The organism is Klebsiella sp. 18074, assembly GCF_902705905.1.
GTDB classification, from domain to species: Bacteria; Pseudomonadota; Gammaproteobacteria; order Enterobacterales; family Enterobacteriaceae; genus Klebsiella; species Klebsiella terrigena.
On sequence record NZ_CACSIS010000003.1, the window covers coordinates 1 to 229,027 of the forward strand.

A 229,027-nucleotide genomic window follows, 5' to 3' on the forward strand; every position below is an offset into this window, starting at 1 on the left:
CCGAAAACCGCCTTGAGCGAGCTGAATGTTCAAATGGCGAGGTCATGGAAAAATATAGCGATCGCGACCTGCGGTCGCTAGAAAAGAAGAACCCCACCTAAAAAAGTGGGGTTAGTCAGCAGTCTGAAACCCTTCAGATGAAGGGTTTTTTTATGCCTGAGGTTTAGTCCTGGCGCAGCACCTTGTGCCCGTAGGCAATCAGCGCATCGGTGACCCGGCGCATCATCCGGCTTTCCGGCGCGAAGCGATGCCAGTAGAGCATCCGGCGCTGGAACAGGCCCGGCGTTAAATCGATAAGCTCGCCGCTGTTGAGCTCTTTCTCAATCTGCAGATGCGGGATCATACAGCAGGTGGTGCCCTGACGGGCGAGCTGCACAAAGGCTTCCGATGAGTTAACGATATGACAAGGCACGCTGCCCGGCGGCAGATCGAAGTTCTGCTGCAAAAACGCCTGATGCATGTCGTCGAGATGATCGAAGGCGACCACCGGCGCTTTGAGCAGCGCCGAGCGGGTTACGCCGTTGGGAAAATAGCGTTGCGCAAACTCTTTTGAGGCGACGAACAGGTAGTCCAGCGCCCCGAGCTGATCGACCAGGCAGCTTGGCAGCGCCTGCGGCTGGATACTGACCGCCCCGACTACCTCACCGCGGCGCAGGCGCTCCTGGGTGCGGGTTTCGTCTTCCACCTGCAGATTCAGGCGAATAGGTGAGTCGGAAAGCACGCTGGAGAGCGCCGGCAGCAGCCAGGTCGCCAGGCTATCGGCGTTCACCGCCAGCGACAGCAGCAGCGGCGTTGAGCCGGTTTGCTCATCGCCCAGCCACTCCTCTTCCAGCAGCTCAACCTGGCGCAGCAGGGCCAGCAGCTTCTGCCCCTGCTCGGTAGGACGCGGCGGTACGGTACGCACCAGCAGCGGCTGGCCGAACATGTTTTCCAGCTGTTTAATACGCTGAGAGACGGCGGACTGTGTAATGCATAGCTTCTGCGCGGCGCGCTCAAACCCACGTTCTCTTATCACCGCATCCAGCGCTTGTAGTGTTCTGTAGTCCGGTCGTTTCATTGTTCTGGCGTACCCCCATAACTTTTCATTAACTTGCACTATGACATAAATTTCTTTTTGATGAAGACGAAAATAGTCTGCTCAGATGTGTGATCCCCGTCGCAGGGACAATAACACCCCCGATGTTCTATAATGCGCCTCAGGTATTCACATCTCGGACCATAATCATGACGCAAGATGAACTGAAAAAAGCAGTAGGCTGGGCGGCATTGCAGTATGTTCAGCCGGGCACCATCGTGGGTGTCGGCACTGGCTCCACGGCCGCGCATTTTATTGATGCGCTGGGCACAATGAAAGGGCAGATTGAGGGTGCCGTTTCCAGCTCCGATGCCTCCACCGAAAAGCTGAAGAGCCTGGGCATTCCGGTTTTCGATCTCAATAGCGTCGACCGTTTAGGTATTTACGTGGACGGCGCGGATGAGATAAACGGCCATATGCAGATGATTAAAGGCGGCGGCGCGGCGCTGACCCGTGAGAAGATTATCGCCTCGGTTGCGGACAAGTTTATCTGCATCGCCGACGCCTCCAAGCAGGTCGATATCCTCGGCAAATTCCCGCTGCCGGTAGAAGTTATTCCTATGGCTCGTAGCGCTGTGGCGCGTGAGCTGGTGAAGCTGGGCGGCCGCCCGGAGTACCGTCAGGGCGTGATTACCGACAACGGTAACGTCATTCTCGATGTTTTCGGCCTCGAGATCCTCGACGCTATCGCGCTGGAAAATGCCATTAACGGCCTTCCTGGCGTCGTGACGGTGGGTCTATTCGCCAACCGTGGCGCCGATGTCGCGCTGATCGGCACCGCCGATGGCGTTAAAACCATCGTAAAATAATCCGTTCGGAGGGAGCGAATCGCTCCCTCGCAAATATTTTTTCTCCAGGCTGAATTTGGTGACTTCTGTCACATTTATGCAACTAGCCTGAGTAACAATCTACCTTTCTTTCCCTTTCTGGTTTTTTGTCCTGCTATTTCCCTCTGTGTGATATTTCTTCAGGACGTCGACGCAAACGTTCATATTGCTGCGATAGTTTTTTTTGATATGTTGCTGGGATGAAGTGTCGTTCCACACGACATCAGATAAGACAAAAACAGGACGGGGAAATGGCTAAGGTATCACTGGAAAAAGACAAAATTAAGTTTCTGCTGGTTGAAGGTGTGCATCAAAAGGCGGTGGATAACCTCCGCGCTGCAGGCTATACCAACATTGAATTTCACAAAGGCGCGCTCGATAGCGAAGCGCTGAAAGCATCGATCCGTGATGCTCATTTCATTGGCCTGCGCTCCCGTACTCATCTGACGGAAGAGATTTTCGCTGCCGCAGAAAAGCTGGTCGCCGTTGGCTGCTTCTGTATCGGTACTAACCAGGTCGATTTGAACGCAGCAGCCAAACGCGGTATCCCCGTCTTTAACGCCCCGTTTTCTAACACCCGCTCCGTTGCCGAACTGGTCATTGGCGAGCTGCTCCTGATGCTGCGCGGCGTCCCTGAAGCTAACGCCAAAGCGCACCGCGGCGTGTGGAACAAACTGGCGGTCGGCAGCTTTGAAGCGCGCGGCAAAAAGCTCGGTATTATCGGCTACGGCCATATCGGCACGCAGCTGGGCATTCTGGCCGAATCGCTGGGTATGCACGTCTATTTCTATGATATTGAAAGTAAACTTACGCTTGGTAACGCCACTCAGGTGCAGCATCTCTCCGACCTGCTGAACATGAGCGATGTGGTGAGCCTGCACGTGCCGGAAAATGCCTCCACCAAAAATATGATGGGTGCGGAAGAGCTGGCACTAATGAAGCCTGGCGCGCTGCTGATCAATGCCTCTCGCGGTACCGTGGTCGATATCCCGGCCCTCTGCGATGCGCTGGCGAGCAAGCACCTGGCGGGCGCGGCCATTGACGTCTTTCCGACCGAACCAGCCACCAACAGCGATCCGTTCACCTCGCCGCTGTGCGAGTTCGACAACGTGATCCTGACGCCGCATATCGGGGGTTCTACCCAGGAAGCGCAGGAAAATATCGGTCTGGAAGTGGCGGGCAAGTTGGCGAAGTACTCCGACAACGGCTCAACCCTTTCCGCGGTTAACTTCCCGGAAGTGTCGCTGCCGCTGCACGGCGGCCGCCGTCTGCTGCATATCCACGAAAACCGTCCTGGCGTCCTGACCGCCATCAACCAGATTTTTGCCGCTCAGAGCATCAACATCGCGGCGCAGTATCTACAAACCACCCCGCAGATGGGCTATGTGGTTATCGATATTGAAGCCGAAGAGGATGTGGCGCAGCAGGCGCTGCTGGCAATGAAGGCGATTCCGGGCACCATCCGCGCGCGTCTGTTGTTCTGATTCTCATCGAGGATCCCTGCGGGGATCCCTTTAACCTATGCATAAATCACTACTGAATACCGGCGTTCTCCTCCTGCTGCTGATCCTTGCATGGACGGGATGGGGGACTCACGACCGCCTGACGTGGCTGATGGAAGTGACGCCGGTCATTATCATCGTTCCGCTGCTGCTGGCAACGCGTTCGCGCTATCCGCTCACCCCGCTCCTGTACACGTTTATCTTCTTTCACGCCATCATTCTGATGGTCGGCGGGATGTATACCTACGCCAAAGTACCGATTGGTTTTGACGTGCAGGCGTGGCTTAATTTAAGCCGCAATCCGTACGATAAACTTGGCCACTTTTTTCAGGGGCTGGTGCCGGCGCTGGCGGCGCGGGAAATTCTTATTCGCGGCGGCTACGTCCGCGGGCGCAAGATGCTGTCATTTCTGGTCTGCTGCATCGCGCTGGCTATCAGCGCGACCTACGAGCTGATTGAGTGGTGGGCGGCGCTGGCGATGGGGCAGGGGGCGGACGATTTTCTCGGCACCCAGGGCGACCCGTGGGACACCCAGTCGGATATGTTCTGTGCGCTGCTGGGGTCATTGGCGGCTCTCTTCCTGCTAAGCGGCCGGCATAACCGGCAGCTGAAGACGCTCGGCTACCAATAACCTACGCCCACTGCCACAGCTTTGAGGGCGTGATCACCGCGGGCAGCGGGATATCCCACTGCTCCGTCGGCAGTACGTCAACCTGCTGGCAATCGTGGGCGTAGCCGACGGGCTGCAGAGGATACTGGCGCCAGTTTTGCAGCGTCCTGTCGTAAAATCCTCCGCCCATTCCCAGGCGCTGGCCGAGTGCATCGAAGGCCACCAGCGGCGTAATCAGCACATCCAGCTGCGACAGCGGCAGCACGTCGCGCACGTCGAGCTTTGGCTCGTGAATTTTCAGGCGGTTTATCACCAGTTCGCTTTGCGGATGGTAGTGTAAAAACAGCAGGTTTCCCGGACTGAAAGGGTGGAGCACGGGGAGATAGACGCGTTTTCCCGCCCGCCACAGCTGCTCAATCAGCGGCTGGGTATCCAGCTCGCCGTCGAAGGAAAGAAACAGCGCCACGGTTCGCGCGAGGGTCACCGGCGGGTAGGCCATCATGCGGTTCGCACCCAGCGCGGCAAAACTGGCCTGCTGTTCAGGCGTCAGCGCGCGTCGAAGCTGGCGGATGTGCTGGCGAATCTGCTGTCGGGTTGAGCGGGTATCAGAAATTTGGGTCATGAAAGATCGCCTGATCTGGCATTATCACGTCACGACGTGAGCCGGTTATGCATGTAGGCGTAGTGTAATACAGAGTAGGTGTGATGCTGAATCTGAAGTCGTGCGAAATGAAGCGCTAAAAGAAGGGAATCTCCGAGATGCCGCCGCAGGCTGTAACCCTTGAACCCTTGGTTCAAGGTGAATGCGTCGTCACAGTTTTAAGGCTTCTCGGACGAACCGAGCATGCTCACCAACCGTGGAGCGCCACATTCTTGTGGTATGAAATATCGGCTCAGGGGACTGGCCCGCTTGCAAACATCTCAGAGAAATTTTGTTCTTGCGATTACTCTAACACAGTTAATTGCAAAGTGTTATTCAAACTTTGGCCCGGTTCTTTCGCTTATGCGACCTTGCTCAAGCAACGCTTGTTCGATGGTCTGCTGAAGCATCCGAATACGCTGTTCCATACTGGAGGCGTAGTCGCGGGTTTTCGCTTTTTCCTGAGTTAACTCATAGCTGATGTTCAACGCGGCGATGAAGACCAGCTGCTCAGTATTTGTGACTCTAGTGCGTTCTTTTAAATCTTGCAACCGCTGATTCAGGTCATCAGCTGCCTGACTCAAGGCATCCCTTTGTTCAGGCGGGCAATTCACGCGAAGTGAACGGCCAAAAATTTGGAGATCGACGGGTTGTGCAGACATGCCACCTTCCTGCTGATTGACTGCGCGGCCTTCACGCCCATACCCGGGGCTACGAAGGGGCGACACTATAGCTACCCTGATGCGAAGGTACAAGCCCTATTCTGGTTCACCAGGGTCCAAAGTGGTAGCATATCATGAATATTCCTCCCAACGATGACGAATGCGCATGTCTATACAGAACGAAATGCCTGGTTACAACGCCGTAGACCAGTTACTGAACCAACAGGGCGTGGGCTTAACCCCGGCCGAAATGCACGGTTTGATCAGCGGGATCCTGTGCGGCGGTAATAAAGACAGCAGCTGGCAGCCGCTGGTGCACGACCTGACGAACGAAGGTCTCGCATTCGGCCACGAGCTGGCGCAGTCTCTGCGCAACATGCATTCCGCGACCAGCGACTCGCTGGAAGACGATGGTTTTCTGTTCCAGCTCTATCTGCCGGAAGGGGAGAACGTGACCGTGTTTGAACGCGCCGATGCGCTGGCCGGTTGGGTTAACCACTTCTTGCTAGGCCTTGGTGTGACTCAGCCGAAGCTGGATAAGGTCAAAGATGAAACCGGCGAAGCCATCGACGATCTGCGCAACATTGCGCAGCTGGGCTACGACGAAGACGAAGACCAGGAAGAGCTGGAGATGTCGTTAGAAGAGATTATCGAGTACGTACGCGTTGCCGCGCTGCTGTGCCACGAAAACTTCTCGCGCCAGCAGCCAACCGCACCAGAAGTACGCAAGCCGACACTACACTAATTACAATTTGTTGAGGGGGCGTCATGACACAGCAGGAATTTCTTTCTCGTCGCCAGGCGCTGTTAGCGCAGATGCAACCGGGCAGCGCGGCGCTCATTTTCGCCGCACCGGAAGCGGTACGCAGCGCAGATTCGGAATATCCCTACCGGCAGAACAGCGATTTTTGGTACTTCACCGGCTTCAATGAGCCTGAAGCCTTGCTGGTGCTGATTAAAAGCAACGACACCCATAACCATAGCGTGCTGTTTAACCGCGTCCGCGATCTGACGGCAGAGATCTGGTTCGGTCGTCGCCTTGGCCAGGACGCCGCGCCCGCGAAGCTCGGCGTCGACCGCGCCCTGGCGTTCAGCGAAATTAACCAGCAGCTGTTCCAGCTGCTGAACGGCCTTGACGCCATCTATTTTGCACAGGGCGAATATGCCTACGCCGATAAAATCGTCTTCACGGCGCTGGAGAAGCTGCGTAAGGGCTCGCGCCAGAATCTGCAGGCGCCAAATTCCGTCATCGACTGGCGGCCGATAGTGCATGAGATGCGCCTGTTCAAATCGCCAGAAGAGCTTGAGGTGCTGCGCCGTGCCGGGGAGATCTCCGCCCTGGCCCACACCCGGGCGATGGAAAAGTGTCAGCCGGGGATGTACGAATACCAGCTGGAGGGCGAAATCCTTCACGAATTCAACCGTCACGGCGCCCGCTTCCCTTCCTATAACACCATCGTTGGCGGTGGCGACAACGGCTGCATTCTGCATTACACCGAAAACGAGTGCGAGCTGCGCGATGGCGATCTGGTGCTGATCGATGCCGGCTGCGAATACCGTGGCTATGCGGGCGATATTACCCGCACCTTCCCGGTTAACGGCAAATTTAGCCCGGCCCAGCGCGAGATTTATGACATTGTCCTCGAATCGCTGGAAACTGCGCTGACGCTCTACCGCCCTGGCACCTCTATTCAGGAGGTTAATCAGGAAGTTGTGCGGATAATGATCGTCGGCCTGGTGCGCCTCGGTATCCTTAAAGGGGACGTTGAAGAGCTGCTCGCCAGTAATGCGCACCGCCCGTTCTTTATGCACGGTCTGAGCCACTGGCTGGGGCTGGATGTGCATGATGTCGGCCGCTACGACGCCGAGCGTTCGCGTATCCTTGAGCCAGGCATGGTGCTGACCGTTGAGCCCGGCCTGTACATCGCCACCGATGCCGACGTGCCGTCGCAGTATCGCGGTATCGGTATCCGCATCGAAGACGATATTGTGATAACCGCTGACGGCAATGAAAATCTCACCGCCGGGGTGGTGAAACGCGCTGACGATATCGAAGCGCTGATGGCGGCGCGACGCTCATGAGCGTGCTGATCGTTGGCGGTGGAATGACCGGCGCGACCCTGGCCCTGGCTATCTCCCGGCTAACCGACGGCGCGCTGCCGGTCCATCTGGTAGAAGCGGCGGCGCCGGAATCATCGAAGCATCCAGGATTTGACGCCAGGGCGATTGCGCTGGCGGCAGGCACCTGCCAGCAGCTGGCGCGGGTCGGTATCTGGCAGGAGATCGCCGACTGCGCGACGCCGATCCAGCGCGTGCACGTCAGTGACCGCGGCCACGCGGGGTTCGTCACGCTGGACGCTCAGGACTATGGCCTGGCGGCGCTGGGCCAGGTTGTTGAGCTGCACGATATTGGCCAGCGCCTGTTTGCGCAACTGCGCGAGGCGCCGGGTATTAGCCTGCACTGTCCGGCAAAGGTAGAGAACGTCAGCCGCCGGGAGGAGGGCGTCAGCATCACCCTGGACAGCGGCGAAACGATCGACGGCAGGCTGCTGGTGGCAGCAGACGGATCGTGCTCGACGATCGGCGCCCGCTGCGGTATCAGCTGGCAGCAGCAGCCCTATCAACAGCTGGCGATTATTGCCAACGTCAGCACCGCTTTGCCCCACGAGGGGCGCGCCTTTGAGCGGTTTACCGAGCACGGTCCCCTGGCGATGCTGCCGATGTCGCAGGGCCGCTGTTCGCTGGTGTGGTGCCACCCTCAGTCCCGCTATGACGACGTCCTGAGCTGGTCGGACGAACGTTTTTGCCACGAGCTGCAGCAGGCGTTTGGCTGGCGGCTGGGGCGGATTACTCACGCCGGAGCGCGCAGCGTTTATCCGCTGGCGTTAACCACCGCCAGCCGCGCCGTTTCCCATCGTCTGGCGCTGGTTGGCAACGCGGCGCAGACGCTGCATCCCATTGCCGGGCAGGGGTTTAACCTTGGCTTGCGCGATGTGATGAGCCTGGCTGAAATTGTGGCCGAGTCCGGTGCCAGCGGGCGCGATCCCGGCGATTACGCCTTGCTTGAGCAGTATCAGGCAAGGCGAGCGGAGGATAAGTCCGCGACTATCGGCGTGACCGATGGCCTGGTTCATCTGTTTGCCAACCGTTGGGTGCCGCTGGTTGCGGGGCGCAACCTCGGCCTGATGGCGATGGAATTATTTACTCCGGCGCGCGATGCGCTGGCGCAGCGTACCCTCGGTTGGGTCCCCCGTTAAGGAGTTGAACGTGCAAAGTGTTGATGTTGCCATTGTGGGCGGTGGTATGGTGGGGCTGGCGGTTGCCTGCGGATTGCAGGGCAGCGGGCTGCGCGTCGCCGTCCTTGAGCAGGCTGAGCCACAGCCGCTGAGCGCCGATGCGCGGCCAGCGCTGCGGGTCTCAGCGATTAACGCCGCCAGCGAGAAGCTCCTGAGCAAGCTTGACGTCTGGCCAGCAATTATCGCCCGCCGCGCCAACTGCTATCACGGTATGGAAGTGTGGGATAAAGACAGCTTTGGCCGCATCAGCTTCGATGACCAAAGCCTTGGCTTCAGCCACCTCGGACACATTATTGAAAATGCGGTCGTTCACCACGCGCTGTGGCAAAAGGCGCAGCGCTGCTCTGACGTTACGCTGCTGGCCCCGGCGCAGCTGCAGCAGGTCGCATGGGGGGAGAACGAAGCCTTCCTTAGTCTGCAGGACGGCAGCATGCTCACCGCCCGGCTGGTGGTCGGCGCCGACGGTGCCAACTCGTGGTTGCGCAACAAGGCTGATATTCCGCTGACCTTCTGGGACTATCGCCATCACGCGCTGGTAGCCACCATCCGCACCGCGGAGCCGCATCAGGCCATCGCGCGCCAGGCCTTCCACGGCGACGGTATCCTCGCCTTCCTGCCGCTCAGCGATCCGCACCTGTGCTCGATCGTCTGGTCGCTACCGCCGCAGGAAGCGGAGCAGATGCAGCAGGCGGACGAGGCGACGTTTAATCAGGCGCTGAATATCGCCTTCGATAACCGTCTTGGCCTGTGCCAGATTGAGAGCGAGCGCGAAGTGTTCCCGCTGACCGGCCGCTACGCGCGGCAGTTTGCCGCCCATCGTCTGGCGCTGGTTGGCGACGCCGCCCACACCATCCACCCGCTGGCCGGGCAGGGGGTGAACCTGGGCTTTATGGATGCCGCAGAGCTTATCGATGAGCTCAGGCGCCTGCACGCTCAGGGCAAGGATATTGGTCAGTATCTGTATCTCCGCCGCTATGAGCGCAGCCGCAAGCACAGCGCCGCGCTGATGCTGGCGGGAATGCAGGGCTTTCGCGAAATGTTTGCCGGCAGCCATCCGGCGAAGAAGCTGCTGCGCGATATCGGTCTCAAGCTTGCCGATACGCTGCCGGGCGTCAAGCCGCAGCTGATTCGTCAGGCGATGGGGCTAAACGACCTTCCTGGCTGGTTACGTTAAGCTCGTCACACTTCTCTCACCCGGCCTCGCGCCGGGTTTTCCCCTCTCATTTGAAATAATCTAATCTCACCCATTTTTTCGCATTAGTTTTATTAATGCCTCTCTTTTTTTGTTAAAGAAAATAGGCCCGTTTTTTCGCATAAAATACCATCATGACCTGCTTTGTTCGGTGGTTATGTTGATTTTATGTGGCATTAATCGCTTTTTTCCAGTCAATAATTCTGTGTGATTTTTGGCGAGTTTTGGTCATAAGCTAATGTGATGTCCTGATTTACCTTATGGTTTAGCGCCGGTTTCGGTGGTAAGTTCAGGCAAAAGATAACGTTTGCGTCGATGCCAGCGAAGGGCCTCGACGCCGGATTTCGCGGGGCGAAATCGCCGCAAAAAAGTAGCTGGTTCCGTTTTATTCGACGAGGAAAAGATGGCTCAACAGACTCCGTTGTATGAACAACACACGCTGTGCGGTGCTCGCATGGTGGACTTCCATGGCTGGATGATGCCGCTGCATTACGGTTCCCAGATTGATGAACACCACGCGGTGCGCAGCGATGCCGGCATGTTCGACGTCTCGCACATGACCATCGTCGACTTCCACGGGAGCCGGGTGCGCGAGTTCCTGCGCTATCTGCTGGCTAACGATGTGGCGAAGCTCACCGTCCCAGGCAAAGCGCTATACAGCGCAATGCTGACCGCTTCGGCGGGCGTTATTGATGACCTGATTGTCTATTTCCTGACGGAAGACTATTTCCGCCTTGTTGTTAACTCCGCGACGCGCGAAAAAGACCTCGCCTGGATCGGCCAGCAGGCTGAACCCTATGGCCTGGAGATCGTCGTACGCGACGATCTGTCGCTGATCGCCGTCCAGGGCCCGCAGGCGAAAGAGAAGGCCGCCACCCTGTTTAGCGAGCAGCAGCGCCAGGCCGTTGCCGGCATGAAGCCGTTCTTTGGCGTACAGGCGGGGGATTTATTTATCGCTACCACCGGCTACACCGGCGAAGCGGGCTACGAGATTGCGCTGCCGAAAGAGCAGGCCGCAGATTTCTGGCGCAGCCTGCTGGACGCGGGCGTGAAGCCCTGCGGCCTCGGCGCTCGCGATACGCTGCGCCTGGAAGCCGGGATGAATCTGTACGGCCAGGAGATGGACGAAGGCGTCTCCCCGCTGGCGGCGAATATGGGCTGGACCATCGCCTGGGAACCTGCCGATCGCAACTTTATCGGTCGCGAAGCGCTGGAGCTGCAGCGCGAAAAAGGCACCGAGCAGCTGGTGGGTCTGGTGATGACCGAGAAGGGCGTACTGCGCGGCGGTCTGCCGGTGCGCTTTACCGATGCTGATGGTAATCAGCAAGAGGGCATCATCACCAGCGGGACGTTCTCCCCGACGCTGGGCTACAGTATTGCACTGGCACGCGTACCGGCGGGCATCGGTGAAACGGCTGTCGTACAAATCCGTAACCGCGAAATGCCGGTAAAAGTGACTAAACCCGTTTTTGTGCGTAACGGCAAAGCCGTTGCGTGATTCCCCCTTTTGGAGATGAATTGATGAGCAACGTACCAGCAGAACTGAAATACAGTAAAGAACACGAATGGCTGCGCAAAGAGGCTGACGGCACCTACATCGTTGGCATCACCGAGCACGCGCAGGAGCTGCTTGGCGATATGGTTTTCGTCGATCTGCCGGAAGTCGGCGCGGCGGTTGAAGCCGGTGATGACTGCGCCGTTGCGGAGTCGGTAAAAGCGGCCTCGGATATCTATGCTCCGATTAGCGGCGAGATCGTGGCGGTGAACGAAGAGCTGAACGACTCCCCGGAGCTGATTAACAGCGATCCGTACGCCGACGGCTGGATCTTCAAAATTAAAGCCAGCGATGAAGCTCAGGTCGCGGCGCTGCTGGACGCGACGGCTTATGCCGCGCTGTTAGAAGACGAGTAACTACGTTCATCCTTCACGCGGCGGGCGCGTTAGCTTCCCGGCTAACCCGCCCGCTGGCGTCACTGCCAGCCGCGTGGACGGTTTTGCGTAGAAAGGCCCGGTGAGCATGCGCGCTCAACCGGGCAAACCAGTCAGACAATTACGATTCACTGCACGTTTCAGGAACCATCGCTCATGACTCAGACTTTAGGCCAGCTTGAAAACCGCGGCGCCTTTATTGAACGTCACATCGGTCCGGATGCTCAGCAACAGCAGGAGATGCTGAATACCGTTGGCGCCGATTCGCTTAACGCCCTGATTGGCCAGATTGTGCCGCAGGATATTCAGCTGGCAACGCCGCCGCAGGTCGGTGATGCGACGACGGAATTCGCCGCGCTTGCGGAGCTGAAGGCAATTGCCGGGCGTAACAAGCGCTTTAAGTCTTACATCGGCATGGGCTACACCGCCGTGCAGCTGCCGCCGGTTATTCAGCGCAATATGCTGGAAAACCCGGGCTGGTATACCGCGTATACCCCTTATCAGCCAGAAGTATCGCAGGGTCGCCTCGAATCGCTGCTCAACTTCCAGCAGGTTACGCTCGATCTGACCGGGCTGGATATCGCCTCTGCCTCGCTGCTGGATGAAGCAACCGCCGGAGCGGAAGCGATGGCTATGGCGAAGCGCGTCAGCAAGCTGAAGAACGCGAACCGCTTCTTTGTGGCTGCCGACGTGCACCCGCAAACGCTGGACGTGGTCCGCACTCGCGCGGAAACCTTCGGCTTTGACGTCATCGTCGATGATGCGGACAAAGCGCTCGATCATCAGGACGTTTTCGGCGTGCTGCTGCAGCAGGTCGGTACTACCGGCGAAGTGCACGATTACTCAGGCCTGATTACCGAGCTTAAAGCGCGCAAGGTCGTGGTGAGCGTGGCGGCCGACTTTATGACCCTGGTGCTGCTGACCGCGCCGGGCAAGCAGGGCGCCGATATCGTCTTCGGTTCCGCCCAGCGTTTCGGTGTGCCGATGGGCTACGGTGGCCCGCACGCGGCCTTCTTCGCGGCAAAAGATGAATTCAAACGCTCCATGCCCGGCCGTATTATCGGCGTATCGAAAGATGCCGCCGGCAATACCGCGCTGCGTATGGCGATGCAGACCCGCGAGCAGCATATCCGCCGCGAGAAAGCGAACTCCAATATTTGTACTTCCCAGGTGCTGCTGGCCAACATCGCCAGCCTGTACGCGGTCTTCCACGGCCCGGCTGGCCTGAAGCGTATCGCCAGCCGCATCCATCGCCTGACGGATATTCTTGCCGACGGCCTGCAGAAGAAAGGGCTCAAGCTGCGCCACGCGCACTACTTTGACACCCTCTGCGTCGACGTTGCCGATAAAGCGGCGGTGCTGGCGCGCGCCGAGGCGCTGGAAATTAACCTGCGCAGCGACATTCACAACGCGGTCGGTATCACCCTCGATGAAGCCACCACTCGCGAGGACGTGCTGAACCTGTTCCGCGCGATCGTTGGCGAGGCGAACGGGCTGGATATCGATACCCTGGACAAAGACGTTGCGCTCGATAGCCGTTCGATCCCGGCCAGCATGCTGCGCGACGATGCGATCCTGACCCACCCGGTATTCAATCGCTACCACAGCGAAACCGAGATGATGCGCTACATGCACTCGCTGGAGCGTAAAGATCTGGCACTGAATCAGGCGATGATCCCGCTGGGATCCTGCACCATGAAGCTCAACGCCGCGGCGGAAATGATCCCGATCACCTGGCCTGAGTTTGCCGAGCTGCACCCGTTCTGCCCGGCAGAGCAGGCGGAAGGCTATCATCAGATGATCGCCCAGCTCTCCGACTGGCTGGTGAAGCTGACCGGCTACGACGCCGTGTGCATGCAGCCGAACTCCGGCGCCCAGGGTGAATATGCGGGCCTGCTGGCTATCCGTCATTACCACGAGAGCCGCAATGAAGGCCATCGCGATATTTGCCTGATCCCAAGCTCGGCGCACGGCACCAACCCGGCATCCGCGCAGATGGCAGGGATGCAGGTCGTGGTCGTGGCCTGTGATAAAAACGGCAACATCGATCTCGCCGATCTGCGTCTTAAGGCAGAGCAGGCGGGGGAAAATCTCTCCTGCATCATGGTGACCTACCCGTCGACTCACGGCGTGTATGAAGAGACCATCCGCGAAGTGTGCGAGATTGTGCATCAGTTCGGCGGCCAGGTTTACCTCGACGGCGCGAACATGAACGCGCAGGTGGGGATTACCTCTCCGGGCTTTATCGGCGCGGACGTGTCGCACCTTAACCTGCACAAAACCTTCTGCATTCCGCACGGCGGCGGCGGCCCTGGCATGGGCCCAATCGGCGTGAAGGCGCACCTGGCCCCGTTCGTTCCGGGCCACAGCGTGGTGCAAATTGAAGGCATGCTGACCCGTCAGGGCGCGGTTTCCGCAGCACCGTTCGGCAGCGCCTCTATTTTACCTATCAGCTGGATGTATATCCGCATGATGGGCGCGGAAGGGCTGAAGCAGGCCAGCCAGGTGGCTATCCTCAACGCTAACTACATCGCGACGCGCCTGAAGGAGGCTTTCCCGGTGCTCTATACCGGCCGCGACGGCCGCGTGGCGCACGAATGCATTCTGGATATTCGTCCGCTGAAGGAGGAGACCGGCATTAGCGAGCTGGACATTGCCAAGCGTCTGATCGACTTCGGTTTCCACGCGCCGACGATGTCCTTCCCGGTTGCCGGTACGCTGATGGTTGAACCGACCGAATCGGAAAGCAAGGTTGAGCTGGACCGCTTTATCGAGGCGATGCTGGCGATCCGCGGCGAAATCGAGCGCGTGAAAGCGGGCGAGTGGCCGCTGGCGGATAACCCGCTGGTGAACGCGCCGCACACCCAGGGCGAGCTGGTTGCTGAATGGAGCCATCCGTACACCCGCGAGCTGGCGGTGTTCCCGGCAGGACTGGCGAATAAATACTGGCCGACGGTGAAGCGTCTGGACGATGTTTACGGCGACCGTAACCTGTTCTGCTCCTGCGTACCGATGAGCGAATATCAGTAATTAGCTGATTAGACTATCTTTTAAAGGCGCTGCGGCGCCTTTATTTTTTGGGAGAACGCGATGACGGTGGCATTGATTAGCGGCGCGAGCCGCGGAATTGGCAGGGCGACGGCACTGCTGCTGGCGCAGGAAGGCTATACCGTGGCGGTGAATTACCACCACAACGTGAATGCGGCGACGGAAGTGGTGAATGAAATTATTGCCCGGGGCGGCAAGGCTATCGCGCTGCGCGCGGATATCAGCGACGAAGCGCAGGTGATGGCGATGTTTGCCGGCCTCGACCGGCTGGGTGAACCTCTGAGCGCGCTGGTAAATAATGCCGGCATTCTGTTTACCCAGAGCGCTGTCGAAGACCTGAGCGCCGAGCGGATTAACCGGGTGCTGAGCACCAACGTCACCGGCTATTTCCTCTGCTGTCGCGAGGCGGTAAAGCGGATGTCGCACCGTCACGGCGGCAAGGGTGGGGCGATCGTCAACGTCTCTTCGGCGGCGGCGCGTCTGGGCTCACCGGGTGAATACGTTGATTACGCCGCGTCGAAAGGGGCGGTCGATACGCTGACTACCGGCCTGGCGCTGGAGGTGGCGGCGCAGGGTATTCGCGTCAACGGCGTGCGTCCGGGCTTTATCTACACCGAAATGCACGCCTCCGGCGGCGAGCCGGCGCGCGTCGAGCGGGTGAAAGCGGCGCTGCCGATGCAGCGCGGCGGGCAGCCGGAAGAGGTCGCCCAGGCCATCGTCTGGCTGCTGAGCGACAAAGCCTCCTACGTAACCGGCAGCTTTCTGGAGCTGGCGGGCGGAAGATAATCCACAACGCCTTCCCGGAGACGGCGCTGCGCCCCTGTCCGGGCTACCAGATCTTCAGACTGCATTAAACCTGCCCTCGGGTCGCGGCTAACGCCTTACCCGGGCTACAAAATCAATACCGCAGCGATCCGTAGCAGGGGAGATGCGCTACGACGCCATCCACAGCCGCAGGCGCATCCCCAAGCCGCTGGTCCAGCCGGTGGTCACGGATTTCACCTCGCCGCGGGAAATCACCACCAGGGTGGGCGTCACCTGCACGTCCCACCGGCCTGAAAGCCGGCCGTCGGGATCGTTAACCGTCGGCAGCGCCATTTTTTTGCGCGCCAGCCACTTCTCCAGCTCCGGGTCATCGCCGGAGCGCAGCGCCACCGTCATCACGTTGCCGCCATCGGCAGCCAGCGCGGCGACGGATGGCGTGGTGTAACGACATACGCCGCACCATGTGGCCCAGACGTACAGCAGCAGCGGACGTTCGTGGCTCATTGCCGCCAGATCGACCGTCCGACCATCAAGGGTTTGCAGCGGCGTGCTGGTGAAATTTTGCGGCAATGCGGGTTTACGCACGTAATCCACCGCCAGGCTTATCGCCACCCCAATCAATAGCAAGACGATCCCCTCGCGCAGCCAGCGCGTTAATTTACTGCGCATCCGCTTTCGCCAGCTGTTCTTTCACCAACCCCTCCAGATCTGCTTCGGGGATTGCGCCCGCTACCATCTCGTCGCCGATAATGGTGGCCGGTGTGCCCTGAATATTCAGTACCTGCGATAAAATCAGGTTCATCTTCAGCGACTCCATGGTTTTCTCATCGATCTTCACCCCGTCAGTGGCGGTTTTCTGCTGCGCGGCGCGAACGCTGGCATCATCGTGATAGCCCTTTTTCGCCATCAGCCGCTGATGCAGCGCCCAAAACTTATCTGGCTGCTGCTGCCAGGTTGAGAGCGCGGCTTTGGCGGCGTTGACCGAACTTTGCCCCTTAAACGGCAGTAGCTTCACAATCAGTAAAACGTCAGGATTATCATGGACGATTTTCTCCAGCATTGGGTCGAACTGCTTGCAGTAAGGACAGTTGTAATCCGTGAATGAGACGATGGTCAGTTTCGGCTCTTTGGCTCCCATACGCGGGCTTAAGGAATCGTTAAACAGCAGCCTGGCGAGCTGGTCATCGCTGGACGATTCCGGTGCGGCCATGCTAAATGTTGCTATGCATAGCAGCAGTAATGCGGTGATGATTCTCATGATTATTTTCCTTTCGCAGCGGATAGGGTGGCGAGAAGCTCTTCTCGATTTAATAGCGCAGGCAGCGTCTGACCCTGCGGTAACGCCGGTCCATAAATCTGATTAAACGGTACGGCCGCGCTGCCGCGGGCGGTCAGAAACTGGCTAATGGTGTCCGACGGTCGACTCCAGTCGCCGCGCAGCGCCACCACATCCGGGGCTGAGAGCGCCTCCTGTACCTCATCACGAAGCAATACGTTGTATTTATTGGCTTTACAGGTCACGCACCAGTCGGCAGTTACATCGACAAACACTCGCTGATGATTCGCCAGCGCGTCGGCAATCGCTTGTTCACTGAGCGGTTGCCAGTGGACGCGATCGCGGCGCGAACCCTGGCCTTCCGGTGGTGAAATCAAAGCAACCGCGGCCGCAATCACCAGGACCAGCGCTGCGGCCTGTAGCGCCGCACGCCAGCGGTAGCGCCAGGCCGTCGCCAGCAGCAGAACGAAAGTCAGAATCACCAACAGTGCGAGCACCGGCAGGCGACCTATGTGCACCGTCAGCAGACTTACCAGCCACAGCGACGAGGCGAGCATCATCAGCCCGAGAGTGACCCGAACGCGGTTCATCCAGCGGCCTGGGCGAGGAAGGTGTCGGGCGAAACCGGGCCAGGCGACAATCAGCAACCACGGCAGGCTCATTCCCAGACCCATCGCGAAGAAGATCCCCCACAGCAGCGGCAGCGGCGCAACGAGCGCCACCGATACGGCAGTGCCGAGAAACGGCGCGGTACACGGCGTCGCGAGAAGCGTGGCGAATGCCCCTTGCCAGAAGTGGCCCAATAAACCGCTTCCGCCGCGGGTGGCGAGAAACGTGCTGGTGTTAGAGGAGAGGCGAAACTCAAACAGCCCCAGCAGGCTGGCGCTGAACAGCACCATCACCAGCGCCATCGCACCGATAAACCACAGATTCTGGAACTGAATGCCCCAGCCCAGCGCCTGATTGCCCAGCCTTAACAGGGTCATCATCAGCGCCAAAACGAGGAAAGAGGCGATAATTCCGCCAACGGATGCCAGGAACTGGCGTCTTATTACCCCGTGCTGCTGGTTAGCGCTTTGCACCAGCGTGCCCAGCTTCATGGCCAGTACCGGCAGCACGCAGGGCATCACGTTGAGGATCAGTCCCCCGGCCAGCGCCATCAGCAGCACCCACCACAGAGACAGCTCCGGTGCGGCGGTCCCCTGAACAATGGCAACCCGGCTCTCCTCGGCCTGACCGCCCTCGGCAAGCACCAGCGATAAAGTCTTACCGCTGAGGTTTGGCGCAGCATCGCCCCAGCTATCGGTGACCGGCAGCGTGGCGATAAGCGAATTCCCCTTGATGGCGAAGGCGGGCTTGCCGAAATCCACGTCATCCATACTGTCGATAAATAGCGAAGGCTGCTGCCAGCCCGCTTCGCGAACGGCGGTGACCGTTAACTTACCGCTGATATAGCTGGCGCTACGCTGCGAGGTCAGGCCGTCCGTCAGCGGCAGAGTGCCCATCGCCCGGGTGAAATCGTAGCGAAAATCGCTTCCAGCGGGGGAGGTCATATCCAGCGAGAAGGGATAGTCGGTGAGAATACAGACGTTGCTACAGGTGGATAGCGTCAGCACGCCGTGCAGGGTTTCCGGCAGCGGGCCGCGAATCTCCAGTGGGAAGCTGACGTTGCCGTGATAGCCCTGAGTAGAAATCCCGGCGACGTCAAAGCGCTGCGGCGTTGGCCAGTGCCAACTGACATCAAGCGGTTTTGACCAGGTTATTGCCGGAGCAATTCCTCCCTCACCCGGCGAGCGCCAGTAGGTTTTCCAGCCCTTTTCCAGCGCGACGTCCAGCAGCAAGCGCGTTTCGCCGCTGCTCTCATTTTGCGCGCGCAGCCTGACGCTGGCGTGTTGATTATCGGCGGCGCGTAACCAGCCGCTGTCGGCGGCCTGACTGACGGGCAGCCATAGCCAAAGCAGGCAGACCAGCAGTCGCCTGAATACCATAAGCATAAATTTTCTCCGTTAATGAATGATTAACCTGAACCGTCAGGCCAGTGCTCATTCACGGAAAACGCATAATCGGAGATGTACCCGTAACCGGGGAGGAGAAATTTCACGGGGAGGCCAGAGGCGCTCAATACGCGCAGGGCTTGCCGCCAGCACCGCCAGCAGCAGGGCGATGGCAAATAGCGCGCCTTCGAACAGCATCGGCGGAACGGCCATCAGCGATTTGGCGCTCAGCTCGCAGGGCGTCACCGGCTCATCGCTATTACTCTGACCCTGCTGTACCAATTGAGTGGCGGTAGTCGTATTTATGACAAGCGCATGCATCCCGGCCATACGCTGCGCGGTGCATATCAGCACCACCAGACAGGCAAGGGCTACAAGAAGGATGGCTTTGCGTTGTCGCTTGATCATGATCGCCTCAATTATTCACGTGGCCTATCTTATCGGGCGAAAGCGTTTTGGCAATGCGAAAGCTGTAAAGAAGTGTCCGGGCGGGGGATTCTTCCTCTCCCCGAAGAGAGGAGAGGAAGGGGCAGAGCAAGAAATCAGAGGTTTTCGCCGTTGCTGGCGATAACCTCTTTGTACCAGTTGAAACTTTTCTTACGCGAACGGGACATATCGCCGGTGCCGTCATCGTGCTTATTGACGTAGATAAAGCCGTAGCGCTTGCTGTACTGGCCGGTGGTGAAGGAGACGCAGTCGATGCAGCCCCACGGGGTGTAGCCCATCAGCTCGACGCCATCGTAAGTGACCGCTTTGATCATCTCTTCAACGTGGGCGCGCAGGTAGTCGATGCGGTAGTCATCGTTGATGCTGCCGTCCTCTTCGACTTTGTCGTAGGCGCCAAAGCCGTTTTCTACGATGAACAGCGGCTTCTGGTAGCGTTCGTACAGCTCGCACAGCGCGTAGCGCAGGCCCACCGGGTCAATCTGCCAGCCCCAGTCGGAAGCCTTAACGTGCGGGTTCGGTACGCTGCCTTCAAAGCCGGAAATGGCATCGCCGCTGCCGCCTTCGGCCTTCACGGCGTTGGTCATGTAGTAGCTGAAGCCGAGGTAGTCGCAGGTGCCTTCACGCAGGATCTGCTCGTCACCCTCTTCCATCCTGATGTTGAAGCCGCGTCGCTCCCACTCGTTCAGCACGTAGGTCGGGTAGTAGCCGCGCAGCTGCACGTCGGTGAAGACGTAGCGTTCACGCATCGATTCCTGAGCGAACATCACGTCTTCAGGCTTGCAGGAGAACGGATAGAGGGCGACCATTGCCAGCATGCAGCCAACCTGCATCTCCGGGTTGATGCGGCGCGCCGCCTTCACCGCCAGCGCGCTGGCCACGAACTGGTGGTGCAGCACCTGGTACATGGTCTCTTCCGGGTTTTCATGCTCGGTATAGACCACCCCGGAGCAGCAGTAGCCGAACAGCGGCGCACGCCAGTTACGCTGGTTGTTGATCTCGTTAAAGGTCATCCAGTACTTCACTTTGTGCTTATAGCGCTCGAAGACCACTTCGGCGAAGCGCACAAAGAAATCGACCACTTTACGGTTGGTCCAGCCGCCGTACTGCTGCACGAGGTGCAGAGGCATTTCAAAGTGGGAGAGGGTGATAACCGGTTCGATGTTGTACTTCAGCAGCTCATCAAACATGTCATCGTAAAACTTCAGCCCCTCTTCATTCGGCTGGGTTTCGTCACCGAGCGGGAAGATGCGGGTCCAGGCGATAGAGGTACGGAAACACTTAAAGCCCATCTCGGCAAACAGCTTGATGTCTTCTTTGTAGTGGCCGTGGAAGTCGATGGCTTCGTGGTTCGGGTAGTATTTACCCGGTTCAACCTGCTGGGTTATCTCGCGCGGTACGCCGTGCGCGCCGCCGGTCAGCACGTCGCAAATGCTCGGGCCTTTGCCGCCTTTATTCCAGCCGCCTTCCACCTGGTGCGCCGCTACCGCGCCGCCCCATAAAAAATCTTGCGGTAAGGATATTTTTTTCATGGTTGCTAATCTCGTTTGATGATCCGTTGTTTTCGAGTCTAGCAAAGAGCATATAAATGTCACGATATAACAATTTCCCGCTGCTGAAGTATGTTACATCGAAAAAACAGGGTGTTATTTTCAGGCTATTTTACGGGCTAATTTACGCCCGAGGCTTTCAAGAATATAAATTACCGGAATTTGCGTCGTAATATCGTAGACGCCGCCGATACGCGTTTGCGGTATGTGCCAGGAGAGGTTGAAATCAGCCAGCTTCGCCAGCCGCGAGTGTTCGTAGCTGGTTATCGACATCACCTTGCAGCGATGGAGGCTAAACTGGCCGGCAAAGCGCAGAATCTCTTCGGTTTCACCGGAAACGGAGAGGACGATTGCCAGCGCGTTGCGGGCCATATCGTTCGTCACCGGGAAATAGGGATCGTCGATATGATTACTGAATTTCCCGACGTTCGAGAAAAAGCGTGCGCCATATTTCGCCAGCGCGCCGGAGGTTCCGGCACCGACGAAAATAATACGCTCTGAGGCGAGGATAATATCCACCGCGCGTTCGAGTAAATCATCAAATTCATCGTTATTGACGCTTTTAAAAAAGCTCATTATTTCGCTGGCGCCGATATTTGCCTGTTGAGGCTCATTCTGCTCGAGATATAATTTAAAGCGTATGCGAAACTCTGAGTACCCCTCACACTGCAGCTTGCGGCAGAAACGCAGCACGGTGGTGGTGGAAACGCCGGCGGCTTCCGCCAGCTCGCGGATGGTCATATACATCACTTTGTCACGATTCTTAATGACGTAGTGGTAGACCATCATCTCAAGATTATTGAGACTGGCAATAGCGGCGTGGGAGAACATACTCACAGTAATAACTCACAATTCAGAATGACCAGGACGGAATGATATCATGCAGGCGAATGACATAACCTTTTTTCAGCGCTTTCAGGACGACATCCTCAGCGGCCGCAAAACGATCACCATCCGCAATGCCGCGGAGTCGCATTTCAACGTTGGCGACGTGCTGCGCGTCGGGCGCTATGAAGATGACGGCTATTTTTGCACGATTAGCGTAGTCGCGACCGCCACGGTAACCCTCACCACGCTGAGCGAACGGCACGCGCAGCAGGAAAATATGACCCTTGCGCAGCTGCGGCAGGTTATCACGGAGATCTACCCGGACGAAGAGCAGTTTTATGTCATTGAATTCAAACTGCTTTGAAAAATAGTGAACGACTGTTAGGTGAAATTTAACTGTAATATTATGATTTTAAAATGATTACAAATATTCATTGTTTTATTTTAGCTAACAGGTGTTCACTGGAATCATTCTCAGTTACCCTAGGTGGGCGTTGAAAGATTTCACGCTTTTGGAGCTAAATATGGTTCGCAAGCCATTAACCACACAGGGATATTCTCTGGCAGAGGAAATTGCCAATAGCATCAGTCATGGGATCGGGCTGGTGTTTGGTATCGTCGGCCTGGTGCTGCTGCTGGTGCAGGCGGTGGACGCTAACGCCGGCGCTATGGCGATTACCAGCTACAGCCTCTACGGCGGCAGCATGATCCTGCTGTTCCTCGCCTCTACGCTCTATCACGCCGTTCCGCATCAGCGGGCTAAGCTATGGCTGAAAAAATTCGACCACTGCGCCATCTATCTGCTGATTGCGGGCACCTATACCCCTTTTCTGCTGGTGGGGCTCAACTCGCCGCTCGCGCGCGGCCTGATGATCGTTATCTGGAGCCTGGCGCTGCTGGGGATCTTGTTTAAGCTGACCATCGCGCACCGCTTTAAAGTTCTGTCGCTGGTGACCTATCTGACGATGGGCTGGCTGTCGCTCATCGTGGTCTATCAGTTGGCGATTAAGCTGGCGGCTGGCGGGGTAACGCTGCTGGCGATCGGGGGGATTGTCTATTCGCTGGGGGTTATCTTCTACGTCTGCAAGCGGATACCGTACAACCACGCTATCTGGCACGGCTTTGTGCTCGGCGGCAGCGTTTGTCACTTCCTGGCGATCTATCTGTACGTCGGGCAGGTTTAAATAACCGGCGCGCGGCGATGGCCTGTCGCGCGGGTTACCTGGCGTGGATAGCAGCGTCAGCGCCGCCTAAGGGCAGAGCGCTGGCGCCAATATCCGCACGCGGAGAGCTACTCTTCTTCCAGTGAGTACGGCAGCGGGGCGATGCTTAACGTGCCGGCATCATCGCGAACGCGGAACACGCTGTCCGCCTCCATGTCGTTATTCATCACCACCTGTACCAGCAGGTGACCATCATCTAACTGTACGGCGGCCAGCACGGTGCCGGTACGGCGCCAGTTCTCGCCCATCTGCAGCTCAAGATCTTCCCCGGCCTGCGGAACGCGGCTGGCTTTCCCGGTCAGAGACCACAGCGCCCGCTTGTTGGCTCCGCGGAATTTTGCCCGTGCGACCATCTCTTGCCCGGTATAGCAGCCCTTTTTAAAGCTGATGCCGCCCAGCGCCTGTAGGTTAGTAGCCTGCGGCAGAAACTGCGCGCTGTTGGCGCTATCAATGACCGGTAAGCCGGCTTCAATATTCAGCGCCAGCCACTGCTGGCTATTATTCAGCTGGGCATCGCTGCGCAGGGCTTCGGTCACCCGGGCGGCGGTTTCAGCGTCGGTCACCAGCAGGAAGCGCTCTGCCGGATGTTCAAACCACAGCAGGCTGGTTGCGCCGTCGGTCACCACCTGCTTGTCGGCATTCGGCAGCTCGCTGAACAGCGGTGCCAGCGCGGCGCGGGCCTGGAAGCCGGCGACACCCAGCAGGACGAGTTCATCGTTCGCGGCGATGGTCACCTTAGAGAACACCGCGTATTTTTTCAGTTCGGTCAGCTGCGCGTCGCGCAGGCTGCGGCGCTCAATCCACGCGAAGCCGCCATCGCGGCGAAACACGCGGAGGTTGCTCCACATTTTACCCTTGGCGTCACAGTGCGCGGCCAGCAGGTGGCGATCGTCAGTCAGCGCGCTGATATCAGCAGTGATCTGTCCCTGCAGATATTTCTCCGCATCCTGACCGGTGATTGTCGCCAGCGCCCAGTCGTCGAGGGTCATCAGCGTTAACGGCAGCCGCGCGGAAGAAGAGGGCTGACGTGGAGGAAAAGGTGTAAAAGCCATAGTCATGTCCTGAATAGCTTAACGCAGAGTGAATGACTAATGGTAAAAGAGCTATGGTGCAATGCAAGCGCTTTCGGCAGGCCATTTGTGCCCTAAGGGCGCAAGCGGGCGAACGAAGGAAATGGATAAAACCATAATAAATTTATGGTTTTTATGGAATGCTGCTCGCGCTTCTCGATAATGCTGTAAAGTAAGTGCTAAAAACGGGTTAAACTAACCTATAGCCTAAATGATTCGAGTTGCAGGAAGGCGGCAAGGCAAGTGAGCGAGTCCCCAGGAGCTTACTCGGGTAAGTGACTGGGGGGAACGAACGTGGCTAACGCACATGCAACTTGAAGTATGACGGGTATATACCTTTACGCTGGAAGGATAACATGGACATTACTAATAAGGCCCGCATCCACTGGGCATGCCGCCGGGGTATGCGTGAACTCGATATCTCCATCATGCCGTTTTTCGAGTATGAGTACGATACGCTCAGCGATGAAGACAAGCTGCTGTTCATCCGGTTGTTAGAAAACGACGACCCGGATCTGTTCAACTGGTTGATGAATCACGGCGAACCCTCCGATGCTCAGCTGCAGCGGATGGTAAAATTAATCCAGACTCGGAATCGGGAACGTGGTCCTGTGGCAATCTGATTTACGCATTTCCTGGCGTTCGCAGTGGTTCTCGCTGTTGCTCCACGGCGTCGTGGCGGGCATCGTCCTGCTGATGCCCTGGCCGCTCAGCTACACCCCGATATGGCTACTGCTGCTCTCTCTGGTGGTGTTTGACAGCGTACGCAGCCAGCGGCGGATCCACGCCTGTCAGGGAGAAATAAAGCTGATGACCGATTCCCGACTGCGCTGGCAAAAAGCGGAGTGGGAAATAGTCGGCATGCCGTGGGTCATTAATAGCGGAATGCTGCTGCGTCTGCGCCATACGCAAACGCGTCGCAGCCAGCACCTGTGGGTGGCGGCTGATAGCATGGATGCGAAGGAGTGGCGCGATTTGCGCCGGCTGGTGCTGAACAAACCGGCACAGGACTAAGGGCCCGGAGCGTCAGGCACTTACCTAAACTCAGGTGACTCAGGCGAACTGTTCGGCCATTTCCCCAAGGATTTGCTCGCACCAGCTCTGGATACGATCGTCGCTTAGGTCATACTGGTTCGTTTCATCGAGCGCGAGGCCAACGAACAGTTGGCCATCGGCGACGATCGGCTTCTGGCTGGTGAACTCATAGCCTTCGGTTGGCCAGTAGCCGATAAACTTCACGCCCCGGGTTGCCAGCCTGTCGTGCAGCATGCCCAGCGCGTCGAGGAACCACTCGCCGTAGCCCAGCTGATCGCCCATGCCGTACAGCGCCACTATCTTATCCTGCAGATCCAGCGTCTCGAGCTGCGGCCAGATAGCCTCCCAGTCTTCCTGAATCTCGCCGAAATCCCAGGTAGGGATGCCGAGGATCAGCACGTCGTAGCCGGTCATCAGCTCAGGGGAGTCATCTTTTAGATTGTGCAAGGTCACTAATTCAGGACCGATAATATCGCGGATTTTCTCCGCAGCCATTTCGGTGTAGCAGGTACTGGAACCGTAAAAAAGGCCTATGTTCATTGCGTAAACATCTCAATTCATGCTGTGACTTTGCGGCTAGTCTACCAGAAAGGTGATGATACCCGTCATACTTCAGGCAGCCCGCCGCCGCCGTTTTTGTCCAGTCGTGCGGCTTATTTGGGTATACTGGGGACGATTTAACGAGCAAAGAGGCCGATGTGGAACAGGATCTGGCACAAATCGAGCAGTTTCTTGATGCCCTGTGGCTGGAGCGCAACCTGGCGGAAAATACGCTGAGCGCCTACCGCCGGGACCTGACGATGGTTGTGGAGTGGCTGCACCATCGCGGGCTGACGCTTGGCAGCGTCAGCGGGGAGGATCTCCAGTCCCTGCTGGCCGAAAGGCAAACCGGCGGCTACAAGGCCACCAGCACCGCGCGGCTGCTGAGCGCGGTGCGCCGTTTTTTCCAGCATCTGTATCGGGAAAAAATCCGCACCGACGATCCCAGCGCGCTGCTGGCGTCGCCAAAGCTGCCGCAGCGCCTGCCGAAAGATCTTAGCGAAGCGCAGGTGGACCGCCTGCTGCAGGCTCCGCTGGTGGAGCAGCCTCTGGAGCTGCGCGACAAGGCTATGCTGGAGGTGCTGTATGCCACCGGCCTGCGCGTATCGGAGCTGGTGGGCCTGACAATGAGCGATATCAGCCTGCGTCAGGGCGTGCTTCGCGTGGTGGGTAAAGGCAACAAAGAGCGGCTGGTGCCGCTTGGCGAAGAGGCGGTGCTGTGGGTTGAGAACTACCTCGAGTACGGCCGTCCCTGGCTGCTGAATGGCATCGCCTCCGACGTGCTCTTTCCCAGCCAGCGCGCGCAGCAAATGACCCGGCAGACGTTCTGGTATCGAATTAAGCACTACGCGGTGCTGGCGGGGATCGATAGCGCGAAGCTCTCCCCGCACGTTTTACGCCACGCGTTTGCGACGCATCTACTAAATCATGGCGCCGACCTGCGCGTGGTGCAGATGCTGTTAGGACATAGCGATCTCTCGACGACGCAGATATACACCCACGTGGCGACCGAGCGTCTGCGACAACTTCATCAACAGCACCACCCGCGGGCGTGAGTGCTGAATAAAAAGGATTGAGTATGAAAAAAGGTTTACTGATGTTCACCCTGCTGGCGGCAACGCTCTCTGGCGCGGCGTACGCCGATAGCGCGACGATTAAGCAGTCGCTGGCCAAGCTGGGCGTGCAGAGCACCGACATTCAGCCTTCGCCGGTTAGCGGTATGAGCACCGTACTGACCGACGGCGGCGTGCTGTACGTGACCGACGACGGTAAGCACATTATTCAGGGGCCGATGTTCGACGTCAGCGGCGCCCAGCCGGTTAACGTCACTAACTCGCTGCTGGTGGGTAAGCTGAACGCGCTGGAAAAAGAGATGATCATCTACAAGGCGCCGCAGGAAAAGCACGTCATCACCGTCTTTACCGACATCACCTGCGGCTACTGCCACAAGCTGCATGAGGAGATGAGCGACTACAACGCCCTCGGCATCACCGTGCGTTACCTGGCCTTCCCGCGCCAGGGGCTGCAGAGCCAGACCGAGCAGGATATGCAGGCCATCTGGTGCGCCAAAGATCGCAACAAAGCTCTGGATGACGCGATGGGCGGCAAAGGCGTGCAGCCGGCCAGCTGCAAAGTTGATATCAGCAAGCACTACACGCTCGGCGTGCAGTTCGGCGTCAACGGCACGCCGGCAATGGTATTGAGCAGCGGCTACGTGTTGCCGGGCTATCAGGGACCGAAAGAGCTGAAAGCCTTCCTCGATGAGCATCAAAAACAAACCAGCGGTAAATAATTCGCGTGAAACAACAGACACAACTGCGCCGCCGTGAGGCGGTCGATGGCGCGGAGCTTCCCGCCGACCTTTCGCCGCTGCTGCAGCGGCTCTACGCGAGCCGCGGCGTACGCAGCGCGCAGGAACTGGAGCGCAGCGTTAAGGGCATGCTGCCGTGGGCGCAGCTCAACGGCATCGACAAAGCCGTGGAGATGCTCTACGACGCCTTCCAGCAGGATTTGCATATTGTGATCGTCGGCGATTTTGACGCCGATGGCGCCACCAGCACCGCCCTGAGCGTGCTGGCGCTGCGCGCGCTGGGCTACGGCAACGTCTCCTATCTGGTACCGAACCGCTTTGAAGATGGCTACGGCCTGAGCCCGGAAGTAGTCGATCAGGCCCACGCCCGCGGTGCGCAGATGATCGTGACCGTCGATAACGGCATCTCTTCGCATAGCGGTGTCGATCGCGCGCACGATCTGGGGATCCCGGTGGTCGTCACCGACCACCATCTGCCGGGCGATACGCTGCCGGCGGCGGAGGCTATCGTCAACCCGAACCTGCGCGACTGCGGCTTCCCGTCAAAATCGCTGGCCGGAGTCGGGGTAGCGTTTTACCTGATGCTGGCGCTGCGCACCTTCCTGCGCGATAAAAACTGGTTTGAAACGCGCGGGATTGCCGCGCCTAACCTCGCTGAGCTGCTGGACCTGGTGGCGCTGGGAACGGTGGCCGACGTAGTGCCGCTGGATGCCAATAACCGCATCCTCACCTGGCAGGGGCTGAGCCGCATTCGGGCGGGCAAGTGCCGCCCGGGAATTAAGGCGCTGCTGGAGATTGCCAACCGCGACCCGCAGAAGCTGGCGGCCAGCGATCTCGGCTTTGCCCTTGGCCCGCGGCTGAACGCGGCGGGAAGGCTGGACGATATGTCGGTCGGCGTGGCGCTGCTGCTGTGCGATAACGCCGGCGAAGCGCGGGTGCTGGCCAACGAGCTGGATGCCCTGAACCAGACGCGCAAAGAGATAGAGCAGGGGATGCAGGCGGAAGCGCTCACCCTGTGCCAGCAGCTTGAACGCAGCAGCGAAGCGCTGCCGGGCGGGCTGGCGATGTATCACCCGCAGTGGCATCAGGGCGTGGTCGGCATTCTGGCCTCGCGAATCAAAGAGCGTTTTCACCGTCCGGTTATCGCCTTCGCGCCGACGGGAGACGGGCTGTTAAAAGGCTCCGGCCGCTCTATTCAAGGGCTGCACATGCGCGATGCGCTGGAGCGTCTCGACACGCTCAATCCTGGGCTGATCCTGAAATTTGGCGGCCACGCGATGGCGGCGGGGCTGTCGCTGGAAGAGGCCCGCTTCGAGGAGTTCCAGCAGCGCTTCGGCGATCTGGTCACCGAGTGGCTGGATCCAGCGCTGTTACAGGGCGAAGTGGTGTCCGACGGCCCGCTGGAGGCGGCGGAGATGAGCATGGAAGTGGCCCATATGCTGCGTGAAGCAGGCCCCTGGGGCCAGATGTTCCCGGAACCGTTGTTTGACGGCCGTTTCCGCCTGCTTCAACAGCGGCTGGTGGGCGAGCGGCACCTTAAGGTGATGGTCGAGCCGGTTGGCGGCGGCCCGCTGCTGGACGGGATCGCCTTTAACGTCGATACCTCGGTTTGGCCGGATAACGGCGTGCGTGAAGTGACCCTCGCCTATAAGCTCGATATCAACGAGTTTCGTGGCAACCGCAGCCTGCAGCTTATCATTGACCATCTTTGGCCGGTGTGACGAAAAAACCGGCAACAAAGAGGCCGCCTGAAGGCTGAAGTGGCTATAAAAGAGAGCGGGGATCCGGTACAATTCCGCTCTTATCACCGCATTTTGACCAATCCATTAAAAGAAAATTGATCATGTTTGAAATAAATCCGGTAAAAAACCGTATTCAGGACCTCACGGAGCGCTCCGACGTTCTCAGGGGGTATCTTTGACTATGATGCCAAGAAAGAGCGTCTGGAAGAAGTAAACGCCGAGCTGGAGCAGCCGGACGTGTGGAACGAGCCCGAGCGCGCGCAGGCGCTGGGCAAAGAGCGTTCTTCACTGGAAGCCATCGTTGACACCCTCGATCAGATGTCCCAGGGGCTGGAGGACGTTTCCGGCCTGCTGGAGCTGGCCGTTGAAGCCGAAGACGAAGAGACCTTCAACGAAGCCGTCGCCGAGCTGGATGTGCTCGACGAGAAGCTGGCTCAGCTTGAATTCCGCCGCATGTTCTCCGGCGAGTACGACAGCGCCGATTGCTACCTCGATATTCAGGCCGGCTCCGGCGGCACTGAAGCGCAGGACTGGGCCAGCATGCTGACGCGCATGTATCTGCGCTGGGCCGAAGCGCGCGGCTTTAAGACCGAAATTATCGAAGAGTCTGAAGGTGAAGTGGCGGGCATCAAGTCCGTGACCATCAAGATTATCGGCGATTACGCCTACGGCTGGCTGCGTACCGAAACTGGCGTTCATCGCCTGGTACGTAAGAGCCCGTTCGACTCCGGCGGCCGTCGTCATACCTCCTTCAGCTCCGCGTTTGTTTACCCGGAAGTCGATGACGATATCGACATTGAGATCAACCCGGCGGACCTGCGTATTGACGTTTACCGTGCCTCCGGCGCGGGCGGTCAGCACGTTAACCGTACCGAATCCGCGGTGCGTATTACCCACATTCCAAGCGGGTTAGTTACGCAGTGCCAGAACGACCGTTCGCAGCACAAAAACAAAGACCAGGCCATGAAGCAGATGAAAGCCAAGCTTTATGAACTGGAGATGCAGAAGAAGAATGCCGAGAAACAGGCGATGGAAGATACCAAATCAGATATCGGCTGGGGCAGCCAGATCCGTTCTTACGTGCTGGATGATTCCCGCATTAAAGATCTGCGCACCGGGGTGGAAACCCGCAACACTCAGGCGGTGCTTGATGGCAGCCTGGATCAATTTATCGAAGCAAGTCTGAAAGCAGGGTTATGAGGAACCAACATGTCTGAACAACAAGCACAGGGCGCTGACGCGGCAATTGACCTTAATAATGAACTGAAGAGCCGTCGTGAAAAGCTGGCTGCGCTGCGCGAGCAGGGTATCCCGTTCCCGAACGATTTCCGTCGTGACCATACCTCTGACCAACTGCACGCTGACTTCGATGCAAAAGAAAACGAAGAGCTGGAAGCGCTGAACGTTGAAGTCTCCGTGGCTGGCCGCATGATGACCCGTCGTATCATGGGTAAAGCCTCATTCGTCACCCTGCAGGACGTCGGCGGCCGCATTCAGCTGTACGTGGCGCGTGACGATCTGCCGGAAGGCGTCTACAACGAGCAGTTCAAGAAGTGGGACCTCGGCGATATCCTCGCGGCGCGCGGCAAGCTGTTCAAAACCAAAACCGGCGAGCTCTCTATTCACTGCACCGAGCTGCGCCTGCTGACCAAAGCCCTGCGCCCGCTGCCGGACAAATTCCACGGCCTGCAGGATCAGGAAGCGCGCTATCGCCAGCGTTACCTGGATCTGATCTCCAACGACGAATCCCGCAACACCTTTAAAGTGCGCTCGCAGATCCTGGCCGGCATCCGCCAGTTCATGGTCGGTCGCGGCTTTATGGAAGTTGAAACCCCGATGATGCAGGTGATCCCAGGCGGCGCGTCCGCCCGTCCGTTCATCACCCATCATAATGCGCTGGATCTGGACATGTACCTGCGTATCGCGCCGGAACTGTACCTCAAGCGTCTGGTTGTCGGCGGCTTCGAGCGCGTGTTCGAGATCAACCGTAACTTCCGTAACGAAGGCATCTCCGTACGCCACAACCCAGAGTTCACCATGATGGAACTCTATATGGCGTATGCGGACTATAAGGACCTGATCGAGCTGACCGAATCCCTGTTCCGCACCCTGGCGCAGGATATTCTCGGCAACACCGCGGTGCCTTATGGCGATCAGACCTTTGACTTCGGCAAGCCGTTTGAAAAGCTGACCATGCGTGAGGCTATCAAGAAATACCGTCCGGAAACCGAGATGGCGGATCTGGATAACTTCGACTCTGCGAAAGCGATTGCTGCCGCCGTCGGCGTCAAGGTTGAGAAGAGCTGGGGTCTGGGCCGCGTTGTGACCGAGATCTTTGAAGAAGTGGCGGAAGCGCACCTGATCCAGCCGACCTTCATCACCGAGTACCCGGCTGAGGTTTCTCCGCTGGCGCGTCGTAACGACGACAACCCGGAAATCACCGATCGCTTTGAGTTCTTCATCGGCGGACGTGAAATCGGTAACGGCTTCAGCGAGCTGAACGATGCTGAAGATCAGGCGCAGCGTTTCCTCGACCAGGTGAACGCTAAGGCCGCCGGTGACGATGAAGCGATGTTCTACGACGAAGACTACGTGACCGCGCTGGAGCACGGCCTGCCGCCGACCGCTGGCCTGGGCATTGGTATCGACCGTATGGTGATGCTGTTTACCAATAGCCACACCATCCGCGACGTGATCCTGTTCCCGGCGATGCGCCCGGTTAAATAAGACCGACCGCGACTACCGCGAACGATATAGCCCCGGCCTGCGTGCCGGGGTTTTTTTATGGGTGCCGCCGGGATCCTCTGCGATGGCCGCTTGAGGAGGCGCCCGCGTACGGCAGGGCGGCCGTCATCAGCGCAGTGACGCGGCGTAGTTTTGCAGCGCCGCGCCCGCATCCGTGGCCTCCAGCACCATCCACGGGCTGAAGGCCCACGGCGCTATTGCCAGCGCGTTGAGCAGGTCCTCCAGCTGGCACCATTGATAGTCCATGACCTCATCGCTATTCGGCCGCAGCGGGCCGGTGACGCGCGCGGCGTATACCGGGCAGACTTCGTTTTCGACAATGCCGTTGGGGGCGACGGCCCGGTAGCGGAACCGCGGCGCGACCGGCGCGATAGCGGTGATTTCGACGCCGAGTTCAAAGCGGCTGCGCCGCGTGACGGCCTGCTCGAAGGTTTCGCCCTCCTGAGGGTGTCCGCAGACCGAATTAGTCCATACTCCCGGCCAGGCTTTCTTCTCCAGCGAACGCCGGGTGACCAGCAGCTGGCCCCGTTCGTCAAACAGCCAGCAGGAAAACGCGAGGTGCAGTGGGGTATCGAAGGTGTGGGCGGCATACTTTTCCAGCATGCCGGCTGGTTTATCCTGCTCGTCCAGCAAAATGACGTGTTCCCCGGTCATAACGACTCCTGAAAATAATAAATGACCCGGTACAAACCCGCCGGGCCATGTACTTAGGCCGTTAGGGTAGATCATTCGCGAACGAAAGGCATTACTAAAACAAGCCCAGGGGCCTGGCGGGCAGCGGCAGGGTGCGATATTGGCGGCTGTCCGCGGTGCGTTTAATCCTTAAGGATAAGAGGCGTATCGATTGGGGATCCGGCTATGGGCTGGTATGATATTCGTCCATTGTGACGAGGTGAGAGTTTGTGTTGAGTGCAGGACGCCTGATGAGAAAACGCTTTTATATCACGATGATGTTGGTTAGCAGCCTGGTGATTGCCGGATGCTCCAGTTCATCTGATTCTGGTTCCACCTATACCGTTAAACGCGGCGATACGCTGTACCGTATTTCCCGCACCACCGGCACCAGCGTCAAAGATCTGGCCCGGCTGAATAATCTTTCGCCGCCCTATACCATCGAAGTGGGACAGCGCCTGAAGCTGAACAGCGCCTCGGGGACGAGCGGCGGAAAGAGCGCGAAGAAAAGCAGCGCGACCCGCACCGCAGCGGCTAAGCCGCCGGCCGCTCTGCCGCCGGTCACGTGGCCGCCGGTGGGGCAGCGCTGCTGGCGCTGGCCGGCCAGCGGTAAGGTGATACTGCCTTATTCCTCAAACGATGGCGGCAATAAGGGCATTGATATCGCCGGTACGCGCGGCCAGCCGGTGTATGCGGCCGGAGCGGGGAAGGTGGTGTACGTCGGCAGCCAGCTGCGTGGCTACGGTAATCTGATCATGATTAAGCACAGCGATGATTACATCAGCGCCTACGCGCATAACGATAAAATGATGGTCAATAACGGTCAGAGCGTGAAGATAGGCCAGCAGATCGCCACGATGGGCAGCACCGATGCCGACTCCGTGCGCCTGCACTTCCAGATACGCTACCGGGCAACGGCCATCGATCCGCAGCGCTATTTGCCGCCGCAGGGCGGTAAGCCTAAGTGCTAACGGGTTATTTTATCAGCAGTTAGCATGGTTCAGTCTTGTCAGACGGTGCGTAAGGTCTATAATGACCCTCGCACCTCTTTGCGGGCGTAGTTCAATGGTAGAACGAGAGCTTCCCAAGCTCTATACGAGGGTTCGATTCCCTTCGCCCGCTCCAGATCTCTCTCCTTGTGGTAAAGCCTCGATAAAACTCATTTTTCTTTCAATAAGTTACCTAAGATAAGTTGTCGCGATCGTTCTACCAATGAACGGCGAAGTACCAACACAAGAAAATCGCTACGCTCCGCTTGTTGCTGTATCACCAATGAGGCTTTATGGCTATGGCCAACGTCTCCTGGCCCGTTCACCTTTCTCCGCTCATTGTCGTTTACATCACAAAAACAAATGATCAATAAACGATCAATATCACGTTAATATTTCATCAACACATCTACCATTGGTATTACCACTACAGACCACTGGTGACATCACATGGAAATCAGGCGTGAAAAGACAGAAGCCGGCAGCGGCTACGACCGAGTTGTAAAGTTTTTGCGGGATCAGCTACTCAATGGCGAACTGAAAGCCGGGGACAGCCTTCTGCCGGAGCGCGAGCTTTCGGCAAAGTTAGGCGTGAGCCGGCCCGTACTTCGCGAGGCGCTGCGGGCGCTCGCCATGGTAGGAGCGGTGGAGATTCGCCACGGCGTTGGTACCGTGATAACCAAACCTGATGTCTCCATTCTCGGTGAATTCTTTACTTTCGTACTTGCCCACCAGCCCAACGTGGTAGATGACGTCATGCAGGCACGAATCGCGATTGAGCGTCAGGCCGTTCGTTTAGCCTGTCGCCGCGCAACGCAAAGCGACTACGACCGCCTGGCCGCCTGTCTCGGTGAAATCATTGATACCATTCGCATCCCGGAACTCGGCGCCCTGGCGGATTTCAGGTTTCACGAAAGCATCGTCACCGCATCCGGTTCGCCCACGCTTATCAATATTTACCAGTCCATCAGCATGTTGATGCGTCGTTCACACCTTGACCGCCGCGAGCAGATCATTCAGGTCGAGGGGATTGAAGAGTTCCTCATTAACCATCACCGCGCCATTTTTTCCGCCATCGTCGAACGTGATGAAAATAAAGCCGATGAGTTACTTGGCCGCCACTTCGAGATTGGATCAGATTTTCGCCGCCGCGCCACCATCCTCAAGGCCAGCAGCGGTTCATCGACCTTCACTACTCCGTAAAAGGAAAACAGCAGATGCAGATTGTGATTGGCAGTGACCACGCAGGATTTCACCTCAAGCAGGAGCTTAAGCAGTGGCTGCAGCAGGCCGGATATCAGATTGACGATGTCGGCAGCCACGACCCCGAACCGGTTGATTTTCCGGATATCGCCTTAGCGTTATGCAGCAAGGTGCGCGGCAGCGCGGATCGGCGCGGCATTCTGGTCTGTGGCACCGGCGTCGGGGCGGTTATCGCCGCTAACAAAGTCAAAGGGATCCGCGCTGCGGTCTGCCACGACGTGCACTCCGCGCACCAGTCGGTGGAGCATGACGACGTCAACGTCATGTGCGTGGGGGCGCAAATTGTCGGGCCGTGGCTCGCTCGCGATCTGATTCTTGCCTTCCTCGAAGCGAAGTTTGTGCATGACGACGACTTTGTTCGTCGCGTCGCGAAACTCGCTCAGCTGGAACAACTTAACTAACCATCAACCTGGAGCATAACTATGAGTAACAGCACTTCCGGCATTGTCGGGTTTATTGGACTTGGCGTCATGGGCCGCGAGATGGCGCGTAATCTGGCACAGGCGGGTTTTACCGTTCGCGCGTTTGATGTTGTCGCAGCGGCAGGCGATGCGCTACGCCAGTACGGCGTGGACGTCGTCAGCGATCTTTCCAGCGCAATCATTGATGCCGATATCGTCATTTCCATGCTGCCAGACACCCCGCAGGTTGAAGAGATAGTGCGCGGTGCCGGCGGACTGCTGAGCAACCCGCCGCGTGGGAAATTGTTTGTTGATATGAGCACTATCGCACCCGCCGCGACGCGCCAGCTAAGCGAATCGCTGGCAACCATTGGCGTCACGATGCTGGATGCGCCGGTTTCCGGCGGCCCGGTTGGCGCAAAAAACGGCAATCTGACCATCATGGTGGGCGGCAGCGCCGAGGGTTTTGCCCAGGCAACACCCTATTTGCGCGCCATGGGCACCACGCTCAATCACGTTGGCGCTTCCGGCGCGGGGCAGACGGTAAAGCTATGTAACCAGCTGATTTGTGGAATTAACATCCAGGCAATTTGCGAAGCGTTAGCGCTGGCGCGCGCCTGGGATATCAATCTTCCGCAGATGCGCGAGGTGCTGATGGGCGGGTCGGCGGCCTCCTGGATGCTCGACAAATTGGGTGGCGCAATGATTGAGGGTGACGTCTCCGCAGGATTTCGCATCGACCTGATGATGAAAGATCTGCGTCTTGTGCTGGAGGCCGCGCAGAAGCATCCGGTCCCGCTCCCCGCTACCGCGCTGGTCGCCTCACAGTATCAAAACGCGCAGGCCTATGGCGAAGGTGCCAACGGCAATCAGGCGCTCTTTAAAGTTTACGACCGCCTGACCGGCCAGCAAAACAGCGTGACAAAATAACCGGGGTTGACCTTATGATGCTCGATTTCACAGCAATTCTCGCGCAGTGGCAGCTTCTGTGGAGCGGCGCGCTACTCACCGCCAAACTGGCTTTGGTGACAACGTTAACCGGTTTTCTGATAGGCACGCTTTGCGCAGCGGCGCGTCGTTCGGATTCGGTTTGGTTGGTGCGCCTGACGGGCGTTTATGTTGAGTCGATTCGCAATACGCCTTTTCTGGTGCAGATCTTCCTGGTCTATTTTGGTCTCTCCAGTCTGGGATTCTCATTCAGCGCTTTCACGGTTTCAGTCATTGCGCTCACCATCAACGTCGGGGCGTATACGGCGGAGATTATGCGCGCCGGCTTCGAGTCGATTCACAAAGGCCAGTGGGAAGCCGCCGAAACGCTGGGGCTGAATCGCTGGCAGCAATACTGGCACGTGGCGCTGCGCCCGGCGATTGAGCGCGTTTATCCCTCGCTCACCAGCCAGTTTATTTTGCTGATGCTGGCATCGTCGGTGACATCGCAAATTTCAGCGGAAGAGCTCACGGCAACGGCCAATTTTATCCAGTCAGAAACCTATCGCCCCTTTGAAACGTTCTTCATCGTGGCCTGTATTTACATCGCGCTGTCGCTGTTGATGCGGGTGATATTCTGGCTATTTGGTCAGGTAATTTTCCCGCGCCGCCGCCGTCTTGGCACGTCGATTTAAGGAGAGCCGTTGATGAATATTTCGCTTAACTTTGCTCATCTGCAGTTTCTGCTTGATGGTGCGCTGTGGACGGTGATTTTGTCGCTCATGGCCTTCGGCGGCGGCGGTCTGGTGGGGTTTCTCATTGCGCTGGGACGTATTGCGCCAGTGAAGCCGCTGCGGCTTCTGGTCAGCGCATGGGTGCAGCTGATTCAGGGCACGCCGCTGCTGATCATCATGTTTATGGTCTACTTCGGCTTACCGCAACTCGGCTATTCGATTGCGCCTCTGCTGGCAGCGGGCATCTCTCTCACCATTTATGCCAGCGCCTATCTCGGTGAGATCTGGCGCGGCTGCATACAATCGGTTCCGCGCGCACAGTGGGAGGCGGCCGAATGCCTGGCGCTGTCGCGCACTCAGCGCATGTTCAAAGTGATTATGCCGCAGGCCGTCAAGCTGGCAACGCCGCCTACCGTGGGATTCTCGGTACAGATAATCAAAAATACCTCGCTGGCGTCGGTGGTGGGTTTTGTCGAGCTGGCGCGTGCTGGCCAGCTCATCAATAACTCGATTTTCCAGCCCTTTATTATCTATCTGATCGTTGCCGGCATTTACTTCTGCCTGTGTTTTCCGGTTTCAGCGCTAAGTCGCCGGCTGGAGCGCGCAGCACCACAGAAGCAGGCGAAGCGCCTGCAGGCCATCACGGCACGCGTTAACCGAGGATAAGGATAAAGTTATGTCAATCATTACCTTAAGCAACGTACAGAAGAGTTTCGGCCATAATTCAGTGCTGAAAGATGTCTCGTTTTCCGTGAATCAGGGCCAGGTGGTGGCGCTGATTGGCGCCAGCGGTTCGGGCAAAAGTACTGCGCTGCGCTGTATTGATCGGTTGGAAACCATCAACGGCGGCAGCATCGAAGTGTGTGGTTATAAAGTGGAGGATCCCAAAGTTGACCTGCGTAAGCTACGCCAGGACGTCGGCATTGTATTTCAGAGCTATAACCTGTTTCCCCATCTGACCATTGAGCAGAACATTACGCTTGGCCCGGTGGCGGTGAAAAAATTGCCGAAGGCGGAAGCCAGAAGGTTAGCGCTCTCCGTTTTGGAACAGGTCGGGCTCGCGGATAAAGTGGACAGCTATCCTGAACAGCTCTCCGGCGGGCAGCAGCAGCGTGCCGCTATCGCCCGCTCTCTGGCGATGAAACCAAAAGTGATGCTTTTTGATGAAGTCACGTCGGCGCTGGATCCCAAATTAACCGGCGAAGTGCTGCGTGTGATTGAGCGGCTGGCCGGTAGCGGCATGACGATGATCATGGTGACGCATGAAATGAATTTCGCACGCAAAGTCGCCGATAAAGTGATCTTTATGCATCAGGGAAAAGTGCATGAAAGCGGGAGTGCCGCCATTTTGAAAGCGCCGGAAACCGAGGCGTTAAAGGAGTTTATTGCCAACGATCTTTAATTCACCCGATACCCTGTACCCATCCTCATCAGGAGAATAATAATGAAATACGCAAAATCGATTGCTCTACTCGCCGGCATGGTAACAGCACTTATCGCCCAGCCGGCCTCTGCAAATGCGCTGGAGGACATTCAACAACGCGGTGAGCTGCGCGTTGCCACCGATATGTCACTGCCGCCTTCAGGCATGCTGGACGCTGCGATGAAACCGGTCGGCTCCGATGTCGAAACCGCTGAACTGCTGGCGAAGGATTGGGGCTTAAAGCTGAAGTTTATTGAAACGACCGGACCGACGCGTATTCCGAACCTGCAAACGGGTAAGGCAGATATCGTCATTTCAACCCTATCCGTCACGCCACAGCGTGCACAGGTGGTTGATTTTACTCGCGCCTATGCCGGGCTACGCTCCGTTATTGCCGCTCCTGCCGCCACTAAAGTCAGCGACTGGGCCGATTTAAAAGGGCATGCGATTACCGTTACGCGCGGTACCACTCAGGACTCAATGCTGAGTCAGGATGCGATGAAAAAGGGCTATAGCATCCAACGCTATGATGATGACGCAACCTTAGTCACCGCCGCCGTTAGCGGCCAGGCATATGCGGTCGCCACTTCCGCCACGCTGGTTAACCAGATAAAAAAACAGAATCCTAAATTAAACTTTGAACCCAAATTGACCCTAACGGTATTTGATTTAGCTATCGGAGTTAAAAAAGGTGAGCCAGAGTTGAAAGAAAAATTAAATGAATGGATTGTCGCCAATCTTAAAAATGGAAAACTAAATGCCATTTACGAAAAATATCACGGTGAAGCTATCCCGGCGGAAATAATAAACCGTAAATAGTTTATAGCGTCCCTGCCGGCCCTTCGTTAAACAAGCCGGCTCTCCCCATCCTCTGAGGTTATTTTTTCCCACAGCGCGTCGCCGACGGAAGGATTTTGCTGAAAAGAGTCCATCAGGAAATCGATGCATACCTTCAGCTTTGCCGAACTCAACGGCTTCGTCTTTGCCAAAGCGGGATGGAACGGGCTGGCGCTTGCCGTGATTTCCCTGCTGGCGATTGGGCTGCTGCTGAGCCGGATTTTGCATAGGCTGCCGAACAGGCAAAGAGCAATGGAGGCGCGGGAGATGTTTAATATCGGGATCGACGCCGATGGTTAAGCACAAAATCTGACCCGCCTCCGCGTCAAGTTCGGCGGCGGGCCGGATATTTTATGGTACCCGTGCGTCGTAGAGCGCGCGGCTCCCGGTCATTTCAGGCTTTTCTTCCAGATATTCAACCATACGACAGCCTGTCGGTTTAACATATTCAGCAGCTGCTCCACGGCGGTTATCTCCACCGCCTGCATGGCGTAGCAGATGCCGACCCGGCGGAGCAGCGGATAGCCGGGTAGCTGGCGCAAACTCAGCTCGCAGCGCGATTCAGCCAGCGACCGGGGGGCGATCGCCAGCCCGAAGCCCGCCTCCACCAGATCGAGCGCCAGCGTAAAGCTTCCGGCGTTGGCGCTGGGAGGCGGACGCTTTCGGGTTATTGGCTATCTCGGCGTAAAAAATATCCTGCGTCCGGTGATTCTCGAGGCGGCTCTCGAAGATCCGACGGGCAATCCCGTCGACCGGGAGGTGCTGTCGCTGCATGCCACGACCGCCATCTCACGTGCGGCTTTTAATATGGACAGCCTGGCGACGCTGGTGGGGGATACCGTCACCATCGATATCGCCATCGAGGCTAAAGTTCGGCATCGGGCCTAAAATCCCCCGCGCGCTATTCGCACGGGAGGGCAGGGATTAACGGCTGCTGCGACCGGGCAGCATCCGGGACAGCACGCTATCGCGAAGCAGGTAGTGGTGGGCAAGCGCCGCCAGGGCGTGGGCGCAGGCGAGAATAATCAGCGCCCACGCCACGTTGTTGTGCCACTCCCCGAGGCTATGCCTGAGCGCGGGATCGATACTTACCCAGCCGGAGAGATCGGGCCCGCCAAAAAAGCGGAACGGCTCCTGCTGCGCCCAGCGAAACAGAAAGCCCAGCGTGGCCTGGGCGAACCAGCGTCCCGTGAACGGCGTGCGCGGCAAGCTTCGTCGGGAGTGAAAGGGGAGCGGGAGGCAGGGCGTAGCGCGGGGAGCGCTGGCTGATAATACGCCACAGCAGGCGCATGACGATCGTCAGCGCCAGCACGATACCGCACGAGATATGCAGGGCCTGCAGCTCTTTTCTCAACGGCGTACCGCGTGCCAGCCACGCCCAGAGATGCGCGCTGGAAAAGAGAAAGATGACGCAGGCGGCGGTGAGCCAGTGCAGCGTCAGCGTGAGGCCGTCATAGCGCTGGCGCCGGGCGGTGGGGAGAGTTGTTTCATGACAAAGGATTCCATCAGCGGTGTTTGATGATGGGTAAACGCGGCAGGGGGAACATCTATTCTGAAAATTTTTTATCGAGCGATCGCCCGCAGCGGCCGGTTTATTGCAATTTTGTTACATTCATTACATAACGGCGGCTGCGGCATTGCCTGCGCCGCGGTAACAGGCATCATAAAACGACCTTCCGCCAAGAGTATTGCATCATGATCAGAGTCGCCCTGGTGGATGACCATGTGGTCGTTCGCTCCGGTTTTGCCCAGCTATTAAATCTGGAAGACGATCTTATCGTGGCGGGGCAGTACAGCAGCGCCGCCGAGGCCTGGCCCGCCCTGATGCGCAGCGACATTGACGTTGCGGTGCTCGATGTCGCCATGCCCGACGAGAACGGCCTGAGCCTGCTCAAACGCCTGCGCCAGCGGCAGCCGGGGTTTCGCGCCATCATTCTCAGCATCTACGACACCCCGGCTTTTGTGCAGAGCGCCATCGACGCCGGGGCGAGCGGCTATCTGACCAAACGCTGCGGCCCGGAAGAGCTGGTACAGGCGGTACGTTCGGTGGGGATGGGCGGCCATTACCTGTGCGTTGATGCGCTTAAGGCGCTGCGCGGCGGCGAATCCTCGCCGAAAGCGCTCGACGTCCTGACCCCGCGCGAGCGGGAGATATTCGAGCTGCTGGTGAAAGGGGAGAGCGTGAAGGCGATCGCCTTCAGCCTGGCGCTGAGCCATAAAACCGTCCACGTTCACCGGGCTAACGTGCTGGGCAAGCTGCAGTGCGGCAGCACCATTGAGCTGGTGCATTTCGCCCTCGATAATCAGCTGCTGACGGGCCATGGATGAAACGCGCCTCCCGTCATCTGGTCCTGATGCTGTTTATCACCCTGGCCTGGGGAAGCGGCTGGCTGATGCTGTGGACGCTCAGCTTCTATTTGACCCACAACGGCCAGCAGGCGGTGCTGTTCCTGCCGCAGGGCGTCTATCTGGCGCTGCTGATCCTGCTGCCGCGCCGCTTTTGGCCGGCGGTGGTCCTGCCGCCGCTGGCGGCGATCGCCTGGCTGCGAAGCGAGCAGCTGCTGACCGGCTACGCGATCGCGATCGTCCCGCTGGTGGGCATGCTGTCGGCCTCTATGGCGCAGCGTTTCTGGTATCGTTTTCCGCTCTACTGGCAGCGGCTGTCGCTGCTGATTGCGGCGGTCAGCGCCAACGCGCTGCTCCAGACCCTGGCCCTGATCGCTTTTTTGCAAAGCCCCGCAACGCTGCTCGGGCTGGCCTCGTTTACCGGCGGCGTGCTGCTGGCGCCGTTTGTCTATCTGATGTTCGAGTTTTTGCGCCAGCAGCATCGCTACCAGCTGCTGGGGCTGGATACCAGCAACCCGCCGCTGCGCGCCTCGCTGATTATCTGGTGCAGCCTGTTTTTTATCATCGGCATCGGCACCCAGATGGTGCTCTCCCCGGCGCTGGAGCGGCTGCTGCTGATCGTGGTGTTTTTACCTAACGTGGTGATGGCGTGGAAGTTTGGCTGGCAGGGCGGCGTGCTCTCCGGCCTGCTCGGCAGCATGATGATCGCCATCGCGCGCCAGGCGGGCGGCGGCTTTACGGATCTGCTGGAGCTTGAGATTTTCCTCGCCACCCAGTCGCTGCTGGGGATTGGCCTGGGTATCGCCATCAGCCGCCAGCAGCACCTGGCGCTCAATCTCGATCGCTACCGCCGCAGGCTCGAGCAGGAGCTGCAGACGCGGCGCGAGCTGACGGAAAAGCTGATCCACACGGAGGAGGATACCCGCAAGCATCTTGCCCGCGAGCTGCATGATGAAATCGGGCAGAACATCACCGCCATTCAGATCCAGTCGCAGCTGGTCAAACGGGCCGGCGGTACCGCCCTGGCGATTGAGGCCGCCGGGCAAATCAACGCCCTGGCCCAGCGCATTCACCACTCCACCCGCCAGCTGCTGCGCCAGCTGCGCCCCCCGGCGCTGGACGAGCTGTCGCTCAAGGAGGCGCTGCACCATCTGGTGAAGGAGTTCGCCTTTGCCGAGCGCGGAATTAACTGCCGCTTCGACTACCGGCTGGCGGCCCCGCCGGCCAACGAAACCCTGGTCTTTACCCTCTATCGCCTGCTGCAGGAGCTGCTCAACAACGTCAGCAAGCACGCCGGCGCCAGCGAGGTGGCGATCCTGCTTTGCCAGCAGGGCGACGGCCTGTACCTCGAGGTGCGGGATAACGGCAGCGGCCTTGGCCCGCAGAACACGCCGGGCTTTGGCATGCAGGGCATCCGCGAGCGCGTCCACGCCCTCGGCGGGGAGCTGACCCTGGAATCACGCGGCGGCACGCGCGTAATTGTTAACCTGCCCACATTTTCGTCACAAACACTTCGCTAACCAGGAAAAAGTCTTAGCCGCACCGGACTTTCTCTCATCCATTTTGCCTCGCGCTTTTATATCGTCAGCCTAAACGGAGAACGCCATGCCCGCACTGTCTGCTGCACAGATCGCTCAACGCTACCGGACCCAGCGCCCGAGGCTGCTGCTGTGCATGGTCATTGGCTACGCCGCGTTCTACCTGACGCGTAAAAGCATCAACTACGTGCTGCCGGTTTTGCAGCTGGATATGGGGCTGAGTAAAAGCGACATCGGGCTGATCGGCTCGCTGTTCTATCTGAGCTACGGCCTGTCGAAATTTGCCGCTGGATTGTGGCATGACGGCCACGGACAGCGGGCGTTTATGGGGATTGGCCTGCTGGCGACCGGCGTGCTGAACGTGCTGTTCGTGTTTAGTCACTCCCTGCCGGTGCTGCTGTTTATCTGGACGCTAAACGGCTTTTTCCAGGGATGGGGATGGCCGCCCTGCGCCCGGCTGCTCACCCACTGGTATTCGCGCAACGAACGCGGCTTTTGGTGGGGCTGCTGGAACACCTCCATCAATATCGGCGGGGCGATTGTGCCGCTGATTTGCGCCTTCGCCGCCCACTTTTGGGGCTGGCGGGCGGCGATGCTGGCGCCGGGGATCGTCAGCATCGTGCTCGGCATCTGGCTGACCACCCAGCTGCGGGGCACGCCGCAGGAGGAGGGGCTGCCGACGGTGGGCGAGTGGCGTAACGATCCGCTGGAGCTGCGCCAGGAGCTGCAGAGCCCGCCGATGGGTCTGTGGCAGATGCTGCGCACCACCGTGCTGCAGAACCCGATGATCTGGCTGCTGGGCGCCTCATACGTGCTGGTGTATCTGATCCGCATCGCGCTCAACGACTGGGGCAACATCTGGCTGGCGGAGAGCCACGGCGTCAACCTGCTGAGCGCCAACGCCACGGTCATGCTGTTCGAGGCCGGCGGCCTGCTCGGGGCGCTGTTCGCCGGCTGGGGATCGGATCTGCTGTTTAGCGGCCAGCGCGCGCCGATGCTCCTGCTGTTCACGCTGGGGCTCATGGTCTCGGTCGCCGCGCTGTGGCTGGCACCGGTGCATCACTACGCGCTGCTGGCGATGTGTTTTTTCAGCGTCGGCTTTTTTGTCTTTGGTCCGCAAATGCTCATTGGCCTTGCCGCCGTCGAGTGCGGGCATAAGCAGGCGGCGGGGTCGATCAGCGGTTTTCTCGGCATGTTTGCCTATCTGGGGGCCGCGCTGGCCGGCTGGCCGCTGTCGCAGGTTATTGAACGCTACGGCTGGTCGGGAATGTTCAGCTTGCTCTCGCTGGCCGCCGTACTGATGGGTTTATTACTGATGCCCCTGCTGATGTCGGGCGTCACCGTTTCACGCAATCACACAACATCCTGAAGGGCTGAATAATGAAAACAACGCTTCTCTCTACCCTCATTGCTTCCGGTCTCGCGCTCGCCGCCCTCACCGGCGCGGCGCAGGCTAAAGGTCGTTTGGTGGTCTACTGCAGCGCCACCAACGAAATGTGCGAAGCCGAAACCAAAGCGTTCGGCGACAAGTACGACGTTAAAACCTCGTTTATCCGCAACGGCTCCGGCAGTACCCTGGCGAAGGTGGACGCGGAGAAGAAAAACCCGCAGGCCGACGTCTGGTACGGCGGCACCCTCGATCCGCAGTCGCAGGCCGGCGAAATGGGGCTGCTGCAGCCGTATAAATCACCGAACCTCGAGCAGATCATGGAGAAATTCCGCGATCCGGCGAAGGTGAAGGGCAACCTCTCCTCGGCGGTTTACGTCGGGATCCTCGGCTTTGGCGTCAACACGCAGCGGCTGAAAGAGAAGAATCTGCCGGTGCCGAAATGCTGGAAGGATCTGACCAAAGCGGAATACAAAGGCGAGATCCAGATTGCCGATCCGCAGAGCTCGGGCACCGCCTACACCGCGCTGGCGACCTTCGTCCAGCTGTGGGGGGAAGATCAGGCGTTTGATTATCTGAAACAGCTCAACGCCAACGTTTCCCAGTACACCAAATCCGGCATTGCCCCGGCGCGTAACGCCGCCCGCGGCGAAACGGCGATCGGCATCGGCTTCCTTCACGACTACTCGCTGGAAAAAGAGCAGGGCGCGCCGCTGGAGCTGATCTCCCCGTGCGAGGGTACCGGCTATGAGATTGGCGGCGTCAGCATTCTGCAGGGCGCGCGCAACGCGGATAACGCGAAGCTGTTCGTTGACTGGGTGCTGTCGAAGGATGCCCAGGAGCTGGCGTGGAAGAAGGGAAAATCCTATCAAATCCTCACCAACACCACGGCGGAGACCTCGCCAAACTCGCTGAAGCTCGATGACCTCAAGCTTATCAGCTATGACATGGATAAGTATGGCTCAACGGAAGTCCGCAAAGCGCTCATTAACAAATGGGTTGCCGACGTGAAGATGGGTAAATAAGCCCGCGACAAGTGGTTATCGCCCGGCGTCCCCGTCGGGCCAACAGCACCCGGAAAACTTATGTCACACACATTAGCTCTTCATCCCGCGAAAAAACGGGATGCGGTATTCCTGTGGGTTTTACTCGGCTGGCTGGCGTTTGCCCTGCTGCCGGGCTGGAGCCTGGATTACGGCCTGCTGGAGTCGACGCGCGACGAGATCCTCGCCGCCTACGGCTGGTCGCAGGTCAACGTTAGCTGGCTGTGGTACCTGCTGCCGAGCCTGCTGCTGGTTCGCCCGCTGAGCGAAGCGCGCCGCGAGCAGCGGGCCCGCCACTATTTTGACGCCGGCTGGGCGCTGCTGTGCATGGCCTTTATCGTCATCAGCGCTACCGTCGAGGGCCGGGGCTTAGGCTACGCCGCCATCGTGCTGTTCGTGGCGCTGGGCGCCATCATGACCCTGGCGCTGACGCGCCTCGAGTGGCTGGGCGGCGACCGCTTTGTCATTGGCTCGCTGATTACCATCATCGCGCTGATCGGCATTTTTATCGTCTGGCCGAGCATCGCCATTTTTATCCCGATGTTCACCAACGCCGCCGGGGAGTTCGCGCCGCTGGCGTTCCTCAGCGTCCTCTCCCAGGCGCATATCGTGCAGGTCATTATCAACTCGATCCTGCTGTCGATTGCCGTCGGGATCGGCTGCACCTTCTTCGGCCTGGTGCTGGCGATTTACACCACCCGCATCGCGAAGCGCAGCGCCATCATCGGGCGCATTTTCTCGATTCTGCCGATCGTCACGCCGCCGTTCGTGGTGGGGCTTGGCGTCACGCTGATGATGGGGCGCTCCGGCTACGTGACCGAATTTATGGCGACCTGGTTCGGGCTGACCAACACCAACTGGCTGTACGGCTTTACCGGCATCTGGCTGGCGCAGGTGCTGGCCTTTACCCCGATGGCGTTTATGATCCTCGACGGCGCCATCAAGACCATCCATCCCTCGCTGGAGGAGGCGTCGTATACCCTGCGCGCCAGCCGCTGGCAAACCTTTAACGGCGTATTCGTCCCGCTGCTCAAGCCGGCGCTGGCGAACGCCTTCCTGATCGTTATCGTGCAGTCGCTGGCCGACTTCAGTAATCCGCTGGTGCTGGGCGGCAACTTCGACGTACTGGCGACACAGATCTACTTCTACATTACCGGCTCGCAGCTGGATTATCAGGCCGCCAGTACCCTCGGCGCGTTCCTGCTGCTGTTCTCGCTGCTGGTGTTCTGCGTGCAGTATATGTGGATTGGCAAGCGCTCCTACGTGACCGTTTCCGGTAAGTCCTACCGCGGCGACGTGCAGCCGCTGCCGGCGATGCTGGTGCGGGGCGTGGTGGCCCTGCTGGCGATCTGGATTGCGTTTAACGCCCTGCTTTACGGCAGCATTTTCTACGGCAGCTTCACCGCCAACTGGGGCGTGGACTACACCCTGACGTTGGATAACTTTATTAAGCTGTTTGGCCAGGGGATGAGCGACGGCGCGTGGCCTTCGCTGCTCGATACCCTGCTGTACGCCGGGATTGCGGCGCCGATCACCGCCGGCTTCGGCCTGCTGATCGCCTGGGTCGTGGTGCGCCAGCAGTTCAGGGGCAAAAAGACCATTGAGTTTACTACCATGCTGTGCTTCGCGGTTCCCGGCACCGTGGCGGGGGTGTCGTACATTCTGGCCTTCAACAGCGCGCCGGTTTATCTCACCGGCACGGCGGCGATTGTGATTATGTCGATGGTGATGCGCAACGTGCCGGTCGGCATTCGCGCGGGCATTGCCGGCCTCGGCCAGATCGATAAATCGCTGGATGAGGCCTCGCTGAGCCTGCGCGCCGGGAGCCTACGCACCATTACCCATATCCTGCTGCCGCTGCTGCGCCCGGCTATTTTGTCGGCGCTGATTTACAGCTTTGTGCGCGCCATTACCACCGTCAGCGCGATTGTCTTCCTCGTCACGCCGGATACCCGGGTGGCAACGGCCTACATTCTCAACCGGGTAGAAGACGGTGAATACGGCGTGGCGATCGCCTACGGCTCCATTCTGATAGTCGTGATGCTGGCGATTATTTTCCTCTTTGACTGGCTGATCGGCGAGGCGCGAATCTCCCGCTCAAAAGCCAAAAATCAGGCGTAATTCTATGACTCAAAAACATTTCGTTGAGCTGCGCAACGTCGGCAAGCGCTTTGGCGATAACACCGTTATCGAAACCATTAACCTTGCCATTCCGCAGGGGCAGATGGTGACGCTGCTCGGCCCGTCCGGCTGCGGGAAAACCACGGTGCTGCGGCTGGTGGCTGGGCTGGAAAAGCCCACCAGCGGGCAGATTTTTATCGATGGCGAAGACGTCACCCACCGCTCTATCCAGCAGCGCGATATCTGCATGGTGTTCCAGTCCTACGCGCTGTTCCCTCATATGTCGCTGGGGGAGAACGTCGGCTATGGTCTGAAGATGCTCGGCGTATCGCGCAGCGAGACAAAAGCGCGGGTGAAAGAGGCGCTGGCGATGGTCGACCTGGAGGGCTACGAGGATCGCTTTGTCGATCAGATCTCCGGCGGCCAGCAACAGCGCGTGGCGCTGGCCAGGGCGCTAATCCTCAAGCCGAAGGTGCTGCTGTTTGACGAGCCGCTGAGCAACCTTGACGCCAACCTGCGCCGCAGCATGCGGGAGAAGATCCGCGAGCTGCAAAAACAGTTCAATATTACCTCGCTGTACGTCACCCACGATCAGAGCGAGGCCTTTGCGGTCTCCGATACGGTGCTGGTGATGAACAAAGGCAGCATCATGCAGATTGGCTCGCCGCAGGATCTCTACCGTCAGCCGGCTTCGCGCTTTATGGCCAGCTTTATGGGCGACGCGAACCTGTTCCCGGCCAGCTTCAGCGCCGAGAGCGTGGAGATCCACGGCTACCGTCTGCCGCGCCCGCCGCACTTTACCGCCAGCGGAAGCGGCACCGTTGGCGTCCGCCCGGAGGCGATTACCCTCAGCCAGCAGGGGCTCGAGAGCCAGCGCTGCGTCATCCGCCACGTGGCCTATATGGGGCCGCAGTACGAGGCGATCGTTGAGTGGCACGGCCAGCAGATTTTGCTGCAAATCAACGCCACCCGTCTGCAGCCCGACGTCGGGGAGAGCTACTACCTGCAGATTCATCCCTACGGGATGTTTATGTTACAGGATGCCGCATAGGAGTCGGCGCCCTGCTTAGCCGCAGGGGGCCGCTGCCGTTCGACGACGGCGCAAAATCAAGATCCCTGTTTATCCTCCTTTCCCGCCGTAGACCCTGCCAACCCTACATTTATCCCGGTTTTAATCACGCTATCCCACCGCCGCTGGCTATCCATTTATGCTGAATGGATATTCATTAACATTATGTTTATAAACAATAAAATTGTATTAATTTCCGAGATGGCAATGTCAACAGTATTCCTGGCTCAACCAACTTAAAATCTATAAAAGTAGACGTTTGTCGACTTTTCATCTAAAAAGTCTGAGTGAGGGGCTAGACAAAACCACCATCCGGTTATCAAATGGTTAAATAATATTAAATTTTAAGTAAATGATTGGCCAAATGAAAAAATGGTCAACGCGTTTTCCGCGAATTACAAGCGCTTCGGCGCACCTTATTGGGAGAAGTTATGCATTCCTCTGTTAATAAAAACGAAAGTCGGACCTTCTTTGGTCATCCCTATCCGCTAGGGTCGCTGTTTTTTACCGAAATGTGGGAGCGATTCTCTTTTTACGGCATTCGCCCGCTTTTAATCCTGTTTATGGCCGCCACCGTCTATGACGGCGGAATGGGGCTGGCGCGCGAAAACGCGTCGGCAATCGTCGGCATCTTCGCCGGCAGCATGTACCTCGCGGCGCTGCCGGGCGGCTGGCTGGCGGACAACTGGTTGGGTCAGCAAAAGGCCGTCTGGTACGGCTCGATTCTGATTGCGCTCGGCCATCTGTCGATTGCCCTCTCTGCGTGGATGGGCGACACCCTGTTCTTTATCGGGCTGATGTTTATCGTGCTCGGTTCCGGCCTGTTTAAGACCTGTATCTCGGTGATGGTCGGCACGCTGTATAAGAAGGGCGACGCGCGCCGCGACGGCGGATTCTCGCTGTTCTATATGGGCATCAATATGGGCTCGTTTATTGCCCCGCTGATCTCCGGGTGGCTTATCAAATCCCACGGTTGGCACTGGGGCTTTGGCATCGGCGGTATCGGGATGCTGGTGGCGCTGGTTATCTTCCGCCTGTTCGCTGTTCCGGCCATGAAGCGCTACGACAGCGAAGTGGGCCTCGACTCCACCTGGAACAGCCCGGTGGCGAAGAAAAACGGCGTCGGCGCCTGGCTGCTGGCGCTGGCGGTTGGGGTTGTGGCGGTGATTGTCCTGATTGCCCAGGGCGTTATCGTGGTTAACCCCGTGGCGGTTGCCAGCATCCTGGTGTACGTCATTGCGGCGTCGGTGGCGCTGTACTTTATCTATCTGTTCGCCTTTGCCGGCCTGACCCGCAAAGAGCGCGCTCGCCTGCTGGTGTGCTTTATCCTGCTGGTCTCCGCCGCCTTCTTCTGGTCGGCCTTCGAGCAGAAGCCGACGTCGTTTAACCTGTTCGCCAACGACTACACCAACCGCACCATCGGCAGCTTCGAAATTCCGGCGGTATGGTTCCAGTCGATTAACGCCCTGTTTATCATTCTGCTGGCGCCGGTATTCAGCTGGGCATGGCCGGCGATGGCGCGTAAAAACGTCCGCCTGAGCAGCATCACCAAGTTCGTTATCGGTATTCTCTGCGCCGCCGGCGGCTTCGGCCTGATGATGCTGGCCGCTGAGAACGTGCTGAGCAGCGGCGGGGCGGGCGTATCGCCGCTGTGGCTGGTGGGCAGTATTCTGATGCTGACGCTGGGCGAGCTGTGCCTAAGCCCGATTGGCCTGGCGACCATGACCCTGCTGGCGCCGGAAAGAATGCGCGGTCAGATGATGGGGCTGTGGTTCTGCGCCAGCGCGCTGGGTAACCTGGCCGCCGGCCTGATCGGCGGTCACGTCAAGGCCGACCAGCTGGATATGCTGCCGGATCTCTTCGCCCGCTGCTCGATTGCGCTGCTGATCTGCGCCGCCGTACTCTGCGTGCTGATCGTTCCCGTGCGCCGGATGCTGGAAAATACCCGCGGCAAAAGCGCCGGGGAGCCGGCGGCTAACGCCTGACGGTAAAAGCATTGTTATCCTGTAAACCGGCGCGCGATGCGCCGGTTTTTTTTCGCCCGAACTCTGCCGACGGGCTTACGCCTCCCGCCGCGTGCAGCGGTAAATGAGCGGCACGGCAAAGGCGTACAGCACCACCACCGACAGCCAGATGGCCCCGGGCCACCACGTCCTGAGGGCGAAATAGAGCGACGAAAAGGCCAGCGGCGCGACGATCGACGCCAGGCTGACGGTGGAGGCCAGCACCCCCTGCAGCTGCCCCTGCTGGTCGTCGTTGACCTGGCGGGTGGCCAGCGCCTGCAGGGCGGGCATCCCGATCCCGCCGAGGGCGATCAGCGGCATCACCGCAAAGACGATCCAACCCTGCTGGGCCAGCGACAGGATAATCAGCGCCGCGCTGGTGCTGGCGATGCCGCAGAGAATGGCCCCGCGCTCGCCGAGCCGGCGGGTTGCCGGGCCGGGCAAAAAGGCCTGCGCCAGCATCTGGCACACGCCGAATGCGCCCAGCGACAGGCCGACCCACAGCCCGTTCCAGTGAAACATATCCTGTCCCCACAGCGTCCAGCAGGTGCCGTAGACCTCCCCGGTGGCGCTTAAGAAGAAGAACACCAGCGCGATGCTGAGCAGCCCTTTGACTGAGAATAGCCAGCGCATGGGCCGCAGGGGATTGAGCTCGGCGAGCGTCATTTTGCGCTTCGCCGGCCGCCGCGACACCTTCAGGGCCAGCAGCGCCAGCAGGAAATTCGCGCCGTTCAGCACTGCGGCCACGATGAACGGCAGGCGCAGGGCGTAATCGCCGAGCACGCCGCCGAGCACCGGGCCGATAATAAACCCCGCGCCGAAGGTGGCGTTGAACAGCCCGAAGCGGCCGGCGCGCTTTTCCGCCGGCGTCACGTCCGTCAGCCACGCCATCGCCACCGAAAGGTTGGCGCTGGTGAGGCCAGCGATGGCCCGCCCGAGCAGCAGCGGCCAAAGATGGCTGGAAAAGGCCATCAGCAGGTAGTTGATCGCCGCCCCGGCCAGCGAAATCAGCAGTATCGGGCGGCGGCCGAAATTATCGCTGAGCGCGCCGAGCAGGGGGGCGAAAATAAACTGCATCAGGGCGTACAGCGCCGCCAGAATGCCGATGTAGGGGGCGATATCGCCGGTATGGACCACCTCTTTAAGCAGCTGCGGCAGCAGCGGAAAAATCAGCCCGATGCCGACGGCATCGAGCCAGATGGTGATAAAAATGACGCTCAGGGTTCTGTTCATGGTCGGCTCAACGCGGGGCGCGACGCATAGGGGGTATCCTGCGCGGCGGCGCGGGCGGCGTGAAAGCCGCGCTCGAGGATCGCGAGAAAGCGCTCGCGTACGACGTCGGCGGGCTGCTCCCGCTGCAGGCGCAGCGCGTCGCTGTAGGCAATGCGCCAGCCGTTGAGCACGATGCTGGCGATCAGCTGCGCCAGCGGATCGTACGCCGGCCGCTGAAGGCGCGACGCGAGCATGGCGCCCAGCGCCTGGGTCAGGAGAGCAAACTGCTCAAGGGCGTAGGACTGCAGCGACGGGCTGGCCTCAACGCCCTGCCAGAACGCCGCCACCCGCCGATCCATTCTGACCAGAGGATGCTGCTGGCTCATCAGCTCCTCGGCCAGCGCTTCCAGCACCGCGATCGGCGCCCGCTGGGGATGCCGATCGAACGCCTGCTGCAGCAGCTGGTGGACTTCGTCGATGCGATCGAAGTAGAGCTCTTCTTTACGCGGGAAATAGTTAAACACGGTCATTTTCGAGACGCCGGCCGCGGCGGCAATATCGGCAATGGTGACGTTATCAAAACCGTGCTGAATAAACAGTTCGGTAGCGGTATTGGAGAGCTGCTGGCGCGTAAGGCGCTTTTTTTGCTCGCGCAGCCCCTCGGCATGCTGGTGGGTATTCACGTATTCGCTCCGTCGTACCGATGTGGATAATTTTATGTCGGGTAAAATATTATTATCGATATAAAATTAAGTCCAGCGCTATGATGCATAACCGGAGGGCGTGCGGGTGAAGTGAAGCGAATGAAGTAAAAGGTTAAGCAGAAATTCAGCGGGAAATTAAGACGGCAAAAGGCGTGCGGACTGAAGGAGAGGGCGAGCCGAACCGCGCGGTGAACGCGGCCCGGCGTCAGGATTTAGCGGTAGACGATGCCGCCGTCGATGAGGATCGCCTGACCGGTAACGTAGTCAGAGTCCGGGCCGGCGAGATAGGAGACCAGGCTTGCCACGTCGTCCGGCGTTTCGGCACGGCCCAGCGCGATGCCCTCCACGTATTTCTTGTAGGTTTCACCTACCGGCGCGCCGGTGATCTCGGAGAAACGCTTGTCGATCTCGGTCCACATGCCGGTACCAACAATCCCCGGACAGTAGGCGTTTACCGTGATGCCGCGGCTGGCGTACTCTTTGGCCGCCGCCTGGGTCAGCGCGCGTACCGCAAATTTGGTGGCGGAGTAGATCCCCAGCAGAGCGAATCCATCGTGCCCGGCAATGGAGCATGCGTTGATGATTTTACCTTTCTGCTGACGGTCGATGAATTTTTTCGCCGCGGCCTGAATGCCCCACAGGGTGCCCTGGACGTTGATACGCATGATGCGATCGACCTCTTCCGGGGTCACGTCGGCCAGCGCCTGCACCTGAGCAATCCCGGCGTTGTTCACGATAATATCGAAGCCGCCCAGCTGCTTCTCCGCTTCGTCAATCGCGGCGTAAACCTGATCGCGGTCGGCGATATTGGCGACGAAGGTGGCCGCCTTGCGGCCCAGGGCCTCAACCTCAGCGGCGACGGCGGCAATCCCTTCCGGGTTGACGTCGACGAGCATCAGCGATGCGCCATCTTTAGCCAGACGTAAAGCAATCCCGCGGCCAATGCCCTGACCCGCGCCGGTGACCAACGCCACTTTATTTTCGATAGCCATTCTGTACTCACCTTGAGCTAATTAATAAACGACGGCTGCCCGATGCGTTGTGGGCCCGGTGCGGGAAGGGCGCAGCGGGCCAGAGGAGCATCAGCAGCAGAGAATGGCACTACTCTATAGCGGCGGATAAACGTGGCCTACCCCCCAGCTGGGGGGGCGCAGTGATGAAAAGCTGGAGCGCGCTCGGATATCGCAGCGATGCCTTGGTTCAACCGCCTCTCCTTGGGTACACTCGGGGAATGGACTGGCTGAAAAGGTAACGGCACGATGGAATTTTTGCCCGCAACGGATGACTCACTGAGTGAATGTGTTCCCGAAGAGCCTTTGGGCTTTACGCGCCAGCTGCCGCTTATCGCCACCCGCTTTACACCGCCTCGCTCACCCGGTTCGCTGCAGCTGCGCGACCGTCTGCTGCGGCGCCTGGACGCCGCCACCGGCAGCGCGCTGACGCTGGTGTACGCCCCGGCCGGGTTTGGCAAAACGACCCTGCTGGCCCAGTGGTACCACCATCGCCAGCAGCAGGGGGACGCCCTGGCCTGGCTGAGCATGGATGAAGACGACGGCCCGCCGGCGCTGTTTATGCGCTATCTTCAAGCGGCGCTGGCGCCCCTGTGGCAAGGGTGGAGCCCGGCCTTTCTCCGCCAGGCCGATGACGGCCCGGCGGCCGATCTCCGGCTGTTTCTGGCGGAGCTGGTGAACCAGCTGCACCGCTGCCCGCACCCGCTGTATCTCATCATTGACGACTACCAGAATATCTCCCACCCGGCGATCCACTCCGGGCTCAGTTGGCTGCTGAACCACGCCCCTGCCGCTCTGCACCTGATTATCGGCAGCCGCTGCCAGCCGACTCTCGCGCTCGGCCGGCTGCAGATGCAGGATCAGCTGGTGGAGGTGGACGATAGTGAGCTGCGCTTTAACGTCGGCGAAGCCAGCGCCTATTTTTCCGCCGCGCTGGCGCCGGGGTTTAGCCAGCAGGAGATCCCCCGGCTGCTGGCCCTGACGGAGGGCTGGGTCGCCGGGATGAAAATGGCTACCTTATCCAGCGGCCCCGCCCACTCCCACCCGGCGGCGGGCGGGCTGAACGCCGGCTCGCGCTCAATTGCCCGCTATCTTGACGAAGTTATTTTTGCCCCCTTGCCCTCCGAGGTGCTCGAGTTTCTCCTGCAAACGTCGGTGCTCAACCGCCTGCATCCGTCGCTGTGCGACGCTGTCACCGGCAAAGCCAACGGCGAGGCGATGCTGGCATGGATTGCGCAGCGCAACCTGTTTCTTTCCGCCCTCGACGAGGGCGGGCTGTGGTTTCGCTACCATCCGCTGATGCGCGACGCGCTGCTCTCTCGCCTGCAGCGCGGCGGCGAGGGGGATATTCACCGGCTGCACGAGCGCGCAGGCGCCTGGTTTGCCGGGCAGCAGCTGTGGGCGGAGGCGATCCGCCACGCCCTCGCCGCCGGTAAGGGCGGCGCCGGGCACGCAGAGGCCGGGGCACAGTCGCTGGCGGAAGAGGGGGACATCGACACGATGGTGCGTTGGATCCGCTACCTGCCGGCGGACCTCGACCCTTCGCGCATCGATCTGCAGATTAACCTCGCCTGGGCGCTGGCGCACCGCTTTCGCTTTCAGGATGCCCGCCAGCTGCTGGACGCGCTCGAAACCCTGGCGGCGGCCAGCGGCGAAGCATTAGCCCACATCTCGTGGGTCAAGCTGCGGGTGGTGCGGGCGATTTGCGAAGCTTTTGCCGAAAATATCCCGCAGAGCATTGCCATCGTTGAGCCGCTGCTGCGGGAGGTGCCCTGCGGCGACGTGTGGGTCGATGGCCTGGTGTGCAACATTCTCAGCTACTGCCATCTCGCCAACTCCCGGCCGCAGCAGGCCCTCGACGTGCAGCAGCGGGTATCCGGGGCGCGTGAGGCCAGCCGCAACCTGTTCGTCGGCGTGTATCGGGCCTTCGTCATGGCCCAGGGCTACCTGCGCCAGGGCAATCTGGCGGAGGCCGAGCGTCAGGCCAGCCGGGCGCTGGAGGCTGCGGAACGGCAGACCGGCGCCCGCTCCAGCAGCGGCGCGACGCTGGCGCCGATCCTCGCCGAAATCGCCTGGGAGCAGGGGGAGACGCAGCGCATTGACGCGCTGCTGACGCTGCGTCTGGAGACGATCGATGATTTTTGCCCGCCGGACGGCTTCAGCCGCTGCTATATCGTGCTGGCGAGGCGGGCGCGCCTCGACGCCCGTCCGGAGGAGGCGGAGTCTCTACTGCTGCATGCCGAAGGGCTGGCGGTCCAGCGCGGCTGGCTGCGGGCGCAGGCGCCGCTGCTGGCCGAACGCATCAGCCAGCGGCTGCAGGACGGCGACACCTCCGCCGCCGAAGCGCTGCTCTCCGGGCTGCAGGCGCTGGCCGGCGACGCGGACAAAAGCGACGTGGCGCACGCCTCTCTGGCCCTAAGCCACTGCCGGGTGCTGATGGCGAAAGGGGAAGCGACGGCGGCGGCGCAGCGGCTCGATACGCTGGCGGCCGAGCAGGAGCGCTGCGGGGAGTGGCTGTTCTCCGTACGCCTGCGGCTGCTGCAGGTCCGGGCCCTGTGGCAGGCGAATGCCCTGGAGCAGGCCGTGGCGGTTGGCGTTCCCGCGCTGCGGCGGGCAATGCGCCAGAAGCTGCTGCGCAGCCTGCTGGACGGCGGCCCGGCACTGGCGTCGTTGCTGCAGCTGATCGCTAAACGCGGCGCGGCGGGAACGGAGTTCAGCGCCGACCTGACCCGGCTGCTGGCGCAGTTTGCCGCCGCCGGGATCCCGCTCAGCGCCGGACGCGCCGCGCCGCCAGACGTACGCCTAACCGAGCGGGAGCGGCAAACCCTGCGCCTGATTGCCGAGGGCTACTCGAATAAGGGGATGGCGCGGGAGCTGGGGATTTCGGCGGAGACCGTCAAATGGCACCTCAAGCAACTGTACGAAAAGCTGCAGGTCAGCGGCCGCATTCAGGCGCTCAACCAGGCGCGCGAGTGGCAGCTGCTAAGCTAAGGGCGCGGTTACTTCTGCGGGGCCGCGTTCGCCGCCCCGCCTTTATTACTTCTGGTATTACTTCTCGCTAACTTCCGCCAGCGGGCTGCGATAGTCGCCGCCCAGCGCCTTGATCAGCGTAACGTCGGTGCTCAGGCGCTGGGCCTGGATATCCAGCAGCATCAGCTGCTGGGCGATGGCCGGCCGACGCGCTTCCTGGGCGGCATAATAGCTGAGCAGCCCGCGCTGATAGTGCGCGCTGGCGCTGTGGGTGGTGGCCATGGCGGCGGTCACCTTCAACTGCTGGAGCGCCACCTGCTGGTTGAGATCGTTGAGCTGGCTGGAGCTTATCGCCACGTCGCGAACGGCGTCGAGGACGGCCTGGTTGTACTGCTTGATCAGGATATTGCTGGCGGTGCGCACCGAACGCAAATTGGCGTTCAGACGCCCGCCGTCAAAGATCGGCAGATAGAGGCCGGGCAGCAGGTTGATCTGCTGGAATGATGATTTAAACAGATCCCCGACGCTCAGCGCGTTATATCCCCAGAAGGCCTTGATATCGAAGTGCGGGTAGAACGCCGCCTTTGCCGCATCGACCTGGCTTAGCGAGGCGGTGACGTAGCCGCGCAGCGCCTGCAGGTCCGGGCGGCGGGCCAGCAGCTCGAAGGAGAGCGAATCGGGAAGCGTCTCCTGCAGCGTCGGCAGCGGCACCGGGTGGATCTCCGGCATGCTGTGGGCGTCGGCGCCGATCAACGCGCGCAGGGTTTCGCGATACTGGGTGAGGGTGCCTTTAGCGGTAATCGTCTGCTGCTGCGCCGCCAGCAGCTCGGCCTGGGCGTTGGCGATATCGACGCTATCCTCCACGCCCCGGCGGGTGCGGTGCTCGTGCGCCTGCACCGACAGGCGGGAAATCTCTTCCAGCTGGTTGAGCAGCGCAATTTTCTGGAAGGTGGCCTGCATCGCGAAGTACAGCTGCGCCACGCTGCTGGCGAGATCCAGCTCGATACCGGCGGTTTCCGCCTGGCGCGCGTTTTTCTCGCCGATGGCCGCCGCGACGCGGGCGCGGTCGGCGCCCCAGAGATCGATATTCAGCGTGGCGCCGACGCCTACCGTATTCAGGGTGTACCAGGGACCGTTTTTATCGACCGGCAGAGAGTAGGAGTAGGGCCAGGTGAACTGCTTGTTGGTCACCCGCAGGCGGTTTTGCGCCGCCACCGCGGTGGCCTGCACGCCCATTGCCGACTGCGCCAGCTCTACCGTCGACTGCGATTGCGAAATGCGCAGCCGGGCGGCCTGCATGGTTGGGGAGTTCTGCAGGGCGCGGTTCACCAGCATGTTGAGCTGGGCATCGTCATAGCCTTCCCACCATCTGGCCGCCGGCCAGCCGCTGTTCGCCAGATGAATCACCTGCGCGAGCTCCGCCTGCTGCGGGTTAACTATCCTGACCTGCGCGGGCTCATCCTGAATCAGCGCGCACCCGGCGAGCAGGACGAAGGCGAGGGGTGAGTAGCGCAGGTAGCGTGCTGCGGTGTCCATTTTTCTCATGACTTATCTGCCTGTCGCGGAAGATCGGAAGGTGCGGACGACCACGTCGGTAACGTCGTCAGTAGTGTCGCCAGAGGCGGACCAAAGGGGTTGAGCGGATCCGGATGGAGCCCGCGGGGCGGCTCCGGGGCGGCCTGCTGGCACTCGATATCCTCGGCGTAGGCCTGGAGCTGCGCGGCGCTGCGCTGGAGGAAATCATCCCCCGGCGCGGCGTACAGCTGGTAGCCTTCGCTTAAGCGCACGATCTCCTGGGCCCTGAGCCAGGTCGCTTTGACCGGCCAGGTTTTGGCCTCCGGATGCGGATGGGCCCAGGCGTTGAGCGGCTCGGCCGCCACCCGATGCATCAGCGTTTCGGCGCCGTTCAGGGAGTGAAACAGCGGCACCAACCTGACCTCATCATCCCCGGCGCGCAGGTAGCCGGCAATCTGCCGGTAGAGCTGCGCGAGGCGCGATTTCAGCGGCAGGGCTTCGCTATCCGGCCACAGGTAGAGGTGGACGATCGAAGAGACCAGCACTCCGAGAAGGATGCCGATAACCCGATCGCGCAGCTCGGTGAGATTGGTCAGCGGCCCGAACCAGCTGAGAAACGCCAGCGAAAAGGTAAAGCCTATCTGGATCCCTGCGTAGGCGATGCGCTCCGAGCCGGCGGCAATCCACGCCGACAGCGCCATCACCGGGAGGGTCATTGCCAGCAGCCCGACGATGGATTCGGTGTGCGGCTGAACGTAGACGATCATCAGCAGCGCCAGCAGGGTGGCGAGCAGGGCGCCGCCGATGCGCAGCCAGGTTTTCTGCAGGGTTGCCCCCAGCCCCGGCTGGGCAACAATCACGCAGCTCAGCATAATGGTGTGGATACCCTGCCAGTCGGCGGCGGTATAAAAAACGTAGCACAGCAGGGTCGCCAGCAGCGTTTTGAGGGCGAAGTGCAGGTAGGCCGGATTGGTCCACGCATCGGGCAGCAGCAGCGGGGCCTTTTCCTCTTCCCCGGTCGGCAGCGCAACCGCTTCGCCGCGGGCCAGCTTGCCCAGGGTGGCGGCCATCTCCTGGAGAATTACGCCATTGGCGCTATCCCGGACGACGATCTCTGGCCGCGCGGGCAGGGCGTCGGCGCGCAGGTTCTCCGCCAGCGCCGAGAGCGCGGCGGAGAGCTGCTGGCGCTCGGTGGGATGGTCATCCCCTGGCTGAAGCAGCGCGGCAAGGTGATAGCAGTGCAGCGCGGCGGCCATCAGCGATTGCCACCCCCGCGGGTCGGCGGCCATCTCCGGGCTGGAGCGGGTAGCCTGCTTATAGAGGGCGTTTAGCTGGGCAAAGTTTTCGGCGATCTCTTTAAACGTCGGCTGGTTTTTCAGCGGCCCCGGCTGCTCGAGGAGCTGCGCAACCTGGCGCAGCAGGACGACGATCCGCGCCTTGAGCTGGTAGCCGGGAAACGCCTGCTGAAAACAGGCGTTAACCAGCAGGGTGACCACAATGGCGGTATTAATAACCACCCACAGCCACAGCAGCAGGCGCACCAGAATCTCGCTCTGGCTGGTCATCGACGGGAAGGTTTGCGCGTAGATAACCACCAGCGCCACCACGAAGAAGGCCATCCCCAGCTTGCCCAGCACCCGCATCAGGTAGATCGCGCCGAAAAACAGGAATACCGAGGCCACCAGGCGGATCAGCGGATAATCATAGGTCCATTTGATGATCAGCAGCACGCTGCCCAGCGCCACGCTGACGGTGATAAAAAACACCACGCTCACCAGCTTGATCATCAGCACGTTCGGCTGGCTGACGTAAAACACCACGATCAGCGCGACGGCCAGAAAGGGGATCTGCAGGGTCATAAACAGGACGATCAGCACCGCGCAGCTCAGCGTCAGGCGCAGGGTATAGTTGGCCCGACCCGGCACATCGCGGAGTTCCCGGCTCAGAAACGACCACAGGTTCTGCATGCCGCCCCCTTACTGCGGCTGAAGCACGGCGCTGGCGGAGGCGCCCATGCGGAACAGTTCAGGATCGGGATCTTTGACGGCGATTTTAACCGGGAAGCGCTGGGAAACGTGGACCCAGTTGATGCTCTTCTGAATAATCGGCAGGCCTTCAATCACGCTCCCGCCTTCGGGCAGCACCCCTGAGCCCACGGAATCCACCACCCCAGAGAAGGTTCTGTCGTGGTTGGTCATCACGGTAACCCGCGCCGGAACGCCCGGGCGGACGTTTTTAAGATCGGTTTCGCGGAAGTTGGCGATCACGTACCAGCGGTCGTCATCCATTAGGGTAAACACCGGCTTGAGCGCCGAGGCGTACTGGCCGACGGTGGTTTTCAGCGCCACCACCACGCCGTTGAAGGGGGCATGGACTTCGGTAAATTCAAGATGCAGCTCCGCCAGCGCAATCTGCGCCAGGATCCCCGCCCGCTGGGCAACCATCGCGTCTACGCCGGAGACGGCGGCGGAGGCCTGCTTCGCCTGCAGCAGCGTTGCCTGCAGCTCGGCGCGGGCGGCCTTTTCCGCGGTTCTCGCCTGGTCGAGATCTTCCTGCGAGGCAAAGCCCTGCGGCACCAGCGGTTCGAGGCGGGTACGGGAAGAGGTGGTCTGCTTAACCAGCGCCCTGGCGCGCTCGACGGCGGCGGCCACCGACTGGGCGTTGTACTCCTGGGCCTTAACCGTACGTTGGGTCAGCATGATTTGCGCATCCAGCGTCGTCAGCCGGGCTTTGGCGTCGTCGAGCATCGCCTGGTAGGGGCGCGGATCGATGCGGAACAGCAGATCGCCTTTCTTCACCCGCTGGTTGTCGCGGATCGGCATCTCGACGATCCGCCCGCTCACCTCCGGCACCACGTCAATGGTGTCGGTATAGACGTAGGCGTCGTTGGTAGCCGGCGAGGTCTGGAGCTGCCAGATAACCACAATAAGCGCCACGATCGCGGCGAGGACGAGGGCCAGCAGGGGCCACTTTTTCCGTAATACGCTTGGGCTAGAGTTTGTCATAGCGGCTTAGTTAACAAAGAAGAGGAACCACAGGATCGTGGCGAACAGGAACATCAGCGCCAGGTAGCTGAAGACCAGCGGCGAAAATCGCGACTGCCAGCCCCGGCGGACGATCAGGATATGGCAGGGAATGAGTAAAAATACGCCGCCCAATAAACAGAAGAACCAGCCGGGAAATGCGGCACCTAATACCGGGATCGCCGGTGATAAAGAGCAGCCGGAAATTAAGGGCGCGGTTAATAATAGTACCGGCGGAGCCAGCTTCGCTATACGATTCAAGGGAGGATACCTGCGCGCTCATATCATTGTGGAGTGAGTTTAATCGGCCTGAAGGGTAATTAAAAGCCGCTCGGCAGACTAAAAACCTATATTCCTGGCGCCGGTTGAGCTTAGGTTTTACATAGTGGATGAATATAAACGCATTTATTTTGCATTAACCGCGGTAGCGGTCGAGAAAATAGGGGCGAAGGGTTTCTGCTGCTGCCCGTAGTCAGCGCCTTCCACCAGGACTATGCTTAGGGTCTGAACAATAAAAACAATGGGCAATGTCATGGATAAGGAACTACTGGACGCGGGGTTTCGCGCCTACAGGGGAGAGAAAATCGATGTCTACTTCAATACGGAAATCTGCCAGCACTCGGGGAATTGCGTACGCGGTAGTGCGAAGCTCTTCAATCTGAAACGTAAGCCGTGGATCGTGCCGGACGAGGTGGATGCCGCCACGGTCGTGCGCGTCATCGATACCTGCCCGAGCGGCGCCCTGAAGTATCGCCAAAAATAAGTGAGGACCTGATGGAAATACTGGAAGGCCACAACAAGTTTTACGTTAACGACGACGAGGGCAATCAGGTCGCCGAAATTGTCTTTGTCCCCACCGGTGAGCATCTCAGCATTATTGAACATACCGACGTCGACGAGAGCCTGAAAGGGCAGGGCGTGGGTAAAAAGCTGGTGTCGAAGGTGGTGGAAAAAATGCGCGGCGAGCAGCGTAAAATTATCCCGCTATGTCCGTTTGCTAAACACGAGTTTGATAATACCCGCGAATACGATGATATCCGTGCCTGATATAAATGCGCCGGCTTTTGCCGGCGCTAAATGTTAGGCGAGAAGCGCAGATGCACTGATCTCTTTTCTGGCGCTTATTTCGTTGAGAAAGAACTTAGCCAGAATTTTTACCGCAGCCGCGCGCGTCAATATTATTTCGGCAGCCTGTTTTCGGCTTCGCGCATAAGGTACCTCGCATCTTTGCTATCAGCGGCCGCCTTCATTTTCCAGCTTCTGCCGTTTGCGCAGATGCGGGAAAATGGTCATCCATATCGCCACCACCACCAGCGTGCCAATCCCGCCGAGTGCCGCGGCCGGTACGGCGCCCATCCACGCCGCCAGCAGGCCGGACTCAAACTCGCCAAGCTGGTTCGAGGTATTGATGAAGATGGCGTTTACCGCGTTCACGCGGCCGCGCATATCATCCGGCGTATCCAGCTGCACCAGCGCGCCGCGAATAACCATGCTTACCATATCGAACCCGCCGAGCGCGGCCAGCGCCAGCAGGGAGAGCCACAGCTTCGTCGAGAGCGCAAACACCAGCGTCGCCAGGCCAAAGCCGGCCACCGAGGCGAACATGATCAGGCCCACGTTCTTCTCCAGCTTGTTGCGGCTGAGCCAGATACCCACCAGCAGCGCGCCGACCGACGGCGCTCCGCGCAGCATCCCCAGGCCCCAGGGGCCGGTGTGCAAAATATCCTGGGCGAAGATCGGCAGCAGCGCCGTCGCCCCCCCGAGGAGCACGGCAAACAGATCGAGCGAGATCACGCCCAGGACGTCTTTTCTCTCGCGGATAAAATGGACGCCGGCAAACAGGTTCTTGAGGTTCATCGGCAGGCGGGTTTGCGGCGGCCGCTCGTAGCGCAGCCGGCTCACCAGCACAATCGAGAACAGATAGAACAGGGCGGAGACGCCGTAGACCACTTCCGGACCGGCGACGTACAGCAGGCCGCCCAGGGTTGGGCCGATAATCACCGCCGCCTGTCCCCCAACGGAGCTGGCCGCCATCGCGCGGGCGAGGATCGGCGGCGGCACCAGCGCCGGCAGCATCGAGGTGATCGCCGGCCACTCCAGCGCTTTTGCCACCGAGATTAAGAAGACCAGCCCCCAAATCTCAATTTTGTCCGCCCAGTGTAGCAGCGTCAGCGCCACCAGCCCGAGTAGCGCCGCCCATTCGATGAACTGGCCTAGCAGCACAATGCGCCGGCGATCGAACTGATCCGCGAGGTGTCCGGCGGGCAGGGCCAGCAGCACTGAAGGGAGAAACTGCATCAGGCCGATCATCCCCAGCGCCATCGCGCTGTGGGTAATGGCGTAAATTTGCCAGCTAACGGCAACCGAGAACATCTGAAAGCCAAACGATGAACAGGTGCGCGCCAGCCAAAAGGTGACGAACGACCCGTGCCGCAGGAGAGAATCTTCCGCTGCGGATACCTGTGAACCCATAGTCTTATCCCATTCAAAGTCAATATTCCGGCCAGCATCTTTGTGCCGGCCTGGTGAGGCGCCCGTAACGGGCGCTTCTTATCTTTTTTGCACATTGCAGAGTGCGGCATCCTGGCCGTTCGGACAGTGGCGAGGCGTGCGCTGAGCATGCGGTTGATTATCTTAAATGGGTTTCAGCAGGCGCGTCTAAGTATTAACAGGCCGGTAATCCGGAGGGAGAGGCAGGTAAATGGTTCCGGTTACGGCGGGGGCTCAGGGCGGCCGCAATAAGCTGCGCCGGGTATCGCGACTGCATGAGGCCGCGGTCCCGCAGAATGCCCGTATGCTATAGTTTTAGGCCTCTCTGCGGATGAGAAGGCGTTTAATCCCCCACCACGACAGGAAATGTAATTTGCCTCAACGCCCGGAACGGTCGACGCGTCGGACCGCATTTATTGCAGATACCGCTGCGCTGATCCTCTTCTTCACGACAACCGGCATTATTAACGAGCGCGTGATAGCCGGTATGGCCTGGGAACAGGTTCTCCACGCCCGCCTGCTGGGGGCGGCGCTGATGATTCCGGTCGCAAGACCCTACGGCATCTGGCGGGATTGGCTGATGCGGCGCGCCGGCCCTGGGCGGGTGTCTCAGCTGCTATGGGACAGCGCGGCCCTGGTCAGTTTCCAGGTGCCGATCTATGCGCTGATTATTGCTTTTAGCGGCGCCTCGGGAAGCGGGCTGATTCGAGGCACTCTCGGCGCCGCGCTGATGATGCTTTGCCTGGGCAGGCCCTACGGCGCGTTTCTTAACTGGGTGCGTCGGTTATTTGGTTTACCTCCTGGGGGGAGTAAGCCGATGTCGTTGGGTGACTGAAGAGGGGCTGCGTTCGGAGCGGACGTTGGCGTTTTGGATTAATACGAATGTGAAAGCAAATCCGGGTTACCGATGGTCAGGTGCCCCTGAAATAAAGTTAAAGCGGTGAAATAGCGTCTACAACATGCTGGAAAACGTAAGGATCGGACAGGAGCTCAAATGCTTCGTCGTCCGGATAAGTCACGGCCACGTGATAGTTTTCTCCCGCAAATGCCTTTACCGAATGCAGATCCTGCCAGTAAGTTGCCAAAAAGAAATGCTCCCAGTCCCCCTGGCTTTCCCTACGCACAAACGCGCCTTGGTTTCCGCGTATGCTCCTGGAATGCTCCACGCCTGTTTTTTCCAGGTGTTTCGCAAAACCTTCCGCATGTTCAAGCGGAACACAGCCGTGCCAGGTCCTTACAATCATTAGCTTTTCCTCTCAAGTGGCGAAAGTATAACCATACCACCGGAAGGCGCCTTATTGTGTGTTTTTCGAAGAGCATACTGCTGTAGTACGAAATAGATTAACGTGATGGGGGCAGTCTTTACTTCGGCCTGGGCAAAGATATTGCTGGGCAGGTTTGCACCCAGGCTGTGTAAAAACTCGGTTTTTGTAGTACTTGAGTACTAACTCCAGTCAGGGATGTGTAGTGGTTCGGTAATTCAGGACACCTCGAAATCCTGCGGGTCATCTTTAGCGCCGCTGGGCGAGAAGGCTTGCCGGTAACGAGCCAGGGACAAAGCGTGGACGGGGAAAGCGGTGATAAAGGGATATTTTTGAAGAGCATATACCACGGGGCCCTTCTTCAGCTCGAGAGCTATGGCGATTCTGCCTTTTACTTTCTGGTGTAACTCAGTAAGCCAGACATCAAGCGCTTCTGGTGTATATTCAATCATATGGAATACGCGTTCACCGTTTTTAAACTGAACACAGACATCGTGTTTTTTATCTGCCAAGTCCAGACCAACATGTGCAGCAAACTGATTAGTCGCGGTCATCACCAGCTCCTCTTCATCGGGGATTGGTATGCATTCCACGCTCTTCGAAAGAAATATAGCCAGCAGTTTATCTGCATGCCCTGAGTATTCGTTAGCGAACGTGGAGCACCTACTGGCTCGAAAGAAAAGCGGCGATCATCGCATGATTCTCGCTCAATATTCGTAACCAGTAAGCGCATACCCTGAATCACTTCAAAGTGTAATTCTCAGGGTGCGAATGACTATAGTTCGCTCAAAGCTGCCTGTCATGCCTGCTTAAAAAACAGGCTTAACGGGTGATTTCGTTCCATTGAGCGGGAACTCCTGACCGTAAGGGATGTACGGAACGTTCAGCCTGTCCGTTTTTGGTTTTGCTCACTTTCGGACATCAGGACAAAGTGGTGTACGTAATCGTTCGGTTTTGGACACAAAAACACAGTAGCGCCGAAATTCAAGGGACAGACAAGATCGTATTGGTTAAAAAGTAGACTTAGCGTGGTTTATTTTCCGAATTCCAAGCGGACCCCAAAGACGCCGAATGGGTGATTTTCGAGAATTCCAGCCACATGCCGCACGTTGAGGAACGGGAAGCATGTATGGAGTGCGTGGGGGCGTTTTTGGCAAGAAACCATTCACTCTGATGACGAACAAAGGCGGCTTCGTCTCCATGCCGAGGCAGCCTGAGGTCATGTATTATTTTACACCGATCATTGGCTTAAATGATCGGCTGACTGGAATGAGGCAACGCGACGCATTTTTGTGTAACGTTGCCGGATGATATCGGCGCGCAGACTTGATCATGTTTCGGTATCATCCGGCTACAGCCGGTTTACTGTTCTTTGAACATTTTATGCAGGCGCTGTGTCACCAAGAGGCCGTTCTGAATGAGTCCACATATCGCTAATACCGATTTAAATCTGCTGAAAGTGTTTGAAGCGCTCTACACGGAAGGCAGTGCCAGCCGGGCGGCAATTTTGCTGGGCGTGACCCAGTCAGCGGTCAGTGCTGCGCTGTCACGGTTGCGCTTGCTTTATGACGAGCAACTTTTTATCCGTACCGGACGGGGGCTGAAACCCACGTTATTAGCCAGCCAGCTCAAACCTGTGGTATCTGAAGCATTGGATAAATGCCGCCAGAGTCTGAGTATGGCCTTGCCCGCACCGGAAAACTTTGCCGGACGCTCGGTTACGATTGGCCTGTCGGATGATTTCGAAATTGCTATCGGACAAAAACTCATCGGCATCCTCGCACGCCGGGCTCCAAGGCTGCGCATCATTTTTCGTCAAAGCAACAGTCAGATTATCGAAGATGCCTTACTTGATCGCAGTATCGATCTTGCGATTAGTGCCGGCGGCATTTCCAGCCGAAGCCTGAGTCGCGAACTGCTGGCAGAAGGCCGCTACAGCTGTGTGGTTGATCCGCAATATACTCAGCTCGCTATGGATAATTTTGATGTTCAGCAGTTCATTGCACAGGATCAGATCCTTGTGTCTTCCGGCGGATTTATCGGTGTGGTTGATGAGGCGCTGGCGGCGCTCGGACTAAAACGCAGCATCGTCGCATCAACCACGCATTTTGCGGCGCTTCCCTACCTGCTCAAAGGCACGCAAGCCATTGCAACTATCCCGGATCACGCCGCGCAGGCGATAGCAAAATTAAGCGGGCTGAGGGTGTTACCCTGTCCGGTTGACCTGCCCCGCTATCCTGTCGAACTCAGTTGGAGGACACAGGAACTGATTGAAGCCTCTGTGACTGAAGCCCGCGCCGCGATTATCGAGTGTTTTAGCGCTTTCAACCAGACCGAGCAACTTGCTCCCTGATATGAATATGATGAATATCAGATAGCAACCGAACGATATTCATTCATAGAAAAAACCGTCATAGAATCAGCCAGACCTTTACTTAACAGGAATGGCATCATGTCCCGCTCAACGATCGCTGCACTTCAGATCGGCTCTTTACCCGGCGGTAAAGCCGACACTCTCGAACTCATTCTTTCCTATGAAGACGCTATTCTCGCTTGCAAAGCGACGCTGGTCGTCATGCCTGAGGCCATCCTCGGCGGCTATCCTAAAGGCGAAAACTTCGGCACATACCTGGGCTACCGTTTGCCAGAAGGCCGGGAAGCTTTTGCCCGTTATTTCGAGAATGCCGTGGATATTGATGGCGAAGAAGTGGCTGCGCTTGCCGGGCTGTCGGAGCGCACCGGCGCTCACCTTGTGGTCGGTGCCATCGAACGGGCAGGCAGCTCTTTATTTTGTTCCACGCTATTTTTCGCGCCGGAGGTCGGCTTAGCAGGTAAACACCGCAAACTGATGCCAACCGGAACCGAAAGACTGATCTGGGGACAAGGCGACGGCTCCACACTGCCGGTGTTTGATATTCCTGCGGGCCGTATAGGGGCTGCAATTTGCTGGGAAAACCATATGCCTTTGCTGCGTATGGCAATGTACGCCAAAGGCATTGAGATATGGTGTGCACCGACTGTGGACGAGCGCGAAATATGGCAATGTTCGATGCGACACATTGCGCATGAAGGCCGCTGTTTTGTGGTGAGCGCCTGTCAGATTCAGCCTTCTCCCACAGCGCTGGGCGTAACAGTGTCCGGATGGGATAACGACCGTCCTTTGATCAACGGCGGCAGCGTCATCATCGGCCCTCTGGGCGATGTGCTTGCGGGGCCGATGAAAGGCAGCGCCGAGCTGTTAACGGCAGAGATAGACACCGCAGAACTTATCAAAGCCCGCTATGACTTTGATGTCGCCGGGCACTATTCACGGCCGGATATTTTTGAGTTGAGCGTGGATGAACGCGTCAGATCGGGCGTCCGGTTTATTAAGGAGTGATTCTGTTATTACTTTCGTCACTTTTATAAAAAGCTGACGGTGAACCGGACGATTTCGCGAACAGGCTCACACTTGCGGTTTTTTTTCAGATGTTTATTTTGACTTCCTGACGTAATTAATCAGAAATAGCTCACAGGCGTGTTACTACTCAGCGTAGGCAAGACCTGAAGCCCCATCCTCTTCTTTGTAAGGTGATGGGGCTTCAGGTCTTTTTTTTTTGTTTCAGTTCCGGGAAGGGTGGCGATGAATCATCTGCAAGTTGCTCAGGAAATTGTGGCGCGAGTCGGGGGCGTGGACAACATTGAACACGTTGAACACTGTTCAACGCGGCTGCGGCTCAGCCTCTTTGACAATGAAAAGGCCGAACCGGCCGCGTTAGAAAAAATTTCCGGTGTGCTGGCCGTGAGGCTCAATGTCCAGTGCCAGGTGGTGATTGGTAGCGAAGTGATCCGTGTATATGACGCAGTAAAAGAACTTGTCAGCGGTCAGACGCCGCCGGTTCAGGCTCAGCGGAAACCTGGTACAAAACAAAAACGTGTCGTTTCAGTCGTGATGGATTTCATTATCAGGGGTCCGCTTGGAATTCGGAAAATAAACCACGCTAAGTCTACTTTTTAACCAATACGATCTTGTCTGTCCCTTGAATTTCGGCGCTACTGTGTTTTTGTGTCCAAAACCGAACGATTACGTACACCACTTTGTCCTGATGTCCGAAAGTGAGCAAAACCAAAAACGGACAGGCTGAACGTTCCGTACATCCCTTACGGTCAGGAGTTCCCGCTCAATGGAACGAAATCACCCGTTAAGCTTAAAACGCTTAACGAATGGAAGGGACTTCCCCTGATATGCGCCTGATTAGCTTTCGCGCAATTATGGGATAAACATTGACCCAGAGGGATTCGTTATGACCATCACCCCTGTCGGTATCGATCTTGCTAAAAATGTGTTTGCTATTCACTGTGTTGACCAAAATGGTAAAGCAGTTCTGGTTAAACCCAAGGTGTCGCGTGCAGCACTTTCTGAACTCATCGCAGGTTTACCTCCCTGTGTAATTGGAATGGAAGCCTGCTCGGGTGCCCACTATTGGGCAAGATTATTCAGGCAGTATGGCCATGATGTCCGGTTGATGGCCCCGAAATTTGTCTCACCCTATCGCATGGCGGGTAAGACCGGGAAAAATGATGTAGCTGATGCAATAGCTATTTGTGAGGCTGTGCAGCGGGCGCATATGCGCTTTGTACCCGTCAAAGACGAAAGCCAGCAGGCAATGCAATGCTTACATAGGACAAGACAGGGATTTATCCAGGAAAGAACAGCGACGTATAACCGTCTTCGGGGACTGGTATCTGAATTCGGGGGTTATTGCCCCACAAAGCACTGATGCTCTGCGTCATGCTGTTTCTGACCAGAAGGAAACCCTACCAATACAGGTCAGGCTGTGCATTGATGATCTATTGGCACATATCACTAATATTGAAGAGAAAATCGCCGAATATGACAGGGTGTTATCTCGTGTTGCCAAAACAGATCATCGCAGCCAGCAGTTAATGGAACTGAAAGGTATTGGGCCCACAACAGCGAGTGCGCTGGTCGCCAGTATTGGCAATGCCCATGATTTTAAGAACGGGCGCCAACTGGCAGCCTGGTTGGGGCTAACGCCATCACAATACAGTAGTGGCGGAAAATCAAAGCTTGGCAGGATAACAAAAGCGGGTGATGCCTACCTGCGAACCCTGCTGGTCCAGGGAGCCCGTTCTGTAATGGTAGGGGTAGAGAATAGAACGGACTCGTTTAGCCGTTGGGTCTGCTCGTTGATTGGTAGGCGGGGATACTGGCGTGCTGTCGTTGCAATCGCCGCCAAGAATGCGAGGTTGTGCTGGGCATCATTACATTACGGCGATGACTTCAGACTGTATTCAACAACGTGAAAAATTAAACTGAGTAGTAACTTAACTGTAACTCGTTGATGGTAAAGGGTTAGACCCCCGTGAGAAGTATCTGCATATCCTACTGGATATCACTATCCGATTAACGAAGGAGGATCTCACGAGCGTCTTTCATCAGGGTCCGAATCAATAGCGATTCAGCGTGACCGTTTATAGTAGCTCAGTCTCATCCCTTGCCTTTCATTGATGAACAGACAGAAATTAAAAACCGGCGTTGACTGTTCGGGGAAGCCCTTATAGTAGATATTTTCCGTTTTCCAAGCGGCCCCCTATATACCCGCCTGGAGGAGATCCCGGCAGAATAAAGAAAAACACCGCCGAAAGGCGGTGTTTTTGTATTAGCGAACCAGATGTAAGAAGTGAAGATGCTTTTCATACTGGTCGAGAATATCGTTGATAATCTGTTCCTGATTCCAGCCCATCACATCGTAATCCTGACCGCCTTCTTTCAGGTAGATTTCAGCCCGATAGTATTTATGCTGCTCTGCCTGCTGCTCCTCATTATCCAGCCCGGAGATCGCAAAGGTAGGAACAACATAACCGCGGAGTCTGACTTCGTAGATGAAGTTAAGCTCATTGCCTAAATCCACTTCGAAGCGAATACGGTCTTCGCCACTGTTGTTGATATGGCTTACGGTGCTCTGTTTGTTCAACTCATCCTGAACCATTGTCATGGCAGGCTGAATGACATCATCCATAAAACGTTTAACCAACGAACGTTTTGGCAGATGGGCGATATTGCGCAGTCTGCGCTGCCACGGAATAGGATTACGCGCAGCGGTAGGTGCAATGGTGGTCATATTCTGGCTGTCGCGCTTGGTGATGTCCCGTCGCAATGCTTTCAGCAATCCGTATATCGATATCAACAAAATCACCGAGAACGGCAGGGCGCTGGCAATGGTCACCGTCTGCAAGGCGCTAAGGCCGCCCGCAATCAGCAACGCAATGGCGACCACCCCCATCAGTGCAGCCCAGAAAATACGCTGCCAGACGGGCGTATTGCTGGAGCCCCCGGAGGCCAGGGTATCCACCACCATCGCTCCGGAATCTGCCGAGGTGACAAAAAATACGATGACCATCGCCATGGCGATGAACGACAGAATGCTGGAGAACGGGAAGTGCTCAAGGAAATTAAACAGCGCCAGGGCCACATCCTGCTGGACGGTATTGGCGAGGTCCGTCGCCCCTTTCTGCATGATCAGATAAATCGCGCTGTTTCCGAAGACGGTCATCCATAACAGGGTGAAACCCGCCGGGACGAAGAGCACGCCGGTCACAAATTCGCGGATGGTTCTGCCGCGCGAGACGCGGGCGATAAACATGCCGACAAACGGCGACCAGGAGAGCCACCAGCCCCAGTACAGCAGCGTCCAGCCACCTAACCAGTTACTCGATTTAGGCTCGTAGGCATACAAATTAAAGGTTTTACTGACCATTTCGGACAGATAACCGCCAGTGTTCTCAACGAACGATTTCAACAGCAGAACCGTAGGTCCCAGCAACATCACCAGTGCCAGCAGTAGCAGCGCCAGGCTCAGGTTGATCTCGGACAGAATACGAATGCCCTTATCCAGCCCCGACACCACCGAAATCGTTGCCAGGCCAGTGATGACCACGATCAGGATCACCTGCACCGTTTCATTAATTGGCACGCCGAAGAGATGATTAAGCCCGGCGTTAACCTGCAGCACGCCATAACCGAGGGAGGTGGCCACGCCAAACACGGTGCCGATAACCGCAAAGATATCGACCGCATGGCCAATCGGTCCGTAAATGCGATCCCCGATAATCGGATACAGCGCCGAACGCAGGGTCAGCGGCAAGCCGTGACGATAGCTAAAGAAGGCCAGTATCAACGCCACTATCGCGTAAATCGCCCATGCATGGAGTCCCCAGTGGAAGAAGGTCAGGCGCATGGCCTGCTTGGCGGCTTCGACCGTTTCCGGGGTACCAACCGGCGGAGAGAGGTAATGCATCACCGGTTCTGCCACCCCGAAGAACATTAGGCCGATCCCCATCCCGGCGGAAAACAGCATCGCGAACCAGGAGTGATAGCTGAAATCAGGTTGGGCGTGGTCGGGCCCAAGTTTAATATCGCCGTAGCGCGACAGCCCGAGGAACGTCACGCTCAGGAGGATCAGCGCTACGGTCAGAATGTAAAACCAGCTGGCGTTGGTGAAGATTTGATTCTGCAGAAGTTTGAAGTTTTTATCGGCCAGATCGGGGAAAGCCGCGGCAAAGGCGACAAGAAGAAATATTAACAACGCCGAGGTGAAAAACACCGGCTTGTTAATATGGTTTTCAGTCTTTTTTATTGGGGTTTCATTCTCACTCATAAGCTCATTTATTCCATTGTGTGTTCACTTCGCCCTGGATGGATGAATTTTGGCACAGCCCGATCCTAACAAAAGAAAAGGAGTGATGCCTAATGACCTTAAGAATAAGCTGAATCGCTTCTACGATACCTATAATGATAATCGCTGTTCAGGCTTGTGCCAGGATTTGCTCCGCCGCCAGATCGGCCAGCCTATCAATGTCGTGCACTACCCCGACATCGCAGAGCGACAGCTCCAGAACCTCCCCCTGACGGCGTGCGCGGGGCTTTGTTAATGGAATGGTCGCCCCCTACATCTTATGCCACAGTGGGACGATAAATCGTCACTACCTGAGCGGAGCGGCCATCATGAACGTTAAGACTATCGGCATCGATTTGGCAAAAGAGGTTTTCCAGGTCCACAGATCAATGACCACCGCAAGATACAGCCAGCCCTCATCGGTGCGCAAGTACGTGATGTCTCCTGCCCACTTTTGGTTCGGACCTCCGGCGTAAAAATCCTGCTTCAGCAGATTGTCAGATACTGGCAGACCGTGCTCGCTGTAGCTGACCGGACTGAACTTACGGGCAGCTTTTGCGCGAAGCCCCTGACGCCGCAGGCTGGCGGCAACGGTTTTGACGTTGTACGCCGGAAGAGGGGGATAAGCGGGCGGTGAGCGCGTTTGAAGAGATCCCGCAGATCGTGCTGGCGCAGCGCCTGTTCGGCGATCCGGATTATTTGATGCACGTGGTGACCCGCGATCTGCCGGCGTTCCAGAAACTATACGATGACAAGCTCTCCGCGATGCCCGGCGTTCAGCACCTGCGATCGACCCTGGTAATGAAAACCGTGGTGCAGGATCGTCCTTTTCCGCTGGAGAGCCTGAACTCGTCGCGATAGCGCCGTTGAAAGCCTGGTGGGTAAGAGGAGAGGGGGATTCGGCGGGGAGATCAACGGGCGCGCGGTCGTGCCCGTCGGGCGGCGCTTAGCCTACCACTTCTCGTTGCGTGCATCGTGGCGGCCGTCGCGACGGTTCTCGCGCTTATCCTGGCGGCAGCCGGCGTTGCTTTTGTTGTCGTCTCTAACGCACTGCTGTTTGGTCTCTCGCCCGTCCTGGCGCGAGTCCTGGCGGATATCGCGAGCGTCCTGGCGGTTATCGCTGCGGTAGGTTGCGTGGGCGGAGAGCGCGGGCAGCAGCAGCGCGGCGGTGACCAGAGAGAGAATGATTTTTTTCATAAACTAGCCCTTCAAATAAAAAAACAAACCGACATATGAATAATAATTAACCGCTATTGTGACCGGGGAATATTTTTTCGCTGGCGTAAAAGTGCTTTATTATCAAATGGTTTGTTTAAAATTAAATTTGAACGGACCCTCAGTAGGCGAAGGTGGCGTCAACGGCCGCTAAGCCTATGACGCCGAACGAGAATTTCGCTATGCCGTCTGCTGCTGGCGGCGCGCGCCGGGCTGGCGGATGCTCATCAGGGCCATCAGGGCCATCAGCGCCAGCAGGGCAAAGGTGAGCAGCATCAGGGCGATCGGCACGTAGCTGTCCCACGTCATCAGGAAGGCGACCGCCAGCATCGGGCTAATGCCGCCGGAGATTACCGCGCCGATTTCATGCCCCAGCGCCAGGCCGGTATAGCGCACCTCCACCGGAAAGAGCTCCACCATCATGCACGGCTGGGCGGCGATCATCGCCCCGTGGCAGACCGGCAGCGCCAGCAGCATCGCCAGCAGAATCGCCGGGAAGCTGTGCATTTGCAGCAGCCAGAAGAAGGGGAAGGCCACCAGCGCCATCCCGATCACGCCGGCATAGTAGACTTTTTTGCGCTCGATGCGGTCCGACAGCCAGCCCCAGCCGAGGATGGTGGCGATCTCCACCGCCATGGCGATGGTGACGGCGGCAATGGTCTGGCGGGTATCGATGCCGATATGCTTGCAGTAGACCACAGAGAAGGTGAAAAAGATGTAGACCGCGCCGTTCTCCGCCAGCCGCAGGCCGATGGCCTGTAAAATGGCTTTCGGGTGATGTTTAAAGGCGGCCAGCACCGGCAGAGGCTGCTCCGCCGGCTGCGTTTTACGGGCAACGAACTCGGCGTTTTCCTCGATGTTGCGCCGGATTAGACCCCAACGAGGAAAATAAACAGGCTCAGCAGGAACGGAATACGCTATGCCCAGGCCAGCACGTCCTCCTGGGGCAGCAACTGCACCAGGTAGAAGGCGAGGGAAGAGAGCACAAAGCCGCCGGAAACCCCCACCTGGCTCCAGGCGGTGTAGTAGCCCTTCTGGCTTTCCGGCGCGTTCTCGCTCAGCATCAGCACGCCGCCGCCCCATTCCCCGCCGGAAGCCACGCCCTGCACGAAGCGCAGGCTGATCAGGGCAATCGGCGCCAGAATGCCGATATGCTCGTAGGTTGGCAGCAGGCCGATCAGAAAGGTGCTGGCGCCCATCAGCGTCAGGGTGATAATCAGCGTCATTTTTCGGCTGTACTTATCGCCCAGATGCCCGAAGGCGATGCCGCCCAGCGGTCGGGCGATAAAGCCGATGGCGAAGCCGGATAGCGCCAGAAACGCGCCGAGCAAAGGATCGTCGGTTGCCGGAAAGAACAGCGGGCCGAAAACCAGCGCCGCCGCCGTGCCGTAGAGAAAGAAATCGTACCACTCCAGTGAGTTACCGAGAAAAGAGCCAATAATCAGTTTGCGCATTGATTGCGGCTTGCCTGGCGTCATATCGTTCGCAGCTCCGGACATTGCGTGAACTCCACTACAGGTGAAAGTGAGCGCCAACGAGCGGGCGCCGGGTAAACGTCGTGATGGGCTATTTTTTAGTTATGGTGCAGCCTGACTGAGGGCCTCGGTGCTAAGGGTATGAAACCGGCGGTTAAACCACACCAGGCCGTCGCCGGGCTGGTCCTGGCGACTCTGTCGGACCTCGCAGTAAAACACGCTGTGGCTGCCGACCTCATGGCTGGCGTTAATCGTGCAGTCGACGCTGGCGACGGCAGAGGCCAGCGCCGGCGAGCCGGTTTCCAGCACCAGCCACTGCTCGTGCTGAAAACGCTCCTCCGAACGCAGCTGGTTGTTGGCAAAGATTGCGGAAAGCGCCTGATGTCGCGCGGAAAGCACGTTCACGCACAGAACGCCGTTCTCTTTGAATTTGCTATGGACGAAGGAGGAGCGGTTCATGCACACCAGCAGGGTGGGCGGAGAATCGGTGACGCTGCAGACGGCGGAGGCGGTAAAGCCAAAGCGTCCCGCCGGGCCGTCGGTGGTGATAATGGTAATGGCGCTGCCCAGCTGCGCCATGGCGTTACGGAAATCAGATATCAGGTTCATAGCGGTATCCGTTATTTCAGTTTGACGTATTCGAAGCCTTCGATAACCAGACGCGGGCTTTTGGCCCGCGAGCAGCACAGCAGGATCTGGTCATTATCTTCGCGTTCTTCAGCGGTTAAATACTCGTCGCGGTGATCCGGCACGCCGCCGCAGACGTTGGCGAGGCAGGTGCCGCAGACCCCCTGCTCGCAGGAGACTTTGACCTTAATCCCCGCCTCTTGCAGAGCGGCGACGATGGTCTGCTCCTCGGTGACGCTGACGGTGATACCCAGCTCCGGCACCTCGACCTCAAAGCGCTCGCCGCCGGTTTCGACTTCGCGGTTGAAATACTCCTGATGCAGCTGCCCGGCGCTAAACCCGCAGCCCCGCGCGGCATCGGCTATCCACGTCATAAAACCTTCCGGGCCGCAGACGTAGAGGTGTCCCGCCCGATGGTGCCCGGCCAGCACCTCGGCGGGACGCACCTTGTGCCCCTCATCGCTGATATGCAGCCGGACGTGGGCGCTGAAATGGCAGTCCGCCAGCTCGTGCAGAAACGCCATGCTCTCCCGGCTGTGGCCGCAGTAGTGGATCTCAAAGGATTTCCCAGCGCGGAACAGCGTATCCGCCATCGCCAGCATGGGGGTGATACCGATCCCGCCGCCGATCAGCAGGCTGTGGCTGGCCTCCATGTCGAGCGCAAACAGATTGCGCGGCGGGCTAATGGCCACCGTCTCGCCCACCGCCAGCCGATGGGCGGCCAGCGACCCGCCGCGCGATGCCCGATCCTTGAGGATCCCCAGGCGGTACTGCTGCGGGTGGTGGGCGCTGCCGCACAGCGAGTACTGACGCACGACTCCGTCGCCGAGGTGAAGGTCGATATGCGCCCCGGCGCTAAACGGCGGCAGGGCGGCCCCGTCGACGGAAGCCAGCGTCAGCACCGTGACCTCGGTGCCCTGCATTTCGCGTTCTGCGACGCGGACGATCAGTGTTTCAGCCATCTGTGTTCTCCCCCCTCGCGGGGCCTGGCGCATGTAAATGCCGCCGTTGATGTCCCAGATCGCCCCGGTGATAAAGGTGGCGGACGGGGCCGCCAGCAGCTCGACCGCGCGGGCTACCAGCAGCGGATCGCCGAGACGCTTCATCGGGATCATCTCCAGCAGCGCCGGCATTTTGTCGGCCCCCACCGCGGCGTGCACCGAGGGGAGATCCAGCGGGCCGGGAGCGATGGCGTTAACGCTAACCCCGTCGGCGCTCAGGGCGCGGGCGAAGACTTTAGTCAGGGTCAAAATGCCGCCCTTCGAGGCCGCGTAGTGGGCGCCTGAGGCGGTGCCGCCGTTTTGCCCGGCGAGGGAGGCGAGGTTGATAATGCTGCCTCTCTTGCGCTGGCTAAAGTAGCGGCCGAGGATCTGGCAGCCGAGGAAGGTGCCGCGCAGGTTGGTGCTGGTCACCCTGTCGAACTCCTCCACCGAGATCTCCATGATCGGCGTGGTCAGCGTCAGCGCGGCGTTGTTCACCAGCACGTCCAGTTCGCCAAAGCGAGCGCCGATCTGCTCCAGCGCGGTGCTGAACTGCGCGGGCTGGCGAATATCCAGCGCCAGCGGCAGCAGGCGCTCTTCGCCGCTGTCAATCTCCTGCGCGCTAAGGCGCGCGGCCTCGAGGCTGAGATCCGCCATGGCGACCTGATAGCCTTGCTGCCACAGGTGGCGGCTGATGATCTGGCCGAGGCCGCTGGCGGCGCCGGTCACGAGTACGCTTCGTTTCATAGGGACCTCACAGGATGTAGCCAATGCTGTGCAGGAAGTCGTCGCCGTTAATCAGGCGGACCACCTTTTGCGCGATCAGGAACGTCTCGCCCTGCGGCTTAAGGACGTAGCTCAGGTCGGCAACATAGTGCTGCTCGTTGCCTTTGCGGTATTCATAGAGGAACTGGGCGCAGCGGATCTCCACGCGCTCCTCGTCGGCGGAAAGCAGGTGATGGCGGCCGGTCATGCGGACGGTGCGCGCCCGCGGCGTGGTGGAGATAGACTCCCCGCTATACAGGCGGTTTACGCGCTTTTCGCGCATGGCCTGGTTGTCGTAGGCGTAGTTCAGGGTGTTGGCAAAGTCGGTAGCCTGCTGGTCGACGGGAATGATATACATCGCCGCCGGCTGCTAGTCCTCTTCCAGCAGGCGCATCAGTTCCGCCAGCGCGTCGTTCAGCCGCTGGCGCTGCTCCGCCGTGAGTCCGGCAAGCAGCTGGCGTTCGTTCTCGACGTGCGTTTCAACCGCGCGATCGATGCGCTCCCGCCCCTCCGGCGTCAGGGCTACCAGCATGCTCCGCGCATCCTGCGGATTCGCCAGCCGGCATATGAACCCCCGCTTTTCCAGCGCCTTCAGGCGGTGGGTCATGGTACCGGAGGTGATCATCAGCGTCGAAAAAAGCTGGGTCGGCGAGAGGGTAAACGGCTCTCCCGCCCGGCGCAGGGTCGCCAGCATGTCAAATTCCCAGCGCACCAGATCGTGGCGGATAAAAGCTTCCTCGACGCGCGGTTCCAGCAGCATGGCGCAGCGCTTCAGGCGGCCAATCGGCCCCATCGGGCTACAGTCAAGATCGGGACGCTCCCGCTTCCACTGTTCAAGAATGCGGTCTACGGCGTCTGTTTGCGGTGATTTGTCCATTTGTGCCTACTTATCTTGATATCAAGATATCTATCGCTACATACTTGGCTGACTAATTTACCTTGATGTGAAGATAAAATCATGACCTTTCTCTCGCGCTCGCTCGTTTTTGACCTGCTGTTGACCGCTCTGGCCCCGGCCATCTGGGGGACGACCTATATTGTGACCTCGCAGCTATTGCCGGCGGACAGGCCCTTTATCGCGGCGCTGCTGCGGGTGCTTCCGGCAGGGATCGCCCTGTTAATCTGGTGCCGCCGCTTTCCTCTGCGCAACGAGTGGTGGAAGCTGGTGGTCACCGGGATCCTCAATATTGGCGCCTTCCAGGCGCTGTTGTTTATTGCCGCCTATCGCTTGCCCGGCGGGATGGCGGCGGTGATCGGCGCCATTCAGCCGCTGCTGGTGATGCTGCTGGCCTGGTCCGTGGACAGGCAGCGATCGCCGTGGATGGCGGTTGCCTCGGCCTGTACCGGCATTATCGGCATGGCGCTGCTGCTGCTCTCTCCGCAAACGGTACTGGATCCGCTGGGCATCGGCGCGGCGTTTTTAGGGGCGGTCAGCATGGCGCTGGGAACCTGGCTCTCCCGACGCTGGGCGATATCGCTTCCGGTAGTGGCGCTGACGGGCTGGCAGCTGCTGATTGGCGGTGTGGTGCTGGCGCCGATTGCGCTGCTGGTCGATCCTCCTTTACAGCAGGTGACCCTGACTCAGGCGGCGGGCTATCTGTGGCTGTGCGTGGCGGGGGCGATGCTGGCGTACGGTCTGTGGTTCCGCGGAATTAGCCGCCTCTCGCCGGTGGCGGTCTCGTCGTTGAGCCTGCTGAGCCCGGTGACCGCGGTGCTGTTAGGTTGGATTATTCTCGGGCAGAAGATTCAGGGGCTGGCGCTGGTGGGGCTGGTCGTGGTGCTGCTCAGCGTGCTGTCTATTCAGCGTGCGCTAACAAAAAAGGCCCCATAAAGGGGCCCGACATTGCTGCATGGTTATTGCGCGGCGGGAGCCAAACGAGCCGCCTTCAGGCGGCCAGTCCGGCAGCTCCCTCTGCAACCATTCTTTTATTTGGACAGCTCGGCGGTCATATGAACCTGGTTACCGGTGTAGGCTTCGGTAATGTGGTAAGACGCGCCCTGATCTTTAGCGATGGTGGCGATTTTCGCTTCCGCGCTGTCCAGAGTATCTGCGGTCACGCTGACCGGGTGCTGAGCGAAGCTAGCAAAAGAAACCAGGGACAGCATACCGGCGGCGGCAAGTAATTTTACGTTTTTCATGGTGTTTTTCCTTTTAACTTTACAGGTGGAAAGCGCTGTGCTTTCGATGGGTTTATAATAAGCCTGCTAACTATAACGCGCGTTGCAAAAAGTGCGATTTAGATCACGCTTTTGTGCCGTTAAGATGACGTTCAGGTGACGTTTTAATGTCGATTAATCAATAAAAACAGTTTGTTGACGAAGCGAGTCGTGATCTTTTTTGCGGAAAAAAGACGCCGACGGCGCGGAGATTTTTTTCCTGAGGGCTTTGGCTATTGTTTTGGTGAATGTTTTGGCCGTTTTTTGACCAATGTGGCGCGAGCAATACTTCGTCCGCCGACGAAGCATCTGCGGGGCGGAGGGCATAGAGTGGCGGCACCGCTGAACAAATAAGGATGACACAATGATTGCCGTACTCTTTGAAGCCGAGGTGGCGCCGGAAGGCCAGGCGCGCTATCTGGCGCTGGCGGCGGAGCTTAAGCCGCTGCTCAGCACTATCGATGGTTTTATCAGTATTGAGCGTTTTCAGAGCCTGACGACGCCGGGGAAAATTCTGTCGCTTTCCTGGTGGCGCGACGAGCAGGCGGTGCTGGCCTGGAAAAATAACCTCGCCCATCGGGAGGCTCAGCAGGAGGGAAAAGAGAGTATCTTTGCCGACTATCAGATTCGCATTACCCGGCTGATGCGCGAATACGGCGCTGAAAGAGGCGAGGATCGCGGTCATGTATGATATTTATGTGATTCTGCCCAATCGTCCGGGCGCGCTGGCGCTGCTCGGACAAACGCTCGGCAACGGCGGTGTAGGTCTGGAGGGCGGCGGCGTTTTCACCGTCGACGACCGGTGCCACGCCCATTTTCTGGTGGCCGACGGCGAGCGCGCCAGAGCGGCGCTGGAGCAGGCCGGGATCCCGGTGGCGGCGGTCACTCAGCCGCTGATTCGCCGCCTCAAGCAGGAACCGCCGGGAGAGCTGGGCGCCATCGCCCGGGCGCTGGCCGCGCAGGGGGTCAATATTTTGACGCAGTACAGCGACCATGATAATCGTCTGATTCTGGTTACCGATAATTTCCCGCTGGCGCAGGAGGCAACGCGCCGCTGGGCCACTCACGCGTGAGGCAATATGCTCAAACCTGCCGCAGTTATTACCGATGATGAGTCGTTGGCCGTTGCCGTGGCGGCGATCGCTTCCGCCATGGCCGACAGTTCGCGGGTGAAAATGCTCTGCGCTCTGATGGACGGCCGGGCCTGGACGGCGACGGAGCTGGCTACGGCGGCGGACATTTCCGCCTCTACCGCCAGCGCGCACCTGAGCCGTCTGGTGAACGGCCGGCTGCTGGTATGCCTGGCGCAGGGGCGGCACCGCTACTACCGGCTGGCGGGGGCGGACGTCGCCGGCCTGGTGGAGAATATGATGACCATGGCCGGGAAGGGCGCGCTGACGCTGACCACCCGAACGCCGGTTAATTTACGCCGCGCCAGGACCTGTTACGACCATCTCGCCGGCGAGCTGGCGGTGGGCATTTATCAATTTTTACTGCATGAGGCCTGGATTACGCCCGACGGTTCGGCGGTAACGCCTGCGGGGGAAGCACACTTTTCCCGTCTGGGGATCGTTTTAACCGGCGATGGCCGACGCAAAGCGTGCAGCGCTTGCCTGGACTGGAGCGAAAGGCGCTTTCACGCCGGTGGGATCGTCGGTGCCGCGCTCCTGCAGCATGGTCAGCAGCAGGGCTGGTTTGTGCTAACGCCGGGCTTTCGCGAGGTTTCCGTCAGCGCGGAAGGAAAGCGCGCCCTGGCCCGGCACTTCCAGCTGCCGCTGTAGGACCGCAGGGCGTCGGGCCTGGCCGCCAGCTCAGACCGGCGGCTGAAAGTTTTTTATTGGACCGCCCGGCGCTATTCCCGCGACCTTCTCCTCGCTATTATTCAGATTGTTCCCGATGGTCATCAAATAGCAATATTTGTCATGATATTTACCTCCACAAATATATCTCTTGCGCCTTATCCCTTCTGAAGTAAATAACTTAATTATCGTTTGTGATTATTGTTTATCAATAATTGATAGGTCATGGCTATCGTCAGCGTGATGTAACAAGTTATAAGCAAATGTATATTTATCAGCGAAAAATAGCATTCTTTGACGCCGACAGCATTATCGAATTCCTTATTTGAATTCGCGTCCTGACGCCTTAAATATTGCGGCTTCCGGTCAGTCGAAGTTTCTATTCACAGTTGCAGCGATAGGCATCGCATAACGTTTCTTATCGTCTGCAGATTTACTGTTGGTTTATTGATACAAAACTCACTCTGACAAGGAAATGGCAATGAAAAAGGTTCTTCTCTCTGCAGCAATGGCAACGGCATTTTTCGGTATGGCAGCGGCAAATGCGGCTGATACTACTGTTGGCGGTGGCCAGGTTAATTTCTTCGGTAAAGTTACCGACGTATCTTGTACTGTTTCCGTAAACGGTCAGGGCAGCGATGCTAACGTTTACCTCTCTCCGGTGACCTTAACTGAAGTGAAAGCGGCGGGTGCAGACACCTACCTGAAACCGAAATCTTTCACCATTGACGTATCTGATTGCCAGGCTGCCGACGACACCAAACAAGACGACGTATCTAAACTGGGCGTGAACTGGACCGGCGGTAACCTGCTGGCTGGCGCTGCTGGCAAACAGGTTGGCTACCTGGCTAACACCGAAGCTTCCGGTGCACAAAACATCCAGCTGGTTCTGTCTACAGACGACGCCACTACTCTGAACAACAAAATCATCCCGGGCGACAGCACCCAGCCTAAAGCAACTGGCGATGCTTCTGCCGTTCAGGATGGCGCGCGCTTCACCTACTACGTTGGCTATGCTACCAGCACCCCGACTACCGTAACTACCGGCGTGGTTAACAGCTACGCGACTTACGAAATTACCTACCAGTAATTATCGTCTGAAAATAAACCGCCTTGATCGAGGCGGTTATATGCATTGATAAAGCGGCAGCCGCTGCCGCTTATTTTTTCCCGTCTGAGGTCAGCATGAAGCGTATTGCCCTTTGTTTCTGTTTCATTTTTAGTTTTGCGGCCCACGCCAATAATATTATTGTTAACGGCACCCGCTTTATTTATCCCGGAAATGAAAAAGAAATAACGGTACAGCTTTCGAATACCGCCGATCGTCCGGCGCTGGCGCAAGCCTGGCTGGATAACGGCAACGCCGACGCCACGCCGGATACGATTACCACGCCATTTATTATTACCCCGCCAATATCCCGCGTGGATGCTAAAAGCGGGCAGACCTTACGTATTAAGCTTGGCAGCAGCGCCGGGCTTGCCAAAGATAAAGAGACGCTGTGGTGGCTTAATCTGCTGGAAATACCGCCGGTAGAGGCTAATCAAAAAAATGAAGGACAGAACATCCTGCAGCTGGCGATTCGTTCGCGCTTTAAGTTTATCTACCGCCCGACCGGACTGGGCAACCGCGACGCTGCGCCGGAGAAATTAGCGCTTTCGGCCAGCGGCAGCAGCCTGTCGGTCAGCAACCCTACGCCATTTTATCTCACCGTAAGCCGTATTTCCCGCGACGGCGGCAAGGCCCTGAACGGCAAAACGGTGATGCTCGCTCCACAGTCCAGTCAGACCGTAGCCCTCTCTTCTGCCGTGAGCAGAGGCGAGACCCTGACGATTAATAACATCAATGACTATGGCGCAGATGTGGCAGTGAAAGTAGCCGTTAAATAAGGGACACTATCATGAAGCAGAGGACCATCTGCCCGGGAAGGTTAAGTTCGGCGATCGCTATGGCGCTGCTCTGCTTTCCGCCATTTTCCAGCGGACAGGAAAGCCCGGGAACGGTATACCAGTTTAACGACGGTTTTATCGTTGGCAGCCGAGAAAAGGTCGATCTGTCACGCTTCTCCGCCAGCGCCATCTCTGAGGGGACCTATTCCCTCGACGTCTACACCAACAGCGAGTGGAAAGGGCGCTACGAGCTGCAGGTCACCCGCGATAAAGACGGCAACATGGGGATCTGCTACACCAAAGAGATGCTCGAGCGCTACGGCATTGCCGCGGAAAAGCTCAATCCGCAGCTGGGGAAGCAGGAAGGCTACTGCGGACGGCTGAAGGAGTGGCGTAACGAAGAAAACGTTAAAGACAATCTGATTCAGTCCTCTCTGCGGCTGGAGATTTCCGTGCCGCAAATCTACGAAGATCAGCGCCTGAAAAACTATGTCAGCCCGGAGTTCTGGGATAAAGGCATTGCGGCGCTGAATCTCGGCTGGATGGCCAACACCTGGACCAGCCACACCTCGGGGAATAACGGCTCCGATAACAGCAGCGCCTATCTGGGACTTAACGCTGGTCTCTCCTGGGACGGCTGGCTGCTCAAGCACGTCGGTAACCTGAACTGGCAGCAGCAGCAGGGCAAAGCGCACTGGAACAGCAACCAGACCTATCTCCAGCGGCCGATCCCGCAGATCAACTCGATCGTCAGCGGCGGGCAGATTTTTACCAACGGCGAATTCTTCGACACCATTGGCCTGCGCGGGGTCAACCTGGCGACCGATGACAACATGTTCCCTGACGGAATGCGCTCCTACGCGCCGGAAATTCGCGGCGTGGCGCAGAGCAACGCCCTGGTAACGGTGCGTCAGGGCAGCAACATTATCTATCAGACCTCGGTACCGCCTGGCCCGTTTACCCTGCAGGATGTCTACCCCTCCGGCTACGGTAACGACCTGGAAGTCTCGGTCAAAGAGGCCGACGGTTCGGTGCAGGTCTTTAGCGTTCCCTATGCCTCGGTGGCGCAGCTGCTGCGCCCGGGGATGACCCGCTATGCGCTGTCGGCCGGTAAGGTCGATGACAGCGGGCTGCGTAACAAGCCGATGCTCTACCAGGCGACCTGGCAGCACGGCCTGAATAACGTCTTTACCGGCTATACCGGCGTCACGGGCTTTGACGATTACCAGGCGTTCCTGCTGGGGACCGGGATGAATACCGGTATCGGCGCGCTGTCGGTAGATATTACCCAGTCCCGGCTGAAGAGCGACACCCTCGACGAGAGCGGCCAGAGCTATCGCGCCACCTTTAACCGCATGTTTACCGATACCCAGACCAGCATCGTGCTGGCGGCCTACCGCTACTCCACCAAAGGCTACTACAACCTGAACGACGCGCTGTACGCCGTCGACCAGGAGAAGAACCGCAACAGCAGCTACACCCTGTGGCGGCAGAAAAACGGCATGACCTTCACCGTTAACCAGAACCTGCCAGAGGGCTGGGGCGGCTTTTATCTCAGCGGCCGGATCTCCGATTACTGGAACCGTTCGGGCACCGAGAAGCAGTATCAGCTCAGCTACAACAATATGTTCGGCCGCCTCTCGTGGTCCGCCAGCGCGCAGCGCGTTTATACGCCGGACAGCTCCGGCCACAATCGCGACGACCGCGTCTCGCTTAACTTCAGCTATCCGCTGTGGTTTGGCGAGAATCGGACCGCCAACCTGACGTCGAATACCTCGTTTAATAACTCGCGCTTTAGCAGTTCGCAGATCGGGATTAACGGTTCGCTGGATAGCGAGAACAACCTCAACTACGGCGTCTCGACCACCACCGCCACCGGCGGCCAGCACGATGTCGCGCTGAACGGAAGCTACCGTACGCCGTGGACCACTCTGAACGGCAGCTATAGCCAGGGCGAGGGATATCGCCAGAGCGGCCTCGGCGCCAGCGGGACGCTGATCGCCCATCGCCACGGCGTGGTGTTCTCCCCGGAAAGCGGCAGCACGATGGCGCTAATCGAAGCGAAAGATGCCGCAGGCGCGATGCTGCCGGGCTCGCCGGGCACCCGCGTCGACGGCAACGGCTACGCCATCCTGCCGTATCTGCGCCCGTACCGGATTAACTCCATCGAGATCGATCCGAAGGGCAGCCATGACGATATCGCCTTCGATCGTACCGTGGCCCAGGTGGTGCCGTGGGAAGGCAGCGTCGTGAAGGTGTCGTTTGGCACCACGGTACAGAACAACGTGACGATTATGGCACGCCAGGCGAATAGCCAGCCGCTGCCGTTCGCTGCCAGCATTTTCGATCCCAGCGGCAAAGAGATCGGCGTTGTCGGCCAGGGCAGCATGATGTTTATCAGTGACGCCAGCGTTCAGCACGCGACCGTTAAGTGGAGCGGCGGGCAGTGCACGGTGGAACTGGGCAAGGCAAAATCAAAGGAAAGGGTATGTCGCTGAGTAAACAACTGACGCTTTTTATTGGCCTGATGGCGCTGGGGACCACCTCCGCCTGGGCCGCCTGCTCGCGCCTGTCGCAGTCGACGGTGAATCTGGATATGGTCGTCGGCAGGGTTGTGGTTCCGCCCGATCTGCCGGTGGGCTCGGTGATTGTCTCCCGGGACTGGACGATGAGCGCCCCGGGCGGGGCCAGCTATAGCTGTACGGCCGGCACCAACCGCTTTGCGGCGAAGATCGTCTCTACCGGTTCGACCGACCTGGGCAATAAGGTCTACTCCACCAACGTGCCCGGTATCGGCATGCGCTTTAGCCGCGGCGGCGCGACGGTGAACATCACCTATCCCGACGTTTTCTCGTCGTCCGTCTCGAGAACCACCAACTACTCGCTGGAAGGCTCCCGTTTTACGCTGGAGATCATTAAAACCGCCGCGGTCACCGGCAGCGGTACCCTGGCAGCGGGGAAATATACCTCCTACGACTGGGAGCGGGGCAACAACCCGATTCTGGAAACCTATCTGAGCGCAAATGCGATTACCGTGGTCTCACCCTCCTGTACGGTGCTCGGCGGTAAGAATATGAACGTTGACGTCGGGACCATTAAGCGCAGCGATCTGAACGGCGTCGGCACTTACGCCGGCGGCAAAAATTTTAATATTGAGCTGCAGTGCAGCGGCGGGCTGAGCGCCACCGGCTATGCCAATATTGAGGCCTCTTTCTCCGGTACTCTTGCGACCGGCACGACCCTCACCCGGGGGGCGCTGCTGAATGAAAAAGCCGGCAGCTCTATGGCTAAAGGGATTGGGATTCAGGTGCTGAAAGGCGGCGTGCCGGTTGAGTTCAATAAGAATTACAACGTCGGGACCTTAAGTAACCAGGAAACGCGCTACATCACGATACCTTTCCTTGCGCGTTTTTATCAGTACGCGGCGGCCACCAGCACCGGCGAGGTTGAGTCTCACATGATCTTTAACCTGACGTACGATTAATTCGGGAGGCGGGTATGAAGGAAAATGGATATAAGAACGGCGGCAAACGACTTGCCGGCCTGCTGGCGATGAGCGGCCTCCTTGTTGCCTCTTCTGCCGCGGGTTTTATGACCAACTACGATAACGGGCGCGTGGATTTTGCCGGCCGGGTAACGGATATCTCCTGCAGCGTGGCGCTTAACGGCGGCCATAATGCCGGTAGCGGCAGCGTCTGGCTGGCGCCGGTGAGCCTGGCGGAGGTGCACGATCGCGGGGCCGGGGCCTTTATGAAAGCGCAGCCCTTTACCCTGGAGCTGTCGAACTGCCAGCTGCGCCATGACGGCGGCGCGGCGGATCAAAGCGAAGTCCGCTCGGTGAACGTTCGCTGGATAGACGGGTTTATGGTCAATACCGTCAACAATGAAAATGCGGGCTATCTGGCGAATACGCTGCCGGACGGCGCGCGTAATATCTATCTGGCGCTGTCGACCAATGACAACAATACGCTGGATAAGAGCAATAAAATTGTCCCGGCAGACCCGCTGCAAAACCGGGTGCAGATTCAAGAAAAAGCGGTAGATGGCGGCGTATTTACCTATTATATCGGCTACGTCTCGCCGGCGCCGGAAAAAGCCACCTCCGGCCCGATGACCAGCTGGGCAACCTGGGAGCTGGTATATAATTAAGGACCTGCGCGGCAGGCAGCAAAAGCGCACTTTTCGCCAGATTGATGACCTTGTGAAAACGAAAAAAATGCCGGCGTGCCCGGCATTTTTTAAATCACTTTATCTTCTTCGACCAGTTGTTCAATGCTGACTTCTTTCCAGTAGTGGCCCTGAATGGCGAACCACGACATTCCCTGCAACCACTTTTTATGCGCCTCGCTCTCAACGCCTTCGATAATAACGTTATGGTTATTATGGGAAAGGAATGTTACCAGCGCATCCATTAGCGGACGCCCGGACTCTTTTTGCATTAAGTGCCAGAAAAAGTTTTTATCAATTTTTACATAATCGAAATGATATCCGCGAATGGCGTTAATGCCCGCATAGCCGGCGCCGAAATCATCCAGCCAGAGGGTGCTGGTTTGCGTACTTTGCCAGGCGCTAAGTGCATTATTAAGCAGGTTATTGGAATTTTCCGTCACTTCAAAATGCACACAGCCGAGGCGCTCGATATAGGCTTCGATCTGCGGCTGGCGTATAATGCTGAGAATATGGTCGTCAACGTTGATGGTGGCAGAGATATTATTTCTAATAAACCACGCCTTATGCTTTTCAATCAGCGTCAGTTGCTCCATGAAAATACTTTCACGCAGCGCTTTGTTGGCATGGCGGAAGAAAAATTCGGGCGCCACGGGAATATGATCGAAGCGGCTCAGGCATTCAACGGCAACCAGCTGGCCCTGCGGCGAGAACATTTTCTGAAAAACATAACGAACAGAGATATCGCCACGTGATAAATTGTGATCTGAAAATATATTAGCGTTCATTTTCTCGTGTCGGAAATTTAGCAAGCGTACGCTGCAAGGTATAATTATTATAAGTGACCTTCATGCCGTTGTGAATTTTTATTAAAAACAAGTGACCAATTGATGACAGTATTTTGATTGGTCACTCGCTTTTTTTCAGAACGAAGTAAAAAAGCCTCTAGCACTGATACATGTTGACTATTTTTTTATTCATAATCCGCGAACTGCCCATGCCAAGCTTCTTCATGATGTGAATTCGATGGCTGTGTACCGTTTTATGGTCAATGTTAAGCACCGCGGCGATTCGCTTGTTGTTATAGCTGGCCATAATCAGCTCAAGCACCTGAATCTCTCTGACCGAGAGCTTTTTTTGGGTTAACAGAAACCGGTAATCCGCGGCGGATGTCGGCACTTTTGTGATGTCGGAGAAATCGCTAAGCGATGATTTTTCAGTTAAAATTATCAAATTCTCCAGGGAAATCAGCTCCCGACACAGCCCGGCGATGTCGCTCCTGACGATCAGCACCAGCCGGACGCAGCGCGCCAGGCAGAAGCGCAGTTTGTTAAGTAGATGCACCGTGTCAGCAGCAGAAATATCCTTATGAATGACGTTGAAAATAACGATTTTAGCCTGAGGGAGCGCCTTCCCTTGCATGATATTCTGATAGCTTAAGACGGTAATATTTTTATCGTTATCAATCATGTACCGCTGTATTGATTGACCAATGAGGTTATCATCGGTGTATAGCAATATACTCTCCAAGGGCTCAGACTCTCTTTTTTCTTTTCGCTTCCAGAATCAAATCAAGCATCATTTTCTCAATTTTTCTCTTATCATCGTGATGCCGGAACTTAAATTGACAAGAAACCTGATGATAGCTTTCCCCCTGTTCGTCATCCTCATCGAGGGTCACCAACACGACGTTTTTAACCACCAGATCGACGGTGATTTCCCCATATTCGGCGGCTGAAAGAATCGAATTTTTGAGGATTGAATTGTGGGTGAGAAATTTAAGATTCGGGTTTTTGGCCATCAGCGCGCAGCCACCATCTGAAATGTCTTTAATTTCAAACGTGTAATTCTCACCATTCTTATGCCGGCCATGACAAAAAAAATCATGCTTATGCTGTAGCCGAAACCGCGGATCGCGCCGCCTTTGGACCACCTGAATACATTCAGGCAAGGTAAATGAGATTTTATTACTTTTAGCGGTGCCGCTCCCCGAATGTTTCTTCAGCGTTGAACAGAACTCTATCTTCCCTGAATCGCTATGCAGAACAAATTTGAACTTGTGCCCCGGAGGGATCCTGCTGTGAGTGACGATGTGAAATTCTGAAAAATCAACACGCGCCAGCTGCGTAATGAAGTTTTTGTTATTATAGAAAATCTCTATCTCAGACTGCTTTCTGAGTTCCTCCCTGAAAATAGCAATGATCTCATACTTACTGGTCTTTATTGTTCCCTCTGTCATGTGAAGTCCTTGTTAATTTTTATATTGTTTGTGTGGATTTTTTTATAGCAATGACAACATTCTGATTGTATTAATCAGATGTTTTAATGAGCGTTTGATGTTATTAGCTATCTTTTTGGCTAAATTGATTTGTATAAACGTCGAATTGGCAGTTGTTTTTCCTGTAATCAAGAGTTCAAAAAAAGAAGATAGATACAAACGACCGCGGCCTCCAATAAGGAGGCCGGTCTAAATAGTATAAAATGATGCTTTGTATAGGGTTACTTGCGAAAAGACTGCTGGGGCAAATACCCATTTGTGGGATCTATAGTGCCAGCAGCGTTGAGTTAATTCCAGGCAAATATTAGTGGCAGAATCCCCCCTGTCGCCATGCGCTTAGACGCGACGGGGAGAGAGGGAACGGCTCAGACTTTGAGGTTATCTAAGATGCTGAGCGCAGCGGCGGAGAGGGTTAAGGTGGCGGCGGCAAGGTTTTCTTCAAGATGCTGGAGCGATGAGGTACCGGGGATAAGCAGGATATTGGCTGAACGCTGCAGCAGCCAGGCGAGGGCGACCTGCATTGGCGTCGCCGCAAGTTCGGCGGCGATATCGTTCAGCTCCTGCGCCTGAAGCGGCGTAAAGCCCCCAAGCGGGAAGAAGGGAACGTAGGCAATATTCTGCGCGGCCAGCGCGTCAATGAGTTCGTCGTCCTGGCGATTGGCGACATTATATTGATTTTGCACGCAGACAACTGGCGTCATCTTTTGCGCGTCAGCGACCTGCGTGGCGGTGACGTTACTGAGCCCAATGTGGCGGATTAGCCCTCGCTCCTTTAGTTCGAGCAGCGTCGTCAGCGGGCCTTCCAGCGACCCTTCGGCCGGGCCGTGGGGGCTCAGCATGCTGCGCAGATTGACGACCTCCAGCACGTCGAGATTAAGGTTGCGCAGATTATCCTCAACCGCCTGGGTCAACTCCGCCGGCGACATAGCCGGGAGCCAGTTCCCTTTTTCATCGCGGCGGGCGCTGACTTTAGTCACGATACAGAGATCGTCAGAATAAGGATGCAGCGCCCTGCGGATCAGCTGGTTGGTGACGTGCGGACCGTAAAAATCCGAGGTATCGATATGGTTGACCCCCGCATCCACCGCCGCCTGCAGTACGCGAATGGCGTTTTCAGGATCGGCTGGCGGGCCGAATACGCCGGGGCCTGCCAGCTGCATTGCCCCGTATCCCAGGCGATAAACCTGACGGTCGCCTAAGATACCTGTTCCGGATTGCCGTACGTTGGACATGGGAACTCCCCCTGATAATGAGTAAGCTCTAAGTGTAAACCGGTCAGGGGATTTGCAGCGGCGGGAATATTAGCAGAACGTGCGGCAACGGCGGTGGCCGTTGCCGCAGGGGAAGATTAGCTAAAGAACATCACCGACACGCACAGCAGGCCGACGACCAGGGTGATGAAATTACCCGGCGATCGGTACGGCTTGAGGGTGGGGATGATGTACGTCGATAGGGTCGGCATGATGAACAGGATCATGGCGATCAGCGGTCCGCTGATGGCGTATATCATCGAGATGGCGTTGGGGTTAATAAAGCACACCGCGAAGGTCAGCGCCGAGACCAGCAGGATCGACATCGCGCGGTTAAAGGCGCGGCTTTTGCGAATTCCCATCTGCCCCAGCGAGGTCTTCACGATTTCGCTGGCGCCCTCAATCACCCCGAAGTAGGTCCCGAGGAAGGATTTTGACATCGCCACCACCGCCACGACGATCCCGGTTACCGCCAGCCAGGCCGGGGAGCCGGGCATCATCGACAGCGCGGAGAGGATGGTGACGCCTTCATTACGTGCGCTTTCAATATAGGTAGCGGGTATCGCCAGCAGGCAGCTAACGACAAAAAACAGCACGCTGGCGCAGATGATGGTGTAGGCCACTTTCATGATTTTTTTGCATTTACCCATCGCCTGCTCGCCGTATTTCTCCTGCTGGTCGATAGCAAAAGTTGAAATAATCGGCGTATGGCTAAAAGCGAAAACCATCACGGGGATTGAGATCCACACCTGGTGGAGCGTATGCGAGTTCAGCTGCATCTGGCTGGTGAGGTGCTCGGGCTGCCAGTCGCCAATCAGGTAGATAGAGAGGAACAGGAAGCAGGCGATCAGCGGGAACACCAGAAAACCCATCACCTTAATGGTGATGTGACGACCCATCAGGAAGATCAGGTTCAGCACAAGGACCACGGCGAGGCTGAGCAGCGCGCGGACGCCGGCGGTGATCGGCATATGTCGCGCCAGCTGTTCGGCGAGGGAGTTGGTGATCGCCACGGCGTAAATCAGGACCACCACGAAAAAGGCGAGGAAGTAGAGCCCGGTGATCAGATTCCCGACCTTCTTGCCGTAATAGTGGTTGACCGCACCGGTGATGCCAGCGCCGGGCGCAACCTTAGCGGAGAGGATAAACTGGCTCAGCGCCCTGTGAGGCCAGTAGGTTAACGGCCAGGCGACCAGCGCGGTGATGAGCAGAACAACGGCGCCGGCGGACCCTAGCTGGATCGGCAAAAACAGAGTGCCAGCGCCTACGGCAGTGCCATATAAGGCAAAACTCCAGAGAGTTTCTTCTTTAGACCAAATTTTAGACATTATGTGAATTTATCAACCGTAAAACCAAAAAAAAGGAGTGTAATTTACCACATCTGCGTTTTGGTCGTGGCGATAGTTTTAGATGGCGGGCAGCAGCGAGGATCGCCGGGCACTGCCCCGGCGATCCGCCTGCGTTTAGCTACGCGTAGGGATCTGCGTTTGACGGTATCTCAGTACACGCACGCGCAGCGTGTCCCAGACCCAGTTGAACAGCATGGTGTAGGGCAGGAAGAACAGCATAAAGCCGATTTCCAGCATAAACGCCTGCATCAGCGAGACGCCGAGGAGCAGCGCGACGGCGGTGACGCCGATAATGATAAATCCGCTCTCAAAACCGATGGCGTGCAGGGCGCGAACCTTCAGGGTTCTGATCACCCGGGAAACCGGCCAGATACGGTCAAAGAGCGCGTTATAAATCAGGTTCCAGACCATCGCCAGGGTGGCGAGCAGAATGCTCAGACCGCCCATTTCGACCACCGAGCGCTGCATCAGCCAGGCTGCGGTGGGGGCGAGGATCAGCGTGGCGAGGCCCTCAAAGCTGACCGCGTGGATAATACGTTCCGTCAGCGACTTACGCTGCAGGTTGCTCTGTTGCATGGTGTTTACCTCCGGGTAAAGCCGCCGTTCACAGCCGTTTATTAGCGATGCAGGCTGAACGCGTTATAAGAAATTACTCCGCATTTTATGGATAAATGTGATAAACAAAAGATAGAATCCATCGATAAAGTAGATAGTTCATGCGCTATTCTCCCGAAGCTCTCACCGCGTTTGTCGAAGCCGTGGCCTGCGGCTCGTTTTCTGCCGCCGCGCGCCGCCTGCGCAAAAGCCAGTCCACCGTCAGCACCGCTATCTCAAACCTCGAAGCCGACCTCGGGGTGACGCTGTTCGATCGTACCGCCCGCCAGCCGGTGCTGACGCTGCAGGGCGAGCAGGTGCTGGGCTACGTGAAGGCAATTCTGGCGGCAAGCGAACGGCTCGATGAGCTGGCTATTTCTCTCTCCGGCGAAACGGAGGCCCGGCTCACGTTTGTGCTCTCCGATACGCTGCATCCCGATGTCCTTGAAGATCTGCTGGAGCAGTTCGACCGCCGTTTCCCGCATACCGAATTTGAGTGCCTGATCGGCGAGGATGAAGATGTTGTCGACCTGCTGCAAAAGGAGCGCGCGCAGGTGGGACTGGTTGAGGCCAGGGATAGCTATCCTCCGGAAATAGGCTGTACGCGCCTGCCGCTACAGACCGCGATGGCGATTTACGTGGCGCCCCGGCACCCGCTGGCGGCGCAGGAGAGGGTCGTCTGGGATGAGCTGCACAGCTGGCGCGAGCTGCGGCTGAGCACCTATCTGGAAAGCAGGACCGATCCTGCTCAGGGGCAGGTGTGGTCGGCGCCCAACTATCTGCTGCTGCTCAGCATGGCGGTGCAGGGGCTGGGCTGGTGCATTTTGCCCTGCGCGCTGGTTGAGGAGTTTGCCGGCGTCGGAACGCTGGTGCCGCTCGATATTGCGGGCTGGCCGCGGATGATATCCGTAGATTTATTATGGAATAAGCGGGCGCCGCCGGGAGAGGCAGGGAGCTGGCTGCGCCAGCATTTGCAGCGCCAGGGGCAGTAAAATCGCCGCAAATCTTTGTGATTTACCTCACTTTTTTTAAACATTTGCGAAATTTTTTGATAACAATTCTCTACTATGTTGTTGTTTCTTTGCACAGAGGCAGGCAGAGGTAGAGGATGAAAGATGTCGTGATCGTCGGCGCGCTGCGGACGCCTATTGGCTGCTTCCAGGGGGCGCTATCGCGCCACTCGGCGGTGGAGCTGGGGAGTCTGGTGGTTAAGGCTTTGGTCGAACGCGCCGGAATCGATCCCCACACTATTGATGAAGTGATCCTCGGGCAGGTTTTAACCGCCGGTACCGGGCAGAACCCTGCGCGCCAGTCGGCGATCCGCGGCGGGCTGCCGAACACCGTTTCGGCAATCACCATTAACGACGTTTGCGGTTCCGGGCTGAAGGCGCTGCATCTCGCTACGCAGGCCATTCAGTGCGGCGAGGCGGACGTGGTGATTGCCGGTGGCCAGGAGAATATGAGCCGCGCGCCGCACGTGTTGACCGACAGCCGCACCGGGGCGCAGCTGGGAAACAGCCAGCTGATCGACAGCCTGGTTCACGACGGCCTGTGGGACGCGTTCAATGATTACCATATGGGCGTGACGGCGGAAAACCTGGCGCGGGAGTACGGCATCAGCCGCGAGCTGCAGGACGCCTGGGCGCTGAGCTCGCAGCACAAGGCGCGGCGGGCGATCGACTCCGGCCGCTTTTGCGACGAGATTGTCCCGGTAATGACCGAGCAGAACGGCGCGCCGCGGCGGGTGGATACCGATGAGCAGCCGCGGGTGGATGCCAGCGCGGAAGGCCTGGCCTGTCTGCTGCCGACCTTCGACCTCCAGGGTTCGGTGACCGCGGGCAATGCCTCAACCATTAATGACGGTGCGGCGGCGGTGATGATGATGAGCGAGGTGAAGGCGCTGGAGCTTGGCCTGCCGATCCTCGCGCGGATCCGCGCGTTCGCAAGCGTTGGCGTTGATCCGGCGCTAATGGGAATTGCGCCGGTACATGCGACCCGCCGCTGTCTGGAAAGAGCGGGCTGGCGGCTGGACGAGGTGGACCTTATTGAAGCCAACGAGGCGTTTGCCGCGCAGGCGATTTCGGTGGGCAGGGTGCTGGAGTGGGACGAGCGGCGGGTGAACGTCAACGGCGGCGCTATTGCCCTCGGCCACCCGATCGGCGCTTCCGGCTGCCGCATTTTAGTTTCGCTGGTCCACGAGATGATCAAGCGGGACGCTCGTAAAGGGCTGGCCACGCTGTGCATCGGTGGCGGCCAGGGCGTCGCGCTGGCGGTGGAGCGAGCGTAGCGGCCCCCAAAAAGCGTTTTCCCTTCTTAGCCTCCTGCCATCAGGGGGCTTTTTTATCGGCGCTAAGCACTATTTCCGCGATAGTTCTCAGCAAAAAGGGCCAATAGCCGCCTTATTTGTTGAGCTTTGTCACGTCTTCATGTGCCATGTTTTTTGAAACAAATAATTACGATCTTGATCACTAAAACAACATCCCTTAAAAAATAAAATGCAGTTTCATAAAATAGAAACATAATTTTAATTTTGAGGGGTACCCTATGTTTGCACGATCTCTGGCCCTTGCTGCTCTCTGCGCCGCGTCTTTTTCTGCTTCAGCCGTAACGGTGGATTTGCGTCATGAATTCATCGACGGCGGTAAAACCGATAAAACCAACGCCGACCGCGTCTCCGTGTCGCACCGGTTCGCCAACGGCTTTGGTTTCTCCGTTGAGGCAAAGTGGAAGTCAGGAGGGGATAACACCGATCAGCCTTATTCAGACTTCGTTGGCAACGGGCATGAAGAAACCATTAGCTGGCAGTGGAAGGCGAACAAGAATTTCTCCGTCACCCCGGGCTTCAATATTGAAAGTAACGACAGCCGCTCAATCTATAAGCCGAACCTGCGCGTGCAGTACAGCTTCGATAACGGTTTCTACGTTGCCGCCCGCTACCGTTACGACTACACCCGCTATCCGGCAAGCGCGGGCAAAGAGGACGATAAAGTTAACCGCGGCGATGCGTGGGCAGGCTTCGTGCTGGGCGACTGGCGTACCGAGCTGAACTACGTTTATGCCCGCAGCAGCGAAGGCGTAAACCGTAATGACAATAAACCTTACTCCCAGGAATATAACGTTAAGCTGGCCTATAAGCTGGATAAAAACTGGGCGCCCTACGGCGAGGTGGGTAACGTTGGCGTCAACGACCGCAGCGACCGCCAGACCCGCTTCCGCGTAGGCGTGGCGTACACCTTCTGATATCAAACCCTGCCTAATTGTTGACCCCGGCGCAGTTAGCCGGGGTTTTGCCGTTCCCTCGCCGTGAACCTCTATTAATGATTAATGCCAGCTCACGCGGGCGGCCGCTTGATCGATCTGCGGCCGGCTGCAGGCCAAAAAAAGCCCTCCATTAAGGAGGGCAAGGCCAGTTACAGAAGTACTCAATCAAACTCAGGTTACAACAGGTTATGCCTGCAGCATCTCGCGCTGCTCGGGGAGCTTCGCGATATAGATAGCCGGTTTACCGTCCTTATCGGAGCTAAACAGGATCGCGCTATCGTCCGGCGTAAAGGAGGGGTGCGGATGGGTCACCTGGCGGCTGTTGGCGATGGTTGCCCACGACGTATCGTGACGCGCAACGCGGAAGAAGGCCCGCTTCGCCACGTCGAAAACGTACAGATAGGGGTCGTTATCGATGGTATAGCCGCTGGTATCCTTCACGTCTACCGGGGTACCGGAACCGTCGCCCACCAGCAGCGTGCCGTCAAAATTACTCATCAGATGCGAACAGGCGGGCATCTGCATCAGCGCTTCGTTCACGCCGCTATCCGGATTAAAGCGGTAAACGGTGCGTCCCTGCTGGCCCTTCAGGTAGGAGACGTACATCAGCGCCGAGCCGTCCGGCACCCAGAACTCGTGGGTGCAGCTTTCGCCCTCGGCATGCTCTTTGACTTTACGTACGCTGCTGCCGTCTTCATTCACCATCCACATGCGGGCATCAACCAGATCGTGCGGGCCTTCGTGGCAGAAGGCGACGGTGTTGTCATCAAACGGCCGATAAATGGGATGCCCCAGCCAGTTTTTCTCTTCATGGATGGTGCGGCTTTCACCGGTTTGCAAATCGACGCCCAGCAGGCGGCAGTGCGGGCCCTTATGGAAGAAGTCGTGGAAGGTCTGCCAGTCGTTGAGCGGCGTCCAGTCGCTTTTGGCGATCTCAATGCCGACCAGCTTGCTGCAGTCGCTGTTGGCGACCCAGGTTCCGTAGCCCACCCACTCGTCGGCGACGCGATAGACTTCGCGCTCCTGCAGGGTGGTGAGGTTAACTTCCAGCAGCGTGCGGTCATTTTTAACGTAATAGAGGGAAGTATCGTCCGGCGAGAGGAATCCGCCGAAGGTGTTGTCGCCGGCCCCTTCGGTGAGCTGGACGGCTTCGGCTGCGGCGATATCCAGCAGGTAGTAGTTCCAGTGCCCGTCGAATTCACCGGCGAACAGCAGGTGGCTACCGTCGTTGAAAAAGCATTTCTGATAGAAATAGTTACGATGGCAGGTCACTTCCGGAGGGGTTAAGCGGGTGATCTCTGCCCCGGTATCGGGATCGCGGCTGACTTCATAGTTGAGTTTTACCCGCATGCCTTTAGCCATGATGTGCTCCTTTTCCTTCCTGCGCTGCCGCCTCCCTGAGGGACGTATTAGCAGATGATTTTGATTTAAAAGATAGGTGTTAATTTATCAAAACATCGTTTCATTATTTGTGATGCCGAGCGCAGTTCGCAATAACTTCCTGCTCTGGATCGCACGTTTTTTGCCTACAGGCAGCGGTATGAAGAGGAAACTTTGTTTTTATGCCGACTTTCTGCGATCTGATGATGATTTTCTAAGTTTCTATAATGCTTTGTATTTAAATGAATTTCATTCTTTATTGTTTCAGGTCGGGTCAGCGCTTCGTGATCTGATTTGCATTTTTAACATTTGCCACTCTAAAAATTGAAACGATGTTTTAATAATAATTGAAAATGACCTTGCCCGGAGATAAGATGGGTCCACTTGCAAAACGGAACTCTGTTTTATTTTTATGATGGGCCAGCCCCAGAGAGTTCTTCTAACCATAATGGCCAGCGCAAGCAGCCGGTCGAACCTATAGAACCTCGCCTGTGTAGTACGGGCTATCTGAAAGATAAAGGAACCAGGTATGATACTCGATACATTCTCTCTCCAGGGTAAAGTGGCCGTTGTGACCGGATGTGACACCGGGCTGGGCCAGGGCATGGCGGTAGGGCTGGCGGAAGCGGGCTGCGATATTGTCGGTATCAATATTGTTGAGCCAACGGAGACGATTGAGCGCGTCACCGCACTGGGCCGTCGTTTTCTGAGCCTGACCGCCGACCTGCGCCAGATTGAGGGGATCCCGCAGCTGCTGGAGCGCGCCGTCGCTGAATTTGGCCATATCGATATTCTGGTCAACAACGCTGGCCTGATCCGCCGTCAGGATGCCCTTGAGTTCAGCGAAAAGGACTGGGATGACGTGATGGATCTGAACATCAAGAGCGTGTTCTTTATGTCTCAGGCGGCAGCGAAGCACTTCATTGCCCAGGGCAGCGGCGGCAAAATCATCAACATCGCCTCCATGCTCTCTTTCCAGGGCGGTATTCGCGTGCCTTCCTACACCGCCTCAAAAAGCGGCGTGATGGGCGTGACCCGCCTGCTGGCGAACGAGTGGGCGCAGCACAACATCAACGTTAACGCTATCGCACCGGGCTACATGGCGACCAACAATACCCAGCAGCTGCGCGCCGACGAGCAGCGCAGTGCCGAAATTCTTGAGCGTATTCCGGCGGGCCGCTGGGGTTTGCCGAGCGATTTGATGGGGCCGGTGGTGTTCCTCTCCTCCAGCGCGTCTGACTACATCAACGGCTATACCGTGGCGGTGGATGGCGGCTGGCTGGCGCGCTAATCTTCCCGCTTTTCCGAATAAAAACCTGCCACAGACGGCAGGTTTTTTTATATGTGAACATTAATTGTCCATATTGATAAATGAAAATAATCCATATTAATTAGTTATAGAGTGACGATAAATCGCATGATTATTGAATTTTTCTATGATGTCGATAAATTTTCGCGCCGTTATGAAAGTTGAATGTCCATCACAAAACGATAGCTAGTAGCTAATTAGTCCATATCTTTGGCATCTCCACCCTGACACATTACCCCGCCGATCCCGTACTTTCTCATCACGTCTTACTATGTTCTGGCAGGGAAAAATGACCTCAATTAATAATGACTCTACGTTAATGCCGCGTACGCAGCGCGATACCCGGCGCATGAACCAGTTTGTCTCCATTGCCGCCGCGGTGGCCGGACTCCTGTTTGGCCTCGATATCGGGGTGATTGCCGGGGCGTTGCCCTTTATTACCGATCATTTTGCCTTATCCAGCCGCCAGCAGGAGTGGGTGGTCAGCAGCATGATGCTGGGCGCTGCCGTCGGCGCGTTGTTCAACGGCTGGCTCTCTTTCCGCCTCGGGCGTAAATACAGCCTGATGGTCGGGGCGATACTCTTTGTTGCCGGATCCATCGGCTCCGCCTTTGCCGACAGCGTCGAGGTCCTGCTGCTGGCGAGGGTTCTCCTCGGCGTTGCCGTCGGGATCGCCTCCTATACCGCACCGCTTTATCTCTCTGAAATGGCGAGTGAAAACGTCCGCGGGAAGATGATAAGCATGTATCAGCTGATGGTGACGCTGGGCATCGTGATGGCCTTTCTATCCGATACGGCGTTTAGCTACAGCGGCAACTGGCGCGCCATGCTGGGAGTGCTGGCGCTGCCTGCGGTCCTGTTGATTGTGCTGGTGGTATTCCTGCCCAACAGCCCGCGCTGGCTGGCGGAGAAGGGGCGCCACGTCGAGGCGGAAGAGGTGCTGCGCATGCTGCGCGATACCTCGGAGAAAGCCCGGGATGAGCTCAATGAAATTCGCGAAAGCCTGAAGCTCAAGCAGGGCGGCTGGGCGCTGTTTAAGATCAACCGCAACGTCCGTCGGGCGGTGTTCCTCGGCATGCTGCTGCAGGCGATGCAGCAGTTCACCGGGATGAATATCATCATGTACTACGCGCCGCGTATTTTTAAAATGGCGGGCTTCACCACCACCGAGCAGCAGATGATGGCGACCCTCGTCGTCGGCCTGACCTTTATGTTTGCCACCTTTATTGCGGTGTTCACCGTGGACAAAGCCGGGCGTAAACCGGCGCTGAAAATTGGCTTTAGCGTGATGGCGCTGGGCACGCTGGTGCTCGGCTACTGCCTGATGCAGTTTGATAACGGCACCGCCTCCAGCGGCTTATCCTGGCTTTCCGTCGGCATGACCATGATGTGTATTGCCGGCTACGCCATGAGCGCCGCCCCGGTGGTGTGGATCCTGTGCTCGGAAATTCAGCCGCTGAAGTGCCGCGACTTCGGCATCACCTGCTCCACCACCACCAACTGGGTGTCGAATATGATTATCGGCGCCACCTTCCTGACGCTGCTCGACACGATTGGCGCCGCCGGCACCTTCTGGCTCTATACCGTGCTCAACGTCGCCTTTATCGGGGTGACCTTCTGGCTGATCCCGGAAACCAAAAACATCACCCTTGAGCACATCGAGCGCAACCTGATGTCCGGCAAGAAACTGCGCGATATTGGTAACTGATTACAGCGACTCCCTCGGCAGCCAGGGGCTGGCAACCCGCACCGTATCCCGATGGCTGTCGCCGTTAATAATATGCAGGGCGCTCAGGCGCCCTATTTCATAATGCGGAAGCTGCACCGTTGAGAGCGGCGGTAAAAACAGATCGCCAATGCCGACCATATTATCGTAACCGACCACCGCCACGTCCTGCGGGATGCGCAGACCCTGCGCCAGCAGCGTCTGATAGACCATAAAAGCGATGCGATCGTTACCGCAAATCACCGCATCGAACTGCGGCTTACCCGCGCGAATGTTTGTCAGCAGCATCGCCGGGATGTCGCGATAGTGCTCATCACCATACTCCATGTAGCCGTGTTCGAGCGTATGCGGATCGAGACCCGCTTCGCGACAGGCGCGCTCCAGCCCCTGGCGTCGGCGCACGGTCGCCAGATGCTTCGCCGGCAGATGCAGGCACAGCGGACGGCGATAGCCCGCCGCCAGCAGGGCCTGCACCGCCGCATACTGACCCTGCTCGTCGTCCGGAATATAGCTGGCCACCGGGTCGTGCAGGCTTTCGCAGTTGGCCAGCACGCAGGGGAGGGTCAGCAGTTTGGCCGGGAGCGGCACCTGGCGCAGCCCCATGGTGGTGTAGATAATCCCGTCCGGCCGGTGGGAGAGCAGCAGATCGACGATGGTGTCCGGGCTATCGTCGGAAAACATGTTGACCACGAAGCTGTTCCAGCCGTGCGCCCGCGCGGTTTCTTCGATTGAGAGCGTAATTTCCACCGAGAAGGGGGTGGTGACGGTATCCAGCGCCAAAACCCCGATGGTGTTTGGCGTGGCGTGGGCGCCACGTATTTTTTTGGCGGAGAGATCGGGGACGTAGTTGGTCTGTTCAATGGCGGCCTGAACGCGAGCCAGAGTCTCCGGTTTCAAGCGCTCCGGGCTATTCAGCGCCCGTGAGACCGTCATCAAAGAGACATTTGCCAGTTTTGCCACATCTTTCAAAGATGCCATATTGACTACTCCAACGCTGTCGCCAGGCAACAGGCTATATAACTAAGTCGCTGATGTAAAAGGATCATGCGCGATATTCTATCGCAGGATGCGCCGCAGCGATGGCGAGGAATATTTGATCGCGATCGCATCTCTATTATGTTAACGTTAACTTGTGTGATTAACATCATGTATCTCAGCAAAAGAGCATGAGTTTTGAGTTTTGTTAACGTTACCATCTGCGCATTACTCCAACAGAGAACGTCATGATGAAAGCACATCACTCTCACAGCTATCCGATACTCAGCGCCTTATTGTTCTTCTTTTTCGTGACCTGGTCTTCGTCCGGCTCTTTGCTCTCTATCTGGCTCCATCAGGAGGTCGGCCTGAAGGCGGGGGATACCGGCATCATCTACGCGGTTCTCTCTGTTTCAGCGCTGTTTGCCCAAATTTGCTACGGCTTTATTCAGGATAAGCTCGGCCTGCGTAAAAACCTGCTCTGGTATATCACCGCGCTGCTGATCCTCTCCGGGCCGGCCTATCTGCTGTTTGGCTACCTGCTGGGCATTAACATTTTTCTCGGCAGTATTTTTGGCGGGATCTACATCGGCCTGACCTTCAACGGCGGCATCGGCGTGCTGGAGTCCTACACCGAGCGCGTGGCGCGGCAGAGCCAGTTTGAGTTCGGCAAGGCGCGGATGTGGGGATCGCTGGGCTGGGCGGTGGCGACCTTTTTTGCCGGCCTGCTGTTTAACATCAACCCGAAACTGAACTTTGCCGTCGCCAGCTGCTCTGGCCTGGTATTCTTCGTCCTGCTGGCGCGGCTGCGGGTCTCCTCTGCGCCGCAGGCGATGGAAGAAGCGGTGGCGGGCGGCAAGGTGACGCTGGAGGACGCGCTGCGTCTGCTCACCCTCCGCCGCTTCTGGGCGCTGGTGTTTTTCGTCGTCGGCACCTGTATTTACGGCGTCTACGACCAGCAGTTCCCGGTCTACTTCTCCTCGCAGTTCGCCACGCTGCAGGAGGGCAACGCCATGTACGGCTACCTGAACTCTTTCCAGGTGTTTCTTGAGGCGGCGGGGATGTTCTGCGCGCCCTGGCTGGTTAACCGCATTGGCGCTAAAAATGGCCTGATTTTCGCCGGCATGGTGATGGCGCTGCGGATGGTGGCTTCTGGGCTGGTGGAGGGGCCACTGCTCATCTCTATCACCAAGCTGCTGCACGCGGTGGAACTGCCGATCCTGCTGGTATCTATCTTTAAATACAACAGCTTAAACTTTGATAAGCGCCTCTCATCGACGCTCTATCTGGTGGGCTTTGCCTGTACCAGTTCGGTTATTGCTACCGTGCTGTCGCCGCTGGCGGGCTATAGCTACGAGATATACGGCTTTGCCCGGTCCTATTTGATTATGGGCCTGCTGGTGTTCTTCACCACCTTTATCTCCATCTTCTTGCTGCGCTCGGCTAAGTCACCATCTGACCCGCTGATGCCGCAACCCTCCGTTATTTGAATGAAAAGAGTGAAGACTATGACCTACTCAATTAGCAACGCCGAACAGGAACTGCAGGCGAAAAGCGATGCGCTGAACCTGCGCTGGTACCCGCGCTACCATCTTGCCGCCCGTGCGGGCTGGATCAACGATCCTAACGGCCTGGTGTGGTTCGACGGCTGGTATCACGCCTTTTACCAGCACCATCCCTACTCGACGCAGTGGGGGCCGATGCACTGGGGTCATGCGCGCAGTAAAGATTTGGTGCACTGGGAGCATCTGCCGGTGGCGCTGGCGCCGGAAGGCCCGGAGGATAAAGACGGCTGCTTCTCCGGCTCCGCGGTGGTCGACGGCGATACGCTGGCGCTGATTTATACCGGGCATAAATTTCACGGTGACCCGAACGATGAGGCCAACTTGTATCAGGTGCAGTGCCTGGCGACCAGCCGCGACGGCATCCACTTTGAGCGCCAGGGGATCGTTCTCGATACCCCGCCTGGGCTGCACCATTTCCGCGATCCTAAGGTGTGGCGTGAGGGAGATAGCTGGTACATGATTGTCGGCGCGCGCCTCGGCGATGTCGGCCAGGTGCGCCTCTACCGTTCGGCCGATCTGCGCCAGTGGCAGGACGCGGGCGTGCTTGATGAGGCGGAAAAAGAGATGGGCTACATGTGGGAGTGCCCGGACTTTTTTGCCCTCAACGACAGGCGCGTGCTGATGTTTTCTCCGCAGGGAATGGCGGCGCAGGGCTATCAGAATCGCAACCTGTTCCAGAGCGGCTACCTGCTCGGCGACTGGCAGCCGGGCGGCACCTTTGTGCGTGAAGGCGAGTTTGTGGAGATGGACAGCGGGCATGATTTTTATGCGCCACAGAGCTTCCTGACGCCGGACGGTCGGCGGATCGTTATCGGCTGGTTGGATATGTGGGAGTCGCCGCTGCCGGAGCAGCAGGACGGATGGGCGGGGATGCTCTCGCTGCCGCGCGAGCTGAGCCTGAGCGCCGACAGCCGGCTGCAGATGCGCCCGGCGAAAGAGGTCGAAAGCCTGCGCGGAGCGTGGTTCCCGTGGCCGGTAAGTACCTTGAAAAACCAGCAGACCATGCTGGTGGAAAACTGTGAGGCGATGGAGGTTATTCTGCACTGGGACAGCGCCAGCTGCAGCGCTGAGCAATACGGCCTCAGCTTCGGCGACGGCCTGCGCGTCTACGTTGATGCGCAGATGCAGCGCCTGGTGCTGGAACGTCACTATCCGCAGCATGGCCTGTGCGGCGTGCGCAGCGTGCCGTTAACCGCCGGGGCACCGCTCAGTCTACGGATATTCTTCGACAGCTCTTCCGTAGAGGTCTTCGTTAACGAGGGCGAAGCCTGTCTCAGCAGCCGTATTTACCCGGATGCTGCCCGTCGTGAATTAACCTTATTTGCGTGGAGCGGATCGGCGAGCTTATCTGAGGCCGGGGCCTGGCAGCTCGAATAATATCGTTACTGTTTTATTATGTCGTTAATAACCCGTCTGCGACGATGGGCGGGTTATTATTGTCATCATCGTCGTGCTTTACCTGTATACCCGTCATACTTCAGGCTGCATATGCGTTGGCTGCACTTTCACCCCAGTCACTTACTTCAGTAAGCGACTGGGGACTTGCTCTCTTGCCGCCGCTCGAATTATTTAGGGTATAAATAAAGATTTCATTTAATTAAATAATAAAAGGGTTTACCGATGAATAAAATCTGGGTCGGGTGCTTTCTGTCGTCTTTATTTACTCCTCTGGCTAATGCGCAGGCACCATTAACACTCGAAGAACGGCTGGCGCAAATGGAGCAGCGGTTGCAGGAGACCGAGCAGCGAGCAACCAGCGCCGAGGCGGAGATTCGGGCGCTAAAGCATCAGGAGAAGCCGGCGGTAGCGGCCAGCAACGCGGCGGCCAAACCCGCGCTGCAGGTCAATGATTATGGCGAATTAAAGTTTTATGGCGACGTTGAGTTTAATATGGACGGCGCCAGCCGTACCGGTAACCTGACCTCGGTGAGAACCACTGCGAATAAAAGCTGGGCGCCGGGGAAAAAAGAGCGTTGGGATATTAACGGACGCATTCTTCTCGGTTTTGATGGCCTGCGGAAAGGGGCCGATGGCAAATATGCCGGCTTCAGCGTGCAGCCGCTGGCGGATATTAATGGCAAGATGAATCTGGATGATGCGGCCTTTTTCTTTGGCCAGCAGGATGACTGGAAAATTAAAATTGGGCGCTTTGAAGCCTACGATATGTTCCCGCTAAATCAGGATACCTTTATTGAATATTCCGGCAATACGGCGAACGATCTTTACAGCGACGGCTACGGCTATATCTATATGATGAAAGAGGGGCGCGGACGCAGCAGCAGCGGCGGCAACTTCCTGCTGAGTAAAACCCTCGACAGCTGGTACTTCGAGGTGAATACGCTGGTGGAGGACGGCAGCACGCTCTTCGTCGATCGCAACTATCACGGCAACGCGCTGGATAACCAGAAAAACGTCGCCTACGTGCGTCCGGTAGTGGCGTGGCAATCCGGCGCGTGGTCGGTGGCGGCGGCGATGGAGAGTAACCTCGTCAATAACGCCTACGGCTATCAGGACGCACGCGGCCGCTGGGTCGACCAGTCGAGCCGTACCGGCTACGGCATGACCATGAGCTGGAACACGCTGAAGGCCGATGCTGAAGATGGCACGGTAGTGAATCTGAGTACCGCCTATCTCGACGCCACGGATGAGCAGGACTTCAGCGCCGGCATCAACGCGCTATGGCATCGCGTGGAGCTGGGCTACATCTATGCGCATAACAAAATCGACCAGTTTAATCTGGCGGGCGTGAGCGCAGAATGCGACAACGAGTGCGCCGTACTCGCCCCGGGGCGCTATGACATCCACACGCTGCACGCCTCGTGGCTGCTGCCGAATATCATGGATATGGCGAATTTTAACATTTACCTCGGCGCCTACGCCTCGTGGCTGGATTCGTCGGCGGAGAAAAGCGCGGGGTCGGACGAACGCTACGGCGCTCGCGTGCGCTTCAAATACTTCTTCTGATTATATGGCAGCAAGACCCGCGCGCGTGGCCCGGAGAAGTGCTGCCGGGCCGGGCCGCGGCGCGAAGGCTCAGCGACCGCACCGCGTCTTCATTTTGACTCACTATAATGACGTGAATAGGCGGCTTTAAGTCTTTCCATGGCTTCAGTCAGTACAGCGCGGGGGCATCCGACATTTAACCGCATATGCCCCTCGCCACCGATACCATACTGCGTACCCGGAGAGAGTCCTAACCTGGCATCATTGATGAAAAAAGAAGCCAGGTCCTCATCGCTCAGTCCCATCTTTTCAGCATTGAGAAAAAGAAGATAGGACGCACCGCCGTAGATGACCGAAATGTTCGGGCAGCTACGTTCTATTTCCTCTTTGGCATAGTGGACATTTGCAGATAAATACGAAAGCAACTGCTGATACCAGCCGCCGCACTCCGTGTAGGCTGAATAAATTGCGGCTTGCTGTGGATAGTTTGTCTCTGCAAGATGGCAATTATCCAGGAAGCCGAACAGGGTGTCCCGCAGCCGATTATCTTTAACGATCATGATGCCGCCCTGAACGCCGGGGGCATTAAACGCCTTGCCAATCGACGTTAAGACAATGGATTGACTGTCTGTAGTATCATTGAGTGCAAAAAAAGGAAGATGATATTTTCCGTCTAACGTCAGATCGCAATGCACTTCATCTGATACAACAACAACGCCTTCTTCATGACAATAACGCTTTATTTTTGTAAGGGTGTGCCGATCCCATACCACCCCACCAGGGTTGTGAGGGGATACCAACAGAAACATTCTGGATACTTTCAATTTTTTTCTGAAGTCATGCCAGTCAAATTCATAGCTGCCGTTTTTTTCAAGCAGACGTGACTGGATTAATTTCCGGCCACAGCCAGGGACAAGGTTTCGATAAGGATCGTATATCGGAGTACATGTCAGAATACTGTCCCCGGGTTCGCTCAGCGCCAGTATGGTAAAGACCACGGTTTTTATTACTCCCGGGATAAAATGGATCCACTCTTCCCGAAGAGGCGTGCCATACTGCTTGCGATACCACTCAACAACCGATTTTTTCCAACCCGGGAAGTCCATATTATATCCCTGAACAGGTTGGGTCGCGACCGAGATAAGGTTATTCAGGATAGGGTCCGGAGTTTTAAAGTCCATATCAGCAATCCACATCGGAAGTATATCATCGGTGCCAAACATTTTCTGCCGCTGACCATATTTACGGCAGCAGGGGTTTCGTGTCACAACATTATCAAACAAAGACATTATCACTCCATACACAACGAATTTTTTCAAATTAATGAAGTACTAAATATAACTTAGTGTTCCATCACATGTTCAGGATCGTCATTTGGGTCATATTGGGCAATGCCAATTCCGGTGGCGGCCCATAACAATGCAAAAATGACGCCGCTGTAGCATAAAATAGCCCATGGAAGATAATCCAGGGTCGCTACGCCGAGCATGGTCGCACAGTAGACACCGGAAGCGGACCACGGAATAATCGGTTCAACAACCGTTCCTGCATCTTCCGTTGTACGCGACAGATTTTTTGCCGCCAGTCCTCTTCTTTTGTATTCATCCTTAAACGCATCCCCGCACAGTAGCAAGGGCAGCATGCCGTTGGCGGTACAGGCGCAAATCGTCATCGCGCTCACGATAGTAATGAATACGAGCCTGAAGGTTGACTGTACGCCTTTGGTCAGCGCCCGAATAACCGTATGCAGCGAACCCGTTGCGCTCATTGCTCCGGCAAAACTAAAGGCGCTAAAGACAGTGACAAAACTGCTGAACATCGAGATTGCGCCGCCGCGCTCCAGCAGGCGAGGTAGATCTGAAGAGAGTGTCGATACATCAACACCTTCCGCCATGGTTAACTTAAACCCGCTCACCACCGCTTCGCCCACCGAGGAGGGGGAGAATATCTGAAATACAATGGCCAGGATCACCGAGATCAGGGTCGACAGAAACAGCATCGGTATTGGCGGTTTTTTTGCCAGCGAGCCGTACAGCACAATTGCCGGTGGCAGAAGAAGGAGAAGATTAAAGTTGTATATCTTAGCAATTGACGTCATCAGGGCGGTAATTGAATCAGGGGGACTGGCGGAGACATCAATATTCATTCCCAGATAGGAATAAATAATGCAGCACACGAGGAATCCCGGTCCAGTGGTCCACAGCAGATGCCCTATATGAGAATATAAATTCACTCCGGCAGCCAGCGCCGCCATATTGGTTGAATCTGAAACGGGAGACAATTTGTCGCCAAACCAGCATCCCGATACGATAGCGCCAGCGGCAATCGGTAACGGTATATTAAGCCCAATAGCCACACCGATCATAGCGATTCCGATAGTACCAATAGAACCCCAGGAGGTACCGGTACAGACGGAAATCAGGGCGCCCAGAAAGAATGCCGAGATATAGAAATACTGCGGGTTAATAACCTTCAGGCCATAGTAAATCATCATCGGGATGGTCCCCGAGATCATCCATGAGCCGATTAGAAAGCCGATGCTTGCCACAATCAAAATGACCGGTAAAGCCTCAGCGATTTTATTGCAGATAGATTTTAAAATGTCATCCCATGTATACCCGTGCGCTATTGCAATGAACGAGGCCGTAGCCGTTCCCATAATAATCATAGGCTCCGCACGAATATTAAATATAAAATATCCGATGCTGATTCCGCCAAGCATAATCACCATGGGGAGTAGCGACCAGAAGAATGAAAGCTGGCGCCTGTCTGTAGGGTTACAGTGATTTGATTTCATGTTCTTTTCCAGTTGTTTATTAATCAAATGTGTGCGTCATTTTAGAATGACCATCTGTGTCTTGAAGTAAAAGATGTGTTTGTACGAAATCCTCCTCGGGGATTTTTAATAAGAAAAACGTAAATCCACGCTATCTGTTTTTATAATAGATGCGGCGATATCGGGTAAGCTAAATGATGGTGACGCTGCTGACACAGTTTTCGGTATTGTATCGGTGGCATTCCGACATGTTTTTTAAAAATACTATAGAAACGGCTGCTGGAGTTAAATCCGGCAAGCATCGCGATATCCAGAATGGTTTTGTCGGTTTCGCTCAGCAGTGCCCGGACATGATTAATGCGTAATGTCGTAATATATTGCTTAATGGTCAGCTGCATGGCTTTCTGAAAAATACCCATTGCATAATTGGGATTTAATTTAACATGCTCAGCAATGGTATTCACGGTTAGCGGCCTATCGCTGTTAGTGGCGATAAACTCCAGCATCTGGCTGACATAAAACTGAGCGTGTCGCGATGTGCCATTTTTATGGGGCTGTGCTGCTTTATTCACGGATACCGGATGCCAGCCTGAGAGACTAAAACGTTTGAACATCAGCGCGATTTCATTGATAGCGAGCTGGCGAATGTGCGCATTTTTGCTCTGCAATTCATGCTGCCAGCGCTGGACTTCAAAACTACTGAGCTGCTGAACAGCCAGGGATTGGATCACCATGCCATGCGTTACGTGGTTTATCAGATCGCGATCCAGCGGCCATGATAGGAAAAGATGCATCGGCAGATTGAAGATCGCCATCTGCTTGCAGTGGCCCGGATTGGTCAACTGGTGAGGCGTACAGGCCCAGAACAGCGTGATATAGCCCTGCTTTATGAGCACAGCTTCATCGTTGATCAGGTATTCCACATCACCATCAAAGGGGACGTTCACTTCTATCTGGCCGTGCCAGTGGCTGTAGGTCATCGCGAGCGGAGCCCGCAGCTCGATATCCATCTTCTGAGACTCAGAATAGAGGGCAAGCGGGCTGCGCGTTTGCTTATCGTAACTACGGCACATATGCGGATCGTGCGGTAGCCGCGGGATGGTCGTGTCCACCATAGTAATGCTTCCTGAGTCATTAGGCTGATTGGTACGCTACGGCAAAGCATGTTCACAGCTTACCCGAAACAAAACTTCGTTTTCTCTACATTTCCGACAATTCATTCCCGGAAAATCATTTTTTTTGCTGCTTAAAAACCAATCTGAGCTTTTGGGAGGAATTCACCATAATCGTCAGGGAGGCGTCGGCAGGGGATGCAGCCGCGGTACCGTGATTTCCCGGGCCTGCCGCGAGCGCGTTGGCCCGTATAACGGGCATTCGTAGCATAATGAGCTGGCCGAAGGCGGAGCGGCAGATATGCCGCGCAATGGAAAACCTACGGTGATAAGGGCGGATATCCGTTGGATCTTTGCCATGATTCGAAAGCAGCAAACCCGCCAGATATCCGGGCTTGTTGGGGGAACCGGCATAGCGAGATAAAGGCGAAAGCGCAATTAAGATAGATGAAAAGCATCCGGCATCCACGGTCTGCGTGGTTTGGCTCGTTCAGGACGACGAATGAGGGCGTTTTTAACCCGCCGCCCTTTGCCTCTACGCGTGATGCCTGTCGACGACTGACGCTTTTTGCGGCGACGCGCCGCTGACTTCGGCCAGGTACAGCGCCGGCATCCCGTCTTTATCGGAGGTAAACAGCACCCAGCGGTTGTCTGGGGAAAATGACGGATGGGGATGCGTCACCTGGCGCTCGCCGTCGATTACTTTCCAGGTTGAGTCGTGCCGGCAAATTGCCGTTTGTTCACCAGAGCGAATATCGAATACCCAGATAAACGGATCGTTGAGCTGGACATCACCGGCGCTATGTGGCGCCCCATCGCCGACCACCAGCGAGCCGTCATGGTTACTCATCAGGTGTGAGCAGGGTGGGATGGCCATAAGCTGACGGTTTTCAAGCGTTATCGGATCGGCGCGGAAAAGATATCGATGCGGGTCGTTGTCCCGGTGAGCGACGTAGTAGAGCGCTGAGCCATCCGGTACCCAGAATTCGTGGGTAAAACTCTCTCCGGGCTGGTGCTGGCGGACTTTGCGCAGATGGCTGCCGTCGGCGTTGATAAGCCACATCCTGGCATCAATCGCGTCACGCGGGCCTTCATGGCAAAAGGCGAGGATACCGTCATCGAACGGGCGATAGAGAGGATGGCCAAGCCAGCGTTTTTCCTGCAGCACTACGCGCTGCTGGCCGCTGTGCAGGTCGATATTGATTAGCCGGCACTCGGGTTGGGTAAAGTAAAAGGCGCGGAATTTGCTCCAGTCGGTCAGCGGCTGCCAGTCGCTTTTTTTGATTTCGACGCCTGCCAGCTGGCTGCAGTCGCTGTTAGCCACCCAGGTACCGTAGGCGACCCATTCATCGTCTACCTGATACACAACCTGCTCTTCTCGTGTCTCCAGGCACACGCGGCGCAGCTGCTGGTTGTTTTTCACATACCACAACGCGCGATCGTCAGCGGATAAAAAACCGCCGAAGGTGTTATCGCCAGCGCCGTCGGTCAGCTGCACCGCCTGCTGTGCGGCGATATCCAGTAAATAATAGTTCCAGTGGCCTTCAAAGGCGCCGCCGAAAATAAGCCTATTTCCGTCGCGGGTAAAGCATTTTTGATAGAAGTAGTTGCGGTGACAGATTACGTGCGGTGGCGTCATCCGGATCACCCGGCGGCCGGTTTCATCCTCCTGCTCATGACGAAAGTTAAGCGGGATGATTTTGCCTTTCATTATGGGCTCCTTGCGAAAAAATCCCCGCAGCCGGAGCCGCGAGGGAGGTTCGTGTGACCAGATATCAGCGCATGGCGCGCTTGAGAATGCGATCCGACTGACGCTGGAAGTCCGCCGCCGTCTCTTCTACGGATTTCTGCCCGTAATCGATGTACTGCAGGGCGGTGCCGAACTGGGCTACAATCTGCGGATCGTCGAAGTAGGGCGACACGGAGAGCTTCGCCGGCAGGGACTGCGCCAGCTTCAGCCCGGAAACCGCCGGATCGTCGGCCTTGATCGTGCCGTCTTCGGTCAGGTACTGCACCGCCACTTTACTCAGCGGCACGCCGCGCTCGAGTCCTAAGGTATCGACCCCGGCTTTGCTGTTCAGCAGGAAGTTAATCACCTTCGCCGCCGCTTCCGGATTTTTCGTGGATTTACCGATTGAGAGCATCTGCGCGGGCTTAAAGAACAGGCCGGCGTCGGTGGCTCCCGGCAGCATCGGGTATTCACCCAGCTCCAGCTTCGCCGGCGGCTTCAGGTTGTCGGAGTATTTGTTGATGGTGGAATTCCACATGTAGGTTCCCGCCCACTCGCCCTGGATCCACGGCTTCATCTCGTACATATTGCTTTTGCCAAACGAGGCGTAGTATTTGGTGTCCGGCATGACGTGGCTGTCGATAAGCTTTTTATACATCTGGAAAAACTCGACCCACTGCTCTTTGCTGTAGGAGAATTTTTTGGTTTTATCGTCGATAGCCGGCTGGTTGTACTTCTGAATCATGTAAGAGTTCAGCAGCGCCAGGGTATCCTGGTGCTCCAGCACCACCGGGTAGTACTGCTTGCCGAGCTTGCTTTCAAAGGCTTTTCCCGCCGCCATCAACTCATCCCAGGTTTTTGGGTAGGCGACGCCGGCTTTTTTCCAGGTTTCATCATTAAAGTAGAAGACGCGGGCGGTCACGGAAATGGGGATGCCGTTGAGCTTGCCGTTCACGGTGGTGGACTGCAGCTCTTTCGCGTCAAACTGGCTGAGATCGATGACGTCCTTCATCTTATTGAGGTCGTAGAAGCCGTCGCCATTTTTCGAGAAAATAGGCAGCCAGTTCCAGTTGGTCTGCATCACGTCAGGCTCGGTGCCGCCGGCGATTTGCGTGGTCAGGCGCGAAAGGTGGCCGTCCCAGCCGGTGTATTCCGCTTTGACGTTAATATCCGGGTTCTGCTTATGAAATTCTTCCAGCGCTTTCAGGGTCACCTGATGACGGCCGTTGCCGCCCCACCAGGACATGCGCAGGTCGACATCCTGTGCCAGAGAAGGTAGCGCGGTCAGGCCCAGAGTGGCGGAGATTGCGGCGCTTAAGAGCACTTTTTTCATTTTAATACTCCAGTGATTACAGAGAGATGTTCTGTTCGGTCGTCGCATCAAAGAGATGACATTTGTTGAGATCGAACTGGTAATAGACCTTACGATGCAGCCCTTTTTCGATCATCGGCCTCGCTTCGTCGGAAGGGACGCGGGCGGTCAGCTCATAATCGGCGACTTTCATATAGACAAAGAACTCGTGGCCCATATTTTCCACGCGCACCATCTCACCGGAACCGCAGCCTTCGGCGAACGGCTGGTCCGAAATGGAGACAAACTCAGGGCGCACGCCGTAGAACAGCGGCTGGTCCTTGTAGCCTTCGGCTTTGCTCTGCAGGGCATCGTTGAGGGGCAGCAGCTCGTCGCCGATGTTCATATGCAGGCGGCCAGCGCGCTCAACCAGCTTGCAGGGACGAATGTTCATCTCCGGCGCGCCGATAAAGCCCGCGACAAACATATTTTTTGGCTTGTGGTAGAGATTGTCCGGGGTATCAACCTGCATGATGTGGCCCAGCTTCATTACGCAGATACGGTCGCCCATGGTCATGGCTTCGGTCTGATCGTGGGTGACGTAAACGGTGGTCGCCGGTTTACCGGATTTCTTCAGCTGCTTGTGCAGGTCGGAGATCCGGATGCGCATCGAGGCGCGCAGCTTGGCGTCGAGGTTAGAGAGCGGCTCATCGAACAGGAATACGTCCGGCTTCTTCACGATCGCCCGGCCTACCGCCACGCGCTGGGCCTGGCCGCCGGAGAGCTGGCGCGGTAGGCGGTCGAGCAGCTCTTCCAGCTCGAGGATTTTTGCCGCTTCGTTAACCTGGCTTTCAATCTGATCCTTTGGCAGCTTGCTCAGCTTGAGGCCAAAAGCGAGGTTTTCACGCACCGTCATATGCGGATAGAGCGCGTAGTTCTGGAACACCATCGCAATGCCGCGCGCTTTTGGCGCGAGGTTGTTAACGATTTTCTCCCCGATACGCACTTCGCCGCCGCTGATGGTTTCGAGGCCTGCCAGCATGCGCAGGGTGGTGGATTTGGCGCAGCCGGATGGCCCGACGATCACCATAAACTCCCCGTCAGCGATTTTCAGGTCGATAGCATGTACCGCTTTGAAGCCGTTGGAGTAGACCTTTTCCAGTTTTTTGAAAATAACTTCAGCCATGATATTTCCCTCTTAACCTTTAATTCCGCTGCTGGTGACGCCCTGTACGAAGTAGCGTTGAGCCAGGAAGAATACGATGATGGATGGCAGAATGGAGATGCTCGCCATTGCCAGAATTTCGTTCCATGGAGCGCCTTCCGTGACGTCGATGGACATTTTCAGCGCCAGTGCGATCGGATACTTATCGACGCTATAGACGTAAATCAGCGGACCAATAAAGTCGTTCATTGACCACATAAACTGGAACAGCGCGACCGAGATAATTGCCGGTTTTAAAATCGGCACCACCACGTACCACAGCACCTGGAAGGAGTTGCAGCCGTCAATCTGCGCCGCCTCTTCCATATCGCGCGGCACGCCGCGCAGGAACTGAATCAGCATGAAGACGAAGAACCCCTGAGTGGCGAAGGCCAGCGGCAGGTACAGCGGCAGATAGCTGTTCAGCATCCCCATTTCGCGGAACATCAGGTACTGCGGGATGAGCAGCACGGTGCTCGGCAGCAGCATGGTGGTGATGAGGGTGGCGAACCAGAATTTCTTCCACGGGATCTCGAAGCGAGCAAAGCCGTACGCCACAATGGTGGAGGAGATAATGGTCAGGATCACCTTCGGAATCACGTACTTGAAGGTATTCAGCATGTAGTGGCCGAAGTTGTATTCCGTCCCGGTCTTCCAGCCGTTGATAAATCCGTCCCAGGTCGCGTGGGCGGGCCACAGGCTGAGGGTGGTGAAGATCTCGTGGTTCGGTTTGAATGACGCCGAGAACATCCACACCAGCGGATAGAGCATCAGCAGGCCAACGAACAGCAGGATCACATAGCGGATGCTGGCGTTCATTTTTTCACGCCGCAGCGTTCTGGCAACCTCGCGCTCTGCGATGTCCCGTGCCGCGGAAATTTGTTGGATATCAGCCATTTTTGCCTCCCTTATCGGCGGAGTAGAACACCCAATATTTCGAAGACTTAAAGGCAATAGCAGCAAACACCGCGACGACCAGGAACAGCACCCATGCCAGCGCCGCGCCGTAGCCCATATCGAAGTACTTAAAGGCGGTGTCGTAGATATAGAGTGAGAACAGATAGGTGGAGTAGGTTGGGCCGCCGCCGGTTATCACGTACGGCCCGGTAAACTCCTGGAACGCCTGGGTGGTTTGCATAATGAAGTTGAAGAAGATCACCGGCGTAATCAGCGGCACCGTCACCTTCATAAACATCTGCCACTTCGAGGCGCCGTCGATCATCGCCGCTTCGTACTGCGATTGTGGAACGTTCTGCAGCGCCGCGAGGAAAATGACCATTGCCGAACCGAACTGCCAGACGCGCAGCAGGGTCACCGACATCAGCGCCAGCGACGGCTCGCCGAGCCAGTTGACCGGGTCGAAGCCCAGCACGCCGATAAAGCTGTTCAGCAGGCCGTCGATAGCGAACAGCGCGCGCCACAGCACGGCGATGGCGACGGAGCTGCCGAGAATCGACGGAATGTAATAGGCGGTACGGAAGAAACCGATGCCGCGCAGCTTAAAGTTCAGAACAAACGCGATGCCCAGCGCAAAGGCCAGCTTCAGCGGAATGGTTAAAAAGACATAGGCGAAGGTGACGCCCATGGACTTCCAGAAGAGAGAATCTTCGGTCAGCATGTAGCGATAGTTTTCAATGCCGTTAAATACCGGCGGACTCATCAAGTCGTACTCAGTGAAACTGAGGAAGAAAGATGAAACAAAGGGAAAGGCGGTAAAGATTATCAGCCCGATGATATAGGGCGATATCCATGCCAATCCCAGCAGCTTGTTTTCATTCATACATACCTACCTGGCTTACGAGTTTGTAAAACGGATTCGGTTTATACCCGGTGTACTTCACGCTGTGTGCGCTATCCGCGCTGAAAAGCAGCCGGAAAAGTTCATCTGTTGCTGGTGTCTGTGCTGGCGCTTCCTTCCTTGTTGAACCCTGTTTTTGTCATGGTTTGTCACCCGCAGCTCCCTGCTGAGCGTGCACCGGTTCGGCTTTGCTATGCCCGGCGCCTTTAATTTTATAAAACGCCGTTTTAAATTTATTTTATTGCGATTTATTACAGAGTCATTCGATTCATAGCGGAAATGTGATCGGAGTCGAAACGATGTTTCAAAAAATGAGATGGCGGGCGTTTTGTAAGGCTGGTAAGGGCTGGAGAGAGATGCGGGAAATGTGAGTCGGCGCAGGCGTGCGGTATTTTATTGCCCGGCTAATGATTATCTGTGTACATGTTTTTTAACAAATAATGATGGACCTGAGGGGCGCGGTGGTGAAAGAGGGGAGCATGCCCGCTCTTCCACCACCGCGCCCGGGGAAGATTAGTTTTGCAGAAAATCCTGACGAATGGGTGTAAAGGTATCCAGCAGGGTTCCCGCTTTCAGGCACACGCAGCCGTGCATAATATGCGGCTGCTTGTAGAGCGTGTCGCCGGCGCTGACCACGTGTTTCTCGTCACCGATGGTGAATTCGAACTCGCCTGAAAGCACGTAGGTCAGCTGCTCGTGGGGGTGGTTATGCATCGGACCAATGGCACCGGCGTCAAAGTTAACCTCAACCGCCATCATGTTGCCGCCGTGCGCCAGAATGCGTCGGGTCACGCCGTTGCCCAGATCGTCGAGAGTGGTCTCTTTATGAAAAATAAACATCCGCAGGTCCTGTAGTTAAGTGAAACAATGTTTCATTTAATTTATCGCACAATTTTCTAAAAAGAAACGATCGACGAGAGAAGTGGAAAGTTGATCACAAGTTTGCTTCACTGGGGGAAACCATAAAAGGAGCGAATGATGAAAACGATTGGCCTGTTGGGGGGAATGAGCTGGGAATCGACCATTCCCTATTACCGCCTGATCAATGAAGGGATCAAGGCGCGCCTGGGCGGCCTGCACTCCGCCAGCCTGTTGCTGCATAGCGTTGATTTCCATGAGATTGAAGCCTGTCAGACCGCCGGTGAATGGGAGCGTGCCGGCGATATGCTGGCCCAGGCGGCGGTGGGGCTGCAGCAGGCGGGCGCCGAAGGTATCGTGCTCTGTACTAACACCATGCACAAAGTGGCGGATGCCATTGAAGCGCGCTGCGGCGTGCCGTTTCTGCATATTGCCGATGCGACCGGGCGGGCGATTGAGAAAAAAGGCATGCGCAACGTCGCCCTACTAGGCACGCGCTATACCATGGAGCAAGAGTTCTATCGCGGCCGCCTGCAGCAGCAGTTTGCTATAGAGACCCAGGTGCCGCCCGCCGACGATCGCCAGCGGATCAACCAGATAATCTTTGATGAGCTCTGTCTCGGCACCTTTAGCGAGGCTTCCCGCGACTACTACCTGCAGGTTATCGAGGCGCTGGCGGCGCAGGGCGCGGAAGGCGTTATCTTCGGCTGCACCGAGATTGGCCTGCTGGTGCCCGTAGAAAGCAGCCCGCTGCCGGTATTTGATACCGCGGCCATTCACGCTGCGGACGCGGTGGAGTTTATGCTTTCTTAAGCACCGTATCGAGCGGGTGCTGGATCTGCGCCAGGCTGTGCTGCAAGTGGTGAATAAAGGCGTCGACCAGCGCCGAACCGGGGCGGTGCAGCGGGCGGATCATGCTGACGGTAAAGGGCACATCGATGCTGAAGCGGCGCACCGCGACGCCGCTTTCGGCATAGTCGAGGGCGGTGAGCGGATTAACCACCGAGATGCCGACGCCCGCGCGCACCATCGCGCAAATTGACGCGGCGCTGTGCGTTTCGACCACCATTCGCCGCTTGACCTGATGTTCAAGGAACAGGGCGTCGAGCAGCTGGCGATAGCTGTCGGTCCGCGACAGGCTGATGTAGTTTTCAGCGTGGAAATCGGCGGGGGTCAAAACCTGCTTCGCGGCGAGCGGATGGTCCTGCGGCAGGACGCAGACCTCATTCAGCGTCAGCAGCGGCGTGCGCTCGGTGCCGGCGGGCGTATGCAGGGTTTCGGTCAGGCCAAGATCGTGGCGCTGGGCGGAGAGCCACTCCTCCAGCAGGGGCGACTCCTGGGGGACGATCTGCAGGCTGACCTCCGGGTAGCGCGCCAGAAACGGCTGCAGCAGCAGCGGTAAAAACGACTGGGAGAATACCGGCAGGCACACCACCGATAGCTCGCCCTGGCGAAACTCGCGCAGGCTTTCCGCCGCGCTGACGATCCTGTCCAGCCCGTACCACGACCGCTGCACCTCTTCAAACAGCCGCAGCCCCTGTACCGTGGGCTGCAGGCGGCCGCGAGCGCGCTCAAAAAGCTTTAACCCCAGCACCTTTTCAAAGCGCGCCAGCTCCCGGCTGACCGTCGGCTGCGAGGTATGCAGCATGCGGGCGGCCTCGGTCAGGTTACCGGTGGTCATCACCGCGTGGAAGATTTCGATATGGCGCAAATTGACGGCGGGCATGGCAGCTCTCGGATAGCGTTGGGTATCCATATCATTTTTGCATAGACTCACGAAAAAACGATATTTTTTATTCCCTTCGGGCTATGGCGTAATCATAAAAAAACACGCACAACGCCAACAACGCCGGAGTTCACCATGCCACGCTCGCTTTACGCCACCGATACCGACCTGACAGCAGATAACCTGCTGCGCCTCCCCGCCGAGTTTGGCTGCCCGGTATGGGTCTACGACGCGCAGATTATTCGCCGCCAGATTGCCCAGCTCGGTAAGTTTGACGTGGTGCGCTTTGCACAGAAGGCCTGCTCAAACATTCATATCCTGCGCCTGATGCGCGAGCAGGGCGTGAAGGTCGATTCCGTGTCGCTTGGCGAGATTGAGCGGGCGCTGGCGGCGGGCTACGATCCGCAGCAGCATCCGGAAGATATCGTCTTTACCGCCGATCTGATCGACGACGCAACCCTGGAGCGGGTGAAGGAGTTGCAGATCCCGGTCAACGCCGGGTCGGTGGATATGCTGAGTCAGCTGGGCGAAGTCTCGCCGGGCCATCGCGTGTGGCTGCGGGTCAATCCGGGGTTCGGTCACGGCCACAGCCAGAAAACCAACACCGGCGGCGAAAACAGCAAGCACGGTATCTGGTATAGCCACCTGCCGGCGGCGCTGGAGGTGATGCGTCGCTATCAGCTGCAGCTGGTGGGGATTCACATGCACATTGGCTCAGGGGTGGATTATGCTCACCTTGAGCAGGTGTGCGGCGCGATGGTGCGTCAGGTGATCGAGTTTGGTCAGGATCTGCAGGCGATCTCCGCCGGCGGCGGCCTGTCGATCCCGTATCGCGAAGGCGAAGAGGCGATCGATACCGATCACTATTACGGCCTGTGGAACGCCGCGCGCGAGCAGGTGGCGAAACATCTCGGTCATCCGGTGAAGCTGGAGATCGAGCCGGGTCGTTTCCTGGTGGCAGAATCCGGCGTGCTGGTCTCCCAGGTGCGCAGCGTGAAGGAGATGGGCAGCCGTCACTTCGTGCTGATTGACGCTGGCTTTAACGACCTGATGCGTCCGTCGATGTACGGCAGCTACCACCACATCAGCGCCCTGGCGGCGGACGGTCGCGATCTTAGCGCGGCGCCGATGGTTGAAACCGTGGTCGCCGGACCGCTGTGCGAATCAGGGGACGTCTTTACCCAGCAGGAAGGGGGGAAGGTGGAAACGCGCCTGCTGCCTGACGTGGCGCCGGGCGATTACCTGGTGCTGCACGATACCGGCGCCTACGGCGCGTCGATGTCCTCGAACTACAACAGCCGCCCGCTGCTGCCGGAAGTGCTGTTCGATAACGGCAGCGCGCGGCTGATTCGCCGCCGCCAGACCATTCAGGAGCTGCTGGTCTTAGAGCAAATCTGATCTAAAACCAGGGACCCGTCGTGACCGACTCGCGCAGCACCAGCGTGCCGGTAAACGGCGGGATCGTTTCGATCGGCTGATGGTTAGCAAGCTTGATCGCCTGATCGATGGCGGTGGTGATCATATTGTCGATGGGCAGATAGACCGTCGACAGGCCCGGCTCCAGCCACTTCGCGCTGGGGGCGTCATCAAAACCAAAGAGCGAAACGTCCTGCGGGATCCGTAGTCCCGCCTGATGCAGCGCTTTTGAGGCGCCGAGCGCCATATCGTCATTACAGGAAAAAAGCGCGCTGAACGGCGTTTTTTCCTCCAGCAGCTCCCGGCACAGCTCGTAGCCGCGGGTCATCGTTGAGTCGCCGTATTTTACTCTCCCCTCATCCCATGCAATGCCATTTTTTTTCAGCGCCTTACGGTAGCCCTGCAGGCGGGCCTTGCCCGTTGGCGTGTGCATGGGGACCGTCAGGCAGGCTATCTCGCGATGGCCCTGGGCAATCAGATAGTTCACCGCCTGGAATGCGGCATCCTCCTGCTCGAAGAAAACGCAGCGCTCGCGCGCGAGGCTGACGTCGCGGTTAATCACCACCAGCGGCATCTCGATGGAGTCGATAAGCGACATGATCTTCTTTTCGCTCATATGACGGGTGTAGAGGATGATGGCGTCGCACTGGCGATCGGCAAGCATCTGCACTGCTTCTTCTTCGCGCTCCGGCGCATCGTGGCCGTCGGTGACAATCAGCTGCTTTCCCCAGGCTTCGGTCTGGCGCGAGGCCTGCTGCAGCAGGCGGCCAAAGTAGAAGCCGTCGAAGGTGGAAACCACCAGTCCGATGCTGTTGCTCGTGCGGTTGGCCAGCGAACGGGCGAGAAAGTTTGGCCGATACCCCAGCTCCTCCATCGCTTTGAATACCTGCTGACGGGTACTCTCTTTTACCTGACCTGTGCCGTTCAACACGCGGGAAACCGTCGCTTTAGAGACGCCTGCGCGAATTGAGACATCCAGCATTGTAGCCATTCATCGATTCCTGATATCACGTGGTGTTTTGCAGTTTATCACAGACATTCAGGGGGATATGACCTCTACGCCGTGCAAAGAACTATCGGGATCACGCTTTTTGCAGGAACTGCGCCGCGGTGAAAGCGATGCCGCTAATGCGGTATGCCAATATGGCGAACATATAAAAATTTGGAATGCCAGATGGGGTGTTGAGATCTGAATCACAGAACTTTTTGCCGCCAGTGACTATTTTTTGGTATGCCAAAAGGTGTTCGGCTGTACACCTGGCGCGCAAAAAGCCCTTAAACCTGAGGTATCCTCTATGGCATTGCAGGAAAAACTGATCGACTCACTGGGGAGTTTCGCCACGAAATTCAACAGCTACCGCTACATCATGGCGATAAAATCCGCCTTTATTACCCTGATGCCGGTGATCATCGTTGGCGCCTTTTCGGTGCTGATCTCAAATATGGTGCTGGATCCGAAGAACGGACTGGCCAGCTTTCAGTCGCTGTCGTTTCTCGCCGCGCTCAAGCCGATTACCAGCGCGATAAACTATGCGACCCTCAACTTCCTCAATATTGGCGCCGTTTTTCTGATCGGCATCGAGCTGGGGCGCATTAACGGCATCAAGAGCCTGTTCCCTGGCCTGCTGGCGGTCATTTGCTTTATCTGCGTCACCCCAACCACCGTTGAGATGATGGTTGACGGCCAGATGCACGTGGTCAAAGATGTGCTGCTGCGCCAGTTCTCAGATACCCGCAGCCTGTTCCTCGGCATGTTTATCGCCATTCTGTCGGTAGAGATTTACTGCTGGCTGGAGACGCGCAAGGGGCTGAAGATCAGAATGCCGGATACCGTGCCGCCGAACGTGGCGGCGTCGTTTTCGGCGCTTATCCCGGCGATTTTTACCACCACCGCCATCGCCACCTTTGGCTTTATTTTCCATCAGCTGACCGGCATGTATCTGTATGATGCGGTCTACCTGGTGGTGCAGCAGCCGCTGGAGCGCGTGGTGCAAAGCCTGCCGGGGATCCTGCTACTGATGTTCGTCGCCCAGCTGTTCTGGGTTATCGGTATTCACGGCAATCAGATGATCAAACCGATCCGCGAACCGCTACTGCTGGGGGCGATCACCGTCAACATGAGCGCCTTTGAGCAGGGAAAAGAGGTGCCGAACATCATTACCATGCCGTTCTGGGACGTCTATATGAGCATCGGCGGCTCGGGGCTGACCATCGGCCTGCTGATTGCGGTAATGATCGCCAGCAAGCGCAAAGAGATGAAAGAGATCGCCAAGCTGTCGATCGGCCCGGGGCTGTTCAATATTAACGAACCGGTCATTTTCGGTATGCCGATCATGCTCAATCCGATCCTCGCGATCCCCTTTATCATCACGCCGCTGGTGACCGGCAGCATCGGCTACTTCGCCACGGCGGCCGGATTTGCCGGAAAAGCGGTGGTGATGGTGCCCTGGACCACGCCGCCGCTGATTAACGCCTGGCTCTCTACCGCCGGTTCGATGGGGGCGGTGGTGACCCAGCTGGTTTGTATCATTACCGCGGTACTGATTTACCTGCCGTTTGTGAAGATTGCCTCCCGCCGCCTGGAAACCGCGCAGCGGCAGGCGGAAAACGCGCAAATAACCGATAACGCCTGAGGATATGATGAGTACAAAAAGGATTGCGATTCCCGACGATTTTATCCTTGGTGCGGCGGCCTCCGCCTGGCAGACCGAGGGCTGGAGCGGCAAGAAAGAGGGCCAGGACTCCTGGCCCGATCTCTGGTACAAACACGATCGCCACGTCTGGCATAACGGCTACGGCCCGGCGGTGGCCACCGATTTTATCAACCGCTTTCACGAGGATGTCCAGCTAATGAAGCTGGCGGGGCTCACCCACTACCGCACCTCAATCAACTGGTCGCGCTTTCTGACCGACTATGAAAACGTCACGGTTGATGAGGAGTACGCGGCCTACTACGATCGGCTGTTTGACGAGCTGCTGGCGAACGGCATCGAGCCGATGATCTGCCTTGAACACTATGAGCTGCCCGGCTACCTGCTGGAGCAGTACGGCGGCTGGGCGGCCAAAAAGGTCGTGGAGCTGTTCGTCCGCTACGCGGAGAAGGTGTTCGCCCGCTATCATCAGAAGGTCACGCGCTGGTTTACCTTCAACGAACCGATCGTCGTGCAAACCCGCGTCTACCTTGACGCGCTACGCTGGCCCTACGAGCAGAATACCGGCACGTGGATGCAGTGGAACCACCATAAGGTGCTGGCGACGGCGAAGGTGGTCAGGCTGTTTCGCGATAAGGGCTATCGCGGGACGGTGGGCTGCATTCTCAATCCGGAGGTGACCTATCCGCGCTCAACGGCGGCTCACGACGTGCGCGCCGCCGAGGTTTACGATCTGTTCTACAACCGTATCTTCCTCGACCCGCTGGTCCACGGCGAGTATCCGCCCGCGCTATTTGCGCTGCTGGCGCAGCACGACGTCGCCTGGGACTATAGCGGCGAAGAGCTGGCGATTATCCGCGACAATACCGTGGATGAGCTGGGCATTAACCTTTACTACCCGCACCGGGTGAAGGCGCCGTCGCGCGCCTGGCACCCGCAGACGCCGTTTCATCCGGCCTGGTATTACGAACCCTTTGAGCTGCCCGGGCGGCGAATGAACGCCTCCCGCGGCTGGGAAATTTATCCGCGTATTGTCTTTGATATGGCGATGCGGATTAAAAATGATTACCGCAATATTCCGTGGTTTATCGCCGAAAGCGGCATGGGCGTTGAAAACGAAGGCCAGTTTCGCAACGACGAAGGCACCATTGTCGACGAGTACCGCATTCGCTTTATCAGCGAGCATCTTTGGCAGACGCTGCTCGCGCGCAAGGCGGGAGCCAACTGTCACGGCTACATGCTGTGGGCGTTTACCGACAACGTGTCGCCGATGAACGCCTTTAAAAATCGCTACGGGCTGATTGAAATCGATCTGCAGAACGGCCGGGCGCGGCGACCGAAGGCTTCCGCCGGCTGGTTTCGCACGCTGCGCGAAAGCCGCGAGTTGACGCTGGATATCGACGATGAGTTGCGCTAGCCCGGCGTAAATTTTGCTAAGATAGCGCCGATATGGATTCACTCGCAGACAAGGCACAGGTGATATTGTGGAGAAGGCTATCATTCCGCCGGAAAAGAAACCCTACCAGGAAATTGGTGATGATTTGCGCGCACAGATTACGCAGGGGCGTTACCCCATCGGGTCGCGGCTGCCGCCGGAACGTAATATCGCCGAAACCTACGGCGTTAGCCGCACCATTGTCCGCGAAGCCCTGCTGATGCTGGAGCTGCAGGGCACGGTCGATATTCGCCAGGGCTCGGGGGTTTACGTGATGCGCATTCCCCACGAGGATGATAGCGAGGAAGAGCAGATGCTGAGCAGCGACGTCGGTCCGTTTGAGATTCTGCAGGCCCGCCAGCTGCTGGAGAGCAATATTGCCGCCTTTGCGGCAAAAATGGCGACGCGCGCCGATATCGACAACCTTAAGCGCATTATCGAGCAGGAGCAGCGGGCGATTGCCGGCAACGACGCCTCCCAGGATAACGCGCGGATGTTTCACTTGGTGCTGGCCGGGGCGACGCAAAACCAGATGCTTCTGGCAACGGTGGAGCGTATCTGGCTGCAGATGGACAGCAGCCCGCTCTGGCAGCAGTTTAACGCGCATATCGCCAGCCGCGCCTATCGCCTGAAGTGGCTCGGCGAGCGGCAGGCGATTCTCGCCGCGCTGCGCCGTCGCGACGTGATGGGCGCCTGGCAGGCGATGTGGCAGCATCTGGAAAATGTTAAAAACAGCCTGCTGGAGCTGTCGGACGAAGACGCGCCGGACTTCGACGGCTACCTGTTTGAGTCGGTGCCGATCTTTCAGGGAAAGCCGGTATGATCATCCTGCCTCTGTACGCCGCGCCGCAGCACGCCCCGCAGGTCACGGAGTGGCTGTGGCAGGCCTTTGGCGGCGAGACGCTGCCGCAGGCGTTTTTTGCCAGCATCGTCGGCCATAGCCAGAAGCCGGGCATGCTGCCGCTGACCTTTATTGCCGTTGAGGGCGAGCTTCTGCTGGGAACGGTGGGGCTCTGGCGCTGCGATCTGATCAGCCGTCAGGACCTGTTTCCGTGGATGGCGGCGCTGTACGTTGCCGAAGCGGCGCGCGGGCAGGGGCTGGCGGGAAAACTACAGCAGCACGTTATCGATTATGCCCGCCTGAGCGGCTATCCGCAGCTGCATCTCTACTCCGCCTGCCGGGATTTTTATGAGCGCTTTGGCTGGCGCTATATCGGCGAGGGCCTCGATTATCCGGCCACCGCCGTGCACCTCTACCGCTACGACCTGTCGTTGTCCGACGGGGCGATCACCGAGTGACGGCGAACCAGCGTCGGGCTGAACAGGTGAGTGATTTCCGGTGGCGGGAGCCTGTCCGCCAGCGCTAGCGCCAGTTCGGCCGCCTGGGTTGCCATGGTCACAATCGGGTAGCGCACCGTAGTCAGCCGCGGGCGAACGTAGCGGGATATCAGCACGTCATCAAATCCAATCAGTGAAATCTCACGCGGCACGTCGATGCCGTTATCGTTCAGCACCCCCATCGCGCCTGCGGCCATCGAGTCGTTGTAGCTGGCAACGGCGGTAAAATTCCTGCCGCGTCCCAGCAGTTCGGTCATCGCCTGCTCGCCGCCGCTTTCATCCGGCTCGGCAAAGGTCACCAACCGATCGTTGATGGCTATGCCGCTCTCTTTTAGCGCGTCGTAATAACCCTGCAGACGATCTTCGGCATCCGAAATCGCATGGTTGGAGCACAGATAGCCGATACGGGTATGGCCCTGCTGGATCAGATGGCGGGTCGCCAGCCAGGCGCCGTAGCGGTCGTCCAGCGCCACGCAGCGCTGCTCGAAGCCGGATAGTATGCGGTTGATAAGCACCATGCCGGGAATTTGCTTCATTAGCCCGGCAAGCTCGTCATCGGGGATCATTTTTGCGTGCACTACCAGCGCCGCGCAGCGGTGGCGGATAAGCTGTTCAATCGCCTGGCGCTCTTTTTGGATGCTGTGGTAGCCGTTGCCAATCAGCAAAAAGTTGCCGGTATGGTAGGCGACCTGCTCGACGGCTTTGACCATGGCGCCGAAAAAGGGATCGGAGACGTCGCCCACCACCAGGCCGACGGTCTCCGTTGACTGCTGCGCCAGCGCGCGGGCGTTGGCGTTCGGGTGGTAGTTCAGCGCTTCCATCGCCGTGCTGACCGACTGGCGGGAAGCCTCGCTGGCTTTCGGGGAGTTGTTGATAACGCGGGATACGGTAGCGACGGACACTCCAGCGAGTCGGGCTACATCCTTAATTGTCGCCATACCAGACCTTTTATAGGGTAAGCGTTTACATTGAGGTTATGTTACGGGAAAGCTCGGCAGATTCAAGGATAAGGGCTAACGGGTTAACGCAAATGTGATGCAGGTTTGCCTTGCTGGTGACAAAGTTACACACAGCCGTCGCGGCGAATGAAACGGCAGGAGGTAAATTCACACCTTTGGTTACACTTTGCGATTAGCTGTTGCGAATGTTCGCTGGTTTCTCCGTTCACTGCATTGATATTCTGGTTATCCCAGAGGTATTGATAGGTGGAGTCGACTTCACGTTGACCACTTTAATTACACCAGCCTGCGCAGATGCGCAGGTTTTTTTTTGCCCGTAGCCAATCAGCCCCGACAGGCGGGCGTCAGCGGGGGAGCGAAGCGCGGACATTTTTCATTCTGCGTGTTCCGGGGCGTGTGCCGTTCACGGCTGTTCCGTACGCCCCGACGATGTTCTCTGCGCCCAGCGCGCCACTAAAAATCGGCAGTTGTCGCGCCGCTATCCGCCGCTGTTACAGTTAGCGAAAATGGTAATAACTGGTTGCACTTAGGCTCATTCCCTTGCGTTTTAACGCTGGCGTCGCGGGGCCAAAAAAACGCACAATCAGGGTCCCAGAGGTATTGATAGGTGAGTTTCTTAAGTACGCTTTTCGTACTGATTATCTTGCACCGGCCTGCGCAGATGCGCAGGTTTTTTTTATTGTGAAAATTCTCCCCCACACTGCTTTCAAACGCCTTCTCGTGTAACCTTCAATGACTTAATAACCGGTCAGATGGAGTTGTTATGCTTTTGGCATTTTTCAGGCTGCTGTTCAAAGGAATGTACCGGGTCAGGTTGACCGGTGACACGCAGGCTCTACATGGCAAAAAGGTCCTCATTACCCCGAACCACGTCTCCTTCCTTGACGGGGTCCTGCTGGCGCTGTTTCTTCCCGTTCGCCCGGTCTTTGCGGTGTACTCCTCCATCAGCCAGCGCTGGTTTATGCGCGCGCTGTCGCCAATTATCGACTTTGTTCCTCTCGATCCGACAAAACCGATGTCGATTAAACACCTCGTGCGCCTGATTGAGCAGGGGCGGCCGGTGGTTATCTTCCCGGAAGGGCGCATCTCGGTGAGCGGATCGCTGATGAAAATCTACGATGGGGCCGCGTTCGTTGCCGCGAAGTCGCAGGCCACCATTGTTCCGCTGCGTATCGAAGGCGCCGAGCTGACGCCGTTCAGCCGCCTGAAAGGGCTGGTCAGACGCCGCCCGTTCCCGCGCATCCGCCTCCACCTGCTGCCGCCGACGCATCTGCCGATGCCGGAAGCGCCGCGGGCCCGCGATCGCCGCAAAATTGCCGGCGAAATGCTGCATCAGATAATGATGGAAGCGCGGATGGCGGTGCGCCCGCGGGAAACGCTGTATGAGTCTCTGCTGGCGGCGCAGGACCGTTTCGGCGCGCGGAAAAACTGTGTGGAAGATATTAACTTCCAGCCGGATACCTACCGCAAGCTGCTGACCAAAACGCTGTTTGTCGCGCGAATTCTGGAAAAATACAGCGCGCAGGGCGAAAAAATCGGCCTGATGCTACCGAACGCCGGGATCAGCGCGGCGGTGATTTTTGGCGCGATAGCGCGCGGGCGTATTCCGGCGATGATGAACTATACCGCTGGAGTAAAAGGCCTCAGCAGCGCGATTACCGCCGCTGAAATCAAAACCGTGTTCACCTCCCGCACCTTCCTCGATAAAGGCAAGCTCTGGCACCTGCCGGAGCAGCTGACCCAGGTGCGCTGGGTATTTCTTGAGGATTTAAAAGGCGACGTCACCGCCGCCGACAAGCTGTGGATCTTCAGCCATCTGCTAATGCCGAAGCTGGCGCAGGTCAGGCAGCAGCCGGAAGATGCGGCGATCGTGCTCTTCACCTCCGGTTCGGAAGGCCACCCGAAGGGCGTGGTGCATAGCCACAAGAGCATCCTTGCCAACGTCGAGCAGATTAAAACCATCGCCGATTTTACCGCCAACGACCGCTTTATGTCGGCGCTGCCGCTGTTCCACTCCTTTGGCCTGACGGTCGGCCTGTTCACGCCGCTTTTTACCGGAGCGGAAGTGTTTCTCTACCCCAGCCCGCTGCACTACCGCGTGGTGCCGGAGCTGGTATATGACCGCAACTGCACGGTGCTGTTCGGCACCTCAACGTTCCTCGGGAACTATGCCCGCTTTGCCAACCCCTATGATTTTTATCGTCTACGCTACGTGGTAGCCGGAGCGGAAAAACTCCAGGACAGCACTAAACAGCTGTGGCAGGACAAATTTGGCCTGCGAATCCTCGAAGGCTATGGCGTAACCGAGTGCGCGCCGGTGGTGTCGATTAACGTCCCGATGGCGGCGAAGGTGGGCACCGTTGGGCGGATCCTGCCGGGAATGGACGCGCGCCTGCTGGCGATGCCGGGTATTGAAGAGGGCGGTCGTCTGCAGCTGAAAGGGCCAAACATTATGAACGGCTATCTGCGGGTGGAAAACCCGGGCGTGCTGGAAGCGCCTGGGGCGGAAAACCAGCATGGCGAAATGGAGAGCGGCTGGTACGACACCGGGGATATCGTCGCCTTCGACGAGCAGGGATACGTGCGTATTCAGGGGCGCGCGAAGCGCTTTGCTAAAATTGCCGGTGAGATGGTGTCGCTGGAGATGGTGGAGCAGATGGTGCTGGCGGTCTCACCAGAGCGGATGCACGGGACGGCCATCAGACAGGATGCCAGCAAAGGCGAGGCCTTAGTGCTTTTCACCACCGATAATGAACTGAATCGCGAAAAGCTGCTGCGCTACGCCCGTGAGCACGGCGTGCCGGAGCTGGCGGTTCCGCGCGACATTCGCTGGCTGAAACAGCTGCCGGTTCTCGGCAGCGGCAAGCCGGACTTTGTCACCCTTAAAAGTATGGTTGAAGAGACGGAACATTCTGATGAGTGAGTCAGTACACACTAACAATTCGCTGTACTCGAAGGGGATGATGGCGGTTATCTGCGCCCAGTTTTTGTCGGCATTTGGCGATAACGCGCTGCTGTTTGCGACCCTCGCGCTGATGAAGCAGCAGTTCTACCCGGAGTGGAGCCAGCCGGTGATGCAGATGCTGTTTGTGGGCGCTTACATTCTCTTTGCGCCATTTGTCGGGCAGTTTGCCGACAGCTTCGCCAAGGGGCGGGTGATGATGGTCGCCAACGGCATGAAGCTGGTGGGCGCCGGCTGTATCTGCTTTGGCGTGAATCCGTTTCTCGGCTACACCCTGGTCGGGATCGGCGCGGCCGCCTACTCCCCGGCGAAATACGGCATTCTGGGCGAGCTGACCACCGGCGATAAGCTGGTGAAGGCCAACGGTCTGATGGAGTCCTCGACCATTGCCGCTATCCTGCTGGGCTCGATGGCGGGCGGCATCCTCGCTGACTGGCACGTGCTGGCGGCGCTGGCCCTCTGCGCGCTGGTCTACGGCGGTGCGGTGGTGGCGAACCTGTGGATCCCCAAACTGCCGGCGGCCCGTCCCGGACAATCGTGGCGCTTTACGCCGATGACCCACAGTTTCTTCAGCGCCTGTAAAACGCTGTGGCGCAACGGGGAGACGCGGTTTTCGCTGGTGGGAACCAGCCTGTTCTGGGGCGCCGGCGTAACGCTGCGCTTCCTGCTGGTGCTGTGGGTACCGGTGGCGCTGGGGATTTCTAACAACGCCATGCCAACCTATCTGAATGCGATGGTGGCGGTGGGGATCGTACTGGGCGCGGGCGCGGCGGCGAAGCTGGTGACGCTGCAAACGGTCTCCCGCTGCATGCCTGCCGGGATTCTGATTGGCGTCGCGGTGATCTTCTTTACCCTTCAGCATGCGCTTCTGCCGGCGTTTGGCCTGCTGCTGCTGCTCGGCGTGTTCGGCGGCTTCTTTATCGTGCCGCTTAACGCCCTGCTGCAGGAGCGAGGAAAGCATACCGTCGGCGCGGGCAACGCGATAGCGGTGCAAAATCTCGGCGAAAACGTCGCTATGCTGCTGATGCTGGGGTTCTACTCGATGGCGGTCAAGGCGGGCATACCGGTGGTTGGCATCGGGGTTGTCTTTGGTGCGGTGTTCGCGCTGGCCATCGCCGCCCTGTGGCTCTGGGGACGGCGGCGCTAGCGAGCCTTGCGCTTAGCGGGCTACGGCGTTGTCCCTGCCGTAGCCCGGAGAGGCCGTTTACGGCGCCGGATAGGTATAAACCCGGTGCACCGCTTCAATCTCCGCCAGCACCTCTTCGCTTAACTCAAGATGCAGGCTTTCCACGTTGGTCTTCAGCTGCTCCAGCGAAGTGGCGCCGAGCAGCGTGCTGGCGACAAACGGCTGGCGGCGCACGAAGGCCAGCGCCATTTGTGCCGGATCGAGGTTATGCCGTTTTGCGATATCGACATATGCCGCGACCGCCAGCTGCGTCTGCTCGCCGCTGTAGCGCGTAAAGCGGCTGAACAGCGTGTTGCGCGCGCCGGCCGGCTTCGCGCCGTTGAGATACTTGCCGGTCAGCGTGCCGAACGCCAGGCAGGAGTAGGCCAGCAGCTCCACGCCTTCATACTGACTCACTTCCGACAGCGCAACTTCATAGCTGCGGTTCACCAGGCTATACGGGTTCTGGATGGTGACGATGCGCGGCAGGTCGTGCTTATCCGCAAGGTGTAGATAGCGCATCACGCCAAACGCCGTCTCGTTGGAAACGCCGATGTAGCGGATTTTGCCGGCGCGCTGGAATTCGGTGAGCGCTTCCAGGGTATCCAGCAGGGTGACCACCGGCGGGGAGTCGGTCCAGGTGTAGCCTAGCTTGCCGAAGCAGTTGGTCGGGCGCTGCGGCCAGTGAACCTGGTAAAGATCGAGATAATCGGTCTGCAGACGCTTCAGGCTATCGTGCAGCGCGTCGCGGATATTTTTGCGATCCAGGACGTGATTCGGGCGGATGCTGCTGTCGTTGTTACGCGCAGGGCCGCTGACTTTGGAGGCGATAACCAGCTTTTCGCGGCTGCCGTGTTTCGCCAGCCAGTTGCCGACGTAGGTTTCCGTCAGACCCTGGGTTTCCGGGCGCGGCGGGACAGGGTACATTTCAGCAACGTCAATCAGGTTGATGCCCTGGCTGACAGCGTAGTCGAGCTGTTGGTGAGCATCGGCCTCGCTATTCTGTTCACCAAAGGTCATAGTGCCCAGCCCCAGCGTGCTGATTTCGAGAGAACTGTGTGGGATACGGTGATACTGCATAGCCGGCTTCCTTTTTTATCGACAAGGTCAGGCTTTCCCCGACAAAGGAGTATCAAAATGGCAGAGGGGAGGAAAAAGAGGAAGTAAAAAGATCAAAAAGCCGGGCTGGTAGGGTCCGCAGGCTGCTGCAGCGGACGTATCAGGTTTACCCGACTCTTTTCTCAATACCGTGATTTGTTGCAGAGGACGCGCTGCCAGGCGATGAGCCGCGGCAATCTTTAGCGCTTAATAATTTGTGAAACGTCGTCACGATTGATCTGCATTTTATTACCCTGCTGATCTTCGTAGCTGATAAGACCGGTATCGTCGTCAACCGCCGGCTTGCCGTCGGTCAAAATCATGCGTCCGTCTTTTGTCGCCATAACGTAATCGCTGCTGCAACCGGAAACCGAGAAGGCCAGTCCTACGGCGGAAATCAACACTGCCCATTTTTTCATCGTTAACACCTCTACTTGATGGTCGCACCTCACACCAGTGTATTAATAGCCTGATTTGTGAGACATAAAAAGCAGTAAAGTCTTAAAAAAGATTGCAGCCCAGGTTTGGGCTGCATTTTTGCGGGCTACAGCGGATTTTTTTTATTACGCAGCAGGTTGAGGCTTTCGACGGCAATCGAGAAGAACATCGCAAAGTAGATGTAGCCTTTCGGGATATGGATACCGAAGCTTTCGAGCATCAGGGTGAAGCCAACCAGAATCAAAAACGCCAGCGCCAGCATTTTCACCGACGGATGGCGGTCAACAAAGTCGCCAATCGAGCGGGCAGCAAACATCATCACCAGCACCGCGATAACCACCGCGGCCATCATGATGAACAGATGATCCGAGAGCCCAACGGCGGTGATCACCGAATCGAGGCTGAAAATGATATCCAGCAGCATAATCTGCACGATGGCGCCCATAAACGAGTGGACGTTGGTCTTCGGCCCTTCCTCTTCCCCCTCGATCGATTCGTGGATCTCTTTACTGGCCTTCCAGATAAGGAACAGCCCGCCGAGCAGCAGGATCAGATCGCGGAAGGAGATGTCGTGGCCGAACGCGCTAAATAGCGGGTTGGTCAGCTTAACGACCCAGGCGATGGAGGCCAGCAGCCCAAGACGCATGAGCATTGCGCCCATCAACCCGATGCGTCGTGCGTGGGCGCGCTGGGCGGTGGGCAGTTTGGCAACAACCAGAGAGAGAAAAATAATATTATCGATCCCGAGTACGATTTCCAGCAGCGTCAGCGTACCCAGCGCCAGCCAGGCGTTAGGATCGGTTATCCATGCAAATAACATTGTTCAAAGTCCTGCAAAAAAGAAAGTCGCAATTATATGCAACCCGGCGGGCAGAACAAAAAATTAATCGTGGTTAAGCAGAAAATGACGGGCCAGCAGGGCGGCGGTAAAGTTTTTCTTCAGGTAGAAACCGCGTGGCAGGGTGAGGATCGGTTCGCCGTGCGCGCCGATAGCCTCGGTTAAGGCTTTACTGTTGGCGGCTTTCGGGCGCAGCTGCAGCACTTCGCCGTGGCGGGCGGTAATACGTTCGACCTGGCCCAGGACGATCAGATCCATTAACTCTTCCCAGTCCATCCGCAGCTGACGATCCTCCTCTTCGTTGGGGGTCCAAAGCAGCGGCGCCCCAACCCGACGCTGGGCGAGCGGGATCGCGCGATCGCCCTCTACCGGCACCCACAGCACGCGCTTGAGCTTATGGCGTACGTGGCTGCTCTCCCAGGTGACGCCGCTGTTGCCGGTGAGCGGAGCGACGCAGACAAAGGTGGTTTCCAGCGGCCGTCCCTGAGCGTCTACGGGGATCGTTTTCAGCTCGACGCCCAGCGCGGCAAAATCTTGCTCGGGCTTACTTCCGGCGCTGGCGCCCAGCCAAATCTCCAGCAGGATGCCCGTCCAGCCTTTATCGCGCTTCAGATCGCGCGGAATCGGAATCCCCGCCAGCGCGGCCAGCTCGCCCAGCGAATAGCCCGCCAGCCGTTGGGCCTGAGCTAAAAGCTGCTGCTGAGTTTGCGGCGGTGCAAGCAGGGGCGAGAGGGCTGGCATAAGATGAAACCTCTGGTTAAAAAGTGAGCGCTATTTTTGTGCGTTGTGGATAGAGTTTACCTTTTCCTGGGTAAGTATGACAATTTGATGATTCATATGACTTTTTTTTTGCTTTTTTGCCACAAAAAAAATTACCGCAGCGGGTTTTCCAGAACTGGTCACTGGCAATGAACAGGATCTTACACCATGTTATCCACAGAAAAGTGGGATAACTGGGGAAAAGCCTCACTACTGTTTCCATTTACAGCCTTGACGTGCGACGAAAATCGAATTTTTAGACAAAATATGCCCGATGAGCTCGCGCAATCTGTGGATAAAACCGACATTGTTCGATCTTTCATCAGTTCCAGGATCGCATGTGTGATGATCATCACGTTATGCTGTAATTCATGAAAATAATGCATTCTAACTTAATGAATATAATGCCATTATTAAATATGGCTACAGGTAAGCGCTTCGGACTACTCCGGGTTTTCCCTGGGTAATTCCATACTTCTTCACAACTCTATCCACAGAAAAAGTGAATAAAATGGTGCTGTGATAGCTGACGCTGTTTATAACTCTGCTGATAACTGTGAGTTATTCAAATGTTATTCGTGAGCCGTGTGGCAACAGAGTGGTTTACCGTTTCCGGCGAGTGTGAAACAATCGTTCACATTGAAGATTATTTTGAGGTAGTCCGGTGATTGATGACGATGGCTACCGCCCAAATGTCGGTATTGTAATCTGTAATCGCCAGGGCCAGGTTATGTGGGCCAGGCGCTATGGCCAGCACTCGTGGCAGTTCCCGCAAGGGGGCATTAATCCAGGAGAATCAGCCGAGCAGGCAATGTATCGGGAATTGTTTGAAGAGGTTGGGCTAAGTCGTAAAGATGTCCGCATTCTGGCCTCTACCCGTAACTGGTTGCGTTACAAATTGCCTAAACGTTTGGTGCGTTGGGATACGAAGCCGGTTTGTATCGGCCAGAAACAGAAGTGGTTTCTTCTGCAGTTGATCGGCAGCGATGCGGAAGTCAATATGCAAACCAGCAGCACGCCCGAGTTCGACGGCTGGCGCTGGGTAAGCTACTGGTATCCGGTTCGTCAGGTGGTATCGTTTAAGCGCGACGTTTACCGCCGGGTGATGAAAGAGTTCGCCAGCGTCACCATGTCGCTGGCCGAAACCGCACCTAAGCCGCAAAGCGCGCCTGCATATCGACGTAAAAGAGGTTAAGCCACGCACATTATGCTCACTCGGTTACGAGAAATCGTCGAGAAGGTCGCGAGTGCGCCGCGTTTAAACGAGGCGCTGGATATCCTGGTCACGGATATCTGCAAAGCGATGGAAACGGAAGTCTGCTCGGTTTATCTGGCCGATCACGACCGACGCTGCTATTACCTGATGGCGACTCGCGGGCTGAAAAAACCTCGCGGGCGCACCGTTGCGCTCGCTTTTGACGAAGGCCTCGTCGGTCTCGTCGGGCGCCTTGCGGAGCCCATCAACCTTGCCGATGCGCATAAACACCCCAGCTTTAAATACATTCCGGCCGTAAAAGAGGACCGCTTCCGCGCTTTTCTTGGCGTGCCGATTATCCAGCGCCGTCAGCTGCTGGGCGTGCTGGTGGTGCAGCAGCGCGAGCTGCGTCAGTTTGATGAAAGCGAGGAGTCCTTCCTCGTAACCCTGGCGACGCAGATGGCCGCCATTCTCTCCCAGTCGCAGCTGACCGCGCTATTTGGCCAGTATCGCCAGACGCGGATCCGCGCGCTGCCCGCCTCATCGGGGGTAGCAATCGCCGAAGGCTGGATGGACGTCAGCCTGCCGCTGATGGAGCAGGTGTACGAAGCCTCGACGCTGGACACGGCTTCCGAACGCGAGCGCCTGACCGGCGCGCTGGAAGAGGCAGCCAGCGAGTTTCGTCGCTACAGCAAGCGCTACGCCGCCGGGGCGCAAAAAGAGACGTCGGCTATCTTTGACCTCTATTCCCACCTGCTCTCCGATGCGCGCCTGCGCCGCGAACTCTTTGCGGAAGTCGACAAAGGGGCCGTCGCCGAGTGGGCGGTGAAAAAAATTATCGAGAAATTCGCCGAGCAGTTTGCGGCGCTCAGCGACGGCTATCTTAAAGAGAGGGCCGGCGATCTGCGCACGCTCGGCCAGCGACTGCTGTTTCATCTTGACGACACCACCCAGGGGCCAAACACCTGGCCGGAGCGCATCGTTCTGGTCGCCGACGAGCTCTCGGCAACGACGCTGGCGGAGGTCCCTCAGGACAGGCTGGTAGGGGTTGTCGTGCGCGACGGGGCGGCAAACTCGCATGCCGCCATCATGGTGCGCGCGCTGGGGATCCCGACGGTGATGGGGGCCGATATTCAGCCTTCACTGCTGCATGGCCACACCCTGGTGGTGGACGGCTACCGCGGCGAGCTGCTGGTCGACCCGGAACCGGCGCTGCTGAAAGAGTATCAGCGCCTGATCAGCGAAGAGAACGAGCTCAGCCGCCTGGCGGAGGACGATCTCGAGCGCGCCTCCGAGCTGAAAAGCGGCGAGCGGGTGAAGGTCATGCTGAACGCCGGCCTGAGCCTCGGCCATGAAGAGAAGCTCGGCGGCTTTATTGACGGCATCGGCCTGTACCGCACTGAAATTCCCTTTATGCTGCAGAGCGGCTTTCCGTCGGAAGAGGAGCAGGTTGCCCAGTATCAGGGCATGCTGCAGATGTTTAACGAGAAGCCGGTTACGCTGCGCACCCTCGACATCGGTGCCGACAAGCAGCTGCCCTATATGCCGATCAGCGAAGAGAATCCGTGCCTCGGCTGGCGCGGGATCCGCATCACGCTCGATCAGCCGGAGATTTTCCTTATTCAGGTGCGGGCGATGCTGCGCGCGAATGCCGCTACCGGCAACCTCAGCATTTTGCTGCCGATGATCACCAGTCTCGATGAGGTCGACGAGGCGCGTCGTTTGATCGACCGCGCCAGCCGCGAAGTTGAAGAGATGATTGGCTACGCCATTCCGCGCCCGCGCATCGGCGTGATGCTGGAAGTGCCGTCGATGGTCTTCATGCTGGCGCAGCTCGCCAGCCGCGTCGATTTTATCTCCGTCGGCACCAATGACCTGACGCAGTACATTCTCGCCGTCGATCGCAACAATACTCGGGTGGCGAATATGTACGACAGCCTGCATCCGGCCGTGCTGCGGGCGCTGGCGATGATTGCCCGCGACGCCGAACGTTTCGGCATCGACCTGCGGCTTTGTGGCGAAATGGCCGGAGATCCGATGTGCGTCACCATTCTGATAGGCCTTGGCTATCGCCACCTGTCGATGAACGGCCGGTCGGTAGCAAGGGTCAAATACCTGCTGCGCCGCATTGATATCGAAGAGGCCCAGGAGCTTTCCCGGCGTAGCCTGGAGGCGCAGATGACGACGGAGGTTCGCCATCAGGTGGCGGCCTTTATGGAGCGTCGAGGGCTGGGCGGCCTGATCCGCGGCGGCCGCTAGTTCTGCCATAGCGCCTGCGCCGCCTGCCGGGAATGCTCCGCCGCTTATTCGCATTCGTATACATATCTTTTACATGCCCGGCGCGGATCGCGCCTGGTGCTTATGCTATCATTCGCAACCTTTGGAGCGCCCGTTTTCTGCGAGTGCGCAAGATCACCGCTGTCCACTTCCAGCGGAATAACAAGTCTTTATGGTGACAGATGAATAGTGGCTACCTGCATTTTCCGGAGTTTGATCCGGTAATATTTTCCGTTGGGCCAGTCGCCCTTCACTGGTACGGCATGATGTACCTGGTCGGGTTTGTTTTTGCGATGTGGTTAGCCACCCGTCGGGCCAATCGTCCTGGCAGCGGCTGGACTAAAAACGAAGTTGAAAACCTGCTGTATGCCGGGTTCCTCGGGGTCTTCCTCGGCGGCCGTATCGGCTACGTTCTGTTCTACAACCTGCCGGTGTTTTTGCAGGATCCGCTCTATCTGTTCCGCGTCTGGGACGGCGGTATGTCGTTCCACGGTGGCCTGATCGGGGTGATTCTGGTGATGATCATCTTCGCCAAACGCACCAAGCGCACCTTCTTCCAGGTTGCTGATTTCATTGCGCCTCTGATCCCGTTTGGCCTCGGCGCCGGTCGTCTGGGCAACTTCATTAACGGCGAGCTGTGGGGCCGCGTCGATCCGAGCTTCCACTACACGATGATCTTCCCCGGCTCGCGGGCGGAAGATATGGCGCTGCTGCCTTCGCACCCGGAGTGGCAATCGCTGTTCGATACCTACGGAGCCCTGCCGCGACACGCCTCGCAGCTGTACGAGCTGGCGCTGGAAGGTATCGTGCTGTTCCTGATCCTGAACCTGTTTATCCGCAAACCGCGCCCGACCGGCTCGGTCTCTGGCCTGTTCCTGATCGGCTACGGTCTGTTCCGTATCATCGTTGAATTCTTCCGCCAGCCGGATCAGCAGTTCACCGGCGAATGGGTCCAGTACATCAGCATGGGGCAGATTCTTTCGATTCCAATGGTGCTTGCGGGTATCATTATGATGGTCTGGGCGTACCGTCGTCGTCCGCAGCAACAAACTTCTTGAGGAACCATGAAACAGTATCTTGATTTGATGCAGAAAGTGCTCGCCGAGGGCACGCAAAAAAATGACCGCACCGGTACCGGCACGATTTCCATTTTCGGCCATCAGATGCGTTTTAACCTGCAGGAAGGATTCCCGCTGGTGACGACCAAGCGCTGTCATTTACGCTCCATCATCCATGAACTGCTATGGTTCCTGCAGGGTGACACCAACGTGGCCTATCTGCACGAAAACAACGTCACCATCTGGGATGAGTGGGCGGATGAAAAGGGCGATCTGGGGCCGGTATACGGCAAACAGTGGCGCTCCTGGCCCGCGCCGGACGGCCGCCATATCGACCAGATTAGCACCGTGATGGCGCAGCTGAAAAACGACCCGGACTCGCGCCGGATCATCGTTTCGGCGTGGAACGTCGGCGAACTGGATAAAATGGCGCTGGCGCCGTGCCACGCGTTCTTCCAGTTCTACGTCGCAGACGGCAAGCTCTCCTGTCAGCTCTATCAGCGCTCCTGCGACGTGTTCCTCGGCCTGCCGTTCAACATTGCCAGCTATGCGCTGTTGGTACATATGGTGGCGCAGCAGTGTGACCTGGAAGTGGGTGATTTTGTCTGGACCGGTGGAGACACGCACCTCTACAGCAACCACCTCGAGCAGACCGATCTGCAGCTGAGCCGTGAGCCGCGCCCGCTGCCGAAGCTGGTGATTAAGCGCAAACCAGCGTCAATTTTTGACTACCGCTTTGAAGACTTTGACATCGAAGGCTACGATCCGCATCCGGGAATTAAAGCGCCGGTGGCGATTTAATTCCGCGGCTATCTCGCGGTAAGCCGGGCCGACGCCTGGCGCATCCATGCCGGTCAGTTAACCCTGACTGGCATTTTTTTTTGCCCCAGCGGCGATAATCAACGCTGAGCGGAGTGCCTCTTAACTGTCCGCTATAACGCGCGTTGCGGCGGTCTCTCCTCGCGGATTTCTCGGGGCGGCCGCCGAAGAGCGCGTTTTGTCCGCCGCCGCTGAACGCCGCTTATGCTCGCCTGCTTCCTGATTTTCTGCAACCGCCTGTAAATCTCCCGATACTCTTCGACGCGCTGCGCTAACCGCGGATTTGCCTCTCGTCGCCGGGCCGGGTCATCCCCATACTCGACGTATGAACAGACAACGTGGCTATACCCTTATTGAAACCCTGGCGACGCTGGCGCTGGTGATGATTCTCGGCACCAGCGGGATGTTCGGCTGGAAGAGCTGGCAGCAGCAACAGCGCCTGTGGCAAACCGCCGTTCAGGTCCGCGACTATCTGGTGCTGCTGCGTGATGATGCCAACTGGCATAACCGCGATCGGCTGCTGAGCGTTGGGCAGGCGGAGCAGGGCTGGTGCCTGAGCGCCGCTGATACCCCGGCCGACTGCGCGGTGAAGGGGCCCTTTACGCTGCGCCCGCAGTGGCCCGAAGTCTCGCTGGCTAACATCACGCCGGGCCTGGGCTTTTACGGCCTGCGTAACAGCGCCTGGGCCGGACATATCCGCCTGCAGAGCTCCGGCGATGGCTGGAATATCATTGTCTCTAACTGGGGGCGCATCCGCCTTTGTCGCGGCATGGAGACGGCATCATGTCTGTAGACGCGCGAGGATTTTCGTTGCCGGAGACGCTGATTGCGATGGCCATTGGCTCCGTTTTGCTCCTCGGAACCGCGCGCTTTCTGCCCGCGCTGCAGCGGCAGGTGCTGAAGCAGACGCAGCAGCACTCCCTCGATAACGAGCTCTGGCAGCGGCTGTACACGGTCGCGAAGCACCTGCAGCGCGCCGGCTACTGTCGCGGCAGCTGCGTTGGGCAGTCGCTGCAGATTGCCGGTAGCGGCGATTGCGTCATTGTCCGCTGGGACAGCGCAAGCGACGGCGTCTGGAATACCTCGCCGGAGGCGATGTCCGATGCCACGGGGTATCGGTTACGCAATGGCGCGCTTGAAACGCGGCGCGGCGCGACCAGCTGCGGCGAGCAAGGCTGGGAGCGCATGACCAACCCCAGCGCCATCGAGGTGACCCGCTTTCAGGTTAAGCGCCTCGATATTACCGGCTTCGCCCCGGAGCTTAGCATCGTGCTGGCTGCGCGTTCGGCGCTGGATCCCCGCATCGCGGCGCAGGCGGAATACAGCGTGACGGGGTACAACCTGTGAACCGCCAGCGCGGGCTCTCTTCGCTGCTGATGGTGCTGCTGCTGCTGGCGCTCGGCAGCCTGCTGCTGCAGGGGCTCAACCAGCAGCAGCGCTCTCTGCTGGCGCAAACCGCCGGCGAAACCCGAGCGCTGCGCGATACCGCTGGCGCGCACTCGGCCCTGCAGTGGGGGAAAACGCTAACCTGGTCAGCGCAGGAGGCGCAGGCGTGTCGACGGTCAGGCGCCGAAGGCTGGCACGCCTGTCTGCGGGTGTTTAGCGATGCGTCGGCGCTGCTGATCGCCGCCAGCGGCCGCGTGCTGCTGTGGCAGTCTGGTCGGGTGGAGCAGGGAAGCGTGCGCTTCTCGCCCCACGGCTGGAGCGATTTTTGCCCGCTGAAGGAGCCGAGCCTATGTCAGATCCCCTGAGCCGCCAGCGGGGCTTTAGCCTGCCGGAAACGATCCTCGCAACGGCGCTGCTGGTGATGGTTATTACCGCCCTTAGCGGCTACCAGCGGGGGCTGGCCGGCGGCTTCATTCAGCTAAACCAGTATCGCCAGCTGTGGCGCGATGCGTGGCGCTATGGGCAGCTCAAACCGCCAGAATCCCCGGCAGGCGGGAGCGTCACCCGCTTGCAGACATCGACAGCAAGATGTGTCAGCATCAGGGTAACGATCACCATGCCGCTGGAAAAGCGGGTACAGATGACCCGGCTGCACTGCCCGGTCAGCCAGTAGTCAGGAGCGAATATGTTAAGGGTGTACCACTCAAACCGTCTGGACGTACTTGAAGCGCTGATGGAGTTTATCGTCGAGCGCCAGCGGCTGGACGACCCTTTCAAGCCGGAGATGGTGCTGGTGCAAAGTACCGGCATGGCGCAATGGCTGCAGATGACGCTGGCAAAACGCTTCGGCATTGCCGCCAATATCGACTTTCCGCTCCCGGCGAGCTTTATCTGGGATATGTTTGTGCGCGTGCTCTCCGATATCCCCGGTGAAAGCGCTTTTAGCAAACAGAGCATGAGCTGGAAGCTGATGACCCTGCTGCCACAGCGCCTGGATGACGAAGCCTTCGCCCTGTTGCGCCACTACCTCAGCGACGACAGCGACAAGCGTAAGCTATTTCAGCTGGCAGCCAGAGTGGCGGATCTCTACGACCAGTATCTGGTCTATCGTCCGGAATGGCTGATGCGCTGGGAAGCAGACGAGCGCGTTGACGGCCTCGGCGACGCCCAGCAGTGGCAGGCGCCGCTGTGGAAAGCGTTAGTCGAGCATACCGCCGAGCTGGGACAGCCGCTGTGGCACCGCGCCAACCTGTATCAGCGTTTTATCAGCGCGCTTGAGACCGCGGATCAGCCGCCGGCCGGGCTGCCGTCGCGGGTTTTTATATGCGGCATCTCGGCGCTGCCGCCGGTCTACCTGCAGGCGCTGCAGGCGCTTGGCAAGCACGTTGATGTTTATGTCCTTTTCACCAACCCGTGCCGCTACTACTGGGGGGATATTAAAGATCCCGCTTTTCTGGCTAAGCTGATGTCGCGCCAGCGCCGTCACCATCGCGAGCCGCGAGAGTTACCGCTATTTCGCGATGCAGAGCAGGCTCCGGGCCTGTTTAACGACGACGGCGAGCAGGATGTTGGCAATCCGCTGCTGGCCTCCTGGGGCAAGCTGGGACGGGACTACATCTATCTGCTGGCCGGGCTGGAGCGTTACGAAGAGCTGGACGCATTCGTGGATATCGCCCCGGATAACCTGCTGCATAATCTGCAGTCTGACATCCTCGAGCTGCGCAACGCGGCGGTGGCCGGGCGTACGGCGCAAGAGTTTGCCCATAGCCGCAGCAAACGCCTGCTGGCCCCAAACGATCGCAGCCTCAGCATCCACGTTTGCCATAGCCCGCAGCGCGAGGTGGAAGTGCTGCACGACCGGCTGCTGGCGATGCTGGAGGAGAACCCCGACCTCACGCCGCGCGACATTATCGTGATGGTGGCGGATATCGACAGCTACAGCCCCTATATACAGGCGGTGTTCGGTGCCGCCAGCGGCGAGCGCTGGCTGCCGTGGGCCATCTCGGACCGCCGCGCCCGTGAATCGCACCCGGCGCTGCAGGCTTTTATTACGCTCCTTTCCCTGCCCGACAGCCGCTTTGCCAGCGAAGACGTGCTGGCTCTGCTGGATGTCCCGGTGCTGGCGGCACGATTTAATATTGATGAAGAAGGGCTGCGCTACCTGCGTCAGTGGGTCAACGAATCCGGCGTGCGCTGGGGCATGGATGACGATAACGTGCGCGAGCTGGATCTCCCCGCCACCGGGCAGCACACCTGGCGCTTTGGCCTGACGCGGATGCTGCTGGGCTACGCGATGGACAGCAGCCAGGGCGAATGGCAGTCGGTGCTGCCGTACGATGAGTCCAGCGGGCTGATTGCCGAACTGGTGGGCAACCTGGCGTCGCTGCTGATGCAGCTCAACCTCTGGCGGCGTGGCCTGGCGCAGGAGCGCCCGCTGGCGGAGTGGCTGCCGGTTTGTCGCGAGCTGCTCGACGACTTCTTCCTGCCCGATAGCGAAACGGAAGCCGCGCTGGCGCTGATTGAACAGCAGTGGCAGGCGGCGATCGGCGAAGGTGTCCAGGCGCAGTATGCGCAGACGGTGCCGCTCTCTTTACTGCGCGATGAGCTGGCGCAGCGCCTCGATCAGCAGCGCATCAGCCAGCGTTTCCTCGCCGGGCCGGTCAACATCTGTACCCTGATGCCAATGCGCTCTATTCCATTCAAAGTTGTTTGTCTGCTGGGGATGAATGACGGCGTTTACCCCCGCGCCCTGGCGCCGCTAGGCTTTGACTTAATGAGCCAGAAGCCGCAGCGCGGCGACCGCAGCCGCCGCGATGATGACCGCTACCTGTTCCTGGAAGCGCTGATGTCGGCCGAGAAGAAGCTCTATATCAGCTATATCGGCCGTTCAATCCAGGACAACAGCGAACGCTACCCGTCGGTGCTGGTACAGGAGCTGGCGGATTATATCGGCCAGAGCCACTGCCTGGCGGGCGATGAGGAACTGGACTGCGACGCCAGCGAGCGGCGGGTCAAAGCGCATATTACCCATCTGCATAGCCGCATGCCCTTCGATACGGCCAACTTCCGCGACGATGAAGATCAAAGCTACGCCCGGGAGTGGCTGGCCGCCGCCAGCCAGCAGGGGGAGGCGCACGGCGACTTTATCCAGCCGCTGCCAGCGGCGGAGATCGAAAGCCTGCCGTTTGAGCAGCTGCTGCGCTTCTGGCAGCACCCGGTTCGCGCCTTCTTCCAGCAGCGGCTGCGGGTCAACTTCCGCTCCGAGGAGAGCGAGATCCCGGACGATGAGCCGTTCACCCTCGAAGGGCTGAGTCGCTACCAGCTCAACCAGCAGCTGCTGAATACGCTCATTGAACAGCAGGATGCCTCGGTGATGTACCGCCGCTTCCGCGCGGCGGGCGAACTGCCCTACGGCGCCTTCGGCGAACTGGCCTGGGAGACCCAGCGCCAGGAGATGCAGAACCTCGCGGAACGGGTGATCGCCAGCCGCCAGCCGGGACAAAGCATGGAAATCGATCTGCAATGTAACGGTGCCAACATTACCGGATGGCTGCAGCAGGTACAATCTGACGGCCTGCTGCGCTGGCGGCCTTCGCTGCTCAGCGTGGCGCAGGGAATGCAACTTTGGCTGGAGCACCTTGTCTACTGTGCTAGCGGCGGAACCGGCACCAGCCGTCTGCTGGTGCGCAAGGAAGGCGAATGGCGTTTCCCGCCGCTGGCGCAGGTGCAGGCGAAGGCCTATCTTGATGAGCTGGTTGACGGCTATCTGCAGGGCATGTCAAAACCGCTGCTGCTGCTACCTGAAAGCGCGGGGGCATGGCTAAAAGCCTGTTATGACGCTGAAAAGGATGTCATGTTAATGGACGACGAGACGCAACAAAAAGCGCGCAGCAAGTTTGTGCAGGCGTATGAAGGCAATATGGTGATTAGCGGTGAGGGTAGCGATGTCTGGTACCAGCGCCTGTGGCGCACCCTTGAGCCTGCTTACTATGACGAAATCATTGCTCAGGCGCAGCGTTATCTGTTGCCGGTATTTCGTTTCCATCAGTCTGAATAAAATTGTAATAGTATAAAAATTGCGCAGGTGACGGCTCTTCAATTATCATGCGCAACCAATCACGGACTGATGTTTTATCAACGCTGGCTCTGCACAGCGAAAAGTTTGTTAATGATGAGGTCCGTGAATGCCCCGTAGTTTATGGTTCAAGGTTATTGTAGTGCTGGCTGCCCTTTGGGCGCCGTTAAGTCAGGCAGATACCGGATGGCAGCCCGTTCAGGAAACCATCCGCAAAAGTGAAAAAGATCCGCGTCAGTATCAGGCTATTCACCTCGATAACGGCATGATCGTTCTGCTGGTCTCCGATCCGCAGGCGGTAAAATCACTCTCGGCGCTGGTGGTGCCGGTGGGGTCGCTGCAGGACCCGGAAGCGCATCAGGGCCTGGCGCACTTCCTCGAGCACATGACGTTAATGGGCTCGAAGAACTATCCGCAGCCCGACAGCCTCGCAGAGTTCCTGAAAATGCACGGCGGCAGCCACAACGCCAGCACCGCGCCGTATCGCACCGCCTTCTATCTTGAAGTCGAGAACGACGCGCTGGACGGGGCGGTCGATCGCCTCGCGGATGCCATTGCCTCTCCGCTGCTGGATAAAAAATATGCCGACCGTGAGCGTAATGCGGTCAACGCCGAACTGACCATGGCGCGGACCCGTGACGGGATGCGCATGGCTCAAGTGAGCGCCGAAACCATAAACCCGGCGCATCCGGCGGCGCATTTTTCCGGCGGTAATCTGGAAACGCTGAGCGACAAGCCGGGGAAACCGGTGCTTGATGCGCTGCATACCTTCCGCGACAGCTGGTACTCCGCTAACCTGATGAAGGCGGTCATTTACAGCAATAAGCCGCTGCCGGAGCTGGCGAGCATTGCCGCCAAAACCTACGGCCGGGTGCCGAATCATAATATCGACAGGCCGGTCATTACCGTTCCGGTGGTGACCAATGCGCAAAAGGGCATCATCATCCACTACGTGCCGGCGATGCCTCGCAAGGTGCTGCGCGTTGAATTCCGCATCGATAACAACAGCGAGCAGTTCCGCAGCAAGACCGACGAGCTGGTGACCTATATGATCGGCAACCGCAGTCCGGGGACATTATCTGACTGGCTGCAGAAGCAAGGCCTGGTGGAAGGTATCCGTGCGGACTCCGATCCGGTGGTGAACGGCAACAGCGGGGTGCTGGCCATTTCTGCAACCCTGACCGATAAGGGCCTGGCGCATCGCGACGAGGTTGCTGCGGCCATCTTCAGCTACCTCAACCTGCTGCGTACCCAGGGCATTGATAAACGCTATTTCGACGAGCTGGCGCATGTGCTGGCGCTCGACTTCCGCTATCCCTCAATCAACCGCGATATGGACTACGTTGAATGGCTGGCGGACACCATGATCCGCGTGCCGGTTGAGCATACTCTCGACGTGGTGAATATTGCCGATAGCTACGATCCGCAGGCGATTAAAGACCGCCTGGCGATGATGACCCCGCAAAACGCGCGCGTGTGGTATATCAGCCCGCAGGAGCCACATAACAAAACGGCCTATTTCGTCAATGCGCCTTACCAGGTCGATAAAATCAGCCCGCAGACCTTTGCCGACTGGCAGCAGAAAGCCAGCGTGATTGACCTTAAGCTGCCGACGCTGAATCCCTATATTCCTGACGATTTTACGCTGATCAAAAGCGATAAAGCCTATCCGCACCCGCAGCTGATCGTCGATGAGCCGACCCTGCGAGTGGTCTACGCCCCGAGCCAGTACTTCGCCAGCGAGCCTAAGGCCGACGTGTCGCTGGTGCTGCGTAATCCGCAGGCCATGGACAGCGCCCGCAGCCAGGTGATGTTTGCGCTGAATGACTACCTGGCGGGGATTGCCCTCGACCAGCTCAGCAACCAGGCCGCGGTGGGAGGCATCACTTTCTCTACCGGCGCCAACAACGGGCTGATGGTCAACGCCAACGGCTACACCCAGCGTCTGCCGCAGCTGTTCACCGCGCTGCTGGACGGCTACTTCAGCTACGCCCCGACCGAGGAGCAGCTGGAACAGGCGAAATCCTGGTACGCGCAGATGATGGACTCGGCGGATAAAGGCAAAGCGTACGATCAGGCGATTATGCCGGCCCAGATGGTGTCGCAGGTGCCTTACTTCCAGCGTGAAGAGCGACGGGCGCTGCTGCCGTCAATCACCCTCAAAGAGGTTCTGGCCTACCGTGACAACCTGAAAGCGAAAGGGCGTCCGGAGCTGCTGGTGATTGGCAACCTGACCGCCGGGCAATCTACCGACATGGCTCGCCAGATCCAGCAACAGCTGGGGTCAGACGGCAACGAATGGTGCCGCAATAAAGACGTGCTGGTGAACAGCAAGCAGCTGGCCATTTTTGAGAAAACCGGCAGCAGCACCGACTCGGCGCTGGCCGCGGTCTTTGCACCGCCCAATATCGATGAGTACAGCAGTTCTGCCGCCAGCTCTCTGCTCGGGCAAATTATCCAGCCGTGGTTCTATAACCAGCTGCGTACTGAAGAACAGCTGGGCTATGCGGTGTTCGCATTTTCGATGAACGTCGGCCGCCAGTGGGGCGTCGGCTTCCTGCTGCAAAGCAGCGATAAGCAGCCCGCCTTCCTGTGGCAGCGTTTCCAGGCCTTCTTCCCGACGGCGGAGGCAAAGCTGAGGGCGATGACCCCGGAAGAGTTTGCGCAAATTCAGCAGGCGACGATCGCCCAGATGATGCAGGCGCCGCAAACGCTGGGCGGTGAAGCCTCGCAGCTGAGCAAAGATTTCGATCGCGGTAATATGCGTTTCGATTCACGTGATAAAGTAGTGGCTCAGATTAAACTGCTGACGCCGCAAAAACTTGCCGACTTCTTCCATCAGACGGTGGTGGATCCGCAGGGCATGGCGATATTATCCCAGGTCTCCGGTAGCCAGAATGGTAAAACCGATTACGCCCTGCCGCAGGGCGGCAAAGTCTGGGAAAACGTCAGCGCATTGCAGAAATCCTTACCCCTGATGCGAGAGAATGAATGACCGAAACCGCCGAGCCTCTTGACCCCCTGCGCTTGCCCCTGACGGGCGAGCGCCTGATAGAAGCCTCTGCGGGCACCGGAAAAACCTTTACCATCGCGGCGCTGTACCTCAGGCTGCTGCTGGGGCTGGGCGGAGAATCTGCCTTTCCCCGGCCGGTGAGCGTGGAGGAGCTGCTGGTGGTGACCTTCACTGAGGCGGCGACCGAGGAGCTGCGCGGCCGTATCCGCAGCAACATCCACGGGCTGCGCATCGCCTGCCTGCGCGAAGCGGCCTCCGACCCTCTCTACGCCGCGCTGCTGGCGGAAATCCCGGACAAAAACCAGGCCGCACAAACGCTGATGCTGGCGGAGCGGCAGATGGACGAAGCGGCGGTGTTCACCATCCACGGCTTCTGCCAGCGCATGCTCAGCCTCAACGCGTTTGAGTCCGGCATGCTCTTCGAACAGCAGCTGATCGAGGACGAATCCCGGCTCCGCTATCAGGCCTGCGCTGATTTCTGGCGCCGCCACTGCTACCCGCTCCCGCGCGAAATAGCCGCGGTTATCCACGAAGCCTGGAAAGGCCCGCGCGATCTGCTGAAATCCCTCGACCGCTGGCTGCAGGGCGAAGCCCCGCAGCTTAAATCCCCGCCTGCGCAGGAGGAGACGCTGGCCGAACGCCATCAGCAAATCATCGAGCGCATTGACGCGGTGAAGCGGCAGTGGCGCGAGCAGGTGGGCGAGATTGAAAGCGTGTTGGAAAACTCCGGCCTCGACCGGCGCAAATTCAACCGCGGTAACCAGGGGAAGTGGATAGAGAAAGTCAGCCTCTGGGCGCAGGAAGAGACCCTGAGCTACCGGCTGCCTGAGGCGCTGGAGAAATTCTCCCAGCCGTTCCTCTATGAACGCACCAAAGCTGATGGCGAACCACCGGTTCATCCGCTGTTTAGCGCGATTGAGGCGCTGCTCTCCGCGCCGCTGACCCTGACGGATCTGGTGATCGCCCGGGCAATGGTGGAGATCCGTGAAGCGGTGGCGCGCGAAAAGCGTCGCCGCGGAGAGCTCGGTTTTGATGACATGCTCAGCCGCCTCGATGATGCGCTGCGTAGCGAAAGCGGCGAAGCGCTGGCCAGCGCTATCCGGCAGCGTTTTCCGGTAGCGATGATCGATGAGTTCCAGGATACCGACCCGCAGCAGTACCGCATTTTCCGCCGCATCTGGCGGCGGCAGCCGGAGACGGCGCTGCTGCTTATCGGCGATCCCAAACAGGCCATTTACGCCTTTCGCGGCGCGGATATCTTTACCTATATGAAGGCGCGCGGCGACGTTGCCGCGCACTACACGCTGGATACCAACTGGCGTTCCGCTCCGGGAATGGTGGAGAGCGTCAATCGCCTGTTCAGCCTCAGCGATAATCCGTTTATGTTCCGCGAAATCCCGTTCCTGCCGGTAAAGTCGGCGCCGAAAAACCAGCATCTGCGCTTCACCGTTGACGACGATGCGGTTCCGGCTATGAACATCTGGCTGATGCCGGGCGAAGCGGTGGGCGCGGGGGATTATCAAACCTTTATGGCCCAGCTCTGCGCTTCGCAGATCCGCGACTGGCTTAGCGCCGGCCAGCAGGGGCGGGCGCTGCTGTGGCGCGACGATCGCGCCCGGCCGGTGCAGGCTTCCGATATCACGGTGCTGGTGCGTAACCGCCAGGAGGCGTCGCTGATCCGCGATGCGCTGCAGGCCCTGGCCATTCCGTCGGTCTATCTCTCCAACCGCGATAGCGTATTTGAAACGCCGGAAGCGCAGGAGCTGCTGTGGGTACTCCAGGCGGCGCTGGCGCCCGAACGCGAAAACACGCTGCGCAGCGCGCTGGCGACCTCGATTTTCGGCTTGAACGCTCTCGATATTGAAAACCTCAACAAGGATGAGCGCGCGTGGGATGCGCTGGTGGAAGAGTTTAGCGACTACCGCCGCATCTGGCGCCAGCGCGGGGTGATGCCGATGCTGAGAGCGTTGATGACCGCCCGGCATATTGCCGAAAACCTGCTGGTGACGAGCGGCGGCGAGCGGCGCTTAACCGATATCCTGCATATCAGCGAACTGCTGCAGGAAGCGGCCAACCAGCTGGAGAGCGAGCATGCGTTAGTGCGTTGGCTGACGCAGCGCATCGCCGAGCCGGACAGCAACGCCTCCAGCCAGCAGATGCGCCTGGAAAGCGACAAGCATCTGGTGCAGATCGTCACCGTACATAAATCGAAAGGGCTGGAATACCCGCTGGTGTGGCTGCCGTTTATCGCCCGCTTCCGCAAGCAGGATCAGGCGTTTTATCACGATCGCGACTCCTTTGCAGCGGTGCTCGACCTTGAGCAGAATGAGGGGAGTCTTGAGCTGGCGGAGGCGGAGCGTCTGGCGGAAGATTTACGCCTGCTGTACGTGGCTCTGACGCGAGCGGTCTGGCACTGCAGCCTCGGCGTGGCGCCGCTCAGCACCCGACGCAGCGACAAGCCGGGCGACAGCGATTTTCACCACAGCGCCCTGGGGCGCCTTCTCCAGGGAGGGGAGGCGATGGACGCTGCGGGGCTGACGGCCCGCCTGCAGGCGTTCTGCTGCGCGGATATTGCGCTGCAAACCCCCGGCGTTGCCGACAGGCAGCCCTGGCAGGCACCGCAGGAGGTGTTGCCGCCGCTGTCGGCGCGGATGCTGCGGCGTTCGATCGTCGATGACTGGCGGGTCACCAGCTATTCCGGGCTACAGCAGCATGGCCACAGCCCGGCGCAGGATTTACTGCCCCGTCTTGACGTTGACGCCGCCGGCGTGGGGGAGGTGGTGGTGACGGAGCCGCAGCTCACTCCGCATCAGTTCCCGCGCGGGGCGTCGCCGGGGACATTTTTGCACGGCCTGTTTGAAGACCTCGATTTTACCCAGCCGGTCCCCGCCGACTGGATGGCAGAAAAGCTGCGGTCCGGCGGATTTGGTGAACAGTGGGCGCCGGTGCTGACCCAATGGCTGGATGACGTCCTGCGCACGCCGCTACCGGGCGCCGATATCGCGCTGAATCAGCTCGCGGCGGCGGACAAGCAGGTTGAGATGGCGTTTTATTTACCCATTGAGGCCCCGTTAGACGCGCAGCGCCTGGATGCGCTGGTTCGCCGCTACGACCCGCTTTCGGCCCAGTGCCCGGGGCTTGATTTCCGTCAGGTTCGCGGAATGCTGAAAGGGTTTATTGACCTCGTGTTTCGGCATAACGGCCGCTACTACCTGCTGGATTACAAATCCAACTGGCTGGGGGACGATCGCGAAGCTTACACCCGGCAGGCGATGGCGCAGGCGATGTGCACGCACCGCTATGATTTACAGTACCAGCTCTACAGTCTGGCGCTGCACCGCTATTTACGCCATCGCGTTGCTGACTACGACTATGAGCGCCATTTTGGTGGCGTCATTTATCTCTTTTTACGCGGAATGGACGGGCAGGACGGAGGGCAGGGGATATTTACCACGCGCCCTGAGCAGCCGCTGATTGACGGCCTGGACGCCCTGTTTGCCGGCGAAGTTCAGGAGATCGCTTCATGACCATGGATGAACTGCTGCTTGAGGCAGCAAACCAGCGTTTGTTACGTCCGCTTGACGTCCAGTTTGCGCTGATGGTCGCTCGGGATACGCATCCGGCGGTGAGGCTGGCGGCGGCGGTGCTAAGCCGCGACGCCGGCGAAGGGCACGTCTGCCTGCCGCTCTCGCGTCTTGCCGCTGACGACGTGCTGAGCGGAAAGGTCTCCGTTCTGCGCGAGCAGCTGCTGGCGCAGGCCGGTGCGCCCGATGACTGGTCGGCGCTGCTGCTCTCTTCAGCGGCGGTGAGCCGCGGGGAGCGTCCGACGCCAATGATCCTCTGCGGCGAACGGCTTTACCTTAACCGCATGTGGCGTAACGAGCTGACCGTCGCGCGCTTTTTCAACGAAGCCAATCAGGTGCTGAGCGTGGATGAGACGCGCCTGGCGTCGACGCTGGATGCGCTCTTCCCCGCCGGGGACGATATTGACTGGCAGAAGGTGGCGGCGGCGGTGGCGCTGACCCGGAGGATTTCGGTTATTTCCGGCGGTCCAGGTACCGGTAAAACGACCACCGTCGCCAGGCTGCTGGCGGCGTTGATCCAGACGACGGATAAGCCCCGCTGCCGCATCCGCCTGGCGGCGCCCACCGGCAAAGCCGCCGCGCGCCTGACCGAATCGCTGGGCAGCGTGCTGCGCCAGCTGCCGCTGACGGATGAGCAGAAGGCCCTACTGCCGACGGAGGCCAGCACCCTGCACCGCCTGCTAGGCGCGCAGCCGGGTAGCCAGCGCATGCGCTATCACGCCGGTAACCCGCTGCACCTCGACGTGCTGGTGGTGGATGAAGCCTCGATGATTGACCTGCCGATGATGGCTCGCCTGATTGACGCCCTGCCGGCGCACGGTCGGGTGATTTTTCTCGGCGACCGCGATCAGCTGGCGTCGGTGGAGGCCGGTGCGGTGCTGGGGGATATTTGCGCCTGGGTGAGTGCGGGCTATACCGCCGAGCGCGCGGCGCAGCTAAAGCGACTGACCGGCCTGCCGGTGCCTGCCGGCGAGGGCGAGGTGGCGGGCGCCCTGCGCGACAGCTTGTGCCTGCTGCAAAAAAGCTATCGTTTTGGCAGCCACTCCGGCATCGGTAGCCTGGCCCGGGCGGTGAACGCCGGCGATCGGCACGGGGTCAAGACGATCCTGCGCCAGCCGTTCGACGACATCGTGCTGCGCCCGCTAAGCACCACCGAGGAGTATGAAGCGATGCTGACGCAGGCGCAGGCCGGCTACGATCGCTATCTCCGGCTGCTGCGTGAGCGGGCGGATCCGGAGACGGCGATCGCCGCTTTCGGCGAGTTCCGGCTGCTGTGCGCCCTGCGCGAGGGTCCCTACGGCGTCAGCGGGCTGAACGAACAGCTGGAGCTGATGCTCAACCGTCGGCAGGCTATTGCGCTGCCGCGGCATTCGCGCTGGTATGAGGGCCGGCCGGTGATGATCTCGCGCAACGATAGCGCGCTGGGGCTGTTTAACGGTGATATTGGTATTGCGCTGGAAAGGGGAGACGGGCTTCGCGTCTGGTTCCCGATGCCGGATGGCAGCATTAAGTCGGTGCAGCCCAGCCGCCTGCCGGATCACGATACCGCCTGGGCGATGACGGTGCATAAATCCCAGGGCTCGGAGTTTGACCACGCGGCCCTGATTTTGCCTTCCCGCAGCGTGCCGCTGGTGACGCGTGAGCTGGTGTATACCGCGATAACCCGCGCCAAACGGCAGCTGTCGATTTATGCCGATGAGCAGGTGCTGACTCAGGCTATCGCGGCGCGCACCGAACGGCGCAGCGGGCTGGCGGATATCTTCGCCAGCGGCGGGTAGCCTCGGCGTTCAGCCGCTTCCCCTTTGCCAGCCTGCGCTACGCCTGGACGGCAGAGGGGAACGCTCACTCAGCCAAGGTCGGCCATCATCACCTTGGAACGGCGCTGATAGTTGTACATCTCTTTCTTACTTTCCGGCAGCAGGTCGATATCTACCGGCGTAAAGCCGCGTTCCTGGAACCAGTGAATGCTGCGGGTGGTCAGCACGAACAGTTTGCTTAGCCCCATCTGTTTTGCCTGGGTCGCGATGCGGTTCAGCAGCACTTCCCCACGCGATGAACTGCGGTAGTCCGGATGGACCGCCACGCAGGCCATTTCACCGATTTTCTCTTCCGGGAACGGATAGAGCGCGGCACAGGCAATTGTCGTGTTATCGCGCTGAATAATGGTGAATTTATCTATTTCCATCTCCAGCTGCTCGCGGGAGCGGCGCACCAGAATTCCCTGCTGCTCCAGGGGGCTTATCAGCTCAAGAATACCGCCAATATCGTTGATGGTGGCGCGGCGGATCTGCTCGGCGCTCTCCATGACGATCTGGGTACCGATACCGTCGCGCGAGAACAGCTCCTGCAGCAGGGCGCCATCCTCCTGGTAGCTGATCAGGTGGCAGCGACGCACGCCGCTGCGGCAGGCTTTCACCGCACCGCGTAGGAAACGCACGGTACCGGAGTTGTAGTCCTCATCCGCTTCCAGCTCTTCAACCCGCGCCTGGGCTTCGTTCGGGAACAGCTCGGGAACGATCTCGCCCTCCTGGCTGAACACCCCTTGCGAAGAGCAGAAGCCGATCATTTTTTCCGCTTTCAGCTTGATGGCCAGCTGGGTGGCAATCTCTTCGGAAGTCAGGTTAAAGCTTTCGCCGGTGACCGATACCGCAACCGGGCCCATCAGCACGATGGCGCCGTTATCAAGCTGGCGGTGGATCGCTTCTTCATCGATACGACGAATGCGCCCGCTGTGGCAATAATCGACGCCGTCATCCACGCCAAGCGGTTGGGCAATAATGAAATTGCCGCTCACGACGTTGATGTGGGCGCCCTGCAGCGGGGTGTTGTTGAGGCTCATCGACAGGCGCGCGGTAATTTCCAGCTGCAGCATGCCGGCGGCCTGTTTAACCAGTTCGAGGGTTTTGGCGTCAGTCACGCGCGTTTGCTTATGGTATAGCGGCTCATGATGATGCTCAGCCAGGTTGGCGTCTATCTGAGGACGCGCGCCATAGACCACCACCAGGCGAATGCCCAGGCTATGTAACAGGCCAATGTCATTGACTATACTGGAGAAATTTTCATGCTCAATGGCTTCGCCGCCCAGCATGATAACAAAGGTTTTTCCCCGATGGGCGTTAATATAGGGAACTGAATGGCGGAATCCTTCTACCAATTCGGTGCGACGTTCCTTCACCATGACCACAACCCTCAATGCATGATTATTCGTAATAAGTGTATTTTTATTCTGTTTTGCGCGTAAACGCAAGCCAAAATTTGTCACGAATATGCGAAAGAACTGTGACTTAACGCGTGCTACCAAAGATTGTTTACCCTTTTATTGGTGACAGGTTATACCGCTTTCGTTAAAGTTTCCGGTCAATCTGTTTGTTTTGGATACGAAAGCGTTTTTATTGCTTGGGAGTGGCATGCCGGGATACAAGTCAGGATTAAGCCGTCGCCGTTTTTTACAGGGGGCGAGCGCTATGTGGTTAATGAGCGTCAGTCCGGTTGGTTTAGCCGCCGTTGCACAGGTCGTCGCGGTGCGCGTCTGGCCGTCGTCAACCTATACGCGCGTGACGGTGGAATCCAACCATGTGCTGAAATATCGGCAGTTTGCATTGAGCAATCCGGAACGGCTGGTGGTCGATCTGGAAGGGGTCAACCTTAATTCCGTGCTGAAGGGCATGGGAACCAGCATTCGCGACGACGATCCCTATATTAAGTCCGCCCGCGTTGGCCAGTTCGATCCGCAGACGGTGCGCATGGTGTTTGAGCTCAAACAGAACGTGAAGCCGCAGCTCTTTGCCCTCGCGCCGGTTGCCGGCTTTAAAGAGCGCCTGGTGATGGATCTCTATCCGTCTACGGCCACTGACGTGCAGGATCCGCTGCTGGCGCTGCTGGAGGATTACAATAAGGGCGATCTCGATCGTCAGGTGCCGCCGGCAGAAAGCGGGCCGAAGCCGGGTAAGGCCGGGCGCGACCGGCCGATTGTGATCATGCTCGATCCGGGACACGGTGGGGAAGACTCCGGCGCGGTGGGCAAATACCACACCCGTGAGAAAGACGTGGTGCTGCAGATCGCCCGTCGGCTCCGGGCGCTGATCGAAAAAGAGGGAAATATGAAGGCCTATATGACCCGCAATGAAGATGTCTTTATTCCCCTGAAGGTGCGCGTCGCCAAGGCGCAAAAGCAGCGTGCCGATCTGTTCGTCTCGATTCACGCCGATGCCTTTACCAGCCGCCAGCCGAGCGGCTCTTCGGTATTCGCGCTCTCAACCAAAGGCGCCACCAGCACCGCGGCTAAGTATCTGGCGCAAACCCAGAACGCCGCCGATCTGGTGGGGGGCGTCAGCAAGAGCGGCGATCGCTACGTCGACCATACGATGTTTGATATGGTGCAGTCGCTGACCATCGCCGATAGCCTGAAGTTTGGTAAGGCCGTGCTGCAGAAGATGGGCAGAATTAATAACCTGCACAAAAACCAGGTGGAACAGGCCGGCTTTGCGGTGCTGAAAGCGCCGGATATCCCGTCGATCCTGGTCGAAACCGCGTTTATCAGCAACGTGGCGGAGGAGCGTAAGCTGAAAACGGCAACCTTCCAGCAGGAAGTTGCCGAGTCGATACTGGCGGGGATTAAGGCCTACTTCGCCGATGGCGCAACGCTGGCAAGGCGTGGCTAATAAAAGGAGCGGGAGATGGCCCTGTTAAAGAGCGCCCACGGCGGCAATACGCGGGAGGCGGCGGCGCTGCTGGGCATTCAGCCCGCGCAACTGCTCGATTTTAGCGCCAACATCAATCCGCTGGGCATGCCTGAAAGCCTGAAGCGTGCCCTGATCGCTAATCTTGACCGCGCGGAGCGCTATCCCGACGTCGACTATCAGCAGCTGCATGAGGCGCTGGCGGAACATCACCATATTCCCGCCTCGTGGATCGTCGCAGGCAATGGCGAAACCGAGTCGATTTTCACCGTCGTAAGTGGCCTGAAGCCGCGTCAGGCGATGATTGTGGTGCCCGGTTTTGCCGAATATCGCCGCGCGCTGAGCGCGGTGGATTGTGCGATCCGCGAGTTCGCGCTGCGGGAAGAGGACGGCTGGCAGCTGACCGAGGCCCTTCTCACGGCCCTGACGCCGGACCTCGACTGCCTGTTCCTCTGTACGCCCAACAACCCAACCGGACTGCTGCCGGAGAGCCAGCTGCTGGCGGCGATTGCCGCGCGCTGCAAAGCGCTAGACATCGCGCTGATCCTCGATGAGGCTTTTATCGATTTCATTCCCGACCAGCCGGGGTTTATTCCTCTGCTGCGCGATAACCCACATATCTGGGTACTGCGCTCGCTGACCAAGTTCTATGCCATCCCCGGCCTGCGGCTGGGCTATCTGGTCAACGGCGATGAACGCGCCGTCGCCAGGATGCGCGAGCGGCAGATGCCATGGTCAATTAACGCGTTTGCCGCGCTGGCGGGGGAAATTATTTTGCAGGATAGCGCCTACCAGCAGAAGACCTGGCGCTGGCTGGCGGAAGAAGGCCGGCGTTTTTACCAGCAGCTCCGCCAGCTTCCCGGCCTAACCGTCTATCCGGGCCAGGCAAACTATCTGTTTCTGCGCGCCGATATAGCGGGCATCGACCTGCAGCATGCCCTGCTGCAGCAGCATATTTTGATTCGTAGCTGCGCCAACTACCCCGGCCTCGGGGCGGGCTATTTCCGCGTGGCGATCCGCAGCGCGGAAGAGAATCAGCGGCTGATTAGCGCATTAAGGCGCATCGCTGGCGCGAACGCCTGAAGCGGCAAGCAGGCGGGCGCCGCCCTGCACCATCTTCAGCAGGTGCTGCCGCGGCCAGTGCTCGCTCATGCTCCTCTTCGCCAGCGCCCACTGTATATAGCCGATATCGTGCCGCCGCCGGTCCAGCATCAGGCCGACAACGCTGCCGCTGTGAGCGACGTTCAGACCGTATAAGTCGCACTCTTCCACCAGCGCCAGCAGCGAGGTAAAACCGGGTTTTGCCAGCAGCAGCTGGCTGGCAATCGCGCTAAGCGTCGACGCTTCCCCCATCCGCCGCGGGCAGCCGCTAAGACAGGCATCCTGTATCTTTTCCCACGCCAGCTGTAGCGTAGCCGAGCTGGCGAGCAGCCGGGACCGGCGGGGCAGGCGATGATAATCCGTTGTGCGTAGCGTTACGGGACTTTCGAGAACGTAAAGATCGAGCTGTGGCTGGGACTCGCAGGCAATTTGCGTCGAGGCGTCGTTATGGTCGAAAAGCGTGAGCTGGCGAAAAATGGTGCTGTCGGTGGGTTCCAGGGAGACGCAAAGCCGCGCCAGCTCGGACTCCGACAGCGTATGGCCGAGATGATGCGCCGTGGCCACCGCGGTAGCGGCAATATCTGCCGTACTGCTGGCCATCCCTTTGGCGACAGGAATCGACGAGTGCACCTCGATACGGATGTCGTGGCTCAGGCCTGCCGGGTATTGCCAGTAGTCTAAAAGCCGCTCGACCATTGCCCGGGAAAGCGGGCGTTCATCAGGCAGAGGCGGCGCGGCGCTCACCTCGACGGTGCTGTACCAGTCGACGGGGCAGGAGACCAGCTTTTCACTGCCAAGGATCCAGCCCTGGATGAGCTCTCCGCAGGATGCGGGACATTGTGCAACGGCCACCGGTTCACCTTTCCACTCGATTTTTCATGGCGCATAGTGTCATGGCGATCCCGCTATTACCATGATTTCACTCAAGCCTGAGGGCGGCTGTTTTACGCCGAAACGCACAGATCCGCCCGCGCGGAGAGGGCGATGCGCATAACGTCGCGGGCGATCATCAGCTCTTCATTTGTATTCACAATCGCCACTTTAACGACCGACCCGTCGGCCTGGATAAAGGCCGCATTCTGCTGGTTTTTTTCGCTATCGATCGACAGGCCGAGAAAATGCAGGTTATGGCAGATTGCGGATCGCGCGCGCGCGGAGTTTTCGCCAATGCCGCCGGTAAAAATCAGCGCGTCCAGGCCGCCCATCTGCATAATGTAGCTGCCGATCGTCGCGCGGATCCGCTCGGCAAAAAGCGACAGGGCGAGAGCCGCCCGGTGATTGCCTGCATCTGCCGCCTGCTCGACGTCTCGGTAATCATGCGAAACGCCGGAGACGCCGAGCAGCCCGGACTCATTGTTTAACAGATGATTAAGCTGCTGGGGCGTTTTCCCCTCCCGCTGGGCAATCCACGGCAGGATTGATGGGTCAATATCGCCGCTGCGGGTCCCCATCATCACGCCGGACTGGGGCGTAAATCCCATTGAGGTATTGATAGAATGGCCGCCTTTAATCGCGCAAACGCTGCTGCCATTGCCCAGGTGGCAGCAGATCACCCGCAGCGCGCTGAGCGGAACGCCGAGCTGCTCTGCGAGCAGGGCGCTGACGTATTTGTGGCTGGTGCCGTGGAAACCATAGCGGCGGATACCAAGTTCACTGTAATAGCGCCAGGGAAGAGGGTAGAGATAGGCGCGCTCATCCAGCGTCTGGTGAAAGGCGGTATCAAACACTGCGACGGCGGGCGTGGTGGGCAACAGCTGGCGAAAGACGTTAATGCCGAGCGCATTGACCGGATTATGCAGCGGCGCCAGCTCCGCAAGGCGTTCAATTTCAGCCAGCGACCCCTCGGTAATCAGCGCGGAATCCTTAAAGTGCTCTCCACCGTGGGCGACGCGATGGCCGATACCGTCAATCTCATGCAGGCTGCCGATCACGCCGTGGTGGAGGAGCTTTTCCAGCAGCAGAGTCACGGCTTCACGATGATCGGCAACAGGGACCCTCTCCTGCCAGCCGTGGGCTGGCGTTTTTATCGTCACCCGGGCGTCCGCCATACCAATACGCTCTATCAATCCCTGGCAGAGCATTTCACCCTGAGGCATTGCCAGCAGCTGAAATTTTAGTGATGAGCTGCCGGCGTTAATGGCCATTATTTTGTGAGACATAGGGGTTCCTTCGCATTCAAAAAAGCCAGTACGGCGGTGAGTCCCGATTTATTGAGCGCGCTGGTAATAAAGATCCGCTGCGCGCCAGCTTGTTCAAGCCAGCCCTCAATCAGAGAAAGGCGCTGCGGGGGCGCTAAATCGGCCTTGGTCACCAGGCCGATGGTCGGGCGGTTCATCGGGGCGGTAAAACCGGGAGAAAACGGCGACCACTGCGCGTCGGCATTCAGCACCAGTGCGATTACGTCGGCTTCGCAGGCGCTGGCCAGCAGCGCGCTGTAAAGACAGCGGTTTTCGAGGTATTCACCCGGCGTGTCGATGGCCATCGGGGACCATTCAATCGCCTGCGTTTTTTTATAATGGAGCGCTTCGCCGCGCAGGCTTTGGGTCAAGGACGTCTTGCCGCACTGGCTGGGGCCGATAAGCATCAAACGCTTCATGAGCTTAGGTCCGTGTAATTGGGCAAGCGGTGAAGCGCATCATTTCGCCCAGCGTGCGTGTAACCTGCTTCAGCGCATATTCAACGGCGGAAACGTCCCCGGTAAGCACCACGGCGCCGGTAAAGCGATCGAGAAAGCCTATCTCTACCGCGCCCGATTTGGTGGCGATATCGCAGGCAATTATTGAGGCTTCACTGGGGGTAATGGTGAGAATGCCGATCGCCGATACCGCATTCTGCAAACCCAGCTTTTTGAACAGGTCCTGACCTGGATTAGCGATAAGGTGCGCCAGCGTGACCTGTTTACCCGGGACGTATTCCTGAATCATGCGATCTGTTGTTTGCTGCTTTTCCATTATCCCTCCACCATCTGTCGCCACATTGCCTCATGCGGGCGCGGAATTACCGAGCGGTAAACCAGCAGCCCCTTTTCACCCGCGCTTTCGCTACCCACAGCTACCGCATTGTTGACGTCTGAAATCTCACCCGCGACGACCATATAGCACTTGCCGCCGATACCGAATGCCATATGCACGCGTACCAGCGTAACGTTCGAGGCTTTCACCGCCCGATCTGCCGCGCTAATGCAGGCTGCGACGCTCCAGGTTTCGACGATCCCGACGGCCTGGCGCTGGTCAACGCTATTCAGGCCGCTTATTGCCGGGAGAATATCGGGGTGAAGATTGGGCAGCACCAGACTGTCGACCAGCATTTCTCCGGCAAGCGAGGTGCCGGTTTCAATCGCCTGCTGTACCGCGCCGACGTCGCCGCCGAGCATTAACAGAAATTTACCCGGACAAATGGTCTTGCAGACCAGCAGGTCGACGTTCGCGCTTTTCAGCATCGCATCGCCGAGCTCCATTCCCCTGGCGATGCTGGTGAGTTCTAAAATACCGATAGCCTGAGACATAGTTAACCTCTTACAACCGTAATAGCCTGTTCGCTGATGGCCGAAACCGTGCCGTCAATGCTGGCGTGCACAGGGGCGCCCAGCGCGCCCGCTGGAATATCGGCGACGCATTGCCCGCGCACGACGGGTTGCCCTACTGCCACGCACGGCGCTGCGCTTGCGCCAATATGCTGGCGTAACAACAGCGTGACTTTTTCGGCAGAAGGTTCGCACCCGGACAGCGGCGCTTCCTGATACCAGGGGCTTAGCCCCAGTTTGGCGATCAGCCGCTTCACCGGCACCAGGCGATATTTCGCCATCTGGTCGGCCGGATGCAGTGGCCCTTCATAGCGCAGGTTTTTCGCCCGCAGCTCGCGCTTCAGCAGGCGATTAATGCGCATTGGCGAGATGCCTACCGGGCAGGCTACGCTTTCGCAGACGTTGCACTCCGAACAGGTGAGTGCGCTAAGCAGCAGCTGCGGCGTAGCGCCCTGCAGGTAGTTCACTGCCCGAACCAGCAAATGGGGCGAGAGTTCGTGGCCAATCAGGTGTCTTGGACAGAGATCGGTGCACAGCCGACACTGTTCGCAGACGGTGCGGGCAACGGAAAGGACCGTGCGATCGTCCTGCATCCGTCGCTGAATGAGAGGATGGCTTTTCGGTAGCACCAGCAGCCCGCCGGTGGTTTTGGTCACCGGAGAGTCCAGCGATTTCACCAGGCTTCCCATCATTGGCCCGCCGTTAATAAACCCCGGATTGTCGACGGTTGCCCCGCCGGCAAGGTTGAGGATTTCGCGCAACGACATGCCGATAGGCACGGTGAGCGTTTGCGCCCTGGCAACGGCGCCGTTGACGGTCAGCGTTCGGCGCGTTACCGGATACCGCAGCTCGACCGCTCTGGCAATATTGAGGACGGTTTGCACGTTATTAACGACCACGCCGACGCTGGCCGGCAGCGCGGCAGGCGCGACCCGGCGACCGGTAGCCAGCCAGATGGTCAGCACCTCATCGCCAGCCGGATAGACATCGGGCAGGATGTGGAGCCGGATACCTGCAGGCAGCAGCGGGGTTAGCGCATCGATGGCCCGGCGATATTTTTCTTTCAGGGCTATCACCCCTTCGCGCGCGCCGGTTGCCGTCATCGCGTACTGCACGCCGCGTACAAGACGCGAAGCCTGCTGCCACATCAGCTGCTGGTCAACCTTGAGCATGGGTTCGCACTCGGCGGCGTTAACCAGAAAGATCCCCACCTGCGCCTGGAGCTTGACGTGAGCGGGAAACCCCGCGCCTCCCGCGCCAACCACGCCCGCAGCGCGAACGCGCTCACGAATTTCATCCGCGCTATGGGGCATTGCAACGGTGTTGGCGGCGGTACTCATAGCAGTTCCTCCAGCAGTTCCCGAATTTCCTCGGCGCTGGTCGGGCGCGGATTAGTGCGTAGCGTGACGTCAGCCAACGCGGCCCGCACCATTGCCGGAATGCGCGCTGAAAAGTCGGATCTTCCTTCTTTAAGCGCGATGGCCAATGAGGGGAGAGCGCAGCGCTGCTTGAGGCGTTCGATTTGCTGAATCAGCGCATTTATCGCCGTGACATCATTGGCCTCTGGCGGGCAAAAGCCGCAGGCTTTGGCCAGCCGCGCGTAGCGTTTGGCGGCACGTGGAACGCCGGCGTTAAAGCGGATAACCGGGGTTAACAGCAGCGCGTTGGCCAGACCGTGCGGCAGATGAAACTGCCCGCCGAGCTGGTGGGCTATTGCGTGGTTAAGCCCGAGCCCCGCCTGGCTGAACGCCATACCTGCGAGCGTTGAGGCGTTATGCATTTTTCCCCGCGTCGCCACGCAGTCACCTTTTTCCACCGCAGTGGGCAGATAGCGGAATACCAGTTTGGCGGCTTTTTCCGCCAGCGCATCGGTAAAGTCGCTGGCGTGCGGCGAAACCCAGGCTTCCAGCGCGTGGGTCAGTACGTCCATTCCGGTATTGGCCGTGATCTGCGGCGGGACGCTGACCACCAGCTCCGGGTCGAGGATCGCCATATCCGGATACAGCGCATTGTTGAACAGCGGGTATTTGATGCCTTTATCAGGGTCGCTGATTACGCAGGCGCTGGTCACTTCTGAACCGGTACCGCTGGTGGTAGGAATGGCAACGCAGGTTTCAATTTCAATGCCGAACCGATGGCTGAACCAGACGATAGCCTTCGCCGCATCCAGCGCCGATCCGCCGCCAAACCCGATGACGACCTGGGGCTGCAGATCCTGCATTTGTGCAATTCCCTGGACGACGGTATCGATAGTAGGGTCCGGCGTTATCTCACTAAAAATAGTGATTCGATTATCCGCCGGCAGCGCAGCGCGCAGCGTCCCGATGAGCGGCGAGCTCGCGAGGAAGCCATCGCAGATTATCCAGATATGCTTGTTGGTAAAGCGTCTGAGCACCTGCAGGCTCCCCTGACCGCTGTACAACCGGGTTTGTAGCGAAAAGGTCTTCATCACCCTACCTCGTTAGCGGATAGAAAAGCCGTTGGTCAGTACGCAGCGCCGGGAGCGAGCAAACGTTCGCGCTGAGGTGGTGCCTTCACCCGTTGGCGTAGCGATAGTAAAGGTCGTAAAGCCCTCGCCGCCGACCCCGATACCGGCATAGGACGGCCCATTTTTCACGAAGATGGAGGTCTGCAGCGTGCGGGCTGCGAGGTTCAGGCGTGAAACGTTTTGCGAGTGCATGATGGCGGTGTGGTGCAGGCCGTCTTCCACCTTCAGGGCCAGCGCCAGCGCGCTATCAAAATCGCTCACTTTGACAACGGGCAGCATCGGCATCAGCTGTTCGCTGGTGACCCACGGATCGTCGGCGCTGACGACGGCTATCAGCAGGCGAGGTTGTTTTGCTGGCGCGCTAATGCTGGCCGCCGTCAGCAGAGCTGCCGGGCTTTTTCCGACCAGCTTTTTATTCGCCTGTCCTTCCGGCAGGCAGACGGCGCGGAGCCTGTCGACCTCTGCGGTGGTTAGCAGCAAGGCGCCAAATGCCTGCATTTGCTGTACCAGACTATCGGCGACGCTCTCCACCACAATCAGGCTCTTCTCGGCAATGCACGGCAGGTTGTAATCGAACGCCGCGCCGTTGATGATATCTTCGGCGGCTTTGACTAAATCAGCGGTTTCGTCGACGATACAGGGCGGGTTACCGGCTCCGGCGCCCACGACTTTTTTCCCGCTTTTCATTCCCATAGCGACAATTCCCGGACCACCGGTAATAGCCAGTACGGCAATCTTTGGATGGGCCATCATCTGCTGGGTGGCTTCAAACGTTGGCTCCGCGGCGGTGACCACCAGGTTACGGATACCGCAGCAGCGGAAGGCGATCTCTTCAATCATGCTGATGAGCTTCAGAGAGACGGTTTTTGCTCCCGGGTGTGGGCTAAAATAAACGCTGTTGCCCGCCGCCAGCATGCTGATGCTGTTGTTGATGATCGTTTCCGTCGGGTTAGTGCTCGGCGTAACGGAGCCGATAACGCCAAACGGTGAATATTCAAAAAGCACCATCCCGCCATCGCCGGTGAGTGCGGTAGTGGTTAAATCCTCGATTCCCGGCGTGTTGTCCAGCGCTGCCTTATTCTTGAGGAACTTATCCTCTTTATTGCCCATTCCCGTTTCTGCCGCGCTTTCGGCGGCAAGGGGAGAAAGATGGGGCGTCAGCTCCAGGCGCAGGGCGCTGATAATGGCGCTGCGAGTTTTGAGCGGACACTGCTGGTAGCGTAAGAAAGCCTGGTGTGCGGCATCAACCGCTGCGTTGACGGACTGAAAGACGCCGCTGCCCTGCGGTTGATGAGACGCTTGTGCCGGGGCCAGCTGCTCGCTCAAAATGGTGCGGATAAGGGTTTCGAGTTCACAAGTATTCATTGATTAGTTCCCACGTTAATAGCCGCCATGGCGGCCTGTGCAATATCCATGTCCTGTTCAACGCTGCCGCCGCTGATACCCAGGCCGCCAATCAACTGGCCTTCACGCCACAAGGGGTATCCGCCGCCAAAGGTGACGACCTTTCCCTGCATCTGGCTCTCCAGACCATAAAGTGGCGCGCCGGGCTGCACCGCGCTTGAAAGCAGGTGAGTGGCTGTTTTCATCGCCACCGCGGTCCAGGCTTTCTTTGGCGCCAGCTCGCTGCTGACCAGCAGAGCGTCAGGCATCCGCCAAATCACCGTTTGCGTGCCGTGCGCGTCGACGATGCCGATCGCTACCGGCACCTCAAGCTGCCGGGCGCGCTCAACGGCGGACCGCGTAAGCTGATGGAGATCGTTGAATGAGAGGGCCATAAGAGTCTCCTTGCTGCGGGGGGGCTGGCTGGCAGCCAGATAGCGCGCGCTGATTTCACTAATGATGCTGTTGCGATGCACAACGCTATCTTCGGCACGAGCCAGCGCGTACAGGCAGTCCGATAGCCGGTTGAGGTAGCGCATCAATACCTGGCGAACGTTAACTTCTCCCGCCAGCTCAACCAGGCGACGTTCGGCCCGACGGGCCAGCGCACGGGCAAAATGTAGGCGGCTCGCGGCTTCGCTGCGTCCGGGTAAAATAAAACTGTGAAGCGGTTCGACGCGGTCCATCGCCCGATCGATTGCGGCCTCAAGCGCGGAGATCTCTTCGCTGCTGATGTAGCGCTGCTTTGGTGACGGCTGCTCGCTGTCGCTGGCCAGCTCGGCGCTAAACCAGAAAATCTGCTGCTGGATGGCCTCAAGTAAGGTGCGATGGTTTTCATCCGCGGCGGCGCAGGTACACAGGCTCAGCGCCGCATTCAGCTCGTCCAGCGTGCCGTAGGCTTCAACGCGTGGGTGGGTTTTGCTCACGCGCTGGCCGGTATATAGTGAGGTGGTGCCTGCGTCACCCGTTCGGGTATAAATCGCCATAACTTCCCCTTAACGCGAAAGCGTATCGACAATGCCAACCACGGCGAGGTCAATGGCCTCATTCGGCCCGGAAAAAACATGTCTGGCGCTGGAGCCGCTGCTGAGCAGCACCAGTTCACCGACGCCTGCGCCTACGGAGTCAACGGCAACCTCATCGCCTGACGTCGGCGATGCGGGAAGTTCGCCATCGGCGCTGACCCGACGGACCAGCAGCAGCTTTTTCCCTATCAGGGAGGGCGATTTTTGCGTGGAGACAACCGCGCCCGTGACTCGTGCCAGATGCATGATTTACTCCTGCTTGATTAATTGAATATTGCGCGCGCTCGCTGCCTCCCGCGCCAGAGCGGTAACCACGCACCGGCGCGGGAGGACCACGCGCCCGGCGTCCCGACCGGCGACATCGCGATAGCTGAGCACCGGGGCGGCATGCAGAACGAGCGGCTGCCCATGCTCGTCGGTAAACGTCACCGGTAGACGGGCCAGTTTTTTTAGTGGCATAGCCTGCAGCAGACCGCTATGCAGGGCGAGCTCGACGTGGATACCCAAAGCAATGGCGTGATGAATGATCGCGACCCCCGGATCTGCGGTTTCCCTTTGTACAAGCCGGCCCAGCAGGGGAAGGTCGATGAGCACAATGCGCAGCGAAGCGTACTGACAGCACAGGCTCAGGCCGTCCATCTGGCGAAGCTGCGCCACGCTCAACGTGGCCGTGCTGCGGGCGCGCTGCTGCAGCCGGGAGACGACCTCCTCAATAACTCGCCGCAGGGTTTCGCCGTTCATCGCGAACTTACCAGCCTGGCGAAGGCTTGCGGGTTATCGGCACCTGCAGCGTTGGCTTCGTCGGTATCAATATGCATTTCGAGGCGCATTTCCGCCGCCACGCGTACGGCGACGTTGTCGAAGATCAGCCGACGGTCGTTACCTTCAATCGCCACGGAGACCCGGTCGCCGTGGGCTACGCGAAGGATCAGCGCATCAAGGGGCGACATATGAATATGCCGCTGGGCGACGATAACCCCGGAGGGTAAATCCAGTTCGGCAAACGGGCTGACCAGGCGGATGCCGGGCGTCCCCTGCAGGTTACCGGACATTCTTAACGGCGCCGTAATCCCCAGCGTGCGGGCATCCGTGCGCGATATTTCTACCTGACTTGCTGAGCGCAGCGGCCCCAGCAGGCGTACGTTATTTAGCTGGCCCTTCGGACCAACCAGGGTGACGGTCTGCTCGGCGGCATACTGTCCTGGCTGCAGCAGCGCTTTTCTCTCCGCAATCGGGTGGCCGGGGAAAAGCCTCGCGTAATCCTGTGCGGACAGATGGATATGGCGGTTCGAGACGCCCAGAGGAATCGGGCGCTCGCGCATCTCATCGAGAACTTTGCTCACCGTCGAGGCCAGCAGCTGTTTATCCATTACTCTTCACCCCGCTTACCTGAATGCAGGCAGAGTGAACGAGGATCGCCCTTCTGGCGCCGGCATTGTGGGTCCAGACACAGGTTGCAACTGACCCGTTCGGCGGCCGACGACTCTTCATCTGCCGGCGCTTCTGCAACGATGACGTCAGCCGTATCAGGTTCATCGGATTCAGGCGGCATAACGGAGGAGAGAGGGGCGTCCGTAGGCAGGATCCCTTCTCCGGGTCTGGCGATAACCTTGTGGGCAACCAGACCGCTATGCCGTTCGGCAAACTGTTTACCGGTCATAATGGCCGCCTGCACGGAGGCCACATCCCCGGTAATTTTGATAACCATCCAGCCTGACCCATTGGTTTTTTCGAGGGCGACCAGCGTGATAGCAGCGGATTTCGCCATGATATCGGTGCAGCTGATAGCCAGTGCCAGACCACAAACTTCGAGTAATCCCAGTGATTGCTTCACGCGGTGTTCCTTATTGGCTTCGATCAGGCTGATTTCGGTAAAATGGCCTCAACGTCGCTGTGCGGCCGTGGAATAACGTGGCAGGACTTCACTTCGCCAACCACGCTTGCCGCCGCGCTGCCCGCATCGACGGCTGCTTTTACCGCGCCGACATCACCGCGCACCATCACGGTAACAAGGCCGGAGCCAATTTTTTCGTAGCCAACCAGCTGCACGTTGGCGGATTTCACCATCGCGTCAGCAGCTTCAATGGCACCCACTAACCCTTTTGTTTCAACCAGTCCCAGTGCGTTGTTCATACTACGGTTCTCCTGTTGCTTAGCTATTTAGATCCCGAAAAGGGATCCCTTTGACAAGCCGTGCCGCGTTGTTACCTGTACTGCGTTGGGCCTGACTGTCCTGATGGCGCATCAGCGTAAAAAGCGGCGCGGATGCGGATAAATTCTTGTAGTGCACGACCAGCGTGCGTTGGTCGCAGGCGATGCCAACCAGCAGCGGCGAGCTTCGCGCCGCCTGCCATGCGCAGCTGGTTACGTCCCCGGCCGATTGCTGCTGAAGCAGGAATGGAATGCCTTCCTCTTCAATACCCAGCAGCACTTCGCGCCAGAGGTTGATGCAGTCGGCCAGGGCGATAATGATGATTGCCGGCGCAGTGTGGTTACTCTCCATGCGCAACCTCCTTGTACCAGGAGAGGATCAGCCCGGTAGCCACCGCGTTTCTTGGGCCTTCGCTACCGCGAATATTTCCCCGTCCGGCGACCAGCCGGTAGTGGGCCAGCGCATCGGTAACGAGCTGAGGAACTTCAAAATCAAGGGCTGACCCGCCCACTAACACCACAAAAGGAATGTCGCGAATGTTGCCGGTAGGGCTGACCTGACGCAGCGCGCGCAGCGCATTGGTAACAAAAACACGCTCTTTGGCGCTACGGCGAATGGCGCGCACTTTTTCCAGCGCTAAATCGCCGGGAAGAGGCAGCAGTTCATCGGGTTTCACCACGCAGACGCGTGCAAAAACGCCAGCAGGGAGCGGTGTCGGGAAAAACTGGACGCTGCCGTCTTCATGGCGCAGATGGAAAAGGCTTTCAACTTTGGCTAACGGGTATTTTTTAATCTCTTCTGCCAGGTAGCGGTCGCTAAGCCCGAGCTCACGGGCAATAATCATCGTGACCATATCCCCGGCGCCCGCCAGATGGGTTGCGACGATCTCGCCTTGAGGGTTGATGATTGAAGCATCCGTTGAGCCGGCGCCGAGATCGAGAATCGCCAGCGGGCGCGTCGTACCCGGCGTGGTTAGCGCTCCTAAAATGGCGGCTTCCGCTTCGGCGCCGCCAACCTGGACGTCAATGCTGAGCTTGTGCTTTATTTCCTGGGCAATCATCGCCATTTGCAGGCGGTCAGATTTCACCATTGAGGCAATGCCTACGGCCTGCTCCAGCGAGAACTCGCCGGCAAGCCCGCCGGTCACGCTAACCGGCACGGAGGTATCGACGGCCAGCAGATCCTGAATAAAGATTTCGCTACTCGGTTTGTTCGTCAGGACGGCCATCGTCTGACGAACATTCTCCAGCATGCCGCCAATGTTGGTTCCTGCCTCCCCGATGACGTTATCCAGCCGGCTGCAGGCGGAAACTGCTTTCATGATGGTTTCCGCTCCGGCGGCGACATCGACGCGCACGGTTTTTCCCTGCGCAAGCAGCTCAATATTTCCGGCCGGGATAGCGCGGGCTTTGACGTCTCCGGAGGGCGTTTTAACCACCACGGCGGAACGGTTGCCTATGAGCGCGCGGGCCATTGGCACGATGTTTTTTGTCTCATCGGCAGTGAGATTAAACACGGTGGCGATGCCGTAAGGGTTGGAGAGTGTTTCAATAACCTTCCCCGGAACGGCAACTTCAATCGCCGCCAGCATCCCCAGCGGAATACGGTCGATGTGGCGCACTTCATCGATAACCGGCGCTATTTTTTCCAGCCGGTTGCTAACCAGCACACCATCGTCACGCTGCAGAATGACGCCGGTAATCCGATATCCGGCGCGTACCGCAGCGTTAATCATGGTCGCGACATCGGCGAAATCGAAGGCTGATGAAACGACCAGGATATAGGGGCTATCCGCCGGGCGCGTCAGCAGCTCCTCTGGGGTAATCGTCAGCCCAACGCCGATACCCACTCCGCCCGGCGTTTTCGGGTTATGGCCGATCATGGTCGATTCGGTAATGATGGTTTCGGTAATGGTCTCCATGGCGACATCGCCAATAACCGGCGTGGCCTCGTTGATACGAATGAGCGAAATATCGCTGACATTGATCCCTGCGCGTCTTGCCACGAGGGAGAGCGCTTCCTGAATGCCAAACACGTTACGCAACGTGCCTTTGATTCCGGTCGTCTCCGCCAGCGCGCTGTGGGTCATCGTCAGCACGCCAGCCTCATCAAGTCGCGCCAGCGCGACTTCTGTCGATGAGTTCCCAATATCAATGCCAGCTATATATCTCATCCCGGCTCCTTAATCGTCGCCTTTGAGCTTTTTACGCTCGACGTACAGCACCGCTGCTTCACGAACGAAAGCTGCGCAAATCTTTGCCTGATAACGGCTTTCGAGATCGTCAGCAATAGCCACCAGCTCTTCTTTCGTTGAGCGGTACGGACGAAGAGCGTTATAGATTTCAAGAATGCGGTCATCCGGTACGGCGGTCAGTTCGGCGGCTCGCTCAAAGTTCATCGCCAGCCTGTCGCGGCCCGCATCTTTAGCAATCGACGCCTGTAGACGCAGGGTTTCCGGGGTAATTCGCATATCCTGAGCGGTGACTTTGTTACTCAGTACGTTTTCCAGGGTGAAGTCATCCAGCGTTTTGCCGGTGGCGGTTTTAACCCATTCAGGGTGCTTATTGGCCAGCGGATAGTCGCTCACCTTAGCCTGGCCAGGGGCGCCGCTGCTTGCCGTCGCGGGGGCGTCATCCTGCAGGCTATTCATGCGGCTTAAAACGTCCCGGACCATTGATTCAATTGCTTCGGTATTCATGGGGTTATCCTTTATCAGAGCGCCACGCGCAGTTCCTGCGGGTTTTTGCCGGTCACGACGTATTTGGTCTCTTTAATGTGCAAAATGGCCGACTTCGCCTGGTATTTTGGGCGGGCCATCTGGTCATTTAGCGTCGGGACCGGCTGCGGCGACTCGCGCTTCGCATAGCGCGCGGCGTTTTTACCAATCTGGCGATAGGTTTCCAGCGTCAGAAGCGGAGCCTGGGGGAACAGCTCGAGGTTGGAGAGCGGCGGCAACCCCTGCTGGTGGATAACCGTGGTGCCTTTTGACTGGATACCGATGGAAATGCCCGAGCCGCTCAGCCGGTTGCCTTCAACGGCGACGAACGCCACGTCCGAGGATTTGAAGCAGCGAATTACGCGCGCTTTGATCCCCTCTTCTTCAATACCGGCGATCACTTCACGCAGGATGTTTTTATGCGGTATGCCGACGATATTAACGGTCTGAGACAGGCCGAATGCCGGACCAACGGCGATAATCACTTCGTCCTGCTGCGTGCCCTGGCGGGCTTCTCCAGCTTCTGTCAGAAAGCTGTCGCCAGCGGGCGTTGCGGCCTGTTGGACGGCAGATGCTGCCGGCGCATTAAATGAGACCGGTTTATCGCTGCTCTTCATTTCACTGAGCACATCTTCAATTATCTGGCGCAGCAATTTTTCATTAATTTCCATTTCTCACCCCTTAACCGAGCTCGTTAGGATCAAGTGCGCCAGGGATGTTTTTAATCTCTTCCCAGCGTTCACCCTGCAGGCGATAGCCCGTTGCCGGACCGGCATAATCATTGACGTCATTCACGGCCGAAAGCACCTGTCCGTCGCCGACGATAATGGCCGAGGTATGCAGGTAGTCGCCGGTCAGCTTGGCTTTCTGGATATTGAGCATGTCCTGCGCAACATCGGTAAACCCACCCTGAGCGAGGGCCTTTACCACCTCCAGGCCATTACGGTTCTTATTGATGATTTCCTGGGCGAACTTGATGTCTTCGACGATATTGCGCTCTGGCATATCTTTCGAGCCGTGGGCGTAGGTCGCGGCTTCGACCTCTTCATCGGTAATCGGCGGCAGGCCCATTCCGGCAAATACGGCCTGCAGAGCGCGGGCGGCTTTATTCCGAATTGCGATAACGTCCTCTTCGCGAACCGGGCGCAGACCGCCGTCCACTTTCAGGTCACGCTGGATAACGTTGTAGTCGTCAAAATCTTCCGCATCTTCGTTGGAACCGGCGAACATGTTGTCGTAGTTCGGCACCGCGGAATAACCCGAAGAGATAAAGTCGGTGCCCGGCAGGAACTGCATCAGCAGACGCGCGGTGCGGCGCATATCGGAGTGGGTGAAGGTCTGGTCATTACTGGAGGCGCATTCCAGATCCAGCGCGGAGCAGATCAGGTTTTCCGCCAGTACCGCACGAATACCCGAGGGCACCGCTGAGGGAACGCCGATGCAGCTTACGGAGCCGTTTTGCAGACCCTGCACGCCAGCGGCTTTGGTGATGTAGATGCAGCGAGCTTCCAGATAGAGCATCGATTTACCTTCGGCATAGCCCATTTGAACTTCTGAACCAGAGCCTGAGGTGAAGCGCATTTTTAAACCGCGCGATGCGTAAGACGAGGCGAGAAAGCCTTTCGACCACGGGGTGTCGTCACCGTCGGTGAAGACGGGCTCAGTCCCGTAGACCGAAATGGTTTCGGCGTAGCAGGTGTGGCCCAGCATGCCGAGCTTGAGTTCGGTGGCTTCTTCCAAAGAGCATTGGGTCAACACACCGGGACGGCCAACCTGTGAGCCAACCAGCAGGGCAATCGCATTAAACGGCGCGTATCTGGCAACGGCGACGGTCGTTTCCTGCTCATCAAACCCGCGCCATGCGCCTTCGGCTGCGTCGGCGGCAATTTGTACTGGGTTATCTTTGACGTTAGTGACATGCGCCTGCTGCGACGGCGTACGACGAGCGCGCATTTTCTGCATCGCCATCATCATCTCAACGACGTTCATATGCGACACGACTTCGACAATTTTTGCCGGGGTCATGGACGTCGTCAGGGGGACAATATTGCTGCGCTTAACGTTAGGATCGCACAGCATGTTGGCAAGCCTGACCGAGTCCATCGCCATAACTTCTTCGGCACGGTTCAGGTTGATGCCGTAGCGGGCAATAAAATGGTCGATCAGGTCAAATTCGCTGACCGGTTTCCCGTCCAACTCGGTCACCGCGCCGTTAGCGATTTTAATGGAGGGTTTTGGGTCGTTCGGGCTTTCCATCGCGATAAAGCCTTCTTCGATCCACTCCTTAACGAAGCCGTCCTGATTCACCGGGCGTTTCGCGAGTGCTTCAAATCTTTTCGATCTCATGAGTCAGCCTCGTGGGTATCAAATGTAGGACGGGCGATCGTTTTTCGGTTCGCAACCGAGGGTCGCCAGGACGGTTTTGCCGATTTCCCGGGCGGAGATAACCGCCTGGCGTACCGCACCCGAGTCGCCGGAAATGACCAGAATGGCTTCGTTGCTAAAGCTGGTGCCATGCGCCGGCGAGCTATAGGCGACAACCTCGACGTTGGCCGACTTAAGCGCGGTATCCGCCATTAGCACCCCAACGGAAGCGGGTGCGCCGACGATAATGCCGCAGGCCCGGCCGATGGGGGCGCCGAAGGCTTTTTCGAGGGCGTAGCTGGCGCGAGCGGTGTACTGGAGCTCGATGTGGCCCGCCTCGTTGGCGTAAACGTCGCCGAAGGTGCGGTCGAGCTCTTTCAGCGCGACTTCGATCCCGCGTTTGACGTCGGAAACGTCGTTACCGCCTAAAATAATCAGCGAACCGTGGCCCGCTCCCCCTTTGGTATCGCGGGGGAGTTCGATGCTGACCACTTCGGTGTTAGTGGCTTTAACCGCTTCGTCTGCGGCCATAATGTGCGGGCCCGCGCCGGTTCGCGCGCCGAGAATGCCAATGGAGCGATAGCGTTTCTCAAGCTTCATCGCTTCCAGCAGGGCGCTATCGACGTTGGCGATAACCAGACCCAGGGTGTCGCCAATGGCGGTCCCGACAAACTCCGTTAAACTGCAGCTTTTCTCTGCCATAGCCGTCTCTCGTATTGGATGGGTTTCAGTAGGGATGACCTGCCGTTCCGGCGCTGCCACTCGGGCAATCACCTGCGCCATGATCTGTTCCACCAGCTCATTGCTGCTCATTGGCTAATTCCCTTCGGTAAGATTTTTTCTACATCTGAGTGGGGGCGGGGGATGACGTGTACGGCTTTCACTTCACCCACGTGGCGTGCGGCTGCGGCACCGGCATCGGTGGCGGCTTTTACCGCACCGACGTCGCCGCGCACGATGACCGTCACCAGCCCGGAGCCAATTTTTTCGTAGCCTACCAGCACCACGTTGGCTGATTTCACCATTGCGTCAGCGGCCTCTATGGCTGCGGTTAAGCCCTTGGTTTCTACCATTCCTAATGCTTCTTGTTGCATAAAGACCTCGCCTGGATTGTTCCAATGCTGATGACTATAAAAAGAAGCAAGGGAAAAGAATGGCTGACTTGAATTTTAAAACGGGGAAATAGTTGTCTTATAATAATAAAAAAACAGATGAATTAATTTTACTGCGTTGTTTTTATTGGTTTTTATTTTTATTGGTTATGTGATTATTTTGTTTTTTATATTCCAGTTTTACATTTTAATAGATGACAGATTAATTGTTGTTTGCTATGCGGGGAAATGCATATGTGATACCGGTTTGAAAAATGACATTCAGGAATTAGCAAAATATTGCTATGTATATTTATCCGGAATATTTGCGGAATAAGGCATCAAGCCTGTGCGGAACAATAGCGAAAGAGCAATAATTTGTTACTCATGAACGATTTTTCAGAGCCCAGCGTCGAGAGATTGCCAACAATTTGTGGGCGCCAGTTTCTATAGTGATGCTCGCTGTACCCATTGCCAGCATAGCTTGGTGCTGGTCAGGACACGAACTCTGCTAAGAAGGTGTCACCATGAATGATTCGCTAAAAGCACAATGCACTGCCGAGTTTTTGGGCACCGGGCTGTTTCTGTTTTTTGGTATCGGATGCCTGAGTGCGGCAAAGATCGCCGGGGCAAGCCTTGGTCTTTGGGAAATTTGTATTATCTGGGGGTTGGGGATTTCTCTGGCCGTCTATCTGACCGCCGGGATATCGGGCGCACATCTCAATCCGGCTATCACCGTCGCCCTGTGGCTGTTTGCCTGCTTCCCAGGCAGGAAAGTCGCGCCTTACATTGTTGCGCAGGTCGCGGGGGCTTTTGCCGGCGCGCTGTTGGCGTACCTCCTTTACAGTAGCGTATTTACCGGGTTCGAAGCGACGCATCAACTGGTGCGTGGAAGCGTTGAGAGTCTTCAGCTAGCCAGTATATTCAGTACCTACCCGGCAGCAGAGCTGAGCGTCTGGCAGGCGGCATTCGTTGAGATAGTGATAACCTCAATTTTGATGGGCATGATTATGGCGCTGACCGATGACGGCAACGGCGTACCGAAAGGGCCGCTGGCCCCTTTGCTTATTGGCCTTTTGGTCGCGGTGATTGGCGCCTCCACCGGGCCGCTCACCGGCTTTGCCATGAATCCTGCCCGCGACTTTGGGCCGAAAATCTTCACCTGGCTTGCCGGCTGGGGCAATATTGCCATGACCGGCGGACGAGAGATCCCGTACTTTATCGTACCGATCGTTGCGCCATTAATTGGCGCCTGCGCCGGGGCGGCCATTTATCGATACTTTATTGGTAATAACCTGCCTTGTAATACCTGCAAGCTGGAAGACAAGGAAGGCAAGTTCCACGATGCGTGACGGTTAATGAAATACTGAAAATGATTCATGAACCGGTATCACGAACTGGTCAAAAAGTCTCCCGCAGGTGGGAGACTTTTGTTATCGTCACCCTACTTTCTATCATGAATTTTAGTTGCAATAATGAAAAGTAAATATGAATAGAATGTTTTATTCATAACAATAAATTAACTGGGAGGTTTTATCATGATTTCTGCGAGCTCGCTTAACTCAGAACTCATTAATAAAATCGCGCAGGATTTTGCTCAGGCCACCAGTCTGGCGGTAGTGGTTGTGAATATTCATGGTGATGAAATTTCTGAGCTGTTTAATTTTACGTCCTTCTGTCAGCTCATGCGTCAAAATCCTCAGCATAGCATCCGCTGCCGTATGAGCGATCGCTGTGGTGGCCTTGAGGCCTCAAAATCCGATCAGCCGTGCATTTATCGCTGCCATGCAGGCTTAACGGATTTTTCCATCCCGCTGGTGATCGCCGGACATCTCGTCGGGTTTGTTCTGTGCGGGCAGGTTCGCCTGCGCGAGGATGTCGAGCTGGTCGATATCCTGAACGTGGATATAGGCTGGCAGGCCGATTCTGAACTATTGAGCGAGTTTCGCAACGTCCCGGAAATGGACTATTCCAGGGTCATTGCCTCGGCCGACCTGCTGAAACTTATCGTGGAAAACTGCCTGAAAAAACAGCTTAACTTTGTTGTTATTAAGGATAATCAGCAGCAGCCGGAGCCCGTGCGAACCCAGCGGGGCGTGAACCCTCACGATGGCAAAATGAAAAAGGCATTGCGCTATATTGACGCGCACCTGTCTGACGAACTACGCCTGGAGGAGGTCGCGAACCATGTTTATCTCAGCCCCTACTATTTCAGTAAGTTATTCAAAAAGTATCAGGGAATTGGCTTTAATGCCTGGGTGAATCATCAGCGTATGGTGAGCGCGAAGGAGCTGCTTTCTCACAGCGACTGGAGTATCGCCAGCATTGCACGTAATTTAGGATTTTCTCAAACCAGCTATTTCTGCAAAGTTTTTCGTCAAACCTATCAGATCACGCCGCAGGCTTTTCGCCAGCAAATAAATTCCGGATCACAAACTGAGCCATTTTAAATGACAATATTTTATTATGGCTTTTTTTTGATATGTCTACGTATCCGCCTCATTATAAAAATAAAAAATCCCCTCCAAAGCAATAAATTGTCATAGCGCAACAAAATAATGAGCGGAGCAGGATAAGCTGCACCAGTTTTTATTTCTTTGATGGAGTAGAGTGACATCAGAAATTACCTTTCGTTTTCCAGCGTCTGATGAAGGGCGCAGTGACGAAGTAGATAAGCTGAAAATAAGCGATGGCGAGAGCCTCGGAGCTCTGGCCATAAAACCGACAGGTACGGCACGAAACGTGCCAGGGAAGGGGGTGAAAATCCCCCGCAGCCCCCGCTGCTGTGATGCTGACGAACCCATATTTACCTAAATATTCACGTTGCAGGATAACAGGCTTCAGCCGCTTTCAAACTGCGCCTGAGCCGGCCCCACAGGGATGAGGCCATAGACGGGCCTGCTGCTGTCGCCAGCGGGCGCAACGTGAAATATGCCGGGTAAAAACCACTGATCGCAAGATTGGGAAGGATGGGAGAGGATGACGCTAAGCCAGAAGACCTGCCTGTCCGTGATTACCAACAACTTCGGTGGGAAGTGGGTTGCTCAGAGGCGTACGGTCGAAAGACCAGGGTATATCTCTTACATCATTCAGGTCTCAGCCAGGCGGCGACGCGGCGGGGCTCCGCAAGCTTGCAAAAGCAGGTGATCGGGGCGAAAGCGCGGGCCAGCAGCGCTGTCACCTGAGGAATGGCGGGTATACGCACCTTTACATCCCTACCACCCTGAACAGGATCGGGGTATGGCGGCAAGGTTTCACGCATTTATTCTCGCAGGTACCGGCAGCGGCTGCGGTAAAACCACGGTTACGCTGGGGCTGCTTAGCCTGTTGAAAAATCGCGGCATGCGGGTTCAGCCCTGCAAGGTTGGCCCCGATTATCTTGATACCGGCTGGCATACTGCCGTTTGCGGCACGGCTTCCCGTAACCTCGACAGCTTTATGCTGCCCGAACCCGTTCTCAACGCGCTGTTCTGCGAGCGGATGCAGCAGGCGGATATCGCGGTCATTGAAGGCGTGATGGGCCTTTATGACGGCTACGGCACCGACCCCAACTACTGCAGTACCGCCGCGATGGCTAAGCAGCTCGGCTGTCCGGTGATTTTGCTGGTGGATGGCAAAGCGGTCTCCACCTCCATCGCCGCAACGGTGATGGGGTTTCAACACTTCGATCCGAGCCTCAATATTGCCGGCGTTATTGTCAATCGCGTCAACAGCGAATCCCATTATCAGCTGCTGAAAAGCGCCATTGAACGTTACTGCGCGCTGCCGGTTCTCGGCTATGTCCCGCGGATGGACGGCGTTGCCTTGCCCGAGCGGCATTTGGGGCTGGTTACCGCCCGAGAATCGGTGGTCAATCAGCAGCCGTGGCAGGATTTTGCCGACACGCTGGAGCGGACGCTGGATATTGCGCAGCTGCTTGCCGTCAGTCGGCTCCCGGCCCTACCCGCCGGGGAGTGGCCCGCGCTGCCTCTGCCTGAGTCCGGCGCGGGGCTGACACTCGCGCTGGCCGACGACGAAGCCTTCAACTTTTACTATCCGGATAACCTCGCGCTTCTCGAACGCTGTGGGGTAAATATCGTCCGCTTTAGCCCTCTGCATGACCGCGATTTACCCGCCAGCCAGATGATCTGGCTGGGCGGCGGCTACCCTGAAATTCACGCGGCCGCGCTTGCGGCGAATACGACCATGCTGGCCCAGCTGCGGGCGGCGCACCAACGGGGAGTGGCCATTTACGCCGAATGCGGCGGGTTGATGTACCTGGGAACCTCGCTGACGGATGCCCGCGGCGAGGTTCACAGAATGGTGGATATTATTCCTGGCCACAGCCAAATGAGCTCACGGCTGACTCGCTTTGGCTATTGCGAGGCGCAGGCCACGCGGCAAACGCTGCTGGCGGCGCCGGGAGAGCTGCTGCGTGGGCATGAGTTTCATTACTCGGATTTTACGCCTGATACCCCCGCAGTTCTGGCATGTCGCAAGGTGCGTGACGGTATGACCCTGCTGGAGTGGTCCGGCGGCTGGCAGGTAGGCAACTCTTTTGCCAGCTACCTGCACGTTCATTTCGCCCAGCGCCCCGCAATGCTCAAGCACTGGCTGACGGCCGCAAGGGAGGCGCTATGACGCTGCTGGCCTGGTGCGTGGCCTGGACCCTCGATTTTATTATCGGCGATCCGCAGGGCTGGCCTCATCCGGTACGCTGGATCGGCAACCTCATTACCGCGATCCAGCGCCCGGTGCGCCGCTACTGCCGCAGCGATCGCGCATTAAGGATCGGCGGAGGGCTAATGTGGCTGGTCGTTGTTGGCCTCACCTGGGGGATCTCCTGGGGCGTACTGACGCTGGCAGAAGCGATTCACCCCTGGCTGGGCTGGGCTATCGAGGTATGGATGGTCTTTACGGTGCTGGCCGGGCGCTGTCTGGCCAGCTCCGCCCGGGAAGTCGAACGCCCGCTGCGCGCGGGCGACCTTGCCGCGAGCCGCGAGAAGCTCTCGTGGATTGTCGGGCGCGACACCTCGCAGCTGCAGCCGCAGCAGATTAACCGCGCGGTAGTGGAGACGGTGGCGGAGAACACCGTCGATGGAGTTATCGCGCCGCTGTTCTTCCTGCTGCTGGGCGGCGCGCCGCTGGCAATGGCCTACAAAGCCATTAATACCCTCGATTCGATGGTCGGCTATAAGCATGAAAAATACCGCGCCATCGGTATGGTCAGCGCGCGCCTTGACGACGCCGCCAACGCGATCCCCGCCCGCCTGAGCTGGCTGCTCTTCAGCGTCGCGGCATATTTGTGCCGCCTCGATGGCGCCCGGGCCTTCCGTATCGGCTGGCGCGACCGCTACAACCACAGCAGCCCCAACTGCGCATGGTCGGAAGCCACCGTTGCCGGCGCGCTGGGTATCCGCCTCGGCGGCCCGAATGACTATTTCGGCCAGCGTGTAGACAAGCCCTGGATAGGCGACGCGGTACGCGACGTTTGCGTTGACGACATTTCCCAAACGATTCGACTGATGTGGGTCGCCTCAACTCTGGCACTGGCGCTGTTTATCGCGGCGCGGTACCTGTTGATTGGCGCGGCCTGAGGACAAAACGATGCACTACATCCAGCAGCCGCAGGCAATTGAAGCGAAAAGCTTCGACATTATTGGCGAAATTATTGCGCAAACCCGCCCGGACTACCGCTTTGCCAGCCCCTTGCACGAAGCCATTATCAAACGGGTTATCCATACCACCGCCGACTTCGAATGGCTGGATATCCTGTGGTTTTCCAGCGATGCGCTGGAACGGCTTTGCGCCGCGCTCGAACGTCGATGCGTGATTTACACCGATACCACGATGGCGCTTTCAGGAATCAATAAAACGCTGCTGGCGAAGTCGGGTAGCGAGTGCCGCTGCTATATCAGCGACCCGCGGGTGGTGAGCGCGGCCAAAGCCCAGGGGATCACCCGCTCAATGGCCGCCGTCGATATCGCGGTAACCGAAGAGGGCGAGAAGCTGTTTGTTTTCGGCAATGCGCCAACCGCGCTGTTTCGTCTGCTCGAACACGATGCGGCGGTTAGCGGCGTAGTGGGGGTTCCGGTGGGTTTCGTCGGGGCTGCGGAATCAAAAGATGCGCTGACGAAAAGCCGCTTTCCGGCCATTGCCGCCCTCGGGCGCAAAGGTGGGAGCAACGTTGCCGCCGCCATCGTCAACGCGATGCTCTATTACCTGGAGCGCACACGATGAGCGAGCAATCCTTTGATGCGCCGGTCTGGCACAACGGGAAGGCGCTGCGTAAAGGCTATACCACCGGGTCCTGCGCTACCGCGGCGGCGAAAGTTGCGGCGCTGATGGTCCTGCGCCAGCACCTGATTCATCAGGTCTCGATCGTTACGCCATCGGGCGTGACCCTTTCTCTGAACGTCGAGTCGCCGCATATCGAGGGGCAGCAGGCGATTGCGGCCATCCGTAAAGACGGTGGCGATGATGTCGACGCCACGCACGGGATGCTGATTTTTGCCCGGGTCACTCTCAATGAGAGCGGTGAAATTAGCCTGCAGGGCGGCGAGGGCGTCGGCACCGTGACGCGTAAAGGGATTGGTCTGCCGATCGGCAGCCCGGCGATTAACCGTACGCCTCGGCAAACTATCGAGTCGGCGGTGCGCGAAGCCATCGGCCCCGCGCGCGGGGCGCAGGTGGAGATTTTTGCCCCGGAAGGCGAAGAGCGGGCGCAAAAAACCTATAACTCGCGGCTCGGTATTCTGGGCGGTATTTCGATAATCGGTACCACCGGGATCGTCACGCCGATGTCCGAAGAGAGCTGGAAGCGCTCGCTGTCGCTGGAGCTGGAAATCAAGCGCGCGGCGGGCCTGGAGCGGGTGGTGCTGGTGCCGGGCAACCACGGGGAGCGCTTCGTGCGCGAGCAGATGGGTATTGATTCCCAGGTCGTGGTCACCATGAGCAACTTTGTCGGTTACATGATCGAAGAGGCGGTTCGGCTGGGCTATCGGCAAATCGTGCTGATCGGGCATCCGGGTAAGCTGGTCAAAATTGCCGCCGGTATTTTTCATACCCACAGCCATATTGCCGATGCGCGGATGGAAACGCTGGTGGCGCATCTGGCGCTGCTCGGCGCGCCTCTCGAACTGCTCAAACTGGTCAGCGACTGCGACACCACCGAAGCGGCAATGGAATATATCGACGCCTATGGTTTTCAGCATCTTTATAACCATCTTGCCGAGCGGATCTGCCTGCGCGTGATGCAGATGCTGCGCTTTACCAAAACGCCGCCAGTCTGCGACGCGATCCTGTTCTCCTTTGATAACAAGGTTCTCGGCAGCAGTCGCCCGGTCGCAGAGATTGCGCGGGAGATGGCATGTTAACGGTGGTCGGCATGGGGCCGTCGGGGCTGCACCTGATGACGCCTGCGGCGCGGGACGCGGTGGCGGCGGCAGACGCGCTGGTCGGCGGCCAGCGCCATCTGCAGCAGTTCCCCGAATTTCGCGGCGAACGCTTCGCTTTGGGCGCCAATATTCCTCAGCTGCTGGTGTGGCTCGGCGAGCGTGAGGCGCAGCGCGTGGTGGTCCTGGCTTCCGGAGACCCTCTGTTCTACGGCATCGGCAGCCGTCTGGTCGCCCACTTTGGCCTGGAACGCGTGCGCATTATTCCCGGTATTAGCGCCGTGCAGTATCTGTGCGCGCGTTCGGGGATCGATATGAACGATATGTGGCTCACCAGTAGCCACGGCCGCAGCGTCAGTTTTGACGAGCTGGCGCGCCATTGCAAGGTGGCAATGGTAACGGATGACCGCTGCGGCCCTCGTGAAATAGCCGCCCAGCTCACGGCACGCGGCAAAGGGTATCGCTGGATGGTGATTGGCGAAAATCTGGCGATGGATAACGAGCGGATCCACTGGCTACCGGTCAGTGAGGTCGACGCCGAATATGAAATGAATGCGGTGGTGATCCTCGATGAAAGATGAGCTTTTTCTGCGCGGTGAGAAAGTCCCGATGACCAAAGAGGCGGTGCGCGCGCTGGCTCTTGCAAAGCTGGAGCTGCATCAGGCCAGCCATCTGATTGATATTGGTGCCGGGACCGGCAGCGTCTCGATTGAAGCGGCGCTGCAATACCCCTCCCTGCGGGTGACGGCAATCGAACGAAACCCGGCGGCCCTGCGGCTGCTTGACGAAAATCGCCAGCGCTTCGCCTGCGGCAACATCGACATCTACCCCGGTGAAGCGCCGATGGTTATCACCGAGCAAGCCGACGCGATTTTTATGGGCGGCAGCGGCGGCCATCTCGAGGCGCTGATTGACTGGTCGCTGCAGCAGCTCTATCCCGGCGGCCGGCTGGTGATGACCTTTATCCTGCAGGAGAACCTCAGTGCCGCCCTGGCGCACCTGCAGCAGTCCGGCATCACCGGGCTTGATTGCCTGCAGTTCAACGTTTCGTCCCTGACCGCGCTCGGTAGCGGCCACTACTTCAAACCGAATAACCCCGTTTTTGTTATCGCCTGTCAGAAGGAAGAAAACTATGGCTGAGACATTTGATTCCCGTTGTGTATGGTTCGTTGGCGCAGGGCCGGGGGACCGCGAGCTGATTACCCTCAAGGGCTACCGGTTACTGCAGCAGGCCCAGGTGGTTATCTATGCCGGATCGCTTATCAACACCGAGCTGCTGGCGTACTGCCCGGCGGGTGCGGAGTGCCACGACAGCGCTGAGTTGCATCTCGAACAAATTCTCGACCTGATGGCGGTGGGCGTAAAAGCGGGGAAGACGGTGGTACGCCTGCAGACGGGAGACGTGTCGCTCTACGGTTCCGTGCGTGAGCAGGGCGAAGAGCTGACCCGTCGCGGCATCGGCTGGCAGGTGGTGCCGGGAGTCAGCGCGTTCCTGGGCGCTGCGGCCGAGCTTGGCGTTGAGTACACCGTTCCGGAAGTCTCGCAGAGCCTGATTATCACCCGCCTTGAGGGGCGCACGCCGGTGCCGGAACACGAGCAGCTGGAATCCTTTGCCAGCCATCAAACCTCGATGGCGATTTATCTCTCGGTTCAGCGGATCCATCGGGTCGCCGAGCGCCTGATTGAGGGCGGCTACCCGGCGGCCACTCCGGTGGCGGTTATCTATAAAGCGACCTGGCCTGAGAGTCAGACCGTACGCGGCACGCTGGCCGACATTGGCGATAAGGTTCGCGAGGCGGGGATCCGCAAAACGGCGCTTATCCTGGTCGGCAATTTCCTCGGTACGGAGTACCACTACTCCAGACTCTATGCGGCGGACTTTAGCCATGAATACCGTAAAGCCTGAATCCATAGCTCTTTTTTGCCTGACGCCCGGCGGCGTGCTGCTGGCTAAACGGCTGGCGGCGATGCTGCCGGTCACCTGCTTTACCAGCGAGAAGCTGCTGGAGGAGGGATTTACCGCCTTTGACGGCGGGTTTGCCGCCAGCGCGCGCGACGCTTTCGCCAACTATTCCGCGCTGATTTTTATCGCCGCGACCGGCATCGCGGTGCGCGTGCTGGCGCCGCTGGTTAACGACAAGTTTAGCGACCCGGCGGTGGTGGTGATTGACGAGCGCGGCCAGCACGTGATCAGCCTGCTTTCCGGCCATGCCGGCGGCGCCAACGCCTTGAGCCGCTATCTGGCCGGCATGCTGGGCGCCGATCCGGTGATTACGACGGCCACCGACGTCAACGAAATGGCGGCGCTGGATACGCTGGCATTCCAGCTTAACGCCCGGATGAGCGACTTTCGCACGGCGGTAAAAATCGTCAACCAGCTGCTGGTGAGCCATAAGCGCGTCGGGCTGTGGTGGGACGAGGAGCTGGCTGAGGACGTACGCCACTGCGATCGCCGGGGGTTTATCACCGTCAGCGACCTGCAGCGGCTTCCCGCACTCGATGCGCTGGTGTGCGTCAGCCTGCGCAACGACCTTCCCGAGCTCCCGGTTATGCACTGGAAGCTGGTGCCGCAGAGGGTTGTGGCCGGAATCGGCTGTCGCCGCGATACGCCTTTCCCGCTGCTGGCAGCGCTGCTGGCCCGGCAGCTTGCGGCACAAAAGCTCGACCCGCTGGCGCTAAAAGCCATCGGCAGCGTCACGCTTAAAAAAGATGAGCAGGGTCTGATTCAGCTTGCCTCCTGCTGCCGCGTGCCGTTTGAAACCTTTAGCGCCGATGCCCTGCGCGAACATGAACACCGCTTTCCGGTGTCGACGTTTGTCCGCCAGACCGTCGGTACAGGAAGCGTCTCCGGTCCGGCAGCGTGGCTGCTGAGTCATGGACAGCTGTTAGGCGAGACCCTGCGCGAACAGGGCGTCACTATTACTTTGGGAGTTTCACACTGATGTTAACCGTTATTGGGATTGGCCCCGGCTCGCAGGCAATGATGACTATGGAGGCCGTTGAAGCGCTCCAGGAGGCGGAAATTATTGTCGGTTATAAAACCTATACCCATCTGGTGAAGGCCTTTACCGGCGAAAAGCAGGTGATAAAAACCGGGATGTGCAAAGAGATTGAACGCTGCCAGACCGCGATTGAGCTGGCGCAGGCCGGGCACAAGGTCGCGTTGATCAGCAGCGGCGATGCGGGAATTTATGGCATGGCGGGGCTGGTGCTGGAGCTGGTCAGCAAGCAGAAGCTGGACGTCGAGGTTCGTCTGGTTCCGGGGATGACGGCCAGCATTGCCGCGGCTTCCCTGCTCGGCGCGCCGCTGATGCACGACTTTTGTCATATCAGCCTCAGCGACCTGCTCACGCCGTGGCCGGTTATCGAAAAACGCATTATTGCTGCCGGCGAAGCTGACTTTGTTATCTGCTTCTATAACCCGCGTAGCCGGGGCCGTGAAGGCCATCTGGCGCGCGCCTTCGAGCTGCTCTCTGCCAGTAAAAGCGCGAATACGCCGGTGGGCGTCGTGAAATCGGCCGGGCGTAAAAAGCAGGAGAAATGGCTGACGACCCTCGGTGAGATGGATTTTGCACCGGTAGATATGACCAGCCTGGTGATCGTCGGCAACAAAGCCACCTATGAGCAGGATGGCCTGATGATCACCCCGCGAGGCTACACGCTGTGAATGGGGGCGAGGTGCTGGTGATAGGCGGAACCAGCGACGCCCGGGCGCTATGCCAGCAGCTGGATGCGGCGCAGGTCAGCTATACCCTGTCGGTTGCCACGCCCGTCGGCAGGGCGCTGGCCGGTGATATCAAAGGCCGGATACGCTGCGGCCGCCTGGAGCTGAGAGAGATGATCGCCTGGCTGCAGGAAAACCGTACCCGCTGGGCGATCGACGCCTCGCATCCCTACGCCGAGGCGGTGAGCCGCAATATTGTGCGCGCCTGCGCAGCGACAGGCGTGCTGCTGAGCCGCTATCAGCGTCCCGAACAGCTCAGCGAATTGACGCATCCGCAGCTTTATCCCGTGCAAAGTATTGCGCAGGCCTGCGCTGTCGCACGGCGCTTTGGCGAGCGCGTGCTGTTGACTACCGGCAGTAAGGAGCTGGCGCTCTGGCGGGAGGGATTAGCCGGGAAAACGCTGCTGGCGCGCGTGCTGCCCGTTGCTGAGGTGATGACGCAATGCGCCGAACTCGGCTTTGGCGTCGGCGAAATCTTCGCGCTTTGCGGGCCGTTTAGCGCCGAATTTAACGCCGCCTTTTATCGTCAGTGCCGGGCCGATGTGGTGATCACGAAAGCCTCCGGCGCCGAAGGCGGCTATCGGGAAAAAGTTCAACCCTGTCTGGATGCAGGTATTCCCTGCATCGTAATTACCCGTCCGGCGCCGCTGGTGACCGGTGACGAATTACTGGAAAGTCAGGCCGCATTTGCCGGACGCTTAGCGCGCTGGCTAGCTGCTGCTTAAGGAGTCAGAAATGAAAAAAGCGCTTCTGGTGGTCAGTTTTGGCACCAGCTATCACGATACCTGCGAAAAAAATATTGTCGCCTGCGAGCGGGAACTGGCGGCCAGCTGCCCCGACCGCACTCCGTTTCGTGCTTTCACCTCAGGGATGATTATCCGCAAGCTCAGGCAGCGCGACGCGATCGAGATTGATACGCCGCTGCAGGCGCTACAGAGGCTGGCCGAGCAGGGCTATCAGGATGTGGCGGTTCAGTCGCTGCACATTATCAACGGCGATGAATACGAAAAAGTTGTTCGCGAGGTACAGAGCATGCGCCCGCTGTTTGCCCGCCTGACGCTGGGGACGCCGCTGTTGAGTAGCCACCGCGATTATGCGCAGCTGATGCTGGCGCTGCTCCAGCAGATGCCGAAGCTGGCGGCGAGTGAAAAGGTGGTGTTTATGGGCCACGGCGCCAGCCATCACGCCTTCGCCGCCTACGCCTGTCTCGACCATATGATGACGGCGCAGCGCTTTCCGGCCCGGGTTGGCGCGGTGGAGAGCTATCCGGAAGTCGATGTCCTTATTGAAAGCCTGCGCCAGGAGGGGGTCACCGCCGTGCATCTGATGCCCCTGATGCTGGTGGCTGGCGATCATGCCATCAACGACATGGCTTCTGACGAAGAGGACTCGTGGAAAACGCGGTTCAATGCCGCCGGTATTCCGGCCACGCCGTGGCTTAGCGGGTTGGGAGAAAACCCGGCGGTGCGCGCGATGTTCGTCGCCCACCTGCAGCAGGCGCTGAATCTGGCGATGGAGGAGGCGGCATGAGCGGCAAACTGTACGCCTTGAGCACCGGGCCGGGAGCTGCCGATCTGATCACCGTTCGCGCGTCGCGCATTCTCGGCAAGCTGGATATCCTCTACGCCCCGGCCGGGCGCAAAGGTGGAGACAGCCTTGCGCTGTCGATCGTCCGGGAATACCTCGGCGAACAAACCGAAGTGCGCTGCTGCCATTTCCCCATGAGCGCCGACAGCGCTGAGAAAGAGTCCGTCTGGAACGACGTAGCCGCCGCCCTGGTTCAGGAAGTCGAGGCGGGTAAGCAGGTCGGATTTATTACCCTTGGCGACGCCATGCTGTTTAGCACTTGGGTCTTCCTGCTCCAGCGAATCGGCAGTCGGGAATGGCTGGAAATTGTTCCCGGCGTAACCTCATTTGCCGCCATCGCCGCCCGTTCGCAAACGCCGCTGGCTATGGAGCAGCAGTCGCTGGCCGTTGTCTCCTGCACCGCGCCGGAAGCGGAGATTGAGCGGGCGCTACGGCAGCACGATAGCCTGGTATTGATGAAGGTATACGGCCGCTTTGCGCAAATCAAAGCGCTGCTGATCGGGACCGGCCTGCTGGATTCGGCGCTGATGATGTCCGAGGCCACGCTGCCGGGCGAACGGTGCTGGCGCCGCCTGAGCGACGTGAGCGACGACCAGCCGCTGCCTTATTTCTCGACCATTTTGGTCAACAAACAGTGGGAGTATGCGGAATGAAACTTGAACAACAGCTAAAACAGCTGTCTTTCAGCGGACTGGCTGCGGCGCTATTGCTGATGATTGTCCCTGAGAAGGCGTTCGCGATGCACATTATGGAGGGTTTCCTGCCGCCGATGTGGGCGCTGGCGTGGTGGCTGCTGTTTTTACCCTGCCTGTGGTACGGGCTGGTGCGCCTGCGCCGTATCGTCCAGCAGGACCATAATCAGAAGGTGCTGCTGGCCCTGTGCGGCGCGTTTATTTTCGTTCTGTCAGCGCTTAAAATTCCGTCGGTGACCGGCAGCTGCTCGCATCCGACCGGCGTTGGCCTGGCGGTGATTCTCTTTGGGCCGGGCGTAGTGGCGATCCTTGGGGCTATAGTCCTGCTGTTCCAGGCGCTTCTGCTGGCGCACGGCGGGCTGACGACGCTGGGCGCTAACGGTATGTCGATGGCGGTGATTGGGCCGGTCGTCGGCTACCTGGTGTGGAAGCTGGCCAGCCGCGCCGGGTTCCGTCGCGACGTCTGCGTTTTTCTTTGCGCCATGCTGGCGGATCTGGTGACCTATTTTGTCACCTCGGTCCAGCTGGGGGTGGCGTTCCCGGACCCCGCCACGGGCGCGACTGGCTCGATCGTCAAGTTCATGGGGATCTTCTGCCTGACGCAGATCCCGATCGCCATCGCCGAAGGGCTGTTAACCGTGATGATCTACGACCAGTTGACCAAACGTCAGCTGATTACCGCACAAGGACATTAAAATGAAAAAGATGCTGATACTGTTGGCGATGGTGGTTGCGCTGGTGATCCTGCCGTTCTTTATCGATCATGGCGGCGAGTTCGGCGGCTCGGACGGCGAGGCCGAGAGCCAGATTCAGGTTGTCGCTCCGCACTATGAGCCCTGGTTCCAGCCGCTGTATGAGCCGGCAAGCGGTGAAATTGAAAGCCTGCTGTTTACGCTGCAGGGGTCGCTGGGCGCGGCGGTCATTTTCTACATTTTAGGCTATAGCAAAGGCAGACAGCGCCGTGATGACCGGGTTTGACAGGTTAAGCTATCAAAGCCGCTGGTTCCACGTTGCGCCTGAGCGTAAGTTCTTGTTTTGGCTTCTTATTATGGTTATGGCCTTTACCCTGCCTCCGCTGGGACAGGGTATTGAACTGCTGCTTATCGCCGGGCTGACCTGCCGGTTGCTGCGGGTCACCTTCTGGCGCTGGTGCCGCTGGATTGCCCTGCCGTTTGGCTTTTTAGCCGTAGGGGTCGTGACGATTTTGTTCAGCGTAAGCCGCGATCCGCAGACCCTGCTGGTGAGCCTGCCGCTGGGAGACTACTGGCTGGGGATCGCCGCCTCCGGGCTGAACACCGCCAATGAAACCTTCTGGCGCAGCCTCGCCGCGCTGGCGTCAACGCTGTGGCTGGTGCTGAACCTACCGTTTCCCCAGCTGATTGTGCTGCTTAAGCGGGCGCGGGTACCGCGGCTGCTGACCGAGCAAATCCTGCTGACCTGGCGCTTTATTTTTATTTTGTTTGATGAGGCGCTGGCCATTCATCGCGCGCAGACGCTGCGCTTTGGCTACCGTAGCCTGCCGCAGGGCTATCGCTCGCTGGCAATGCTGGTCGGGTTGCTGTTTACCCGCGTGCTCATTCGCTATCAGCAAATGAGCGCCACGCTGGATATAAAATTGTATCAGGGTGATTTTCACCTCTAAGGAAAAGCATGCTTGCCACGACAGATCTCTGGTTCCGTTATCAGGATGAACAGGTACTCAAGGGGCTGACGCTGGATTTTTCCCAACATTCCGTGACCGGCCTGGTGGGCGCGAACGGCTGCGGAAAATCGACGTTGTTTATGAACCTGAGCGGCCTGCTGCGGCCGCAAAAAGGGGCGGTGTTGTGGCAAGGAAAGCCGCTGGAGTATAGCAAGCGGGCGTTGCTGGCGCTGCGCCAGCAGGTCGCCACCGTTTTTCAGGATCCGGAACAGCAAATTTTCTATACCGATATCGATAGCGACATCGCCTTTAGCCTGCGTAATTTAGGCGTGGCGGAAGCCGAGATTGCCCGGCGCGTGGACGATGCGCTCACGCTGGTCGATGCCCGGCATTTTCGCCATCAGCCGATTCAGTGCCTGAGCCACGGGCAGAAAAAGCGGGTGGCGATTGCCGGAGCTCTGGTGCTGCAGGCGCGCTATCTTCTGCTGGATGAGCCTACGGCGGGCCTCGATCCCGCCGGGCGGACGCAGATGATCGCCATCATTAAGCGGATCGTCGCCCAGGGAAACCATGTGGTGATCTCCAGCCACGATATCGATCTGATTTATGAAGTGAGCGATGTCGTGTATGTTCTGCGCCGCGGGGAAGTGCTGGCGTACGATGAGCCGGGGGCCGTTTTTTCCCGTACGGAGCTGATTGCCGAGGCCGGGCTAACCCAGCCGTGGCTGGTGAAGCTGCATGCCCGGCTAGGGCTGCCGCTGTGTAAAACAGAAGATGAGTTTTTCATCCGAATGCGACAGAACGCGATAAAGGAGGCCTTATGACGCAGGCAATCATGTTGCAAGGTACGGCATCCGACGTGGGTAAAAGCGTGCTGGTGGCGGGGCTGTGCAGAATTTTTTATCAGGATGGCCTGCGTACCGCGCCGTTTAAATCGCAGAATATGGCGCTGAACTCCGGCATCACGCCGGAAGGCAAAGAGATGGGGCGGGCGCAGATATTTCAGGCCGAAGCGGCGGGTATCGCGCCGGATGTGCGCATGAACCCGATACTGTTAAAGCCGACCAGCGATCTCAACGCGCAGGTGGTGCTGATGGGAAAAGTGGCGACCCATATGGATGCGGTGAGCTACCACGAGTACAAGCCGCGCCTGCGCGAGCAGATCCTTGAAGTTTACCGCAGCCTGGCGCAGGAGTATGAGGTGCTGGTTCTTGAGGGCGCCGGCAGCCCGGCGGAGATCAACCTGCGCGATCGCGATATCGTCAATATGGGCATGGCGGAGATGGCGCAGTGTCCGGTGATCCTCGTCGCCGACATCGACAGAGGTGGCGTGTTCGCCGCAATCTACGGAACGCTGGCGCTGCTTGAGGAGCAGGAGCGCGCCAGGGTGAAAGGGGTGATCATCAATAAATTCCGCGGCGATGCGGCGCTGCTGTACTCGGGAATCGAACAGATTGAAGCTTTGACCGGCGTTCCCGTGCTGGGGGTGATGCCGTGGCTGGAGGTCGATCTGGAAGATGAAGATAGCGTGGCGTTGCAGAAAGGGAAATATCTGAGCACCGCGAAGCGGGAGATCGACATTGCGATCGTTCAGCTGCCGCATACTTCCAACTTTACCGATTTCAACGCGCTGGCGGCGCAGCCGGACGTCCGCGTGCGCTACGTTCGTTATCCCCAGGATTTGACGGCGAGCGATCTGGTGATTCTGCCCGGCAGCAAAAATACGCTGGGCGATCTGCAGTGGCTGCGCGAAAGCGGGATGGAGCAGGGCGTGCTGCAGGCGCATCAGCAGGGGATACCAGTGCTGGGGATCTGCGGCGGCTACCAGATGCTTGGCGAGATCATCATCGATGAAGTGGAGTCCGGCCTGGGAAGGTTGCCCGGCCTGGGGCTGCTCAATACCGTGACGCAGTTTGCCCGCCATAAAACCACGACGCTGGTTGAGGCGACGATGGCGGCCGCGCTCCCTGGCTGGCTGGCGGGCGCTTCCGCTCTGCGCGTGCGCGGCTATGAAATTCATATGGGTGAAACGACCCGGCAAGGCGATTGCCAGCCGCTGGTGCATCTGGAAAAAGAGGGGCGGCCGGTGGCGGACGGGGCGACGACGGACGACGGGCTGGCGTTTGGTACCTACCTGCACGGCCTGTTCGACAGCGATGATTTCACCCGCGCGCTGGTCAACGGCCTGCGTCAACGTAAAGGCCTGGAGGCGCTGGATACCACGCTCCACTACGCGCGGTATAAATCACAGCAGTTCGATATTCTGGCCGACGCAATGCGACAACATATTGATATTGAAAAAATTTACCACATTATGCAGCAGCATCAGGAGCCATCATGCTGATTCTGGTCACCGGCGGCGCGCGCAGCGGCAAAAGCCGTCACGCCGAAGCGCTGATCGCCGGCTCACCGCAGGTTTTATATATCGCCACCTCGCAGATTTTTGATGAGGAGATGGCCGCGAGGATCCAGCACCATCGCGACGGCAGGCCGGCGCACTGGCGCACAGCCGAGCGCTGGCAGCAGCTTGATGAGCTGATTACGCCGCACAACGACCCTGCGGAAGCTATTTTGCTGGAGTGTATCACCACGATGGTGACCAACCTGCTGTTTGCGATCGGCGGCGATGCCGACCCCGACGGCTGGGACTACGCGGCGATGGAGCGGACGATCGACGACGAGATCCGCGCGCTGATTGCGGCCTGTCAACGCTGCCCGGCGACGGTAGTGCTGGTCACCAATGAAGTCGGGATGGGGATCGTGCCGGAAAATCGTCTCGCGCGCCATTTTCGCGATATTGCCGGACGGGTTAACCAGCGTCTTGCGGCCGCGGCGGATGAGGTCTGGCTGGTGGTATCTGGTATTGGAGTCAAAATTAAATGATCAAATTATTCTGCGCAACGCTCTCTTTTATTAGCCGCCTGCCGGTGCCCGCGCGCTGGTCGCAGGGGCTGGATATTGAGCAGTACGTCCGCGGGATTGTCACTTTTCCGCTGGTCGGCGCGCTGCTGGGACTGCTGAGCGGCGCGGTATTTATTGCGCTTCAGGCCTGGTGCGGGATCCCGCTGGCGGCGCTGTTTGCCGTGCTGGCGCTGGCGCTGCTGACCGGCGGCTTCCACCTCGACGGGCTGGCCGATACCTGCGATGGGGTGTTTTCCGCCCGACGCCGCGAACGCATGTTGGAAATTATGCGCGACAGCCGGCTAGGGACTCACGGCGGGCTGGCGCTGATTTTTGTGCTGCTGGCGAAGGTGCTGGTGGTCAGCGAACTGGCATTGCGCGGAACGCCGATGCTGGCGGCGCTGGCGGCAGCCTGCGCGGTAGGGCGGGGGACCAGCGTGCTGCTGATGTACCGCCATCGCTATGCCCGGGAAGAGGGGCTGGGCAACCTGTTCATCGGCAAGGTGAGCGGGCGACAAACCTGCGTAACCCTGGGTTTAGCGGTCATTCTGGCCGCCGTGCTGTTGCCGGGCATGCGCGGAGTGGCGGCGCTGGCGGCTACCGCGGCGGCGATTTTCATTCTCGGTCAGCTCTTAAAGCGAACCCTCGGTGGGCAAACCGGCGATACGCTGGGAGCGGCGATTGAACTTGGCGAACTGATCTTCCTGCTGGCTCTGCTGTGAGCCGGCCACTACCACGAGAACTCTTATGCAGAATTTATCTTCAATACTGCGCGCCATTCCCCCTGTGGATGAGGCGGCGATGGCGGGTGCCCGGCGGCATATTGATGGCCTGCTGAAGCCGCCCGGCAGTCTTGGCCGCCTGGAAGCGCTGGCGGTACAGCTGGCGGGGATGCCGGGGCTTAACGGCGTACCGCACGTCGACAAGAAAGCGATACTGGTCATGTGCGCCGATCACGGCGTCTGGGACGAAGGCGTCGCCATCTCGCCGAAGGCGGTCACCGCCATTCAGGCGGAAAATATGACGCGCGGGACTACCGGCGTCTGCGTGCTGGCGGCGCAGGCGGGCGCGAAAGTTCACGTGATTGACGTGGGCATTGACGCCGAACCGGTTCCCGGCGTGGTGAATATGCGGGTTGCGCGCGGCTGCGGTAATATCGCCAGCGGCCCGGCGATGAGCCGTACCCAAGCCGCAGAGCTGCTGCTGGAGGTGATTCGCTATACCCGCAAGCTGGCGGAAAGCGGCGTGACGCTGTTTGGCGTCGGAGAGCTGGGAATGGCTAACACGACCCCCGCGGCGGCGATCGTTAGCGTGCTGAGCGGCAGCGATGCCGAAGAGGTGGTGGGGATTGGGGCCAACCTACCGCTGACAAAGGTGGGCAATAAGGTGGCGGTGGTGCGGCGGGCGATTGCCGTCAACCGACCTGATCCGCACGACGGAATCGACGTGCTGGCAAAAATTGGCGGTTTCGATCTGGTGGGAATGGCCGGCGTGATGCTCGGGGCGGCATCCTGCGGATTGCCGGTGCTGCTGGACGGCTTTCTCTCATACTCCGCGGCGCTGGCGGCGTGCCGGTTAGCGCCGGAAATTAAGCCGTACCTGATCCCGTCGCACTATTCGGCGGAGAAGGGCGCGCGGATTGCGCTGGCGCATCTGGAGATGGAGCCGTATCTGAATATGGGGATGCGTTTAGGTGAAGGCAGCGGCGCGGCGCTGGCGATGCCGATTGTTGAGGCCGCCTGCGCCATGTATCGCGACATGGGCCAGCTGGCTGCCAGCAATATCGTCCTGCCGCAGCATTAGGCGCGTGCGCAAGGAAGCGCAGAAACAAAAAAACACCCGGAAGGGTGTTTATTGTGTTGGTTGCGGGGGCCGGATTTGAACCGACGACCTTCGGGTTATGAGCCCGACGAGCTACCAGGCTGCTCCACCCCGCGTCCGTCTTTACTCTTCATCGAGTAAACTTTGCATCAGATTTTAATTGGTTGCGGGGGCCGGATTTGAACCGACGACCTTCGGGTTATGAGCCCGACGAGCTACCAGGCTGCTCCACCCCGCGTCCGTCTTTACTCTTCCATCGAGTAAAGCTTACTTCTCTGATTTTAATTGGTTGCGGGGGCCGGATTTGAACCGACGACCTTCGGGTTATGAGCCCGACGAGCTACCAGGCTGCTCCACCCCGCGTCCGTGGATGCGCACTATACTCTGCTAACGTTTTGATGCAACCCTTTTTCAGCTAAATCGATAATTTTGTAATGAATGATGTATAAAACACCGTTTTTAGCGCGTTTTTTAGCCGATTTTGTATTTGTGCCGCTTTATCGCATTTCAATAGCCCTGGCGGTTTGTTATCTTCCCTCATCACGAACCGGTACTACGCGGCAAAAGAAGAGATACCATGAAAGGATGTTGGGCAAAGTATGTGGCAACCGGAGCAGTGCTGGCGATGCTAGCCGGCTGTTCCTCGAAACCGACCGATCGCGGTCAGCAGTATAATGAAGGAAAGCTCACCCAGCCGTTTTCACTGGTTAACCAACCTGATGCGGTCGGCACGCCAATTAACGCGGGCGACTTCTCCGAACAGGTCAGGCAGATCCGCAGCGCCTCTCCGCGCCTCTATAATAGCCAGAGCAACGTCTATAACTCCCTGCAGCAGTGGCTAAGCGCCGGCGGCGATACCCGCACGCTGAGCCAGTACGGCATTGATGCCTGGCAGATGCAGGGCGCCGATAGCTACGGCAACGTGCAGTTTACCGGCTACTATACCCCGGTGGTGCAGGCGCGCCACACCCGCCAGGGTGAGTTCCAGTATCCTATTTACCGCATGCCGCCGAAGCGCGGCAAGCTTCCGTCCCGCGCCAGCATCTACGCCGGCGGGCTGAGCGATAGCTATATCCTGGCCTACAGCAATTCGCTGATGGACAACTTCATTATGGATGTCCAGGGCAGCGGCTATATCGATTTTGGCGACGGCTCGCCGCTGAACTTCTTCAGCTATGCCGGGAAGAACGGCTGGTCGTATCGCAGTATCGGCAAGGTGCTTATCGATCGCGGCGAAGTAAAGAAAGAAGATATGTCGATGCAGGCGATCCGCGAATGGGGTGAAACCCATAGCGAAGCCGAAGTGCGCGCGCTGCTCGAAGAGAACCCGTCTTTCGTCTTCTTTAAACCGCAATCCTTCGCTCCGGTGAAAGGCGCCAGCGCGGTACCGCTGATTGGCCGCGCGTCGGTCGCCTCTGACCGCAGCATTATTCCGCCGGGAACCACCCTGCTGGCGGAAGTCCCGCTGCTGGATAATAAAGGCAAGTTTAACGGTCAGTACGAGCTGCGCCTGATGGTTGCGCTGGACGTCGGCGGCGCGATTAAAGGCCAGCACTTCGATATCTATCAGGGTATCGGTGCGGATGCCGGGCATCGTGCGGGCTGGTATAACCACTATGGCCGCGTTTGGGTGCTGAAAAACGCCCCGGGCACGGGCAACGTCTTTAGCGGCTAACACTCCTTTCTCCGCTTCTCCGACGGCACGCGCGCGTCGGGAAAGCGGCCATTTTATTCTGAGGTTATATGTCTGTTGTAATTAGCGACGCCTGGCGCCAGCGTTTTGGCGGGACGGCGCGTTTGTATGGTGAATCAGCGCTGCAGTGTTTTGCCGACGCGCACGTCTGCGTGGTTGGCATCGGCGGCGTCGGCTCCTGGGCCGCAGAAGCGCTGGCACGAACCGGGATTGGCGCCATTACCCTTATCGATATGGACGACGTCTGCGTCACCAACACCAACCGGCAGATTCATGCCCTGGGCGGCAACGTCGGGCTGGCGAAAGCCGAGGTGATGGCGGAGCGTATCCGGCTGATCAACCCTGAATGTCAGGTGACGGTGATTGACGATTTCGTGACGCCGGAGAACGTGGCCGAATATATGGGCGCGGGCTTCAGCTACGTGATTGACGCTATCGATAGCGTGCGGCCGAAGGCGGCGTTAATTGCGTACTGCCGTCGCTATAAGGTGCCGCTGGTGACTACCGGCGGCGCGGGTGGGCAAATTGACCCGACCCAGATTCAGGTGGCGGACCTGGCGAAAACGATTCAGGATCCGCTGGCGGCGAAGCTGCGCGAGCGCCTGAAGGGCCAGTTCGGGGTGGTCAAAAACAGTAAGGGCAAGCTCGGCGTCGACTGCGTGTTCTCGACCGAGGCGCTGGTTTATCCCCAGGCCGACGGCAGCGTATGTGCGATGAAAAGCAGCGCGGAAGGCCCCAAACGAATGGACTGCGCGTCGGGCTTTGGGGCGGCAACGATGGTTACCGCCACCTTTGGCTTTGTCGCCGTATCGCATGCGCTGAAGAAGATGCTGGCGAAAGCCGAGCGTCAGGGCCAGGCGCTTTAGCTCGGGTTAAGCCTCGCGGGCCGCGGCAAGCACCGCGGCGCCCAGCGCGGCGAGGCCCTGGCCGCGAGAGGCGCTAAGCTGCGCGCGCAGCCCCAGCTCGTCGAACAGCGCCAGCGGATTGCGCGCCTGCAGCTCGGCGGCACTTTTCCCCTCAACGGCCGTCAGTAGCACGGCCAGCAGGCCGCGAACGATCCGCCCCTCGCTGTCGCCAAAGAAATGCAGCCGACCGTCGCGCACGCTATACCCCAGCCAGACGCGGTTTTCACAGCCGGCAATCTCCGTCGTGCGGGCTTTAACCTCGTCCGCCAGCGGCGGCAGCTTTTTGCCTAACACAATCAGCTGGCGGTACTTATCTTCCCACTGGCTCAGCGGGGCGAAGGTTTGCCGCAGCGTCGCTTCAGTGATGGCGGTGCCAAACGGATGGTTCTGCGGGTTGGGAGTCGTCATTAGTCCACCAAAATTTCCAGAGCGCGGTCAACGGCATGCACCAGCGCGTAAACGTCATCCTGGGTATTATAAGGCGCAAACGAGGCGCGCAGGGTGCCGCTAACGCCAAGAGCCGCCAGCAGCGGCTGGGCGCAGTGCTGCCCGGCGCGAAGCGCGATGCCGGACTCCGCCAGCAGCGTCACCATATCGCCGTGGTGCACGCCGGCGAAATCAAATGCCAGCAGGCTTGAGCTTTGGCAGCGGAAGGAGCGGAAGCCCGGACGTTTCGCCAGCTCGTCTTCAGCCAGCGTCGCCAGGCTGCGGCTCCAGCTTTCGGCCTGGGCGATATCGGTCTCCTGCAGCCACTCCAGGGTCGCGCTCAGGCCGATGACGCCGGCGACGTTTGGCGTGCCGGCCTCCAGCCGATAGGGTACGGGCTGGGTTTTAAACCCGTCGAACGTGACTTCGGTAATCATTTTACCGCCGCCGAGCCACGGCGACATGGCGTTCAGCAGCTCGCTTTTACCGTACAGCGCGCCAATCCCCGTCGGGCCGTACAGCTTATGGCCGGAGAAGGCGTAAAAGTCGATATCCAGATTCCGGACGTCGGCCGGGAAATGCACCGCGCCCTGCGCGCCGTCGACCATCACCACCATTCCGGCCTCGTGCGCGAGGCGGATCGCCAGCGCCAGATCCGGGCAGCCGCCGGTCACGTTAGACATCTGGCCAATGGCCAGCACCCGGCTGCGCGGCGTGATCAGGGAGGGCAGGCTCGCCACGTCAGGCAGGCGATCGGCGCCGATGGGCAGCTTCACCACCCGGGCGCCGGTTTGCTCGGCCACCATCAGCCAGGGAACCAGATTGGCGTGATGTTCCGCTTCGCTGACGATGATTTCGTCGCCGGGCCGCAGGCGCGGGCGAACGTAGCTCTGCGCCACCATGTTAATGGCTTCGGTGGTGCCGCGGGTCCAGACGATATCTTTGCCCGACGGCGCGTTAAGCAGCGCCGCGACGCGCTCGCGGGCGTCTTCATAACGTTCGGTCAGGCGCTGGGCGGCGGCAAACTGGCTGCGGTGCACGTTGCCGGCGCTGAGGCGATAGAACCGATCGCTGGCCTCGATGGTGGCCAGCGGCTTTAGCGCCGTCGCCGCGCTATCAAGGTAAACGCCGGCATCGGCCAGAGCCGGAAACTGCGCGCGAAACTGAGCGGGATTGAATGCGTTCATGGAGCTCCTCGTTGCAATCCGACGATCGTCGCGCAATTTATCCGTCAGGGCAAGGCTGACAAGCACCGGATAAGGAAGAGAGGGGAAATTCAGGGCAAAAAAAAGCACCGCGCGTTGCGGTGCTACATTAAATCACTATGGACAGACAGGGTAAATGTACAGGAAGTGAAAAGGGGGTAGCTTAGCCACCATGGTCCGCAAAGACAGACCAATTGCAAACACAACAACACAACATCACAACCGTAAGCCAAAAGCTTGTTGGAACACGCATTCCAAAAAAAGCTCTTCGTTCCGGCTCAGGAAGTGCGGCCACTATAGGTATTTGCTGGTAGAACCTCAACGGACAAATTATAATGGCTCAGATAAAAAAAACTAATAGGTTAAACGTTGTTTCCTGTTTGTTAAATTGCCTTAACATCTAAGCCAGAATAACCATGTCAAAGCGATTACCACCTCTGAATGCATTACGTGTTTTTGATGCAGCCGCACGTCATTTAAGCTTCACTCGCGCAGCCGATGAGCTTTTTGTGACCCAGGCCGCAGTAAGTCACCAAATCAAGTCACTAGAGGACTTTCTTGGGCTGAAGCTGTTTCGGCGGCGCAATCGATCGCTGCTGCTGACGGAAGAGGGCCAGAGCTATTTCCAGGATATTAAAGATATTTTTTCGCAGCTGACGGAGGCGACGCGTAAACTGCAGGCGCGAAGCGCAAAAGGGGCGTTAACGGTCAGCCTGTTGCCCAGTTTTGCGATTCAGTGGCTGGTCCCGCGCCTTTCAAGCTTTAACTCAGCTTATCCGGGAATTGACGTCAGAATCCAGGCGGTGGACCGTCAGGAGGACAAGCTGGCGGATGACGTTGACGTGGCGATTTTCTACGGTCGCGGCAACTGGCCGGGGCTGCGCGTCGAAAAACTGTACGCCGAGTATCTGCTGCCGGTTTGCTCGCCGGTGCTGCTGACCGGTGACAAAGCGTTGAAAACGCCTGCGGATCTGGCGCAACATACGCTATTGCACGATGCTTCCCGTCGCGACTGGCAAACTTATACCCGCCAGCTGGGTCTAAGCCATATTAACGTCCAGCAGGGGCCGATTTTCAGCCACAGCGCAATGGTGCTGCAGGCGGCCATTCACGGACAGGGGGTCGCGCTCGCCAATAACGTGATGTCCCAGTCCGAAATTGAAGCCGGCCGTCTGGTCTGTCCGTTTAATGATGTTCTGGTCAGTAAAAATGCCTTTTATCTGGTTTGTCATGACAGTCAGGCTGAACTGGGTAAAATAGCCGCCTTCCGGCAGTGGATACTGGCGAAAGCGGCAAGTGAACAAGAAAAATTTCGCTTTCGTTACGAACAATAAATGATTGTAGGGTAATAACATGACCAGCCGTTTTATGCTGATATTCGCCGCGATAAGCGGTTTTATCTTTGTTGCTCTGGGCGCCTTCGGCGCGCACGTGTTAAGCCGGTCGCTGGGCGTTGCGGAAATGGGCTGGATCCATACCGGCCTTGAGTACCAGGCCTTCCATACGCTGGCCATTTTTGGCCTGGCGGTGGCGATGCAGCGCCGCATCAGCATCTGGTTTTACTGGAGCAGCGTCTTTATGGCGCTGGGTACCGTTTTTTTCAGCGGCAGCCTTTACTGCCTGGCGCTGTCGCATTTACGCCTGTGGGCGTTCGTTACGCCGGTGGGAGGCGTCAGCTTCCTCGCCGGTTGGGTCTTAATGTTAATTGGTGCAATTCGTCTGAAACGTAAGGGCGTTGTTCATGAATAAGGTTGTCCTCTATTGTCGCCCCGGGTTTGAGAAGGAGTGCGCAGCAGAAATTACCGATAAGGCATCCCGCCTTGAGGTGTTTGGTTTTGCCCGCGTGAAAGATAACGCCGGGTACGTGATTTTTGAATGCTATCAGATGGAAGATGGCGACAAGCTGGCGCGCGAGCTGCCGTTCAGCTCGCTGGTCTTTGCCCGTCAGATGTTTGTGGTCGGCGAACTGCTGCGCGACCTGCCGCCGGAAGATCGCATCACGCCGATTGTCGGCATGCTGCAGGGCGTGGTGGAGAAGGGCGGTGACCTGCGGGTGGAAGTGGCCGATACCAATGAAAGCAAAGAGCTGATGAAGTTCTGCCGTAAGTTTACGGTTCCGCTGCGCGCGGCCCTGCGTGAAGCGGGCGTGCTGACCAGCTACGAAACCACGAAGCGTCCGGTGGTGCACGTATTCTTTATCGCTCCGGGCTGCTGCTATACCGGCTACTCCTACTCCAACAACAACTCCCCGTTCTATATGGGGATCCCGCGGCTTAAATTCCCTGCCGATGCGCCGAGCCGCTCTACGCTGAAGCTGGAAGAGGCGTTCCACGTCTTTATCCCGGCCGATGAGTGGGACGAGCGCCTGGGCAACGGCATGTATGCGGTGGATCTTGGCGCCTGTCCCGGCGGCTGGACCTATCAGCTGGTGAAGCGCAACATGTGGGTTTCGTCGGTCGATAACGGCCCGATGGCGCAGAGCCTGATGGATACCGGACAGGTGACCTGGCTGCGTGAAGACGGTTTCCGCTACCGCCCGACCCGAAGCAACATCTCATGGATGGTGTGCGACATGGTGGAAAAACCGGCTAAGGTTGCGGCGCTGATGGCGCAGTGGCTGGTCAACGGCTGGTGCCGCGAGACTATCTTCAACCTGAAGCTGCCGATGAAAAAGCGCTATGAAGAGCTGTCGCGCAATCTGGCCTACATCCAGGAGCAGTTGGATGAGCACGGCATTAATGCGCAGATTCAGGCGCGCCAGCTGTATCACGATCGTGAAGAAGTGACCGTTCATATTCGCCGCCTGTGGGCTGCGGTTGGCGGTCGTCGCGACGAGCGCTAATTTGGCCTCGTATCCCGGGTAGCAGCACCGCTATCCGGGCTCTCCTCTCCCTTCTCCTGCCGGCTATTTTGCCGCGATGGGCTCATCAGAAATGATGTGCGTCACGTCATCGAGATGGCCAATGCTGGCCTCGCCCGAGCGATTAAACTTACTCTTATCGATCAGCAGCAGGGACTGCGCCGCCCGCTTGAGCAGCAGGGACTTGAACTCGGCGTTAACCGTATTTGAATCCCAAAGCGCGCCGTTGCTGTCGATACCCTCGCAGGAAAAAACGAACAGATCTATCTCCAGCGATCGGAGCTGCGGGATAAGCGAAGCGCTGACGTAGCAGCCGTATTTACGCTGCAGGGTGCCGCCGGAGCAGGTGAGCTGGATATGCTCGCGCTTGCTGAGCTCCTGGCAGATGGGCTGGCTGTTGGTAAACACGTGCAGGTTGACGTCCGGGAGCTGGCGGGCCAGATACCAGCAGGTGGAGCTGGCGTCGAGGGCGATAACCATCCCTTCTTCTATCCAGGCAAGGGCCTCGCGGGCGATATCGGCTTTGTGGGCATAGTGGCTTTTGAGGCGGATGTGGAACGGATCGCCGCTGTCCTGGCTCTGGCGATGAATGATTTTGACACGCCCGTGGTTACGCAGCACTTTGCCCTGCGACTGCAGCTCGCTGAGGTCGCGACGAATCGTCTCTTTACTGACCGCAAGCTGCAGCGATAGGGCTTCAGTCGTCAGGCTGCTGTGGTTGATCAGCAGGTCTATTATCGCCTGCTGGCGTGCCGCTTTCATATTCTCTCACCCTGTCAGTCAATAAGCGCCCGCATCAGGCGGGCGCTCCGGCATGAGATTACGGCGTTACTCCTTTTTTTAAAAGAATATTCCCGTACTTCGCGCGCTCCCCTGTGATAACGATCGCAAAGGCTTTTTGCGCCCGCTCGTAGAACGCAAAGCGATCGATGCGGATGACTTCCGGGCACGGCGACTGCCGGGAGAGCGCATCGCGATAGCGGCGCTCAACGTCGGGGTCGAGCGCGTCGCCCGCCACCGCCGCCATCATCACCAGCGGCGGCGCGTAGCCGTCGAGCTCAAACAGCGGCGCGATCGCCTGCAGGAGATCGCTGACCTGCAGGCCGTCGGCGCGAATGACCTGCGGCCCCATACTGTGGGCCGGGAAGTGGGCGTCGGAAAAAATAATTTCATCCCCGTGGCCCATCTCGGCCAGGATCTTAAGCAGCTCGGGGGAGATGAGTGGCGAGATAGTTTTTAGCATGTCATACCTCATCTATCAGTTCAGGTTCGGTTTGTGGATAAAAGTAGCGGTACCGGTAGTGCATCTGGGCTCTGGCCTGTTCCGGGCTGACAAACTCGCCGGCGCCGAACCAGCCGTACATCGCCGCGCCAGCAACGGTGGTTTCCGCGTCATCGAGGACCTTAACCGGCAGATCCAGCGCGTTGGCTTTAATTTGATTCCACAGCGCGTTACGGCTGCCGCCGCCCACCAGCAGGAGCTCGCTGGCCTTAAAGCCGCCGATTTGCTCCAGGGTGCGCAGCTGGCTCTGCAGCTGGGCGGTTAAGCCCTCCAGTGCGGCGCGATAAAAATGGCCGCGGGTGGTATTCAGCGTTACGCCCTGCCAGCCCGCGTCCCGGCAGGCCAGCAGATCGCACTGCATCTTCACGCCATCGGCACCGGCGGGAATGTGGCGTGCTTCCTCAATCAGCGTGTGCCACGGCGTCTCCGGCGTCCACAGCAGCTGGCGCACCCACTCCAGCACGCCGGACGCCAGCCACTGCATCCCGGGGTTGGTCAGGCCGGGCTGGCTGTCCAGCTCGCAGGTTGAGCCGGGGTACTGGCTCAGTAGCGGGGTGTTAACCTCGGCGCTACGTACCATCAGAATTTCCCAGGTGCCGGAGGAGAGCACCGGTTCGTCCTGCTGGGCGCCGGCGCCAAACAGCGCGAACTGCGTATCGTGCCCGGCGGAGAAAACCGGTATCCCGACGGGGAGCTGCAGCAGCGCGGCGGCGTCGGGCTGAAGGGTGCCTATTTTGTCTCCCGCCTCCACCAGCCGCGGGAACAGCCGGCGCGGGATCCCCGCCGCCTGCAGGATCTCGGGGCTAAACTCGCGCTGGTGAATATCCAGCATCTGGCCGGTACCCGCCATGGTGATATCGGTGGTGAACTCGCCGGTTAAGCGGTGGTTGATAAGCGATGAGATAAACAGCCAGGCGCGCGCCTTTTCCAGCAGCTGCGGGTGGTTCTCTTTCAGCCATACCAGCTTATATAAGGTATTAAAGCTGAAGGCCCCGACGCCGGAGATCTCTTGCAGCCGCTGGGCTGGCATTATTCTACCGATATCGCGCATCACCGCCGCGGTGCGCGGGCATTTCCAGCTGATCGTCGGGTAGAGCAGAGCGCCGCGCTCGTCGACCAGCGCGCCATCGACGCCAAAGGTGGTGACCGTAATCCCGCGAATGCGGCAGGCGGCGAGCTCCGCCGCGAGCGTCTGGCAGCAGCTGGCGAAGCGCTGGAGGATCGCCTCCAGAGACCACTGGTGCCAGGCGCTGTTTTCCGCCGCGACGTCGCTGGCGTTGGGGGTCGACGCGCGGGCGACAATCTTCCCCTGCCGATCGACTGCGATGGCCCGGACGTTGGTTGCCCCGCAATCGAGGACCAGAATAACCTCTTGTTTCATCATTGCTCCTGAAACAAAAAAGCCCTTTCGTGATGAAAGGGCGGAACGTATTAACGTTTGTACAGCGGGCCATAGTTCTGGCAGGCACGGTAGTCCTGACCTTCGGTATCCATCCCGTGTGCTGACCAGGTTGAAGGACGATAGATTTTCGTCTCTTCCACGTTATGCATGCAGACCGGAATACGCAGCATGGAGGCGAGGGTGATAAAGTCCGCGCCGACGTGGCCAATGGTCAGCACGCCGTGGTTTGCCCCCCAGTTCGCCATCACCGAATAGACGTCACAGAACGGGCCCTTGCCGGTCAGACGCGGCGCAAACCAGGTGGTTGGCCAGGTGGAGTTGGTGCGCGCATCCAGCTGGTCGTGCATCTCTTTCGGCAGCTCGACGCTCCAGCCTTCGGCGATTTGCAGGACCGGCCCGAGGCCTTTAATGATGTTCACCCGGGTCATGGTAAAGGGGACGCCGCCTTCGGTGAGGAAGCGCGAGGAGAAGCCGCCGCCGCGGAAATACTCGTGGATCGCCGGGCACCACTCGGTGGCCGCGAGGCAGGCGTCGGCCTCCTGCTGCGAGATTTCCCAGTGCGGTTTCATGGTCGGGTTGCCGGCGGCATCGCGCTGTTTACAGGAGCCGTCCAGCGCCGCAGAGCCGGAGTTGATCAGGTGGATAATGCCGTGCTGCGCCAGCCCGGTAAGCGGCTGACCCGTCACCCGTTCAACCGCATCCGCTGACCAGTAGGTCCGGACGTCGGCAAAGATCTGGGCGGTGCCGGTGAGCTGGTGACCCAGCAGCATTGCCACCCCGTTGAGGCTGTCATTTTCGGTCGCGACAACCAGCGGCTCGCGCACCCCGTTCCAGTCAAACGAGCTGTTCAGCAGCGCCTCGGCGGTATCGCCGTTCGGGTATTGATCGGTCCAGTGGCGCTGGCCCTGGAAACCGGCGGCAATGGCGTTATAGCCCAGCGACTCCTCTGTCAGGCCCTTCTCCGCCAGCTTCGCGTTGCCCTGCATCATGTCGCGAATGCAGATAGCCATCAGCAGGCTCTCTTTCAGAACCGCCCGGCTCTGCTCGGCATTGCGTTTGTACTGCTGTGCGTTCTGGTCCTCGCCGTAGCGGAAGTTTTTATCCGCCCACGCCAGCGCCATCTCCAGCTCCACCTCATCATAGATTTTCTGGTCGATGCGCCGACGCAGCTCGGTCATATCGACCGCCTGCACCTTCATGCCGAGCCAGGATTCGAAGAAGTTATGATCGACGATGGAGCCGGCAATCCCCATGGATACGCCGCCGACGGAGAGATAGCTTTTGCCCTTCATGGCGGCAACCGCCAGCCCGGCGCGGGTGAAGCGCAGCAGCTTTTCTTCGACGTCCGCAGGGATCGAGCTGTCGTCCGCGTCCTGAACGTCATGACCATAGATCGAGAAGGCCGGAATGCCCTTCTGGCTGTGGGCGGCCAGCGCGGCGGCGAGATAGACCGCCCCCGGGCGCTCGGTGCCGTTAAAACCCCAAATGGCTTTCGGGCGCATCGGGTCCATATCGATGGTTTCGCTGCCGTAGCACCAGCAGGGGGTGACGGTAATGGTCACGCCGACGTTGTGGCGGCTAAACTTCTCTTCGCAGGCAGCGGACTCCGCCATACCGGCGATGCAGGTATCCGCAATGACGCACTCGATCTGCGCGCCACAGGCGTGGCGAAGCTTTTCGCCGATAAGCGCAGCTGTGGCCTGCGCCATGCTCATGGTCTGCTCTTCCAGCGACTCGCGTACGCCCATGCGACGTCCGTCAATCACCGGGCGAATGCCTATTTTCGGTAAGCTGATTTTTTTCATTCCAGACTCCTCACGTTATGCGGAAAATGTTCAGTGGGTTGCCGTTTGTGAACGGAAACGGGCAAAAATAAAGATGATGGCGAAGCACAGCGTCGGGACCAGTTCGGCGGTCGGGATATTGCCCGCGGCATCGCTGACAAAGCCCATCACCGGCGTGACGATCCCGCCGCCGATAATGGTCATGACGATAAATGACGAACCGTATTTGGTGTCCTGCCCCAGGTTTTTGATCCCCAGGGAGAAAATGGTCGGGTACTGAATCGACATAAACGCGCTGCACAGCGTCAGCGCCAGCAGGCCGATATGGCCGCCGCTGAGCGCGGAGATCAGGCACAGCACCATCGACAGCAGGGCATAGGCGGCGAGCACTTTATGCGGGGCAAAACGGCTGATGAGCCAGGTACCGCTAAAGCGGCCGATGAAGAAGCAGACCATGGTGCCGGTCAGGTAGTTCGCGGCGAAGCCGGGGGTCATGCCGGGGATCTCTTCGATAGCATAGCGAATCAAATAGCTCCAGCAGGCCGTTTGCGCGCCAACGTAGCAGAACTGCGCCAGAACTGCCCAGCGCCAGTGGCTAATGCGCACCAGCCTGGCGAAGGAGGCGCTCAAAGAGCTCTGTTCGCTATCAACGTGGTCGTCGCTTTGCAGAGAAGGAAATTTTGTCAGCGCGATCAGCACGGCAACCAGCAGCACGATCGCCACGATAATCATGTACGGCGTCTGAACCGATAGCACCAGGCTGTGCTTATAGGCGCTGAGCTGCTCGGGCGCCATTTTATCGAGCACTTCCTGCGATTGATGCGGCACGTTAGACAAAATAAGACTTTGCCCAAAGACGACGGCAATAATGGCGCCAAAGGAGTTAAAAGTTTGCGCCAGGTTGAGGCGGAAATGCCCACCGCTTTCCGGACCAAGGACCGTAACGAAAGGGTTGGCGGCGGTTTCAAGACATCCCAGGCCTGCGGCAATAATAAAAAGACCAATCAGAAATAAAGTATAATTCATCATTTCCGCTGCTGGCCAGAATAGGGCCGCGCCGAGAGCGTAGAGAAATAGCCCGGTAATTATTCCGGCCTTATAGCTGAGTTTTTTCATCAGTATCCCGGCGGGGACCGGAATGACGAAGTAGCCGAAATAAAAGGCTGATTGAATCAGCCCGGCCTGAAAGTTTGTTAAGGTAAAAGCCTGCTGGAACTGCGGCAGTAAAATATCATTTAAGTTATTGGCAACGGCCCACAGGAAAAATAGCGAGCACAGCAGGGCGAATGGAATGATATAGCGCTTACTCTGTCCGACATCTATCGCACGAAAACTCTGCGTTTGTATTGTTGTGTTTCCCATAGCATCCTCATCAGTTCAGAAGCGTGTCCAGCATCTTTAGCATGCGACTGGTTACTCTCTCCAGCCGGTAAAGTAAGGTGAGTTCCGGTTAAGCGGCAGTGAATAAAATGCTCTCGTGGATGAACTCATGAATTCATATTTCAAATAAACAACGCCTTTTAATATGATGGCGGTCACATTTGGCCCGAAGACTATGGCTTTATGTGATTAGCATCACTTTAATTTATCTAAAGCGGTGACCGTTTGAGATTATTTAATTTAAAAGCCACAGCGGCGCTGCCCGATTTAATTTATTGCTGCGCAAACGGGCAATTGTTAAGGAACAACTAAAATGCCCGTTTTAAACAACAGGAATAATAACGGGCAGTTTTCTTTGGGGGAAATAACCGGCACTGTATTTATTCGCGGCGATTAATTGATGGCGGTCACAGAATACGTTGATGTCAATTCCATTCTGGCTATTCAATATGATGATGAGTAAATATCTGATTAATTCGACAGAGCCGGAATGAGGTTAGTGAGGATTCTGTTGGTCCGTTTTGAAACGCTGAGAGAGGTAAATAATGGAACGAAATACGCTGGCGCGGCAGATTATTGATACCTGCCTGGAAATGACCCGGCTGGGGCTGAATCAGGGGACCGCAGGCAACGTGAGCGTGCGCTATGAAGGCGGCATGCTGATTACGCCGACGGGTATCCCCTACGAAAAGCTCACCGAATCCCACATTGTCTGGATTGACGCCAGCGGCCAGCATGAGCAGGGCAAGCTGCCGTCAAGCGAGTGGCGCTTTCATATGGCGGCCTACCAGACCCGCCCCGACGCGCAGGCGGTGGTGCATAACCACGCGGTTCACTGCACCGCGGTGTCGATCCTTAACCGGCCCATTCCGGCGATCCACTACATGATTGCGGCTGCCGGCGGCAACTCCATTCCCTGCGCGCCCTACGCCACCTTCGGAACGCGCGAGCTCTCTGAATACGTGGCCGTCGCGCTAAAAAACCGCAAGGCGACCCTGCTGCAGCATCACGGGCTGATTGCCTGTGAAGAGAATCTGGAAAAAGCGCTGTGGCTGGCGCACGAGGTGGAGGTGCTGGCGCAGCTGTACCTCAGCACGCTGGCGATTATCGATCCGGTGCCGGTACTGGACGACGAAGCGATAGCCATCGTACTGGAAAAATTCAAAACCTATGGGCTACGTATCGAAGAGTGATCCCGCACGGCAAACAGGAGACGGACGATGGCGAACAGAATGATTTTGAACGAAACGGCGTGGTTTGGCCGAGGGGCGGTAGCGGCACTGGCCGACGAAGTGAAGCGTCGGGGCTACCGTAAGGCGCTGATTGTCACCGATAAGACGCTGGTTCAATGCGGCGCGGTTAGCCGGGTGACGGACAGCATGGATGCCGCCGGCCTGGCGTGGGAGATCTTTTCCGGGGTGATCCCCAATCCGACGATTGCGGTGGTGCAGGAGGGGCTGCGCGTCTTCAGGCAGAGCGGGGCGGACTACCTGATCGCCATCGGCGGTGGCTCGCCGCAGGATACCTGTAAGGCGGTGGGGATCATCAGCGCTAACCCCGAATTTGCCGACGTGCGTAGCCTGGAAGGGCTATCGCCAACCCGCGCGCCGAGCGTGCCGATAATGGCCATTCCGACCACCGCCGGAACCGCGGCGGAGGTAACGATCAACTACGTGATCACCGATGAGGAAAAGCGGCGTAAATTTGTCTGCGTCGATCCGCACGATATTCCCCAGGTCGCGTTTATTGATGCTGACATGATGGACGGGATGCCGCCGGCGCTGAAGGCCGCCACCGGCGTTGACGCGCTGACCCACGCCATTGAGGGCTACACGACGCGGGCGGCCTGGGCGTTAACCGACGCGCTGCACCTGAAAGCGATAGAGATTATCGCCGGCGCGCTGCGCGGCTCGGTGGCGGGCGAGAGCCGGTCCGGCGAGGCGATGGCGCTGGGGCAGTATATTGCCGGAATGGGTTTTTCCAACGTCGGCCTCGGGCTGGTGCACGGCATGGCGCATCCTTTAGGCGCGTTTTACAACACCCCGCACGGCGTGGCCAACGCCATTCTGCTACCTCACGTGATGCGCTACAACGCCGCGTTCTGTGGAGGCAAGTTTGCCGATATCGCCCGGGCTATGGGCGAAAAAGTTGAAGGCAGAAGCGAAGAGGAGATACGTCAGGCAGCGGTAGAGGCGGTGTGTAAACTCAATCGCGACGTGGGGATCCCGCTGCATCTGCGCGATGTCGGGGTGCGTAAAGAGGATATTCCGGCGCTGGCGCAGGCCGCGCTGGATGACGTTTGCACCGGAGGTAACCCGCGGGAAGCCAGCCTGGCGGAGATTATCGAGCTCTACCATAGCGCCTGGTAAACGCTGCCGCTGCCGGGGGGCAAGGGCGATGCTGGCTATCGCCCTTTCCGGCTAAACGGCGGCCGCCAGCTATACCAGCTATACCGACTATGCCAGCGACACCGACTACGCCGTCAGCCGCAGCTGCTGCAGATTGCCGTCGAGCTGTAAATCGGTCTGCAGACGGGCGATTTCACGACAGATGAACGCCATCTCTTTATGCTCTTCCAGCTTCTTGCGCCATTTCTCCGCGACCTCGTCGAGACGGGCGTAAATCCCCTCCAGATCGGTAAACTCGGTTAAGAGCTGGGCGGCGCTTTTGGGGCCGATACCCGCCACGCCCGGCACTTTTGAGCTGCTGATACCCGCCAGCCCCCAGTAATCAGGCAGCTGCTGCGGGGTAACGCCAAACTCGTTGGCAATAAAAGGGGCGTCCAGCCAGCGCTTCTGGAAGTAGTCGCGGATGCGAACCGTGGGCGAAAGCAGCTGGCAGTAGCCTTTATCGGTGGAGACGATGGTGGCCTGGTGCCCGGCCTGGGCGACTTTCATCGCCAGGGTGGCGGCGAGATCGTCGGCTTCGCTGCCCGCCAGGGCCCAGCAGCGTATTCCGCGCAGCTCAAACGCTGCGCGGATCGCGGGCATTTCGGCCTCGAGCGTTTCCGGCATCGGCACGCGGCCGGCCTTATATTCCGCCAGGCGCTGGTGCCGCCAGCTGTGGGCGCGATCTTCATCATCAAATACCGCCACCGCGTGTGTTGGCTGACTATGGACGATCAGCTGCTCCAGCGCGTGCAGGCAGGTGTCAACGCAGGGCGAACCCTGCACCGCGTGAATGCGGCGAATCAGATTGAGCGCGTCGACGATTAGCAGATGAACGGCCACAGGTCTCTCCTTATCATTTATGCCGGCAGATGAGCGGTCCGCCAGTCTGGCCGGGCGCCGTGCCCGAGCCGTGTTCTCATAAATGTAAGGGTATCATTGCCGTGCACAGGAGGCTATCGGCGCGGGGATAATCGGGAATGCGCCTCGCAAAGCGGCCTAATCGGCGTGCAGCAGCAGGCTCAGGTCGCTGTGGGCCGCTTCGCCGTACCACACCGCTTCGCGCACGGAAACTGGTTTGCCGATCAGCCCGAGGGCATAAAATCGGTCGGCGATGGTCTGCTGGGCGCGGATGACCTTAAGATCCATCATCCGCGGGCGATGGCTGCGCCGCGCGAGGGCGAGGGCCAGCGAATCGACGTTAATGCCTAATTCGGCGGCAAGCAGTCCGGCGGCCTCTTCGCGCCGGCTATCGATAAACTGCCCGGTTTGCGTCAGCTCGTGCAGCAGACGCTGCATGATGTCGCCGTTATGATTGACGTAATCGCGGCGCGAGAGATAGAACTGATGGTTGTGCACCCGGCCCTCGCCGCTGGCGACCACCCGCAGCTCCCCGGTATGTTCGGCGTCGCTGAGCAGCGGGTCCCACATCATCCACGCGTCTACCGCCAGATAATCGCTGGCGGTGAGCGGATACTTCGGCGGGATGTAGACCACCTTCACGTCATTCAGGCTCAGCCCGGCCTCTTCCAGAATCTGCAGCAGCAGCCAGTGTACGTTTGAGCCCTTATTCAGCGCAATACGCCTGCCGCGCAGATCGCCGAGCGTGCGGATCTCGCTATGCTGCGGCACCACCATCGCCACGCTTTGCGGCGCCGGCGGCTCCCACGCGACGTACACCAGCTCGGCGCTGCTGGCCTGGGCAAAGACCGGCGGCGCTTCGCCGGTGGTGCCGAAATCGATCTCATTGCAGGCGAGGGCGTGCAGCAGCTGCGGCCCGGCCGGGAATTCGCTCCACAGCACGCTGACGCCGAGGCTGGAGAAGGCGCTTTCGAGGCTCTGCCGGGCCTTTAAAATGCCGAGGTTGCCGAAGCGCTGATAGCCGATGCGCAGCTCGCGGTCGACGGACGCGGTTTCGGCCAGCCGGCGCGGAGCCGATTCCACCCGGCGGCGGCTCTTAATCACGCCAATATTGGCCAACTGGGTACGCAGTGTGTGGCGGCTTATCCCCAGCAGGGCGGCGGCCTGGCTTTGATTGTCGTCGCAGTGGGCCATCGCGCCGCGGATCAGCGCGCCGGTCATGCGCTCCCACAGCGCGTCGCCGGGCTGGGCGAGCTGCTGGTGGATAAAGTCGTCCAGCTCAAGATCCGTTGCCGTCAGCGGCGCGGCGTGCAGCGTGGTCAGGCGCAGCTGGGCCGGCGTAATCTCCTCCTCTCTGCTGAGCAGGACCGCGTTATGCAGCGTGTTTTCAAGCTCGCGGATATTGCCGGGCCACGGGTAGTCCATCAGCCGGTCCAGCGCCTCCGGCGCCAGATAGCGGGTCGGGCGTCCCAGCCGGCGGGCATAGAGCGACAGGAAATGGTTGGCCAGCAGGGGAATATCCTGGCGGCGCTGGCGCAGCGGCGGCAGCGGGACGATAGCGATATTCAGGCGGTAATAGAGGTCTTCACGAAAGCGGCGTTCGCGGATCGCCTGCGCCAAATCCACGTGGGTGGCGGCAATCACCCGCACGTTGACTTTGACCGCCTTGCGCGAGCCGACGCGGGTAATTTCGCGTTCCTGCAGCACGCGCAGCAGCTTCACCTGCAGCGGCAGGCTTAATTCGCCAATCTCATCGAGTAGCAGCGTGCCGCCCTCGGCGGCCTCAAACCAGCCGGGATGGCTCTGCACCGCGCCGGTAAACGCCCCCTTTTCGTGGCCGAAGAGCTCTGCCTCCGCCAGGCTCTCGGTGAGCGCGCCGCAGTTCACGGCGAGAAAGGGCTGCTGGCGGCGGCTGCTGTGGTGATGCAGGTAGCGGGCGACCACCTCTTTACCGGTGCCGGTTTCACCGACGATCAGCACGGTGGCCTCGGTGGGCGCCAGTTTATCCAACAGGTTCTGAAAGGCCTTTGATGCCGGGTCGATCAGCACCGGGGTATCGGCCGGGGGGTCAGGATTGAGCATGGTAGTCCTCCGCTAAATAACGCCTTGAACTTATCCTCTGTTGGCGGCGATAAACACGGGCAAACCCTGTGGTTTTGTTGCAAAAGCGGCAGCCTGGTCCCATCCGCTGACGCATTTGCAACAGCCTGGCGGGCGAGTTGTTTTATTAATTATTTGATTTTATTAGCTTAAATTTCATTGCCGCGTTGGCACGATTATCGCTAACACCCATATAACCAAATTTAAACAACTCTTCGATGAATATCGAATATGGTTATATAGGGAATGGATAATGACGCAGAAAGCTAGCGATAAGATCAACGTGTTTTGGTTCTTACCCACCCACGGCGACGGCCGCTATCTGGGCACCACCGAAGGCGGACGTCCCGTTGATTTAGCGTATTTACAGCAGGTTGCGCTGGCCGCCGACAGCCTCGGCTACTACGGCGTGCTGATCCCCACCGGCAAAAGCTGCGAAGACTCCTGGCTGGTCGCCGCGGCGCTGGCGCCGTTAACCCGCCGCCTGCGCTATCTGGTGGCGGTACGCCCGGGGCTGCAGCCGCCGACGCTGGCGGCGCGCATGGCGGCAACCCTCGACCGCCTGTCGGAGGGCCGGCTGCTGATCAACGTGGTTACCGGCGGCGATCCGGTGGAGAACAAAGGCGACGGAATTTTCCTCGACCATAGCCAGCGCTATCAGGTTACCCGTGAATTTCTTGACGTTTACTCGCGCCTGCTGAAAGGCGAAAAGGTGGATTATCACGGCGAGCATATTCAGGTTGAGGGGGCGGAAGTGCTCTTCCCGCCGGTGCAGGAAAACGGCCCTCCGCTCTATTTCGGCGGCTCTTCGGAGGAGGCCATTGACGTTGCCGCTGAGCAAATCGATAGCTATCTGACCTGGGGCGAGCCGCCGGCTCTGGTGGCGGAGAAGCTGGCCATCGTGCGCGAGCGCGCCGCCGCCCGCGGCCGCACCCTGGAGTACGGCATTCGCCTGCACGTCATCGTCCGCGAAACGGAAGAGGAGGCCTGGGCCGCCGCCGACCGCCTGATTGCCCATCTGGATGACGACACCATCGCCCAGGCGCAAAAAATATTTGCCCGCATGGATTCCGCAGGCCAGGCGCGGATGAGCGCCCTGCATAACGGCTCCCGTGACAACCTGCGCATCGCCCCGAACCTGTGGGCGGGCGTCGGGCTGGTGCGCGGCGGGGCGGGCACGGCGCTGGTCGGCAGCCCGCAGCAGGTCGCGGATCGCATTCGCGAATATCAGGCCCTCGGCATCACCAACTTTATCTTCTCCGGCTATCCGCATCTCGAAGAGGCCCACCGCTTTGCCGACCTGGTCATGCCGCTGCTGCCGCTTGCCGGCAGCGCCCAGCCGAAAGCGCGCAGCGTGAATACCGGCCCGTTTGGCGAAACCATCGGCGGCGATAAGCGGCCGGTTAAACAGGTCAGCGCCAGCTGAGCGGGAGGTGTACATGCTTTTCTGCCTCCAGAGGGGGATTGCCGATGAGCGCTGAACCGCAGGTGGTCATTATCGGCGGTGGGTTCAGCGGCGCCGCCGTGGCGATTGAGCTGCTGCGCCTGGCGCCAAACGGGCTGCGGGTGACGCTGCTGGAGCCGCGCGCGATGCCCGGCGCGGGGGTGGCCTACTCCACCGCCGAGCCCTCCCATCGCATCAACGTCCCCGCCGCGCGGATGCAGCTGGCCGGCGAGGAGGAGGGTGCTTTCGACCGCTGGTATCGCGACCAGCCGGCGTTCGCCGACGATCCGCAGGCGCGGCGTGAGGACGGGGCGCTCTATCCGCAGCGCGGCCAGTTTGGCCGCTACGTCAGCCAGCGTTTTGCCGATGCGCTGCGGGCGAGCGACGGACGGCTGGTGCACCTGCGGGAAGAGGCGCTGAGCTATGGCCCGCGCGGCGTCACCACCGCCGGCGGCCGGCTGCTGAAAAGCGATCTGCTGATCCTTGCGGTGAGCCATCCGCCGCCGGCGCTGCCGCGCCTGGCGGTCCCATTTCGCGACCATCCGGCGCTGATTGCCAACCCGTGGCGTGCGGACGCGCTTGCCGACGTTGCGCCGGATGCGCGGGTGGCGGTGATGGGCTCCGGGCTGACCATGGCCGACACGATCGCCACCCTGGCGCGGCTCGGGCATCGCGGCCCGGTGACGGCATTTTCGCGCCACGGCCTGCTGCCCCGCGGGAATATCAGCGCCGCCGCCGAGCCGTGGCCCGGCGACTATCGCGAGGGCTCGCTGCGCCAGCGGCTGCGGCGGGTGCGGGAAGATATTCGTCACGCCGCCGAGCAGAGCCAGCCGTGGCAGGTGGTGCTGGACGCGGTGCGTAACCAGGGACAGAGCATCTGGCAGGGGCTCTGCCTGGCCGACCGCCAGCGCTTCTTGCGCCATCTGCGCAGCTACTGGGATGTGCATCGCTACCGCATCGCCCCGCAGGTCGCGGATGTGCTAAGCCAGCGCCAGCGCGACGGTAGCCTGAAGGTGCAGGCGGCAAGGCTGATGGCGCTGGAGGGCGATGCCGGCCGGTTGACCCTGACCCTGAGCCCGCGCCGCGGCGACCCTCAATCGCTGACCGTCGATCGCCTGATCCTCACTACCGGCCCCGCGCACGGCGGTCTGACCGACAGCCAGCCGCTGCTGCGCGACCTGGCGCGGGACGGGCTGATCCGCGCCGACGCGCTGGGGCTCGGGCTCGACGTCGATTCGCGCTCCCGGGCGATTGGCCGCGGGGGCGCGGTGACGCCAAAGGTGCTGATTTCTGGCCCGGCGGCTCGCGGACGTTTTGGCGAGCTGATGGGGCTGCCGCAGGTCGCCGACCATGCCGCCGCGGTGGCGGCCGAAGCACTGGCGACGCTGGGGCTCGAGGGTTCTTTCGTTATTCATGATTAAGCGTGTGCCCCCTGTCGGGACGCGCCCTGGAGAAGTGCTATGTCATCACAACGCGAAATTCGTCTTAATGCTTTTGATATGAACTGCGTCGGCCACCAGTCGCCGGGGCTGTGGACCCACCCGCGCGACCGCTCATGGCAGTATAAGGATCTGGACTACTGGGTTGACCTCGCGCGCCTTCTCGAGCGCGGTAAGTTCGACGGCCTGTTTATTGCCGACGTGCTGGGCATCTACGACGTGCTGAACGGCAATGGTGATGCCGCCATTCGCCAGGCGACGCAGGTGCCGGTGAACGATCCGCTGGCGCTGATTACCCCGATGGCGCTGGTGACGGAGCACCTCGGCTTTGGCCTGACCGCCTCGCTGTCATTTGAGCATCCCTATCCCTTTGCCCGCCGCCTGTCGACCCTTGACCATCTGACCAAAGGCCGGGTGGGCTGGAATATCGTGACCTCGTACCTCGAAAGCGGGGCGCGCAACATCGGTCATCAGGCGCAGACCGATCACGATGCGCGTTACGACTACGCCGACGAGTATCTCGACGTGGTCTATAAGCTGCTGGAAGGCAGCTGGGAAGACGGGGCGGTGCTGCGCGATCGCGAACGGGGGATCTTCAGCGATCCGCAGAAAATCCATCCGATCAACCACCAGGGCAACTTCTTCTCGGTGCCGGGGATCCACCTCTGCGAGCCGTCGCCGCAGCGTACCCCGGTGCTCTATCAGGCCGGGGCGTCGAGCCGCGGGAAGCAGTTTGCCGCCGGCCACGCCGAGTGCGTGTTTGTCGCCGCGCCGTCAAAAACGCTGCTTAAAAAGACGGTGGCCGACATTCGCCGCCGCGCCGCGGAGGCCGGGCGCGATCCGCGCAGCATCCTGATTTTCAACCTGCAAACGGTCATTGTCGGCGAAACCGACCGCGAGGCGCAGGCCAAATGGCAGGAGTATAAATCCTACGTCAGCTACGAGGGGGCGCTGGCGCTGATCTCCGGCTGGACCGGGATCGACTTCGGCCAGTATCAGCCGGATCAGGTGCTGAAGTATCTGCATACCAACGCTATTCAGTCGGCGGTTGAGGCCTTTTCCACCGCCGACCCTGACCGTCAGTGGACGGTGCAGGCGCTGGCCGACTGGGTAGGCATTGGCGGCTTCGGCCCGCTGATCGTCGGCAGCGCGGAAACCGTGGCCGACGAGCTGCAGTCGTGGGTCGAGGAGACCGACGTCGATGGTTTTAACCTCGCCTACGCCGTGACCCACGAAACCTTCCGCGACGTGGTGGAGCTGCTGATTCCCGAGCTGCAACAGCGCGGCGTCTTCAAGCAGGAGTACCGCGAAGGCACCCTGCGCGAAAAACTGTTCGGCGCCGGGCCGCGGCTGGTGGCCCCGCATCCGGGAGCCGGCTACCGGCGCGGCGTGCGCATCGACGCCGGGGCAGGGGAGAAGGTGACATGATCGAGATAGACGACCTGCATAAAAGCTACCGCACGACGGGCGGGCGGGTCAGCGAGGTGCTGAAAGGGCTGTCGCTGCGGGTGCCGACCGGCTCTATCACCGCGGTGGTGGGGCCAAGCGGCGCGGGTAAATCGACCCTTGCGCGCTGCATCAGCCTGCTGGAGCGTCCCGACAGCGGCAGCATCCGGGTTAACGACAACGACCTGTCGCTGCTCAGCGGCGAGGCGCTGCGTCGTGAGCGGCGGGCGATCGGCACCGTTTTCCAGTCCTCGGCGCTGCTGAACCGCAAAACGACCTGGCAAAATATCGCCCTGCCGCTGGAGTATCTCGGGGTGGTGGAGCGGGATGTCAAAGCCCGGGTTGGCGAACTGCTGGAGAGCGTCGGCCTGAGCGATAAAGCCGACGCCTGGCCGGCCCAGCTCTCCGGCGGCCAGCGCCAGCGCATCGGCATCGCCCGCGCCCTGGCGCTGCGTCCTTCTGTGCTGCTGGCGGACGAGGCCACTTCGGGTCTGGACCCGCAGGCTACCGCCGCGGTGCTCAATTTGCTTAAGCGTCTGCGCGATGAGTACCGGCTGGCGATCGTGCTGATTACCCACGAGATGGACGCGGTACGCGCGGCGGCGGATGCGGTCGCCGAAATTCGCGACGGCGCGATCCTCCAGTTCGGCGAGGTGAAAGAGCTGCTGGCGCGTCCGGACTCTCTGCTGGGCCAGCAGCTGCTGCCGCTCTCCCCGGTGGCGGCCCGCAGCGATCTGCTGCTGCGCCTGAGCTATCGCTGGGATGTGCCGGTGGCCACCGACTGGATCAGCCGCCTGAGCCAGCAGTTTGCGCTGCAGATTGACCTGCTCGGCGGCCACGTTGAGGTGATAAACGGCCGGCTGGCAGGGCGGCTGCAGGCGGGGGTGCGCTTTCAGGGTGAGCGTCTGTCGGCAGGTAGGATGCTGGCGCTGCTGGCGCAGCTCGGCATCGCGGCCGAGGTCCTCGACGACGCGCCGGAACTCAAGGAGGCAGTATGAAACCTTCGGTAATCAGCCAGGATACGCCCTGGAGCGAGATCCATACGCTGCTGCTGCCGGCCTACGGCGAAACCTGGCTGATGGTGGCCATTGTGATGCTGTTTGTGGTGACCCTCGGCGGTGCGGTCGGGGTGGTGCTGTTCAACGCTTCGTCACGGGGGCTGTTTCCGCACGCCGCGCTCTATCGGGTGCTGAACTGGGTGGTGAACATGGGGCGATCCCTGCCGTTTCTGGTGCTGATGGCGGCGATCATTCCCTTCACCTTCTGGCTCACCGGGACCACGATCGGCATCCCGGCCGCCGTGGTGCCGATGATCGCCGCCGGAGTGCCGTTTTTTGGCCGGCTGGTGGAGAACGCCCTGCGCGAGCTGCCGGCGGAGGTCACCGCCGTGGGGATCGTCTGCGGCGGCTCGCGCTGGCAGATTATCCGCAGCGCCCAGTTGAGCGAAGCCCTGCCCGCGCTGGTGGCGGCGGTGACGCTCAACCTGGTGTCGATGATCGAATATTCCGCCATTGCTGGCACCATCGGCGCGGGAGGGATTGGTTATCTGGCGGTGGTGTACGGCTATCAGCGCTTCGACAATCACATCATGATCGCCACCATTATCGCGCTGATCGCCACTATCCAGCTGATTCAATTTTTCGGTGACCGCCTGGTCAACAAACTTCGCCACACGCAGGGGATCTCTTCATGACAACAGAACAGTTTGAGTTACGTAAGGCCCGCCGCTGGCCGTGGCTGGCGGCGCTGGTGGTGATTGTGGCGCTGGCCGTCGCCTTCTGGTGGTGGCGGGGGCAGGCCCAGTCGCAGCAGGTGGTGTTCGGCACCACCCTGAAAATTCACTATGAACCGGCGATGGCCGGCGAGCAGCGGATCATTGAGTACATCGGCGAGCATATCGCGCCGGACTATGGCCTGAAGCTGGAGGCGGTGGGGGTACAGGATCCGGTGCAGGCGGATCGCGCGGTAGCGCAGGGGGAGTACGCCGGAACCATCTATCAGCACCAGTGGTGGCTCAAGCAGGTGGTGGACGCTAACGGCTTCGCGCTTTCCACCACGGTGCCGGTGTTCCAGTGGGCCTTTGGGATTTACTCCGATCGCTATAAGTCGGTCAAGGATCTGCCGAACGGAGCGACGATCGTGGTGCCGGACGATGGCGCCAACCAAGGGCAGGCGCTGTGGCTGCTGCAGCGCATCGGCCTGATTACGCTCGACCCGGCGGTGGAGCCGCGCACGGCGAAGCTGAAAAATATCGTCGGCAACTCGCATCAGTTTAATTTCAAAGAGCTGGATCTGCTCACCATGCCGCGCGCGCTCAATTCGGTGGATGCGGCAATCGGCTATGTCTCGCAGTTTGATGCCGGAAAGGTGTCGCGGGACAGAGGGATTTTATTCCCGCCGGCGCCGCGCACCTTCGCGTCGCAGCTGGTCATCGGCACGCCTTATTTGTCGCAGGAGAATATCGTCAAATTAAAGCAGGCGTTTTCCGACCCGCGCATCCAGACCTGGCTGAAAACCACCGACGATCCGCTGGTGAAAGACGTGCTGGTACCGGTTTCCGCTGAATAATCTGTGCCGATGAGCATCTCGCAGGACGGGCGAAGGCCCGTCCTGATGTTGCTGTTTTATTCAATTAACATATTGAATATATTAATTTTTATAGGTGGGTTTTTTGTTGGTAAGGAAGCCGGCGACGGAGAAAATCGTCGCCGGTAAACACTACTTGTCCTGCGACCAGGTGGCGCTGCGCACGTCCACTTTGACCGGCAGCAGGCCAACGCGGGTGAAGGTATCCGCCAGCGTCTGCTGTTCGTTATAGACCGCGGGCGTCATGCGCTCGGCGCCGTAGGGCAGGCGGGCCAGCGCTTTCAGCCAGATAGCCTTATCCAGCCCGGTGGAGGTCGACAAAATCCCGGCGGCATCGTCCTGATGGGCGTTGGCCCAGTCGCTCAGCTTGCCCAGCTCATCAACGACCTGCTTCGCGGTATCCGGATAGGATTCAGCAAATTTACGGCTGGCGAGATAGAAGGTGTAGTGCGGCACCAGCCCTTCGGCGTTGCGGATCTGCCGCGCCTTAGCGTTGGTTTCAACTTCGGCAAGGTACGGATCCCAGATAACCCAGGCATCGATGGCGCCGCGCTGGAAGGCGGCGCGGGCGTCGGCCGGCGGCAGATAGACCGGAGTGATATCTTTATAGCTTAGCCCGGCCTTTTCCAGCGCGGTTACCAGCAGGTAGTTGACGTCAGAGCCTTTATTCAGCCCCACGCGCTTGCCTTTCAGGTCGGCCACGCTGCGAATGGTTGAGCTTTCCGGCACCACGATGGCTTCAGTTTTGGGGTTCGCCGGGGAGTGGGCGAGATAAACCAGGTCCGCCTGCGCCGCCTGAGCGAAGGCCGGCGGGGCGTCGCCGGTAGCCGCCAGATCGATGCTGCCGACGTTCAGCCCTTCCAGCATCTGCGGGCCGGCGGGGAACTCCACCCAGCGCACGGCGATCCCCTCTTTTTTGAAGGTCTCATCGAGGGTGCCACGATATTTCAGCAGGGCGAAAATATTGGCTTTCTGGTAGCCAATGTTGACGGTTTCCGGCGCCTTCGCCAGCGCGGAAGCGGACAGACCGAGCAGCAGCGGCAGCAGGGCCAGATGGAACCTTTTTGACATGATTTGTTCTCCGGTAGCGGTTTCCCGTAAGGTAGCAAATCGTACTTATAACCAATAAATAACTAAATTTTAATTTATATAACCGAAATGGCTTTCAGGTGGGACTGCGGGGAGAGGCCCGGCGAACGGTCGTCCGCCGGGAAAGGGCATTAATCGCAGGTCACGATTTTCATCGCCAGGCCACCGCGCGACGTTTCGCGGTACTTGGCGTTCATATCCTTGCCGGTTTCGTACATCGTCTCGATAACCTTATCCAGGCACACGCGTGGTTCGCTGGTGCGGCGCAGCGCCATCCGGGCGGCGTTGACGGCCTTCACCGCGGCGATGGCGTTACGCTCGATGCACGGCACCTGAACCTGGCCGGCAACCGGGTCGCAGGTCAGGCCGAGGTTGTGCTCCATGCCGATTTCGGCGGCGATGCACACCTGGCCCGGGCTACCACCCAGCAGTTCGGTTAAGCCGGCCGCCGCCATCGAGCAGGCGACGCCAACCTCGCCCTGGCAGCCCACTTCGGCGCCGGAAATCGAGGCGTTCATCTTATACAGTGAGCCAATTGCACTGGTTACCAGCAGGTAGCGCGCCAGCGAGTTGGCGTTAACTTTGCGGATAAACTTATCGTAGTAGGCCAGTACCGCCGGCACGATCCCGCAGGCGCCGTTGGTTGGCGCGGTGACCACGCGGCCGCCGGCGGCGTTCTCTTCGTTCACCGCCAGGGCGAACATGTTAATCCAGTCAACGACCGCCATCGGATCGCTGTTGGTATTGTCCTGGCTGACCAGCATCCGGCGTAACGCCGCGGCGCGGCGCGGGACGCGCAGCTTGCCCGGCAGCACCCCTTCGGTGCTGATGCCGCGCTCGATACCGCCGCTCATCACGTCCCAGACGGCGGAAAAGTGCTGCTCCAGCTCTTCTTTGCTGTGCAGCGCCAGCTCGTTTTGCATCATCAGGCCGGAAAGCGAGAGCCCGCTTTCGCTGCAGTGTCGCTGTAAATCAGCCGCGTTTTTGTAAGGATAAGGCACGGCCACCGGCGCGTCGTTGCTCTGGCCGAAGTGCTGCTCGTCGACGATAAAACCGCCGCCGATGGAGTAGTAAGTCTGAGTGTAGAGCACCTTATCGCCGCCGAGGGCGGTAATGCGCATGCCGTTTTCATGCAGCGACAGATTGTCAGCATGGAAGTTCATGCAGCGGTCAACCGGGAAGTCGACCTCCTGCTGGCCGTTTGCCAGCATCAGCCGCCCGTGGGTGTTGACGTCCTGAATAAACGCCGGAATGGCGTCAATGTCGACGCTATCGGGCATGTTGCCCGCCAGGCCCATAATAATCGCAATGTCGGTATGGTGGCCTTTGCCGGTCAGGGAAAGGGAGCCGTATACGTCGACGATGACGGTGGTGACGTCGGCAAGCAGCCCGCGCGCGATAAGGTCGTCGGTGAATTGTTTGCCCGCTTTCATTGGCCCCACGGTGTGGGAGCTGGAAGGGCCAATGCCGATTTTAAAGATATCGAATACGCTGATCATGATGCACATCCAGAACTGTCGGAAAGCGCGCCGCCGGCAGGCGGCGCGAGGGGGAGATTAGCTGAACAGGGAGTAGAAAATAGCGGAGATAGCAATCAGGCCCATCAGCACCACGAAGACGTTGCTGACGTGGCCGCTGTATTTGCGCATCGCCGGGACTTTCTGAATCGCGTACATCGGCATCAGGAACAGAATCATCGCGATAATCGGGCCGCCGAGGGTTTCGATCATGCCGAGAATGCTTGGGTTCAGCGTCGCCACAATCCAGGTGGTGACCAGCATGAACAGCGCGGTAATTTTGTTCAGCTTGTTGATTTCGATGCATTTACCTTTACCGCGCAGGGATTTAATCACCATGCCGTTAAAGCCTTCACGGGCGCCGAGATAGTGGCCGAGGAAGGATTTAGTGATGGCAATCATCGCAATGATCGGCGCCATCCAGGCAATCAGCGGGGCGTTAAAGTGGTTCGCCAGGTAAGAGAGAATCGAGATGTTCTGATCTTTCGCCGCCGCCAGGTCCGCAGGGGAGAGGCTCAGTATGCAGCTGAAGACGAAGAACATCACGGTAATGACCATCATGATGTGAGCGCGAGCGAGGATGCTGGAACATTTCTTCTCCGCGCCCTGGCCGTACTCTTCACGCTTCGCCACGGCGAAGGAGGAGATGATCGGCGAGTGGTTAAAGGAGAACACCATCACCGGGATCGCCAGCCACAGGGTCATCCACAGGCCGTTGCCGGTAGAGGTTGCGCTGCTCAGGGAGAGGGTTTCCAACGCCGCGCCGTTCCACTCAGGGATCAGATACAGCGCTAGAATCATCAGGGCGACCACGAACGGGAAGACCAGTACGCTCATCGCTTTCACAATCATCTGCTCGCCGAAGCGAACGATGGTCATCATCCCGACGATCAGGATCAGCGACAGAATAGCGCGCGGCGGCGGCGTCATCTGTAGCTGGTGCAGCATAAAGCTCTCGACGGTATTGGTAATCGCGACGCTGTAAACCAGCAGAATAGGGTAGATAGCAAAGAAGTAGAGCAGGGTAATTAGCTTACCTGCGCCAACGCCAAAGTGTTCTTCTACGACTTCGGTGATGTTTTCTCCCGGATTCTTCCCGGAAAGCACAAAACGGGTCATCCCGCGGTGGGCAAAGAACGTCATCGGGAAAGCCAGAATAGCCATGATGATCAGGGGGATCATACCGCCGACGCCGGCGTTGATCGGCAGGAACAAAACGCCCGCGCCGATAGCGGTGCCGTACAGGCCCAGCATCCACATGGTATCTGTTTTGCGCCATCCGCTGCGGGTTTCGCCCGAAACGATAGTGCTGGTTTGCGTGGTTTCCATCTGTATCTCCTGGAGGAATCGACAAAAATAATAAATAAAATCAATTAAGTAGTATTAAATTCGTTTGTTTACGGTTTTTTTGTGATTTTCTCCGTAACAAGTGGGGCGGGAAGATACATTCATATTGGAAATCTATCAGTGATCGCGATCTCAATTGCAATAATCCACTTTCAAGGTGGATATTTTTAGTCCAACAGTCTGTTTCTGATGTTCAGCCAGATATTTATGGCGCGAAGGCTAGCATTTGCAGCATATGAGATAAAAGCGTGGCGGCGTAATAACGAGGTTTGCGCTGTAAAAATTGGATGTTATCGATGTTTTAGCTATCAAACGTCTTTTTTGTGGTGATATTTATTGCTGTTTTTGGAAAGGCAAACGATTGGCTTTGTAAAAAGCTACAAAACATTCACAAAGAAAATGGATTTCAGAAAGGAGGGGCGGGAGAGCCGGGAGCAGCAGATTATCGTGCTGGAGAACGGGAGAACGGGAGAACGGGAGAACGGGAGAACGGGAGCGGAGGAGCGCTGGGATGCAGGAGTGCGGGTTGGATTGCCCGGGCAGGGCGTTAGCCGCCGCCCGGGAGGGTCAGAACAGGGCTCAGGAGCCTATTTCATAGCAAGGGATATAGGCGCTGCCGCCCGGTAGCTTCATGCGGTGCTGGGCGACAAAGCCCTGCAGCAGATCGTCCATCCGGCGCATTATCTCCACATCGCCGTGCAGCTTATAAGGGCCGAATTTTTCAATCGCCTGGATGCCGACCTCTTTGACGTTCCCGGCGACGATCCCGGAGAAAGCGCGGCGCAGATCCGCGGCCAGCACTTCCACCGGCTGGTCCGGGTAAAGCTTGAGGTTGGCCATGTTCTCGTGCGTCGGATCGAACGGCATCTGCAGGTCCGGCGAAATACGAATCGACCAGTTAAAGCTGTAGGCGTCGTCGGTTTCCCGGCGGCTCTCTTTGACCAGCGGCATCGCTTTCTTCAGCTGACGCGCCACTTCGCTGGCATCGTCAATGATAATTTTGTAGTGGCGACGCGCCGATTCGCCCATGGTGTGGACGATGAACTCATCCAGCACGCGGAAATAGTTCTCGCTCTCTTTTGGTCCGGTGAGGATTAGCGGCAGCACCTGCGCCTTGTTGGCCGGGTGCATCAAAATGCCCAGCAGATAGAGCAGTTCTTCCGCCGTACCCACCCCGCCCGGGAAGATAATGATACCGTGGGCGATGCGCACGAACGCCTCAAGGCGCTTTTCGATATCCGGCATGATGATCAGTTCGTTCACCAGCGGGTTCGGCGGCTCGGCGGCAATAATCGAAGGTTCGGTCATGCCGATAAAGCGGCTGTCTTTGTAGCGCTGCTGGGCATGGCCAACCGCGGCGCCTTTCATCGGCGCTTCCATCGCGCCCGGGCCGCAGCCGGTGCAGATATTCAGCTCGCGCAGGCCGAGCTGGGTCCCGACGCGGCGAGCGTAGAGATATTCGGTCTCATTAATCGAGTGGCCGCCCCAGCAGACAATCATATTGGGCGCTTCGCCAACGTGCAGGGCGCGGGCGTTGCGCAGAATCGAGAACACCAGGTTGGTGATATGCACCGAACTTTCGAGGTCGAGGTTCGGCAGACGAACGGTATTATGAATCTGCCCGTAAACGAACAGGATGTCGCGCAGCACGGCAAACAGGTTGGCCTGCAGGGAACGGATAATCCGCCCGTCAACGAACGCCTCTTCCGGCGGGTTGATCAGTTCCAGCTTCACGCCGCGTTCGCGACGCAGCACGTTAATATCGAAGTTTTCAAAACGAGACAGCAGCTCTTTGCTGTTATCGGTCAGGCTCCCCGAGTTGAGCACGGCAAGCGAACAGTTGCGAAAGAGCTGATACAGGTCACTGCTGGCGGTGCGTTTAAGCATATCCACTTCCAGCTGTGACAGCATATCCATTGAACCAAGCGGGCTAACATGTGTAATCAAGTGAACTCCTTAACAGGACGATTATCGTCTTCCTGTGATTACAATAGCCCTGCCTGCGGCGTTTTCACAACCTTGCGTACGCGTGAAGGCACGCAAAGTTGTGAAAATTCTTTACTACTGACGCGCCAGACGAGCAATAGCCGGAACAAAGTCCGCGTTGCTGCGCCACGGGTTGATGTCGAGGCCGCCGCGGCGGGTGTAGCGGGCGTAGACGGAGAGCGACTGCGGGCGGCAGAAGCGCAGAAGGTCGTTGAAGATCCGCTCGACGCACTGTTCGTGAAACTCGTTATGGTGGCGGAACGAGACCAGGTAGCGCAGCAGCTTTTCGCGATCGATTTTTGGCCCGCGATACTGGATTTGCACCGAACCCCAGTCCGGCTGGTGGGTGATCAGGCAGTTGGATTTCAGCAGATGGCTCACCAGCGTCTCTTCGACGATTTTGTCGCCGGCAGCGTCCAGCAGGTAGTCGGTGCTGAATTCATAGTTATTAACTTCGATATCCTGATCGTCGATGCAGGTACCGTGCAGATGGGCCACCGGCTGGCCTTCGAGTTCGTCGAGGCGATAGAGCGCAACCGTCACCTCACCCTGCGCGCAGGCGCTAAGGTCGCGCGTCAGGGTCGCCTGCACCTCCTGCCAGTCGGCAAAGCGGGTCTGGTTGAAGCTGTTGAGATAGAGCTTAAAGCTTTTGGACTCAACCAGGTTCACGCTGGTATCGCTCAGCTCGACGTGGCCCACCGCAACCTGCGGCAGACCTTTTGCATTCAGCCAGGAGAGCTCGTACAGCGTCCAGATATCGCCGCCGTGGAAGGGCAGGCTGTCGGCGTGCAGGCCCAGCGGATCGCGGTTCAGGCTGCGCGGCACGCCCTGCAGCAGGGACGCGTCGTAGGTATCACGGTAAGCGGTTGATTTACCGAGTATCAGGCCAGCGAGGGCCTGATGATTCTCATAAGAAGACATGTTTCACCATAGTAAAGCGGGTACACTATTCGCTAAGTGTATCCTGGCTAACGTGAAGAGAGAAACCGGTGGACAATCAGACCGCAGAAGCGCTGCAAGCATTTACCCAACGTTATTGCGACGCCTGGCAGCAGCAGCGCGCAAGCCTGCCGCGCAGCGAAGAGCTTTACGGCATCCCGTCGCCCTGCATCAGCGCGACGGACGCCGACGCCGTTTTCTGGCAGCCGCAGCCCTTTTCCCTCCCCGCCAATATCAGCGCGGTTGAAAGGGCCTTCGATATTGTGGTACAACAGCCGGCTCATAGTTATTATACCACCCAGTTCGCCGGCGATATGCAGGCGCGCTTTGCGGGCGAAACGATGACCCTGCTGCAGGCCTGGAGCCCGGATGACTTCCAGCGCATGCAGGAAAATCTGATTGGCCATCTGGTGGTGCAAAAACGCCTGAAGCTGTCGCCGACGCTGTTTATCGCCACGCTGGACAGCGAGCTGGACGTTATCTCCGTTTGTAACGTCAGCGGCGAAGTCCTCAAAGAGACCCTCGGCACGCGCAAACGTACGACCCTTTCTGCCTCCCTGGCGAGTTTTCTCAACCAGCTCGATCCGGTTGTGTAATCCATTATGCCTGCCCGTTTGTGAGAGATCTCTTACAAGACCTGTAAGAGATCGTCATCATTTAAGTCATTTTTCAACTATTTAATTTTTAATAAATCATTTTAACTCAGCTGGTTAGGTTTTATATCGTCTTTTTTTGTGGTGACTAATCTTAAGAGATTGTCGTATGAAGGGTTGTAAGACGAGGCGGAATCAGTGATCCTATGTACGTCGACAGGAAGTCGCGAAATGAAGTGAACATTAGGATGATGACACTTCTGCAGGACCCGCCGGGAAGGCGTAGCAAGGACAGGCTTCAGGATGAAGCGCAGGATAACGCAGGATGGCGTAAAGGACACCTCCAGGATGGAGAACGTGAGCCGCTCATGATGAACGGTGGATCAGGAAGATCGGGATAGACTTAAGGACAGGTAATTTCACATCGGGGTGGTGTGAAAGCAGGACGCACTGGTTTATGGATGAACATGGTCAGGAGACCTCAGGAAAAGTTTTCACGGACGAGCAGGGAGCACCAATGTAGCTGGATTGCTGCGAAACGAACCGGGAGCACTGTTTATACAGTGCTCCCTTTTTTTATTTCTCTTCTGAATTTGCTATTCTGCGCCGGTTTACAACTCATCGAGGTTTTCCCATGACTCTTCACCTCAGCGTGTGCGAGCGCCTGCACGCTATTGAAGCGCTGCTGCGCGAAACGCAGTACTGGCAGGAAAACGTGCCGCAAAGCAGCGCCTTTGCCAGCGACAGCCCGTTCTGCATGGATACCATGGAGCCGCTGGAGTGGCTGCAGTGGGTGCTGATCCCGCGTATGCATCAGCTGCTGGACGCCGAGCAGCCGCTGCCGCAGAGTTTTGCCGTCGCCCCTTATTATGAGATGGCCCTTGATGCCGCCCACCCGCTGCGCGATCGCGTGCTGGCGGAGCTGCTGCTGCTGGATACCCTTTTTGCGAGCGACGACGCCTGATGCTGGAGATTATCTATCAGGACGAGTGGCTGGTGGCGGTCAATAAGCCCTCCGGCTGGCTGGTCCACCGCAGCTGGTTGGATCGCGATGAGAAAGTGGTGGTCATGCAAACGGTGCGCGATCAAATTGGCCAGCACGTCTTTACCGCCCATCGCCTCGACAGGCCGACCTCCGGCGTGCTGCTGATGGGGCTATCAAGCGAGGCGGGAAGACGGCTGTCGCAGCAGTTTGAGCAGCACCAGATGCAAAAACGCTACCACGCCATTGCTCGCGGCTGGCTGACCGAAGAGGCGCTGCTCGATTATCCGCTGGTTGAAGAGCTGGACAAAATAGCCGATAAGTTCGCCCGCGAAGATAAAGGCCCGCAGCCGGCGGTCACCCACTATCGTGGCATGGCGACGGTAGAGATGCCGGTCGCCACCGGACGCTATCCGACGACGCGCTACAGCCTGGTTGAGCTGGAGCCTAAAACGGGACGTAAGCACCAGCTGCGCCGCCATCTCTCCCACCTGCGCCACCCGATTATCGGCGACAGCAAGCACGGCGATCTGCGGCAGAACCGCAGCGCGGTGGAAAACTTTGCCTGCGACCGCCTGATGCTGCACGCAAGCCAGCTCTCGTTAACCCATCCGTTTACCGGCGAGCCGCTGGTTATTCGCGCCAGCCTGGACGACGTGTGGATGCGGGCGCTGTCGCAGTTTGGCTGGCGAGGCCTTCTGCCGTTAAATGAAAGGGTTGAGTTTGCAGACGACAGCGGTCAGGATGAACGGATTGAGGTCAATCCAGGGAGATAAAGATGGCAGAAGTCGGAATTTTTGTCGGTACGATGTATGGCAACGCGCTGCTGGTCGCTGAAGAAGCGGAAGCCATTTTGAGCGGCCTTGGCCACAAGGCAAAGGTGTTCGAAGACCCGGAAGTTCATGACTGGGAGCCCTACAGCGGCAAATTCGTTCTGGTCGTGACGTCAACGACCGGACAGGGCGATCTGCCGGACAGCATCATTCCGCTGTACGAAGGCATTAAGGATATGTACCAGCCGCACCTGCGCTACGGAATCATTGCGCTCGGCGACAGTACCTACGCTAACTTCTGCGGCGGCGGCAAGACCTTTGATGCGCTGCTACAGGAGCAGGGTGCAAAGCGCGTCGGCGACATGCTGACGATCGACGCCAGCGAAGACCCGGAGCCCGAAGGCGTGTCCAACCCGTGGGTTGAACAGTGGGCGACCCTGCTCGAATAAGCAGATGAAAAGTGACGCTCTCTCCCTACGCAGAGGGCGTCCCTTCTGAAGGCCAGCGCCGGATAAGCGCCCAACAGGATCGTACCCGCGCTCGCCCGTCAGGGGTTCAGGCACCTGCCTAAAAACCACTCGCTAAAAGTGGTTTTTTCCGCCTGTTTTCACCGGGTCAAGAGAGACATTTCACACTCCTGCCGTTTGCACCCTCGCCGGCAGCGCTAACCGGCGGTTGCTTTTCATTTTCGTGAACTACCCCCCATCTGATTAGGCATAAGCCATAAATCGATTTCAGCACGTCCCGCAAAGCTGTGTATGTGCATGGTGAGCCAGGCATGTCCTCTTTTTATACTTTTCCTGCCAGTTTGAAAAAGCAAAATGCCGGATAAAACGAAAACACGAACACGTCATTCTGACTACCCTACAGGTTGTGCTGTTCAGAATGAACGTAGCTAATTGCTATGATTCAGGAGTGCAACAATGAGTACATTAAGTCAGGCGGCGAACGGCGCGGAAAAACGCACCAACGCCCGCTACTGGATAGTGGTGATGCTGTTTATCGTCACCTCTTTTAACTACGGCGACCGCGCGACGCTGTCGATTGCCGGCTCGGAAATGGCCAAAGATATTGGCCTCGACGCGGTGGGTATGGGCTACGTTTTCTCTGCGTTCTCATGGGCCTACGTTATTGGTCAGATCCCCGGCGGTTGGCTGCTCGATCGCTTTGGTTCAAAACGGGTCTATTTTTGGTCGATCTTCATTTGGTCGATGTTTACCCTCTTGCAGGGCTTCGTCGATATCTTTAGCGGTTTT

214 protein-coding genes, 4 tRNA genes, 1 other RNA gene, 7 pseudogenes and 1 riboswitch (1 of these 227 cut by a window edge) are annotated in these 229,027 nt (G+C 58.5%); of the genes and pseudogenes, 128 read left to right on the forward strand and 98 right to left on the reverse strand.

Annotated features, from left to right (window positions below):
• Positions 1-163: 163 nt before the first annotated feature.
• Positions 164-1,057: a DNA-binding transcriptional regulator ArgP gene (gene argP / locus GVK32_RS03285; RefSeq protein WP_041147167.1), complete on the reverse strand. Its 894-nt coding sequence runs from the start codon at positions 1,055-1,057 to the stop codon at positions 164-166.
• A gap of 167 nt (positions 1,058-1,224) precedes the next feature.
• Here argP and rpiA point away from each other — a divergent pair, with 167 nt between their 5' ends.
• The 3 genes from rpiA (at position 1,225) to GVK32_RS03300 (ending at position 4,035) form a co-directional block, all read left to right on the forward strand.
• Positions 1,225-1,884 carry a ribose-5-phosphate isomerase RpiA gene (rpiA, locus tag GVK32_RS03290; RefSeq protein WP_123708778.1) on the forward strand — a complete coding sequence of 220 codons (660 nt, stop codon included), beginning with the start codon at positions 1,225-1,227 and terminating at the stop codon, positions 1,882-1,884.
• 269 nt (positions 1,885-2,153) lie between these two features.
• A complete protein-coding gene (gene serA / locus GVK32_RS03295; RefSeq protein WP_041147165.1) occupies positions 2,154-3,386 on the forward strand; it encodes a phosphoglycerate dehydrogenase in 1,233 nt (410 codons plus the stop codon).
• A gap of 37 nt (positions 3,387-3,423) precedes the next feature.
• Positions 3,424-4,035 carry a DUF2238 domain-containing protein gene (locus GVK32_RS03300; protein ID WP_159865137.1) on the forward strand — a complete coding sequence of 204 codons (612 nt, stop codon included), beginning with the start codon at positions 3,424-3,426 and terminating at the stop codon, positions 4,033-4,035.
• A gap of 1 nt (position 4,036) precedes the next feature.
• Here GVK32_RS03300 and GVK32_RS03305 read toward each other — a convergent pair whose 3' ends face one another.
• From GVK32_RS03305 to zapA, 3 genes are all read right to left on the reverse strand, one after another.
• Positions 4,037-4,636, reverse strand: a complete 600-nt coding sequence (locus tag GVK32_RS03305) for a 5-formyltetrahydrofolate cyclo-ligase (protein WP_159865140.1) — start codon at positions 4,634-4,636, stop codon at positions 4,037-4,039.
• A gap of 125 nt (positions 4,637-4,761) precedes the next feature.
• Positions 4,762-4,945, reverse strand: a non-coding RNA gene (gene ssrS / locus GVK32_RS03310) — 6S RNA.
• A gap of 41 nt (positions 4,946-4,986) precedes the next feature.
• A complete protein-coding gene (gene zapA / locus GVK32_RS03315; RefSeq protein WP_041147162.1) occupies positions 4,987-5,316 on the reverse strand; it encodes a cell division protein ZapA in 330 nt (109 codons plus the stop codon).
• Positions 5,317-5,482: 166 nt separating this feature from the next.
• Here zapA and GVK32_RS03320 point away from each other — a divergent pair, with 166 nt between their 5' ends.
• The 8 genes from GVK32_RS03320 (at position 5,483) to GVK32_RS03355 (ending at position 15,567) form a co-directional block, all read left to right on the forward strand.
• Positions 5,483-6,061: a YecA family protein gene (locus tag GVK32_RS03320; RefSeq protein WP_123551966.1), complete on the forward strand. Its 579-nt coding sequence runs from the start codon at positions 5,483-5,485 to the stop codon at positions 6,059-6,061.
• Between the two features lie 23 nt (positions 6,062-6,084).
• Positions 6,085-7,398 (forward strand): Xaa-Pro aminopeptidase, encoded by a 1,314-nt coding sequence (gene pepP, locus GVK32_RS03325; RefSeq protein ID WP_159865143.1) that lies wholly within the window; start codon positions 6,085-6,087, stop codon positions 7,396-7,398.
• Entirely contained in the window at positions 7,395-8,573 is a 1,179-nt protein-coding gene (ubiH, locus tag GVK32_RS03330; protein ID WP_159865146.1) for a 2-octaprenyl-6-methoxyphenyl hydroxylase, read from the forward strand. The genes pepP and ubiH overlap by 4 nt, the downstream gene beginning before the upstream one ends.
• A 10-nt stretch (positions 8,574-8,583) precedes the next feature.
• Entirely contained in the window at positions 8,584-9,786 is a 1,203-nt protein-coding gene (gene ubiI, locus GVK32_RS03335; RefSeq protein ID WP_159865149.1) for an FAD-dependent 2-octaprenylphenol hydroxylase, read from the forward strand.
• A 421-nt stretch (positions 9,787-10,207) separates the two neighbouring features.
• Positions 10,208-11,302 carry a glycine cleavage system aminomethyltransferase GcvT gene (gcvT, locus tag GVK32_RS03340; protein WP_159865152.1) on the forward strand — a complete coding sequence of 365 codons (1,095 nt, stop codon included), beginning with the start codon at positions 10,208-10,210 and terminating at the stop codon, positions 11,300-11,302.
• Between the two features lie 23 nt (positions 11,303-11,325).
• On the forward strand, positions 11,326-11,715 hold the full coding sequence (gcvH, locus tag GVK32_RS03345; RefSeq protein ID WP_159865155.1) for a glycine cleavage system protein GcvH: 390 nt from the start codon (positions 11,326-11,328) through the stop codon (positions 11,713-11,715).
• A gap of 174 nt (positions 11,716-11,889) precedes the next feature.
• Entirely contained in the window at positions 11,890-14,763 is a 2,874-nt protein-coding gene (gene gcvP, locus GVK32_RS03350) for an aminomethyl-transferring glycine dehydrogenase (RefSeq protein ID WP_159865158.1), read from the forward strand.
• Positions 14,764-14,823: 60 nt separating this feature from the next.
• A complete protein-coding gene (locus tag GVK32_RS03355; protein ID WP_159865161.1) occupies positions 14,824-15,567 on the forward strand; it encodes an SDR family oxidoreductase in 744 nt (247 codons plus the stop codon).
• Between the two features lie 147 nt (positions 15,568-15,714).
• On the opposite strand, the gene GVK32_RS03360 is transcribed toward GVK32_RS03355, so the two are convergent.
• The 6 genes from GVK32_RS03360 to GVK32_RS03385 form a co-directional block, all read right to left on the reverse strand.
• Positions 15,715-16,215, reverse strand: coding sequence for a protein disulfide oxidoreductase (locus GVK32_RS03360; RefSeq protein ID WP_159865164.1), 501 nt, complete (start codon positions 16,213-16,215; stop codon positions 15,715-15,717).
• On the reverse strand, positions 16,205-16,804 hold the full coding sequence (locus GVK32_RS03365; protein ID WP_159865167.1) for a DsbA family protein: 600 nt from the start codon (positions 16,802-16,804) through the stop codon (positions 16,205-16,207). The genes GVK32_RS03360 and GVK32_RS03365 overlap by 11 nt, the downstream gene beginning before the upstream one ends.
• 2 nt (positions 16,805-16,806) lie before the next feature.
• Positions 16,807-18,816, reverse strand: a complete 2,010-nt coding sequence (locus GVK32_RS03370) for a protein-disulfide reductase DsbD (protein ID WP_159865170.1) — start codon at positions 18,814-18,816, stop codon at positions 16,807-16,809.
• A gap of 48 nt (positions 18,817-18,864) precedes the next feature.
• On the reverse strand, positions 18,865-19,224 hold the full coding sequence (locus GVK32_RS03375; protein ID WP_159865173.1) for a copper resistance protein: 360 nt from the start codon (positions 19,222-19,224) through the stop codon (positions 18,865-18,867).
• A gap of 134 nt (positions 19,225-19,358) precedes the next feature.
• Positions 19,359-20,792 (reverse strand): 6-phospho-beta-glucosidase, encoded by a 1,434-nt coding sequence (locus tag GVK32_RS03380; RefSeq protein ID WP_159865176.1) that lies wholly within the window; start codon positions 20,790-20,792, stop codon positions 19,359-19,361.
• A 120-nt stretch (positions 20,793-20,912) separates the two neighbouring features.
• Positions 20,913-21,641, reverse strand: coding sequence for a MurR/RpiR family transcriptional regulator (locus GVK32_RS03385; RefSeq protein ID WP_159865750.1), 729 nt, complete (start codon positions 21,639-21,641; stop codon positions 20,913-20,915).
• Positions 21,642-21,690: 49 nt separating this feature from the next.
• Here GVK32_RS03385 and yqfB point away from each other — a divergent pair, with 49 nt between their 5' ends.
• Complete coding sequence (gene yqfB / locus GVK32_RS03390; protein ID WP_159865179.1) at positions 21,691-22,002, forward strand: N(4)-acetylcytidine aminohydrolase; 312 nt, start codon at positions 21,691-21,693, stop codon at positions 22,000-22,002.
• 160 nt (positions 22,003-22,162) lie between these two features.
• Positions 22,163-22,822, forward strand: a complete 660-nt coding sequence (locus tag GVK32_RS03395; protein ID WP_159865182.1) for a hemolysin III family protein — start codon at positions 22,163-22,165, stop codon at positions 22,820-22,822.
• Positions 22,823-22,929: 107 nt separating this feature from the next.
• Here GVK32_RS03395 and ygfZ read toward each other — a convergent pair whose 3' ends face one another.
• A complete protein-coding gene (ygfZ, locus tag GVK32_RS03400; protein ID WP_159865185.1) occupies positions 22,930-23,913 on the reverse strand; it encodes a tRNA-modifying protein YgfZ in 984 nt (327 codons plus the stop codon).
• A gap of 374 nt (positions 23,914-24,287) precedes the next feature.
• Here ygfZ and sdhE point away from each other — a divergent pair, with 374 nt between their 5' ends.
• Together sdhE and GVK32_RS03410 are read left to right on the forward strand one after the other, a co-directional pair.
• Positions 24,288-24,554: an FAD assembly factor SdhE gene (gene sdhE / locus GVK32_RS03405; RefSeq protein WP_041147145.1), complete on the forward strand. Its 267-nt coding sequence runs from the start codon at positions 24,288-24,290 to the stop codon at positions 24,552-24,554.
• Positions 24,535-24,945, forward strand: a complete 411-nt coding sequence (locus GVK32_RS03410) for a protein YgfX (RefSeq protein WP_159865187.1) — start codon at positions 24,535-24,537, stop codon at positions 24,943-24,945. The genes sdhE and GVK32_RS03410 overlap by 20 nt, the downstream gene beginning before the upstream one ends.
• A 39-nt stretch (positions 24,946-24,984) precedes the next feature.
• On the opposite strand, the gene fldB is transcribed toward GVK32_RS03410, so the two are convergent.
• Positions 24,985-25,506, reverse strand: a complete 522-nt coding sequence (fldB, locus tag GVK32_RS03415; protein WP_041147143.1) for a flavodoxin FldB — start codon at positions 25,504-25,506, stop codon at positions 24,985-24,987.
• A gap of 158 nt (positions 25,507-25,664) precedes the next feature.
• Between fldB and xerD the strand changes: the two genes are divergently transcribed.
• The 5 genes from xerD (at position 25,665) to lysS (ending at position 31,785) form a co-directional block, all read left to right on the forward strand.
• Positions 25,665-26,561: a site-specific tyrosine recombinase XerD gene (gene xerD, locus GVK32_RS03420; RefSeq protein WP_159865190.1), complete on the forward strand. Its 897-nt coding sequence runs from the start codon at positions 25,665-25,667 to the stop codon at positions 26,559-26,561.
• Positions 26,562-26,584: 23 nt separating this feature from the next.
• A complete protein-coding gene (gene dsbC / locus GVK32_RS03425; protein WP_159865193.1) occupies positions 26,585-27,298 on the forward strand; it encodes a bifunctional protein-disulfide isomerase/oxidoreductase DsbC in 714 nt (237 codons plus the stop codon).
• A 5-nt stretch (positions 27,299-27,303) separates the two neighbouring features.
• A complete protein-coding gene (gene recJ / locus GVK32_RS03430) occupies positions 27,304-29,037 on the forward strand; it encodes a single-stranded-DNA-specific exonuclease RecJ (protein ID WP_159865196.1) in 1,734 nt (577 codons plus the stop codon).
• A gap of 122 nt (positions 29,038-29,159) precedes the next feature.
• A protein-coding gene (gene prfB / locus GVK32_RS03435; protein ID WP_115191916.1) for a peptide chain release factor 2 occupies positions 29,160-30,258 on the forward strand; the annotation gives its coding sequence in 2 pieces (ribosomal slippage) (positions 29,160-29,234 and positions 29,236-30,258; 1,098 coding nt in all).
• A gap of 9 nt (positions 30,259-30,267) precedes the next feature.
• Entirely contained in the window at positions 30,268-31,785 is a 1,518-nt protein-coding gene (gene lysS / locus GVK32_RS03440) for a lysine--tRNA ligase (RefSeq protein ID WP_041147139.1), read from the forward strand.
• Positions 31,786-31,911: 126 nt separating this feature from the next.
• Here the strand turns inward: lysS and idi are convergent, their stop codons facing one another.
• Complete coding sequence (gene idi, locus GVK32_RS03445) at positions 31,912-32,457, reverse strand: isopentenyl-diphosphate Delta-isomerase (protein ID WP_159865199.1); 546 nt, start codon at positions 32,455-32,457, stop codon at positions 31,912-31,914.
• A gap of 269 nt (positions 32,458-32,726) precedes the next feature.
• Between idi and actS the strand changes: the two genes are divergently transcribed.
• The 10 genes from actS (at position 32,727) to GVK32_RS03495 (ending at position 39,349) form a co-directional block, all read left to right on the forward strand.
• Positions 32,727-33,446, forward strand: coding sequence for an amidase activator ActS (actS, locus tag GVK32_RS03450; RefSeq protein ID WP_159865202.1), 720 nt, complete (start codon positions 32,727-32,729; stop codon positions 33,444-33,446).
• An 80-nt stretch (positions 33,447-33,526) separates the two neighbouring features.
• Positions 33,527-33,600, forward strand: a tRNA-Gly gene (locus GVK32_RS03455).
• 314 nt (positions 33,601-33,914) lie between these two features.
• Positions 33,915-34,667 carry a FadR/GntR family transcriptional regulator gene (locus tag GVK32_RS03460; RefSeq protein WP_159865205.1) on the forward strand — a complete coding sequence of 251 codons (753 nt, stop codon included), beginning with the start codon at positions 33,915-33,917 and terminating at the stop codon, positions 34,665-34,667.
• A gap of 14 nt (positions 34,668-34,681) precedes the next feature.
• The gene (gene rpiB, locus GVK32_RS03465; protein WP_132512856.1) at positions 34,682-35,128 is read left to right on the forward strand and encodes a ribose 5-phosphate isomerase B; all 447 of its coding nucleotides are present in this window, start codon (positions 34,682-34,684) and stop codon (positions 35,126-35,128) included.
• 21 nt (positions 35,129-35,149) lie between these two features.
• Positions 35,150-36,058: an NAD(P)-dependent oxidoreductase gene (locus GVK32_RS03470; RefSeq protein WP_159865208.1), complete on the forward strand. Its 909-nt coding sequence runs from the start codon at positions 35,150-35,152 to the stop codon at positions 36,056-36,058.
• 14 nt (positions 36,059-36,072) lie between these two features.
• Complete coding sequence (locus GVK32_RS03475) at positions 36,073-36,750, forward strand: amino acid ABC transporter permease (RefSeq protein WP_159865211.1); 678 nt, start codon at positions 36,073-36,075, stop codon at positions 36,748-36,750.
• 12 nt (positions 36,751-36,762) lie between these two features.
• Positions 36,763-37,455, forward strand: a complete 693-nt coding sequence (locus tag GVK32_RS03480) for an amino acid ABC transporter permease (RefSeq protein WP_159865214.1) — start codon at positions 36,763-36,765, stop codon at positions 37,453-37,455.
• Positions 37,456-37,465: 10 nt separating this feature from the next.
• Positions 37,466-38,191: an amino acid ABC transporter ATP-binding protein gene (locus tag GVK32_RS03485; protein WP_159865217.1), complete on the forward strand. Its 726-nt coding sequence runs from the start codon at positions 37,466-37,468 to the stop codon at positions 38,189-38,191.
• 42 nt (positions 38,192-38,233) lie between these two features.
• Positions 38,234-39,031: a transporter substrate-binding domain-containing protein gene (locus tag GVK32_RS03490; RefSeq protein WP_159865220.1), complete on the forward strand. Its 798-nt coding sequence runs from the start codon at positions 38,234-38,236 to the stop codon at positions 39,029-39,031.
• Positions 39,032-39,154: 123 nt separating this feature from the next.
• Complete coding sequence (locus GVK32_RS03495; RefSeq protein WP_159865223.1) at positions 39,155-39,349, forward strand: hypothetical protein; 195 nt, start codon at positions 39,155-39,157, stop codon at positions 39,347-39,349.
• 89 nt (positions 39,350-39,438) lie between these two features.
• Here the strand turns inward: GVK32_RS03495 and GVK32_RS03500 are convergent, their stop codons facing one another.
• Entirely contained in the window at positions 39,439-39,657 is a 219-nt protein-coding gene (locus GVK32_RS03500; protein ID WP_255429650.1) for a substrate-binding domain-containing protein, read from the reverse strand.
• Here GVK32_RS03500 and GVK32_RS03505 point away from each other — a divergent pair.
• Positions 39,632-39,937 (forward strand): YceI family protein, encoded by a 306-nt coding sequence (locus GVK32_RS03505; protein WP_159865753.1) that lies wholly within the window; start codon positions 39,632-39,634, stop codon positions 39,935-39,937. The two genes, GVK32_RS03500 and GVK32_RS03505, sit on opposite strands and share 26 nt — an antisense overlap.
• Positions 39,938-39,973: 36 nt before the next feature.
• Here the strand turns inward: GVK32_RS03505 and GVK32_RS03510 are convergent.
• Positions 39,974-40,550: pseudogene (locus GVK32_RS03510) on the reverse strand (cytochrome b).
• Between the two features lie 194 nt (positions 40,551-40,744).
• On the opposite strand from GVK32_RS03510, the gene GVK32_RS03515 reads away from it, so the two are divergent.
• The 7 genes from GVK32_RS03515 to GVK32_RS03545 all read left to right on the forward strand — a co-directional run bounded on the left by GVK32_RS03515 (position 40,745) and on the right by GVK32_RS03545 (position 50,538).
• Positions 40,745-41,377, forward strand: coding sequence for a response regulator transcription factor (locus GVK32_RS03515; protein ID WP_132512864.1), 633 nt, complete (start codon positions 40,745-40,747; stop codon positions 41,375-41,377).
• Positions 41,374-42,915: an MASE1 domain-containing protein gene (locus GVK32_RS03520; RefSeq protein ID WP_159865226.1), complete on the forward strand. Its 1,542-nt coding sequence runs from the start codon at positions 41,374-41,376 to the stop codon at positions 42,913-42,915. Before GVK32_RS03515 ends, GVK32_RS03520 begins: the two co-directional genes overlap by 4 nt.
• An 85-nt stretch (positions 42,916-43,000) precedes the next feature.
• Positions 43,001-44,302 carry an MFS transporter family glucose-6-phosphate receptor UhpC gene (gene uhpC / locus GVK32_RS03525; protein ID WP_159865229.1) on the forward strand — a complete coding sequence of 434 codons (1,302 nt, stop codon included), beginning with the start codon at positions 43,001-43,003 and terminating at the stop codon, positions 44,300-44,302.
• An 11-nt stretch (positions 44,303-44,313) separates the two neighbouring features.
• Positions 44,314-45,345: an ABC transporter substrate-binding protein gene (locus GVK32_RS03530; RefSeq protein ID WP_159865232.1), complete on the forward strand. Its 1,032-nt coding sequence runs from the start codon at positions 44,314-44,316 to the stop codon at positions 45,343-45,345.
• Positions 45,346-45,405: 60 nt separating this feature from the next.
• A complete protein-coding gene (locus tag GVK32_RS03535) occupies positions 45,406-47,484 on the forward strand; it encodes an iron ABC transporter permease (RefSeq protein WP_159865235.1) in 2,079 nt (692 codons plus the stop codon).
• A 4-nt stretch (positions 47,485-47,488) separates the two neighbouring features.
• Complete coding sequence (fbpC, locus tag GVK32_RS03540; RefSeq protein WP_159865238.1) at positions 47,489-48,535, forward strand: ferric ABC transporter ATP-binding protein; 1,047 nt, start codon at positions 47,489-47,491, stop codon at positions 48,533-48,535.
• Between the two features lie 449 nt (positions 48,536-48,984).
• Complete coding sequence (locus GVK32_RS03545) at positions 48,985-50,538, forward strand: peptide MFS transporter (RefSeq protein ID WP_159865241.1); 1,554 nt, start codon at positions 48,985-48,987, stop codon at positions 50,536-50,538.
• A 75-nt stretch (positions 50,539-50,613) separates the two neighbouring features.
• On the opposite strand, the gene GVK32_RS03550 is transcribed toward GVK32_RS03545, so the two are convergent.
• The 3 genes from GVK32_RS03550 to GVK32_RS03560 form a co-directional block, all read right to left on the reverse strand.
• Positions 50,614-51,789, reverse strand: a complete 1,176-nt coding sequence (locus tag GVK32_RS03550; protein ID WP_159865244.1) for a TCR/Tet family MFS transporter — start codon at positions 51,787-51,789, stop codon at positions 50,614-50,616.
• Positions 51,786-52,451, reverse strand: coding sequence for a TetR/AcrR family transcriptional regulator (locus tag GVK32_RS03555; RefSeq protein WP_159865247.1), 666 nt, complete (start codon positions 52,449-52,451; stop codon positions 51,786-51,788). Before GVK32_RS03555 ends, GVK32_RS03550 begins: the two co-directional genes overlap by 4 nt.
• Positions 52,452-52,684: 233 nt before the next feature.
• A complete protein-coding gene (locus GVK32_RS03560) occupies positions 52,685-53,464 on the reverse strand; it encodes an acetoin reductase (protein WP_159865250.1) in 780 nt (259 codons plus the stop codon).
• Positions 53,465-53,731: 267 nt separating this feature from the next.
• On the opposite strand from GVK32_RS03560, the gene GVK32_RS03565 reads away from it, so the two are divergent.
• Positions 53,732-56,473, forward strand: a complete 2,742-nt coding sequence (locus GVK32_RS03565) for a LuxR C-terminal-related transcriptional regulator (protein WP_159865253.1) — start codon at positions 53,732-53,734, stop codon at positions 56,471-56,473.
• A gap of 57 nt (positions 56,474-56,530) precedes the next feature.
• Here GVK32_RS03565 and GVK32_RS03570 read toward each other — a convergent pair whose 3' ends face one another.
• Genes GVK32_RS03570 through GVK32_RS03585 form a run of 4 tightly spaced genes read right to left on the reverse strand, consistent with a single transcriptional unit; the run spans position 56,531 to position 61,251 of the window.
• Positions 56,531-57,997 (reverse strand): MdtP family multidrug efflux transporter outer membrane subunit, encoded by a 1,467-nt coding sequence (locus GVK32_RS03570; RefSeq protein ID WP_159865256.1) that lies wholly within the window; start codon positions 57,995-57,997, stop codon positions 56,531-56,533.
• Complete coding sequence (locus tag GVK32_RS03575) at positions 57,994-59,934, reverse strand: FUSC family protein (RefSeq protein ID WP_159865259.1); 1,941 nt, start codon at positions 59,932-59,934, stop codon at positions 57,994-57,996. The genes GVK32_RS03570 and GVK32_RS03575 overlap by 4 nt, the downstream gene beginning before the upstream one ends.
• A 9-nt stretch (positions 59,935-59,943) precedes the next feature.
• Positions 59,944-60,972 (reverse strand): multidrug transporter subunit MdtN, encoded by a 1,029-nt coding sequence (gene mdtN, locus GVK32_RS03580; RefSeq protein ID WP_115191934.1) that lies wholly within the window; start codon positions 60,970-60,972, stop codon positions 59,944-59,946.
• A 6-nt stretch (positions 60,973-60,978) separates the two neighbouring features.
• Positions 60,979-61,251: a YtcA family lipoprotein gene (locus GVK32_RS03585; RefSeq protein WP_159865262.1), complete on the reverse strand. Its 273-nt coding sequence runs from the start codon at positions 61,249-61,251 to the stop codon at positions 60,979-60,981.
• Positions 61,252-61,522: 271 nt separating this feature from the next.
• Here GVK32_RS03585 and yjdI point away from each other — a divergent pair, with 271 nt between their 5' ends.
• Both yjdI and GVK32_RS03595 read left to right on the forward strand, forming a co-directional pair.
• Positions 61,523-61,753, forward strand: a complete 231-nt coding sequence (gene yjdI, locus GVK32_RS03590) for a 4Fe-4S mono-cluster protein YjdI (RefSeq protein WP_041147123.1) — start codon at positions 61,523-61,525, stop codon at positions 61,751-61,753.
• Positions 61,754-61,764: 11 nt separating this feature from the next.
• On the forward strand, positions 61,765-62,037 hold the full coding sequence (locus tag GVK32_RS03595) for a GNAT family N-acetyltransferase (protein WP_159865265.1): 273 nt from the start codon (positions 61,765-61,767) through the stop codon (positions 62,035-62,037).
• 186 nt (positions 62,038-62,223) lie between these two features.
• On the opposite strand, the gene GVK32_RS03600 is transcribed toward GVK32_RS03595, so the two are convergent.
• Complete coding sequence (locus tag GVK32_RS03600; protein WP_159865268.1) at positions 62,224-63,462, reverse strand: MFS transporter; 1,239 nt, start codon at positions 63,460-63,462, stop codon at positions 62,224-62,226.
• 391 nt (positions 63,463-63,853) lie between these two features.
• Between GVK32_RS03600 and alaE the strand changes: the two genes are divergently transcribed.
• Positions 63,854-64,315 carry an L-alanine exporter AlaE gene (gene alaE / locus GVK32_RS03605; protein WP_159865271.1) on the forward strand — a complete coding sequence of 154 codons (462 nt, stop codon included), beginning with the start codon at positions 63,854-63,856 and terminating at the stop codon, positions 64,313-64,315.
• Between the two features lie 97 nt (positions 64,316-64,412).
• On the opposite strand, the gene GVK32_RS03610 is transcribed toward alaE, so the two are convergent.
• The gene (locus GVK32_RS03610; protein ID WP_123708731.1) at positions 64,413-64,724 is read right to left on the reverse strand and encodes a hypothetical protein; all 312 of its coding nucleotides are present in this window, start codon (positions 64,722-64,724) and stop codon (positions 64,413-64,415) included.
• Positions 64,725-64,963: 239 nt separating this feature from the next.
• Positions 64,964-65,296 (reverse strand): annotated as a pseudogene (locus GVK32_RS03615) (transposase); the annotation flags it as partial.
• 512 nt (positions 65,297-65,808) lie between these two features.
• Between GVK32_RS03615 and GVK32_RS29030 the strand changes: the two are divergent.
• The 6 genes and pseudogenes from GVK32_RS29030 to GVK32_RS29420 form a co-directional block, all read left to right on the forward strand.
• A pseudogene (locus tag GVK32_RS29030) lies at positions 65,809-65,916 on the forward strand (alpha/beta fold hydrolase); the annotation flags it as partial.
• Between the two features lie 243 nt (positions 65,917-66,159).
• The gene (locus GVK32_RS03625; RefSeq protein WP_159865274.1) at positions 66,160-67,095 is read left to right on the forward strand and encodes a LysR family transcriptional regulator; all 936 of its coding nucleotides are present in this window, start codon (positions 66,160-66,162) and stop codon (positions 67,093-67,095) included.
• Positions 67,096-67,194: 99 nt separating this feature from the next.
• Entirely contained in the window at positions 67,195-68,121 is a 927-nt protein-coding gene (locus tag GVK32_RS03630; RefSeq protein WP_159865277.1) for a carbon-nitrogen hydrolase family protein, read from the forward strand.
• 243 nt (positions 68,122-68,364) lie between these two features.
• Positions 68,365-68,739 carry a PTS transporter subunit EIIB gene (locus GVK32_RS03635; RefSeq protein ID WP_159865280.1) on the forward strand — a complete coding sequence of 125 codons (375 nt, stop codon included), beginning with the start codon at positions 68,365-68,367 and terminating at the stop codon, positions 68,737-68,739.
• Between the two features lie 286 nt (positions 68,740-69,025).
• Positions 69,026-69,502, forward strand: a complete 477-nt coding sequence (locus GVK32_RS29415; RefSeq protein ID WP_255429268.1) for an IS110 family transposase — start codon at positions 69,026-69,028, stop codon at positions 69,500-69,502.
• Positions 69,402-70,049, forward strand: a complete 648-nt coding sequence (locus GVK32_RS29420; RefSeq protein ID WP_255429285.1) for an IS110 family transposase — start codon at positions 69,402-69,404, stop codon at positions 70,047-70,049. Before GVK32_RS29415 ends, GVK32_RS29420 begins: the two co-directional genes overlap by 101 nt.
• A 356-nt stretch (positions 70,050-70,405) precedes the next feature.
• Here GVK32_RS29420 and GVK32_RS03645 read toward each other — a convergent pair whose 3' ends face one another.
• Positions 70,406-72,403 carry a choline BCCT transporter BetT gene (locus tag GVK32_RS03645; protein ID WP_159865283.1) on the reverse strand — a complete coding sequence of 666 codons (1,998 nt, stop codon included), beginning with the start codon at positions 72,401-72,403 and terminating at the stop codon, positions 70,406-70,408.
• Between the two features lie 394 nt (positions 72,404-72,797).
• Positions 72,798-73,028 (reverse strand): annotated as a pseudogene (locus tag GVK32_RS03650) (IS3 family transposase); the annotation flags it as partial.
• Between GVK32_RS03650 and GVK32_RS03655 the strand changes: the two are divergent.
• A pseudogene (locus GVK32_RS03655) lies at positions 73,028-73,282 on the forward strand (Lrp/AsnC ligand binding domain-containing protein); the annotation flags it as partial. The pseudogenes GVK32_RS03650 and GVK32_RS03655 sit on opposite strands and share 1 nt — an antisense overlap.
• 90 nt (positions 73,283-73,372) lie before the next feature.
• Here GVK32_RS03655 and GVK32_RS03660 read toward each other — a convergent pair.
• From GVK32_RS03660 to GVK32_RS03690, 7 genes and pseudogenes are all read right to left on the reverse strand, one after another.
• Positions 73,373-73,618, reverse strand: a complete 246-nt coding sequence (locus tag GVK32_RS03660) for a hypothetical protein (RefSeq protein ID WP_076945902.1) — start codon at positions 73,616-73,618, stop codon at positions 73,373-73,375.
• Positions 73,619-73,816: 198 nt separating this feature from the next.
• Positions 73,817-75,090: pseudogene (locus GVK32_RS03665) on the reverse strand (MFS transporter).
• A 123-nt stretch (positions 75,091-75,213) separates the two neighbouring features.
• Positions 75,214-75,720, reverse strand: a complete 507-nt coding sequence (locus GVK32_RS03670; RefSeq protein ID WP_159865286.1) for a flavin reductase — start codon at positions 75,718-75,720, stop codon at positions 75,214-75,216.
• Between the two features lie 11 nt (positions 75,721-75,731).
• Entirely contained in the window at positions 75,732-76,733 is a 1,002-nt protein-coding gene (locus GVK32_RS29475; protein ID WP_368667449.1) for a 2Fe-2S iron-sulfur cluster-binding protein, read from the reverse strand.
• Positions 76,728-77,465, reverse strand: a pseudogene (locus GVK32_RS29480) (SDR family NAD(P)-dependent oxidoreductase); the annotation flags it as partial. The gene GVK32_RS29475 and the pseudogene GVK32_RS29480, both read right to left, overlap by 6 nt.
• A gap of 7 nt (positions 77,466-77,472) precedes the next feature.
• Positions 77,473-77,841: an aromatic-ring-hydroxylating dioxygenase subunit beta gene (locus GVK32_RS03685; RefSeq protein ID WP_159865289.1), complete on the reverse strand. Its 369-nt coding sequence runs from the start codon at positions 77,839-77,841 to the stop codon at positions 77,473-77,475.
• Positions 77,842-77,853: 12 nt separating this feature from the next.
• Complete coding sequence (locus GVK32_RS03690) at positions 77,854-78,360, reverse strand: MarR family winged helix-turn-helix transcriptional regulator (RefSeq protein WP_159865292.1); 507 nt, start codon at positions 78,358-78,360, stop codon at positions 77,854-77,856.
• A gap of 81 nt (positions 78,361-78,441) precedes the next feature.
• On the opposite strand from GVK32_RS03690, the gene GVK32_RS03695 reads away from it, so the two are divergent.
• The gene (locus tag GVK32_RS03695; protein ID WP_159865295.1) at positions 78,442-79,314 is read left to right on the forward strand and encodes an EamA family transporter; all 873 of its coding nucleotides are present in this window, start codon (positions 78,442-78,444) and stop codon (positions 79,312-79,314) included.
• A 95-nt stretch (positions 79,315-79,409) separates the two neighbouring features.
• On the opposite strand, the gene GVK32_RS03700 is transcribed toward GVK32_RS03695, so the two are convergent.
• Positions 79,410-79,622: a YdgH/BhsA/McbA-like domain containing protein gene (locus GVK32_RS03700; protein WP_015585822.1), complete on the reverse strand. Its 213-nt coding sequence runs from the start codon at positions 79,620-79,622 to the stop codon at positions 79,410-79,412.
• A gap of 382 nt (positions 79,623-80,004) precedes the next feature.
• Here GVK32_RS03700 and GVK32_RS03705 point away from each other — a divergent pair, with 382 nt between their 5' ends.
• The 8 genes from GVK32_RS03705 to GVK32_RS03740 all read left to right on the forward strand — a co-directional run bounded on the left by GVK32_RS03705 (position 80,005) and on the right by GVK32_RS03740 (position 87,475).
• Positions 80,005-80,331, forward strand: a complete 327-nt coding sequence (locus tag GVK32_RS03705) for an antibiotic biosynthesis monooxygenase (RefSeq protein WP_159865298.1) — start codon at positions 80,005-80,007, stop codon at positions 80,329-80,331.
• Positions 80,324-80,713: an amino acid-binding protein gene (locus GVK32_RS03710; RefSeq protein ID WP_159865301.1), complete on the forward strand. Its 390-nt coding sequence runs from the start codon at positions 80,324-80,326 to the stop codon at positions 80,711-80,713. The genes GVK32_RS03705 and GVK32_RS03710 overlap by 8 nt, the downstream gene beginning before the upstream one ends.
• A gap of 6 nt (positions 80,714-80,719) precedes the next feature.
• A complete protein-coding gene (locus GVK32_RS03715; protein WP_159865304.1) occupies positions 80,720-81,421 on the forward strand; it encodes a helix-turn-helix transcriptional regulator in 702 nt (233 codons plus the stop codon).
• A 499-nt stretch (positions 81,422-81,920) separates the two neighbouring features.
• Complete coding sequence (locus GVK32_RS03720; protein WP_159865307.1) at positions 81,921-82,529, forward strand: fimbrial protein; 609 nt, start codon at positions 81,921-81,923, stop codon at positions 82,527-82,529.
• Positions 82,530-82,624: 95 nt separating this feature from the next.
• Complete coding sequence (locus tag GVK32_RS03725; RefSeq protein ID WP_041147074.1) at positions 82,625-83,326, forward strand: molecular chaperone; 702 nt, start codon at positions 82,625-82,627, stop codon at positions 83,324-83,326.
• Positions 83,327-83,337: 11 nt separating this feature from the next.
• Entirely contained in the window at positions 83,338-85,824 is a 2,487-nt protein-coding gene (locus GVK32_RS03730) for a fimbria/pilus outer membrane usher protein (RefSeq protein ID WP_159865310.1), read from the forward strand.
• On the forward strand, positions 85,815-86,810 hold the full coding sequence (locus GVK32_RS03735) for a fimbrial protein (RefSeq protein WP_159865313.1): 996 nt from the start codon (positions 85,815-85,817) through the stop codon (positions 86,808-86,810). Before GVK32_RS03730 ends, GVK32_RS03735 begins: the two co-directional genes overlap by 10 nt.
• Before the next feature lie 68 nt (positions 86,811-86,878).
• Positions 86,879-87,475: a fimbrial protein gene (locus tag GVK32_RS03740; protein WP_227697810.1), complete on the forward strand. Its 597-nt coding sequence runs from the start codon at positions 86,879-86,881 to the stop codon at positions 87,473-87,475.
• Between the two features lie 89 nt (positions 87,476-87,564).
• Here the strand turns inward: GVK32_RS03740 and GVK32_RS03745 are convergent, their stop codons facing one another.
• The 6 genes from GVK32_RS03745 to GVK32_RS03770 all read right to left on the reverse strand — a co-directional run bounded on the left by GVK32_RS03745 (position 87,565) and on the right by GVK32_RS03770 (position 92,946).
• Entirely contained in the window at positions 87,565-88,281 is a 717-nt protein-coding gene (locus tag GVK32_RS03745) for an EAL domain-containing protein (protein WP_159865319.1), read from the reverse strand.
• A 157-nt stretch (positions 88,282-88,438) separates the two neighbouring features.
• Positions 88,439-89,023, reverse strand: coding sequence for a LuxR C-terminal-related transcriptional regulator (locus tag GVK32_RS03750; RefSeq protein WP_200842826.1), 585 nt, complete (start codon positions 89,021-89,023; stop codon positions 88,439-88,441).
• Between the two features lie 4 nt (positions 89,024-89,027).
• Entirely contained in the window at positions 89,028-89,732 is a 705-nt protein-coding gene (locus GVK32_RS03755) for a flagellar brake protein (RefSeq protein ID WP_159865325.1), read from the reverse strand.
• A gap of 404 nt (positions 89,733-90,136) precedes the next feature.
• Positions 90,137-91,003: an oxidoreductase gene (locus tag GVK32_RS03760; RefSeq protein WP_159865328.1), complete on the reverse strand. Its 867-nt coding sequence runs from the start codon at positions 91,001-91,003 to the stop codon at positions 90,137-90,139.
• Between the two features lie 116 nt (positions 91,004-91,119).
• Positions 91,120-92,349 (reverse strand): amino acid permease, encoded by a 1,230-nt coding sequence (locus GVK32_RS03765; protein ID WP_123708691.1) that lies wholly within the window; start codon positions 92,347-92,349, stop codon positions 91,120-91,122.
• A gap of 135 nt (positions 92,350-92,484) precedes the next feature.
• Entirely contained in the window at positions 92,485-92,946 is a 462-nt protein-coding gene (locus GVK32_RS03770; RefSeq protein ID WP_123708690.1) for a multidrug/biocide efflux PACE transporter, read from the reverse strand.
• A 140-nt stretch (positions 92,947-93,086) separates the two neighbouring features.
• Between GVK32_RS03770 and GVK32_RS03775 the strand changes: the two genes are divergently transcribed.
• From GVK32_RS03775 to GVK32_RS03785, 3 genes are all read left to right on the forward strand, one after another.
• Positions 93,087-93,956, forward strand: a complete 870-nt coding sequence (locus GVK32_RS03775) for a LysR family transcriptional regulator (RefSeq protein ID WP_159865331.1) — start codon at positions 93,087-93,089, stop codon at positions 93,954-93,956.
• 116 nt (positions 93,957-94,072) lie between these two features.
• Entirely contained in the window at positions 94,073-95,251 is a 1,179-nt protein-coding gene (locus GVK32_RS03780) for an acetyl-CoA C-acetyltransferase (protein ID WP_159865334.1), read from the forward strand.
• A 257-nt stretch (positions 95,252-95,508) separates the two neighbouring features.
• Complete coding sequence (locus GVK32_RS03785) at positions 95,509-96,204, forward strand: oligogalacturonate-specific porin KdgM family protein (RefSeq protein WP_123708688.1); 696 nt, start codon at positions 95,509-95,511, stop codon at positions 96,202-96,204.
• A gap of 207 nt (positions 96,205-96,411) precedes the next feature.
• On the opposite strand, the gene GVK32_RS03790 is transcribed toward GVK32_RS03785, so the two are convergent.
• A complete protein-coding gene (locus tag GVK32_RS03790; protein WP_159865336.1) occupies positions 96,412-97,587 on the reverse strand; it encodes an oligogalacturonate lyase family protein in 1,176 nt (391 codons plus the stop codon).
• Between the two features lie 547 nt (positions 97,588-98,134).
• On the opposite strand from GVK32_RS03790, the gene kduD reads away from it, so the two are divergent.
• On the forward strand, positions 98,135-98,896 hold the full coding sequence (gene kduD, locus GVK32_RS03795; protein ID WP_159865339.1) for a 2-dehydro-3-deoxy-D-gluconate 5-dehydrogenase KduD: 762 nt from the start codon (positions 98,135-98,137) through the stop codon (positions 98,894-98,896).
• 307 nt (positions 98,897-99,203) lie between these two features.
• A complete protein-coding gene (locus GVK32_RS03800; protein ID WP_159865342.1) occupies positions 99,204-100,622 on the forward strand; it encodes a sugar porter family MFS transporter in 1,419 nt (472 codons plus the stop codon).
• Here GVK32_RS03800 and GVK32_RS03805 read toward each other — a convergent pair whose 3' ends face one another.
• A complete protein-coding gene (locus GVK32_RS03805) occupies positions 100,623-101,618 on the reverse strand; it encodes a LacI family DNA-binding transcriptional regulator (protein WP_159865345.1) in 996 nt (331 codons plus the stop codon).
• Positions 101,619-101,863: 245 nt separating this feature from the next.
• On the opposite strand from GVK32_RS03805, the gene GVK32_RS03810 reads away from it, so the two are divergent.
• The 3 genes from GVK32_RS03810 (at position 101,864) to GVK32_RS03820 (ending at position 106,144) form a co-directional block, all read left to right on the forward strand.
• The gene (locus tag GVK32_RS03810) at positions 101,864-103,105 is read left to right on the forward strand and encodes an MFS transporter (protein ID WP_045857395.1); all 1,242 of its coding nucleotides are present in this window, start codon (positions 101,864-101,866) and stop codon (positions 103,103-103,105) included.
• 18 nt (positions 103,106-103,123) lie between these two features.
• On the forward strand, positions 103,124-104,557 hold the full coding sequence (locus GVK32_RS03815; RefSeq protein ID WP_159865348.1) for a glycoside hydrolase family 32 protein: 1,434 nt from the start codon (positions 103,124-103,126) through the stop codon (positions 104,555-104,557).
• Between the two features lie 243 nt (positions 104,558-104,800).
• Positions 104,801-106,144 carry a carbohydrate porin gene (locus GVK32_RS03820; RefSeq protein WP_159865351.1) on the forward strand — a complete coding sequence of 448 codons (1,344 nt, stop codon included), beginning with the start codon at positions 104,801-104,803 and terminating at the stop codon, positions 106,142-106,144.
• Between the two features lie 89 nt (positions 106,145-106,233).
• Here GVK32_RS03820 and GVK32_RS03825 read toward each other — a convergent pair whose 3' ends face one another.
• From GVK32_RS03825 to GVK32_RS03865, 9 genes are all read right to left on the reverse strand, one after another.
• Positions 106,234-107,412, reverse strand: coding sequence for a MalY/PatB family protein (locus tag GVK32_RS03825; RefSeq protein ID WP_159865354.1), 1,179 nt, complete (start codon positions 107,410-107,412; stop codon positions 106,234-106,236).
• Between the two features lie 53 nt (positions 107,413-107,465).
• A complete protein-coding gene (nhaC, locus tag GVK32_RS03830; protein ID WP_159865357.1) occupies positions 107,466-108,920 on the reverse strand; it encodes a Na+/H+ antiporter NhaC in 1,455 nt (484 codons plus the stop codon).
• A gap of 140 nt (positions 108,921-109,060) precedes the next feature.
• Positions 109,061-110,014 (reverse strand): transcriptional regulator MelR, encoded by a 954-nt coding sequence (melR, locus tag GVK32_RS03835; protein WP_159865360.1) that lies wholly within the window; start codon positions 110,012-110,014, stop codon positions 109,061-109,063.
• 532 nt (positions 110,015-110,546) lie between these two features.
• Positions 110,547-111,722 (reverse strand): oligogalacturonate lyase family protein, encoded by a 1,176-nt coding sequence (locus tag GVK32_RS03840; RefSeq protein WP_159865363.1) that lies wholly within the window; start codon positions 111,720-111,722, stop codon positions 110,547-110,549.
• Between the two features lie 64 nt (positions 111,723-111,786).
• Positions 111,787-113,073 carry an ABC transporter substrate-binding protein gene (locus GVK32_RS03845; protein ID WP_159865366.1) on the reverse strand — a complete coding sequence of 429 codons (1,287 nt, stop codon included), beginning with the start codon at positions 113,071-113,073 and terminating at the stop codon, positions 111,787-111,789.
• Positions 113,074-113,089: 16 nt separating this feature from the next.
• The gene (locus tag GVK32_RS03850) at positions 113,090-114,217 is read right to left on the reverse strand and encodes an ABC transporter ATP-binding protein (protein ID WP_159865369.1); all 1,128 of its coding nucleotides are present in this window, start codon (positions 114,215-114,217) and stop codon (positions 113,090-113,092) included.
• A gap of 12 nt (positions 114,218-114,229) precedes the next feature.
• A complete protein-coding gene (locus tag GVK32_RS03855; RefSeq protein WP_045857405.1) occupies positions 114,230-115,132 on the reverse strand; it encodes a carbohydrate ABC transporter permease in 903 nt (300 codons plus the stop codon).
• Entirely contained in the window at positions 115,125-116,015 is an 891-nt protein-coding gene (locus GVK32_RS03860; protein WP_041147051.1) for a carbohydrate ABC transporter permease, read from the reverse strand. The genes GVK32_RS03855 and GVK32_RS03860 overlap by 8 nt, the downstream gene beginning before the upstream one ends.
• 531 nt (positions 116,016-116,546) lie before the next feature.
• A complete protein-coding gene (locus GVK32_RS03865) occupies positions 116,547-116,873 on the reverse strand; it encodes a cupin domain-containing protein (RefSeq protein WP_159865372.1) in 327 nt (108 codons plus the stop codon).
• Positions 116,874-117,011: 138 nt separating this feature from the next.
• Here GVK32_RS03865 and GVK32_RS03870 point away from each other — a divergent pair, with 138 nt between their 5' ends.
• The gene (locus GVK32_RS03870) at positions 117,012-117,704 is read left to right on the forward strand and encodes an aspartate/glutamate racemase (RefSeq protein WP_159865375.1); all 693 of its coding nucleotides are present in this window, start codon (positions 117,012-117,014) and stop codon (positions 117,702-117,704) included.
• Here the strand turns inward: GVK32_RS03870 and GVK32_RS03875 are convergent.
• Positions 117,691-118,617 carry a LysR family transcriptional regulator gene (locus GVK32_RS03875; RefSeq protein ID WP_159865762.1) on the reverse strand — a complete coding sequence of 309 codons (927 nt, stop codon included), beginning with the start codon at positions 118,615-118,617 and terminating at the stop codon, positions 117,691-117,693. The two genes, GVK32_RS03870 and GVK32_RS03875, sit on opposite strands and share 14 nt — an antisense overlap.
• Positions 118,618-118,752: 135 nt before the next feature.
• On the opposite strand from GVK32_RS03875, the gene lysA reads away from it, so the two are divergent.
• Positions 118,753-120,015, forward strand: coding sequence for a diaminopimelate decarboxylase (gene lysA, locus GVK32_RS03880; protein WP_041147047.1), 1,263 nt, complete (start codon positions 118,753-118,755; stop codon positions 120,013-120,015).
• A gap of 1 nt (position 120,016) precedes the next feature.
• Here lysA and GVK32_RS03885 read toward each other — a convergent pair whose 3' ends face one another.
• Positions 120,017-121,015 carry a LacI family DNA-binding transcriptional regulator gene (locus GVK32_RS03885; protein ID WP_166646214.1) on the reverse strand — a complete coding sequence of 333 codons (999 nt, stop codon included), beginning with the start codon at positions 121,013-121,015 and terminating at the stop codon, positions 120,017-120,019.
• A gap of 313 nt (positions 121,016-121,328) precedes the next feature.
• On the opposite strand from GVK32_RS03885, the gene GVK32_RS03890 reads away from it, so the two are divergent.
• From GVK32_RS03890 to GVK32_RS03905, 4 genes are all read left to right on the forward strand, one after another.
• Positions 121,329-122,666, forward strand: coding sequence for a PTS sugar transporter subunit IIC (locus tag GVK32_RS03890; RefSeq protein WP_159865378.1), 1,338 nt, complete (start codon positions 121,329-121,331; stop codon positions 122,664-122,666).
• A 7-nt stretch (positions 122,667-122,673) separates the two neighbouring features.
• A complete protein-coding gene (locus GVK32_RS03895; RefSeq protein WP_159865381.1) occupies positions 122,674-124,101 on the forward strand; it encodes a glycoside hydrolase family 1 protein in 1,428 nt (475 codons plus the stop codon).
• Positions 124,102-124,168: 67 nt separating this feature from the next.
• Positions 124,169-124,942: a GntR family transcriptional regulator gene (locus GVK32_RS03900; protein WP_123708675.1), complete on the forward strand. Its 774-nt coding sequence runs from the start codon at positions 124,169-124,171 to the stop codon at positions 124,940-124,942.
• Positions 124,939-125,418 carry a GNAT family N-acetyltransferase gene (locus GVK32_RS03905; protein ID WP_159865384.1) on the forward strand — a complete coding sequence of 160 codons (480 nt, stop codon included), beginning with the start codon at positions 124,939-124,941 and terminating at the stop codon, positions 125,416-125,418. The genes GVK32_RS03900 and GVK32_RS03905 overlap by 4 nt, the downstream gene beginning before the upstream one ends.
• Here the strand turns inward: GVK32_RS03905 and galR are convergent.
• Complete coding sequence (gene galR, locus GVK32_RS03910; RefSeq protein WP_123708673.1) at positions 125,379-126,395, reverse strand: HTH-type transcriptional regulator GalR; 1,017 nt, start codon at positions 126,393-126,395, stop codon at positions 125,379-125,381. The genes GVK32_RS03905 and galR overlap by 40 nt on opposite strands.
• Positions 126,396-127,179: 784 nt before the next feature.
• Here galR and aas point away from each other — a divergent pair.
• Both aas and lplT read left to right on the forward strand, forming a co-directional pair.
• Positions 127,180-129,339, forward strand: coding sequence for a bifunctional acyl-ACP--phospholipid O-acyltransferase/long-chain-fatty-acid--ACP ligase (gene aas, locus GVK32_RS03915; protein WP_159865387.1), 2,160 nt, complete (start codon positions 127,180-127,182; stop codon positions 129,337-129,339).
• Positions 129,332-130,525: a lysophospholipid transporter LplT gene (lplT, locus tag GVK32_RS03920; RefSeq protein WP_123708671.1), complete on the forward strand. Its 1,194-nt coding sequence runs from the start codon at positions 129,332-129,334 to the stop codon at positions 130,523-130,525. The genes aas and lplT overlap by 8 nt, the downstream gene beginning before the upstream one ends.
• 57 nt (positions 130,526-130,582) lie before the next feature.
• Here the strand turns inward: lplT and GVK32_RS03925 are convergent, their stop codons facing one another.
• From GVK32_RS03925 to mutH, 4 genes are all read right to left on the reverse strand, one after another.
• Entirely contained in the window at positions 130,583-131,623 is a 1,041-nt protein-coding gene (locus tag GVK32_RS03925) for an NADP(H)-dependent aldo-keto reductase (RefSeq protein WP_159865390.1), read from the reverse strand.
• Positions 131,624-131,841: 218 nt separating this feature from the next.
• On the reverse strand, positions 131,842-132,060 hold the full coding sequence (locus GVK32_RS03930) for a YgdI/YgdR family lipoprotein (RefSeq protein ID WP_004867116.1): 219 nt from the start codon (positions 132,058-132,060) through the stop codon (positions 131,842-131,844).
• Positions 132,061-132,185: 125 nt separating this feature from the next.
• A complete protein-coding gene (locus GVK32_RS03935; RefSeq protein WP_041147038.1) occupies positions 132,186-132,899 on the reverse strand; it encodes a TerC family protein in 714 nt (237 codons plus the stop codon).
• A 63-nt stretch (positions 132,900-132,962) separates the two neighbouring features.
• On the reverse strand, positions 132,963-133,658 hold the full coding sequence (mutH, locus tag GVK32_RS03940; protein ID WP_132512963.1) for a DNA mismatch repair endonuclease MutH: 696 nt from the start codon (positions 133,656-133,658) through the stop codon (positions 132,963-132,965).
• Between the two features lie 682 nt (positions 133,659-134,340).
• On the opposite strand from mutH, the gene rppH reads away from it, so the two are divergent.
• The 12 genes from rppH to recD all read left to right on the forward strand — a co-directional run bounded on the left by rppH (position 134,341) and on the right by recD (position 152,861).
• The gene (gene rppH / locus GVK32_RS03945; RefSeq protein ID WP_041147036.1) at positions 134,341-134,871 is read left to right on the forward strand and encodes an RNA pyrophosphohydrolase; all 531 of its coding nucleotides are present in this window, start codon (positions 134,341-134,343) and stop codon (positions 134,869-134,871) included.
• A 12-nt stretch (positions 134,872-134,883) separates the two neighbouring features.
• Positions 134,884-137,130 carry a phosphoenolpyruvate--protein phosphotransferase gene (gene ptsP, locus GVK32_RS03950; protein WP_041147035.1) on the forward strand — a complete coding sequence of 749 codons (2,247 nt, stop codon included), beginning with the start codon at positions 134,884-134,886 and terminating at the stop codon, positions 137,128-137,130.
• A 200-nt stretch (positions 137,131-137,330) separates the two neighbouring features.
• On the forward strand, positions 137,331-138,206 hold the full coding sequence (lgt, locus tag GVK32_RS03955; RefSeq protein WP_076945951.1) for a prolipoprotein diacylglyceryl transferase: 876 nt from the start codon (positions 137,331-137,333) through the stop codon (positions 138,204-138,206).
• Positions 138,207-138,212: 6 nt separating this feature from the next.
• Positions 138,213-139,007 carry a thymidylate synthase gene (thyA, locus tag GVK32_RS03960; protein WP_159865394.1) on the forward strand — a complete coding sequence of 265 codons (795 nt, stop codon included), beginning with the start codon at positions 138,213-138,215 and terminating at the stop codon, positions 139,005-139,007.
• A gap of 343 nt (positions 139,008-139,350) precedes the next feature.
• Complete coding sequence (locus GVK32_RS03965) at positions 139,351-139,818, forward strand: prepilin peptidase-dependent protein (protein ID WP_159865397.1); 468 nt, start codon at positions 139,351-139,353, stop codon at positions 139,816-139,818.
• A complete protein-coding gene (locus GVK32_RS03970) occupies positions 139,809-140,372 on the forward strand; it encodes a prepilin peptidase-dependent protein (RefSeq protein WP_159865400.1) in 564 nt (187 codons plus the stop codon). Before GVK32_RS03965 ends, GVK32_RS03970 begins: the two co-directional genes overlap by 10 nt.
• Positions 140,369-140,776, forward strand: coding sequence for a DUF2509 family protein (locus tag GVK32_RS03975; protein ID WP_159865403.1), 408 nt, complete (start codon positions 140,369-140,371; stop codon positions 140,774-140,776). The genes GVK32_RS03970 and GVK32_RS03975 overlap by 4 nt, the downstream gene beginning before the upstream one ends.
• Positions 140,761-141,084 (forward strand): prepilin-type N-terminal cleavage/methylation domain-containing protein, encoded by a 324-nt coding sequence (locus tag GVK32_RS03980; RefSeq protein WP_159865406.1) that lies wholly within the window; start codon positions 140,761-140,763, stop codon positions 141,082-141,084. Before GVK32_RS03975 ends, GVK32_RS03980 begins: the two co-directional genes overlap by 16 nt.
• Positions 141,085-141,096: 12 nt before the next feature.
• On the forward strand, positions 141,097-144,468 hold the full coding sequence (recC, locus tag GVK32_RS03985; RefSeq protein WP_159865409.1) for an exodeoxyribonuclease V subunit gamma: 3,372 nt from the start codon (positions 141,097-141,099) through the stop codon (positions 144,466-144,468).
• A gap of 127 nt (positions 144,469-144,595) precedes the next feature.
• Entirely contained in the window at positions 144,596-147,481 is a 2,886-nt protein-coding gene (gene ptrA / locus GVK32_RS03990; protein WP_159865412.1) for a pitrilysin, read from the forward strand.
• Entirely contained in the window at positions 147,478-151,026 is a 3,549-nt protein-coding gene (recB, locus tag GVK32_RS03995) for an exodeoxyribonuclease V subunit beta (protein WP_159865415.1), read from the forward strand. The genes ptrA and recB overlap by 4 nt, the downstream gene beginning before the upstream one ends.
• The gene (gene recD, locus GVK32_RS04000) at positions 151,023-152,861 is read left to right on the forward strand and encodes an exodeoxyribonuclease V subunit alpha (protein WP_159865418.1); all 1,839 of its coding nucleotides are present in this window, start codon (positions 151,023-151,025) and stop codon (positions 152,859-152,861) included. Before recB ends, recD begins: the two co-directional genes overlap by 4 nt.
• 68 nt (positions 152,862-152,929) lie before the next feature.
• Here the strand turns inward: recD and argA are convergent, their stop codons facing one another.
• Positions 152,930-154,261 (reverse strand): amino-acid N-acetyltransferase, encoded by a 1,332-nt coding sequence (argA, locus tag GVK32_RS04005; protein WP_159865421.1) that lies wholly within the window; start codon positions 154,259-154,261, stop codon positions 152,930-152,932.
• A 229-nt stretch (positions 154,262-154,490) separates the two neighbouring features.
• Between argA and amiC the strand changes: the two genes are divergently transcribed.
• A complete protein-coding gene (gene amiC, locus GVK32_RS04010; RefSeq protein WP_076945965.1) occupies positions 154,491-155,744 on the forward strand; it encodes an N-acetylmuramoyl-L-alanine amidase AmiC in 1,254 nt (417 codons plus the stop codon).
• Between the two features lie 15 nt (positions 155,745-155,759).
• Complete coding sequence (gene cobD, locus GVK32_RS04015) at positions 155,760-156,845, forward strand: threonine-phosphate decarboxylase CobD (protein ID WP_159865424.1); 1,086 nt, start codon at positions 155,760-155,762, stop codon at positions 156,843-156,845.
• Here the strand turns inward: cobD and GVK32_RS04020 are convergent.
• From GVK32_RS04020 to pduA, 21 genes are all read right to left on the reverse strand, one after another.
• A complete protein-coding gene (locus tag GVK32_RS04020) occupies positions 156,816-157,715 on the reverse strand; it encodes an L-threonine kinase (protein WP_159865427.1) in 900 nt (299 codons plus the stop codon). The genes cobD and GVK32_RS04020 overlap by 30 nt on opposite strands.
• A gap of 92 nt (positions 157,716-157,807) precedes the next feature.
• On the reverse strand, positions 157,808-159,022 hold the full coding sequence (locus tag GVK32_RS04025; protein ID WP_095098841.1) for an acetate/propionate family kinase: 1,215 nt from the start codon (positions 159,020-159,022) through the stop codon (positions 157,808-157,810).
• A complete protein-coding gene (gene pduV / locus GVK32_RS04030) occupies positions 159,007-159,459 on the reverse strand; it encodes a propanediol utilization protein PduV (protein ID WP_095098838.1) in 453 nt (150 codons plus the stop codon). Before pduV ends, GVK32_RS04025 begins: the two co-directional genes overlap by 16 nt.
• Positions 159,460-159,463: 4 nt before the next feature.
• Positions 159,464-159,814, reverse strand: coding sequence for a propanediol utilization microcompartment protein PduU (pduU, locus tag GVK32_RS04035; protein ID WP_095098836.1), 351 nt, complete (start codon positions 159,812-159,814; stop codon positions 159,464-159,466).
• Positions 159,814-160,368 carry a propanediol utilization microcompartment protein PduT gene (gene pduT / locus GVK32_RS04040; RefSeq protein ID WP_159865430.1) on the reverse strand — a complete coding sequence of 185 codons (555 nt, stop codon included), beginning with the start codon at positions 160,366-160,368 and terminating at the stop codon, positions 159,814-159,816. The genes pduU and pduT overlap by 1 nt, the downstream gene beginning before the upstream one ends.
• Positions 160,369-160,370: 2 nt before the next feature.
• On the reverse strand, positions 160,371-161,726 hold the full coding sequence (locus tag GVK32_RS04045; RefSeq protein WP_159865433.1) for a 4Fe-4S dicluster domain-containing protein: 1,356 nt from the start codon (positions 161,724-161,726) through the stop codon (positions 160,371-160,373).
• Positions 161,723-162,835: a 1-propanol dehydrogenase PduQ gene (gene pduQ / locus GVK32_RS04050; protein WP_159865436.1), complete on the reverse strand. Its 1,113-nt coding sequence runs from the start codon at positions 162,833-162,835 to the stop codon at positions 161,723-161,725. Before pduQ ends, GVK32_RS04045 begins: the two co-directional genes overlap by 4 nt.
• 12 nt (positions 162,836-162,847) lie before the next feature.
• The gene (gene pduP / locus GVK32_RS04055; protein ID WP_159865439.1) at positions 162,848-164,239 is read right to left on the reverse strand and encodes a CoA-acylating propionaldehyde dehydrogenase PduP; all 1,392 of its coding nucleotides are present in this window, start codon (positions 164,237-164,239) and stop codon (positions 162,848-162,850) included.
• Positions 164,236-165,243, reverse strand: a complete 1,008-nt coding sequence (gene pduO / locus GVK32_RS04060; RefSeq protein ID WP_159865442.1) for a two-domain cob(I)yrinic acid a,c-diamide adenosyltransferase PduO — start codon at positions 165,241-165,243, stop codon at positions 164,236-164,238. The genes pduP and pduO overlap by 4 nt, the downstream gene beginning before the upstream one ends.
• A gap of 9 nt (positions 165,244-165,252) precedes the next feature.
• The gene (pduN, locus tag GVK32_RS04065; RefSeq protein ID WP_095098816.1) at positions 165,253-165,528 is read right to left on the reverse strand and encodes a propanediol utilization microcompartment protein PduN; all 276 of its coding nucleotides are present in this window, start codon (positions 165,526-165,528) and stop codon (positions 165,253-165,255) included.
• A gap of 3 nt (positions 165,529-165,531) precedes the next feature.
• A complete protein-coding gene (pduM, locus tag GVK32_RS04070) occupies positions 165,532-166,023 on the reverse strand; it encodes a microcompartment protein PduM (RefSeq protein WP_159865445.1) in 492 nt (163 codons plus the stop codon).
• A complete protein-coding gene (locus tag GVK32_RS04075; protein ID WP_159865448.1) occupies positions 166,020-166,652 on the reverse strand; it encodes a phosphate propanoyltransferase in 633 nt (210 codons plus the stop codon). Before GVK32_RS04075 ends, pduM begins: the two co-directional genes overlap by 4 nt.
• On the reverse strand, positions 166,652-167,116 hold the full coding sequence (locus tag GVK32_RS04080; RefSeq protein ID WP_159865450.1) for a BMC domain-containing protein: 465 nt from the start codon (positions 167,114-167,116) through the stop codon (positions 166,652-166,654). Before GVK32_RS04080 ends, GVK32_RS04075 begins: the two co-directional genes overlap by 1 nt.
• A gap of 23 nt (positions 167,117-167,139) precedes the next feature.
• Entirely contained in the window at positions 167,140-167,415 is a 276-nt protein-coding gene (pduJ, locus tag GVK32_RS04085; protein WP_001057755.1) for a propanediol utilization microcompartment protein PduJ, read from the reverse strand.
• A 19-nt stretch (positions 167,416-167,434) separates the two neighbouring features.
• Positions 167,435-167,785, reverse strand: a complete 351-nt coding sequence (locus tag GVK32_RS04090; RefSeq protein ID WP_095098804.1) for a glycerol dehydratase reactivase beta/small subunit family protein — start codon at positions 167,783-167,785, stop codon at positions 167,435-167,437.
• The gene (locus GVK32_RS04095; protein WP_159865453.1) at positions 167,775-169,607 is read right to left on the reverse strand and encodes a diol dehydratase reactivase subunit alpha; all 1,833 of its coding nucleotides are present in this window, start codon (positions 169,605-169,607) and stop codon (positions 167,775-167,777) included. The genes GVK32_RS04090 and GVK32_RS04095 overlap by 11 nt, the downstream gene beginning before the upstream one ends.
• A gap of 9 nt (positions 169,608-169,616) precedes the next feature.
• Positions 169,617-170,132, reverse strand: a complete 516-nt coding sequence (gene pduE / locus GVK32_RS04100) for a propanediol dehydratase small subunit PduE (protein WP_095098799.1) — start codon at positions 170,130-170,132, stop codon at positions 169,617-169,619.
• A 14-nt stretch (positions 170,133-170,146) separates the two neighbouring features.
• Positions 170,147-170,821 carry a propanediol dehydratase medium subunit PduD gene (gene pduD, locus GVK32_RS04105; protein ID WP_159865456.1) on the reverse strand — a complete coding sequence of 225 codons (675 nt, stop codon included), beginning with the start codon at positions 170,819-170,821 and terminating at the stop codon, positions 170,147-170,149.
• Positions 170,822-170,831: 10 nt separating this feature from the next.
• Positions 170,832-172,496: a propanediol dehydratase large subunit PduC gene (pduC, locus tag GVK32_RS04110; RefSeq protein WP_159865459.1), complete on the reverse strand. Its 1,665-nt coding sequence runs from the start codon at positions 172,494-172,496 to the stop codon at positions 170,832-170,834.
• Positions 172,497-172,514: 18 nt separating this feature from the next.
• The gene (gene pduB / locus GVK32_RS04115) at positions 172,515-173,327 is read right to left on the reverse strand and encodes a propanediol utilization microcompartment protein PduB (RefSeq protein ID WP_095098793.1); all 813 of its coding nucleotides are present in this window, start codon (positions 173,325-173,327) and stop codon (positions 172,515-172,517) included.
• Positions 173,324-173,608: a propanediol utilization microcompartment protein PduA gene (gene pduA, locus GVK32_RS04120; protein ID WP_095098790.1), complete on the reverse strand. Its 285-nt coding sequence runs from the start codon at positions 173,606-173,608 to the stop codon at positions 173,324-173,326. Before pduA ends, pduB begins: the two co-directional genes overlap by 4 nt.
• 524 nt (positions 173,609-174,132) lie before the next feature.
• Here pduA and pduF point away from each other — a divergent pair.
• The 22 genes from pduF to cobT all read left to right on the forward strand — a co-directional run bounded on the left by pduF (position 174,133) and on the right by cobT (position 193,327).
• On the forward strand, positions 174,133-174,957 hold the full coding sequence (gene pduF, locus GVK32_RS04125) for a propanediol diffusion facilitator PduF (RefSeq protein WP_095098788.1): 825 nt from the start codon (positions 174,133-174,135) through the stop codon (positions 174,955-174,957).
• A gap of 186 nt (positions 174,958-175,143) precedes the next feature.
• Positions 175,144-176,055, forward strand: coding sequence for a regulatory protein PocR (gene pocR / locus GVK32_RS04130; RefSeq protein WP_159865462.1), 912 nt, complete (start codon positions 175,144-175,146; stop codon positions 176,053-176,055).
• Between the two features lie 259 nt (positions 176,056-176,314).
• A riboswitch (cobalamin riboswitch) is annotated at positions 176,315-176,627 on the forward strand.
• 218 nt (positions 176,628-176,845) lie between these two features.
• On the forward strand, positions 176,846-178,225 hold the full coding sequence (locus tag GVK32_RS04135) for a cobyrinate a,c-diamide synthase (RefSeq protein ID WP_159865465.1): 1,380 nt from the start codon (positions 176,846-176,848) through the stop codon (positions 178,223-178,225).
• Positions 178,222-179,181, forward strand: a complete 960-nt coding sequence (gene cbiB / locus GVK32_RS04140; protein ID WP_159865468.1) for an adenosylcobinamide-phosphate synthase CbiB — start codon at positions 178,222-178,224, stop codon at positions 179,179-179,181. The genes GVK32_RS04135 and cbiB overlap by 4 nt, the downstream gene beginning before the upstream one ends.
• A gap of 10 nt (positions 179,182-179,191) precedes the next feature.
• Positions 179,192-179,824: a cobalt-precorrin-8 methylmutase gene (locus GVK32_RS04145; RefSeq protein WP_159865471.1), complete on the forward strand. Its 633-nt coding sequence runs from the start codon at positions 179,192-179,194 to the stop codon at positions 179,822-179,824.
• Positions 179,821-180,960 (forward strand): cobalt-precorrin-5B (C(1))-methyltransferase CbiD, encoded by a 1,140-nt coding sequence (gene cbiD / locus GVK32_RS04150; protein ID WP_159865474.1) that lies wholly within the window; start codon positions 179,821-179,823, stop codon positions 180,958-180,960. The genes GVK32_RS04145 and cbiD overlap by 4 nt, the downstream gene beginning before the upstream one ends.
• Complete coding sequence (locus tag GVK32_RS04155; protein ID WP_159865477.1) at positions 180,954-181,559, forward strand: cobalt-precorrin-7 (C(5))-methyltransferase; 606 nt, start codon at positions 180,954-180,956, stop codon at positions 181,557-181,559. The genes cbiD and GVK32_RS04155 overlap by 7 nt, the downstream gene beginning before the upstream one ends.
• A complete protein-coding gene (locus GVK32_RS04160) occupies positions 181,549-182,118 on the forward strand; it encodes a decarboxylating cobalt-precorrin-6B (C(15))-methyltransferase (protein WP_159865480.1) in 570 nt (189 codons plus the stop codon). Before GVK32_RS04155 ends, GVK32_RS04160 begins: the two co-directional genes overlap by 11 nt.
• The gene (locus GVK32_RS04165) at positions 182,111-182,884 is read left to right on the forward strand and encodes a cobalt-precorrin-4 methyltransferase (RefSeq protein WP_159865483.1); all 774 of its coding nucleotides are present in this window, start codon (positions 182,111-182,113) and stop codon (positions 182,882-182,884) included. The genes GVK32_RS04160 and GVK32_RS04165 overlap by 8 nt, the downstream gene beginning before the upstream one ends.
• Positions 182,865-183,920 carry a cobalt-precorrin 5A hydrolase gene (gene cbiG, locus GVK32_RS04170; protein ID WP_095098770.1) on the forward strand — a complete coding sequence of 352 codons (1,056 nt, stop codon included), beginning with the start codon at positions 182,865-182,867 and terminating at the stop codon, positions 183,918-183,920. Before GVK32_RS04165 ends, cbiG begins: the two co-directional genes overlap by 20 nt.
• Positions 183,920-184,645: a precorrin-3B C(17)-methyltransferase gene (locus GVK32_RS04175; protein WP_095098768.1), complete on the forward strand. Its 726-nt coding sequence runs from the start codon at positions 183,920-183,922 to the stop codon at positions 184,643-184,645. The genes cbiG and GVK32_RS04175 overlap by 1 nt, the downstream gene beginning before the upstream one ends.
• On the forward strand, positions 184,642-185,427 hold the full coding sequence (locus GVK32_RS04180; protein WP_159865486.1) for a cobalt-precorrin-6A reductase: 786 nt from the start codon (positions 184,642-184,644) through the stop codon (positions 185,425-185,427). Before GVK32_RS04175 ends, GVK32_RS04180 begins: the two co-directional genes overlap by 4 nt.
• Positions 185,428-185,437: 10 nt before the next feature.
• Positions 185,438-186,232, forward strand: coding sequence for a sirohydrochlorin cobaltochelatase (locus tag GVK32_RS04185; RefSeq protein WP_159865489.1), 795 nt, complete (start codon positions 185,438-185,440; stop codon positions 186,230-186,232).
• Positions 186,229-186,942: a cobalt-factor II C(20)-methyltransferase gene (locus tag GVK32_RS04190; protein ID WP_095098761.1), complete on the forward strand. Its 714-nt coding sequence runs from the start codon at positions 186,229-186,231 to the stop codon at positions 186,940-186,942. Before GVK32_RS04185 ends, GVK32_RS04190 begins: the two co-directional genes overlap by 4 nt.
• On the forward strand, positions 186,939-187,676 hold the full coding sequence (gene cbiM / locus GVK32_RS04195) for a cobalt ECF transporter S component CbiM (RefSeq protein WP_159865492.1): 738 nt from the start codon (positions 186,939-186,941) through the stop codon (positions 187,674-187,676). The genes GVK32_RS04190 and cbiM overlap by 4 nt, the downstream gene beginning before the upstream one ends.
• A gap of 1 nt (position 187,677) precedes the next feature.
• Positions 187,678-187,959: an energy-coupling factor ABC transporter substrate-binding protein gene (locus GVK32_RS04200; protein WP_095098756.1), complete on the forward strand. Its 282-nt coding sequence runs from the start codon at positions 187,678-187,680 to the stop codon at positions 187,957-187,959.
• On the forward strand, positions 187,946-188,623 hold the full coding sequence (locus tag GVK32_RS04205; protein ID WP_159865765.1) for an energy-coupling factor ABC transporter transmembrane protein: 678 nt from the start codon (positions 187,946-187,948) through the stop codon (positions 188,621-188,623). Before GVK32_RS04200 ends, GVK32_RS04205 begins: the two co-directional genes overlap by 14 nt.
• A gap of 8 nt (positions 188,624-188,631) precedes the next feature.
• Entirely contained in the window at positions 188,632-189,447 is an 816-nt protein-coding gene (locus GVK32_RS04210) for an energy-coupling factor ABC transporter ATP-binding protein (RefSeq protein WP_095098750.1), read from the forward strand.
• Positions 189,444-190,967, forward strand: a complete 1,524-nt coding sequence (locus GVK32_RS04215; protein WP_159865495.1) for a cobyric acid synthase — start codon at positions 189,444-189,446, stop codon at positions 190,965-190,967. The genes GVK32_RS04210 and GVK32_RS04215 overlap by 4 nt, the downstream gene beginning before the upstream one ends.
• Positions 190,961-191,506 carry a bifunctional adenosylcobinamide kinase/adenosylcobinamide-phosphate guanylyltransferase gene (gene cobU / locus GVK32_RS04220; protein WP_159865498.1) on the forward strand — a complete coding sequence of 182 codons (546 nt, stop codon included), beginning with the start codon at positions 190,961-190,963 and terminating at the stop codon, positions 191,504-191,506. Before GVK32_RS04215 ends, cobU begins: the two co-directional genes overlap by 7 nt.
• Positions 191,503-192,246 (forward strand): adenosylcobinamide-GDP ribazoletransferase, encoded by a 744-nt coding sequence (gene cobS, locus GVK32_RS04225; RefSeq protein ID WP_095098740.1) that lies wholly within the window; start codon positions 191,503-191,505, stop codon positions 192,244-192,246. Before cobU ends, cobS begins: the two co-directional genes overlap by 4 nt.
• Before the next feature lie 25 nt (positions 192,247-192,271).
• The gene (cobT, locus tag GVK32_RS04230) at positions 192,272-193,327 is read left to right on the forward strand and encodes a nicotinate-nucleotide--dimethylbenzimidazole phosphoribosyltransferase (RefSeq protein WP_159865501.1); all 1,056 of its coding nucleotides are present in this window, start codon (positions 192,272-192,274) and stop codon (positions 193,325-193,327) included.
• 57 nt (positions 193,328-193,384) lie between these two features.
• Here cobT and GVK32_RS04235 read toward each other — a convergent pair.
• From GVK32_RS04235 to GVK32_RS04245, 3 genes are all read right to left on the reverse strand, one after another.
• A tRNA-Met gene (locus GVK32_RS04235) sits at positions 193,385-193,461 on the reverse strand.
• 45 nt (positions 193,462-193,506) lie between these two features.
• A tRNA-Met gene (locus tag GVK32_RS04240) sits at positions 193,507-193,583 on the reverse strand.
• A gap of 48 nt (positions 193,584-193,631) precedes the next feature.
• Positions 193,632-193,708, reverse strand: a tRNA-Met gene (locus GVK32_RS04245).
• A gap of 214 nt (positions 193,709-193,922) precedes the next feature.
• Between GVK32_RS04245 and mltA the strand changes: the two genes are divergently transcribed.
• Together mltA and tcdA are read left to right on the forward strand one after the other, a co-directional pair.
• Positions 193,923-195,020: a murein transglycosylase A gene (gene mltA, locus GVK32_RS04250; RefSeq protein WP_123708653.1), complete on the forward strand. Its 1,098-nt coding sequence runs from the start codon at positions 193,923-193,925 to the stop codon at positions 195,018-195,020.
• A 68-nt stretch (positions 195,021-195,088) separates the two neighbouring features.
• Positions 195,089-195,904, forward strand: coding sequence for a tRNA cyclic N6-threonylcarbamoyladenosine(37) synthase TcdA (tcdA, locus tag GVK32_RS04255; protein ID WP_159865504.1), 816 nt, complete (start codon positions 195,089-195,091; stop codon positions 195,902-195,904).
• 6 nt (positions 195,905-195,910) lie between these two features.
• On the opposite strand, the gene csdE is transcribed toward tcdA, so the two are convergent.
• On the reverse strand, positions 195,911-196,351 hold the full coding sequence (gene csdE / locus GVK32_RS04260) for a cysteine desulfurase sulfur acceptor subunit CsdE (protein WP_159865507.1): 441 nt from the start codon (positions 196,349-196,351) through the stop codon (positions 195,911-195,913).
• On the reverse strand, positions 196,351-197,556 hold the full coding sequence (csdA, locus tag GVK32_RS04265; RefSeq protein WP_159865510.1) for a cysteine desulfurase CsdA: 1,206 nt from the start codon (positions 197,554-197,556) through the stop codon (positions 196,351-196,353). The genes csdE and csdA overlap by 1 nt, the downstream gene beginning before the upstream one ends.
• Before the next feature lie 434 nt (positions 197,557-197,990).
• Here csdA and gcvA point away from each other — a divergent pair, with 434 nt between their 5' ends.
• Genes gcvA through rlmM form a run of 3 tightly spaced genes read left to right on the forward strand, consistent with a single transcriptional unit; the run spans position 197,991 to position 200,416 of the window.
• Positions 197,991-198,908, forward strand: a complete 918-nt coding sequence (gene gcvA, locus GVK32_RS04270) for a glycine cleavage system transcriptional regulator GcvA (protein WP_041147012.1) — start codon at positions 197,991-197,993, stop codon at positions 198,906-198,908.
• A 19-nt stretch (positions 198,909-198,927) separates the two neighbouring features.
• A complete protein-coding gene (locus GVK32_RS04275; RefSeq protein WP_159865513.1) occupies positions 198,928-199,323 on the forward strand; it encodes a DUF423 domain-containing protein in 396 nt (131 codons plus the stop codon).
• Positions 199,316-200,416: a 23S rRNA (cytidine(2498)-2'-O)-methyltransferase RlmM gene (gene rlmM / locus GVK32_RS04280; protein WP_128877315.1), complete on the forward strand. Its 1,101-nt coding sequence runs from the start codon at positions 199,316-199,318 to the stop codon at positions 200,414-200,416. The genes GVK32_RS04275 and rlmM overlap by 8 nt, the downstream gene beginning before the upstream one ends.
• Positions 200,417-200,479: 63 nt before the next feature.
• Here the strand turns inward: rlmM and fucR are convergent, their stop codons facing one another.
• Genes fucR through fucP form a run of 5 tightly spaced genes read right to left on the reverse strand, consistent with a single transcriptional unit; the run spans position 200,480 to position 206,264 of the window.
• A complete protein-coding gene (fucR, locus tag GVK32_RS04285) occupies positions 200,480-201,196 on the reverse strand; it encodes an L-fucose operon activator (RefSeq protein ID WP_041147009.1) in 717 nt (238 codons plus the stop codon).
• 58 nt (positions 201,197-201,254) lie between these two features.
• Positions 201,255-201,677 (reverse strand): L-fucose mutarotase, encoded by a 423-nt coding sequence (gene fucU, locus GVK32_RS04290; RefSeq protein ID WP_123708648.1) that lies wholly within the window; start codon positions 201,675-201,677, stop codon positions 201,255-201,257.
• 1 nt (position 201,678) lies between these two features.
• Positions 201,679-203,097 carry an L-fuculokinase gene (gene fucK, locus GVK32_RS04295; RefSeq protein ID WP_159865516.1) on the reverse strand — a complete coding sequence of 473 codons (1,419 nt, stop codon included), beginning with the start codon at positions 203,095-203,097 and terminating at the stop codon, positions 201,679-201,681.
• A gap of 50 nt (positions 203,098-203,147) precedes the next feature.
• Positions 203,148-204,923: an L-fucose isomerase gene (fucI, locus tag GVK32_RS04300; RefSeq protein WP_159865519.1), complete on the reverse strand. Its 1,776-nt coding sequence runs from the start codon at positions 204,921-204,923 to the stop codon at positions 203,148-203,150.
• A 30-nt stretch (positions 204,924-204,953) separates the two neighbouring features.
• A complete protein-coding gene (gene fucP, locus GVK32_RS04305; RefSeq protein ID WP_159865522.1) occupies positions 204,954-206,264 on the reverse strand; it encodes an L-fucose:H+ symporter permease in 1,311 nt (436 codons plus the stop codon).
• A gap of 563 nt (positions 206,265-206,827) precedes the next feature.
• On the opposite strand from fucP, the gene fucA reads away from it, so the two are divergent.
• Both fucA and fucO read left to right on the forward strand, forming a co-directional pair.
• The gene (fucA, locus tag GVK32_RS04310; protein WP_041147004.1) at positions 206,828-207,475 is read left to right on the forward strand and encodes an L-fuculose-phosphate aldolase; all 648 of its coding nucleotides are present in this window, start codon (positions 206,828-206,830) and stop codon (positions 207,473-207,475) included.
• Positions 207,476-207,502: 27 nt separating this feature from the next.
• Positions 207,503-208,651 (forward strand): lactaldehyde reductase, encoded by a 1,149-nt coding sequence (gene fucO, locus GVK32_RS04315; RefSeq protein ID WP_159865525.1) that lies wholly within the window; start codon positions 207,503-207,505, stop codon positions 208,649-208,651.
• Between the two features lie 105 nt (positions 208,652-208,756).
• Here the strand turns inward: fucO and xni are convergent, their stop codons facing one another.
• On the reverse strand, positions 208,757-209,512 hold the full coding sequence (gene xni, locus GVK32_RS04320) for a flap endonuclease Xni (RefSeq protein ID WP_159865528.1): 756 nt from the start codon (positions 209,510-209,512) through the stop codon (positions 208,757-208,759).
• Positions 209,513-209,668: 156 nt separating this feature from the next.
• Positions 209,669-211,612: a sigma-54-dependent Fis family transcriptional regulator gene (locus GVK32_RS04325; protein WP_159865531.1), complete on the reverse strand. Its 1,944-nt coding sequence runs from the start codon at positions 211,610-211,612 to the stop codon at positions 209,669-209,671.
• A gap of 271 nt (positions 211,613-211,883) precedes the next feature.
• On the opposite strand from GVK32_RS04325, the gene ssuD reads away from it, so the two are divergent.
• Genes ssuD through GVK32_RS04355 form a run of 6 tightly spaced genes read left to right on the forward strand, consistent with a single transcriptional unit; the run spans position 211,884 to position 218,527 of the window.
• A complete protein-coding gene (ssuD, locus tag GVK32_RS04330; protein ID WP_041147000.1) occupies positions 211,884-213,056 on the forward strand; it encodes an FMNH2-dependent alkanesulfonate monooxygenase in 1,173 nt (390 codons plus the stop codon).
• A gap of 44 nt (positions 213,057-213,100) precedes the next feature.
• A complete protein-coding gene (locus tag GVK32_RS04335) occupies positions 213,101-214,495 on the forward strand; it encodes an FAD/NAD(P)-binding protein (RefSeq protein ID WP_159865534.1) in 1,395 nt (464 codons plus the stop codon).
• 39 nt (positions 214,496-214,534) lie between these two features.
• Positions 214,535-215,941: an LLM class flavin-dependent oxidoreductase gene (locus GVK32_RS04340; RefSeq protein WP_159865537.1), complete on the forward strand. Its 1,407-nt coding sequence runs from the start codon at positions 214,535-214,537 to the stop codon at positions 215,939-215,941.
• Positions 215,938-216,957 carry a methionine ABC transporter ATP-binding protein gene (locus GVK32_RS04345; RefSeq protein WP_159865540.1) on the forward strand — a complete coding sequence of 340 codons (1,020 nt, stop codon included), beginning with the start codon at positions 215,938-215,940 and terminating at the stop codon, positions 216,955-216,957. Before GVK32_RS04340 ends, GVK32_RS04345 begins: the two co-directional genes overlap by 4 nt.
• The gene (locus GVK32_RS04350; RefSeq protein WP_041146996.1) at positions 216,954-217,652 is read left to right on the forward strand and encodes a methionine ABC transporter permease; all 699 of its coding nucleotides are present in this window, start codon (positions 216,954-216,956) and stop codon (positions 217,650-217,652) included. The genes GVK32_RS04345 and GVK32_RS04350 overlap by 4 nt, the downstream gene beginning before the upstream one ends.
• On the forward strand, positions 217,649-218,527 hold the full coding sequence (locus tag GVK32_RS04355) for a MetQ/NlpA family ABC transporter substrate-binding protein (protein WP_159865543.1): 879 nt from the start codon (positions 217,649-217,651) through the stop codon (positions 218,525-218,527). Before GVK32_RS04350 ends, GVK32_RS04355 begins: the two co-directional genes overlap by 4 nt.
• A gap of 150 nt (positions 218,528-218,677) precedes the next feature.
• Here the strand turns inward: GVK32_RS04355 and GVK32_RS04360 are convergent, their stop codons facing one another.
• The 5 genes from GVK32_RS04360 to queF all read right to left on the reverse strand — a co-directional run bounded on the left by GVK32_RS04360 (position 218,678) and on the right by queF (position 225,405).
• On the reverse strand, positions 218,678-219,616 hold the full coding sequence (locus GVK32_RS04360; RefSeq protein WP_159865546.1) for a sulfonate ABC transporter substrate-binding protein: 939 nt from the start codon (positions 219,614-219,616) through the stop codon (positions 218,678-218,680).
• 149 nt (positions 219,617-219,765) lie between these two features.
• On the reverse strand, positions 219,766-221,133 hold the full coding sequence (locus GVK32_RS04365; RefSeq protein ID WP_159865549.1) for an L-serine ammonia-lyase: 1,368 nt from the start codon (positions 221,131-221,133) through the stop codon (positions 219,766-219,768).
• Between the two features lie 57 nt (positions 221,134-221,190).
• Positions 221,191-222,480, reverse strand: coding sequence for an HAAAP family serine/threonine permease (locus tag GVK32_RS04370; RefSeq protein ID WP_159865552.1), 1,290 nt, complete (start codon positions 222,478-222,480; stop codon positions 221,191-221,193).
• Positions 222,481-223,077: 597 nt separating this feature from the next.
• Positions 223,078-224,445, reverse strand: coding sequence for a nucleotide 5'-monophosphate nucleosidase PpnN (gene ppnN / locus GVK32_RS04375; protein ID WP_159865555.1), 1,368 nt, complete (start codon positions 224,443-224,445; stop codon positions 223,078-223,080).
• Positions 224,446-224,559: 114 nt separating this feature from the next.
• The gene (queF, locus tag GVK32_RS04380) at positions 224,560-225,405 is read right to left on the reverse strand and encodes an NADPH-dependent 7-cyano-7-deazaguanine reductase QueF (RefSeq protein WP_159865558.1); all 846 of its coding nucleotides are present in this window, start codon (positions 225,403-225,405) and stop codon (positions 224,560-224,562) included.
• 68 nt (positions 225,406-225,473) lie between these two features.
• Between queF and syd the strand changes: the two genes are divergently transcribed.
• From syd to gudP, 5 genes are all read left to right on the forward strand, one after another.
• Positions 225,474-226,019 (forward strand): SecY-interacting protein, encoded by a 546-nt coding sequence (syd, locus tag GVK32_RS04385; RefSeq protein ID WP_143717444.1) that lies wholly within the window; start codon positions 225,474-225,476, stop codon positions 226,017-226,019.
• Positions 226,020-226,650: 631 nt separating this feature from the next.
• On the forward strand, positions 226,651-226,980 hold the full coding sequence (locus tag GVK32_RS04390) for a YqcC family protein (protein ID WP_159865561.1): 330 nt from the start codon (positions 226,651-226,653) through the stop codon (positions 226,978-226,980).
• Positions 226,980-227,774, forward strand: a complete 795-nt coding sequence (truC, locus tag GVK32_RS04395; RefSeq protein ID WP_159865564.1) for a tRNA pseudouridine(65) synthase TruC — start codon at positions 226,980-226,982, stop codon at positions 227,772-227,774. The genes GVK32_RS04390 and truC overlap by 1 nt, the downstream gene beginning before the upstream one ends.
• Positions 227,775-227,776: 2 nt before the next feature.
• Positions 227,777-228,220: a flavodoxin gene (locus GVK32_RS04400; protein ID WP_159865567.1), complete on the forward strand. Its 444-nt coding sequence runs from the start codon at positions 227,777-227,779 to the stop codon at positions 228,218-228,220.
• A gap of 474 nt (positions 228,221-228,694) precedes the next feature.
• Positions 228,695-229,027: the 5' portion of a galactarate/glucarate/glycerate transporter GudP gene (gudP, locus tag GVK32_RS04405; protein ID WP_159865570.1), read on the forward strand. Its footprint extends 1,020 nt past the window's final position; the window shows 333 of its 1,353 coding nt (coding positions 1-333); its start codon is at positions 228,695-228,697; the stop codon falls past the right edge of the window.

Coding starts and splice junctions, on each gene's coding strand:
- argP (WP_041147167.1), bottom strand. CDS start 1,057: ATGAAACGACCGGACTACAGAACACTACAAGCGCTGGATGCGGTGATA.
- rpiA (WP_123708778.1), top strand. CDS start 1,225: ATGACGCAAGATGAACTGAAAAAAGCAGTAGGCTGGGCGGCATTGCAG.
- serA (WP_041147165.1), top strand. CDS start 2,154: ATGGCTAAGGTATCACTGGAAAAAGACAAAATTAAGTTTCTGCTGGTT.
- GVK32_RS03300 (WP_159865137.1), top strand. CDS start 3,424: ATGCATAAATCACTACTGAATACCGGCGTTCTCCTCCTGCTGCTGATC.
- GVK32_RS03305 (WP_159865140.1), bottom strand. CDS start 4,636: ATGACCCAAATTTCTGATACCCGCTCAACCCGACAGCAGATTCGCCAG.
- zapA (WP_041147162.1), bottom strand. CDS start 5,316: ATGTCTGCACAACCCGTCGATCTCCAAATTTTTGGCCGTTCACTTCGC.
- GVK32_RS03320 (WP_123551966.1), top strand. CDS start 5,483: ATGTCTATACAGAACGAAATGCCTGGTTACAACGCCGTAGACCAGTTA.
- pepP (WP_159865143.1), top strand. CDS start 6,085: ATGACACAGCAGGAATTTCTTTCTCGTCGCCAGGCGCTGTTAGCGCAG.
- ubiH (WP_159865146.1), top strand. CDS start 7,395: ATGAGCGTGCTGATCGTTGGCGGTGGAATGACCGGCGCGACCCTGGCC.
- gcvT (WP_159865152.1), top strand. CDS start 10,208: ATGGCTCAACAGACTCCGTTGTATGAACAACACACGCTGTGCGGTGCT.
- gcvH (WP_159865155.1), top strand. CDS start 11,326: ATGAGCAACGTACCAGCAGAACTGAAATACAGTAAAGAACACGAATGG.
- gcvP (WP_159865158.1), top strand. CDS start 11,890: ATGACTCAGACTTTAGGCCAGCTTGAAAACCGCGGCGCCTTTATTGAA.
- GVK32_RS03355 (WP_159865161.1), top strand. CDS start 14,824: ATGACGGTGGCATTGATTAGCGGCGCGAGCCGCGGAATTGGCAGGGCG.
- GVK32_RS03360 (WP_159865164.1), bottom strand. CDS start 16,215: ATGCGCAGTAAATTAACGCGCTGGCTGCGCGAGGGGATCGTCTTGCTA.
- GVK32_RS03365 (WP_159865167.1), bottom strand. CDS start 16,804: ATGAGAATCATCACCGCATTACTGCTGCTATGCATAGCAACATTTAGC.
- GVK32_RS03370 (WP_159865170.1), bottom strand. CDS start 18,816: ATGCTTATGGTATTCAGGCGACTGCTGGTCTGCCTGCTTTGGCTATGG.
- GVK32_RS03375 (WP_159865173.1), bottom strand. CDS start 19,224: ATGATCAAGCGACAACGCAAAGCCATCCTTCTTGTAGCCCTTGCCTGT.
- GVK32_RS03380 (WP_159865176.1), bottom strand. CDS start 20,792: ATGAAAAAAATATCCTTACCGCAAGATTTTTTATGGGGCGGCGCGGTA.
- GVK32_RS03385 (WP_159865750.1), bottom strand. CDS start 21,641: ATGTTCTCCCACGCCGCTATTGCCAGTCTCAATAATCTTGAGATGATG.
- yqfB (WP_159865179.1), top strand. CDS start 21,691: ATGCAGGCGAATGACATAACCTTTTTTCAGCGCTTTCAGGACGACATC.
- GVK32_RS03395 (WP_159865182.1), top strand. CDS start 22,163: ATGGTTCGCAAGCCATTAACCACACAGGGATATTCTCTGGCAGAGGAA.
- ygfZ (WP_159865185.1), bottom strand. CDS start 23,913: ATGGCTTTTACACCTTTTCCTCCACGTCAGCCCTCTTCTTCCGCGCGG.
- sdhE (WP_041147145.1), top strand. CDS start 24,288: ATGGACATTACTAATAAGGCCCGCATCCACTGGGCATGCCGCCGGGGT.
- fldB (WP_041147143.1), bottom strand. CDS start 25,506: ATGAACATAGGCCTTTTTTACGGTTCCAGTACCTGCTACACCGAAATG.
- dsbC (WP_159865193.1), top strand. CDS start 26,585: ATGAAAAAAGGTTTACTGATGTTCACCCTGCTGGCGGCAACGCTCTCT.
- lysS (WP_041147139.1), top strand. CDS start 30,268: ATGTCTGAACAACAAGCACAGGGCGCTGACGCGGCAATTGACCTTAAT.
- idi (WP_159865199.1), bottom strand. CDS start 32,457: ATGACCGGGGAACACGTCATTTTGCTGGACGAGCAGGATAAACCAGCC.
- actS (WP_159865202.1), top strand. CDS start 32,727: ATGAGAAAACGCTTTTATATCACGATGATGTTGGTTAGCAGCCTGGTG.
- GVK32_RS03460 (WP_159865205.1), top strand. CDS start 33,915: ATGGAAATCAGGCGTGAAAAGACAGAAGCCGGCAGCGGCTACGACCGA.
- rpiB (WP_132512856.1), top strand. CDS start 34,682: ATGCAGATTGTGATTGGCAGTGACCACGCAGGATTTCACCTCAAGCAG.
- GVK32_RS03470 (WP_159865208.1), top strand. CDS start 35,150: ATGAGTAACAGCACTTCCGGCATTGTCGGGTTTATTGGACTTGGCGTC.
- GVK32_RS03475 (WP_159865211.1), top strand. CDS start 36,073: ATGATGCTCGATTTCACAGCAATTCTCGCGCAGTGGCAGCTTCTGTGG.
- GVK32_RS03480 (WP_159865214.1), top strand. CDS start 36,763: ATGAATATTTCGCTTAACTTTGCTCATCTGCAGTTTCTGCTTGATGGT.
- GVK32_RS03485 (WP_159865217.1), top strand. CDS start 37,466: ATGTCAATCATTACCTTAAGCAACGTACAGAAGAGTTTCGGCCATAAT.
- GVK32_RS03490 (WP_159865220.1), top strand. CDS start 38,234: ATGAAATACGCAAAATCGATTGCTCTACTCGCCGGCATGGTAACAGCA.
- GVK32_RS03495 (WP_159865223.1), top strand. CDS start 39,155: ATGCATACCTTCAGCTTTGCCGAACTCAACGGCTTCGTCTTTGCCAAA.
- GVK32_RS03515 (WP_132512864.1), top strand. CDS start 40,745: ATGATCAGAGTCGCCCTGGTGGATGACCATGTGGTCGTTCGCTCCGGT.
- GVK32_RS03520 (WP_159865226.1), top strand. CDS start 41,374: ATGAAACGCGCCTCCCGTCATCTGGTCCTGATGCTGTTTATCACCCTG.
- uhpC (WP_159865229.1), top strand. CDS start 43,001: ATGCCCGCACTGTCTGCTGCACAGATCGCTCAACGCTACCGGACCCAG.
- GVK32_RS03530 (WP_159865232.1), top strand. CDS start 44,314: ATGAAAACAACGCTTCTCTCTACCCTCATTGCTTCCGGTCTCGCGCTC.
- GVK32_RS03535 (WP_159865235.1), top strand. CDS start 45,406: ATGTCACACACATTAGCTCTTCATCCCGCGAAAAAACGGGATGCGGTA.
- fbpC (WP_159865238.1), top strand. CDS start 47,489: ATGACTCAAAAACATTTCGTTGAGCTGCGCAACGTCGGCAAGCGCTTT.
- GVK32_RS03545 (WP_159865241.1), top strand. CDS start 48,985: ATGCATTCCTCTGTTAATAAAAACGAAAGTCGGACCTTCTTTGGTCAT.
- GVK32_RS03550 (WP_159865244.1), bottom strand. CDS start 51,789: ATGAACAGAACCCTGAGCGTCATTTTTATCACCATCTGGCTCGATGCC.
- GVK32_RS03560 (WP_159865250.1), bottom strand. CDS start 53,464: ATGGCTATCGAAAATAAAGTGGCGTTGGTCACCGGCGCGGGTCAGGGC.
- GVK32_RS03565 (WP_159865253.1), top strand. CDS start 53,732: ATGGAATTTTTGCCCGCAACGGATGACTCACTGAGTGAATGTGTTCCC.
- GVK32_RS03570 (WP_159865256.1), bottom strand. CDS start 57,997: ATGAGAAAAATGGACACCGCAGCACGCTACCTGCGCTACTCACCCCTC.
- GVK32_RS03575 (WP_159865259.1), bottom strand. CDS start 59,934: ATGCAGAACCTGTGGTCGTTTCTGAGCCGGGAACTCCGCGATGTGCCG.
- mdtN (WP_115191934.1), bottom strand. CDS start 60,972: ATGACAAACTCTAGCCCAAGCGTATTACGGAAAAAGTGGCCCCTGCTG.
- yjdI (WP_041147123.1), top strand. CDS start 61,523: ATGGATAAGGAACTACTGGACGCGGGGTTTCGCGCCTACAGGGGAGAG.
- GVK32_RS03595 (WP_159865265.1), top strand. CDS start 61,765: ATGGAAATACTGGAAGGCCACAACAAGTTTTACGTTAACGACGACGAG.
- GVK32_RS03600 (WP_159865268.1), bottom strand. CDS start 63,462: ATGGGTTCACAGGTATCCGCAGCGGAAGATTCTCTCCTGCGGCACGGG.
- GVK32_RS03610 (WP_123708731.1), bottom strand. CDS start 64,724: ATGATTGTAAGGACCTGGCACGGCTGTGTTCCGCTTGAACATGCGGAA.
- GVK32_RS03625 (WP_159865274.1), top strand. CDS start 66,160: ATGAGTCCACATATCGCTAATACCGATTTAAATCTGCTGAAAGTGTTT.
- GVK32_RS03630 (WP_159865277.1), top strand. CDS start 67,195: ATGTCCCGCTCAACGATCGCTGCACTTCAGATCGGCTCTTTACCCGGC.
- GVK32_RS03635 (WP_159865280.1), top strand. CDS start 68,365: ATGAATCATCTGCAAGTTGCTCAGGAAATTGTGGCGCGAGTCGGGGGC.
- GVK32_RS29415 (WP_255429268.1), top strand. CDS start 69,026: ATGACCATCACCCCTGTCGGTATCGATCTTGCTAAAAATGTGTTTGCT.
- GVK32_RS03645 (WP_159865283.1), bottom strand. CDS start 72,403: ATGAGTGAGAATGAAACCCCAATAAAAAAGACTGAAAACCATATTAAC.
- GVK32_RS03660 (WP_076945902.1), bottom strand. CDS start 73,618: ATGAAAAAAATCATTCTCTCTCTGGTCACCGCCGCGCTGCTGCTGCCC.
- GVK32_RS03670 (WP_159865286.1), bottom strand. CDS start 75,720: ATGAACCTGATATCTGATTTCCGTAACGCCATGGCGCAGCTGGGCAGC.
- GVK32_RS29475 (WP_368667449.1), bottom strand. CDS start 76,733: ATGCGCCAGGCCCCGCGAGGGGGGAGAACACAGATGGCTGAAACACTG.
- GVK32_RS03685 (WP_159865289.1), bottom strand. CDS start 77,841: ATGTATATCATTCCCGTCGACCAGCAGGCTACCGACTTTGCCAACACC.
- GVK32_RS03690 (WP_159865292.1), bottom strand. CDS start 78,360: ATGGACAAATCACCGCAAACAGACGCCGTAGACCGCATTCTTGAACAG.
- GVK32_RS03695 (WP_159865295.1), top strand. CDS start 78,442: ATGACCTTTCTCTCGCGCTCGCTCGTTTTTGACCTGCTGTTGACCGCT.
- GVK32_RS03700 (WP_015585822.1), bottom strand. CDS start 79,622: ATGAAAAACGTAAAATTACTTGCCGCCGCCGGTATGCTGTCCCTGGTT.
- GVK32_RS03705 (WP_159865298.1), top strand. CDS start 80,005: ATGATTGCCGTACTCTTTGAAGCCGAGGTGGCGCCGGAAGGCCAGGCG.
- GVK32_RS03710 (WP_159865301.1), top strand. CDS start 80,324: ATGTATGATATTTATGTGATTCTGCCCAATCGTCCGGGCGCGCTGGCG.
- GVK32_RS03715 (WP_159865304.1), top strand. CDS start 80,720: ATGCTCAAACCTGCCGCAGTTATTACCGATGATGAGTCGTTGGCCGTT.
- GVK32_RS03720 (WP_159865307.1), top strand. CDS start 81,921: ATGAAAAAGGTTCTTCTCTCTGCAGCAATGGCAACGGCATTTTTCGGT.
- GVK32_RS03725 (WP_041147074.1), top strand. CDS start 82,625: ATGAAGCGTATTGCCCTTTGTTTCTGTTTCATTTTTAGTTTTGCGGCC.
- GVK32_RS03730 (WP_159865310.1), top strand. CDS start 83,338: ATGAAGCAGAGGACCATCTGCCCGGGAAGGTTAAGTTCGGCGATCGCT.
- GVK32_RS03735 (WP_159865313.1), top strand. CDS start 85,815: ATGTCGCTGAGTAAACAACTGACGCTTTTTATTGGCCTGATGGCGCTG.
- GVK32_RS03740 (WP_227697810.1), top strand. CDS start 86,879: ATGAGCGGCCTCCTTGTTGCCTCTTCTGCCGCGGGTTTTATGACCAAC.
- GVK32_RS03745 (WP_159865319.1), bottom strand. CDS start 88,281: ATGAACGCTAATATATTTTCAGATCACAATTTATCACGTGGCGATATC.
- GVK32_RS03755 (WP_159865325.1), bottom strand. CDS start 89,732: ATGACAGAGGGAACAATAAAGACCAGTAAGTATGAGATCATTGCTATT.
- GVK32_RS03760 (WP_159865328.1), bottom strand. CDS start 91,003: ATGTCCAACGTACGGCAATCCGGAACAGGTATCTTAGGCGACCGTCAG.
- GVK32_RS03765 (WP_123708691.1), bottom strand. CDS start 92,349: ATGTCTAAAATTTGGTCTAAAGAAGAAACTCTCTGGAGTTTTGCCTTA.
- GVK32_RS03770 (WP_123708690.1), bottom strand. CDS start 92,946: ATGCAACAGAGCAACCTGCAGCGTAAGTCGCTGACGGAACGTATTATC.
- GVK32_RS03775 (WP_159865331.1), top strand. CDS start 93,087: ATGCGCTATTCTCCCGAAGCTCTCACCGCGTTTGTCGAAGCCGTGGCC.
- GVK32_RS03780 (WP_159865334.1), top strand. CDS start 94,073: ATGAAAGATGTCGTGATCGTCGGCGCGCTGCGGACGCCTATTGGCTGC.
- GVK32_RS03785 (WP_123708688.1), top strand. CDS start 95,509: ATGTTTGCACGATCTCTGGCCCTTGCTGCTCTCTGCGCCGCGTCTTTT.
- GVK32_RS03790 (WP_159865336.1), bottom strand. CDS start 97,587: ATGGCTAAAGGCATGCGGGTAAAACTCAACTATGAAGTCAGCCGCGAT.
- kduD (WP_159865339.1), top strand. CDS start 98,135: ATGATACTCGATACATTCTCTCTCCAGGGTAAAGTGGCCGTTGTGACC.
- GVK32_RS03800 (WP_159865342.1), top strand. CDS start 99,204: ATGACCTCAATTAATAATGACTCTACGTTAATGCCGCGTACGCAGCGC.
- GVK32_RS03805 (WP_159865345.1), bottom strand. CDS start 101,618: ATGGCATCTTTGAAAGATGTGGCAAAACTGGCAAATGTCTCTTTGATG.
- GVK32_RS03810 (WP_045857395.1), top strand. CDS start 101,864: ATGATGAAAGCACATCACTCTCACAGCTATCCGATACTCAGCGCCTTA.
- GVK32_RS03815 (WP_159865348.1), top strand. CDS start 103,124: ATGACCTACTCAATTAGCAACGCCGAACAGGAACTGCAGGCGAAAAGC.
- GVK32_RS03820 (WP_159865351.1), top strand. CDS start 104,801: ATGAATAAAATCTGGGTCGGGTGCTTTCTGTCGTCTTTATTTACTCCT.
- GVK32_RS03825 (WP_159865354.1), bottom strand. CDS start 107,412: ATGTCTTTGTTTGATAATGTTGTGACACGAAACCCCTGCTGCCGTAAA.
- nhaC (WP_159865357.1), bottom strand. CDS start 108,920: ATGAAATCAAATCACTGTAACCCTACAGACAGGCGCCAGCTTTCATTC.
- melR (WP_159865360.1), bottom strand. CDS start 110,014: ATGGTGGACACGACCATCCCGCGGCTACCGCACGATCCGCATATGTGC.
- GVK32_RS03840 (WP_159865363.1), bottom strand. CDS start 111,722: ATGAAAGGCAAAATCATCCCGCTTAACTTTCGTCATGAGCAGGAGGAT.
- GVK32_RS03845 (WP_159865366.1), bottom strand. CDS start 113,073: ATGAAAAAAGTGCTCTTAAGCGCCGCAATCTCCGCCACTCTGGGCCTG.
- GVK32_RS03850 (WP_159865369.1), bottom strand. CDS start 114,217: ATGGCTGAAGTTATTTTCAAAAAACTGGAAAAGGTCTACTCCAACGGC.
- GVK32_RS03855 (WP_045857405.1), bottom strand. CDS start 115,132: ATGGCTGATATCCAACAAATTTCCGCGGCACGGGACATCGCAGAGCGC.
- GVK32_RS03860 (WP_041147051.1), bottom strand. CDS start 116,015: ATGAATGAAAACAAGCTGCTGGGATTGGCATGGATATCGCCCTATATC.
- GVK32_RS03865 (WP_159865372.1), bottom strand. CDS start 116,873: ATGTTTATTTTTCATAAAGAGACCACTCTCGACGATCTGGGCAACGGC.
- GVK32_RS03870 (WP_159865375.1), top strand. CDS start 117,012: ATGAAAACGATTGGCCTGTTGGGGGGAATGAGCTGGGAATCGACCATT.
- GVK32_RS03875 (WP_159865762.1), bottom strand. CDS start 118,617: ATGCCCGCCGTCAATTTGCGCCATATCGAAATCTTCCACGCGGTGATG.
- lysA (WP_041147047.1), top strand. CDS start 118,753: ATGCCACGCTCGCTTTACGCCACCGATACCGACCTGACAGCAGATAAC.
- GVK32_RS03885 (WP_166646214.1), bottom strand. CDS start 121,015: ATGCTGGATGTCTCAATTCGCGCAGGCGTCTCTAAAGCGACGGTTTCC.
- GVK32_RS03890 (WP_159865378.1), top strand. CDS start 121,329: ATGGCATTGCAGGAAAAACTGATCGACTCACTGGGGAGTTTCGCCACG.
- GVK32_RS03895 (WP_159865381.1), top strand. CDS start 122,674: ATGAGTACAAAAAGGATTGCGATTCCCGACGATTTTATCCTTGGTGCG.
- GVK32_RS03905 (WP_159865384.1), top strand. CDS start 124,939: ATGATCATCCTGCCTCTGTACGCCGCGCCGCAGCACGCCCCGCAGGTC.
- galR (WP_123708673.1), bottom strand. CDS start 126,395: ATGGCGACAATTAAGGATGTAGCCCGACTCGCTGGAGTGTCCGTCGCT.
- aas (WP_159865387.1), top strand. CDS start 127,180: ATGCTTTTGGCATTTTTCAGGCTGCTGTTCAAAGGAATGTACCGGGTC.
- lplT (WP_123708671.1), top strand. CDS start 129,332: ATGAGTGAGTCAGTACACACTAACAATTCGCTGTACTCGAAGGGGATG.
- GVK32_RS03925 (WP_159865390.1), bottom strand. CDS start 131,623: ATGCAGTATCACCGTATCCCACACAGTTCTCTCGAAATCAGCACGCTG.
- GVK32_RS03930 (WP_004867116.1), bottom strand. CDS start 132,060: ATGAAAAAATGGGCAGTGTTGATTTCCGCCGTAGGACTGGCCTTCTCG.
- GVK32_RS03935 (WP_041147038.1), bottom strand. CDS start 132,899: ATGTTATTTGCATGGATAACCGATCCTAACGCCTGGCTGGCGCTGGGT.
- mutH (WP_132512963.1), bottom strand. CDS start 133,658: ATGCCAGCCCTCTCGCCCCTGCTTGCACCGCCGCAAACTCAGCAGCAG.
- ptsP (WP_041147035.1), top strand. CDS start 134,884: ATGCTCACTCGGTTACGAGAAATCGTCGAGAAGGTCGCGAGTGCGCCG.
- lgt (WP_076945951.1), top strand. CDS start 137,331: ATGAATAGTGGCTACCTGCATTTTCCGGAGTTTGATCCGGTAATATTT.
- thyA (WP_159865394.1), top strand. CDS start 138,213: ATGAAACAGTATCTTGATTTGATGCAGAAAGTGCTCGCCGAGGGCACG.
- GVK32_RS03965 (WP_159865397.1), top strand. CDS start 139,351: ATGAACAGACAACGTGGCTATACCCTTATTGAAACCCTGGCGACGCTG.
- GVK32_RS03970 (WP_159865400.1), top strand. CDS start 139,809: ATGTCTGTAGACGCGCGAGGATTTTCGTTGCCGGAGACGCTGATTGCG.
- GVK32_RS03980 (WP_159865406.1), top strand. CDS start 140,761: ATGTCAGATCCCCTGAGCCGCCAGCGGGGCTTTAGCCTGCCGGAAACG.
- recC (WP_159865409.1), top strand. CDS start 141,097: ATGTTAAGGGTGTACCACTCAAACCGTCTGGACGTACTTGAAGCGCTG.
- ptrA (WP_159865412.1), top strand. CDS start 144,596: ATGCCCCGTAGTTTATGGTTCAAGGTTATTGTAGTGCTGGCTGCCCTT.
- recB (WP_159865415.1), top strand. CDS start 147,478: ATGACCGAAACCGCCGAGCCTCTTGACCCCCTGCGCTTGCCCCTGACG.
- recD (WP_159865418.1), top strand. CDS start 151,023: ATGACCATGGATGAACTGCTGCTTGAGGCAGCAAACCAGCGTTTGTTA.
- argA (WP_159865421.1), bottom strand. CDS start 154,261: ATGGTGAAGGAACGTCGCACCGAATTGGTAGAAGGATTCCGCCATTCA.
- amiC (WP_076945965.1), top strand. CDS start 154,491: ATGCCGGGATACAAGTCAGGATTAAGCCGTCGCCGTTTTTTACAGGGG.
- cobD (WP_159865424.1), top strand. CDS start 155,760: ATGGCCCTGTTAAAGAGCGCCCACGGCGGCAATACGCGGGAGGCGGCG.
- GVK32_RS04025 (WP_095098841.1), bottom strand. CDS start 159,022: ATGTCTCACAAAATAATGGCCATTAACGCCGGCAGCTCATCACTAAAA.
- pduV (WP_095098838.1), bottom strand. CDS start 159,459: ATGAAGCGTTTGATGCTTATCGGCCCCAGCCAGTGCGGCAAGACGTCC.
- pduU (WP_095098836.1), bottom strand. CDS start 159,814: ATGGAAAAGCAGCAAACAACAGATCGCATGATTCAGGAATACGTCCCG.
- pduT (WP_159865430.1), bottom strand. CDS start 160,368: ATGTCTCAGGCTATCGGTATTTTAGAACTCACCAGCATCGCCAGGGGA.
- GVK32_RS04045 (WP_159865433.1), bottom strand. CDS start 161,726: ATGAGTACCGCCGCCAACACCGTTGCAATGCCCCATAGCGCGGATGAA.
- pduQ (WP_159865436.1), bottom strand. CDS start 162,835: ATGAAGACCTTTTCGCTACAAACCCGGTTGTACAGCGGTCAGGGGAGC.
- pduP (WP_159865439.1), bottom strand. CDS start 164,239: ATGAATACTTGTGAACTCGAAACCCTTATCCGCACCATTTTGAGCGAG.
- pduO (WP_159865442.1), bottom strand. CDS start 165,243: ATGGCGATTTATACCCGAACGGGTGACGCAGGCACCACCTCACTATAT.
- pduN (WP_095098816.1), bottom strand. CDS start 165,528: ATGCATCTGGCACGAGTCACGGGCGCGGTTGTCTCCACGCAAAAATCG.
- pduM (WP_159865445.1), bottom strand. CDS start 166,023: ATGAACGGCGAAACCCTGCGGCGAGTTATTGAGGAGGTCGTCTCCCGG.
- GVK32_RS04075 (WP_159865448.1), bottom strand. CDS start 166,652: ATGGATAAACAGCTGCTGGCCTCGACGGTGAGCAAAGTTCTCGATGAG.
- pduJ (WP_001057755.1), bottom strand. CDS start 167,415: ATGAACAACGCACTGGGACTGGTTGAAACAAAAGGGTTAGTGGGTGCC.
- GVK32_RS04090 (WP_095098804.1), bottom strand. CDS start 167,785: ATGGAGAGTAACCACACTGCGCCGGCAATCATCATTATCGCCCTGGCC.
- GVK32_RS04095 (WP_159865453.1), bottom strand. CDS start 169,607: ATGAGATATATAGCTGGCATTGATATTGGGAACTCATCGACAGAAGTC.
- pduE (WP_095098799.1), bottom strand. CDS start 170,132: ATGAATACCGAAGCAATTGAATCAATGGTCCGGGACGTTTTAAGCCGC.
- pduD (WP_159865456.1), bottom strand. CDS start 170,821: ATGGAAATTAATGAAAAATTGCTGCGCCAGATAATTGAAGATGTGCTC.
- pduC (WP_159865459.1), bottom strand. CDS start 172,496: ATGAGATCGAAAAGATTTGAAGCACTCGCGAAACGCCCGGTGAATCAG.
- pduB (WP_095098793.1), bottom strand. CDS start 173,327: ATGAGCAGCAATGAGCTGGTGGAACAGATCATGGCGCAGGTGATTGCC.
- pduA (WP_095098790.1), bottom strand. CDS start 173,608: ATGCAACAAGAAGCATTAGGAATGGTAGAAACCAAGGGCTTAACCGCA.
- pduF (WP_095098788.1), top strand. CDS start 174,133: ATGAATGATTCGCTAAAAGCACAATGCACTGCCGAGTTTTTGGGCACC.
- pocR (WP_159865462.1), top strand. CDS start 175,144: ATGATTTCTGCGAGCTCGCTTAACTCAGAACTCATTAATAAAATCGCG.
- GVK32_RS04135 (WP_159865465.1), top strand. CDS start 176,846: ATGGCGGCAAGGTTTCACGCATTTATTCTCGCAGGTACCGGCAGCGGC.
- cbiB (WP_159865468.1), top strand. CDS start 178,222: ATGACGCTGCTGGCCTGGTGCGTGGCCTGGACCCTCGATTTTATTATC.
- GVK32_RS04145 (WP_159865471.1), top strand. CDS start 179,192: ATGCACTACATCCAGCAGCCGCAGGCAATTGAAGCGAAAAGCTTCGAC.
- cbiD (WP_159865474.1), top strand. CDS start 179,821: ATGAGCGAGCAATCCTTTGATGCGCCGGTCTGGCACAACGGGAAGGCG.
- GVK32_RS04155 (WP_159865477.1), top strand. CDS start 180,954: ATGTTAACGGTGGTCGGCATGGGGCCGTCGGGGCTGCACCTGATGACG.
- GVK32_RS04160 (WP_159865480.1), top strand. CDS start 181,549: ATGAAAGATGAGCTTTTTCTGCGCGGTGAGAAAGTCCCGATGACCAAA.
- GVK32_RS04165 (WP_159865483.1), top strand. CDS start 182,111: ATGGCTGAGACATTTGATTCCCGTTGTGTATGGTTCGTTGGCGCAGGG.
- cbiG (WP_095098770.1), top strand. CDS start 182,865: ATGAATACCGTAAAGCCTGAATCCATAGCTCTTTTTTGCCTGACGCCC.
- GVK32_RS04175 (WP_095098768.1), top strand. CDS start 183,920: ATGTTAACCGTTATTGGGATTGGCCCCGGCTCGCAGGCAATGATGACT.
- GVK32_RS04185 (WP_159865489.1), top strand. CDS start 185,438: ATGAAAAAAGCGCTTCTGGTGGTCAGTTTTGGCACCAGCTATCACGAT.
- GVK32_RS04190 (WP_095098761.1), top strand. CDS start 186,229: ATGAGCGGCAAACTGTACGCCTTGAGCACCGGGCCGGGAGCTGCCGAT.
- cbiM (WP_159865492.1), top strand. CDS start 186,939: ATGAAACTTGAACAACAGCTAAAACAGCTGTCTTTCAGCGGACTGGCT.
- GVK32_RS04200 (WP_095098756.1), top strand. CDS start 187,678: ATGAAAAAGATGCTGATACTGTTGGCGATGGTGGTTGCGCTGGTGATC.
- GVK32_RS04205 (WP_159865765.1), top strand. CDS start 187,946: ATGACCGGGTTTGACAGGTTAAGCTATCAAAGCCGCTGGTTCCACGTT.
- GVK32_RS04210 (WP_095098750.1), top strand. CDS start 188,632: ATGCTTGCCACGACAGATCTCTGGTTCCGTTATCAGGATGAACAGGTA.
- GVK32_RS04215 (WP_159865495.1), top strand. CDS start 189,444: ATGACGCAGGCAATCATGTTGCAAGGTACGGCATCCGACGTGGGTAAA.
- cobU (WP_159865498.1), top strand. CDS start 190,961: ATGCTGATTCTGGTCACCGGCGGCGCGCGCAGCGGCAAAAGCCGTCAC.
- cobS (WP_095098740.1), top strand. CDS start 191,503: ATGATCAAATTATTCTGCGCAACGCTCTCTTTTATTAGCCGCCTGCCG.
- cobT (WP_159865501.1), top strand. CDS start 192,272: ATGCAGAATTTATCTTCAATACTGCGCGCCATTCCCCCTGTGGATGAG.
- mltA (WP_123708653.1), top strand. CDS start 193,923: ATGAAAGGATGTTGGGCAAAGTATGTGGCAACCGGAGCAGTGCTGGCG.
- tcdA (WP_159865504.1), top strand. CDS start 195,089: ATGTCTGTTGTAATTAGCGACGCCTGGCGCCAGCGTTTTGGCGGGACG.
- csdE (WP_159865507.1), bottom strand. CDS start 196,351: ATGACGACTCCCAACCCGCAGAACCATCCGTTTGGCACCGCCATCACT.
- csdA (WP_159865510.1), bottom strand. CDS start 197,556: ATGAACGCATTCAATCCCGCTCAGTTTCGCGCGCAGTTTCCGGCTCTG.
- gcvA (WP_041147012.1), top strand. CDS start 197,991: ATGTCAAAGCGATTACCACCTCTGAATGCATTACGTGTTTTTGATGCA.
- GVK32_RS04275 (WP_159865513.1), top strand. CDS start 198,928: ATGACCAGCCGTTTTATGCTGATATTCGCCGCGATAAGCGGTTTTATC.
- rlmM (WP_128877315.1), top strand. CDS start 199,316: ATGAATAAGGTTGTCCTCTATTGTCGCCCCGGGTTTGAGAAGGAGTGC.
- fucR (WP_041147009.1), bottom strand. CDS start 201,196: ATGAAAGCGGCACGCCAGCAGGCGATAATAGACCTGCTGATCAACCAC.
- fucU (WP_123708648.1), bottom strand. CDS start 201,677: ATGCTAAAAACTATCTCGCCACTCATCTCCCCCGAGCTGCTTAAGATC.
- fucK (WP_159865516.1), bottom strand. CDS start 203,097: ATGAAACAAGAGGTTATTCTGGTCCTCGATTGCGGGGCAACCAACGTC.
- fucI (WP_159865519.1), bottom strand. CDS start 204,923: ATGAAAAAAATCAGCTTACCGAAAATAGGCATTCGCCCGGTGATTGAC.
- fucP (WP_159865522.1), bottom strand. CDS start 206,264: ATGGGAAACACAACAATACAAACGCAGAGTTTTCGTGCGATAGATGTC.
- fucA (WP_041147004.1), top strand. CDS start 206,828: ATGGAACGAAATACGCTGGCGCGGCAGATTATTGATACCTGCCTGGAA.
- fucO (WP_159865525.1), top strand. CDS start 207,503: ATGGCGAACAGAATGATTTTGAACGAAACGGCGTGGTTTGGCCGAGGG.
- GVK32_RS04325 (WP_159865531.1), bottom strand. CDS start 211,612: ATGCTCAATCCTGACCCCCCGGCCGATACCCCGGTGCTGATCGACCCG.
- ssuD (WP_041147000.1), top strand. CDS start 211,884: ATGACGCAGAAAGCTAGCGATAAGATCAACGTGTTTTGGTTCTTACCC.
- GVK32_RS04335 (WP_159865534.1), top strand. CDS start 213,101: ATGAGCGCTGAACCGCAGGTGGTCATTATCGGCGGTGGGTTCAGCGGC.
- GVK32_RS04340 (WP_159865537.1), top strand. CDS start 214,535: ATGTCATCACAACGCGAAATTCGTCTTAATGCTTTTGATATGAACTGC.
- GVK32_RS04345 (WP_159865540.1), top strand. CDS start 215,938: ATGATCGAGATAGACGACCTGCATAAAAGCTACCGCACGACGGGCGGG.
- GVK32_RS04350 (WP_041146996.1), top strand. CDS start 216,954: ATGAAACCTTCGGTAATCAGCCAGGATACGCCCTGGAGCGAGATCCAT.
- GVK32_RS04355 (WP_159865543.1), top strand. CDS start 217,649: ATGACAACAGAACAGTTTGAGTTACGTAAGGCCCGCCGCTGGCCGTGG.
- GVK32_RS04360 (WP_159865546.1), bottom strand. CDS start 219,616: ATGTCAAAAAGGTTCCATCTGGCCCTGCTGCCGCTGCTGCTCGGTCTG.
- GVK32_RS04365 (WP_159865549.1), bottom strand. CDS start 221,133: ATGATCAGCGTATTCGATATCTTTAAAATCGGCATTGGCCCTTCCAGC.
- GVK32_RS04370 (WP_159865552.1), bottom strand. CDS start 222,480: ATGGAAACCACGCAAACCAGCACTATCGTTTCGGGCGAAACCCGCAGC.
- queF (WP_159865558.1), bottom strand. CDS start 225,405: ATGTCTTCTTATGAGAATCATCAGGCCCTCGCTGGCCTGATACTCGGT.
- GVK32_RS04390 (WP_159865561.1), top strand. CDS start 226,651: ATGACTCTTCACCTCAGCGTGTGCGAGCGCCTGCACGCTATTGAAGCG.
- truC (WP_159865564.1), top strand. CDS start 226,980: ATGCTGGAGATTATCTATCAGGACGAGTGGCTGGTGGCGGTCAATAAG.
- GVK32_RS04400 (WP_159865567.1), top strand. CDS start 227,777: ATGGCAGAAGTCGGAATTTTTGTCGGTACGATGTATGGCAACGCGCTG.